This is a genomic window from Salipiger sp. ABN3_019 (assembly GCF_056158605.1).
In genome coordinates this window covers 1,230,762-1,453,932 of sequence record NZ_JBSWTP010000009.1, presented here as the reverse complement: position 1 = coordinate 1,453,932, position 223,171 = coordinate 1,230,762, and the positions used below count along the sequence as shown (strand labels likewise).

Here is a 223,171-nt window from a genome sequence, read left to right as displayed (position 1 = left end):
CCGGCTCGCTGCACATGGGCCACGCGTTCAACAACACGCTGCAGGACATCCTCGTGCGCTGGCACCGGATGCGCGGCTTCGACACGCTCTGGCAGCCGGGGCAGGACCACGCGGGCATCGCCACGCAGATGGTCGTCGAGCGCGAACTGGCCAAGGACAAGAACAACGCCACCCGCCGCGAGATGGGCCGCGAGGCCTTCCTCGAGAAGGTCTGGGAGTGGAAGCAGCAGTCTGGCGGCACGATCATCAACCAGCTCAAGCGTCTCGGCGCCTCCTGCGACTGGTCGCGCAACGCCTTCACCATGTCCGGCGCCGAGGGCGCCCCGGCGGGCGAGGACGGTAACTTCCACGACGCGGTGATCAAGGTCTTCGTCGATATGTACGAAAAGAGCCTGATCTACCGCGGCAAGCGGCTGGTGAACTGGGACCCGCATTTCGAGACCGCGATTTCCGACCTCGAGGTCGAGAACATCGAAGTGCCCGGCCACATGTGGCACTTCAAATACCCGCTGGCGGGCGGCGAGACCTACACCTACGTCGAGAAGGACGAGGATGGGAACGTGCTCTTCACCGAAGAGCGTGACTATATCTCCATCGCCACCACCCGCCCCGAGACCATGCTGGGTGACGGCGCGGTCGCGGTGCACCCTTCCGATGAGCGTTACGCACCGATCGTCGGCAAGCTCTGCGAGATCCCTGTTGGGCCCAAAGAGCACCGCCGCCTGATCCCGATCATCGTGGATGAATATCCCGACCCGACCTTCGGCTCGGGCGCGGTGAAGATCACCGGCGCGCATGACTTCAACGACTACGGCGTGGCCAAGCGCGGCGGCATCCCCTGCTATCGCCTGATGGACACCCGCGCGACCATGCGTGAGGACGGCCACCCCTACGCCGAAGCCGCCGAGATCGCCCAGCAGGTCGCCCGCGGCGAGCTGTCGCTCGACGAGCATGAGGTCGACAAGCTCAACCTCGTGCCCGACCACCTGCGCGGCCTCGACCGTTTCGCCGCCCGCGAGGCGGTGATCGCCGAGATCACCGAAGAAGGTCTCGCGGTGATGACCGAGGCCACCGACCCGCGCCTCGGCGCGGCGGCGGCCAAGGCACCGCCCGCCCCCGAGGAAGGCGGCGAGGCGCTGGATGAGCCCGAGCAATGGGTGCCGCTGGTCGAAGCCAAGCCGATCATGCAGCCCTTCGGCGACCGCTCGAAAGTGGTGATCGAGCCGATGCTCACCGATCAGTGGTTCGTCGACACCGCGCAGATCGTCGGCCCGGCGCTCGACGCCGTGCGCGAGGGCCGCGTGCGGATCATGCCCGAGAGCGGCGAGAAGACCTATTACCACTGGCTCGAAAACATCGAGCCCTGGTGCATCTCGCGCCAGCTGTGGTGGGGCCACCAGATCCCGGTCTGGCACACGCCGGGCATGGGCGACGAATGGCGCTCGTTCTGCGCCGCCTCGGAAGATGAGGCGATCGAGCAGATGAAGGCGGTCTTCGGCGATGATGCCGAGTTCCTGATCGTCGAGGATGCCGCCGCCGCCGAGGATCACCTCGCCGCGCTGCTGCAGCAGGGCACCGATTTCACCGGTGTCGACCAGCGCCGCCGCCCGCAGGCGATCCCGGTGTTCCGCGATCCCGACGTTCTGGACACATGGTTCTCGTCGGGCCTGTGGCCGATCGGCACGCTCGGCTGGCCCGAGCAGACGCCGGAGCTGCAGAAATACTTCCCGACCTCGGTGCTGGTCACCGGTCAGGACATCCTGTTCTTCTGGGTCGCCCGGATGATGATGATGCAGCTCGCCGTGGTCGATGAGATCCCCTTCCACGACGTCTACCTGCACGGGCTCGTGCGCGACGCCAAGGGCAAGAAAATGTCCAAGTCGCTCGGCAATGTGGTCGACCCGCTGGAGATCATCGACGAGTTCGGCGCCGACGCGCTGCGCTTCACCAATGCCGCCATGGCCTCGCTGGGCGGCGTGCTGAAGCTCGACAAGCAGCGCATCGCCGGCTACCGCAACTTCGGCACCAAACTGTGGAACGCCGCCTCCTACGCGCAGATGAACGGCGTGTTCGAGCTGGCGCACAGCGATGCCGTGCCCGAGACCACCCTGCCGCTCAACCGCTGGATCAAGGGCGAGATCGCCAAGACCCGCGAAACCGTGGACGCGGCGCTGGCGGAATATCGGTTCAACGACGCGGCACAGGCGCTCTATGGGTTTGTCTGGGGCACCTTCTGCGACTGGTATCTCGAGTTCACCAAGCCGGTGTTCCAGGGCGAGGACGAGGCCGCCAAGGCCGAAACCCGCGCCACCTACGCCTGGGCCTTCGACCAGTGCCTGATCCTGCTGCACCCGATCATGCCCTTCATCACCGAAGAGCTCTGGGCGCAGCGCGACCGGCCGAAGATGCTGATCCACGCCGACTGGCCCGCGTATAGCGCCGCCGAGATGGTCGACGCGCAGGCCGACGCCGAGCTCAACTGGGTGATCCGGATGATCGAGGCGATCCGCTCGGCGCGCGCGCAGATGCATGTGCCCGCCGGTCTCTATGTGCCCTGCGTGGTCAAGGGCATGACGCTTGAGGCCAAGGCCGCCTATGAGACCAACGAGGCTTTCGTGAAGCGCTACGCGCGCATCGAAGGGCTGACCGAAGTGGAGGAGATGCCCAAGGGCACGGCCGCGCTGGCGCTCAGCGGCGGCACCTTTGGTCTTCCTCTGGCGGGGATCATCGACGTGGCCGAAGAAAAGGCCCGCCTCGAGAAGGCGCTGCAGAAGCTCGGCAAGGAACTCGGAGGCCTGCGCGGCCGTCTGAAGAACCCCAAGTTCGCCGAAAGCGCGCCGGAAGAGGTGGTGCAGGAAACCCGCGACAACCTCGCCGCCCGCGAAGAGGAAGAGGCCAAGCTGAAAGAAGCCATGGCGCGCCTCGCCGAACTGGGCTGAGCCAAGCGACACGACAAAAAGAAGGCCCGTCCGGTATCCCCGGGCGGGCCTTTCCTTTGGCACGGCGCCCTGCCCCGGCGCATCGCGCGCGGCTAAGGTCGGCCGTGCGTATTTGGAAAGAGAAGAAGGACGACCTGCGCGCAAAGAGTTGGGCAAAGGCGCCGGGCCCCTGCTTCTTCTCTTTAAAAATACGCAAAATCCGGCAGCGCCGCGCGCGCCTCAGCCGATCAGCAGCGCCCGCGCTGCCGCCCGCGCCTCTGGGGTGACCGTGTCGCCCGAAAGCATGCGGGCGATCTCATCCTCGCGCTCATCCGCCGCCAGAGCGGTGACCGACGACAGGGTGATGTCATTCTCCACCCGTTTGGCCACGCGCCAGTGATGCGCGCCAAGCGCGGCGACTTGCGGCGAATGGGTGACGACGAGCACCTGCCCCTCGGCGGCGAGCGCCGCGAGACGTCGCCCCACCGCGTCGGCGGTGGCGCCGCCGACGCCGCGGTCGATCTCGTCAAAGATCATCGTCACATCGCCGCCCTGCTCTTGCGACAGGCAGACTTTCAGCGCCAGCAGGAACCGCGACAGCTCGCCGCCAGAGGCGATCTTGTTGAGCGGGCCGGAGGGCGCGCCGGGGTTGGTGGCGACGGTGAAGGCGACAGCGTCGCGGCCCTCGGGGCCTTCGGGGGCGCGGGAAACTTCCGTCCGGAACACCGCGCGTTCCATCTTCAGCGGTGCCAGTTCCGTGGCCACGGCCTTGTCGAGCCGCGCGGCGGCGGCGCTGCGCGCCTCGCTCAGCGCGGTGGCGGCGGCGTCATAGGCGTTTTCCGTCCGGCGAACTTCGGCGTTCAGCGCGTCCAGCTCCTCGGCGGAATGGTCGAGCGCCGAGAGCCGCGCCGAAAGCGTCTCGCGCAGACCGGCAAGCTCGTCCGGCAGCACCTGATGCTTGCGCGCGAGCCCGCGAATGGCGAAGAGCCGCTCTTCGGTATCCTCCAGCGTGCGCGGGTCGAATTCCAGCGCGTCGAGCGTGCTGGCCACCTCGCCCGAGGCCTCGTCAAGCTCGGCCATCGCGCGGGTCAGCGCGGCGATGGCGCCGTCGAGCCGCCCCTCGGCACCTTCCGAGGCACCCTCCAGCCAGCGCAGCGCGTCGGACATGGCGCCCTCGGCACCCTCATAGCCAAGCGCCTGACTGGCGCGGGAAATATCGGCCCGCACCCGCTCGGCGCCCTGCATCATGCGGCGGCGGCTGTCGAGCTCGGCCTCTTCGCCGACCTCCGGGGCCAGCTTGTCCAGCTCCTCGGTGGCGTGGCGCAGGAAATCCTCCTCGGCGCGCACCGCCTCGAGCGCGGTCTCGGCATCGCTCAGCGCCTTGCGCGCGGTCCGCTGCGCGATCCATGCGGCGCGGGCGGCCCCCAGTTCAGCGCCGATCCCGGCATAGCTGTCGAGAATATCGCGGTGGCCCGACGGGTTGAGTAGCCCGCGGTCATCATGCTGGCCGTGCAGTTCAACCAGCGTCTCGGACAGGCGCCGCAGCACCTCGCCGCTGGCACGGCGGTCGTTGACCCAGCCGGTCTTGCGTCCGTCGGCGGTGTTCACCCGGCGCAGGATCAGCTCGCCCGAGACCGGCAGACCGGCCTCTTCCAGAACCGCGCGCGCGGCATGGCCCTCGGCCAGTTCGAAAACCGCCGTCACCTCGCCCTGCTGGGCCCCGGCCCGCACCAATTCGGCCCGCCCGCGCCAACCCAGCACAAAGCCGAGGCTGTCGAGCAGAATTGACTTGCCCGCGCCGGTCTCGCCGGTCAGCACGTTGAGCCCCGGCTGGAAACTCAGGTCCAGCCGGTCGATGATGAGCAGATCGCGGATTTCAAGCGCTCGGAGCATCCATTCAGACGGGCGCGCCGTCCTCCCTAGGGGCTAGCAGCCCCAAAGCCACAGCCTCAGAGCCACTGCCCTTTGACCATCTGACGATAGACCTGTGCTAGCCAGCTGTCGCCCGCCGCTTCCAGTTCCAGCCCGCGCCCGGTGAGCAGCTTGTAGCTGTCCTCGTACCACGGCGTGCCGCGGTAGTTGTAGCCAAGGATCGCGCCTGCGCTCTGAGCTTCTTGCGTCAGCCCCAGCGACAGATAGGCCTCGACCAGCCGGTGCAGCGCCTCGGCGGTATGCGTGGTGGTCTGGAAATCCTCGACCACGACGCGGAAACGGCTGATCGCGGCGCCATAGTTCTCACGCTTGAGATAGTAGCGCCCGATCTCCATTTCCTTCGCCGCGAGGTGGTCGAAGGCAAGGTCGAACTTGAGGATCGAAGAGCGCGCGTATTCCGTATCGGGATAGCGCTCGATCACCGTGCGCAGCGACTGCAGCGCCTGGAACGTCAGCCCCTGATCGCGGCCCACTTCCTCGATCTGGTCGTAATAGGAGAGCGCCAGCAGATACTGAGCATAGGCGGCATCTTCGTCGCTGGGGTAGAAGTCGATGTAGCGCTGCGCCGAAGAGCGCGAGTTCTCATAGTCCTTCGCCCGGTGATAGGCGTAGGCCTGCATGATCAGGGCGCGCTTGGCCCAGTCCGAATAAGGATAGAGACGCTCGATTTCACCGAAATAATACGCGGCGCGCTCTGCGTCGCTGCGGTCCATTTCGTATTCGCCGCGCTCGAAGATCTGTTCGGCGGTGAAGTTCTCCATCGGGACGCCGCCCGGACCCATTCCGGGCTGTTCCTGGGCCGAACATCCGACCAGGAGAATCGCGGAAAAAGCCGCTCCGATCACCGCATTTCGCGATCTGCCGCCTGCCATGCCCGACTTACCTCACATTCATTGCAGAGCCCGCTTCGGGGCCATGGCACGGTCCTAGCACAGAAAAATCCGGGGCAAAACGCCTTAACGCCGATTTGAGCACGGCGCCGCCGTCAGGCAACCGCGGGGATTTCGTCGCGCTCGACACCGGCGCCGGGCAGCCGCGCGGCCATGCGCGAATCGCAGACCGTCATGCGGAATGCGTCGGGCGTGGCGAAGAGCGCGTGCAGCAGTTTGTTGGTGATCGCGTGACCCGCCTTGAAGCCGGTGTAATGGCCAAGGATCGGCACGCCCGCGGTATAAAGATCGCCAAGCGCGTCCAGCATCTTGTGGCGCACGGCCTCGTCGGCATGGCGCAGGCCACCCGGCGACAGGATCTTGTCGCCATCGACGACAACCGCGTTTTCATAGGTGCCGCCAAGCGCCTTGCCATTGGCCTGCATCGCCTCGACGTCGGACTGACGGCAGAAGGTGCGGCTGTCGCAGAGCTCGCGGACGAAAGAGCCATTGGCGAGGTTGATCACCTTGTCCTGCGTGCCGATCGCCGCATCGGCGAAGTCGATGTGGAACTCCATCGTGGTGCCCTGCGCCGGGGACAGGCGGGCCCAGCCGGCAGCGGTCTGCACTTCGACGGGGGTCAGGATCTCGATGGCACGCACAGGCGCGCGCAGCTCGCGCACACCGCGGGCGAGAATCTCGCGGACGAAGGGCGCGGCGGACCCGTCGAGGATCGGCACTTCGGGGCCGTCGATCTCGATCAGCGCGTTGTGGATGCCGCAGCCCGCCAGCGCCGCCATCACATGCTCGATGGTCGAGACGGAGACACCGGCGCGGTTTTTGATCAGGGTGCAGAGCGGCGAGATCTCGACCGCGTCATAGCGGGCCGGAACGAGCGCGTCGCCCAGAAGGATGTCGGTGCGTTTGAACCAGATGCCGTGCTCGGCAGAAGCCGGGCGAATGGTCATCCGGACAGGCGCGCCGGAATGAAGGCCCACGCCCTGGAAGCTCACTGCACTGCGGATCGTCGTTTGCACTTTGGTCACCTTTGCTTGGAGCGCCCCTCCCCACTGGCGCGCGCCTTTGTTGCAAACGGAGATACTCACCAGCGCTCACGTTCTCAAATCAAGTATTGCAACGAAGTGAAACATGCGGGTTTCCTAATGCGCGGATGCACGCCCAGTTGTGGATATGTTTCGACAACCTACTGATTTAAAATCAAAAAACCCTCTCTTGCGAGAGGGCTTTTCGACGTGCCTTGCCTTAAAATGTCAGCCCGCGCGAGGGGGCGCGGGCTGAATTTATCAGTTTGCCTGGCGCCGCAGGAAGGCCGGGATTTCAATCCGGTCCTGCTCGGGGGCCTCTTCGGGCGCCGGAGCGGGGGCCGGACGCTGCGCCTGCATCGGCGGCTGGCGGCGAGCCTGCGGTTGCGGTTGCGGCTGGGGCGCTGCCGGGGCGGCGGCTTTGGGTGCGCCCTGCTGCGGCTGCTGCTCGTGGCCGTGGCCGGTCATCCGGTTGATCAGCGAGTTGATCCCGAAGCGGGGACGCTCCGGCTCGGCGGCGCGCCGCGGAGCCTGCTGCGGCTGCTGCGGACGCGCCGGAGCGGCGGGCTGGCCCGGACGGTTGTTGCGGGCGGCGGCTGCGTGCAGGCGCTTCATCGTGTCTGCCGAAGGCTGGCCGGGCTGCGGTGCGCGCGGCGCGACGAAGCTCTCGGGTGCGGCTTCCAGCGTGCTGGGCTGCGGCTGCGGCTGCGCGGCCTGCGGACGGTAAGCGGGCGGCGGCAGACCGTCATCGGTCTCGACCACATCTTCTTCCTGATAGGTCTGCTGCGCGGCGGGCATCTCACCGAAGAGCGAGGGCTCGTCTTCTTCGTACTGCTGCGCCTGCGGAGCGGTCGGAGCGGCCTGCGCCACGGTTGCGGCGGGCAGCTGCGCTGCGGGCTGAACCGGAGCCGGTGCGGCCTCTGCTGCCGGGGCCTGCTCTTCGGCGTTGGCCAGCGGCTGCGCGAGGGTGCGGCGCGGCACCGGGATATCGTGCTGCACAGCCGAGGCATCGATGCCAGTGGCGACGACGGAGACGCGCATGCGGCCTTCCATCGTGTCATCCAGCGTCGAGCCGACGATGATGTTGGCGTCTGCATCCACTTCCTCGCGGATGCGGTTGGCCGCTTCGTCGAGTTCGAACAGGGTGAGGTCGTGGCCACCGGTGATGTTGATGAGCACGCCCTTGGCGCCCTTGAGGCTGATCTCGTCGAGCAGCGGGTTGGCGATTGCCTTCTCGGCGGCCTGGATCGAGCGATCTTCGCCGTCGGCCTCGCCGGTGCCCATCATCGCCTTGCCCATTTCATCCATCACGGCGCGAACGTCGGCGAAGTCGAGGTTGATCAGGCCCGGACGGACCATCAGGTCGGTCACACCCTTCACGCCCTGATAGAGCACGTCATCAGCAAGGCTGAAGGCCTCGGTGAAGGTGGTCTTCTCGTTGGCGAGACGGAACAGGTTCTGGTTGGGGATGATGATCAGCGTGTCGACCATCTTCTGCAGCGTCTCGACGCCCTCTTCCGCTTGGCGCATGCGTTTTGCGCCTTCGAACTGGAAGGGCTTGGTCACGACGCCGACGGTCAGAACACCCAGCTCACGCGCGGCCTGCGCGATGATCGGTGCTGCGCCGGTGCCGGTGCCGCCGCCCATACCGGCGGTGATGAAGCACATATGCGCGCCTGCGAGGTGATCGACGATCTGCTCGATGCTCTCTTCGGCTGCGGCCGATCCGACCGAGGGGCGTGCGCCTGCGCCGAGGCCTTCGGTCACTTTCACACCGAGTTGGACCTTGGCGGTCGCCATGCTCTGCTGCAGCGCCTGAGCGTCGGTGTTGGCAACCACGAAGTCCACGCCTTCGAGTTGCTTGGTGATCATGTTGTTGACTGCGTTGCCACCGGCTCCGCCGACGCCGAATACGGTGATCCGGGGCTTCAGCTCTTCCTGACCGGGCATCGAGAGATTGAGTGCCATGTGATGTTCCGCCTGTCGTTTTATGACTTGGTTCGCGCCTGTCCTGCGCCTTGGGGATAATTCTTACCGAGATCCTAGGGCTGGGTCACGTAAAAAACACAGATCTACCACGAAATATGGCTATAGGATTGACTATGCGCGCGAGATTTCGCCCAACGCACCAAATTTTGCAGAAAGCATCAGCAGCAACACAACACGTAGAAAAGCGCCACTGCCCCATGGGCCAGCAACGGCAAATCTTTTCTGGTGTCTTGGGAAGCCTGCTCGACGTCCCCTGCCCGCATCTTCCGTGCGGATCATGTTCCTAAATTAGCATCGGCCCGAATTGGCGTCACCGGGAATATTGCGTGAACACCGCAAGAAAACCGCAATCTCGCGAGGGTTTGAGCGGCCCGCGAGCCGCCCTGCCCCCACTCGCTTACCAGTTCTCGCGGAACCACTTCACCGCGCGCATCAGCGAACGGGCCGGGTAACGCTCGACCGGGATCTCGAAGTCCCACCATTCGTCCTGCGGATGGGCAGCAAAGAGGCACATCCCCACCGCCGAGGCAAAGCCCGGCCCGGTGGCGGCCTGCGGCAGCCCGTGCACGCGCATCGGGCGGCCCAGCCGGACCTGACTGCCAAGGATGCGGCTCGCCAGCCCATCAAGGCCGGGGATCTGGCTCGCAGCGCCGGTCAGCACGATCTGCTGGCTCGGCAGATGTTCGAAGCCCGCCGCATCGAGGCAGGCGCGCACCTCTTCGAGGATCTCCTCGACGCGCGGGCGCATGATACCGATCAGTTCAGCGCGGCTCACCTGCCGCCGGTCATGGTGCCAATCGCCGGTATCGCCCGAGATCTCGATCATCTCGCGATCATCCATCCCGGTGGCATGTACGCCGCCGTAAAAGGTCTTGATCCGCTCGGCCATGGCCATGGGGATCTGCAGGCCCATGGAGATGTCGCCGGTGACGTGATCGCCGCCCATGGGCACCGCATCGCCATAGATCATGTGCTTCTTCATGAAGATCGACACGCCGGTGGCGCCGCCCCCCATGTCGATACAGGCCGCGCCCAGTTCCTGCTCGTCTTCCACCAGCGCCGCCACGCCCGACACATAGGCCGAGCTGGCAATGCCCGCGAGTTCCAGATCGCAGCGTTTGACGCAATGGGCGAGGTTCTGGATCGCCTGCGCGTTGACCGTCAGCATGTGCATGTCGCAGGTCAGTTCGCGGCCAATCTGCCCGCGCGGATCGCTCAGCCCCGAGCGGTGGTCCAGCGCGAAGTTCACCGGCTGCGCGTGCATCACCTCGCGGCCATGCCCAACCTCGGGCACGTCGCAGGCCGAGAGCACCCGCGCCACGTCCTGCTCGGTCACCGTGCTGCCATCAACGCTCACATGGCCGTCGAGCCCGTAGCTGCGCGGCTCGGCGCCCGAGAAACAGGCGATCACGTGGTCGACCCGGATGCCCGCCATCTTCTGCGCCGCCTGCACCGCGGTGCGGATCGCCCGCTCGGTCTCGTTCATCGCCGCGATCTCGCCGAAGCGCACCCCGCGCGAGCGGGTGGTGGCTGCGCCGATCACCCGGAACCCGGCCTGCCCCGCCAGCGAGCCGACGCCGCTGTCTTCGCCCTGATCGCTGCCGTCGAACCGCAGCACAAGGCAGGCGATCTTCGAGCTGCCCACGTCCAGAACCGCCACCACGCCGCGCTGCATCGCTGCCTTGCGCATGTTGCGCATCGCGCGCTGGGACTCGTATAGCTCGAACATTATCGTTTTTCCCCAGTCTCGATGGACTTGATCCGCCAGTATTCTTCCGCCGCGCTATGGTTCAGCCGCAGCGTCGGACGCTGCGCAAGGCGCAGATCGACCGCCGCGATATCGCGCGACAGCATGTCCACGGCGCCGTCCATCGCCATGGCCCTTTCGAGCGCCTGAACGGCGCCTTCTTCGGGCAGCAGAACGCGCTGCCCCTTATCCAGAACAAGATCCCAGCGCCGCAGCCCGACCCGCTCGAGGCCGCGCAGCCGCCCGGCCAGCGGTGCGGCGGCGGCAAAGAGGTCCAGCGCCTCGGGCACATGCGCTTCGGCGCCCGTGCCAGCAATCACCGGAAGATCGGCGTGGCTCGCACGGCGCCCGGCAGGTCCCACCAGCGCGCCGCCCTCGTCGAGCAGTTCCAGCCCGCGCAGCCCGCGCCACAGCACCACCGGCACACGTTCGACCACATTCACCTCGAGCACCCCGCCCTGCGTGATCCGCAGGCTGGCGGATTTCACCGCATCAAGGCCGGTGATGATCTCGCGCATCTGGTCGAGGTCGAGATCGAACGAGCTGAGCGGGAAGTCGAGCGACAGAATTTCGCGCACATCCGCCGCAACGCCGTCGCTGGCCCCGTCGATCGCCATGAGGTTCACGCGGAACTCGGGCCGTGCCTCGATCTGGTCGCGCACCGACATGATGGCTCCGACGAAGGCTTCGCGGTTGCTGTCGACAGAGAAATACGCCGCCGCCCCGCCAACGCCGATCAGGAACGGCATGCCGATGTGCAGCGTGAAGCGAAAGAGCGGCGTCAGCATCAACCGCTCGAGCCGGTACTTCAGCCGCGACGGCGCCGGATCCGAGCGATGCACCTGCTGCGGGCGAGACTTCTGCGGGCGCGGCATCCGCGCGGGGGCGGCCCCTACCTGTCGCATGAGGCGTCCTCCACCATCCAGCGGCAGAGCGCGCCGAAGGACATGCCCGACGCCTGCGCCTGTTCGGGCGCCAGCGAGGTGGGCGTCATGCCCGGCTGGGTGTTGGTCTCGAGCAGCACCAGCCCATCAAGGCCCCGGCTCTCGTCCCAGCGGAAATCGGTGCGGCTGAGGCCACGGCAGCCAAGCGCCTTATGCGCGCGCACGGCATAATCGAGGCAGGCATCAAAGATCTCCTGCGGCACGTCGGCGGGCACCTCGTGGCGCGAGCCGCCTGCCTTATACTTGGCGTCGTAGTCGTACCAGCCGTCGGTGATGATGTCGGTGACGGTCAGCGCCTGATCTCCCAGCACCGTGGTGGTCAGCTCGCGGCCCGGCGCATAGGTCTCGACCATCACCGTCTGCGGCATCTCTTCGGACAGCTGCGGCGGCGTGTTGGCCCCATCCATCACCAGATAGACGCCAACCGAGCTGCCCTCATTGTAGGGCTTCACCACATAGGGCGGCGCCATCACGTGACGGGCGCAGACCTCGGCCTTATCCGCCAGCACGCTTTCGACCACCGGCAGACCGGCGGCGCGATAGACCTGCTTGGAGCGTTCCTTGTCCATCGCCAGCGCGGACGACAGCACACCAGAGTGCGTATAGGGGATGCGGAGCCACTCCAGCATGCCCTGCACGCATCCATCCTCGCCCCAGCGACCGTGAAGTGCGTTGAAGACGACGTCGGGAGACAGATCCTTGAGCCGCGCGGCCAGATCAGGCCCCGCGTCGATCTCGATCACATCAAATCCCTCGTCCCGCAAAGCGGCGGCGCATTCCTGACCGGAACTCAGCGACACCTCGCGTTCAGCCGAGGGTCCGCCCATCAATACCGCCACTTTGGGAGCTGCCCTGCTCGACATCCCCAAAACTGCCTCGTTGTGCGGGGCTTTTGCGCCCCGTCATGTGTGTCGCCGGGGTTCGCCCCGGTCGAGCATCTCGCGCACCGCTCAATTCGGCCCGCGAGTTGGATTTACCACGGCGTGCGACCCTGAATTTCCGGGGAAGACTGCCGCCTCGTTCGATGCATCCCGCCTGCCTTATATGGATGGGCTTTGCGCCGATCCGGGAACGGGTGCCGGGGCGTTAGCCGCCCTCGTTTTCCAGCGGATCGCCGACCCGCATGATTTCCCACTGTAGCTGCAAACCACTGTGTTGGAAAACCCTTTTTCGAACTTCCTCACCCAGACCCTCAAGATCCGCGGCGCTTGCCTCGCCGGTGTTCACAAGGAAGTTGGAATGCATAGGGCTCATCTGCGCCCCGCCCCGCGTCGCCCCGCGCATCCCGGCCTCGTCGATCACCTTCCACGCCTTGAGATCATGGGTGTCATCGGCCTTGCCGGTGGAGCTGAAGCCGGCCGGATTGCGGAAGGTCGAACCGGCGGTGCGATCCTTGGTGGGCTGGGTCTCGTCGCGCTTTTTGACCTGCGCCTCCATCCGCGCCATCAGCTCATCAGGCTCGCCTGCCACGCCCTCGAACACCGCTTCGACCACAACCGCGCCCTCGGGCAGCTGCGACTGGCGGTACTCCAGCCGCAGATCGGCGGCGGGAATCGTCACCAGCGCGCCGTCGCGCAGCACAGCTTTGATCTCCACCAGATGGTCGGCCACATAGGTGCCGTAACAGCCCGCGTTCATCCGCACCGCGCCGCCGATCGAGCCGGGGATGGTGCGCAGGAAGGTCAGATCGACGCCCGCCGCTGCCGCGCGCTTGGCCACCTGCGCATCCAGCGCGGCCGCGCCGGAGGTAACCCGCGTGCCCTCGATCTCGGTGCCGTTGAAGCCGCGTCCGAGCCGGATCACCACGCCGCGCAGACCACCGTCGCGCACGATGAGGTTCGAGCCGACGCCCATCGGGAACACCGGCACATCCGCAGGCAGCGCCGCAAGGAACTGCTGCAGGTCCTCCAGATCGGCGGGCTGGAACAGAACCTCGGCAGGCCCGCCGACGCGCAGCCAAGTGAGTTCGGACAGCGGGCGGCCTGTCGTCAGGCGACCGCGAACGGGGGGAAGCTGATCAATCATGCGCAGCGTTCTGACCTGTTCCGCCGCAAGGGTAAAGAGCCCGTGCGGCTCAGGCGATGCGCCCGCGCAGCCAGCGCCAGAGATAGAGCACCGGCCAGCGCAGCACGCTGGCCCCGGCAAGCAGCACCAGCAGCGCCACCCAGACCCCGTTCTGCCACCACACCCAGCCCAGCAGCGGCAGCCCAAGCGCGATCAAAGCATAGGCGCGGGTCCAGTGGTTGTCGCGCGAGGGGATCATCGCCAGCACATTGGCCAGCACCAGCCAAAGGCAGGCAAGATAGAGCGATGGGGTCATGCGGCATCTCCGGCAGCTCGGACCAGAGTGGCGCAGGTTCCGGTGGGTCGCAAGCCACCCGCGAGGTTAGCGGCCGCCCGGGGTCAAGGCGAAGCCGCCGGGCGAGCGCTGGCCCGTCCCGGCGGGCTGGCGCTTTGCCCATCTGGCGCGGCGCTCCAATATTCGTCGGACTTGGCTGGCATAAAGCGCGCACAACAAACGCAGCAGCGCCACCCCACGGGCCAGCGCTCGCCCGCCTCACCTCAGACCAGCATCCCCATCAGGAACCGCCGCACCGGCCATGCCACCAGCAACCCTCCGCCGGTGCTGGCGATAAGCGCCGCGCTGCCCGAGGGGTCGTGGTGGATCTGCAGCGCCAGCAGTCCGAAGAACGCCAGCGCAAAGAAAAAGACGAGGCGGCGCAGGATTCCCAGCACCGCCACCGCCGCCAGCAGGACGATCACGCCCGCGATGGCCCAGAGCAAAGTCACGGGCGCGCCCTGCTCATTTCTCCAGCCGTGCCGGCAGGTTGTTGGCCCACGTCGAGATCGTGCCCGCGCCGAGGCAGACCACCATGTCGCCCGGACGCGCCTGCTCGCGCACCAGCCGCTCGAGGTCATCCTCGCTGATGATCGCGCGCGCATGACGGTGGCCGTGGCGGATCAGCCCGGCGACAAGATCGTCGCGGGTCGCACCCACGATCGGGTCCTCGCCCGCGCCATAGACCTCGGCGATGGCCACCACATCGGCCTCGTTGAAGCAGGTGCAGAAATCGTCGAACAGCGAATGCAGGCGCGAGTAGCGGTGCGGCTGGTGCACGGCGATGACCCGGCCCTCCGAGGCCTGCCGCGCGGCCTTCAGCACCGCGGCGATCTCCACCGGGTGGTGGCCGTAATCGTCGATGATCGTCACGCCATTCACTTCGCCGACGCGGGTGAAGCGGCGGTTCACACCGCCGAAGCCCGCCAGCGCAGCCCGGATCTCATCGGCGGTCATGCCCAGATGGCGGGCAATGGCCACAGCCGACAGCGCGTTCGAGACGTTGTGATCGCCCGGCATCGGCAGGGTGCAGCCCTCGATCACCATGTCCTCGACCTGGAAAGCGACATCGAAATGCGCCACGCCCTTTTCATAGCGCAGGTTGATCGCCCGCACGTCGGCCTGCGCGTTGAAGCCATAGGTGGTCACGCGGCGGTCGCTCACCCGGCCCACCAGCGCCTGCACCTCGGGGTGGTCGGTGCAGCACACGGCGAGGCCATAGAAGGGAATGTTCGACACGAACTGGTAGAAGCCGTCGCGCAGCTTCTCGATCGAGCCCCAGTGCTCCATGTGCTCGGGGTCGATGTTGGTGACGATGGCGATGGTCGCGGGCAGACGGTTGAAAGTGCCGTCGCTCTCGTCGGCCTCCACCACCATCCATTCACCCAGCCCCACGCGCGCGTTCGAGCCATAGGCGTGGATGATGCCGCCGTTGATCACCGTCGGGTCGAGCCCGCCCGCGTCGAGCAGCGTGGCGACCATGGTCGTGGTCGTGGTCTTGCCGTGGGTTCCGGCGACCGCGATGTTGGACTTGAGGCGCATCAGCTCGGCCAGCATCTCGGCCCGGCGCACCACCGGCAGGCCGCGCCGCCGCGCCTCGTCAAGCTCGGGGTTGCCCGGCTTGATCGCCGAAGAGATCACCACCACCTCGGCGTTTTCAAGGTTCTCGGCGTGCTGGCCTTCGAAGATCACGGCACCCAGATTGACCAGCCGCTCGGTGATCTTGCTGCACTTGAGATCGGACCCCTGCACCGCGTAGCCGTGGTTGAGCAGCACCTCTGCGATGCCGGACATGCCGATGCCGCCAATGCCGACGAAATGGATCGGGCCAACGTCGCCCGGAAGTTTGGTTGCAGGGCTCATGGCCACGCCTCCTTCGGGAAGTCTTTCATCTTTCATCTTGGCCCGGCCTCCTGCTGTCCCGCCTGTTCTTGGTATTGTTCTTCTTCATAATGCTCGGACTCGTCGGTTGTTCCGAAACCGGCAAGTTCTTCAACCATCTGCGCAAGACCAAGCGCCGCATCCGGGTGCGAGACCGACAGCGCCGCGCGGGCCATCTGCGCCGCGCCTTCGCCATTGGCCAGCACCGCCGCCATGGCTTCGGTCATCGCCTCGACCGAGAGCTTGCTTTCCGGGATGCGGATCGCCGCACCGGCATCCACCAGCCCCTGCGCGTTGACCGTCTGATGATCGCCCGCCGCCACCGCGTAGGGGATCAGGATCGAGGGCCGCCCGATCACCGAGATATCCGCCACCGACGAGGCACCCGAGCGCGAGATCACCAGCTGCGCCTCGGACATGCGCGTCGGAACATCGGTGAAGAAGGGCTGCACATCCGCGTCGATGCCGTGCTCGTAGTAGAATTTGGCGACGCGCTCACCGTCCTCGTCGCGCGCCTGATGGCTGACGCGCAGGTGCCGCAAGATCTCCATCGGCAGCCGTTCGATTGCCGGGGGCACCACATCCGACAGGATGCGCGCGCCCTGCGAGCCGCCGATCACCAGCAGCGACATCGGGTAATCGCCCGGCGGGATATAGCCCGCCGCCGCCCGCTCGCGCACGGCGCTGCGCACCGGGTTGCCGACGGGAATGCCCTCGACGCCTTCGGGCAGCTTGGTCGGCCATGTGCCGCAAGCGACCGCGTTGACCTTCTTGGCGAAGATCTCGTTCACCCGGCCCAGCACGCCGTTTTGTTCATGGATCATCGAGGGCAGCTTCAGCAGCCGCGCCGCGCCGAGCGCCGGGATCGACGGGTAGCCGCCAAAGCCCACCACCACATTGGGGCGGTCACGGCGGAACCGGCGCGCCATCGACAGGATGCCCCGGCCGACCTTCAGCGGCACGGTGATCTTCGACATCATCCCGCCGCGCGCGAAGGTGGCCGAACTGACCTCTTCGATTTCCGTGGAGTGAGGGAAGCCGCCGGTATAGCGCGCGCCGCGCGCGTCGGTCGAGAGCTTCACCCGCCAGCCACGCCGCAGCATGATCTCGGCCAGCGCCTGCGCGGGGAACATATGCCCGCCCGTGCCGCCGGCCGCGATGACCAGAAGGGGGCGCCTGCTTTGTTCCGCCATATGCTCGACCTCTCTGCGGGGTCTGACGCCCCGCTGCCTCTGCTTCACCACCACGCTTTACCGATACTCTGACTCGGGCGCGGCACCACGATTTCGCGCCCGTTTATCGCAGCAGGCCGCGGCGGGAAAGCACCGCAGCCCGCGCTATGGCTCAGCGCATGCGCGCACGCAGGATCTCGCCGATCTCGCCCTGCGGACGCGAGCGGGTGAAGGCCAACAGCATGCCCACGGCGATGCCGCCCGCGATCAGCGACGAGCCGCCGTAGCTGACGAAGGGCAGCGTCATGCCCTTGGCGGGCAGCAGCCGCACCGCAACGCCCATGTTGATCATCGCCTGCACGCCGAAGATGGCGGCAAGCCCGGTCCCGGCAAGCCGGATGAACGGATCGCGCTCGCGCATCAGCCGGGTCATCGAGCGCACCACCACGGTGGCGTAAAGCGCGATGATCACCATCACCAGCACCAGCCCGTATTCCTCGGCCGCGACCGCGATGATGAAGTCGGTATGCGCATCGGGCAGCGACCATTTCACCTGCCCCTCGCCCACGCCGACGCCGAAAAACCCGCCCTCGCGGATGGCGTTGGTGGCATAGCCAAGCTGGGTGTTGGGATCGACATCCGGCGTCAGGAAACCGTCGATGCGGCGCGCGAAGTGCTCGGAGTTGTTATAGGCAAAGGTGCCGCCCAGAACCACCAGCCCGGCAAGACACAGCAACAGGAACATCGGCGCGCCGCCAACGAACCACATCACGCCCCAGGAAAAGAGGATAAGGCAGGCCTGACCGAAATCGGGCTGCAATGCCAAGGTGATGACGATGGCGCACATCAGGCCGAAGGACCACAGCTTGCCCGGAGGCCCGCCGATCTCTTGGCTTGCGGCCATCAGCCATGCGGCGACGATCACGAAGGCGGGTTTGAGGAATTCCGACGGCTGCACGCTGGCAAAGCCCAGCGAGTACCAGCGCACCGCGCCCTTGCCAAAGTCGGTGCCGAGGAACGGCAGCGCCAGCAACGAGGCGAAGGCGAAGAGAAAGCCGATCACCGCCGCGCGGCGCACCATCACCGGCGTCATCATCGAGGTGAGGAACATCGCCGTCAGCGCCAGCCCGCCGAACAGCGCCTGCCGCTGCACGTAATGAAAGGGCGCAAAGCCGTTGCGCTCGGCCAGCGGCGGCGAGGCCGCAAGGCCCAGCAGGATGCCGACCCCGAAAAGCATAAGAATGCAGGACAGCGACCATCTGTCCACCGTCCGCCACCATTTGGGCAGGACAGGTTCGCCATCGCGCACGGAGACCGCGCCGTAGACCATTTCCGTCATGGGAGTACCGCTCAATTTGCCTGATCGTCCGGGTTTTCCCGGATCTTGAGCGCGAGGCTAGCACCTGCCGTGCCGTTTGGGAAGTACGCGGCGGCCCTCCTGTGCTCTGCATCGGCCCCCTGCCCGCTCTTGCAGCGCGGCGCGATCCGGTGTTTCAGGGCGGCATGGAGATCAACACGCTCATTCTCGGCGCCGGCGCGGCTGGCATGATGTGTGCCGCCCATGCCGGGCCCGGCACGCTGGTCATTGATCACGCACGCGCGCCGGGCGAGAAGATCCGCATCTCGGGCGGCGGGCGCTGCAATTTCACCAACCTCGGCACCGAGCCCTCGCGTTTCCTGTCGCAGAACCCGCATTTCTGCAAATCCGCACTGGCACGCTACAGCCAGTGGGATTTCATCGAACTGGTCTCGCGCCACGGCATCGCATGGCATGAAAAGACCCTCGGACAGCTTTTCTGCGACGGCAAGGCGACACAGATCGTCGCCATGCTGCTGCGCGAGATGGAGGCCGCGGGTGCCGATATCTGGCTGCAGACCTCGCTGCGTGAGCTGACCTATGGCGATGGCCTCTACACCGCCCGGGTCGAGCGCGAGGGCCGTGAGACGGTGATCCGGGCAAGGAACCTCGTGGTGGCCACCGGCGGGCGGTCGATCCCCAAGATGGGCGCGACGGGGCTCGCCTATGACATCGCACGCCAGTTCGGCCACGCGCTGGTCGCGCCCCGCCCCGGCCTCGTGCCGCTGACCTTCCCCGAAGGACGTTTCGCCGATCTTGCCGGGGTTGCGCTGCCCGCGCGGGTCACGGCGGGCGGCACCAGCTTCGACGAGGCGCTGCTGTTTACCCATCGCGGCCTGTCGGGGCCGTCGATCCTGCAGGCGTCGAGCTATTGGCACGAGGGCGAGGAGATCACCGTCAATCTCTCCCCTGCCCTCGATCCCGCCGCGCATCTGCGCGCCGCGCGCAAGGGCGCGGGCAAACGCGCGCTGACCACCGAGATGCGGCAGATCCTGCCCGAGCGGCTGGTTGGCCATCTTGCGGATCAGCTCGACCTTTCGGGCAATCTCGCCGACCTTTCCGACAAGCGCGCCGCGGCGCTGGCCGAGGCGCTAAAGGCATGGGTGCTGCGCCCCTCCGGCTCAGAAGGCTGGCGCACCGCCGAGGTCACGCTGGGCGGGGTCGATACCGATGGGCTCGACAGCCGCAGCATGGGCTCGAAAACCCAAGCGGGCCTCTATTTCATCGGCGAGGCGGTGGACGTCACCGGCTGGCTCGGCGGGTACAACTTCCAATGGGCCTGGGCCTCGGGCGCCGCCGCCGGGCAATCCATCGCCGCTGGCTGACGCTGGGTCTTGAAAAACCCCTGCTTTGCTTCCATCTTGTCTTCCGCTTGTTACACAGGGCGTGCCCATGGCCTTCGCTGACCATCCAACTTTGCACCCGCTGAACTGGGTTCGGGACCTGCGCGCGCAGGTGCCGCGCAAGGCCGTGCGCGATCTGCTCAATCGGATGCGCTATGGGCGCGACGCCCCGCTCTCGGACGAGCTCATTCACGTCGATCCGCTGGAGGTGGAATATACCTATTGCGGCGCGCAGCATCTGCGCCGCCCGCACAGCGGAATGATCGTGCCCGGAGATTGGGACCTCGAGCGCCGCGAGATCGCGAAGAACACCAAGCTGCAAAGCTGCGTGCTGCACTATGAGCAGGGTGTTCCGTGGCGCGACACGCCGCTCTTCGCGCGACTGATGCGCGAGATCTCCGAAGGCAAGCGCCCCGACGACTGCGGATCCGCCGAAGAGCTTGACGCGCGCTATGCGGCGCTCGACCGCGTGTTCGAAGAGACCCGCCAGCGCGGGCGGCTGCTGTCGCGCGCCGAACTGCCGGATTACTTCCGCCGCGAGCATGGCGGCATTCTGCTGCATGTGGCCCGCGACGGCAGTTTGCTGCGCGCCAGCGGCGGCGCACACCGGTTTGCCATCGCCCGCATCCTCAAGCTGCCGAGCATGCCCGCTCAGCTAGGCGCGGTGCACATGGAGGCGCTGCTGGGCGGCCATCTGAGCCGCCTGCGCAGCGCCCCGCAAAAGACCTAAAGCGCGGCGCGCACCCGTGCGGCGAAATCCTCGCCGCGCTTTTCGAAACTGTCGTATTGGTCGAAGCTGGCTGCGGCAGGCGCCAGAAGCACCACCTCGCCGGGCTGCGCCTCGGCGCGGGCGCGCGCCACGGCGGTCGCCATATCGGTGCAGATCTCGGCCTCGATCCCCGGCAGACCCAGCGCGAAATTCGCCGCCTCGCGGCCGATCACATAGGCTTTGGTCACATGGGCCAGCCCCGGCGCCAGCCCCGAAAGACCGCCCTCCTTCATCAGCCCGCCGCAGATCCAGCGGATGTTCTGGAACGCCAGCAGCGCCTTCACCGCCGCGTCGACATTGGTCGCCTTGCTGTCGTTGACATAGGTGACCCCGCCCGCCTCGGCAACGATCTGGCTGCGATGCGGCAGCCCCTCAAAGCTGTGGAAGGCCGCCTCGACCTGCCGCGGCGCCACGCCGAGCGCACGTACGGCGGCATAGGCCGCGCAGGCGTTCTGGTGGTTGTGCGCCCCCGGCAACCCTTTCACCGTGCGCAGATCGATCGAGGCCACCTGACGGCCCTTGCGCCACTCGGTGAGGAACCCTTTGCGGGCATAGACCACCCAGCCCGGCCCCGAGAGCTTGGCCCCAGACGAGACCCGGATCACCCGGTCATCGGTCGGCCCCTCCGAGAGCTGGTTCGCCAGATACTGCCCCTCGGCCTCGTCGACACCGATCACGCAGCGATCCGGGCCGCCTTCGGCGAAGAGCCGGCGCTTGGCGGCGAAATAGCCGCCCATGCCGCCGTGGCGGTCAAGATGGTCGGGCGAGAGATTGGTGAACACCGCCACATCCGGCGTCAGCGCGCGCGCAAGGTCGGTCTGATAGCTCGACAGCTCCAGCACCACCACGCCGCCATCGCCCGGCGGGTCGATGTCCAGAACGCCGCGCCCGATGTTGCCCGCCAGTTGGCTCTCGCGCCCGGCGCTTTGCAGGATGTGGTGGATCAGCGCCGAGGTGGTGGACTTGCCGTTCGAGCCGGTGACCGCGATCACCCGCGGCGGGCTGTCGTGCATGTCCCAGTCCGAGCCCGCGGCCGAGAGCGAGCGGAAAAACAGCCCGATGTCATTGTCGACCGGCACGCCTGCAGCCCAGGCGGCGGCGATCACCGGGTTGGGCTCGGGGTAGAGATGCGGAATGCCGGGCGAGACCACCAGCCAGTCGACACCGTCGAAGCCGCCCTGTCGTGCCAGATCGCGGCTCTCGAAACCTTCCGCCTCGGCGGTTTCGCGCGCGGTGGCATTGTCGTCCCAGACCAGCACCGAAGCGCCGCCTTCGCGCAGCGCGCGTGCCGCCGACAGGCCCGAACGCCCCAGACCCAGCACCGCAACGCAGCGCTCCTCGAAGCCAGATACCGGAATCATGCCATTGTCCCCATGCCTGCAAACGCTCGTGCCTCACGGCTAGCGCATCGGCGCGGCGCGCACCAGAGCAGGCGGTGCGGGACAAATCTCTTGCAAGAGATTTGCAACGTCCTTGATAGGACGTTGCCCCTGCCCCGCCTCAGCGCAGCTTCAGCGTCGCCAGCCCGATCAGCGCGAGGATCAGCGAGATGATCCAGAACCGGATGACGATCTGCGGCTCGGCCCAGCCCTTCTTCTCGTAGTGGTGGTGGATCGGCGCCATCAGGAACACCCGCTTGCCGGTGCGCTTGAAGTAGAGCACCTGAATGATCACCGAGAGCGCCTCGACCACGAAAAGACCGCCGACGATGGCCAGCACGATCTCGTGCTTGGTGGCCACGGCGATGGCGCCGAGCCCGCCGCCCAGAGCCAGCGAGCCGGTGTCGCCCATGAAGACCGCTGCGGGCGGCGCGTTGTACCACAGGAAGCCGAGCCCGCCGCCGATCAGCGCGGCGGTGAAGATCAGGATCTCGCCGGTACCGGGCACATAGTGCACGTCGAGATATTCGGTGAAGTCGGTCCGGCCCACCGCATAGGCGATGATGCCCAGCGTGCCGCCCGCGATCATCACCGGCATGATGGCAAGCCCGTCGAGACCGTCGGTCAGGTTCACCGCATTGGCGGCACCGACGATGACGATCATCGCGAAGGGCACGAACAGCCAGCCAAGATCGAGCAGCGCGTTCTTGAACACCGGGAAGGCCAGTTGCCCGGTCAGATCCGCCGGATGCAGCCATGCCGCCCAGGCCGCCGCCACCGCCGCAATGCCAAAGCCGATGGCCAGCCGCACCTTGCCCGACACGCCATCGGTGTTCTGCTTTTTCACCTTGGCATAGTCGTCGGCAAAGCCGATCGCCGCGTAGCCCATGGTGACGAAAAGCACCATCCAGACAAAGCCATTGTCGAGCCGCGCCCAAAGCAGCGTCGAGGTCAGCAGCGCGCCGACGATCAGCAGCCCTCCCATGGTCGGCGTGCCCGCCTTGACGAAATGCCCCTCGGGCCCGTCGGTGCGGATTGGCTGGCCCTTGCCCTGCCGCTTGCGCAGCACATCGATCAGCGGCCGACCGAAGAGGAACCCGAAGATCAGCGCGGTAAGAAACGCCCCGCCCGCCCGGAAAGTGATGTAGCGGAAGAGGTTGAAGACATCGCCGCCGTCACTCAATCCAGTCAGCCAATAGAGCATGAGCCCCGGTCCTTCTTGTCAGCTAGTGGCGGGCGCATGACCCATTTTACGGATCGCGTCAACCACGCGCGCCAGCGCCATGGAGAGCGAGCCCTTCACCAGCACGACATCGCCGGCGTCGAGATCATGGCGCACCCGCGCGGCCATGGCGGTGCTGGTCTCGGCCCAATGGCCGCGCTTGTGCTCGGGCAGCGCCAGCCACAGATCGCGCATCAGCGGCCCGACGCAATGCACGAGGTCGATGCAGCCCATCGAGGGGTGTTCCGCCAAAGCGCGGTGCAGCTCATGCTCCTGCGTGCCCAGCTCTTTCATGTCGCCGAGATAGGCGATGCGCCGACCATGCGTAACCCGCCCCACGCCGTCCTTGGGCTTTGCGCCGGCCAGAACCTCCAGCGAGGCGCCCAGCGAGGCGGGGTTGGCGTTATAGGCGTCGTCGATCAGTTCCAGCGTCAGCTGCGTCTCCACCGGGTCGAGGGTGATCACCTCGCGCAGGCCCCGTCCCGCGCCAGCCTCCCACTGCCCCAACGCGGTGATCGCCAGCGCCCGGTCGAGCCCCATGGCATGCACCACCGCCAGAACGCCCATGCCGTTGACCGCGAAATGCCGCCCCGGCACGCCGACCTTGTAGAGCACATGGGTGCGCCACGCGCGGCCCTGCGCCACGGTGGTGGCATCGCCCACGGTGACCTCTTCGACGCGGTGGTGATTGCCCGCCGCCTCGCCGAAGGTGATCACATGCGCGGCTCTGGCCTCGGCCAGCTCCACCAGCAGCGGCGAGACCTCGAGATCGCCGTTGACCACGGCGCTGCCGCCGGGCTCCAGCCCCTCGAAGATCGCCGCCTTCTCGCGCGCGATGCCCTCGAGGTTCTCAAATGCCGCAAGATGGGCGGGCGCAACGATGGTGATCATCGCCACATGCGGCCGTGCCATGCGGCTCAGCGGCGCGATCTCTCCGGGGTGGTTCATGCCGATCTCGATGACGGCAAAATCCACGTCGGCGGGCATCCGCGCCAGCGTCAGCGGCACGCCCCAATGGTTGTTGTAGCTCTTCTCGGCGGCATGGACGGTGCCCTGTGCGCCCAGCACGGTGCGCAGCATCTCCTTGGTCGAGGTCTTGCCCACCGAGCCGGTCACCGCCACCACCTGCGCCCGGGTCCGGGCCCGCGCGGCGCGCCCCAGAGCCTCGAGCCCCGGCAGCACATCGTCGACGATCAGCAGCGGCGCGTCCGCGGGCACGCCCTCGGGGATGCGGCTGACGAGCGCGGCCCCCGCGCCTTTCTCCAGCGCCTGCGCCACGAAGTCATGCGCGTCGCGCGCCGCGGTCAGGGCGACAAAGAGATCGCCCTTTTCCAGCGTGCGGGTGTCGATCGAAACGCCGTTGACGCTCCAGTTGCCAATGGCCCGCCCGCCGGTTGCGGCGGCGGCCTCTTCAGCCGTCCAAAGCGTCACAGCCCTCTCCCGTCCAGCGCGTTCACCGCCACGCTTGCCTGTTCCACGTCGTCGAAAGGATAGATCGTGTCGCCGACGATCTGCCCGGTCTCATGGCCCTTGCCGAGGATCATCAGCGCGTCCCCCGGCCCCAGCGCATCGACGCCGCGCAGGATCGCCTCGGCGCGGTCGCCGACCTCCAGCGCGCCCGGCGCACCGTCCAGCACCTCGGCGCGGATCGCCGCCGGGTCCTCGCTGCGCGGGTTGTCGTCCGAAACGATCACCATGTCGGCGAACTCATGCGCCGCCGCGCCCATCAGCGGGCGTTTGCCCGGGTCGCGGTCACCGCCCGCGCCGACGATGGCGACGAGCCGCCCCATCACATGCGGACGCAGCGCCTGCAGCGCCGTCGAGACCGCGTCGGGCGTATGGGCGAAATCCACATAGACCGCCGCGCCATTGTCGCGCGTCGCGGCAAGCTGCATGCGCCCGCGCACGGTCTCCAGCCGTTCCAGCGCCGGAAACACCCGCTCTGCCTCGGCACCGCAGGCCAGCGCCAGACCGGCGGCCAGCGCCGCGTTCTGCCCCTGAAAGCCGCCGATGAGCCCCAGCCGCAGCTGCTGCACCGCGCCGCGCCAGTCGAGCCGCAGGTCCTGCCCGGTGGCATGGAACCGCTGGCCGAGGATGCGCAGATCGCAGCCTTCCGCCGCGCCAACCGAAATGACCTCCTGCCCGCGCGCGCGGGCGATGGCCATCATGTCGACGCCGCGCGGGTCGTCGATATTGATCACCGCGATGCCGTCATCCGGCAGAACCCGCGCGAAAAGCCCGGCCTTGGCGGCAAAATACTCTTCGAAATCCGCGTGGTAATCGAGGTGATCCTGGGTGAAATTGGTGAACCCCGCCGCCGCCAATTGCACGCCATCAAGGCGGCGCTGGTCCAGCCCGTGGCTCGAGGCCTCCATGGCGCAATGATCGACCCCCGCCGCCGCCGCTTCGGACAGGGCGCGGTGCAGGGTGATCGGCTCGGGCGTGGTGTGCTTGAGCGGCGCCTGCCAGTCGCCCTCGACGCCGGTGGTGCCGAGGTTGATGGCGCGATAGCCAAGGTCCTGCCAGATGTGGCGCAGGAAGGTCGCGACCGAGGTCTTGCCATTGGTGCCGGTGACAGCGGCCATCACCTGCGGCTGCGCGCCGAACCACAGCGCCGCAGCGTAGGAGAGCGCCTGCCGCGGATCGGCGGCGATCACCAGCGCGGCATCGCTTTCGGCCAGCGCCGCGGCGGCCAGCGCCGCGCCTTCGGCATCGGTGAGAATGGCGGCGGCGCCCTGCGCCAAGGCGGTGGGAATGAACGTCGCGCCGTGCACCTTGGTGCCCGGCAATGCGGCAAACAGATGCCCCGGCTGCACGTCCCGGCTGTCGACCGAGACCCCCGTCACCTCTGCATCGCGACCGCCGCGTGCGGTCAGCCCCAGCTCGCCGAGGCTCTTGCCTCCCTCAGAGACGGTGCTCATGACGGCCCTTTCATCGTTCTTAAAATACGCATGGCCAGAACCCGGCCAGAGGCGCGCGGTCCGGTCAGTTCCGAACCAGCGTCACCTCCTCCTCTTCTGGCACATCGTATTCCGGACGCAAGCCCAGAAGCGGCGCGATCCTGCCGATCATCTCGGCGGCCACCGGCACAGCGGTCCAGCCCGCCGAGCGGCGCGGACGGCTGCCCGAGGTCTCGACCGGCTCATCGAGCGTCACCACCAGCGCGTATTTGGGATCGTCGGCGGGGAAGATCGAGCTGAAGGTGGCGATCACCTTGTCCTTGTAATAACCGCCGCCGCGCTCCTTGGGCTTGTCGGCGGTGCCGGTCTTGCCCGCGACCTTATATCCCGGCACATCGGCAAAGCTGGCGGTGCCCTCGGTGACCACGAGGCGCAGCATATGCGCGGCCTCATTGGCCACCTTCTCGGACATCACCTGCGGGCCATAATGCGGCCCATCCTGCTTGAGCAGCGTCGGGCTGATCTTATGACCACCGTTGGCGATGGCGGCATAGCCCGCCGCGAGGTGCAGCGGCGACGCCGAGAGACCGTGACCATAAGAGATCGTCACCGTGCTCAGTTCGGTCCAGCGCGCCGGCAGCAGCGGTTTGCCGCCTGCCGCTTCGGTCAACTCGACGCCGGTCGCATCGAAAAAGCCCATACGCTTCAGGAAGTCCTGCTGCCGCTCCGGGCCAATCGCCAGCGCCATTTTGCCGGTGCCACGGTTCGAGCTGTGCTGAATGATGCCTTCGACGGTCTGCTTGCCGTAGTTGTGGCCCTCGAACTCGCCGATGCGGAAACCGCTGACCTTCATCGGCGGCGAAGTGTCGATCACCGTGTCGGGCTTCACCAGCCCCAGTTCCAGCGCCTGCGCGGCGGCAAAGATCTTGAAGGTCGAGCCAAGCTCGTAGACGCCCTGCACCGCGTGGTTGAACAGCGGGCTGTCGGCGGGGCTGCCCGACACCGGCGGGCGCGGACGGTCGTTGGGGTCGAAATCGGGCAGCGAGGCCATGGCGATGATCTCGCCGGTGTGCACGTCCAGCAGCACCGAGGCCGCGCCCTTGGCGTTCATCAGCTTCATGCCCGAGGACAGCACCCGCTCGGTCGCCGCCTGCACGGTCAGATCGATCGACAGCTCCAGCGGCGCGCCGCCGCGGGCCGGATCGCGCAGTTCGTCATCGAAAAAGCGCTCGATCCCGGCGGTGCCGATCACCTCGGCCGAAGCCACGCCCTCACGCCCAAAGCTGGCACCGCCAAGGATGTGCGAGGCCAGCTTGCCATTGGGATAAAGCCGCATCTCGCGCGGGCCGAACAGCAGGCCCGGCTCGCCGATGTCATGCACCGCCTGCATCTGCTCGGGGCTGATTTTCTTCTTCACCCACATGAACTTGCGCTTGCCGTTGGTGAAATCCTTCACCAGCCGCTCGTGGTTCAGATCGGGGAAGATCTTCATCAGCTCATCGGCGGCGCGCAGCGGCTCGATCATCTGATGCGGATGGGCGTAAAGCGAATGGGTTTCCATATTGGTCGCCAGCACCCGGCCCTGCCGGTCGACGATATCGGCACGCGAGGCAATGATCGAGGAGCCCGGAAGCTGCGCCCGCGGCTCCTCGGCCTCGGATTGCGCCAGCATGCCCATGCGCAGGCCGATCACCACGAAGGCGCAGAAGAACACCAGCCCGAGCACCAGAAGACGGCCTTCGGCGCGCACACGCGCCTTGTCGCGCATCTGCTCGTGGCGGATCCGCAGGTTCTCGCGCTCGATCGCATCCGGGTTCTCGCCGCGACGCCGCGCATCCAGAACGCGGGCCAGAGGCCGAAGCGGGATGCGCCCGTTCATCGCGAGGCCCCCGAGGCGGCACCTGCGCTGGTCACGTCCACAAGGTCGTTGAACACCAGCGCGCGGTTGTCGGGGTAGTTCACCTGATCAATGCGCCCGAACTGCTCGGGACGCATCGGCAACAGGCCCAGCCGCTCGAAGTTCAGATCGGCAAGGTCGCGCAGCCGATCGGGACGGTTGAGATAGGCCCATTCGGCGCGCAGGATCGACAGCCGCGCGCGGGCGTCGCCGATGTCGCGCTGCAGCTGGCGCACGTTGTCCAGCGAGGCCTGCGTCTTGTAGTTCTCGTGATAGGCCCAGAACGCCAGACCGATCACCGCCATGAAGGTGGTCACATAGAGAAGCGTGCGCATCAGCTCTTTCCTCTCAACTGGGGCATGGAAAGCACCCCAGACTCGATATCTCCGGCCGCGGCCTCGGTCCGCCGCCCCACCCGCAGCCGCGCCGACCGCGAGCGCGGGTTGACCGCAAGCTCTTCGTCGTCCGGCCCCACGGCCTTGCGGGTCACCAGTTCAAAGCGCGGCGCCTCGGTCTCGACCTGCGGCTCGTAGCGGCTGACCGAATTGAGACGGCCCGCGCGGGCCTGCAGGAAGCGTTTGACCATGCGGTCTTCGACGGAATGGAAGGTGACGACGGCCAGAAAGCCACCGGGCTTCAGCGCGCGCTCGGCGGCCATGAGCCCGCGCCACAGCGCGCCATACTCATCGTTGACCGCGATGCGCAGCGCCTGAAACGAGCGGGTCGCCGGATGCGACTGGCCGGGCTTGGGGCGCGGCAGGCAGGCCTCGACGATGGACGACAGGCGCGCGGTGGTCTCGATCGGCTCGACCGCGCGCTCACGCACGATGGCCTTGGCGATGCGGCGCGAGGCGCGCTCTTCGCCGAAAGTGTAAAGCACGTCCGCCAGCGTCGTCTCGTCGAGCCGCTTCACCAGATCGGCTGCGGTCTCGCCCGCCTGCTCCATACGCATGTCGAGCGGCCCGTCCTTCTGGAAGGAAAAGCCGCGCTCGGCACGGTCCAGCTGCATGGACGACACGCCCAGATCCATCACCACGCCATCGACGTTCTGCGCATGGGCATCCATATTGGCGAAATTGTCTTCGACCAGTTCCAGCCGGCCCTCGTACTGGCCGATCCATTCAGCGGCCATCTGATGCGCCAGCGGATCGCGGTCTATGCCGATCACCTTGTCGGCGCCCGCTTCGAGCAGGCCCCGCGCATAGCCCCCTGCCCCGAAGGTGCCGTCAACCCAAGTGCCCCGCACCGGCGCGACCGCCTCGATCAGGGGCCGCAGCAGGACGGGTACATGCGGAGCGGCGTTGGGGTCTTTGGGCGCCGCCATGGGTCAGGCCTCCTCGGTTTCGTCGTCTTCGTCGAGCAGCTGCAGCGGATCGAAGTCCGCGGGCATCTCGTCGAGGAATTCCTCGGTTCCGGCCAGTTCGTCCTCTTCGAAGGTCTCGGGCTTCCAAATCTGGAAGGTGTCGACGTTGGAGGCGAAATAGGCCCAGTCTTCGAGACCGATCTTAGCACGCAGTTTGGCCGGAAGCACGATGCGCCCGGTTTCATCAACGCTGGTGGTGACGGATTGGGTCGAGAAGAGACGCTCCAGAAGGCGGCGCTTCTGCGAGCCGCGCTTCATGTCCGAGATGCGGTCCTCGACGGCCTCCATCTCCTCGATCGTGTAGCATTCAAGGTATTTGCGGCGGTGATCGCCGTAGACGATCACGAAGTTCGGGTTGAGCCCTTCGGTCCAGTCCGGATCACCGGCTTCGAGCACACGGCGGAAAGAGGCCGGAATCGACACGCGACCCTTGCCATCCACCTTGTTGCGGCTCTCGCCTCTGAACCTAAGCCTGCGGCCCACTGTCCCTACTCTCAAATCCCCGAAACGAAATACGGCGGGCTGATCTGCTGCCACTGATCAACCCGCCGCCTTGACCCGTTTTCCGGGCTAGTCCAGCTGCGCGTGCCACCTGGGGGGATGTCTGCTCGCTCACGCGCTGGATTCTTCATGTGGACGAAGGGCGGGTGCCTGTATGAACCTGCTCGTTTTATTATTCTGGGATGTTCTGCTGGGGTCGTTTGGTGCCCCTTAATCCCGTCCCTTCGTCGTGGTTAAAGGTATGTCATGGGAAAGCATGGGAAGCAATAGGAATTTACGGCCTACACCCCCTTCATGTTGTCCACATAGCCTGTGGAAAACTACATCTTGGGCGACGTTAGGTCAGTTTTCACGAACATGTGGTAAGCGGGAACCAGCTCAACGCTAAATATAGTCACGCGGCTGTGAGTAAAAATTCCCCACAAAATCCCAAAAAAAATTTCCAACAATGGCCGGAATTGCGATCTCGTGAGCATTTCCCATGTCCACGTGATCGCATCAAGCCCTGAATCGGCGCCGGTTTCCCCATGAATTGGCAATTGAGCCCCCAGGACCACAGGTCACGTGACTCGCGATCCCGGCTGGGCCCACACCCCGTCCCATGGTTTCCCATGCCGCCCATTCCATCCCGTCCCATGCCATCCCGCGCGGCATCTGCCTCTGGCGCAGCACGTGACGCAAACGTGTGCCGCCAACCCCTGCCGCATTCTGGAATTTCGCCCCGGAACGTGGTCTTGGGATCTCATGGACCGCACATCTCTCGCCACTGCGGCGCTCTTCGCGCTGCTCGCCCTCACCGTCACCACTCTGACCGTCGGCCCGCAGCTGGTGCCCGGGGATGCGCTGCTTGGCGACAAGATGCAGCACGCGCTCGGCTTTGGCGCCATCGTCGCCCCGGTCGCGCTGCTACGCCCGCGCTGGCTGTGGTGGCTCGCCCCCGCCACAATCGCCTTTGGCGGCCTGATCGAGGTGGTGCAGGCCTATGTCGGGCGCGACGCAGAGCTTGGCGACTGGGCCGCCGACGCCCTTGGGGTGCTGACCGCCGCGGCGCTGGCGATGGCGCTGCGCAGCCTGCTGGCGCGCCGGGGCCTGCTGCGCAGCCGATAAGCGGCCCGTCAGTCCACCCCACGAACTGCCGCGTTCTGCAGCGCAATTGCCCGCGCCCTCACCGCGTGCCGCATGCGCGGGCGCAAGGCCACCGCCCCGCCTTGACCCGGCCCGGCGCATGGCTGATACCTGCGCGCAAAGGACGTGACGTATGACAACCCCCCGTATTACCGACAGCCACTGCCATCTCGACTTCCCCGACTTCGACGAGGAACGCCCCGAGATCATCGCCCGCGCGCTCGAGGCAGGCGTGCATCGCATGGTCACCATCTGCACCCGCCTGCGCAACGAGCCGCAGGTGCGCGCGATCGCAGAGGCCAATGATCCGGTGTTCTACGCTGCGGGCACCCACCCGATGAGCGCCGCCGAAGAGCCCATGGCCACCGTCGACGAGCTGGTGGCGCTGGCGCAGCATCCGAAGTTCGTGGGCATTGGCGAAACCGGGCTCGATTATCACTACACCGCCGACAGCGCCGAAGTGCAGAAGAGCTCGCTCAAGGTGCATATCGAGGCGGCGCAGGAAACCGGCCTGCCGCTGATCATCCACGCCCGCGCCGCCGATGACGACATGGCCCGCATCCTCACCGAAGCCTACCGCGCCAAGCCCTACGCCTGCGTCATGCATTGCTTCAGCTCCTCGGCGGATCTGGCGCGCGCGGCGCTGGACTGCGGCTTTTACCTGTCGATGTCCGGCATCGCCGCCTTCCCCAAGTCCAAGGAGCTGCGCGAGATTTTCGCCAGCGCCCCGCTTGAGCGTATCCTCGTCGAGACCGACAGCCCCTATCTCGCGCCGCCGCCCTATCGCGGTAAGCGCAACGAGCCGGGCTATAGCGTGCACACCGCCAAGGTCGGCGCCGAGACCTTCGGGCTCAGCTACGAGGAGTTTGCCGCCGCGACCGAGGCCAACTTCGAGCGCCTCTTCGCCAAGGCCGCAAGCTGGAGCGCTGCATGAGCGGCGAGCTGCGTTTCACCATTCTCGGCTGCGGCTCGTCGGGCGGCGTGCCGCGCCTTGGCGGCAATTGGGGCGACTGCGACCCGACAAACCCCAAGAACACCCGCCGCCGCTGCTCGCTGCTGGTCGAGCGCGACGGACCCGAGGGCACGACCCGCGTGCTGATCGACACCTCGCCCGACATGCGCGCGCAATTGCTCGACGCGGGCATCGGCCATCTCGATGCGGCGGTCTGGACGCATTCCCACGCCGATCACACCAATGGGCTCGACGATCTGCGGCAGATCGTCTTCAACCGCGGCGACCGGCTGCCGGTTTGGGCCGATGGCGCCACGCAGAACGAGCTGATCTCGCGCTTCGGCTATGCCTTCGTGCAGCCCGAAGGCAGTCCCTATCCACCGATCTTCGATCTGCACACGATCACCGGCCCCTTCGCCATCGACGGCGCGGGTGGGCCGATCGAGATGACCCCGATCGAAGTGGACCACGGCAGCATCGACGCGCTCGGCTTCCGCATCGCCGATCTGGCCTATGTGCCGGATGTGGTGCGCCTCCCCGAAGCGGCCTGGGCGCATCTTTCGGGCCTTGAATGCTTCATCATCGACGCGCTGCGCCGCAAGCCGCATCCGACCCACGCCCATCTCGATCTGGCGCTGGAATGGATCGCCCGCGCACAGCCGCGCGCCGCGGTGCTGACCAACATGCACATCGATCTCGACTATGCCACGCTGAAGGCCGAGACCCCGGACCACATCAACCCCGCCTATGACGGCATGGTGCTGCGCTATGCGCTCTGAGGAGAAGCGCTGCGCAGACCTGCCGGGCGGCACGCCCCCCAAGCCCCTTTCATTGTTTCCCAAATACGCCCGCCGGTGGCCATGCGCCGCCCGGCGCATCCCCTGAAAGCTCCTCCCCCATGCAGGCCCTTCTCGACGTCATCCTCCCCGTCTTCATCGTCATTGGCGCGGGCTATCTCGCCAGCTGGCGCAAGCTGCTGACCGACAACGCCATCGACGGGCTCATGGGCTTCACCCAGACCATCGCCGTGCCCTGCCTGCTGTTCCGCGCCATGTGGCAGCTCGACCTTGGCGAATATTTCCGCTTCGATCTGCTGTTTTCCTTCTACGCCGGGGCGATCACCTGCTTCTTCGTGGCGATGCTGGGCGCGCGCTTCATCTTCGGGCGCGATTGGGAGGACAGCGTGGTCATCGGCTTCTGCGGGCTCTTCTCGAACTCGCTGCTGATCGGCCTGCCGATCACCGAGCAGGCCTATGGCGAGGACGCGCTGAACGGCAACTATGCGATCATCGCCATGCACTCGCCGCTCTGCTACGCCATCGGCATCACCGCGATGGAGATCGCCCGCGCCCGCGGCACCGAGCTGCGGCGGCTGCCGATCACCATCACCCGCTCGCTGTTTCGCACGCCGATGGTCATCGGCATTACCATCGGCATCCTCTTCAACCTGCTGAACGTCGAGCTGCCGCATCCGGTGACCGAGGCGCTGGGGCTGCTCACCCGCACCGCCCTGCCCTGCGCGCTCTTCGCGCTTGGCGGCGTGCTCTTCCGCTACCGCCCCGAGGGCGATCTGCGCACCATTCTCTTTGTCTGCGCGCTCTCGCTCGGGCTGCACCCGCTGATCACCTACAGCCTCGGCACCGCCTTCGCGCTGCCCACCGACGCCTTCCGCTCGGCTGTGGTCACCGCGTCTGTGGCACCGGGGGTGAACGCCTATGTCTTCGCCAACCTCTACGGACGGGCCAAGCGCGTCGCCGCCTCCTCGGTGCTGCTGGCCACCGGCATGTGCATCATCACCACCTGGGCCTGGCTGCACCTGCTTCCCTGAGTGCTGCCATGCGCGGCACCGCACGCCTGTCGCAAATCGTTCCTGACATGACGCGGCAGGCGTGACGCGCCGCCCAAGGATGCGCAACACTCGGATCCCGGAGGCCTATGCGCCCCGGGTCCGGAGCAAAATACATGATCAACGTCTTGGCCAGCGTCTGGGCACTTCTGCTCGGGATCGTGCTCATCATGCTGGGCAATGGCATGCATTTCACCCTGATCGGCCTGCGCGGCGGGATCGAGGGGTTTTCGGCCACCGAGCTTGCGGTCGTCACATCCGGCTATTTCATCGGCTTCCTGTCCGGCGCGCGGGTGACGCCAGATCTCATTCGGCGGGTCGGCCATGTGCGGGTGTTCGCCGCGCTTGGCAGCTTCATGTCGGCGGGGCTGATCGCTCTGCCGCTGATCGCCGAGCCCTGGGCCTGGACGCTGCTGCGGATGCTCATCGGCTTTTGCATGTCCGGCGTCTATGTCACCGCCGAAAGCTGGCTCAACCACGCCGCAAGCAATGAGACCCGCGGCAAGGTGCTCTCGGCCTATATGATCGCGCAGACCCTCGGCATTATCGGCGCGCAGGGGCTGCTGTCGCTGGGCGATGCGGGCACCTCGGCGCTGTTCATCGGCGCGTCGATCCTCGTGTCGGTCTCTTTCGCGCCAATTCTTCTGTCGGTCACCCCGGTGCCCGCGGTCGAGGTCGCCCGGCCCATGCCGCTGCGCGCGCTTTTCAATGGCTCGCCGCTCGGCACGGTGGGGATATTCCTGCTCGGCAGCGTCTATGCGACGCAATCGGGCATGGGCGCGGTCTTCGGCACGCAGATCGGGCTCGGCGCCGGGCAGATCGCCCTCTTCGTGGCCATGCTCTTTGCCGGCGCGCTGGTGCTGCAATATCCGATCGGCTGGCTGTCGGACCTGACGGACCGGCGCAAGCTGATCTTCGGCACCTCCGTACTCGGGGCGGCGGCCTGCGCGCTGGGATGGGTCACCGGCGGCAACCTTCACGCCCTGCTGGCTGCGGCCTTCCTCGCGGGCGGCGTCACCACGCCGCTCTATGCGCTGCTGCTTGCCTTCACCAATGACGCGCTGTCGGCCGAAGACATGCCCGCCGCCTCGGGCGGGCTGGTCTTCACCTTCGGGCTCGGCGCGATCGCGGGCCCGCTGGTCACCGGCTGGGCGATGCAAGCCGCCGGCCCCGCCGCCTTTTGGCTGGTGCTCAGCGCGACCTTCGTGGCGCTGGCCCTTTACGCGCTCTATCGCATGACACAGCGCGCGCCTCTGCCAATAGAAGAGGCCGAAAGCTATCTCAACGTTCTGCCCAGCTGTTCGCCGGTGGCGGTGGAGGTCGCCGGCGCCTGGGCCGCCGAGAACGCCGAGGCAGACCGCGAACACCCATCCCCCTCCTAAGCCCCCAAGACCGCCCCACCCGCTTCTTCTCTTTCAAAATACGCCGGGGGTGAATTGGCCGCAGGCCAAGAGGGGGCAGCGCCCCCTCATGCCCCTCACAATCAAGGATCGCCGCGGATTCTTTCCGCCACCCGCCGCAACCGCCAATTTGATGGTTCCCCCCGCGGCCCCGTGGATTTATACGGAGCCCGTTTGAACCGCCGGCAAAAGGACAGGTGAGCAATGGCTAACGTGGTCGTCGTGGGCGCCCAGTGGGGCGACGAAGGCAAGGGCAAGATCGTGGACTGGCTCTCGGAGCGGGCCGACGTGGTCGCGCGCTTCCAAGGGGGCCACAATGCAGGCCATACGCTCGTCATCGACGGCAAGGTGTTCAAGCTGAACGCCCTGCCCTCCGGCGTGGTGCGCGGCGGCAAGCTGTCGGTGATCGGCAATGGCGTGGTGCTCGACCCGTGGCACCTGGTGAAAGAGATCGCGACGATCCGCGAGCAAGGCGTCGAGATCAGCCCCGAGACGCTGATGATCGCCGAGAACACGCCGCTGATCCTGCCGATCCACGGCGAGCTCGACCGCGCCCGCGAGGAAGCGGCCACCAAGGGCACCAAGATCGGCACCACCGGTCGCGGCATCGGCCCGGCCTATGAAGACAAGGTGGGCCGCCGCTCGGTGCGCGTCGCCGATCTCGCCGATCCCGCGACGCTGGAACACCGCGTCGACCGCGCGCTGCAGCACCATGATGCACTGCGCCGGGGCCTCGGCCTCGAGCCGGTGGACCGCGACGGTCTGATCGCTCAGCTGAAAGAGATCGCGCCGCAGATCCTCGAATATGCGGGCCCCGTGTGGAAAGTGCTCAACGAGCAGCGCCGCTCGGGCAAGCGCATCCTCTTCGAAGGCGCACAGGGCGCGCTGCTGGACATCGACTTCGGCACCTACCCCTTCGTGACCTCCTCGAATGTGATCGCCGGGCAGGCCGCCACCGGCACCGGCATCGGGCCGGGCTCGATCGACTTCGTGCTGGGCATCGTGAAGGCCTACACCACCCGCGTCGGCGAAGGCCCCTTCCCGACCGAACTTGATGACGAGGACGGCAACCGTCTCGGCACCCGGGGCCGCGAGTTCGGCACGGTGACCGGCCGCAAGCGTCGCTGCGGCTGGTTCGACGCGGTGCTGGTGCGCCAGACCTGCGTGACCTCGGGCGTCAACGGCATCTCGCTGACCAAACTCGACGTGCTCGATGGTTTCGAGACCATCAAGATCTGCACCGGCTACGAGCTTGATGGCGAAGTGCTCGACCACCTGCCCATCGCCACCGAAGAACAGCTGCGCTGCAAGCCGATCTACGAAGAGATGGAAGGCTGGTCCGAGTCGACCGAAGGCGCGCGCAGCTGGAACGATCTGCCCGGCGCGGCGGTGAAATACGTGCGCCGCATCGAAGAGCTGATCGGCTGCCCGGTGGCGCTGCTGTCGACCTCGCCCGAGCGCGACGACACCATCCTCGTCACCGACCCTTTCGCGGACTGAGCGCGGCATGGCCCTCAGCTACAAATCCCGCCGCCGCTGGTCGCTGGTGATCCTGCTGGTGGGCCTACCGCTCTACATCGTCGCGGCGGTGAGCGTGGTCAACGCGCTTGGCCGCCCGCCGATCTGGCTGGAGTTTCTGGTCTACGTCTTCCTCGGGTTCCTGTGGATGCTGCCCTTCAAGTTCGTCTTCAAGGGCGTCGGCAAGGCAGACCCGGACGCGGAGCCGCCGCGCGAGGACTGATCGGCCGGAAGTGAGTATTTGAAGAAAGATGAAAGGGCGTGGCCGAGCGGGTCGCGCCCTTTTCTTTTGCCTAAAAGATCACGCGACGCGAGACGGGCGCGCGCCTGCCCGAGGGATGGCGCACGGCCATTCGGCATAGGCGCTTTATCTCTGCCACCTCCGCACGAACTCCGAGCACAGTGCAAGCGTCGCTAAGCGCCAGCCCGCCGGGACGGGCAGGCGCTCGCCCGGCGGCTTCGCCTTGACTCCGGGCGGGTTGCCGCAACGAAAAAGGGCGCCGGAAAACCGGCGCCCTTTTCCAATCCGTAAGGCGATCTGCCTCAGACCTTGCCCTTGCCGCTGGCGAAGATGCACAGCAGGGTGATCGCGGCGGCGAAGAGCACGTAGTAGCCCACATAGGCGAGGCCATAGTTGCTCTGCAGCCAAGTCGCGATATAGGGCGCGAGCGAGGCGCCGAAGATACCCGCAAAGTTGAAGGTGATCGACGAGCCGGTGTAGCGCACGCGGGTCGGGAAAGGGGCCGCCAGCGCGGTGCCGATCAGGCCGTAGGTCATCCCCATCAGCGCCATGCCCAGCGTCACAAAGCCCATGATGCGCATCTCGTTCTCGACCATCAGCACCGGCACGAGGAAGCTGAACACGCCGATCAGCACGGTGGTCAGCGTCAGGATCTGACGGCGGCCAAAGCGCTCGGCCAGCTTGCCGGCCAGCGGGATGAAGGCACCGAAGACAACCGAGCCCCAGATCTGGATCGCCAGCGCGTCGGTGAAGGGGATCTTCACGACCTTGACGTTGTAGCTCAGCAGATACGCCGTGCAGATGTAGAACAGCACGAAGGTCGCCAGCGCCACGAAGGTGCCGAGCACGATCGAGACCTTGTGGTTCTTGAACAGCTCGACCGCGGGCACGGCGACGCGCTCTTCATTGTCGATGGCCTTCTGGAAGTCCGGCGTCTCGGTGATCGACAGGCGCACCCACAGGCCGACGGCGATCAGCAGCAGCGACGAGATGAAGGGAATCCGCCAGCCCCAGCTCAGCAGCGCCTCTTCGCTCATGAAGTGCAGCAGGATCCAGAACAGGCCCGACGACAGGAACAGGCCCAGCGGCGCGCCAAGCTGCGGGAACATGCCGTACCAGTTCTTCTTGCCCTCGGGCGCGTTCTCGGTGGCCATGAGCACCGCCCCGCCCCATTCGCCGCCAAGGCCGAAGCCCTGACCGAAGCGGCAGAGCGCCAGCAGCAGGGGCGCGATCACGCCGATGCTCTCGTAGCTCGGCAGGAAGCCGATCACCACGGTCGAGATGCCCATGGTCAGCAGCGCCGCGACCAGCGTCGCCTTGCGGCCGATGCGGTCGCCGAAGTGGCCGAAGACCAGCGCGCCGAAGGGACGTGCGAAGAAGGCGATGGAGAAGGTGGCGAAGCTCGCCAGCAGCGCGGTCATCGGATCGCTGTTGGGGAAGAACAGCGTCGGGAAGACCAGCACCGCGGCGGTCGCATAGACGTAGAAGTCAAAGAATTCGATGGTGGTGCCGACGAGGCTCGCCGTCAGGACCTTGGCCGGGGAGTTCAGCGCCGGCGTGGCCCCGGCGCGCGGCGCATCATAGGCTGCGTCTGAGAGGGACATTTTATTTCGTCTTTCATTGCGTTTGGAACAGCTTTGTTCCGGGATGGGATCGGTTAACGCAATCAGACCGCGGGTGTAACCCGAGTCCCCGAGTGATTTTGTCAGCCCCGCTATGCGTTTAGCGCATAGCGCGCGACACACCCGAGCGCAAAACCCCTGTTTTCAAGGCAACCCGCGCTAAATTATGCCCCAAGGTCAGCCATTTGCCGCAGGCCCTTTTGGCCGCGCAATAAAAATACCCGGAACCAGCGGCTCCGGGCACCCTATCCGTTGCGCAGCCTACAAAGCGCTCAGTCCTTGTCTGCCTCCAGCGCGTAGCGCTTGAACAGCCCGCCTTGGGTCATGAAGAAGGCAAAGACCGCCGCAGTCAGCCCGAATGTCTTGAAGTAGACCCAGTTCTCGGTGCTCATCGTGCGCCAGACGATCTCGTTGAGCAGCGCGAGGCCGAAGAAGAACGCGCAGATGCGTTTGGTGAGGATCATCCAGCCCTCTTCCTGCAGCGGCATCAGCCCCTCCATCACCTTGCGCAGATAGCTCTCGCCGCGCAGGATGCCGATCAGCAGCGCAAAGCCGAAGAGCAGGTAGATCAGCGTCGGCTTCATCTTGAAGAAGCGCTCATCGTTGAGCCAGACCGACAGGCCGCCAAAGACCACGATCAGCACCGCCGTGACCACCTGCATCGCCGACAGATGCCCGGTGAGCTTCCACAGCAGCCCGGTGCAGATCAGCATCAGCGGAATGAACCCTGCGGTGACCACCACAAAGCCCTGATACTCGCGCCCGCCGATGAGGTAGCTGTTGTCCTTCAGCAGCAGGTAGGCCACGAAAAAGGCCAGCACCGGCCCGAACTCGAGCACCGTCTTGAGGAAGGGATTGATCTGTTTGGTGGCCATGCGGGTCTCCTTGTGCGTCAGCAGAGATAGCGCCCCTGTGCCGCCTTCTCAATGGCGGAACCGCCCCGATGCACGGGACGTTGATCCCCCACCTGCGGAGGAGGCGTCATGATCGAAGAAATCCTCAATGAATTCCGGCACACCTTCTCGGCGGTCCCTGCCCCGGCGGCCTTTGCTCGGCTGATGGCGGCGGTGGTTCTGGCGGGCTGCATCGGGCTTGAACGCGAGCGGCGCGAGAAACCGGCGGGGCTGCGCACCCATATCCTCGTGTCTGTCGCCGCCTGCCTTTTCGTATTGCTGGGGCGCGAGCTGGCGGCGATGGATTTCGGCGGCTCCTCCGAGCAGCGCAACGATCCGCTGCGGATGATCGAGGCGGTGACCGCGGGCGTTGCCTTTCTCGCAGCCGGGCTGATCTTCACCTCGGGCGGCAAGGTGCGCAACATCACCACCGGCGCTTCGCTGTGGCTGGCGGGTGCGGTCGGGCTGGGCTGCGGCGCCGGACAGATGCCGCTCGCCGCGATGACCACGGTGATTGTGGTGACGGTGCTGACGCTGCTGCGGCTGGTCGAAAACCGCATGGGCTGGGGCGAGGAGTGATCCCCGCCCGCAAGCTTGACGCTTAGTCCCTTGCGAGCCCGGTGAGCGCTGCGGCGAACTCCTCGGGATCGAAGGGCTGCAGATCGTCGATCTGCTCGCCCACGCCGATGGCATGGATCGGCAGGCCGAATTTATCGGCCAGCGCCACCAGCACACCGCCGCGCGCGGTGCCGTCGAGCTTGGTCATCACCAGACCCGACACATCCGCCACCTGCTGGAAGATCTCCACCTGCCGCAGCGCGTTCTGCCCGGTGGTGGCGTCCAGCACCAGCAGCGTATTGTGCGGCGCATCGGGGTCCTTCTTGCGGATAACCCGGACGATCTTGGCCAGTTCCTCCATCAGGTCCGCGCGGTTCTGCAGGCGGCCCGCAGTGTCGATCATCAGCAGATCGGCGCCCTCGGCCTGCGCCTTGGTCATCGCGTCGAAGGCAAGGCTGGCCGGGTCCGAGCCCTCGGGCGCGGTCAGCACCGGCACCCCGGCGCGGTCGCCCCAGACCTGCAGCTGCTCGACGGCAGCAGCACGGAAAGTATCGCCCGCGGCGATCACCACGGATTTGCCGGCGGCGCGGAACTGGCTGGCGAGCTTGCCGATGGTCGTGGTCTTGCCCGAGCCGTTGACCCCCACCACCAGCACCACCTGCGGCGTCTTGGCGTAAAGCGGCAGCGGCTTGGCCACCGGCTCCATGATCCGCGCCACCTCGGCAGAGAGAAGCTCCTTGATCTCCTGCGTCGAGACGCGCTTGCCATAGCGCCCCTCGGCGATATTCGCGGTCACCCGTAGCGCGGTGTCGACACCCATGTCAGACGCGATGAGCAGTTCCTCGAGGCTTTCGAGCATCTCATCATCAAGCGCCCGGCGCACCACCGGCTGCGCCGGTGTGCCCTTGCCGAAGAGCCGCCCAATCAGGCCACCGCCGCGCGCCTGCGGCACCTCGGGGTCCTGCAGCGGCGCGGGCACCTCCAGCGGCACCGGCCCCGGAGCGGGATCGGCGGGCGGCACAACGGGGGCCTCTTGCGGCGCGGGCTGCGGGTCGGCAGGCGGCGGCGCCTTGGGGGTCTCGGGCACAGGTGTCGGCGCAGGTGTTGGTTCCGGCAGAGGCTCCGGCTGCGGATCGGCGGGCGGCGGCGCCTCGGGCTCGGGCTCGGGCGGCACTTCCTGCGGTGCGGGCGGGGTCTCCGGCGCGGGTGCGGGCGGCGTCTCGGGCACCGGCGGCGGCACATCCGGGCCGGGTGACGGCGGGGTCGGCGCGGGCGTCTCGGGGACAACCGGCGTTTGCGGAGTTTCGGGCGTTTCGGGGGCGTCTTCCGAGCCACCCTCTTGGACGATCGCGTCCAGCCCTTCCTCGAGTTTCGAGGAGGATTTGAAAAGCTTGTTCTTGAGCTTGCCGAAGAAGGACATGGCTGGACCTCTCGCTGCCTTTTCCTTCACCTAATACGCGCCGCGCCGGGATAAAAGTGTGAGTTGACCTTTGCCGCGCCCGCAGCGTTGATGGGGCCATGTGGCGCGCCCTGCTTCTTCTCCTGCTTTGCCTTGCCGCAGCGCCGCTGCGGGCCGAACGCGGGCAGCCCGAACCCGGCACGCTCTGCTCGGCTGGGGCCTTCGGGCCGGTGCAATGCATAAGGCCCTCGCAGACAGTCTATGACACCTGTCAGGCGATCGAGCATTTCGCCCGCCGCAACGGTCTGTCGCCGGGGTTCTTCGCGCGGCTGCTGTGGCAGGAAAGCCGGTTCGACCCGCATGCGCTCAGCCCGGCGAACGCGCAGGGCATCGCGCAGTTCATCCCCTCCACCGCCAAGCTGCGCGGCATCAAGGACCCCTACAACCCAGCAGAATCGCTGGAATATTCGGCGCAATACCTTGGCGAGTTGGCCCGGCACTACGGCAATCAGGGGCTCGCGGCGGTGGCCTATAATGGCGGCGAGGCGCGCGCCGACGGCCTGATCGCCCGCACCGGCGGACTGGCGCTGGAGACAATCAACTATGTCGCCATCATCACCGGGCTCGCCGCCGAGACATGGCGCGACACGCCGCCCGAGGATCACGACTTCCGCCTGCAGGGCGACATGCCCTTCCAGCAGGCCTGCTTCGAGCTGGCCCGCCACCGCAAGCTGACCAAATACCCCGAGGCGAAACCCCCGCTGCATCCTTGGGGCGTGCAGATGGCCTTCGGCACCACGCAGGACCGCGCGCTCTCGCAGTTCAATCGCCGCGCCAAATCCTGTGCCGCGGCGGTGGGCGGAGAGACCCCGGAAATGATCTGGCAGAAAAGCCGCGCCAGCCCCCGCGGCGGCTATTGGATGGCCCGCCTCGGGCGCGACGGACGCGGCGAGGCGCAGCAGCTTTGCGCAAAACTGAGGCAATCGGGATGTATCTGCGCGGTCTACAAGAACCGCTAGGCGCGCAGACGGCTTGCCCTAAAGCGATCACCGCGCCGAAATTTCGCCATCAACTCGGCCATTACCTGACACATTTCCGATTTTCACCGCCGCATCCCCGCAATCCGCCGCCCTCGCGGCCTTCGGCAGCGGCCAGCCGAACCGGCCGCCCGACCCTTTCCCCAGCCGCCGCGCTCTGGCAGGCTGCGGACATGATCCGTCTCGCATGCCTCCTCGCCCTGCTGGCCAGCCCGCTCGCCGCCGCCCAACCCATGACCGGCGCCGAGTTCGAAGCCTATGTCACCGGCAAAACGCTCTACTTCGGGCGCGGTGGCACCGCCTATGGGGTCGAGGAATATCTGCCGGACAGGCAGGTGCGCTGGTCCTTTCTCGACGGTCAGTGCAAGGACGGCAGCTGGTATCAGGAGGGGCAGATGATCTGCTTCGTCTATGAGGACGCGCCCATGCCGCAATGCTGGAGTTTCTACCGCGAGGGCAGCGGGCTGCGCGCGGTGTTCGAGAACGACCCCGGCAACACGGTGCTCTACGAGGCGCAGCAGAACGACGAGCCGATGCTCTGCCTCGGCCCCGAAGTCGGCGCCTGACCCCCGCCGCTGCTTCTCTTTGAAAATACGCCGGGCCAAAGACGCCGGGGGTGAGCCGCGCAGCGGCGAGGGGGCAGCGCCCCCTCTTGCTTGGGTTCAGAGCGCGCGCCAGCCGATATCGCGGCGACAGAAGCCCTCGGGCCATTTGACCGCATCCACCAGCGCATAGGCGCGGGCCTGCGCCTCAGCCAGCGTCGTACCGCGCGCGGTGGCGTTGAGCACACGCCCGCCGGTGGCGACAATCGCGCCGTCCTTCTCGGCGGTGCCCGCATGGAACATCTGGGTAAAGCTGTCCTCGGTGAGCCCCTCGAGCCCGCCGATCACCGTGCCCTTCTTGTAGCTGCCGGGATAGCCCTCGGCGGCCATCACCACGGTCATCGCGTGGTCTTCGGCCCAGGTCACCTGCGCTTCTGCCAGACGGCCCTCGGCGCAGGCATGGATCAGGTCGAGCGCCTGCGCGCCGAGCCGCATCATCAGCACCTGACATTCGGGATCGCCAAAGCGCACGTTGTATTCCACCAGCCGCGGCTGACCGTTCTCGATCATCAGCCCGACGTAGAGCACGCCTTGATAGGGCGTGCCGCGGCGGGCCATCTCGGCCATGGTCGGCTTGACGATCTCGTTGAGCGCCTTTTGCGCCACCGCGTCGGACAGCACCGGAGCCGGGGAATAGGCGCCCATGCCGCCGGTGTTGGGGCCGGTGTCGCCTTCGCCGACGCGCTTGTGATCCTGCGCGGTGCCGATGGGCAGCACGTCGGTGCCATCGACCAGCACGAAGTAAGACGCTTCCTCGCCGGTCATGAACTCTTCGATCACCACTTCGGCGCCCGCGCCGCCAAAGGCGCCGCCAAACATGTCGTCGATGGCCTCTTCGGCCTGCGCGACGGTCTCGGCGATGATCACGCCCTTGCCCGCGGCCAGCCCGTCAGCCTTGACCACGATCGGCGCGCCCTCGGCCCGCACATGCGCCTTGGCGCTTTCCGCGTCGGTGAAGTGACCATAGCCCGCGGTGGGCGCCTTGGCGGCGTCGCAGATCTCCTTGGTGAAGCTCTTCGACGCCTCGAGCCGTGCGGCGGCCTGACTGGGGCCGAAAACCAGCAGACCCGCGTCGCGCAGCCGGTCGGCGACGCCAGCGGCCAGCGGTGCCTCGGGGCCGATGATCACCAGATCGATGGCATTGTCGCCCGCAAACTCGGCCACCGCGCCGCCGTCCTCGATGTCGAGCGTGGCGCATTCGGCGATCTGCGCGATCCCGGCGTTGCCCGGCGCGACGATCAGCTTGTCGCACTTGGGGTTCTGCATGACCGCCCAGGCCAGGGCATGTTCGCGACCGCCGCCGCCGAGGATGAGGATATTCATGAGCACCGCTCTGCTGTTTGAGGATCGCGGCTGTCCTAGCGGCGGCAGGGAGTTCTGGCAAGACGTGAGGGCAGGCTCGCACCGCCCTCAGCGCCGCGAGACGGTCGAGCCTGGCACCTTCGACGGGCTTTCCCTCGCCTTCGCGGGCCGTTACCCTGCGCCCAAGACGAGCAGGACGAGCAGCATGGATCTTTTCGAGGACGACGGCCCCGCGGGCACCCCGGGGGGGGATGGCGAGGGCAATACGCCGGAATTCACCGTTTCCGAGCTTTCGGGGGCGGTCAAACGGGTGATCGAGGGCGAGTTCGGCTTCGTCCGCGTGCGCGGCGAGCTGGGGCAAATCTCGCGCCCGCGCTCGGGGCATCTCTATCTTGACCTCAAGGACGACAAATCGGTGATCTCGGGGATCGTCTGGCGCGGTGTCGCCAGCAAGCTCGACATGCAGCCCGAGGAAGGCATGGAGGTCATCGCCACCGGACGGCTGACCACTTACCCCGGCCAGTCGCGCTATCAGATCATCATCGAAGACATGCGGCCTGCCGGGCTCGGCGCGCTGATGGCCATGCTGGAAAAGCGCAAGGCGCAGCTGCAGGCCGAGGGGCTCTTTGCCCCCGAACGCAAGCGCCCGCTGCCCTTCCTGCCCGAGATCATCGGCGTGGTGACCTCGCCCTCGGGGGCGGTGATCCGCGACATCCAGCACCGCCTGCGCGAGCGTTTCCCGCGCAAGGTGCTGATCTGGCCGGTCGCCGTGCAGGGCAAAAACTGCGCGCCGGAAGTGGCCCGCGCCATTGAGGGCTTCAACGCGCTCACCCCCGGCGGCGCGCTGCCGCGGCCCGATCTGCTGATCGTGGCGCGCGGCGGCGGCTCGGTCGAGGATCTCTGGGGGTTCAACGAAGAGATCGTGGCCCGCGCCGCCGCCGCCTCGCAGATCCCGCTGATCTCCGCCGTGGGGCATGAGACCGACACCACGCTGATCGATTTCGTCTCGGACAAGCGCGCGCCCACCCCCACCGCCGCCGCCGAGATCGCCGTGCCGGTGCGGATGGACCTGCTGGCCCGTGCCGCCGAGGCGCAGCTGCGGCTGACCCGGGCTCAAACCCACCGGCTGGAAGTGCGCGGCCAGCGGCTGCGCGATCTGGCGCGCGGCCTGCCGCGCCCCGAGATGCTGCTCGACCAGCCGCGCCAACGGCTCGATCTGCTGGCCGACCGGCTGCCGCAGGCGCTGATCCGCGGCGTCGACCGGCGCCGTCTCGCGCTGTCGCATCCTGCCGGGGCGCTGCGCCCCGGGCTGCTCACGCGGATGATGGCGACGAGGGCCGAGGCGCTGGGGCGCCGCGCCGACCGGCTGTCGCTCCGGCCTATCCAGCGCGAGATTGCCCTCGGCGGCGACCGGCTCAAGGCTCTGGGCAAGCGGCTCGAAGATGCCGGTGCGCGTCGGGTCGAGGAGCCGCGGGCCAAGCTCGACGGGCTCGAGCGGCTGCTGCAGACGCTGAGCTACAAAGGCACGCTGGCGCGCGGCTACGCAGTGGTGCGCGGCGAGGGCGGGCAGGTGCTGACAACCTCCGCCGCCGCCAAAGAAGCCGCCGGGCTGGAGATCGAATTTGCCGACGGTCGGATGAAGATCGGCGGCGGCGCGGCGACGCCCGCCAAGGCCAAGAAAGCGGCGCAGAAAAAGCCTGAGCAGGGCAGCCTGTTCTGAGGGCGTGAGGGGGCGCTGCCCCCTCGTCCTTCGGGCTCACCCCCGGCGTATTTGAAAAGAGAAGAAGCCATAAGGGCGCAACCGTCCGGCCTTCTTCTCTTTAAAAGTACGCGCGCCGCAGGCGCTCACGGCGCAGCCGTGAACTCGAGGTCGCCACTCCGCACTCAGGCTGATCGCGGCGTAATCACCTCCACCGGCGTGACAATCATGTCGAGCGGCGCGTCGGTGGGCTCGAGCGGGATGTCCTCGGCCTCTTGTTCGGCATAGGCAAAGCCAAGCGCGAAGGCCGGGCGCGCGGCGCGCAGCAGCGCCAGCGTGCGGTCATAAAAGCCGCCGCCATAGCCCAGCCGGTGGCCCGCGCGGGTGAAGGCCAGCAGCGGCACGATGAGGATCTCGGGCGTGATGAACTCGGGATCTGCCGGGATCGCGGCGCCGAAACGGCCCTCGACCAGCGCCATCTCGGGCTCCCAACGGGCAAAGCGCAGCGGCTGGTGCAGATCGTCGATCACCGGGATCGCCACGGGCCCATGCGCCGCCGCCTCGGCCATCGCCGGGATCGGGTCGATCTCGGAGCGGATCGGCATATAGCCCGCCAGCGGCACGCCGCGGTAGCCCGCCAGAACCGAGCTCAGCTGCCCTGCCCCGGCGCCACTGTCGGCGGCATGGGCGGCCTTGCGCCGCGCGCTGGCGGCGGCCCGCGCCGCGCGCTTGGCCTCCACAAGAGAGCCCGCCGCGCTCACAGCAGCACCGCCTGCGCCAGTCCGAGGAAGGCAAAGAAGCCCACCACATCGGTCACCGTGGTGACGAATGTGCCCGAGGCCAGCGCCGGGTCGATCTTGAACTTGTCGAGCACCACCGGCACCGCGATGCCTGCGAGCCCTGCCACCACGAGGTTGATCACCATCGCCGCGGCGATCACCAGCGCCAGCATGTGACTGCCGAACCAGACGTATTCCAGCAGCCCCATGACCACGGCAAAGCTCGCGCCATTGATCAGCCCGACCATCAGTTCCCGGCGGATGACCCGCCAGACGTTGGAACTGGTCAGATCGCGCGTCGCCAGCGCCCGCACCGCAACGGTCAGCGACTGGGTGCCCGCGTTGCCGCCCATGGAGGCCACGATGGGCATCAGCACCGCCAGCGCCACCAGCGCGCCGATCGTCTCTTCGAACTGCGCGATCACCAGCGAGGCCAGCACCGCGGTCAGCAGGTTCACGCCAAGCCACGGCAGGCGTTGGCGCGTGGTTTCCAGCACGCTGTCGGAGATATGGCTGTCGTCACCGACACCGGCGAGGCGCAGGATGTCTTCTTCGTGCTCTTCGTCGAGCACGGTCATCGCGTCGTCGATGGTGATGACACCCACCAGCCGCTCGTTCTCGTCCACCACCGGCGCCGAGATCAGGTGGTACTGGTTGAACATATAGGCGACCTCGGCCTCGGGGCGGGTCACCGGGATCACATTGAACGTTTCTTCCACCAGCGACTTCAGCAGCACCTCGCGGCGCGAGGCCATCAGCTTGCCCAGGGTGACATTGCCCACCGGGCGCAGCTTCGGATCGACCAGGATGATGTGATAGAACTGCTCGGGCAGATCCTCGGTGCTGCGCAGGTAATCGATGGCCTCGCCGACGTTCCAATATTCGGGCGCCATGACCACTTCGCGCTGCATCAGACGGCCCGCGGAATACTCCGGGTAGGTCAGCGATTTCTCGACCGCGATCCGGTCGCTGTCCTCGAGCACGTCAAGGATCGCCGCCTGCTGGTCTTCCTCGAGGTCCTCGAGCAGGTCGACCACATCGTCGCTGTCCAGCTCGCGCACGGCCTCGGCCAGAACCTCAGGCTTCAGCGCGCGGATCACCTCTTCGCGGATCGACTCGTCGAGCTCCGACAGGATGTCGCCGTCGAACTCTTTATCGTAGAGCTTGATCAGCCGCAGCCGGTCGAAGGCGTTGATCTGTTCGAGAAGGTCGGCGATGTCAGCCGGGTGCAAGGGCTCCATCAGCTCGACGAGCTGCGCGCGGTCGCCCACGTCCACCGCGTAGAGGATCGAGGACACCACCTTGCGCTCGAGCGGGTTGGTGTCGTCGTCCTGGGTCTCTTCCGCCGCCGGGTTTCCGGTCTCTTCGGTCATGCCCTGCCCCATTGAATGCCGTTCGCGCAGACTCTAGGGGATTGCGGGAACGAGCAACAGAGGCGCATTGCGCTTGACCCCGGCCCTCCGCATCCTAGGGCGGCCCTATCCACGAGGATCCGCATGGCAAGCACGCTTCATCTTGGTCAAACCCTGAGCTTCACCGCCTCGCCTTTCAGCGAAGGCCCCGCTGCGGCCCACCATGACAGCGCCGGGGCGCTGCTGGTCGAGGGTGGCGTGATTCGCGAAATCGGCAGCGCCGAAGCGCTGCGCGCGGCGCATCCGGCGGCGCAGGTGGTGGATCATGGCAAGGCGCTGATCGTGCCGGGATTTGTCGATGCCCACGCCCATTACCCGCAGACCCCGATGATCGCCAGCTGGGGCAAGCGGCTGATCGACTGGCTGAACCACTACACCTTCCCCACCGAGGCGCGCTTTGAAGACCGCGCCTATGCCGATGAGATCGCCGGGCGCTACCTCGACCTTCTGCTGGCGCATGGCACCACCTCGGTCTGCTCTTATTGCACGATCCATCCCGCATCGGTCGAGGCGCTGTTCAGCGCTGCCGAGGCGCGCGGCATGCGGGTCTTTGCAGGCAAGACCTGCATGGACCGCGACACCGCCCCCGAGTTCCTGCGCGACAGCGCGCAATCGGCCTATGACGACAGCAAGGCGCTGCTCGAGCGTTGGCACGGCAAGGGCCGCGCCGAATATGTGATCACCCCGCGCTTCTCGCCCACCTCCACGCCCGAGCAGTTGCAGGCGCTCGGCGCGCTCTGGGCCGAGCATCCCGAGGTGCTGATGCAGACCCATCTGTCCGAGCAGACCGATGAGATCGCCTGGGTCAAATCGCTCTACCCGCAGGCGCGCGACTATCTCGACACCTACGAGGCCTACGGGCTGCTGGGGGAGCGCGGTCTTTACGGCCACGCCATCCATCTCGAGCCGCGGGAACATGCGCGACTGAAAGAGGTGAACGCGGCGCTGGTGCATTGCCCGACCTCGAACACTTTCATCGGCTCGGGGCTATTTGACATGGACGGGCTGACCAAGGCCGGGATGCGCGTCGGGCTCGCCACCGACACCGGCGGCGGCTCGTCCTTTTCCATGCTGCGCACCATGGCGGCGGCCTATGAGGTGGCGCAGCTGCGCCACCGCCCGCTGCATCCGGCGGAGCTGCTGTGGCTGGCGACGCAGGGCTCGGCGATCGCGCTCATGGCCGAGGACCGGATCGGCAACCTCGCGCCGGGGCTGGAGGCGGATTTCACCGTGCTCGATCTGGCCTCCACCCCCGCCATCGCCCAGCGCGCGGTGAGTGCCGAGGATATCTGGGAGGCGCTCTTTCCCACCATCATGATGGGCGACGACCGCGCGATCACCGCCACCTATGTGGCCGGAAAGCGCGCGCTCTGAGCGCGCACGCCGTAGCTGGCACTCGTGCCAGTTACTTGCGCAATTCCAGTTACTTGCGCAGACCGATTTACTTGCGCAGCCCCATGACCAGCGTCCAATAGCGGCCGTTCTGCGCGAGACCGAACTCGCGCAGGTCGCTGCGCGACATGGCGGCGCGGTGCGAGGGGGATTTCGCCCAAAGCTCCATGGCGCTGTCGATGCCGAGCGGGGTCATGGCGACGTTTTCGGCCACCTCGCGATAATCATAGCCCGCCGCGCGGGTCCGGGCGCCGACGCGGCTGCCGTCGCTGCCCACGTGGCTCATCTTGTTCATCCGCGCCATGTCGTCCGAATGGGCCTGCGCGGCGCGCTGCAATTGCCCCGAGCGCGACAGCGGTGCGAGCCCCTGCGCACGGCGCCAGCTGTTGAGCGCGGCTGCCGCCTCGGACCCCGAGCTTTGCACCACCTGCCCCGGTGCGCGGCGCAATTCGACGATGCTGGCCCCCTCGATCTGGCCGCCGCTGGTGCCGACCGTCTGCACAGTACTGCGCTGCACCGTGTTGCGCTCAACCGTGCTGCGGCTGACGGGCTGCGCGGTACTGGCGGTCGGCGCGCTGCGCACATCGACGCAGGCGCTCAGTGACAGCGCGGCGATGGTTACGCTCAGGGCGACAGGGGTGAGGCGCATGGGAAACTCCGTGAAACATCGTGTCCCCACGGTAAATGGCGCGATGGCACCATTTCGGCAAGGCAGATGATTTCGGCAAGGCAGATGCGCGGCCCAAGGCGGGTCACCGCCGCCGCCTCACTTGGTGCGCGCCACCACCATTGCCCAGTAATTGCCGCTTTGGGCCAGCCCGTATTCGGTGACGTCGCGCATCAGCATGTTGGACCGGTGCGGCGGCGAGTTGGTCCAGATCTCCATCGCCCCGTCGAGCCCGCGGCGGGTGACCGCGATATTTTCGGCCCCGCGCCGCAGATCATAGCCCGTGCGCTGGATGCGGTCGCCGATCTGGCTGCCGTCGCTGCCGGTGTGGGTCATCTTCTGCATCCGCGCCATGTCGCGCGCATGGCGCCGCGCCACCTTTTGCAGCACCGGCGAATAACTCAGCGGTGCCAGACCGTTGCGCTGGCGCAGGGCGTTCAGCTGCGCGCCCTTGGGATTTTCAACGAATTGCGCGGGCTGACCGCCGCTGTCCTGTTGCGGCAGTGGCACCACCACGCAGGCTGAAAGCGCGGTGCAAAGCGCAAGCGGCAGGAGGCGGGTCAAAAAGAGGCGTCTCATGTCGGGCTCCGGTCGTGTCGGATCTAGGCGGCGTCGGGTCTAGGCGGCGTCGGCTGAAGGATAGCCAGACCACAAAAGAGATCAGCCCAGCCCCGCCAGCCTACGCGCCATTTCTTGATGACGTGTCAACGCAGCAACAATGTCTATGGTTGCAATCTGCCCGTCACGCACAACCTGACGCCCCTCCACAAACAGATGGCGCACCTTCTGCGGCCCCGCCAGCAGCAGCGCCGCCGGATCCCAGCTGCCCGCACTCTCCAGCCCGGTCACATCCCACAGCGCCAGATCGGCGCGCAGGCCCACGGCCACCTGCCCGCAGTCGAAGCGGCCCAGCACCTCGGCGCCGCCGCGCGTCGCCACGCGCAGCGCCTCGCGGGCGCTCATCGCGTCGGCACCGTTCTGCACCCGCTGCAGCAGCATGGCCTGCCGCGCCTCGCCGATCAGGCTGGCCATGTCGTTGCTCGCCGAGCCGTCGACCCCCAGCCCCACGTTCACCCCCGCATCCAGCATGCCGCGCACTGGCGCGATGCCCGAACCGAGGCGGCAGTTGGAACAGGGACAATGCGCCACGCCGGTGCGTGTCGCGGCGAACAGGTCGATCTCCTGCCCGTCGAGCTTCACGCAATGGGCGTGCCAGACATCCGGGCCGGTCCAGCCCAGATCCTCGGCGTATTGCCCCGGACGACAGCCGAATTTCTCCAGCGAATAGGCCACGTCCTCGTCGTTCTCGGCAAGGTGGGTGTGCATCATCACCCCCTTGTCGCGGGCAAGAATGGCGCTGTCGCGCATCAGCTCGCGGCTCACCGAGAAGGGCGAGCAGGGCGCGACACCGACACGCACCATGGCGCCCTCCGAGGGGTCGTGAAATGCGTCGATCACCCGGATGCAATCTTCGAGGATGGCGCCCTCGTCCTCGACCAGCGAGTCCGGCGGCAGCCCGCCGTTCGACACGCCAATGCTCATGCTGCCGCGGGTGGCGTGGAAGCGCAGACCGATGTCCTGCGCCGCGGCGATCGTGTCATCGAGCCGCGCGCCATTGGGATAGAGATAGAGGTGATCCGAGCTCATCGTGCAGCCCGAGAGCGCCAGTTCCGCCAGCCCGACCTGCGCCGAGATATAGAACTCCTCGGGGCCGAAGCGCTCCCAGACCGGGTAAAGCGTCTGCAGCCAGCCAAAGAGCAGCGCATTCTGCCCGCCCGGCACCGCCTTGGTCAGACCTTGGTAGAGATGGTGGTGGGTGTTCACCAGACCGGGCGTCACCACGCAGCCGCGCGCATCGACCACCTCGCCGGTGGTCTCCAGCCGCGGCCCGATGCCCGCGATCACCCCGTCACGCAGCAGGATATCGGCATCCGAAAGCTCGGTGCCCGCGTCATCCATGGTCAGGACGGTGCGCGCGTTGCGGATCAGGATTTCGCTCATATGGGGGCTCCTCGGGTGGTGCCCCTACCCTGCCCTTACGGGCAGACGAAGGAAAGACCGCCCGGATTTAGGGTGTTTCGGGTTTTACCGAAGAATGCGCCAGAATGTGCCGGGGGCTCCGCCGCTCCCTGCCCGGCTCAGCCCTGCAGCAGCGCCAGCGCCGCGGCGTGGATCTCGGGATTGGCGGCGGCCAGAACCTGCCCGCCCTCATGCGCCTTGCCGCCCTGCCAGTCGGTGACCACGCCGCCTGCGGCCTCGATCACCGCGATCGGGGCCTGAACGTCATAGGCCTGCAGCCCCGCCTCGATCACCAGATCGATCTGACCGGCGGCCAGCAGCGCATAGGCGTAGCAATCCATGCCATAGCGGGTCAGCCGCGCCTCGGCGGCAACCCGGCGGAAGGCCGCGCCTTCGGCCTCGGTGCCAACCTCGGGGAATGTGGTGAAGAGGATCGCCTCGGACAGCGGCCGCGCCGGGCGCACGGCAAGCGGGCGCTGGCCCAGCGGCCCCGACCATTCAGCGCGGCCGAGCCCGCCTTCGAAACGCTCGCCGGTATAGGGCTGATCAATGACGCCCAGAACTGGGCCGGTGGCGTCGGAGAGCGCGATCAGCACCCCCCATGTGGGCGTGCCGGACAGAAAGCCGCGGGTGCCGTCGATCGGATCGAGCACCCATGTCAGCCCGCTGTCGCCCGCCTCATGACCGTATTCCTCGCCAAGGATCGCATCCATGGGACGGCGCGCGGCCAGCACTTCGCGCATCGCCTGCTCGGCGGCGCGGTCGGCCACGGTGACCGGATCAAAGCCTTCGGAGAGTTTGTTGTCCGCGCCAAGACCCTCGGCGCGGAAATGCGGCAGGATCGCTGCGCGCGCCGCTTCGGCCATTTCGCCAGCGGTGCGCCAGAGCTCGTCTGCCAATGCTGCGGAAATCCCCGTCTTGGAAGTCTCGGCCCTTGAAGGACCGGTCCCGGAAGTTCCCGTCTCGAACGTCTCGCTCATGGCTGCCCCCTGCTGCGCGCTCCTCGAAGGATCAGCTAGCGCAGGGAGCGCCGAGGCTCAAGCGACGTCCGAAAGAACGCGCGCCAGTTCGAACAGGCGGCGGCGCTGGTTCTCGGGGATCGCGTAGTAGGAGCGGACCAGATCGAGCGCTTCTTTGTCGCCAAGAATGTCGGCGGGCATCGCCGGGGCCGCCGCAGCGGTTTCCTCGGTCTCGTGCTCGCTTTCGATGCCTTCGAAGAAGAAGCTCACCGGCACTTCGAGCGCATCGGCAATGTCCCACAGGCGGGAGGCGCTGACGCGGTTCGCACCGGTCTCGTATTTTTGGATCTGCTGAAACTTGATACCCACATGTTCTGCGAGCTGCTGCTGGGTCATGCCAACAAGCCAGCGGCGGTGACGAATGCGTTTCCCGACATGAACGTCCACGGGATGAGTCATCGTGTTTTCCTTTTCACTCGCCCTGCTCAAACCCAGAGCACTAACAAAATCCAACCGCTCACAGCTGCGGCCGGAGCTACACCTTTAAGACGAACCGAAGCTACCGCGGTTCCGCTCTTCAAATCAAGGGAGTTGCGGCCCTATCGCTGAGCGCGGTTAACGGGTTGCACTTGTCGGTTGTAAATCCAAACAATGACTTAAGGTCGCTTCACGGAATTTCATAATTCTGACAAGGTTTCTGCGGGCCGAGGAATTACGGGTAGTTACCTATACGAAGGGATATTTCATGCGTGCTTACCTCCAACAGAGCCCCGGAGCGGAGCCGAATCTGCAAGAGATTCCCCGGCCAGATCCGGGCCCCGGTCAGCTGCGCCTGAAGATCGCGGCCTGCGGTCTCAACTTCGCCGATCTGCTGATGATCGAGGGCCGGTATCAGGACACGCCACCGACGCCCTTCGTGCTTGGGATGGAGGTCGCCGGAACCATTGATGCTGTAGGCCCTGATGTGACCGATTTCCAGCCCGGAGAGCGCGTCGCGGTTTTCGGCGGTCAGGGCGGTCTGGCGGAATTTGGCGTGTTCGATGCCCACCGGGCGGTGCATCTGCCGGACACGATGAGCTTCGCCGAAGCCGCCGGATTTCAGATTGCTTATGGTACCAGCCACCTCGCCTTGGATCACCGCGCCCGGCTGCAGCCCGGCGAAACGCTACTTGTGCTCGGCGCAGCGGGCGGTGTCGGGCTGACCGCCGTCGAGATCGGCAAGCTCATGGGCGCAACGGTCATCGCCTGCGCCCGCGGCCCCGAAAAGCTCGAGGTGGCGCGCCGCGCCGGGGCCGACCATCTGATCGACGCGCGCGAGGCTGACCTCCGCGCCGAGGTGAAGGCGCTTGGCGGGGCCGATGTGGTTTATGACGCGGTGGGCGGCGAGCAGTTCACCGCCGCTTTCCGCGCCTGCAACCCCGAGGCGCGGCTGCTCACCATCGGGTTTGCCAGCGGTGAGGTGCCGCAGATCAAGGCCAATCACCTTCTGGTCAAGAACCTGACGGTGATGGGCCTCTACTGGGGTGGCTACCTGACCTTCCGCCCCGAGGCGCTGACCGGCTCGCTGGCGCAGCTTTTTGCATGGCACGGCGAAGGCAAGCTGCATCCGCATGTGAGCCACGTCCTGCCGCTGGCGCAGGTGGCAGAGGGCCTCGAGCTGCTGCGCAGCCGCAAATCGACCGGCAAGGTGGTCATCGAAATCCCCGGCTGACCGAGCGGCCCTTACTCCGCCGCCATCTCCGGACGGCGGCGCAGGGTGCAGAACTCAGACCGAAGCATCTCCTGCAACGGCTCGATGATCTGCGGCTTGGCGCCCGAGCCGTAGAGACAGAATCTTCTGCAGCCCAAGGTCGGGCAGCACCCCCTGCGGGATCATCTCGAAATGCTGCGGCGCGTGGCCTTCGAGGATCGGCGTCACCGCAAGGTCGGCCGACACCGAAACCTCGATAGTCCGGTCCATCTCGGAATCCACCGCCAATTCCCAATCCAGCCCCTCGCGCTCCATCTGTGCGATGGCGACGGGCCGGAACCCGCAGCGGCGCGAGAAGGCGATGCGCAGCGGCTTGCTGCGCCACGCGGTGCCATCGGGCGCGCCGAACCAGCGCAGCGGCACTTCCAGCAGCGCCTCGCCGCCCTCGCCCGGCTCGCTTTCGGTGGTGAGGATCACGTCGATCGCCCCCCGCGCGAACTGGTCCTTGAGATCGGCGGTGTAAGAGCTGATCAGCTGCACCCGCACCCGCGGGTAATCGCGCTGCATGCGCTTCATGATGCGCGGGATCACCGGGTAGACGATGTCATGCGGCACCCCCAGCACGATCTCGCCCTCCCAGTCCTGCCGGGTCAGCCGCGCATAGATCTCGTCGTTCATCTCGACCATGCGGCGGGCGTATTTCAGCAATTGCTCGCCCGCGGGGGTCAGCGCCACGCCGCGCCCCGAGCGATCCAGCAGCGCCAGCCCCAGCATCTCCTCCAGCCGCTTGAGCTGCATCGAGACCGCGGATTGCGTCAGGTTGAGAAAGCCCGCCGCGCGGGTCACGCCGCCAGCATCGGCCACCGCCACGAACGAGCGCAGGGTCGTCAGGTCGAGATTTCGCATACATCAGCCCTCGTGATAAATCCCTTCAGGAACATTCGTTTTACGAATTGACGTCCCGAGAGCATAACCGATCACACAGCAACATGGAAACAACGCAACGCATCAAGATATGTGAAGGATAGCCTCATGCCCCGTGATATCGCCCCCTCCGCATCCCTGCCCCGCGGCCTCGCCCGTGCCCGCGTCACGCGCCGCCGCGCCACGCTGCCCGCCCGCCTTCTGAGCCTCATCGGCCTTGCGCGCCAGCGCCGCCATCTCGCCCAGCTTGACGCGCACCTGCTGCAGGACGTCGGCCTCACACGCAGCGAGGCCGAGCGAGAAGCGGGCCGCGCCTTCTGGGACGCCCCAAGCCACTGGCGCGGCTGACCCCGGCACAGCAACCTTAACGATTTGACTTAAAACCTTGTCGCCCAGTGATGTCGTCCAGTGATTTCAGCCCGGATTTCGGCCCGGCACCCCGGCGGGCCGCCCTGCCCTCTCCGCCGCGCGCCGCGCGGACCTCACGGAGAGGGCATTTTTAGTTCATAAACAGCGCTTTTTGCGCATCGCTCTTCTTGAAAACAACATACAGACTGCCAATATCGGAGCAGAACAGTTATCTTTTGACTGCAGATATTCAACTCGGAGGACAGGACCCGATGGCAGACTTCAACACAATCCGGACCCACGGCGCGGCCGGCGCACGCGCGGCCCAGATTGACGCGGGGCTCCGCGCGCACATGAACAAGGTCTATGCGACCATGTCCGTGGGCATGCTGCTGACCTTCGCAGTCGCCTGGGCCGTGGGCACCAGCCCCAACCTGCTCGCCGTGTTCCGCGACCCGGCAACCCTGAGCCCGAACATCCTCGGCTGGATCGTCATGTTCGCCCCGCTGATCATGGTCTTTGCCTTCGGCGCGGCGCTCAACCGCCTCTCCGCTGCTGGCGCGCAGCTGTTCTTCTACGCCTTCGCGGCGGTGATGGGCCTGTCGCTGAGCTGGATCTTCGTGGCCTTCACCGGCTTCTCGATCGCCCAGGTCTTCCTGGTCACCGCGATCGCCTTCGCCGGTCTGTCGCTCTGGGGCTACACCACCAAGAAGGACATCTCCGGCTGGGGTTCGTTCCTGATCATGGGCGTGATCGGCATTCTGGTCGCTTCGATCATCAACATCTTCCTCGGCTCGCCGGCGATCTACTTCGCCATCTCGATCCTTGGTGTGCTGATCTTCGCGGGCCTCACCGCCTATGACACCCAGAACATCAAGAACACCTACCTCCAGCACGCCGCCCACGGCGACAGCGAGTGGCTCGCGAAATCGGCCATCGTCGGCGCGCTGAACCTCTACATGGACTTCATCAACATGTTCATGTTCCTGCTGCAGCTGCTTGGCAACCGCGAGTAATCGCACCGCCAGCACCGGCTTACCGGCCCCGCCAGACCCCAGGGTTTGGCGGGGCTTTTCTTTGGGCAGCGGACGGGCGTCTCAGCGCGGGTCCGGCAGTTCTCCGGGCAGCAGTTCGGCAGCCATCAGCCCGCGCAGCGAATTGCCGATCCACAGCCGCTTGGCCTTTTGCAGATCCGCAAAGGGCACCGTGGCCTCGGCGAATGCCCCCTCCTCCAGAAGCTGCTCGCGCAGGATCCCCGGCAAAAGGCCGGATGACAGCGCCGGGGTCACCCGCACGCCGTCTTCACGCTCCAGAAAGACGTTTGTGTAAGCCCCCTCACAAAGCGCGCCCTCGGTGTTGAGGAACAGGATCTCCGCCACGCCCTCGGGCCGCGCCTTCAGCGCCGCATCATAAAGCGTGCGCGCCGTCGTTTTATGGCGCAGCAGCGCGTCCTCAGGATCGAGCCGCGCGGCGCACAGCTGCACCTTTGTCCCCGCGGGGACGGTGGCAAACTCAAACGGGGCCGACGTGATCTCAACATCCCCCGCGCGCCCCACCGTCAGACGCAGCCGCTGCCGCGTCTCGGCGTGGAAGCTCTCCAGTGCCTCCGTCAAAGCCTCGGGGGCCACATCGAACCCCAGCGCAGCGCAGCTGCGCAGGCAGCGCGCCAGATGCCGATCGCCCCGCAGGGCGCCGCTGCCGGGCTCCCAGCGCAGCGTCTCGATCAGCCTCAGGCCATCATCAGTCCGGTCACGAAACGGGCTTTCCACAGCGCCTCCTCATATTCCGCGTCGCAGGTGCTGTCGTGCACGATGCCGCCGCCGACCCCCATCAGCGCCCGCCCCGGCGCGGTGACATTCAGCGTGCGGATCGCCACGTTGAACTCTGCCCTGCCATCGGGCGCCGCCCAGCCCAGCGAGCCGCAGTAAACACCACGCCGCCAGCGCTCGAGCGCGTGAATCGCCCGCATCGCGGCGATCTTCGGCGCGCCGGTGATCGAGCCGCACGGAAAGAGCGCCTGCATCAGCCCCGGCAGCGTCGGCGCGGCGTCGAGTTCCGCCACCACGCGCGAGATCATCTGGTGCACCGTGGCGTAGCGCTCGACCTTCAAGAGCTCGGGCACTCTGACCGAGCCGGGCCGCGCCAGCCGCGACAGATCGTTGCGCATCAGATCGACGATCATCACATTCTCGGCGCGGTTCTTTTCATCCTGCCCCAGCGCGTCGCGCAGCGCATCATCCTCGGCGGGTGTGGCGCCCCGCGGGGCGGTGCCCTTCATCGGCGCCACCTCGATCCGGCGGTCGGCCGCAAGCCGGAAGAACAGCTCGGGCGAGCGCGACAGGATCACCTCCTCGCCCAGCTGGGCAAAGCCGCCGTGGCCCACCGGCTGATAAGCGCGCAGCGCCGACCAGAGCGCCTCTGGCGTGCCCTCAAAGCTCACCTCGACCGGCATGGTCAGATTGACCTGATAGAGATCGCCGGCCGCGATCATTTCCTTCACCGCGTGAAAGCTCTCGGCATAGCGCGCGCGGCTCCAGAGCGGCGTCACCTCGGTGACGCGGGCCGGTCCCTCCGCCGCCGCCGCACCTACTGGCCGGGGCGCATCGAAGACGCCGAAATGCAGCAAGGGCGCGCCGGGCTGCCAGAGGTCCGCCAGCGCGGGCTCCAGCGCGAATCCCAGCTCATAGGCGACATATCCGGCGATCCAGAACCCCGCGGCGCGGGCCTGTTCGAGCCGCGCCAGCGCCAGTTGTGCGCCCGCCGGGGTGCTGGCGGTGACAAGCTCGCGCGGGCGCTCGAACAGCACCGGCAGCCCGTCCGGGCCCGCCTCCAGCACTACGCGCTCGTCCTGCATCGCCGCTCTCCATCGCGTTCCGGCGATGCCCCTAGCAGAGCTCTCGCCCGCTGGCGAGATGCCGCAGCGGAAAAACCCGCGGGGACGCAGCCCGCCACAGACGCAAAAGGCCGTCCCCGCGGGGACGGCCTTGGCAGTCAGGCGCGGGACAGGGTCAGTTCAGCGCAAGCTCGGTCTTGGTCGGCGCGCTGGTGACGGTCACCACGCCTGCTGTGCGCTCGAAGCGGTAGGACACGCCCGAGATGCCCGGCAGGCCGAAGGTGGTGCTGTCGCCATCCTCAAGCTGCATGGCAAGGCGCAGCGGCTCTGCGCCCGCGCGTTCAGTGTAGAAGGCCACGACCTCGCTGGCGGTCTCGCCTTTGGGCAGCGTGTAGACCGACATGTCGACGGTGCCTTCGCGCAGCGTGCCACCGGCCATCGGCTCGGAGAGCGTCAGAACCTCGGCCTGTGCGAGCACGGGAAGCGCGGCGGCCAGCGTGGCCAGAAGAGCGGATTTGATCATTGCGATATCTTTCGGGTCTGGGCGCAGCGCGCCGGTCTGTCTGATCGCAGGTCGCCTCGGCATCCCGCGGGAAGATTTCTGCAGTGCAGAATTTCACGAAGACGCGAGCCGGAAAACCCGCAAGACGGAAGACCCGTTATGCAGTCAAATCAATGCGTTAGATGTATACCAAAGGCCACCAAAGCACACCATTTGGCGCAAGCCATTCCAGCAAAACAAGAAATGGCGCTCAAAGCGCCACAACGCCCCCACCCGCGGGAGGCCAGAAATATCAGAGGCTGAAACGACAAGAGCCGCGCGGGTTGCCCCGTGCGGCTCTCGTTGATCCGAAACCGGAAGGCTTACTTGATTTTGCCTTCCTTGTATTCCACGTGCTTGCGCGCAACCGGATCGTACTTACGCACGGTCATTTTTTCGGTCATCGTGCGCGCGTTCTTCTTGGTCACGTAGAAATGGCCCGTCCCGGCGGTCGAGTTCAGGCGGATCTTGATGGTGGTCGGCTTCGCCATTCTTCTTCTCCTGCAACGGGGGCGAGCGCCGCCCGTGAAATCTCTTGAAGCCCGCCTTTTACTCAGCCGCGGCCCGGAGTCAACAGCTCTTGGCCCGAGAATCTCGGACTAGGCGCATTTTCCCCAAGGTCACAGCCAAGCGGGCGCGGAAATCTTTGCGTGGAGGGCCTATAAGCCGGATTTTGTCCAGAGCGGGTTGCCCCGCCCCTGTGCGACCATTCCTCTAGGCCGCGCGTTGCCACGCGGCTCAAGCTGCCAACCCGGACCCCTCGGGCTGAAGCGGCCCTGCGGCGATATCCCCGAAGGGATCATGCCCCGCGCGGGGTCCCTATTTGGCATTGCTCCCGGTGGGGCTTGCCATGCGGGGACTGTTGCCAGCCCCCCGGTGGTCTCTTACTCCACCGTTTCACCCTTACCGCCCCGAAAGGCGGCGGTCTGTTCTCTGTGGCGCTTTCCGTCAGGTTGCCCTGCCCGGGCATTACCCGGCACCGATGCTTCAGCGAGTCCGGACTTTCCTCTCCGGCGGTTGCCCACCGCAGCGGCCGCCCGGCCCTCCACGCCCGGCGCTCATAGGCGGCGCAGCGCGCACGGTCAAGCGCGGGTGGTGGGCGACGGCGGGCTCAGCGCGGCTGCGGCAGGGCCAGCCATTCGCGGATCGCGGCGCTGACGCTGTCGGGGTCTTCGAGCATCGGCAGATGCCCGGTGCCGGGAATCATCCGCAGCACCGCGCCGGGGATCAGTTCCGCCAGAAAGCTCTGGCGCTTTTCGGGATAGAGCGAATTCTTGCGTCCCTGCGAGCACCATGGTGGGGATGCGCAGCTTGCGCACCGCCGCCTGCTGGTCGCGCCGCCGCTGCAACGCGCGGGCCTGCCGCACAAAGACATCGGGGCCAAAGCCCTCGGCCATCTCCTGCAGCATCTCCATGATCTCGGCGCGATAGGGGCCGTCGGCAAGGCTGTCCTCGGGGATGAGGCTGCGCATTGCTTCGGCGAGCTTGCCGGACCGGGCCTTGATCACCAGCGCCTCGCGGTCGGTGGCCTGTTGCGGCGTGTCGGCGAGGGGCGAGCTGCCGATCAGCATCAGGCGCGACACCCGGTCGGGCGCGCGGCGCTGCAGTTCCATCGCCACCATGCCGCCAAAGCCGCTGCCCGCCAGCGCCACTCGGCGCGGCAGCACGTCAAGCAGGCTCGAGGCGATCTCTTCGATGCGGTCGCCAAGATGCACCGGCGCGACCATCACCGCCATCTCGCGCGAAAGGTCGGCGATCTGCGGCCCATAGAGGCGGGCGTCACACATGGATTCGGGCAGCAGCACCAGCGTGTCAGCCATGGTGCACCTGCCGTTTGTCCGTCATTTCAAATCGTCCTGTTCTTCCTGCGGCCTGCGTAATGCGACCTGCGTAATGCGACCGGTAGCCACCAGCCCCTTGGGGCGCGACTCGCCGCCCGGTGTGGCACTCTCTGCACCGCCAGATAGCGTAGCGAGAGGCCATTCCCAGTGAAAGCGGGAAACTCCTGCGCAGGCGGGCACTTGCCGGTCGCATGTAGGGCCCTTTTGCGCATGCGGGGGCTGATGCGCATGTCAGGCCTGATGCGAATGCCGTGTCTGATGCAGGGGCCGGGCCTGTTGCGCGGGCGCCTGTGATTGGCGGCTGTGATCGACAGCGGATCCCGGGCGCCTAACCGGCCAGCGCCAGCCCCGGTTGCCGTGCCTCGGCATGGCCTGTGGCGAGGTGGATCTGCATCCAGACCGCCGCCTCGTCGTAGAGCGACCATTCACGGCGCAGCCCGCCCGGTCCGAACTCCGCCTGACTGAGCCCCATGACATGCACCCGCGCCCCTGTGGGCCGCCCGAAGGCGCCCCAGCCCTCGTGCCGCCCGGTGAGCGACCAGCGCAGCGCGGCGCGCGGCGGCATCAGCGCCACCTCTTCGCCGATGCAATGGTGCAGCTCGAACCGGGCCGAGGGAAAGCACGCGCGCAGGCCAAGCCAGAAGCGTTCGGCCCCCTGCGGTCCGCGCAACGCCTGCCCGCCCGGACAGTCGAGCCGTGCCGCCGGATCATATTGCGCCGCTGCGCCGGAAAAGCCGCCATCCATCATCTGCGCCAGCAGCGCGGCGAACCCCTGCCCCCAATGGTTGTCGTTGCCCCGCGCGCTATAGGGACCCTGCACGTCGACCTCGGGGCGGAAGGGCTGCGTCTCGGGGTCATGGCCCGCGATGCGAAAGCGCGCCCAGTCCCGCGCCGACAGACCAAGCTGGCGCAGCAGCGCGCCGGTGTCGCGCACCGCCCAGAGATCGGCGACGCGGTTGTCCTTGGCGTGCAGTTCGGCCAGCGCGCGGAACCGCAGCCGCCGCCCGCTGGGGGTGCCAAACACCCCCTCGCCCGCGTGGGTGGCGCTGAAGAGCAGCCGCTGCGCGCCCAGAAGCCCGCTTTTCGGCGCGCCGGAGCAGAGCACATCCTCGGTCTGGACCGAGAGGTCCGGCAGCGCAGAGGCGAGCTCCAGCACCTCGGCGCGCAGCGCCTCGGGGCCAAAGCCAATGCCCTGCGGACGGCGCAGGATCACCTGTGGGTGCCAATGCGCCGCGAGCCCTCGCGCGCTGTCCCCATCCCTGCCGTTTGAGCCACTGTCTGAGCCGCCGTCCGCGCCGAGATAAAGGCTGCGCCGGGTCCAAACTCGGGCGGCAAGCTTGCGCAGGTAATCCGGGAAATCCCGAAATTGCTGATCGAACCCCTGCATGCGGCCTCCTTCGTGCTGGCCGCATCCTGCGGAAAAGCGGTGAAGAAAGCGTTGCCGCCGGAGAGTGGCCGTCAGAGAGTTGCCGCCAGAGAAACGCGCCTCAGTAGCCGCGCCAGCGGAAGGCGCCATCCTCGGCGCGCAGCGGCGAGAAGGGATTGTGGGCGATTTCCCAGACGTGGCCTTCGGGATCGGCGAAATAGCCAATGTGACCGCCCCAATGCACCTTGCCCGCGGCGCGCAGCACCTTGGCACCCGCCGCCTCGGCCCGCGCCATCAGCGCCTCGACCTCCTCGGCGCTGCCGACGTTATGCGCGAGCGTCATGGCACCATGGCCAAGCGCCTCTTCGGGCACGCCCATGTCCTCGGCCAGCGAGGCGCGGGCGTAAATGCCCACCGCCTGCCCCAGCAGGTCATAGACCACCATGCCGGGCATGGCGTCGATACGCTGCCATCCCAGCGCGTCATAGAACTCCGCCAGCGCCTCGGGATCGGCGGCGGCAAGGGTGATCAGGCTGATGCGCTGTTGCATGGGCGTTTGGGTCATGGGTTTCAGGGTCATGGGCTCACGGGCCTCCTCAGCCGCCGACGTCGATGATGCTGGCCTCGATCTGCGCAAGGTTGTCCGGCTCGGAAAAGCGGTGGTCGGCGCCCTTCACCAAGCTCAGGCGCAGATCGGGGCTGTCGATATGGTCCAGCAGGCGCAGCGCGGTCTCGCGGGTCACCGCCTCGTCCTGCGTGCCCTGCACCAGCCGCACCGGCCAGGGCATCGGCAGCGGGCTGCACAGCACGAGGTTCTCGCGTCCGTCTTCGATCAGCTTGCGGGTCACCGCATAGGGCTCGCCATAGTCCGACGGCAGGTAGAGCACGCCTTGTTCCATCACCTCGGCGCGCTGCGCCTCGGAGAACCCGGCCCAGAAACTGTCTTCCGAGAAATCCGGCGCGGCGGCGATGCCGACAAAGCCGCGCACATCCGCCAGCCGCTGGCTCAGGAGACAGGCGATCCAGCCGCCCATGGACGAGCCCACAAGGATCAGCGGCCCGGAGGTGGCATGTGCGATCACCGCCTGCGCATCCGCCGCCCAATCGCCGATACAGCCCTCCTCGAAGGCGCCCCCAGACTGGCCGTGGCCGGAATAGTCGAGCCGCAGGAAGGCGCGGCCACGGGCCTTGGCCCAAGCCTCGAGATGCACCGCCTTGGTGCCTTCCATGTCCGACTTGTAGCCCGAGAGGAACACCACCGTGGGCCCGTCTCCGGGGGTGTGCACATAGGCAAGGCGCGCGCGGGGCGTGTCGAGATATTGGGTCTGGGTCATGGTGTGTATGGATCGTCCGACGTCTGAGGTATTGCTGGTCTTGCGGGTCTTTGCTTGGCGCCAAACTGACGCGCGGGCGGCAGGGACGCAAGCCCGGCCACAGAGCGTTTGGGTGGGCGTTTGAGAGGGCACTTTCAGGGCCGTTTGCCTGCCTTATTTTTGCACTTGCGAAATCTTGCCGATCCTTGCGCCGCACGACAGCTTACATCGCGCCCGGCAGGACCCTGAGAACGCTGGGAAAATTCGAAAGAATGTAAATTCGCAAGCACAGTTTCCCAAGGTCTTCTTGTCGCCAGGGCAGCTTGCACAAACCACGCATGGACAGGCCCCGAAAATCCTTCAAACTTTGCGGGCGTATTTGACCACTTTTTCTTTTTTCACCGGAGCATTCCCATGACTGGAGCTGTTGCTACAGCCACCCCCAATTCCGCACCGCATCTTCCTTCCGTCGAGATCGCGGGCCACCACATCCTCGACGCCTATAGCGCGCTGCGCCACGATCTGGACGATCTGCTGGCCGGACATCCCGCGCAACGGGTCGAATTTGTGCTCGCCAATGACACCGACCTCGACTGGCACCGGCTGGGCAGCGCGCTCTTTGCTGGCGACTGGGCCGAGGGCGCGAGCCTGTCGGAGCGTATGCGGGCGCATCGCGCCATCGGCGGCGCCATCGAGAACACCGGCGGCACCGGCGCCGCGCTTGGCTTCAGCTGCAGCCTGCACGACGATATGGCGGGCGAGCTGATCGCCTTCTTCGTGCTGCTGGGCTGCACCTCTGCCAGCGGCGAGCCGCAGGTCGAGCTTTACGCCGACGTGATGCCGCGCGCGGCCTTCGAGGGGATTGCCCGCGACGAGGAAGAGATCGTGCACCGCATCGCCGACAAGCTGGAATCCCGCGATATCCGCCGCGACGCGGCGCATCTGCATCTGGGCTTCGGCAAGCTTGATCTGGCGCTGACCGCCACCCATTCCGGGGGCGACAAGGGCGTCGTCGAACTGGCGATCAGCTACGCCTGAGCCACTGCTCCATGACCGGGGCGCGCAACGAGAAAGGGCGGGAGTGATCTCCCGCCCTTCGCATGTCTGGTTTCCGGTCGCGCTCAGAGCTGCGACATGACCTCTTCGGAGGCTTCGAAGTTGGTGGTGACGCGCTGCACGTCATCATCGTCTTCCAGCGCATCAACCAGCTTCATCAGCGTCTGCATGGAGTCGAGATCAAGCTCGGTGGTGGTGGTCGGCTTCCAGATCAGCTTGGTGGATTCCGATTCGCCAAGCTCGGCCTCAAGCGCGGTCGCCACCTCGTTGAGATCGGTGTCGGCGCAGTAGATTACATGCTCTTCCGCGTCGCTTTCGACATCCTCGGCACCCGCCTCGATGGCGGCCATCATGATGGTGTCGGCGTCACCGGCCTCGGCCTTGTAGATGACCTCGCCCTTACGCTCGAACATGAAGGCAACCGAGCCGGTCTCGCCGAGGTTGCCGCCGTTCTTGGTGAAGGTCGAGCGCACGTTCGAGGCGGTGCGGTTGCGGTTGTCGGTCATCGCCTCGACGATCACCGCCACGCCGTTCGGGCCGTAGCCTTCGTAACGGATTTCTTCGTAATCCTCGCCGTCGCCACCGATGGCCTTCTTGATGGCACGCTCGATGTTGTCCTTGGGCATGGACTGGCTCTTGGCTTCCTTGACGGCAAGCCGCAGGCGCGGGTTCTTTTCAGGATCGGGATCGCCCATCTTGGCGGCGATGGTGATCTCTTTGGAGAATTTCGAGAAGAGCTTGGCGCGCACCGCGTCCTGACGGCCCTTGCGGTGCTGGATGTTTGCCCATTTGGAGTGGCCGGCCATGGGGACCTCTTGCCTCGTCTATGTAGTGAATGTGGAATATCGCGGTCTCATACCGCACAGCCCCCTGCCCCCGCAAGCCCGCTGGCCCTGTTTTGCTGGGTTGTGCGCCGCGACGGGCGCCGCGATGGGCGCCCCCGGCTCAGAGCGGGAAGAAGAGCGGGATCAGCGCCGCGGTCAGAATGCCGATTGTGAGGTTCAGCGGCACCCCGACCTTCAGGAAGTCCGAAAAGCGGTAGCCGCCCGGGCCGTAGACCAGCGTGTTGGTCTGATAGCCGATGGGCGTGGCAAAGCTGCAGGACGCCGCCACCATCACCGCCACGACCAGCGGACGCGGGTCGATCCCGAGATGATGCGCAAGGCCGATGGCGATCGGCGTTACCACCACGGCCACGGCGTTGTTGCTCACCGCCTCGGTCAGCACCGAGGTCATCAGGAACACCGCCCAGATCAGCAGCGGCCCCGGCAAGGTCTCGAGCAGCGGCGCGATGGCCCCGACGATCAGTTGCACCGCCCCCGAGGCCTCCAGCGCCGCGCCAATGGCCAGCATGGCAAAGACCAGCGCCAGGAGCTGGCCTTCGACAAAGGAAAACGCCTCGTCGCTGTCGATACAGCGGGTGAACAGCACCACCGCCACGGCGATCACCGCCAGCGCGAGGATCGGCGCGACGCCAAGCGCCGCCAAGACCACGATGCCGCCCATGGCGCCGATCGCCACCGGCGCATGGCCGCGGCGGAAGGCCCGGGCCGAGGGGCGCGCGACATCGACCAGCGCCATTTCTTCGGCGAGGCGTTTGATGTCCTCGGGCGCGCCTTCAAGCAGCAGCGTGTCGCCGACCCGCACCACAAGCTCGTCGATCTTGCGGCCGATGTTCTGGTTCCGACGGTGCACCGCCAGCGGGTAGACGCCGAAGCGGCGGCGCAGGCGCAGTGCGCCAAGGCTGCGGCCCACCATCTTGCAGCCCGGCGAGATCAGCACCTCGACCGTGGTGGTCTCTTTCGCCGACAGCTGGTCGACCCGGCGCAGCGACTTGTTGCGCTGCAGCGACAGAAGCTCGGTCATCTGCGTGCGCAGCACCACCCGGTCGCCGACCTGCAGCTCGACGCCCTCGAGGTTGCGGCGCAGCAACTCGTCGCCGCGCACCACGTCCACAAGGCGCACACCCTCGCGCTTGAAAAGATTGACCCCCAGCACCTCACGGCCCACGAGATCGCTGTCGGGCGGGATCACCGCCTCGGTGAAGAACTTCATGCGCGAGCGGTCCGACAGCATCCCCGCCATCGAATGCCGGTCGGGCAGCAGGAAGCGCCCCACGACGGTCAGGTAAAGCATCCCCCACGCCACGAGGATGATCGCCAGCGGCGTCACTTCGAAGATGCTGAACGGCTCCAGCCCCTGCGCCCGCGCCACACCGTCGACCAGCAGGTTGGTCGAGGTGCCGATGAGCGTGGTGGTGCCGCCGAGGATCGCCGCATAGCTGAGCGGGATCAGCAGTTTCGAGGGTTGCAGCCCCAGCGATTTGGAGATCTGCACGAAGACCGGCAGCATGAGCACCACCACCGGCGTGTTGTTCATGAAGGCCGAGGCGAGGATCACCACCGCCATGATCACCGCCATAGCCTTCTTCGGGCGCTGCTGCACCTGCGCCTGAGCATAGGTGGCGAATGTATCAAGCGCCCCGGTGCGCACCAGCGCCCCCATCACCACGAACATCGCCGCGATGGTCCATGGCGCCGGGTTCGACAGCACCGACAGCGCGTCCTGATAGGGCAGCACGCCGGTGGCCAGCAGGAAGGCGGTGCCACCGATGGCCACAACCTCGGTGGGATAGGTCTCGCGGATGAACAGGACGAACATGGCCAGCACCGTGGCGATCGTCACCCAGGCCTGGGCGGTCTGGCTCAGCTCAAAAATAGTCATGCGGATATGTTGCCTGTACCTGCGCGCTCGGCGCCATTCTTAACGTCTGTTCCGGCGCTTACAAGAAAGCCCCGAGGCCGCGGCTGAACCAGCGCCATCCCTGCCAACATCATGAGCAGCGCTCCCCAGATCGCCCCGGTGTAGCTCTCGCCAAGAAAGAGCATGGCCCAGCAAAGCCCGAAAAGGGTTACCAGATAGGCCACCTGCACCGCAAACACCGCGCCTGCCGCGGCGACCACCGCCACATAGCCCGCATAGGCCAGCGCATGCAGCGCCGAGCCTGCGAGGATCGCCAGATCGGGTGCGCCCCACGGCGGGCGCGGGTCGATGAACTGGCCAGTGATCAGCGCCAGCGGCAGGGCGATTATCGCCCCCAGCGCCGAGGCCCCGGCCAGCAGCTTCACCGGATCGAGCCCGCGCATGCCCCAGCGGCCCACCACATTGCCTTCGAGCGCGTAGAACAGCGACGAGATCAGCGCCACCGGCACCCAGCGCGCCATGCCCGGCTCGGGCAGGCTGGCCTGCGGCAGCACCAGCAGCAACACCGCGCCCAGCCCCAGCGTCAGACCGGCAAGGCGCCGCCACGAAAAGCGGTCGTTGCCGAACAGCAGCGCCATGGGAAAGGCGAACATCGGCACGGCGGAGAGCAGGATCGAGATCAGCCCCGAGGGCAGATGCACCGCCGCGGTGTAAGACGAGATGCCGGGCAGCACCGTGCCCGCCAGCGCCACGAAGAGCAGCAGCGGCAGATCGCCGCGCGCAAAGCGCAGGCTCTGCCCGCGCGCCAGTGTCACCCCGCCCAGCAGCAGCGCGCCAAGCGCCAGCTGCCAGAACAGGATGCCCACATGGCGATAGCCTTCGGACACGGCGGTCTTGGCGAACGGCTGCCCCGCGCCCCAGAGCGCCCCCACCGCGATCAGCGCGAAAAAGGGCCAGGCCCGGCGCATCAGGGTCCGGCCTGCTCCAGCCGCCCGCCCTGGCGCACCATATGCACCGCGGTGGCTTTGCCGGTGCGGTCATCGGTCTCGACCACCACGCCCGACAGCGTCGCCTCGCCAAGCGCGGGCTGGAAGCGGGTCTTGCCCATGCCGGTGACGAAGCGGCGCATGGGCTCGGCCTTGTCCATGCCGATGACCGAATTGTAGTCGCCGCACATGCCCGCGTCGGTCAGATAGCCGGTGCCGCCGGGCAGGATCTGCGCATCGCCGGTGGGCACATGGGTGTGGGTGCCGACGACGAGGCTGGCGCGCCCGTCGCAGAAATGCCCCATACCCATCTTCTCCGAGGTCGCCTCGCAATGCACGTCCACGAGGATCATCTGCGCCTGCCCGCCCAGCGGGTGGCGCCGCAGCACCTCATCCACCGCCGAGAAAGGATCGGCGAAGGCGCGCTTCATGAAGACCTGCCCGAGCACCTGCAGCACCAGCACCTTGCGCCCGCGGCGGTCGGTGAACAGCGCGGCACCGCGCCCCGGCGCCTGCTTGGCAAAGTTCAGCGGGCGGATGATGCGCGGCTCGCTCTCGATGTAGGTCAGCATTTCCTTCTGGTCGAAGGCGTGATCGCCCAGCGTCACCACATCGGCCCCGGCTTCAAGCAGGAGCTTGGCATGGGCGCCGGTGATGCCGGTCCCGCTGGAGGCGTTCTCGCCATTGACCACGACGAAATCGAGCTTCCAGTCGTCGCGCAGTTTCGGGAGGGTCTCGGCGATGGCGGCGCGCCCGGCGCGGCCCATCACGTCCCCAAGAAAGAGTGTTCTCATGCCGCCATGGGTACGCCGCGCGGGCGTGAAAGCAAAGCCCCTTTTGGCGCGGCGCGCTGCCCCGGCGGCGCCCCGGGGGCACGGGTCGGCACGCCTCCGGCGGGCGTATTTGGAAAGAGAAGAAGCGGCGGCGCCGGGCGCGGGACGCTTTCATTGTTCCGCAAATACGCGGCTGCCCCCTCAGCGACAGCGCAGCGCCAATTCAGACGCGTCCAGCGACCACGGGCCAAGATCGCGCAGCGCGATCGCCCCGCCCTGCAGCCGCGCCGCGACGAGCCGGTCGAAGCCGCCATCCGCGAGCACCATCTCGGGGCCCGCACCGCAGTCGCGCAAGCCGCCGGCGATGAAGCTCCAGCCGATGCGGTGATTGCTGAGGCCGGGCTGCGCCGCCACTTCGCGCAGCTGCGGATCGCCCGGCAGGTAGCGCACGACGCGCAGGGTTTTGACCAGATGCGGCCGGTCCACATAGGCCAGCTCGAGCGCGCCATCGCCGTCGAGATCACCGCCGCCAAGCGGCGCGAGCCAGCGGTGGCTCTGGCCAATGAAAGGCGTGGCGGCGCGCAGGCCCTTTGGCGTGTAGAGCGCCAGCCGCGCGCCCTTGGCGAGATCGCTTTCGACCACCAGCGCGGCCCAGCCGCCCTCGGGCAGGGCGATCACCCGCGGCGCGATGTCTTCGAAGACGCGGTGCTGCGGCAGGCGGATCAGCGCAGGTCCCTGCGGCCCATCGAGGCGCAGCGCGCCCCATTCCACCGCATCGCCCAGAACGCCATGATCGTAGCGCGTCGTGGGTTCGGCATAGGCGGCGGTCAGGCGCTCTGCCGCATGGGCCGCGCCAAGGGGGAGGCTCAGCGCCAGCCCCCATAGCAGGGCCAGCGCCGCACCAAAGGCGCGGCTTCCGCCGCGCCGGGATCCGAAGCTGCGGCTCAGATCTGCTTTTCCGGCATCTGCACGACCAGCCCGTCGAGCGCATCGGTGACCTTGAGCTGGCAGGTCAGGCGCGAGCGCGAGGGATCGGGCTCGAAGGCGAAATCGAGCATGTCTTCTTCCATGTCATCCTTCGCGGGCAGCTTCTCGACCCAGTCGGGATGCACATACACATGGCAGGTCGAGCAGGCGCAGGCGCCGCCGCAATCGGCCTCGATGCCCGGGATGCCATTGTCGCGGGCGCCTTCCATCACGGTCATGCCGGTCGCAACCTCGACGACATGCTCGGTGCCGCCAAACTCGATATAGGTGATCTTCGCCATCGGCCTTGTCTCCATCATTCGTTCGGCGCGTTGTAGCGTCCTGCCGGGGCTTGGGTCCAGAGCCCTCGGCACGACATTCCGCGCAGACACATGCAGAGCCACCCGCTGCCCGTGGCGCGGGCACCTCGGGTTGGGCGCAAAGCGACGTGCCCGGCTTTCGCGCGCTTGGGCGGCTTGCTAGGGTTTGCGGCAAAAGACCTCCAGTGAGACCCGAGCCTATGCCCCCGATCCCTCCGCGCCGCGCGGCCCCCGCCCTTCTGGCGCTGCTTGCCGCCTGCGCCGCGCCCGCACCGGAGGCAGGCTCCGCCCTTGAGGCGCCGCTGCCCACCGAGACCGCGCCGGACGGCACCTGCTGGGCGCGCGAGCATGTGCCGGCGATCTACGAGCAGGTCACCGGCGAGGTGCAGGTGGTGCAGGCCGAAATCGCTGAGGATGGCACGGTGATCCGCCCGCCGGTCTATCGCCGCACCAAAGTGCCCAAGCTGGTGCGCCCGCGCGGCGAGATGCGGTTCGAAGCGCCCTGCCCGGCGCAGATGACGCCGGAGTTCATCTCTTCGGTGCAGCGGGCGCTGGACGCGCGGGGTTATTTCCACGGCGCGATCACCGGCGAGATGGATGGGGCCACCCGCGAGGCGGTGGCGCGCTACCAAAAGGAGCGCGGGCTGGAGAGCGCGCAGCTGTCGCTAGAGACCGCAAAGGCGCTGGGGCTGATCGCGGTGGACCTCAGCGAATTGGAGGATTTGGGCGGCTGACTCGGGCTTTGTGTCGCCGCGTCTCTCGCCCCGTCTCTCACCTGGACACGCGCCCGTGACGCGCCTCCAACCGCAATCTGCCCAGTTTTTAGTCAGGACTTGATCAGATCAGGGCAAGGCGAGCGCTGCAAAGCGGAACATAAAAAGAACGGGTGAGCGGATTTTCGCCGGTTCCAAAGTGATCACATTTTCTTCGATTTGTTACAAACAATCGGTTTACCATTCTGCACGAGGCCGCCGCGGCAACAGTGGCGCTGAGCAGACAACAAAAAGACCGAGGGACATATGCGCGTGACAGACGCCACCCCGAAGGCGCGGGCCTTACCGCTCGCCTGCGCACTTCTTCTGATGCTGACCGCTGCCTGCGCGCAGAAACCCGAGGTTCAGCGTCTCTCCGACATCCAGCTTGATCCGTCCCGCCAAGACCTCGCTCTGCGCGAAGTGGCGGACCTGCAGTCGAAGGGCCAGCGCGTCTGGTGCGTGCCCTACGCGCGCAATCTCAGCGGCATCAACATCCGCGGCAATGCCGAGACGTGGTGGGGGCAGGCCAAGGACCTCTACAACCGCGGCAAGCAGCCGGCGGTCGGCGCGGTGATGGCCTTCAGTTCCTCGCGCAAGATCCCCATGGGCCATGTGGCGGTGGTGTCGGATGTGGTCTCGCCGCGCGAAGTGCTGGTCGATCACGCCAATTGGCACCGCAACGAAGTCTCGCTGAAGATGGCGGTGCAGGACGTGTCACCGAACAACGACTGGTCGCAGGTGCGGCTGGAGAGCAATCCGGGCACCTTCGGCAGCCCCTATGCGGTCAGCGGCTTCATCTACCCCCATAAGCTGAACTGAGCCAATTTCGGCATTTCCCGAAAAGACAAAAAGCGCGAGGCCCTGCCCCGCGCTTTTGTTTTTTAGCGAGCGTCTTGCTGGCGGCAGCCCCGAGGGGCCGCCCGCCTATGCTCAGTCGTCAGCGACGCAGATCTGCTTTTGGGTGCCGAGCTTTTCGATGCCCAGTTCCACCGTATCGCCGGCCTTCAGATAGCGCGGCGGCTTGAAGCCGAGGCCGACGCCCGGAGGCGTGCCGGTGGAGATGATGTCGCCCGGCTCGAGCGTGAAGAACTGCGACAGGTAAGACACGAGGAAGGGCACGCGGTAGACCATCGTCGCGGTCGAGCCGTCCTGCACGCGCTCGCCGTTCACTTCGAGCCACATGCCGAGGTTGTCGAAATCGCCCACTTCGTCCGGGGTCACCAGCCACGGGCCGGTCGGGCCGAAGTTGTCAGACGACTTGCCCTTCACCCATTGGCCCGCGCGCTCGGCCTGAAACTCGCGCTCGGACACGTCGTTGATCAGGCAAAAGCCCGCGACGTGATCCATCGCGTCCTCTTCCTTGACGTATTTGGCGGTCTTGCCGATGACGAAGCCCAGTTCGACCTCCCAGTCGGTCTTGACCGAATTGCGCGGGATAATGATCGGATCGTTCGGGCCGCAGATCGCCGAGGTGAATTTGGCGAAGATCACCGGCTCGGGCGGCACATCCATGCCGCTTTCGGCGGCGTGGTCGGCGTAGTTGAGGCCGATGCAGATGAACTTGCGCGTGCCGCCGACGCAGGCGCCATAGCGCTGCTCGCCTTCGACCAGCGGCAGCGAGGCCGGGTCGATCGACTTGAACTTGTCCAAGTCGGTCAGCACATCGCCGGAGAGGTCGGAGACATGCGCCGAAAGGTCACGCAGGTTGCCGTCGGCGTCGATCAGGGCGGGTTTCTCGGCGCCGCGGGCGCCGTAACGTGCGAATTTCATGAGGAGGTCCTTCTAAGGTCTTAAGTGGTCCAGCCGCCGTCGATGACGTGCGCCTGACCGGTGGTGAAACCGGATTCGTCGGATGCAAGATAGGCGACCAGCGCGGCCACCTCATTGGGATCGCCCACCCGGCCCATCGGCTGGCGGCCGATGAAGGCCTTGAGCGCGCCCTCGTAATCGCCGGTGTCGCGCAGACGCTGGTGCAGCGAGGGGCTGTCGACCGTGCCCGGGCAGATGGCGTTGCAGCGGATGCCCTTGGTCACATAATCGGCGGCCACGCCTTTGGTCAGGCCGACGACGGCGGCCTTGGAGGCCGAATAGACCAGACGGTTGACCGGCCCGGTGATCGGCCCCGCTACCGACGACATGTTGATGATCGAGCCGCCGCCGTTCTCCAGCATCCCCGGCAGGAAGGCGCGGAGCATGCGGAACTGCGCCTTGGCGTTGAGGTCGAAGGCAAAATCCCACTCGTCCTCACTTGCCTCGAGCAAGGTGCCCGCGTGCACGATACCGGCGCAGTTGAACAGCACGTTGATGGTGCCGATCTCGGCGGCGAAGGCCTTGATCGCCTCGCCATCCAGCACGTTGAGCTTCTTGGCGGTGATGCCGTCGATCTTGCCAAGCTCTTCGAGCGCCGCGTCATTGATGTCGGTGGCGATCACCTCGGCGCCTTCGGCGGCGAAACGCTCGGCCGTCGCGCGACCGATGCCCTGACCGGCGGCGGTGATCACCGCACGCTTTCCGGCCAGTCTTTGCTGCAGATTCATGACTCCTCCTTTTGCGTCATGCGGCCGGCAGGCAGGCCGGCCCGATAGGTTCGAAACTCTTGTAGGTCAGGATGAACTCCCGATGCCCCAGCGCCTCGGACTTGGTCTGCGCGCCGCCTGCCACGCGGCCCACAAGTTCGAAAATCTCGCGCCCCACCTGCTCGATGCTGCGCTTCCCTTCTATGATGTCTCCGGCGTTGACGTCCATGTCATCAGACAGGTTTCTGAAAGTCTCGGGGTTGGCGCAGATCTTGATGACCGGAGAAATGGCGGATCCGACCACCGAACCGCGCCCGGTGACGAAGAGCGACAGATGCGCGCCGCTGGCGATCATCTCGACGATTTCGGCATTGTCCGAAATGTTGGGAAAGCCGAAACGCACCTCTCCGTCGGGCACCACATCCATCAGATAGAGCCCGCCGCGCGGCGGCACATCGCCGGGCTTGATCAGCCCTGCGATCGGGCTGTCGCCGGATTTGACATAGGCACCAAGGCTCTTTTCTTCGATGGTCGAAAGCCCGCCCGCCGCATTGCCTGCAGCAAAGCTGCCGTAGCCCAGCGTCGCATAATAGCGCTCGGCCTTCTGCACGCTCTCGCGCAGCAGCTGGCCCAGTTCCGGCGTGGCGGCACGCTCGGCCATGATCTCTTCGCAGCCGATAAGCTCGCCGGTCTCTTCGAAGATGCAGGCCGCGCCCGCGTCGACCAGCAGGTCAAAAGCCTTGCCCGCCGCCGGATTGCCCGAAATCCCCGAGGTGCCATCGGAGCCGCCGCAGACCGTGCCGATGATCAGCTCGTCCATGCCCATGGGCACCTGCGGCACCTCGGCCACCTGCGCCAGCGCGCCGCGCACCCAGTCGCGGCCCATGGAAACGGTCGAGGCGGTGCCCCCCGCCTTCTGGATCACCAGCGTCTTGACCGGGCGGCCCGAGTCCGCCACCGCCTTCGAGGCGCGCACCTTGTCGAAGCTCTCGCAGCCCAAGCTGACAAAAAGCACCGCGCCCACATTGGGATGGGTGCACAGGCGCTCCATCATCGTGGCGGCGTATTCATTGGGGTAGCAGCCGGGAAAACCGATCAGCTGCACGTCGTCATCGGGAAACCCCGCGACGATCTTGGAGGCGACGAAATGCGCGCATTCCACCAGATAGGCGACGACGACCGTGTTGCGGATGCCCTTGCGCCCGTCCTGTCTGAGCCAGCCGTTCATTGCGCCACCCCCGCCGAGAGACCGTCGGCGTCCTGCAGCATATGGGTCGGCGTATAGGCCGAGCGGATGTTGTGCACATGCACATGCGCCCCGGCGGGGATCGCCTCGGTCGCGATGCCGATGGGCATGCCGTATTTCAGGATCCGCGCGCCCTCGGCGATGTCGTGGCGGGCGATCTTATGCGCCAGCGGGATCGGGCGAGAGAGCGTGATCTCACCGCCTTCGAGCGGCACGGCACTGCCCTCTTCCACCGCCGCGCGGGCGACCAGAACATTGTCCGCCGGGCTGAGCAGCAGAAACGGGCCAAACATGGTGCTGCCGGGCTTAGTCATGATGAAAGACCTCCTCGGCCTCGGCCCACCATTCGCCCTCTGTACGGGTCTCGAGCGGGCGCTGCAGCGGCATGCATTTCGACCACCAGTCCTGCGTGACCGGATCGGCGGCCATCTTCGCCATGTCCGCGTCGAAGTCATTTCCGACGTACTCGAAATAGGCAAAGAGCAGGTTTTCCGGCTCCTTCAGAAAGATCGAGTAATTGCGGATGTTGCAGGCGGAAATCATCTCCAGAACCTGCGGCCATGCGGCGGCATGCAGGCGCTTGTACTCGGCGATCCCCTCTGGATCGACGGCGATGATCTGGCCGTGACGTTGAACGCTCATCTGGGTCCTCGGCGGCTGGGGCTGACGGAAGGTCCGGGTCTGATCACTCGTGATATTCATATCCGGACATTCTCTTCATATCTAAACTTCAGCCGGTGAGCCTGTCAACGTAAGGCGAAAGGAGGAAAGGCGCGCCGCCCCGCAGGGCGACGCGCAGCTTTGTCAGCGGTAGAGCAGCGTCGGCAGCCACATGGTGATGCCCGGCACGAAGGTGACGAGCAGCAGCACGATCACCAGCGGGATCAGGAACGGCGCGGTGCCCGACAGCGCCCGCTCGAACGGGATGTTGGCCACCCGGCTCAGCACGTAGAGCACCATGCCCACCGGCGGCGTCAGCAGCCCCAGCATCAGGTTGAGCACCACCACCACGCCGAAATGCACCGGATCGATGCCCAGCGTCACCGCCACCGGCAGCAGCACCGGCACGAGGATTGTGATCGCTGCCACCGTCTCCATGAAGCAGCCGACGATCAGCAGGATCAGGTTGATCAGCAGCAGGATCACCCACGGATTGTCCGACGCGCCAAGCAGCAGGTTCGCCGCCATCTCGGGCACCCGGTTCGAGGTGAGGATCCACGCGAAGATCGACGCCGCCCCAACCACCAGCAGCACCACCGAGGTGGTCTCGATCGTGTCGTAGCTGACGCGGATCAGCCGGCGCAGGGTGAGCGTGCGATAGACCACCGCGCCAAGGAACATGGCATAGGCACAGGCGGCCACGGCGGCCTCGGTCGGGGTGAAGGCGCCCGACAGGATGCCTCCGACGATGATCACCGGGGTCATCAGCGACAGGAAGGCGCGCTTGAAGCTGTGGCCGAGGATCTTCATCGCGAAGGGCTGGTCCCGCGGGAAGCCGCGACGCCGGGCGAAGAAGGCCACCATCAGCATCAGCGCCACCGCCATAACGAGGCCGGGAATGAAGCCCGCGGCGAAAAGCTGGCCGATCGAGGCCCCGGCCACCACGCCATAGATCACCATCGGCAGCGACGGCGGAATGATCGGCCCGATGGTCGAGGAGGCCGCGGTGATGCCGACCGCGAAGTCGGTCTTATAGCCCGCGTCGCGCATCGCCTTGATCTCGATGGCGCCAAGCCCGCCCGCGTCGGCCACCGCCGCGCCGGACATGCCCGCGAAGATCACCGAGGCGCCGACGTTCACATGACCGAGCCCGCCGCGCATCCAGCCGACCAGCGCCAGCGCAAAGTTGAAAATCCGCTCGGTGATCCCGGCGGTGTTCATCAGGTTGCCCGCAAGGATGAAGAACGGCACGGCAAGCAGCGGAAAGCTGTCGACCCCGTTCACCATTCGGTGCGCCACCACCATGGGCGGCACGGTGCCCGACAGGATGAAGGCGAGCGACGCGCCCGCCAGCGCGATGGCCACCGGCACGCCCAGCACGATGAGCACCAGCAGCAGCACGAAAAGAAGTGTGATGGTCATGGTGGATCCTAGTCGATGGCGCGGACGTCGTCCGCATGGGCTTCGGGATCGATGAGCCGGCTGGTGCCGCTCGACAGGTGCCGCAGACCGTTGATCGCGGAAAAGAGCGCCATCCCGGCGAAACAGACCGCGACGAACCAGTAGACATAGGCCTTGGGCACATCGATCGAGACCATCATACCGCCGGTGCGCGTGGCCAGCTGCCCCGACAGATAGGCGAGCGTGGCGAAAAAGCCTGTGGTGATCAGGTCAATCACCCCCTGCATCACCCGCCGCAGCGGACGCGGCGCCCAGCGGTAGATGAATTCCACCGCGATATGGCTGTTCTTGCGCGCCGCCATGACCGATCCGGCGAAGGTCACGCCGATCAGCAGGTAACGGGCGATCTCTTCGGTCCAGCCCAGCGAGTCGTTCAGCACATAGCGGGTGAAGAACTGCAGGAAGACCACCAGCGCCAGCACCCAGAACAGGCCCAGCACCAGCGCATCCTGCCAGCGGATGTCCGACAGGTCGATCTCGGCCGCATCCTCATCGGCGAGATGGAGGCTGTGATCCTCGGGGCCGGGCTCTGCCGGTTTTGTGTCGTCATACATCAAAAGCGCCTCGAAATATGAGGGGCGCCCGACCGGCGGCTGCCGGCCGGGCCTTTGCATCGGATCGGATCAGCCGCCGATGGCCTGCAGGCGGTCGTAGGTCTCCTGATCCCAGGTCGCCATGTCGCCGTTGTGCATGACCTTCACCGCTTCGATGAACGGGCCGCGATCCACGTCGTTGACCGTGACGCCCTGCTCGGTGAACCAGTCTTGCAGGCTGTTCTCGGCGTCGATCACCTGCTCGGTGGCGCAATCCGCCGCATCATCGAGCACGGTCTCGAGCGCGCCCTGATCCTCTTCGGAAATGCTGGTCCAGGTCGGCCCGCCGACGATGGTCAGCAGCGCGTCGGTGATGTGGCCGGTGAGGTTGATGTTGGACTGCACCTCATAGAACTTCTTGGCCTGAATCGTCGGCAGCGGGTTCTCCTGCGCGTCCACCGTGCCCTGCTGCAGCGCCAGATAGACCTCGGCAAAGGCGATCGGCGTCGGGTTCGCGCCGGTGGCTTTCGGGAACATCATATAGAGCGGCGCATTGGGCACGCGGATCTTCAGACCGTCCATGTCGCCGGGGGCGGTGATCGGCGTGTTCGAGGTGACATGGCGCAGCCCGTAATAGGTGAGCGAGGTCACATGGTTGCCGGTGGCGTCGGTATAGCCTTGGGTCAGCTCCGAGAAGAGGTCGGAATTGCGGAAAGCGTCCCAATGGTCGTAGTCGCGGAACATGAAGGGCGCGCCGCCGATCGCCAGCGGGCCGTAATAGCGCCCGGCGAACAGCTGGCCGGTGTAGATGATGTCGACCGTACCAAGGCTGAGGCCCTCGTTGATGTCCGACTCCTTGCCCAGCGTCGACGCCGGGAAGACCTCGATGCCGAGGCGGTTGTCGGTGGCCGCCATCAGCGCGTCATTCGCCGCCACGGCGCAGGTGTGATAGGGCTCGGACGCCTCGTAGACATGCGCGAATTTGAGCACGCGCTCGGCCTGCTGCGCGGTTGCGGGCAGCGCCGCGGTGAGGGCCGCCGCAGCGGTCGTCAGAAGTGCCACCGTCTTGGTGATCCGGGTCATTTGGTTCTCCTCCCTAAATTCCCAAAATGTCGGTCCGCTTGCGACACGGACCCTTTCAGCCGCCCACCACCTCCAATGGCGGGATGCCTTTCTCGGCGGCGAAGCGCCCCAGCGCCTCGACCGCGGTCTGATCGAGCGTCATGCCATGCAGCTTGCGCCGCGCGGCCTCGGCCCACTCCCGGTCGCCCGCCGCCATGACCTCGGCGCCCTGCGCGGCTTTCGAGCCGCGAATAGCGTCGCGGTAGCGACGGATGGTGCCGGTGAAGATGTCGAGCCCGGCAAACGCCGCCGGGTCAAATGCCATGACGAAGGCTCCAAGCCCCCGCGGCGTTTCCATGTCGTCGGAAATCATGCCGGGCAGTTCGAAGCTCAGCGGCGCGCCCGACAGGGCGGTGCTGAGGATCTCGGAAATGCCCGCAAGCCCCGCGCCCTTGTAGCCGAACTCGCCACCGAGCGGTGCCAGCATGGCGGCCTGCTCGGGGTCGGTGACATTCTCGCCCCGCCCGTTCGAGGCGGTGTCCGCAGGCAGTTCGATCCCCAGAGCGCGGCTCAGCTGCACCTTGTTGAAGGGGATCGCACTGGTCGCCATGTCAAAGAGCCACGGCTCCTGCCCCTCCCCCGCCGGTCCGGCCATAGAGATCGGGTTGGTGCCGTGAAAGGTCTCGGCGCCGCCGTGGAGCCGGACAAAACTGTCGGAGTTGCAAAAGCAGAACCCCAGCAGCCCGGCGTCGGCGATGGCCTTGGCATAGGCCCCCGCCGCCCCGAAATGCGAGCTGCCGCGGATTGCCACCGCCCCCGAACCCGAGCCGCGGGCCAGCGCAATCGCCTTGTCGACAGCAGCATAGGTGGCCCGCGCGCCATGGGCATCATTCCCATCGAGCAGCGCCGCCCCGGCGCTTTCGGACACGAAGCGCAGCTGCGGCGCGGGATTGAGGCGGCCCTTGCTGAAGCCTTCGAGGTAATGCGGCAGCAACCGATAGCCGTGCGTGTCCACCCCCAGCGCCGAAGCGTGGCTCAGCGCGCGGATCACCGCAGCGCGGGTCTCGGCATCGCAGCCCGCAGCCTCCATGGCGGCCTCCGCAAAACCCTCCATCTGCGCCTGCATCACCCGCGCTGGCGGGCGTGGCGCGGCGCTGGCCCCCTCCTGCGCAAGATAGTTCTGCGTGGTGTCGCGGATATGGCTGCGCAGCAGGGCCGCGGCCTCGTCGGTCTGGCCTGCGGCAATCAGGTCGATCAGCTGCTCATGCTCGGCAAAGGAGCGTTCGTTGAGTTCCGGCTCGCGGCTCAGCTTGTTGCGCAGCGCCTGAATGCGGAACGACAGCATGTGATGCGTCTTTTCCAGATAGACGTTGCCGCAGTCGGCAAAGATCGCGTGGTGAAACTCATTGTCGAGCGCCTTGTAGCTGCGTGCGTCCTGCCCCGAGAGCGCGTCGCGCATCCGCGCGGCGATCTCGCGCAGACGCCCCGAAAGCGGCAGCGCCCGCCGCGCGATCGCCAGCCGCAGCGCCTCAAGCTCCAGCATTTCGCGCAGCTCACCAAGGCTGCGGATATCGTCCAGAGACATCTCAAACACCCGCGGGCTGCGGTTCGGGCTGAGGGTGATCATCCCCTCGCATTCAAGCTGCACCAGTGCCTCGCGCACCGGGATTTTCGACATGCCGAGCGTCGCCGCCATTTCGCTCTCGCGCAGCACCGCCCCCATGGGCAGGTCTCCGGCGATGATCTGGTCACGAATGGCGTCGCGGGCACGGTCGGACAGCTTCTGCGCGGGATCGCGCTGAACGGTTGCATCCACGGTCAAGTCTCCTCCACTTGGCCAAACGGTATATGGTATACCAAAGCTGCGTCAACTGTGATCTTACGCCGCGGCAACACATTGCCCGCCCCTGCCCCCTGAGGCGGCCCTGGTCGGGCTGCGCAAAAGAAAACGCCCCGCCGAAACGGCAGGGCGCTGCAAAGGGCGCAGGGCGAAGCCCGTCCCCGCGGGGACAGGCAGCGTCAGATCTCGCCTTCGGCGGCCTTGCGCATTTCCTCTTCGAACTGGCGGCGCAGTTTCTTGCGCATCCCGGCGGCGTGGTGGCGCTTTTTCTCCAGCTCGTTTTCGACCTTCAGATCCGGCACCTCGGCCGGCTTGCCGTCGTCATCCACCGCCACCATGGTGAAGTAGCAAGAGTTCGTGTGGCGGCGGGTGCCCTTGCGGATATCCTCGGCCTCGACGCGGATGCCGATCTCCATCGAAGTGCGCCCGGCATGGTTCACGCTGGCGCGGAAGGTGACCAACTCGCCCACGTTGATCGGCTGCTTGAAGGTCACCTGATCGACCGAGAGCGTCACCGCGTAGCGCCCGGAAAACCGCGAGGCGCAGGAAAAGGCGACGCGGTCGAGCAGGTTGAGCAAAGCCCCGCCGTGCACCTTGCCGCTGAAATTCGCCATGTCGGGCGTCATCAACACGGTCATCTCTAGTTTGCGCGGGTCCATCGCTTGCTCCGTCACTGGCCTGAACTTCCTGAATTTCCTGAACTTGGCGGAGATAGTCCCAAAAGGGCTCCGAAGCACAGGGCTATCATGGACGTTAGGGCAGCTGCCGCAATATTCCGAAACGGGCGATGGATTTGTGCCGCGCTGTGGCATGGGAATACACAGGGCCAACAGGCGTACACCCGCTGACGCCAAGCGCCGCGAAGTTGACCAAGGGTACCCATTACGTAAACTTGTTGACGCATTCGTAAGGCAGCGCTACCAAGAACCACGGACTTCAGAAATCCGATCGTTTTTAGGGAGGAGCGATCAATGTCTGAATGCGTGAAGCATTCCGCTATTGTGGCGGCGGGAGCGCTATGTGCGTTACTGCCATTAACGGATCGGGCACATGCAGCCGGGTTCCAATTACGTGAAATGAGCGCCGAAGGTGTGGGCTCTGCCTTTTCCGGATCGACCGCCAAGGCGACCGATCTTTCGACCATCTATACCAACCCCGCCGGGATGATGCGTATTCCGGGGGCGCAGGCGCAGTTCGATCTGAACTATGTCGCGCCGACCATCGAGTTTTCGGGCAATGCTGGCGTGGCCGGCTTCCAATACTCGGGCGGCAACGGTGGCAATGCCGGCGAAGGCACGTTCGTGCCGGCGTTTTACGGGCTGTTCGACATCAGCCCGACGGTCAAGGCGGGTATTTCGCTGACCGTGCCTTTCGGTCTGTCGACGAAATATGACGACGACTGGAAAGGCCGCTATTTCGCCATCGACAGCGAGATTCAGAACCTCGTTCTGACCCCGAGCATCGCATGGCAGGCGACCGAGCAACTGTCGCTGGGCGCCGGTATCCAGATCGGCCATGCCGAGGCGACGCTGTCGAACGCGCTCAACCTGAGCACGCTTGGCCTTGGCGACGGCAAATCCGAACTGACCGGCGACGGTTGGGGCTATGGCTTCACGCTAGGCATGCTCTACGAGGTCTCGCCGACAACCCGCGTCGGCCTGAGCTACCGCTCGCAGGCGAAATACACGCTTGAAGGCACGGCCAAAATCTCCGGCGTGCCGGATGCGGTCGCGGGGATGGTGCCGGCGCTGAACAGCTCGGATGCCGAGGCCGATGTCACCATGCCCGACATCGTCTCGATCGGCGGCTATCACGAGATCAACCCGCAATGGGCGGTGATGGGCGATGTGTCGTGGACCAATTGGTCGACCTTCGAAGAACTGCGCGTGAAGTTCGACGATGGACGCCCGGACAGCGTGACCGAAGAGAAATGGCACGATTCCTGGTTCGTCTCGCTGGGGGCCGACTACAAACCGCGCGAGAACCACACGATCCACTTCGGCATCGCCTACGATCAGAGCCCGGTGCCGGACTCGCACAGAACGGCGCGCATCCCCGATGCCGACCGCTACTGGGCGTCGCTGGGCTACAGCTATGAGTTCGCTCCTGATCGGGTGATCAACGTCGGCTACACGCGTATCTTCTTCGACGAAGCGGATATCGAGGAAACGACGGCCTTCGGGACGCTCGACGGCACCTATGAAGGCCATGCCGATATCCTGAGCGCCAGCCTGACCTACCGGTTCTGAGCCGCCGCCGGGCCCCGCGCAGGCGCACTTGAGGCGCAGCGCGGGACCCGGAAGGCGCCAGCCGATCCACAGAATAGAGACGTGTCTTGCACCTCAAGACATGCCCCCAAAGTCCGCGCCCTGCGAGCGCCGGACCTGCTGCCCTGTACCCGGAGCCCATGCTCATGTGTCCAAATGCCATCGCGCCTGACGAACTGATGCCGACCGGAGAGGCTGGCGCTGCGCCTGCGCCCTCTCGGCATCCCACGGCGCTTGCGGGCGCCTATGCCCGCCCCATACCCGCGCTGCTCGACGAGGCCGTGCGTCTGCATGGCGACCGCCCGGCCATGCATTTCCTTGGGCGCCGCTACAGCTATCGCGAGCTTGGCGCGCTGGTCGACCGCGCCGCAGCGGGCTTTGCCGAACAGGGCGTCACCAAGGGCGTCCGCGTCGGACTGTGCCTGCCCAATGTGCCCGCCTTCGTCATCTGCTATTTCGCCGTGTTGAAAGCCGGCGGAACGGTGGTGAACTTCAACCCGCTCTACGCTCCGCGCGAATTGCAGCATCAGGTCGAGGACTCGGGCGTCACGCTCATGGTGACCACCGATCTGGCCGGGATTTATCCCAAAGTGGCGGCGCAACTGGGGCGCGGGTCGCTGAAGCGGCTGGTGATCTGCCCGATGGCCGAAATGCTGCCGCCCCTCAAAGGCCTGCTGTTCCCGCTGCTCAAACGCCGCGATCTTGCGCGGGTGCCCAAGGATGCGCGGCATCTGCGGTTCCGGGAGCTGATCCGCAGCGAAGGCCCGCTGCGCGCGGCCCCGATCACCCCCGAGACCGATCTTGCGACGCTGCAATACACCGGCGGCACGACGGGCCTGTCCAAAGGCGCGATGCTGACCCACGCCAATATCGTCGCCAACGCCGAGCAAATCTTTCAGCGGCTGCCGGACCCCAAAATGGGCGAAGAGCGCGTGCTCGCGGTGCTGCCGCTGTTCCATGTCTTCGGCATGACGGTGGCGATGAACCTCGCCGTCCGCATCGCCGCCGAGATCATTCTGGTGCCGCGTTTTGACATCAATGGCACCATCAAGGTGATCGAGCGCCAGAAGCCGACGCTGTTTCCCGGCGTGCCGACCATCTACACCGCGATCAACCATGCGCTGGAAAAGCGCGCGGCCAATCTTTCCTCGCTGCGCTGCTGCATCTCGGGCGGCGCCCCCCTGCCCGGCGAAGTGCGCCGGGCGTTCGAGACGCTGAGCGGCTGCCGCCTCGGCGAAGGCTATGGGCTTTCGGAAAGCTCGCCGGTGGTCTGCTGCAACCCGCTCGACGGCAGCGCGCGCGACGGCTCCATCGGCAGGCCGCTGGCGGACACCCAGGTGGAGATCCGCGACCTCGACGATCCGACCCGGATTTGCGGCCCGCATGAAAAGGGCGAGCTTTGCGTTCGCGGCCCGCAGGTCATGCAGGGCTATTGGAACAAGCCCGAGGCCACCCGCGACACCTTCATCGAAGGTGCGCTGCGCACCGGCGATGTGGGATATGTTGATGAGGACGGCTTTTACTTCATCGTCGACCGGATCAAGGACATGATCCTTTGCAGCGGCTACAACGTCTATCCTCGGGCCATCGAGGAAGCGCTCTACCAGCATCCGGCGGTCGCCGAGGCGGTGGTGATCGGCGTGCCGGACGACTATCGCGGCAGCGCGCCCAAGGCCTTCGTCGTGCTGAAGACGCCGCTCGACGCGCCCGAAGACGCGCTGCACGGCTTCCTGAAGGATTACCTCTCGCCCATCGAGATGCCCAAGCAGATCGAGATTTGCGAGAGCCTGCCCAAGACCCTCGTCGGCAAGCTGTCCAAGAAAGAGCTTGTCGAAGCCGAACGTCTGCGCGCCGAAACCGCCCAATCCGGCGGCACGGTGGCGTCATGAGCTACGTAAACGAGATGACGCGCGCGGAAAGGCCTATCCACGGCCCGCTCCACGGTGGTAGAATTTTTGGTGAGGTGCGGGCAGCGCTTTCGCCTAACCCTTTGCTGCGCCAGGTTTCAGATGGACAAGCTCTACTCGATCTCGGAACTTTCGAAAGAGCTTGGCGTGACGCCGCGCACCATCCGCTTCTACGAGGAGCAGGGGCTCGTACTGCCGCAGCGTGTGGGCACCAATCGGATCTACACCTCGCGGGATCGCGGGCGGCTGATCCTGATCCTGCGCGGGAAACGGCTTGGCTTCACGCTGAAGGACATCCGGGAATATCTCGATCTCTACGACGCCGACCCGACCCAGCGCGAGCAGATCGACGCGCTTTTGGCCAAGGTCCGTCAGCGCATCCACGAACTCGACGAACAGTTCGAGACATTGCGCGTGACGCTCAAGGAACTGCGCGAGATCGAGCAGATGTCGCTGGACGCCCTCGAGCGCCACGAGACAGAAACCGCGCCGAAGACCGCGCGGACGTCCTGAACACCCACGGAACCCGTAGGGTTTCGCGCTTCCAAATTCCTCATGCAACTCCGGAGAGTTACCGATGACACGTGTCGTTGTCGCGGGCTACATGCGCTCGCCTTTCACCCTGGCCCGCAAGGGCGCTCTGGCCAAGGTCCGGCCCGACGATATGGCCGCGCAGGTGGTCCGGGCGCTGGTCGCCCGCACCGGGGTCGACCCCGAGGGGATCGAGGATCTGCTGCTGGGCTGTGCCTTCCCCGAAGGCGAGCAGGGCCTCAACCTCGCCCGGCTCGTGGGCCTGATGAGCGGGCTGCCGCAATCGGTGGGCGCGGCGACGATCAACCGGTTCTGCGGCTCGTCGATGACCTCGGTGCATGTGGCCGCCGGGTCAATCGCCATGGGTGCCGGAGACGCCTTCGTCTGCGCCGGTGTCGAGAATATGAGCCGGGTGCCGATGATGGGCTTCAACCCGATGCCCCACCCCGAGTTCGCCCGCAGCCACCCCGAGGCCTATATGGGCATGGGCGAGACCGCCGAGAACGTCGCCCGGCGCTGGCAGATCTCGCGGGCCGAGCAGGAAGAGTTCGCCCTCCGCTCGCAGGAGAAGGCCGCCGCCGCGCTGCAGAAGGGTCTGTTTGCCGATGAGATCGTGCCGATCACCGGGCGCGATGGTGTGGTCGAGACCGACGGCTGCCTGCGTCCGGAGACGACGCTTCAGGGTCTTGCCGATCTCAAGCCCGCCTTCGACGCCGAAGGTGTGGTGACGGCGGGCACCTCGTCGCCGCTGACCGATGGCTGCGCGGCGCTGCTGGTGTGCTCGGACAGCTTTGCCGAAGCGCAGGGGCTGCCGATCATCGCCTATGTGAAATCCGTGGCGGTGAAGGGCTGCGCGCCCGACGTCATGGGGATCGGCCCGGTCGCCGCGACCCGCGCGGCGCTGCAGCGCGCCGAGCTTTCCGCCAGCGATCTCGACGTGATCGAGCTCAACGAGGCCTTCGCCAGCCAGTCCATCGCCTGCATCCGCGATCTCGACCTCGATCCGGCGCGGGTCAATCTCGACGGCGGCGCCATCGCGCTTGGCCACCCGCTGGGGGCCACTGGCGCGCGGATCGTCGGCAAGGCGGCGAGCCTGCTGAAGCGCGAAGGCGGTCGCTACGCGCTGGCCACGCAGTGCATCGGCGGCGGTCAGGGCATCGCCACCATTCTGGAGGCCGCATGATGGCCGGTATCGAAAAAGTCGCCGTTATCGGCGCCGGGGTCATGGGGGCCGCGATTGCGGCGCATGTGGCCAATGCCGGGGTGAAGGTGCTGCTGCTCGACATCGTGCCCGAGGGTGCGGCCAGCCGTAACGCGCTGGCCGAAGGGGCCGTGGCGCGGATGCAAAAGGCCGATCCGGCGCCCTTCATGGGGCGCAAGGCGGCACGGCTGGTGGAGACCGGCAACCTTGAGGACGATCTGGAGCGTCTTGCCGAGGCCGATTGGATCATCGAGGCGGTGATCGAGCGGCTCGACATCAAGCAAGACCTCTATAGCAAGATCGAGGGCGCGCGGAAGCGTGGCAGCATCGTGTCGTCCAACACCTCGACCATCCCGCTGACGACGCTGGTGGGCGGGCTTCCCGAGAGCTTTGCGCAGGACTTCCTGATCACGCATTTCTTCAACCCGCCCCGCTATATGCGGCTTATGGAACTGGTCACCGGCGGCGCGACCCGCGCCGATGCGGCAGAGCTGATCGCCGATTTCGCCGACCGGCGGCTTGGCAAGACGGTGGTCCGGGCCAAGGACACGCCAAGCTTCATCGGCAACCGCCTCGGCGTCTACTGGCTGCAGAAAGCGGTGATCGAGGCCGCCGAGCGCGGCATCCCGGTGGAGCAGGCTGATGCGCTGATCGGCAAGCCCTTCGGCATTCCCAAGACCGGCGTTTTCGGGCTGCTCGATCTGGTCGGGCTCGACCTCATGCCGCATGTGAACGCGAGCCTCGCCGCCGCCCTGCCGCAGAGCGATGCCTTCCACACCGCCAACCGCCCGCTGCCGGTCGTGCAGAAGATGATCGCCGAGGGCTACACCGGCCGGAAGGGCAAGGGCGGCTTCTATCGCCTGAACCGCGACGGCGGCAACAAGGTGAAAGAGGCGGTCGACCTGTCGAGCGGGCATTACGCGACCGCGCGCAAGCCGCGATCCGAGGCCATGGAAGAGGCCGGGCGCAGCCCGCGTGCGCTCATGGCGCATGACAGCGCCGAGGGGCGCTATGCCGCCGAGGTGATGGGCGCGACGCTGCGCTATGCCGCCGGGCTGGCCGGCGAAGTGGCCGATACGATCGCCGACATCGACGAGGCCATGTGCCTTGGCTATGGCTGGAAGGACGGCCCCTTTGCGCTGATGGACAAGATCGGCCCGGACTGGCTGGCCGAACGGCTCGAGGCCGAGGGCGAGACGGTGCCGCCGATCCTGCAGCTGGCGCGCGGGCGCAGCTTCTACCGCGTCGAGGCGGGCAAGCTCGAACAGCTGGGCCTCGACGGTGCCTACCATCCGGTGACGCGCCCCGAGGGTGTGCTGCTGCTTTCGGACATCAAGCGCGGCGCAAAGCCGGTGCTCAAGAACGGCTCCGCCGCGGTCTGGGACATCGGGGACGGCGTTCTGTGCTTCGAGTTCACCTCCAAGATGAATTCGATGGACGACCAGATCATGGCGCTTCTGGGCAAGACGCTGAAGCTGGTGGAGGCCGAGTATAAGGCGCTGGTGATCCACAACGAGGGCACCAATTTCTCGGTCGGCGCCAACCTCGGCCTCGCCTTCTTTGCCGCCAATATCGCCGCGTGGGACCAGATCGAGGGGCTGGTGGCCTTGGGTCAAAAGACCTTTCAGGACATGCGCGCGGCCCCCTTCCCGGTCGTCGGCGCGCCCTCGGGCATGGCGCTTGGCGGTGGCTGCGAGGTGCTGCTGCATTGCGATGCGGTGCAGGCCCATGCGGAAAGCTACATCGGCCTTGTCGAGGTCGGCGTGGGGCTGATCCCCGGCTGGGGCGGCTGCACCGAGATGCTGCACCGCTGGCAGCGCTTCGGACGTCTGCCCAAGGGGCCGATGCCGGTTCCGTCCAAGGTCTTCGAGATCCTCAGCACCGCGACGGTGGCGAAATCCGCCGCCGAGGCAAAGGAGCTTCTGTTCCTGCGCCCCGAGGACGGGATCACCATGAACCGCGCCCGGCTTCTGGCCGATGCCAAGGCACGCGCGCTGGCCATGGTCGAGGGCTACGCCGCCCCCGAAACGCGGGAGTACACGCTGCCCGGCCCGTCGGGCCTCGTTGCCATGGAGATGGCGGTGCAGCAATTCCGCAAGATGGGCAAGGCCACCCCCTATGACGAGATCGTCTCGGTCGCGCTGGCCGAGGTGCTGTCGGGCGGGGGCACCGATCCGATCGAGACCCTCACCGATGCGGACCTGCTGGCCCTCGAACGCGAGCGGTTTTTCACGCTGGTCAAACGGCCCGGCACGCTCGACCGCATCGAAACCATGCTGATGACCGGCAAGCCGCTCCGGAACTGAACCCCGGCCTTGGGCCGCACAGAACAGGGACATCGCGACGATGGCCAATTACACCCCCCCCCTGCGCGACATGCGCTTTGTCTATCACGAGCTGCTGGGCTGCGACGAGCTGGCAGAGCTTCCGGGTTTCGAAGAGTTCACCCCGGATCTGATCGACCCGATCCTCGAAGAAGCCGGCAAGATCTGCGCCGAAGTGCTGCACCCGATCAACCGTTCCGGCGACGAGGAAGGCTGCACTCTGGAAAACGGCGTGGTCCGCACCCCCGCCGGTTTCCCCGAGGCCTATCGCCAGTTTCGCGAAGGCGGCTGGACGGCGATGACCTGCGATCCCGCCTATGGCGGACAGGGGCTGCCCGCCGCCGCCGACGTGCTGGTGACCGAGATGATCTGCTCGGCGAACCTGTCGTTCGGCATGTACCCCGGCCTCTCGCACGGCGCATACTTGGCGCTGCACAGCCATGGTTCGGAGGAGCTGAAGCAGACGTATCTGCCCAAGCTGGTTGATGGCACATGGTCGGGCACCATGTGCCTGACCGAGCCGCATTGCGGCACCGATCTGGGGCTTTTGCGCACCAAGGCGCTGCCGCAGGAAGATGGCAGCTTTTGCATCACCGGGACCAAGATTTTCATCTCGGCGGGCGAGCATGACCTGACCGAGAACATCATCCATCTGGTTCTGGCCCGGCTGCCGGATGCCCCCAAGGGGTCGCGCGGGATCAGCCTGTTTCTGGTGCCGAAATTCCTGCCGACCACGGAGGGCGCGCCGGGCGCGCGCAACGGCGTGCAATGCTCGAGCATCGAACACAAGATGGGGATCAAGGCCTCGTCGACCTGCGTGATGAATTTCGACGGTGCACAGGGCTGGCTCGTCGGCGCGCCGCACAAGGGCCTGCAGGCGATGTTCACCATGATGAACAACGAACGCCTTGCGGTTGGCGGTCAGGGGCTGGGGCTGGCCGAGGCCGCCTATCAGGGCTCGGTCGCCTATGCGCGCGAGCGGCTGCAGGGGCGGTCGCTGACCGGCACCAAAGCGCCCGACAAGCCCGCCGATCCGATCATCGTGCATCCCGACGTGCGCCGGATGCTGCTGCTGCAGCGGGCCGCGACCGAAGGCTGCCGTGCGATGGCGGTCTGGGTGGCCAAGGAGCTTGATAAGCAGACCCATCACCCCGACCCGGAGGTGCGCAAGACCTCGGAGGATTTCGTGGCGCTGATGACGCCGATCGTGAAGGCGCTCTTCACCGATCTTGGCTTTGAGAACGCCAACCTCGGGATGCAGGTGCTGGGCGGCCATGGCTACATCCGCGAGCACGGTATGGAGCAATACGTCCGCGACGCGCGCATCACGCAGATCTACGAGGGCACGAATGGCATTCAGGCGCTCGATCTGGTGGGCCGAAAGCTGGGGGCCAATGGCGGGCGCTTGCTGCGCCGGTTCTTCCATCCGGTGTCGGAGTATATCGAGCAGCACGCGCAGAACCCCGAGATGGCCCGCTATATCGCGCCGCTCGCCAAGGCCTTTGGCCGCCTGCAGACCGCCTCGGCCACCGTCGCCCGGCGCGGGCTTGCCAACCCGGACGAAGCCGGGGCGGCGGCCACGGATTACCTGCGGCTCTTTGGCCTGACCGCCATGGGCTATCTCTGGGCGCGCATGGCAGAGACCGCGATGACGCAGAGCCGCGAGACCGGCGATCCGGATGGGTTCTACGCCACCAAACAAGTGACCGCGCGCTTCTACATGGAGCGGATGCTGCCGCAGACCGGCACGTTGCTGTCGCAGATCATGGCCGGTGGCGAGACGCTCATGGCGCTCGACGAGGCGGCATTCTGAACGCAACACCGCTCCGGGGCTCGCGCCCCGGAGCTTTATCCCGGAGTGGACCAGATCAAGAAGGAACGGGCCAGATGACCGATCTCGGCGGCAAGACACTCTTCATCAGCGGCGGCAGCCGCGGCATCGGCCGGGCCATCGCGCTGCGCGCCGCGCGCGATGGGGCCAATGTGGTGCTGGCGGCAAAGACCGTCACCCCGCACCCCCGCCTGCCAGGCACCATCGAGGACGCCGCGGCAGAGGTCGAGGCGCAGGGCGGGCGCGCCCTGCCCCTCCAGCTCGACATCCGTGACGACGCGGCTGTGGCCGAGGCCGCGCGCAAGGCCGAGGACCACTTCGGCGGCATCGACATCGTGGTCAACAACGCCAGCGCAATCTCTCTGACGCCCACTGCCGAGACCGAGATGAAGCGCTTTGATCTGATGATGTCGGTCAATATGCGTGGCACTTTCGCGGTCACCCGCGCCTGCCTGCCCGCGCTGAAGCAAGCGCAGAACCCGCATATCCTGACGCTCTCGCCCCCGCCCTCGCTCGACCCGGCGTGGTACGGGCCGCATGTGGCCTATACGATCTCGAAGATGGGGATGAGCCTGTGCGTGCTCGGCTGGGCCGAAGAGTTCCGCCCGCTTGGCATCGCCGCCAACGCGCTCTGGCCCCGCACGGTCATCGACACGGCGGCGCTGGCCATGCTCGGCGGCGCTGTCCAGCCCAAGAACTGCCGCACGCCGCTTATCGTCGCCGATGCCGCCCATGCCATCCTCACCCGCCCCGCGAAAAGCTGCAGCGGCAATTTCTTCATCGACGAGGAGGTGCTGCGCGAAGAGGGCACCGCGGATTTCTCGGGCTATGCCGTCGATCCCGGCGAGCCGCTGTTGCCCGACCTTTTCGTCACCGCCGAAAGCTGAGCCCGCGCTCTTGTCCTGTCCCATGTCCCGGAAGACGCCCATGATCCCCAGATTGGCACAGATCGCCTGCATCCTGACCCTCGCCGCCACCCCTGCCCTCGCCGCCGATCCGGTGCTGGGAACATGGCAGACCCAGCCCGGCGACGACGGGCACTTCGGCTTCGTCACCATGGCGCCCTGCGGCAGCAAGATCTGCGGCACGCTCAGCCGCGCCTTCGACGCGACCGGCAAGCCGATCCCCTCTGACACGGTGGGGCGGCAGATCGTCTGGGACATGCAGCCCGAGGGCGCGGGCAAATACGCCTCCGGGCGTATCTGGGCGCCGGATCGCGACAAGACATATACCTCCAAGATGGAGATCGCGGGCGATCGGCTCAAAGTCTATGGCTGCGTCTTCGGCATCTGTCGCGGCCAGACGTGGAGCAGAGTCAGATAAAAGGCTGGCGGTTGGCTTTGCCGGGAGCTTGGCTTGCGGCCCGCTGAGCTGACCCCTGTCCCTATATGGAGACTGAGACCCCCTGCCCGACACAGCAAAGGGCGCCGCGATCTCTCGCGGCGCCCTTTTTCATGCTTGGCTTGCAGAGCTCAGTGCCCGCCGAGGATGCCCGTGCGCACGTGATAATCGGCGGCGAGCGCGTAATCGGGATCGTCATCACTGTCGACCACCAGATGCCCGGCCTTGGTCAGCAGGCGGTGGCAGTCGCGCGACAGATGACGCAGCTGCAGCTTCTTGCCCGCGGCCTCGTATTTCGCCGCCAGCGCCTCGATCGCCTGCAGCGCCGACTGGTCGACCACGCGGCTGTCGGCAAAATCCACGATCACCGACTTGGGGTCGCCGTCGACATCGAAAATCTCGGCGAAGCCATCGGTCGAGCCAAAGAACAGCGGGCCCTGGATCTGATAGACCCGCGCGCCCTCGGGCGTGGTGTAGCTCTTGGCATGGATGCGCCGCGCGTTGTTCCACGCATAGGCCAGCGCCGAGACGATGACACCGACGACCACCGCCACCGCGAGGTCTTCGAAGACCGTGACCACGGTCACCAGCACGATGACGAACGCGTCGGTCAGCGGCACGCGGAACAGAATGCGCAGCGAATTCCACGCGAAAGTGCCGATCACCACCATGAACATCACGCCAACAAGCGCCGCCAGCGGAATGATCTCGATCAGCGGTGAGGCGAAGAGGATGAAGGACAGCAGGAACAGCGCCGCGACGATGCCGGCGATGCGGGTGCGTCCGCCGGAGTTCACGTTGATCATCGACTGGCCGATCATCGCGCAGCCGCCCATGCCGCCGAAGAAGCCGGTGACCACATTGGCGGTGCCCTGCGCGATGCACTCTTGGCTGGCGCCGCCGCGCTGGCCGGTCATCTCGCCCACGAGGTTGAGCGTCAGCAGGCTTTCGATCAGGCCGATCGCCGCAAGGATCACCGCGTAGGGCAGGATGATGTGCAGCGTCTCCAGATTAAGCGGCACCGCCGGGATGTGGAACGGCGGGAAGCTGCCCTCGATCGAGGCCATATCCCCCACCCGCGGCACGTCGAGGCCGAAGGCGATGACGATGGCAGCGGTCACCGCGATGCCCGCCAGCGGCGCGGGAATGATCTTGGTCACCTTGGGCAGCAGCCAGATGACCGCCATGGTCAGCGCCACAAGCGCCAGCATGGTCCAAAGCTGCAGACCCGAAAGCCATTCGCCGGGCGACACACCGGGCTGCGCGGTGCCCGGCACCTTGAACTGGGTCAGCTGCGCCATGAAGATCACGATGGCCAGCCCGTTGACGAAGCCGAGCATCACCGGATGCGGCACCAGACGGATGAATTTGCCCCAATGCAGCGCCCCGGCGATGATCTGCAGGATCCCCATCAGCACCACGGTCGCGAAGAGATATTCGATGCCGTGATCGGCGACCAGTGCCACCATGACCACAGCGAGCGCCCCGGTGGCCCCCGAGATCATCCCCGGACGGCCCCCGAGCACTGCGGTGATCAAACCGACAAGGAAGGCGGCATAAAGGCCGACCAGCGGGTGCACCCCGGCGACGAAGGCAAAAGCCACCGCCTCGGGCACCAGCGCCAGCGCCACCGTCAGCCCCGAGAGCACATCGGTGCGGATCTGGGCGGGGGTGAGCCGCGTGGTCGGCGAGAGGCTCAGGTCGGGTTTCGAAATGCGGCTGGCGTATCGCGCCAGGAGGGCTTTGGCCATGGAGAGCTATCCGTTCAAACTGTTGCGCGCGGCCTTGCCCATAAGGCACCTCGGCGCATTTCGCCACCCGCGCGCGCGATTTTTCACCAGATGAACGAGGGATGATGCGGATGCGCCAGCGGATCTCGCGCCTCGCGCGAGTGTGAGCCCGTCAAACGGGCAATCCTCGGCCCGCGCCACATGTTGCCCCCGCAGGGAGGTCACGTCGCGTCAAGGAGTATCCCGTGAACGAAACCCTCCTGCTGGTCATCGCCGCGCTGATCGTCGGCCTGTCGAAAGGCGGGCTGGCCTCTGCCGCCGCCATCGCGGTGCCGATGCTGGCGCTCTTCATGAGCCCGGTAAAGGCGGCGGCGACGCTGCTGCCGGTCTATATCGTCACCGACTGGATCGGCGTCTGGCTCTATCGGCACAATTACTCCAAGCGCAACCTCGCCATACTGACCCCGTCGATCGTGCTCGGCGTCGGCATCGCGACGCTCATCACCCCCTACACGCCCGAAAGCGTGCTGCTGCTCTTCACCGGCGCGATCGGCCTTTGGTACTGCCTGCGCACATGGTTCGCGCGCGGCAGCGGCGAAAAGGCCGAGCCCCGCGTCGCCCCCGGCGTGTTCTGGGGCGCCACCACCGGCATCGCCAGCTTCATCACCCACAGCGGCGCACCGCCCGCGCAGGCCTTCCTGTTGCCGCAGCAGCTTCCCAAGCTGCAGTTCGCCGGGACCATCGCCATCTCCTTCGCCGTGGGCAATCTGGTGAAACTGCCCGCCTATTACGCCATCGGCCAGCTTGACGGGCTGAACTGGGGGCTGATCGCCGGGCTGGCGGTGGCGGGGATCATTGGCACCATAGCGGGCCGCAAGCTCACCGCATGGCTGCCCGAGGCGCTCTATATGCGGATCATTCAGGGCTTTCTGTTTCTGCTCTCGGTGATCCTGCTGTTCCGCGGCGCCCGCGAACTCATCGCCTGAGCCGAGCCCCCTTTTCTTCCGCGCGCCGCCAAGGCAGGCTGCGCCCGAAAGGAGAGCAGGCATGACGCAGACGATGATCGGAGTGATCGGCGGCTCGGGGGTCTATGACCTCGACGCATTGGAAGACCGCGCCTGGGTCACCGTCGAGACGCCTTGGGGCGCGCCGTCGGATCAGGTGCTGACCGGCACACTGGCGGGCGTGAAGATGGCGTTCCTGCCGCGGCACGGGCGCGGCCACCGCCTGTCGCCCACCAGCGTGCCCTATCGCGCCAATATCGACGCGCTGAAGCGCCTGGGGGTAACCGACGTGATCTCTGTCTCCGCCTGCGGCTCGTTCCGCGAGGAGATGGCGCCGGGCGATTTCGTCATCGTCGATCAGTTCATCGACCGGACCTTCGCGCGGGACAAAAGCTTTTTCGGCAGCGGCTGCGTGGCGCATGTCTCGCTGGCCCATCCCACCTGCGCGCGGCTCGGCGCCCATGCGCTGGCCGCCGCCATCGACGCCGGGATCACCGTGCATGACGGCGGCACCTATCTGGCGATGGAAGGCCCGCAGTTCTCCACGCTGGCGGAGTCGCGGATGTACCGCACGCAATGGGGCGCGGATGTCATCGGCATGACCAATATGCCCGAGGCCAAACTCGCCCGTGAGGCCGAGCTTTGCTACGCCTCGGTCGCCATGGTCACCGACTATGACTGCTGGCACGAAGAGCATGGCGCGGTGCAGGTCTCTGACATCGTCAAAGTGCTGCATGGTAACGCCGAAAAGGCCCGCGCGCTGGTCTCGCGCCTGCCCGCGCTGCTGGGCACCGAGCGCGCGCCCTGCCCGCATGGCTGCGACCGGGCGCTCGAGCATGCGCTGATCACCGCGCCGGATGCGTGCGATCCGGCGGCGCTGGCAAAGCTCGATGCAGTCGCGGGGAGGCTGCTGTGAGCTTTGATCTCTGGCTGACCTTCGTCGCGGCCTCGACCGCGCTGCTGCTCATCCCCGGCCCGACGGTGCTGCTGGTGCTCAGCTACGCGCTGTCCAAAGGCCGGTCGGTCGCGCTGGCCTCGGCGGCGGGCGTGGCGCTGGGGGATTTCACCGCCATGTCGCTGTCGCTGGCCGGGCTTGGCGCGCTGGTGCTGACCTCGGCGATGCTCTTCACCGCGCTGAAATGGCTCGGCGCCGCCTATCTGGTCTGGCTCGGGATCAAGCTGCTGCGCTCCGCCCCCGGTGCCGGGCTGCGCCTGCCGCACACCGAGATCACCGCCCGCGGTGTGTTCCGCCATGCCGCCGCGGTGACCGCGCTCAACCCCAAGAGCATCGCCTTCTTCATCGCCTTCGTGCCGCAGTTCGTCGACCCGGGCGCGGCGCTTTTGCCGCAGTTTGCTTTGCTGATCAGCACCTTCGTGACACTTGCCGCGCTGAATGTGCTGGCCTATGCCCTCGCCGCGGACCGGCTGCGCCGGATGATCGACCGCCCCGCCGTGCTTGCATGGATCACCCGCGCCGGGGGCGCGGCGCTGATCGCCATGGGAGTGCTCACCGCAACGCTGCGCCGCGCCGCCTAAGGCCCGACAGGAACCGACGACCGATGAAACCGCCCAAGAGCATTCCCGACTACATCCGCACCATCCCCGATTACCCGCATGCGGGCATCCTGTTCCGCGACGTGACGCCGCTCTGCGCCGATCCGCAGGGGTTCCGCCTCGCGGTGGATCAGCTCGCGCTGCCCTTCACCGGGCAGAAATACGACAAGGTTCTGGGCCCGGAAGCGCGCGGCTTCCTGCTCGGCGGCGCGGTGGCGCATCAGCTTTCGGTGGGCTTTGCCGCGCTGCGCAAGGCGGGCAAACTGCCGCCGCCGGTGATCTCGCAAAGCTACGCGCTGGAGTATGGCGAGGCGACGGTGGAACTTTCCGAGCATGCAATCACCCCGGGCGATCAGGTGCTGCTGGTCGATGATCTCATCGCCACCGGCGGCACCGCCGAGGCGGCGGTCTCGCTGGTCGAGCGGCTTGGCGGCAATGTCACCGCCGCCGCCTTCATCGTCGATCTGCCCGACCTCGGTGGCCGCAAGCGGCTCGAAGCGATGGGCGTGACGGTGCACACGCTCTGCGCCTACGAGGGCCTCTGAGCATCTGCCCCGCGCGCCCTGCCCGCGCGCTTGGTCCGCACGCTGGGGCCTTCTTCTCTTTGAAAATACGCCCGGGGTGAGCCGCGCAGCGGCGAGGGGGCAGCGCCCCCTCTCTACACCCCTGCCGCCACCGACCGCTCCAGCGCCGGGTAGCGCAGCGCCAGCGTCAGCCCGCGCGCAAGGAAGGAGACCTGAAACGCCAGCCACAGGCCGTGGTTGCCCATGGGTCCGAGGCTCAGCACTAGCACCGCCGCGTAGATCAGAGTCGAGACCGCCATCATATTGCGCATGTCCCCGGCCCGCGTCGCGCCGATGAAGATGCCGTCGAACATGAAGGCCATGATCTGCAGCACCGGCGTCGCCACCATCCACGGCAGGAAGGCCAGCGCCATGCTGCGCACCTGCGGGTCCACGGTCATCAGGCTGACGAGCGCGGGCCCGCCGACCCAGAACACCGCCGAGAGCAGCAGCGCAACGAGGCTGCACCAGATCGCCGCCAGTTGCGCGCCGCGGCGCAGCCGCGCCAGATCGCGCGCGCCGACCGCCTGCCCGACCAGCGCCTCGGCGGCAAAGGCAAAGCCGTCGAGCGCATAGGTGGTGATCAGCAGGAACTGCATCAGCACCTGATTGGCCGCCAGCGTCACATCGCCAAAGCGCGCGCCGACGAACATGAACGAGACCATAATGCCCTGCAGCATCAGCGAGCGCAGCAGAATGTCGCCGTTGAGCGCCGCCATGTGACGCAGGCGCGCCGGATCGAAGACCCGCGCCCGATTGCGCCAGCCCGCGCCGAGAAACCCGTCGCGGCACAGCCAGATGCCAAGCGCCAGCCCGGTCCATTCGGCGGCGAAGGTGGCGATGGCCACGCCCTCCACCCCCATATGCGCCCAAAGCACCAGCGCGACGTCGAGCACCACATTGACGAGGTTCATGCCCAGTTGCAGCGCCAGCACCGCCCGCGTCCGCTCCTGCGCGATCAGCCAGCCGGTCAGCCCGTAGATCGCCACCGCGGCGGGGGCCGACCAGATGCGGATCTGCATATAGCTGCGCGCCATGGCTTCGACCTCTGCCGAGGCTGGCGACAGCGCGAAGGCGCCGCGGAAGATCAGCGCTTGCAGCGCGATCAGCAGGACCCCGCCCGCAAGGCCGATCAGCAGCGAGCGGGCCAGCAGCGCCGAGACCTCGCAGGCGTCATTCTCGCCCCGCGCCTGCGCGGTCAGCCCGACGGTGCCCATGCGCAGAAAGCCGAACACCCAATAGACCGACGACAGCACCACCGCGCCCACGGCGACGGCGGCGATCGGCTCGGGCTGCGGGATCTGCCCGACCACCGCTGTGTCCACCGCCCCGAGGATCGGCACGGTGATATTCGACAGCAGGATCGGCACGGCGATCTGCAGCACTCGGGAATGGCTCAGCGGGGGCGCCTTGGGCGTGGCTTCAGCGGTCATGATGGCGGATCGCTAGCACCTGCGCGCGGCGGGCGGAAGGGGCCATGACCGCGCAGAGCGAGCGCAACCCAAGGCCCGGGCGCGATGCGCCCTCAGCCGTCGCTCAGCCCTCGTCCCACGGCATCAGGAAATGCCCGACCGCCTGCACGATGGGCCGGTCGCGGTTGTCCTGCCACGCTTCGGCGTGGACCGAGGCGTAGCGCCGCCCCGAGCGGGTGACCCGGGCGCGCGCATAGGCATCGCGCGGCAGGCCGGGACGCAGGTAATCGGTGGTGAAATCGATGGTCTTGGGCAGGCGCGGCAGCCGCCCCTCTTCGAGATCGCCCAGATCGAGCCGCCCCGAACTCGACATCGTCCCACAGGCTCATCCAGCTCAGCGTGATGATCGAGGTCACCTCGAGAAAGGCCGAGGTCACCCCGCCGTGCAGCGCCGGAAGGTCGGGGTTGCCGATGAGCTTGTCGTCGTAGTTGAGCACGCCGGTCAGCTCGTCGCCGCGACGGTCGAAGGTGATGCCGAGAAAATTCACATAGGGCACGCCGCCCGCCAGCGCCCGCAGCGCGGTGTCGCGCCGCTGCTTGACCACCTGCACGGGTTCGGGACGGGACCGGCTCATGAGCGCGCCTCGCGCAGCTGCGGCACGGTGAAGGTGCCGGTGGCCATGGCGACCGGGTTGTCTTCGTCCTCGTCCAGCGCCAGCGCGCGCACAAAGGCGACCGAGCGGGTCACATGGTGGCATTCGGCGCGCGCGGTGATCCCCTGCCCCGGCGTCGCGGCACGCAGATAGTCGATGCGCAGGCTGATGGTCGCCGTGGCGCCCGCGACCAGCGGATGCGCCATGACCGCGGCACCGCCGCAGGTGTCCATCAAGGTCGAGACCGCGCCGCCATGGATCACCCCGGTTTCGGGATCGCCCACAAGCTGCGCGTGAAACGGCATGTGGATCTCGGCGCGGCCCTCACCCAGAGCGGTGATGCGAAGCCCCAGCGCCCGCGCCTGCGGCAGACGCTGGATCAGCGCCTCGGACTGGGTCAGATCCTGGGCCGGTTCCCGGACCGGTTCCGCGCCCGGCTCTTGCTTGGTGGACATGCCGAATTCCTTTCCGTCTTGCGTCTTTATGCGGCGGCGCGCCGCCCATCGCAAGGCGCCCCCTGCGTGGATCATGTGCCGGGTGCCGCTGGCTGCCACCGGGTGCCATTGCCCTCGCCGCAGTGCCGCATTACCTTTCCGGTACGTCAGGAGGACCCATGAGCGAGACACCTCTCAGCTTCAAGGACATGTGCGCGCGCTTCGACGTGACGCCGCGAACCTTGCGCTATTACGAATACATCGAATTGCTCAGCCCCGAGCGCGAGGGCCGCTCGCGCTGGTATGGCGCCCGCGAGATCGCCCGAATGACGCTGATCCTGCGCGGCCGCAAGTTCGGCTTCCAGCTCGAAGAGATCCGGCAATGGCTGCAAATGTACGAACGCGAGGGTACCGAGGCGCAAATGCGCACTTGGGTGGAGATGGCCGACCGGCAGTTAACCCAGCTTACAGAACAGCGCGCGCAGCTCGAAGAGGCCATAGACGAGCTCAAAGCGCTTCGGGATCTGACGGCCCGGCAACTCGGCGAATAACCCAAATCAGGTAAACAGCGCGATCTGAACCGCTTTGGCTGTTTCGCCCGATGACACATTCCGGGCTTCGCATGGCTGAATCCCCTCTCAACCAGAGAAAGAAAATTCCCGCTTCGGTCGCGTGACCTGTAAGGAAGTTACGTAAATCCAAAAATGACGCCGCGTCCCGGTCTCAAAAGGATAGGGGGCAGTTGTAGGATTGTCATGAAAGGCGCAGGTCACCCGTCATCTTGACGCGAAGTGAGGTAGAAGACCTGACATGAGTGACGACCAACTTTTGACCATCCGCGAAATGTGCGACCTCTTCGAGGTGACCCCGCGGACCCTGCGTTTCTACGAGCAGAAAGAATTGCTCTTTCCCATCCGTGAGGGACAGAAACGCCTGTTCACCCGGCGCGACCGCGCCCGGCTCAAGCTGATCCTGCGCGGCAAGCGCTTTGGTTTCAGCCTTGAGGAAATCCGCCAGCTTCTGGAGCTCTATGACAAGGGCGACCAGCAGCGCACGCAGATCGCGCGCAGCCACGAGATCGGCCAGCAACGTCTCGCCGACATGATCCGTCAGCGCGATGACCTGTCGATGGCGATCGAAGAGCTGAAAGAGCAGCTCGCCTGGGGAGAGCGGATGCTCGGGGAAATGGAACAGCGCAAGGCCGGCTGATCCCGCAAGGATCACGGCAGGCCTTGGCGGACGGGAGGAGGAGACCCGATGCCAGGGACATATCAGGGCGCAATGCCCGCCATGACCGCCCCGGCTGCGGATCTGCTGTGCGTCGCTTGCGACGGGCTGCGGATCCACCGGGGCGGTTTTGTATTTGGCTTAGGTTTGCCTCTGGCATAGCGGGCCGCCCGCGCCACCCGCGCCTCGACCGCCTGCAAGCACCAAGAGGCAGTAACCACCCATCGCGCGGTCCCAGCGCACGCGCGTCCCTCAGGCGCACGCGCCTGCAGGCTATGCCCCTCGATCCGGCGCGAGACCCTCCGGGTGCCAATGCCCATTGCCGCTGGACGCCGCGGCTGCGAGGTGAAACGCTACGGCCAAATGCCCATTCCGGAAAGGACAGCTGACCATGCCGAAACGCTTCCGCCTCACCCGCCGAGTGCCGCTGGCGATGACCGAGGACGGCTACCGTGGATTGCGCAGCTTCGCCGCTGCCGCCGGGCTCGACGAGGGCGAGGCGCTGTCGTTCCTCTTTGAAAACTTCGACAGTGTCACCGACAGCGAGGTGCTGGCGCATCGGCTGCGGCTGTTCAATTCCGAGCTCGAGGCGCGCAAGCGATGAAGCCCATGGTGTCGAGGGTCTTGGTGTCATTCCCGCGAAAGCTCCGTCCCGCCGCTTACTCCCCGCAAGTTACTCCCCGCAAGGAACCGGGGGTTTCACACCCCCGGACCCCCGTGGGAAATTTGTCTCTAGACGAAGCAACAGAGCCGCACATCGGGTCCGCAACAGCCGGGACTGCAGTCGGTCCACCTCGCCGCAACAAGCTTCCGCGTCAACACACGGCAGCGGCGCGGCGAGGCTTCGCCTAGAGCGGTCATCGGCTTCCCAGCCTGTACCGCACAACAAGCTTGACGCACTGAGGGTTAAGAACATCTTAGCCCGCGCAGACAAGTTCTCTTCGTCTAGATGAAAATATCCCGCGGGGGTGCGGGGGCGCGAAGCCCCCGCTCCGACACGCCCCACCAGACCAACGGAAAGAGACGACGCATGACCATCAAGCTCTACTGTTTCGGAGAATCCGGAAATGCCTATAAGGCGGCGCTGCCACTGGAACTCTCCGGGCTGGACTGGCAGCCGGTGAAGGTGGATTTCTTTTCCGGCGAGACCCGCGGCGGCACGTACCGAAGCGAGCTCAACGAGATGGGCGAAGCACCGGTGATGATCGACGGCGATGTGAAGCTCAGCCAGTCGGGGGTGATCCAGAGCTATATCACCGAGAAGACCGGGCGCTTCGGCGGCACCACCCCCGAAGAAGCCCGCGAGGTGCTGCGCTGGCAGTTCTGGGACAATCATAAGCTCAGCAGTCAGGCCGGGATGACGCGCTTTTTGATGAACTTCCTGCCGCCGGAAAAGCGCCCCTCGGAAGTGATCTCTTTCATGCAGGGGCGTCTGAAGGCCGTCTACGACGTGCTGAACACCCATCTTGCGGGTCGCGACTGGATCGTTGGTGCCGGGCCGACCCATGCCGATTTCTGCTGTTGCGGCTACCTGTTCTACCCCGAGCCCTTCGGCTTCATCCGCGCCGATTGGCCCGAGATCGACCGCTGGCTCAGCGGCATCGAGGCTCTGCCGGGCTGGAAACATCCCTATGATCTAATGCCCGGCTCGCCTGCCGACAGGGGATAAGGTCTTCAGAGCCTCTTCCGGGTAAGGTGCAACGGCGCAAAGCTCGCGCCTATGTGGGGCGACTTCAGGGGCATGGACTGACGTCCCCGCCCTCAGAGCACCCCCGCGAGCACCGCGCCGCCCCAAAGGATCAGCAGCGCTCCGGCCGCCTTGCTGACCAGATCGCCGCGCGGCAGGTATTTCTCTGCCGCGACCCAAAGCGCCAGCCCGACGATCCAATAGAGGTTCATGATCCCGCCAACAAAGAGCAGCGCCATCAGGAACCAGCAGCAGCCGAGGCAATAGGTGCCATGCGATATCCCCATCCGCAGCGCCCCCACAGCGCCGGGGCGGCGGTGGGTGGTGAGAAACTCAGCCGGGGCGCGGCAATGGCTCAGACAGCTTTGCTTGAGCGGCGTGAACTGGAACACCCCAGCGGCGATCAGCAGCAGCGCGCCGGCGGTGCTGCCCGTCAGCGTCATCATCGACACCAAGCCCTGCCGCTCCAGAGCCCATTGCGCAAAGGCGGCGATGGCGCTGAACACCCCCCAGATCAGCAGATACCCCGCGACGAAAGCGGCGGCCCTGTGCGGCACCGCCTGCGCGGCGGCGACCCGGCGCCCCAGCGCCGCGTAGAGCAGCACCACCGGTGCCACGCTGGGCAGCATCATGGCGATCATCATCACCCACCACATGAGGAAGACCAGCAGCGCATAACTTACGGACCAGCGCCCCGCTGCGCCGCCCATCTCCATACCCTTGTCCATGCCCCCGACCATTCCTTGGCCCATTCCCTGGCCCGGCATCGGCGGCGGCTCTGACGCGCCTGCGCCTTCGAGGGCGCCGGACATGTCGTTCATGCCGGGCATGTCGCGTGTCGAGGGCATGTCGCGCGTCGAAGGCATGTCGCCGGGCATCGCGGGCATCCGCTCAGCGCCGCCCATACCGGTCATTTCGATGGCGCTCATCTCCATGCCGACGCCGAAAAGCGTGTAGAGCCCCGCCAGGACGAAAAGCACCAGCAGCAGCATGGCAACGATCATGCGGTCGCGCCGCAGCAGGCGCTCCGCGAGGCCGGTATCGGTCATCGCTCGGGACCTTTCGGATGGCTGGTCTTCAGGGTACAGGTCGCCGCGCCAACTCTCAGGCGGCGTCGAGCACCCCCTGCCCGGTCATATGGATCTCGACCATATGCACGTGACTGTCGGCGGTGTTGCTCAGCCTGATCTCGCCGCTGGTCTTTGTGGTGCCCTTGCCGATCTCGGCAACGCGGAATTCGAACCCATGCGGCAGGTCGATGCGGGCGCGGTGCTCGGCCCCGGTCACCGGATTGGTGATTGGCCCGGCCTCGGTCTCAAAGACCCCCGGCACCGAAATGCTGCCCTTGCGCGCCGCCATATCCATCGACAGGGAAATCGGCTTCACCAGCGTCTCGAGCTTATGCGGCGCCATCGCCGAAAACACCCACCACATGGTGGCCATCTCTTCGGTGTCCTCGCCCGTCATGATTTTGAAGAGCGCATCGCGCTGCTCGGGGCTGGCGGCCTCGTCGACGATGATCTGCATCTTGCCCTCGCCTTCGTGGATCGGGCCGGGCCATTGCACCACCATCGCAGCCTTGGTGCCGGAAAGATCGACACTGCCGAAATGGCCGGAGTCGATCGCGAAGGCCGCCACGGCCTCGCAATTGCCATGGGTCGGCAGCGACATGAACTGGCACGGGCAGCCGGTCGCGCAATTGCAATTGGCCAGCTCGACGCCATGAATTTCCCAAGGGGTCATGCTTTCCTCCTCCAAATTCTCTGAAACGAATGTCTTGGAAAACGGAAAAGTCGGAAAAATACATGCTCACCCTAGCATATCTCAGGGCCTGCGCCGACCGCCCTCCCCCAGCTGACACAAAAAGGGACAGCGCCGCGCGCCGTCCCTTCTTCTCTTTCCAAATACGCCGGGGGTGAGGCGCATCGCGCCGAGGGGGCAGCGCCCCCTCTCCCCGCACGGGCTCAGCCGCCCGCGAGCGCCTCTTCGAAGGTGCGCAGCCCGGTGCGCGGGGCTTGAACCAGCACCGCCATATTGCCCGGCTTATGCTCGTTGCGCAGCATCTTCATATGCGCCGCCGGGATCTCGTCCCAGCCGAAGACCTCGGACATGCAGGGGTCGAGCCGCCGCTCGATCATCAGCTTGTTGGCCGCCGAGGCCTGCTTGAGATGGGCGAAATGCGAGCCCTGCAGGCGCTTCTGGTGCATCCACATATACCGCACGTCGAAGGTGCAGTTGAAGCCCGAGGTGCCCGCGCAGATCACCACCATGCCGCCCTTTTTGCACACCAGCGCCGAGACCGGGAAGGTCGCCTCGCCCGGATGTTCGAACACCATGTCGACGCTGACGCCCTTGCCGGTGATCTCCCAGATCGCCTTACCGAACTTGCGCGCCTCGGCGAGCCATTCGTTGTATTCGGGCGTGTTGACCCTGGGCAGCTGGCCCCAGCACTTGAAGTCGCGCCGGTTGATCACCCCCTTGGCGCCCATGGACATGACGAACTCGCGCTTGTCCTCGTCCGAGATCACCCCGATGGCATTGGCGCCCGCGGTATTGATCAGCTGGATGGCATAGGATCCAAGACCACCGGATGCGCCCCAGACCAGCACGTTCTGGCCGGGCTTGAGCTCATGCGGGTGGTGGCCAAAGAGCATCCGGTAGGCGGTGGCCAGCGTCAGCGTGTAGCAGGCGCTCTCTTCCCAGGTCAGGTGCTTGGGGCGCGGCATCAGCTGCTGCGCCTGCACGCGGGTGAACTGGGCGAAGCTGCCATCGTGGGTCTCATAGCCCCAGATGCGCTGGCTGGGCGAGAACATCGGGTCGCCGCCGTTGCACTCCTCGTCGTCGCCATCGTCCTGATTGCAGTGGATGACCACCTCGTCGCCAACCTTCCAGCGGGTGACCTTGTCGCCCACCTTCCAGACGATGCCCGACGCGTCCGAGCCCGCGATATGATAGGGCTGCTTGTGGCCGTCAAACGGGCTGATCGGCACGCCGAGACCGGCCCAGACGCCATTATAGTTGACGCCCGCCGCCATCACGAGAACCAGCACCTCGCCGCTGTCGATCTCCCACGTGTCGACCACCTCCTTCTGGAACGACTGATCGGGCTCGCCATGACGCTCGCGGCGGATCGCCCAAGCGTACATCTGCTTCGGCACATGGCCGAGGGGTGGCATCTCGCCGATCTCATAAAGGTCCTTCTCCGGCGCGTCATAGGGCGCGATCTCGGTCTTGCTGTCCAGCGCCATCATGGCCTCCTTCCTCACTCCAGCCTGCCCCGCGCTGCAGTGCAGAATCGCGGGTCTCTGCTCACCGGGATACAGATCGACGCGCAACTTTGCAACTTCTGTTATCTCTCTTCGGTAATTTTATGTCGCGGTGGATTTTGATGTTTTCTCACCGCCTTCGCGCAAAGCCCATGTATGCTTGTACGGATGGGGCGCTCCGCCGGTCGCCAGCCCCCGGTTGTTGCGACGCGGCGTCACCGCCGCGACGCAGCGAATTGACGAGACATTTTATTTCTCATATCCACATCACTGCGCAAGAAGATTGCCATCTGGATTCGCGCCGCCATGGGAGGACGACATGACCGACACTGCAAGCCGCCGCCAGCCCGACCGGCCCTGGCTGATCCGGACATACGCCGGGCATTCCACCGCCGAGGCCTCGAACGCCCTTTACCGGTCGAACCTCGCGCGCGGGCAGACCGGCCTTTCGGTGGCCTTCGACCTGCCCACCCAGACCGGCTATGACAGCGATCACGTGCTGGCGCGCGGTGAGGTCGGCAAGGTCGGCGTTCCGGTCTGCCACCTTGGCGACATGCGCACGCTGTTCGACCAGATCCCGCTCGAACAGATGAACACCTCGATGACGATCAACGCCACGGCACCTTGGCTGCTGTCGCTGTATATCGCGGTGGCCGAGGAACAGGGCGCGGATGTCGCGAAGCTGCAGGGCACGGTGCAGAACGATCTGATCAAGGAATACCTCAGCCGCGGCACCTATATCTGCCCGCCAAAACCCTCGCTGAAGATGATCGGGGATGTGGCCGAATACTGCTATACCCATGTGCCCAAGTGGAACCCGATGAACGTGTGTTCCTACCACCTGCAGGAAGCGGGTGCGACGCCCGAACAGGAGCTGGCCTTTGCGCTGGCGACCGCCTGCGCGGTGCTTGATGAACTGCAGCCGCGCGTGCCGCCCGAGGATTTCCCGGCGCTCTGCGGCCGTATCAGCTTCTTCGTGAACGCGGGCATCCGTTTCGTCACCGAGATGTGCAAGATGCGCGCCTTCGTCGATCTCTGGGACGAGATCCTGCAAGAGCGCTACGGCGTCGCGGATCCCAAATTCCGCCGCTTCCGCTATGGCGTGCAGGTGAACTCGCTTGGCCTGACCGAGCAGCAGCCCGAGAACAACGTCTACCGTATCCTGATCGAGATGCTGGCGGTGACGCTTTCGAAGAAGGCCCGCGCCCGCGCCGTGCAGCTTCCGGCGTGGAACGAAGCGCTTGGCCTACCCCGGCCTTGGGACCAGCAGTGGTCGATGCGGATGCAGCAGATCCTCGCCTATGAGACCGATCTTCTGGAATTCGACGATCTCTTCGACGGCAATCCGGCGGTCGACCGCAAGGTCGAGGCGCTGAAAAACGGCGCGCGGGCCGAACTGGCCAATATCGACTCCATGGGCGGCGCCATTGGCGCGATCGACTATATGAAGTCGCGGCTGGTGGATGCCAATGCCGACCGTCTGGGCCGGATCGAGCGGAACGAGACCGTAGTCGTCGGCGTCAATCGCTGGACCGAAGGAGAGCCCTCGCCGCTGGTGGGTGAGGATGGCGGCATCATGGTGGTCGATCCGGCGGTGGAAGCGCAGCAGATCGCCCGGCTGAACGATTGGCGGGCGGCGCGCGATGCCGCCGCTGTCGACAGCGCGCTGAGCGAGCTGCGCCGTGCCGCCGCCGCTGGCGAGAATATCATGCCCGCCTCGATCGCCTGCGCCAAAGCGGGCGTCACCACCGGCGAATGGGCTCAGCAGATGCGCGCCGTCCACGGCGAATTCCGCGGCCCGACCGGTGTGGCCAAGGCGGTGTCGAACCGCACAGAGGGGCTTGAGGACATTCGCGCCGCCGTGGATGCGGTCAGCGACCGCCTCGGTCGCCGTCTGCGCTTCCTTGTCGGCAAGCCCGGTCTCGACGGCCATTCCAACGGTGCCGAGCAGATCGCCTTCCGGGCGCGGGACTGCGGAATGGAAATCGATTACGAGGGTATTCGGCTAACGCCGCAACAGATTGTCGAGCATGCGCGCAATGGCGCCCATGTCGTGGGCTTGTCAATTCTCTCGGGAAGTCACATTCCGTTGATTGAGGATATGATGCAGCGGATGCAAGACGAGGGTCTGGGCCATATTCCAATTGTGGTAGGTGGGATCATTCCAGACGAGGATGCGCGCCGCTTGACGGACCTTGGCGTCGCCCGCGTTTACACGCCTAAAGACTTTGAACTCAACGAGATCATGAAAGATATCGTCGCGTTAGCCGACCCAAAGCGTGTTGCAGCGGAATAACATTTAACGTATCCGAAACCTTGCAAGAAATAGCCGCTGTTCATCTAAAGGATGAGCAGCGCATTGCCTGTTTCTAAAAAATATCCAATTGACACAAAGCTAAGACTTGCAGAAATGCTCCGGTTGCCAAATTTTATAGGCACAGAAAACGGAGACGAACGTGAATATTGACCTTGATACCCTGTCGAAAGATGAGTTGAAGCAACTCAAGGCGGACGTGGAAAAGGCTCTGGTAACGATTGACGCACGCCGCAAGGCCGAAGCCAAACGTGCAGCAGAGCAGATCGCCAAAGAATTCGGATACTCGCTGGATGAAATCATCGCCGCGGGCGGCACCAAGGGCTCCAAAGGCGCCCCGAAATACGCCAACCCGGCAGACCCGGCCCAGACATGGACCGGCCGTGGACGCAAACCCAACTGGGTGATCGAAGCGCTTGACGAGGGCAAATCGCTCGAAGATCTCGCTCTCTGATGACGGTCCATATCGGAGCAAAGCCCGGCGAAATTGCCGAGACCGTCCTGATGCCCGGAGATCCGCTGCGCGCCGAATGGGTCGCGCAGACGTTTCTTGAGAACGCAGAATGCGTGAACCGGGTGCGGGGCATGTACGGATACACCGGAACCTGGAAAGGCAACCGGGTGAGCGTACATGGCTCCGGCATGGGTATGCCCAGCCTGTCTATCTACGCCAACGAGTTGATCCGGGATTACGGGGCAAAGACCCTGATCCGGATCGGCTCCTGCGGCGCGATGCAGGAAAAGGTCGCGCTGAGGGACGTCATCCTTGCGATGAGCGCCAGCAGCCTGTCCACCCCCTCGCGTGGTATCTTCCGCGAGTTGAACTTTGCGCCCTGCGCCGATTACGGCCTGTTGCGCGCCGCCGCCGATGCGGCAGAGCGCATGGGCGCCAACACCCATGTCGGCAACATCTACTCTGCCGACGTGTTCTATGACGAACGCCCCGATCTCAACGAGATCATGACCCGTCACGGGATCTTGGGCGTGGAGATGGAGGCGGCCGAGCTTTACAACCTCGCCGCCCGGCATGGGGTCCGCGCGCTTGCGGTGCTGACCGTGTCGGACCACCTGATGACGCATGAGGCGCTGCCGGCAGAAGACCGGCAAAGCTCTTTTGCGGAGATGGTCGAAATCGCACTCCACGCGGCGTTCGACTGAGACACCGGGCGGGGCAGAAGCCCCGCTCGTCTTCTCGCCCCCCTGCCCTGTTACAGACCGTGGCTGCCGTCGTAGCCGTTGCGCGCGGGCGGCTGCCAGCCGCGCAGCGCGTCCTCGGGCGCCTTGAGGATGTCGACCTCCAGCGGCGAGCAAAGCGCCGTGTCAGAGCTGTGCTCGGCGCTGCAATCGCCGCCCGGGCAGGCGCTGATCGCGCCCAGCAGGTTGATCTCGGCAAAGAAGGTCAGCGTATCGCCGGGGCGCACCGGGCTGGCCTTCATGAAATACTGACCGGTGTCGCGGGTGAAGCCGGTGCACATGAAGACGTTCAGCACGTCATGCACATGGCGCGCGGCCTCTTCGGCGGACATGCCGGTCTCCGCCGCAAGCACCCGCGTCAGGTTCGAATGGCAGCAATGGTGATACTGGCCACCGCCGCTCAGCAGGTGATGCGTGTGGGGATCGCAGCGCGTGCCGATCACATCATGCACCGAGCCGCCGAACTCATCGATGCCATACCATCCAAGGCTGTCCTGCACGATCGTCGCCATCGGGCGCAGATAGGGGAAGCAGGACCACATGCGCTCGCCCACCGTCAGATGTGTGCCGTGCAAGGCGCGCGTCTTGCCGGAATAGAAGCGCTCGGAGAGGTCTTCGGCGTTCCAGATGTTGAGGTCCCCGACCTGCGGCGCGCCGACACAGCGCACGCGGAAAAAGCCCCCTGCTGGGACGCGGAAGCTGCAGGCCTCACGCGGCGCGGCGACGATGGTCTCGACCAGTTCCGCCCGTTCGAGCGCTTGGCCGTAGAGCGCCATGTCAGGCACCGGCAGCGTCTCATTGGGGTAGCAGACCACCGGCGGGATCGCACGGCGCGCTGCCGCGTCCTCAGGCGCGCTGACGGGGCTTGTGGCGGCTTGGGTGGAAGATTGTGTCATGGGCTCTCTCCTTTGCGCCAGATGGCCCTCTGGCCGCGCTCAGCGCAAGCCCTCCTGCCGCGTCAGATCAGCCTTCTGCCATGCGCTCGGCCCCAGCGCTGCGCGGAGGCTGCAAGCGCCGAAGGGCGCGCAGCATCGGGCGTTCCACCAGCAGATGCGCCAGAACGCCCGCCAGTACGCCGCCACACACCAGCACCAGCAGCGCCGGCCCGGGCGTCAGCCCCTGACCAAGCCCCAAAGCCCCCATCGCCCGCGCCGTCATGGCCAGCGCGATGCCGTGCACGAGATAGATGGCGTAGGACGCGTCGCCGAGAAAGACCATCCACCGCCCCGCGCGCAGCTTGCCCCCGTATTCACATGCCGCCAGCCCGGCGATTGCAAGCGCCGCGAAGGCACCGAACAGACCCGTGCGCAAAGCCGAAGGGATCGCCGTAACGCCATAGGCCTCCAGAAGCCCGACACCGAAAAAGCCGACGATGCCGACCAGCAGAACGCCGAGCGCCGGTATCAGGGCAAGCCGGCGAAAGCCCCATGCGGCGCAGATGCCAAAGGCAAAGAGCAGATTGTGCGGCGCAAGCAGCAGGTCGACCGGATAGGCGCTGATTTCAAACGGCAGCGCGATTACAATCGCGGCCTGCCAGACTGCAAACATCAGCCCCCCGGGACGCGGCGCGAAAATCACCAAGGCAAAGAATGCGTAGAACAGCATCTCGTGGCTCAATGTCCACGCCTGCTCGAGCATAAAGGGGCTGCCATCAGGCAGAGGGACCAGCGATAGCGCGTAGAGAAATTGCTCTGGCGAGACCCTCTCCGCGCCAATGCCCGCGAGCATCAGCAGCGCGAGGCCGGACAGGATGCACCAGTAAAACGGCAAAATGCGCAGCGCCCGCTTTTGCATGAACCGCCCGGCGGCAGACCGGTCGCCGATATCGCGCCGGTGCAATAGCCACATGAGAAAGCCGCTCAGCACAAAGAAGAAGTCGACCCCGGCATATCCCATGTCAAACGCAGGGCTGACGATCTCGCCCGGCTTGACCCATCCCGGCAGAAAGAACGCATGGGCATGAAAGGCGACAACCGCAATGGCAGCAATCGCCCGGCCAGCCTGCAGCGTCGTGAGCCTTTGGGCGCCAAGATCATGCCCAAAGCCATTCCTCCCGCGTGCGCTATCTTGCGAAGGGTCGATGATGGCCTCCCGGGGTCGGATTGAACCGGGTGAAATCATCTTCCGGCGCCAGGGCTGTGCCTTGGGCGCCCCTACGCACATCAATTGCGTAGATTTGTTCAGATTTGGTTAACCGCGAAACAGCCGCCGAAAGCCCCATCGGCAAGCGCTGATGCGCCTTGCGTATCGCAAGCGCTGTCCAAGCAAATTGGCGATCTCAGGATGCGGACTATCGCTGCGAACCGGGGCCCGGCTGCCTTTCGGTCCGAAAGCAGCGCTCTGGCGTTTGTCCCTGCGGTCCGCGCGTGGTTGCGCCGCATTGGACGCAAATCCATTGGCTGTCTGCCGCGCTGCGCCGTTCGCGCCAGCGGCATTTGCGCGTCTCCCCGTGCCGGTAATTGAACACCAGCAGCAGGATGATCGCGACGAGAAAGAGCCCCGCGAAGATCATCGGGGGCTCTTTTCGCAAATTCGTGTCGGGTGCAAAGCGCGCATAAACCTTGAGCTAGCGCGCAAAGCCGCCGGAGGCCAGTCTGGTGACGGGTCAGGCGGCCTGATAATAATCCAGCGTGCCCAGATCGGCGGTCGCGTCCTTCTGAGAGGCGTGCACCAGTGCGGGCTCGGGCTGGTAGTAGGCGAAGGCCTGCTCGAGCGCGTCGAGGGCTTCACGGGCGGCGGTCTCGGTCTTTGCAGCAGTCGCGGTCATTGCGTTCATCCTTGATCTCACGATCTCCTCCCGTCTGCCCTCCTAAATAGGTCTTTCTGCGCCGCAGCACACCCGCCTATCGTGCATGTGCGCCTTGCGCTCACTGCAAGCGTACGGGGCAAACGTAGGGCGCAAACCTACAGCCCGCCACCCAAAGCAAAGCGCCGCCCCCAAAGGGAGCGGCGCCAAATCTTGTGCGATCGCTGCGGATCAGACGTGCCGTTCCAGCATCATCTTCTTGATCTCGCCGATCGCCTTCGCCGGGTTCAGACCCTTCGGGCAGGTCTTGGCGCAGTTCATGATGGTGTGGCAGCGATAGAGCTTGAACGGATCCTCAAGCTCGTCGAGACGCTCGCCGGTGGCTTCATCGCGGCTGTCGATGATCCAGCGGTAAGCGTGCAGCAGCGCGGCCGGGCCGAGGTAGCGGTCAGAGTTCCACCAGTAGCTCGGGCAGGAGGTCGAGCAGGAGGCGCACATCACGCACTCATAAAGACCGTCGAGCTTTTTGCGGTCCTCGATGGACTGCTTCCACTCTTTCTGCGGACGGTTAGTCTTGGTCTCCAGCCACGGCATGATCGATGCGTGCTGCGCGTAGAAATGCGTGAGGTCGGGGATCAGGTCTTTCACCACCGGCATGTGCGGCAGCGGGTAGATCTTCACGTCGCCCTTCACCTCGTCGAGGCCGTAGATGCAGGCCAGCGTGTTGATCCCGTCGATGTTCATCGCGCAGGACCCGCAGATGCCTTCCCGGCACGAGCGGCGGAAGGTCAGCGTGGGGTCGATCTCGTTCTTGATCTTGATCAGAGCGTCCAGGACCATCGGACCGCATTTGTCCATGTCGAGGAAATAGGTGTCGACCCGCGGGTTCTCACCGTCATCCGGGCTCCAGCGGTAGATCTTGAACGCCCGCACATTGGTCGCGCCCTCGGGCTTCGGCCAGGTCTTGCCGGTGCGGATTTTAGAGTTCTTGGGAAGTGTAAATTGAACCATGTCTCTCTCCTATCGGACGAGGGCCGGCAGCCCCTCGGCTGCCAAGCAGGTCAGGGTCTCGGGTTTCGAGACGATGTCGGAAACGACTTCGACGGTGCTGGCCGTGGGCCCTGTGACGCTGTCGGCGGCCAGCGCATAGATCTGCGTGGAGGACGCATTGTCGATCACGCAGTCCAGCGCCGGTTCCACCGGCACACCGGGGTACCTGTCGGCCACGACGCGGGCGACCGTGGATTTCGCGGCTTGCCGCGCAATCTGGTCCTGCGTCTGGGCCGAACAGGCCGCCAGCACAACAACAAGGCCAAGGGCTGCCCGCATCAGAACGTCCGTGCCTTCGGCGCGATCTTCTTCAGCGAGATGCCGCCCTGCTCTTCTTTGGTGAGCGGGTCCAGAACCACCGGGCGGTAGCTCAGGTCGACCTTGTTGCCTTCGACGCGGCTGATCGTGTGCACACGCCAGTTCTCGTCGTCACGCTCGGCGAAGTCCTCATGCGCGTGGGCGCCGCGGCTTTCGTGGCGCGCTTCGGCACCGACGATGGTCGCGATGGCGTTCGGCATCAGGTTGGTCAGCTCGAGGCTTTCCATCAGGTCCGAGTTCCAGATCAGCGAGCGGTCGGTGACTTTGATGTCGCCCAGCTTGCCGGCGATCTCGGTCATCTTGACCTTGCCGTCCTTCAGCGTGTCGGACGCACGGAACACCGCCGCATCCGCCTGCATGGTGCGCTGCATCTCGAGGCGCAGCTCGGCGGTCGGGATCGCGCCCGAGGCGTTGCGCACGCTGTCGAAGCGGTCGAACGCCTTGTCGATCTGCGACTTGGGCGCGGTCGGCACGGCGGACGCGCGGTCGATCACCTCACCGGCGCGGATCGCGGCGGCGCGGCCAAAGACCACGAGGTCAATGAGCGAGTTCGAGCCCAGACGGTTGGCCCCATGCACCGAGGCACAGCCGGCCTCGCCCACGGCCATCAGGCCCGGCACGACGGCGTTGGGATCCTCGGCGGTCGGGTTCAGCACCTCGCCCCAGTAGTTGGTCGGGATGCCACCCATGTTGTAGTGCACGGTCGGCAGAACCGGGATCGGCTCTTTGGTCACGTCCACGCCGGCGAAGATCTTCGCGCTCTCGGAGATGCCCGGCAGACGCTCGGCGAGCGCTTCTTTGGGCAGGTGCGAGAGGTTGAGGTGGATGTGATCGCCATGCTCGCCCACGCCGCGGCCTTCGCGGATTTCCATGGTCATGCAGCGCGAGACATAGTCGCGGGGCGCGAGGTCTTTGTACTGGGGCGCATAACGCTCCATGAACCGCTCGCCGTCCTTGTTGGTCAGGTAACCGCCTTCACCGCGGGCCCCCTCGGTGATCAGGCAGCCCGAGCCGTAGATGCCGGTGGGGTGGAACTGCACGAATTCCATGTCCTGCAGCGGCAGACCCGCACGGGCCACCATGCCGCCGCCGTCGCCGGTGCAGGTGTGCGCCGAGGTCGCCGAGAAGTAGGCGCGACCGTAGCCGCCGGTGGCGAGCACCACGGTCTTGGCGTTGAACACGTGGAAGGTGCCGTCGTCGAGCTTCCAGCACAGCACGCCCTTGCAGACGCCGTCTTCCATCAGCAGGTCGATGGCGAAATACTCGATGTAGAACTCTGCGTTGTTCTTCAGCGACTGGCCGTAGAGCGTGTGCAGGATCGCGTGGCCGGTCCGGTCGGCGGCGGCGCAGGTGCGCTGCACGGCGGGGCCTTCACCAAACTCGGTGGTGTGGCCGCCGAACGGGCGCTGGTAGATCTTGCCCTCTTCGGTCCGCGAGAACGGCACGCCGTAGTGCTCGAGCTCATAGACCGCGGCGGGTGCCGAACGGGCGAGGTATTCCATGGCGTCGGTGTCACCGAGCCAGTCGGAGCCTTTCACCGTGTCGTACATGTGCCACTGCCAGTTGTCGGGGCCCATGTTGGCCAGCGAGGCGGCAATGCCGCCCTGCGCCGCAACGGTGTGCGAGCGGGTCGGGAACACCTTGGAGATACATGCGGTGCGAAGGCCCTGCTCCGCCATGCCGAGGGTCGCGCGCAGACCGGCACCGCCGGCACCGACGACCACGACGTCATAGTCATGCGTCTCGTATTCGTAAGCTGCTGTCATTTTCTTTTTTCCTCGAGCCGCGAAGTCAGAGTGCCAGTTTCACCAGCGCGAAGAGCGCGCCCGCAATCATCGCCCAGGACAGGGCCTGCACCGCGACAAGCAGCAGCTTGCCGGTCGTGCCGTGGACATAGTCGATGAGGGCTTCGTCGATCTCGCCCTTGCAGTGCAGGATCACGACCACGGCGGTCAGCGCGGTGACGATCGCCGGGAAGGGGCGCGCGAAATAGGCCAGAACGTCCTCGTGGCTGCTGCCAAGCGCGAGGCCGAAGGTGATGACGAAGAGCGGAACAAGCACCACCAGCGCGGCCGAGGTGATGATAGCGTTCCAATGGTGGTGGGTGCCGGTGTGACCCGCGCCCAGTCCCTGCGCAAGTTTGCGGTCGGTCAGAAATCGCATGGGTCTCTCCTTACACCACGATGATGGTCAGCAGGGTCAGCACGGTGGCGCCGATGAACATGCCCCATCCAAGCTTTGTCGCGATCTCGACTTCCATGAGGTAGCCCAGATCCCAGATCACGTGACGCAGACGGCCCAGCATGTGATACCAGATTGCCCAAGTCGCCAGCAGCATCAGCAGATCACCGATGAAGCTGGTCAGAATGCCATCGACGACGGCAAAAGCTTCGGGGGAGGAGGCTGCGGCGATCAGCCAGCACACCACAAGAAACGCAAAGCCGAATGTCGCGATTCCGGTGATCCTGACCATGATGGAAGAGATCGACGTCATCTGGGGGCGGTAGTACTGCCCGATCATGAAGGGTGAAAGCGGGCGACTGCCCCGGTTCACATCGGCCATGGCTTGTCCTTTTCGGTTCCCTTGTGGGCGCGTTCTAGCGCCTCTTGCCCTGCTCTGTCACGCGGCACCAAAGCCCTTGGGGGTGTTTTTTCCGCCGAAAACCAAAAAATGATCGGAATATGTGATCACACGAGAAAAAGCGTGATCACATTTACGGCGCTAACAGCCGCAGAAGCGAGACTCGCCTTATTCCTAAGTATTTATGTCGGATTTCTGCGCCGCAGCGGCCCGACTCAGAGCCTTGCGCGCAATTCGCCATGCGTCAGATCAGCGCGGGATCAGCGCCCAGTAATCGAGGTCCAGCAGCACCTCGGGACGGTATTTTCCATCCTCGCCCCTCAGCGCGAAAGGTGCCCCGCCCTTGGTCGCGACCAGCCGCAGCCGCAGCGCGCCGACCCCCGGCGCGGCGGTCTCGGCGCGGTCCAGCACCTCGGACCAGACCTTGATGGTATCTCCCGCAAAACAAGGGTTTGCATGCGCGCCCCCGTTGAGCCCGACGATCATTTGCGCATTCGCCAGCCCGTTGAAGCTCAGCGCCCGCGCCATGGACATCACATGCCCGCCATAGATCAGCCGCTTGCCGTCCTCGCGGAAAGTGGCGTCGAAATGCACCTTGGCGGTGTTCTGCCACAGGCGCGTCGCCAGCATGTGCTCGGCCTCCTCGATGGTCACCCCATCGACGTGGTCGATCTGCTCGCCGATCTCGTAATCGCCCCAGCGGTGCGGCTCGCCCGCGAGGGTGAAATCGTAATTCGTGAAGTCGAGCCCCTCTGGGATCACCAGAATCTTCGGGGGCCAACACCGTCTTGAGGTCCGGCAGCACCGTCTCCGGCGCGGGGGCGCCCATGTTCTTTTTGCGCACCATCACCCAGCGGCAATAGTCCAGCACGGTCTCGCCGCGCTGGTTGGTGCCGCGGGTGCGCACATAGACCACCCCCGACTTGCCGTTCGAGTTCTGCTTGAGCCCGATCACCTCGGACGACGACCGCAGCGTGTCTCCGGCATAGACCGGCTTCAGCCAGCGCCCCTCGGCATAGCCAAGATTGGCCACGGCGTTGAGCGAGACATCCGGCACGGTCTTGCCAAAGACGATATGGAAGGCCGCCAGATCATCCAGCGGCGATGCGGGCAGACCAACGCTCCGGGCAAACTCATCCGAGGAGTAAAGCGCATGCCGGGCCGGGTAGAGCGCGTGATAAAGCGCCCTCTCCCCGCCCGAGACGGTGCGCGGCACGGCGTGGTCGATGACCTGCCCGATGCTGTAATCCTCGAAGAACCGTCCGGGGTTGGTCTTGGCCATCACTGCGCTCCCAGTTTCATGTCCGGCGTATAGGGCGTGTCGATCTCCTTGGTGACGGCCTGACCGCAGCGCATGACGCCATTGGCGCTGTCGAAGGCATAGGTTGGGCTGCCGTGCAGTTCCCAGCCTTTGCTCAGCGCCTCGGAGACCTTGTGGCAGAAGGCCGAGGTGTCGTCCTCGGAGAGAAAGCGATAGATTTTCATGCGTGTATTCCGGAAGTTTTAACCAAAGGTGGGGTAGCCGAGCCAGGTGTGGATCGCCCCGATGACAAAGAGCAGCACCACGCTCGCAGCAAGGAAGATCAGGTCTTTCTTGATCGGCCCTTTCGCGGGCGGCACCCATTCAGGCTCGGCACGGTTGATCGTGCTCATCTCGACCAGCGCCCAGATGCCAAGGCCACCGAACAGCACGAAGGACGGCGTGTCGCCGTTCACCATCAGATGCGCGATGGTCCACAGCAGGAACCCGGTGAGCATCGGGTGGCGCATCTTGTAGAAGAGCGCGCCCTTTTTCGGTCCCGGCGAGGTGAAGTAGAGCGCCGCCAGCATCAGCAGATTGTTGATGCCCACGGTGGCCGGGGTGCGTCCGTAGAAGAAGGCACCGTCGGCCATGCGGTAGCCGAAGATCATCAGGACGATGCTGACCAGCAGCGCAAGCGCCACCGCGCCCTTGCCCTTGTCGCCCATCTTTGCACGCGCCTCGGGGGCGAGGCGTTTGAACAGATGCGCCGCCCACCAGAGCGCAACGCCGAGAATCAAAAGCAGCATGGGTATCTCCTATTGCCGAGCCTGCTTTGACCCTGCCTTCATACCCCCATGGCGGCAATGGCATCTGCTTTGGCCAGCACGGATTTCGCCGTGACCACATGCAGGTTCTCGACGATCTTGCCGTCGACGACGGCAACCCCCTGCCCCTCGGCCTCGGCGGCCTCGAAGGCGGCGATCTGCCGCTGCGCCAGTTCGATCTCACCCTCGCTGGGCGCAAAGGCGGCATTGGCGATCTCGACCTGCGCCGGGTGGATCAGCGTCTTGCCGTCAAAGCCCATATCGCGGCCCTGCGCGCATTCGCCCTTCAGCCCCGCGTCGTCCTTGAAGGCATTGTAGACGCCATCGACGATGATGCAGCCGCTCGCCTTGGCGGCCAGCAGGCACAGCTGCAGCGAGGTGAGCATCGGCAGCCGGTCCGCGCGGAAACGCGCATTCAGTTCCTTGGCCAGATCATTTGTGCCCATGACCATGCCCGCCAGCCGCGGATACGCGCCGATGGCCGCCGCGTTGAGCATGCCCTTCGGCGTCTCCATCATCGCCCAGAGCGGCTTGTCGGTGAGTTTTGCCAGTGCATCGAGCTGCGCCGGCTCCTCGACCTTCGGCAGCAGCACCGCGTCGCAGTCCATGGCATCGGCGGCCTTGGCATCGGCCTCACCCCATTCGGTGTCGAGCCCGTTGATCCGCACGATCCGCGTCCGGAGGCCATAGCCCCCCGCGCCCAGCGCCGCGCCCAGCGTCTCACGTGCGGCGGGTTTTTCCGCCGGGGACACCGCGTCTTCCAGATCGAAGATGATCGCATCCACCGGCAGCCCGCGCGCCTTATCCAGCGCACGCTCTTTCGAGCCGGGGATATAGAGAACCGAGCGGTAGGGCCGAAGCGCGAGATCCATGCCTTCCTCCATCAAGCAATAATCTTGCGCCAGTGATGCAATTCTTTTTCAAAAACTGCAAGCCCAATCATGCCGCAGCGCAGAAGACGTTTAAATCTCCAGAATTTTAACCGGACGCGGTCGCTTAACCAATCCTTTGGACATGCCGCGCAGGCTTTGAAGACAAGGCATTGAACCCGCGCCGAGGCGACGCGCCCACCGAACACACCCGCCGTCCGCACGATACGTTCGAACGATATGAGGGGAAACAAGATGACCCTAGACAGACGCCTTCCGCTTTCTGGCCTCCCGCTTTCCGGCCTCCTGCTCTTGCTGGGCCTGCCCGCCGCTGCGGACCAGTCCGCCTGCGGCCCGCGCGATCAGATCGTCGCCCGGCTCGCGGCCACCTATGGCGAGACGCGGCAGTCCATCGGCCTTGGCAACAACAATGCGGTGATGGAGCTTTTCGCCTCGGATGAAACCGGCAGCTGGACGATCACGGTCACCGGCACCGATGGCGTCACCTGTCTCGTTGCCAGCGGCCTCGCCTTCGAGGCGCTGCACGAGCCGCTGCCTCCGACGGACAGCGACGCCTGAACACGCGACCCTAAAAAACGAGCCTGCCCCCGCCCAACGACCCAAATTTCTCCGCCAATCCCTACCCCGCGCGGCAATTTCGCCGCGCACCTTGGCCCGCCGCCTCCGCCGCCTAGTTTCTGTGCAGAACTCTGTCATACTCGACGGGACGCAACGGAAAGGGAGCCGGAAGCGCCATGCTGACCCACAAATTTTTCACCGCCACCAGCCTTGCCGCCGCACTCGCCGCTCTGGCAGGTGCCGCACAGGCCGACATCACAGTCTCTTCGAAGATCGACACCGAGGGCGGGCTGCTCGGCAATGTCATCGCCCTCGCGCTCGAGGACGCGGGCCTGCCGGTCGAGCGGCGCCTGCAATTGGGCGGCACCCAAGTGGTGCGCGAGGCGATCCTCGCCGATCAGATCGACATTTACCCCGAGTACACCGGCAACGCCGCCTTCTTCTTCAACGAGGCCGACAGTGACGTCTGGAAGGATGCAGACAAAGCCCATGCCCGCGCCAAGGAACTCGATGCCGAGAACGGCATCACCTGGCTCAGCTCTGCCCCTGCCAACAACACTTGGGCCATCGCGGTCACCGGCCCGGTCGCCGAAGAGAACAGCCTCTCGACCATGTCTGACTTCGGCGCTTGGATCGCGGATGGCGGCGAGGTGAAGCTGGCCGCCTCCACCGAGTTTGTCTCCTCCCCTGCCGTTCTGCCCGCCATGCAGACGACCTATGGCTTCGAGCTGTCCGAGGATCAGACAGTGATCCTGTCGGGCGGCGACACCGCTGCCACCATCCAAGCCGCCGCGCGCGGCACCTCGGGCGTGAATGCCGCGATGGTCTATGGCACCGACGGCGGCGTCGGCGCCACCGGCCTAAAGGTGATGGAAGACGACAAGGGCGTGCAGCCGGTCTATGAGCCCACGCCCATCGTGCGGGACGCCGTGCTCGAGGAATACCCCTCCATCCCCGAGGTGCTGAACCCGATCTTCGAAGGGCTCGACATGGAAACCCTGCAAGAGCTCAACGGCCGCATTCAGGTCGGCGGCGAGCCTGCCGAGGCCGTTGCGCGTGACTATCTCACGCAAACCGGGGTGCTGGACTGATCCTCGGCCGCAGCGTGCAGATGTCTGATGCCGGGCGGGGCCTGTCTCCGCCCGGCGTGCTCTTTGCGGGGCTGGGGCTGGCCGCGCTGGCCCTGCCCTTCCTGACCCTGCGCGCCAACCGCATCGTCGCGGGCGACGGGGTGATGCTCTGGGACAGCGCGCCGCTCTCGCATGTGCTCCCCGGCCTGCTGGCGATGGCCGCCGGTCTGGCGCTCGGCCTTCCCGCCTCCGCCCCGCTGCGCCGCTTTGGCGGAAGCCTGCTTGGCCTTGCCGGGCTGCTTTGGCTGCTCGCGACCGGCGCTGGCGCGCTGCTGGTCGATGCCGGAGATCTGGCCCGCGTCTCGCCGGCCGCCGGGTTCTGGTGCCTGCTGCTCACGCTTATGCTGCTGATGGCCGACGCGCTGGCGCAGATGAAGCCCGGCCCCAAGGCCCGCGCCGGGCTGCTGGTGCTGCTGCTGGCGGCGCTCGCCGCCGTGCTCTGGTCCGGCATGCTGTCGGATCTGTCGATCGCGCAGGAATACGCCAGCCGCCGAGATGCCTTCCGCTCCGCCACCCTCCGCCACACCGGCCTTGCCTTCGGCTCGCTGGCCGCCGCAGCCGCCATCGGCTTTCCGCTCGGCATCCTGTGCCACCGCCGTCCCGGCCTGCGCGGCGCGACGCTGCCCGTGCTGAGCTTCCTGCAAACCATCCCCTCGCTTGCCATGTTCGGCATCATGATCCCGATCCTCGGATGGGTCGGCAGCAGCTTTCCCGCCGCGCAGGCGCTCGGCATCGCGGGCATCGGCTTTGCCCCGGCGTTCCTTGCGCTGGTGCTGTATTCGCTGCTGCCAGTGGTCTCGAACACCGTAGCCGGGCTCGACGCCGCGCCACCCGCCGCCACCGAGGCCGCGCGCGGCATGGGCATGACCCCGGCCCAGCGTCTGTGGAAGGTCGAACTGCCGCTCGGCATGCCGGTGATCCTTGCCGGGTTGCGCATCGTGCTGGTGCAGAACATCGGGCTGGCGGTGATCGCCGGGCTGATCGGCGGCGGCGGCTACGGCACATTCGTCTTTCAGGGCCTCAACCAGACCGCCACGGACCTCATCTTGCTGGGCGCCCTGCCCACGGTTCTGATGGCGCTCGTCTCTGCCGTCGTCATGGACATCCTCGTGGACCTCACCCGCCGCACCCCGGAGCGCCCCACATGATCGAGATCGACAAGCTCACCAAGACCTATGGCGAAACCCGCGCCGTCGATGCCGTCTCGATGACCGTCGAGACCGGCACGATCACCGCCATTGTCGGCACCTCCGGCTCGGGCAAGACGACGCTGCTGCGGATGATCAACCGGCTGGTCGAGCCCACCTCCGGCGAGGTCCGGATCAATGGCGAGCCCACCCACGCGCTCAAACCCCATATCCTGCGCCGCCGCATCGGCTATGCCATTCAGGGCCACGGGCTCTTTCCCCACCACTCGGTCGCGCGCAACATCGCCGCCGTCCCCGATCTGCTGGGCTGGCCCAAGGACAAGACCGCAGCGCGGGTCGACGAGCTGCTCACCCTCTTTGGCATGGAGCCCGCCGACTTCCGCGAGCGTTTCCCCGCCGAGCTTTCGGGCGGCCAGCAGCAGCGCGTCGGCGTCGCCCGCGCGCTGGCCTCGCGCCCCGATCTTCTGCTGATGGACGAGCCCTTTGGCGCGCTCGACCCGATCATCCGCACCCGCGCGCAGGCCGACCTCAAGGACATCCAACGCAAGCTCGGCTCGACGATCATGCTGGTGACCCACGACATGGACGAGGCGATCAGCCTCGGCGACCGGGTCGCGGTGATGGATGGCGGCAAGCTGGTGCAATACGGCCCACCCGACGAGATCGTTGCCAGCCCCGCCACGCGCTTTGTCGCCGATATGGTGGGCGATGCCGAGCGGCCCATGCGGCTGCTGTCGCTGATCCCCGCCGCCGACCTGGCCGAGGACGGCGCCGCCGAGGGCAGCCCCCTGCCCGCCGGAGCCAGCCTGCGCGAGGCGCTGTCGGCCTGCCTCTGGAGCGGGCGCGAGGCGGTGCCGGTCGAACGTGAGGGCCAGCCCGCGGGCCGGGTCACGCTGGCGGCGATCCGGGCCCGTGCGGAGCGGCACGCGTGAAACCGGGGCTGATCCTGCGCGCAGCGCTCGTTCTGCTGCTGCTGGCATTGGTGCTGAAGCCCGGCCTCTTCGAGCCGGTCTTTGCGCCTTTCGCGCCGGAAAACGGCCCGGTGATCTACACCCGCAGCTCGCTGCTGTCGCTCTCGCTGAGCCACCTTGGCCTTGTCGCGGCCGCCTCGCTGGCGGCCACGCTGGTGGCGGTGACGCTGGCGATCCTCGTCACCCGCCCCGCGGGCGCGGCCTTCCGCCCGCTGTCGCGCACCATCACCAACGTCGGCCAGACCTTCCCGCCGGTCGCGGTGCTGGCGCTGGCGGTCCCGGCGCTCGGCTTCGGCGCCGGGCCGACGCTGGTGGCGCTGTTTCTCTATGGGCTGCTGCCGATCTTCGAGAACGCCATGACCGGGCTCTCGACCCTGCCGCCCACCACCATGGAGGCGGCGCGCGGCATCGGGCTCGACCGGCGGCAACGGCTGCTGCAGGTCGAACTGCCGCTGGCCGCGCCGGTGATCCTTGCGGGCATCCGCCTGTCGGTGGTCATCGCCCTCGGCACCGCCACCATCGGCTCGACCGTGGCAGCGCGGACCCTCGGCGAGGTGATCATCGCCGGGCTGCTTACCAGCAACACCGCCTTCGTGCTGCAGGGCGGGCTGATCGTCGGGCTGTTCGCGGTGCTGATCTATGACGCGCTGGTGCAGCTCGAGAAGCATCTGGCGCGCCGCATGGGCCGCGGATGACCCCGGTCACCAGACAAGCCACCAGACCAGCCACCCCACCGGCGATCTGACAAAAAGAATCGCCCATCTGCCTGTGAATGCGGCAAGTTGCACCCCCGGCCAGCCCCGATCACGGCGATGGGAAAGCCGCTTTGTGGCAAAAAGCATACGCTGGCATACATCCACCAATTCACTGACATTTAACGACTTTATCGCAACCATGCCGCGTGGTCAGGCGGGACGGCATGAAATTGCTGCCGCGCAGCGCCCTTGCGCGCCGGCGGCAGAGACCTTACGCAAACGTCGGACTTCACAAATGGAGCGGAGAACAGATCCATGGCCAGACCCAAGATCGCCCTCATCGGCGCGGGACAGATTGGCGGCACGCTTGCACACCTCGCGGCCCTGAAGGAACTCGGCGACGTCGTGCTCTTCGACATCTCGGAAGGCACTCCCGAAGGCAAAGCCCTCGACATCGCAGAGTCGGGCCCCTCGGAAGGCTTCGACGCCAAGCTCAAGGGCACCCAGGACTACGCTGACATCGCCGGCGCCGACGTCTGCATCGTGACCGCGGGCGTTCCGCGCAAGCCGGGCATGAGCCGCGACGACCTGCTGGGCATCAACCTCAAGGTGATGAAATCGGTCGGCGAAGGCATCCGCGACAACGCCCCCGACGCTTTCGTCATCTGCATCACCAACCCGCTCGACGCGATGGTCTGGGCGCTGCAGAAGTTCTCGGGCCTGCCCGCGCACAAGGTCTGCGGCATGGCTGGTGTGCTCGACTCGGCCCGCTTCCGCCACTTCCTGTCGGTGGAATTCGACGTGTCGATGAAAGACGTCACCGCCTTCGTTCTGGGCGGCCACGGCGACACGATGGTTCCCTCGGTGCGTTACTCGACCGTTGCCGGCATCCCGCTGCCGGATCTGGTCGACATGGGCTGGACCACGCAGGAGAAGCTGGACGCCATCGTGCAGCGCACCCGTGACGGCGGCGCAGAGATCGTTGGCCTGCTGAAGACCGGCTCGGCCTTCTACGCACCGGCAACCTCGGCGATCGAGATGGCCGAAGCTTACCTCAAAGACCAGAAGCGCGTCCTGCCCTGCGCGGCGATGTGCGAAGGCGAGTTCGGCCTCGACGGCATGTATGTGGGCGTGCCCACCGTGATCGGCGCTGGCGGCATCGAGAAGATCGTCAACATCAAGCTCACCAAAGAAGAGCAAGAGATGTTCGACAAGTCGGTCGCAGCCGTGAAGGGCCTCGTCGAGGCCTGCAAAGGCATCGACGGCTCTCTGGCATAAGCCATCCGGCCCGCCCAAGGGCCAGAGCAGACAGTCCAAGCCCCGGCGCGCTCGCGTGCCGGGGCTTTTTCGTTGCGCCTCTCCTCAAACGACGTGCGTCAGCGCCGCTCAGTTCGGCCCCCTCACAGCGCGATCCGCGGTCAAAGCGCGACGATCCGCCGCTTCGCTGGCGCTTGACCTCCCAGCGCGCGCCGGGTGGCCAGCCATGCTATCCTGCCCATCAAACGGGCACCGCGCTGATTCCCGCGACGCACGGCGCTAACAGGATCCCACATTCCCGAGATTTGTGATCACGCTTTTTCCGGGCGTGATCACAACGGCGAAAAAATCTCGCAAATCTTCGCCGAAAGGCAAAAATCCCTTCGCGTGCTGCGATATGCGGGCGTATACCCACCCCGAAATCGCAGCAAGACGGGAAGAGTCTTCCATGAACATCCATGAATATCAGGCGAAAGCGCTCCTGCGCGAATACGGCTGCCCGGTTTCGGACGGCCGTGTCGTGCTCAGCGCCAACGAAGCCAAGACCGCTGCAGGCGAGCTCGACGGTCCGCTCTGGGTCGTCAAGGCGCAGATCCACGCCGGCGGCCGCGGCAAGGGCTCGTTCAAGGAAGCCGAAGCTGGTGAGAAGGGCGGCGTCCGTCTTGCCAAGTCGGTGGAAGAGGCGGCCGAAGAGGCCAAGAAGATGCTCGGCAAGACGCTGGTGACCCACCAGACCGGCCCCGCCGGCAAGCAGGTCAACCGCATCTACATCGAAGACGGTTCGGACATCGAGCGCGAGCTCTATCTCGCCCTGCTCGTCGACCGCGTGACCAGCCGCGTCTCCTTCGTCTGCTCGACCGAGGGCGGCATGGACATCGAGGAGGTCGCAGCCTCGACCCCCGAGAAAATCCTCTCCTTCTCCGTCGACCCGGCCACCGGCTACCAGCCGTTCCACGGCCGCCGCGTCGCCTTTGCTCTCGGCCTTGAAGGCGCTGCCATGAAGCAGTGCGTCAAGCTGATGGGCCAGCTCTACAAGGCCTTCATCGAGAAGGACATGGAGATGCTGGAGATCAACCCGCTGATCCTCATGCCCGGTGGCAGCCTCAAGGTGCTCGACGCGAAGCTCGGCTTCGACGGCAACGCCATGTACCGCCAGCCCGACATCGCCAACCTGCGCGACGAGACCGAGGAAGACGCCAAGGAACTCGAAGCCTCCAAGTACGACCTCAACTACATCGCTCTGGATGGTGAGATCGGCTGCATGGTGAACGGCGCGGGCCTCGCGATGGCCACGATGGACATCATCAAGCTCTACGGCGCAGAACCGGCCAACTTCCTCGACGTGGGTGGCGGCGCCACCAAAGAGAAGGTGACCGAGGCGTTCAAGATCATCACCTCTGACGACAACGTCAAAGGCATCCTGGTGAACATCTTCGGCGGCATCATGCGCTGCGACGTGATCGCCGAGGGCGTCATCGCCGCGGTGAAGGAAGTGGGCCTGCAGGTTCCGCTCGTCGTCCGCCTCGAAGGCACCAACGTGGAGCTCGGCAAGAAGATCATCAACGAGTCCGGTCTCGACGTGATCGCCGCCGACAACCTCTCCGACGGCGCCGAGAAGATCGTGAAAGCGGTCAAGGGCTGATCATGCGCAAGCTTTCGTTCGTCCTCCTCCTCCTGGCAGCCGGGTGCTCCGAAGCATCCCGCCCTGCCTCCGAGGCAGCAATTGTCGGTGGAGATAACGCTTATCTCTACCAGACCGGCGCGGTCGAGACGAACGGAGGCGGCATGGTTCTGGGCTGCCACGAGCCGGGTGCTCAGTTGGTGACCACGGCCGAAGGGCACAGAAGTTGCGTCAATGTCTCGGGGGCACACCTCGAGGTTGGCAGCACCGACCCCTTCGATCCTCTGGTCATTGACCGCCTGACGCAGCAGGCGAACCAGACGGGCCAGGACCAAGCCTACACGAACGGCATCTACACCGTGACCGTCGGTCCCAAATCTTGAAGAACCTCTGGCACGGGGTCACCCCCGGCCGCCAAACATTCAATTCAGGAGAACGCCACAATGGCAGTCCTCGTTGACGAAAATACCAAAGTCATCTGTCAGGGCCTGACCGGCTCGCAGGGCACCTTCCACACCGAGCAGGCCATCGCCTACGGCACCAAGATGGTCGGCGGCGTGACCCCCGGCAAAGGCGGCCAAGAGCACCTCGGCCTGCCCGTGTTCAACTCGGTCCACGAAGCCAAGCACGTGACCGAAGCCAACGCGTCGGTGATCTACGTGCCCCCGCCCTTCGCCGCGGACTTCGATCCTCGAGGCGATCGACGCCGGCATCGAGCTGATCATCTGCATCACCGAGGGCATCCCGGTGCTCGACATGATGAAGGTGAAGCGCGCGCTGGTGGACAGCAAGTCGCGTCTCATCGGCCCGAACTGCCCGGGTGTCATCACCCCGGACGCCTGCAAGATCGGCATCATGCCCGGCCACATCCACAAGCGTGGCTCGGTCGGCGTTGTGTCGCGCTCGGGCACGCTCACCTATGAAGCCGTGAAGCAGACCACCGACATGGGCCTCGGCCAGTCGTCGGCTGTCGGCATCGGCGGCGACCCCATCAAGGGCACCGAACACATCGACGTGCTCGACATGTTCCTCGACGATCCGGAAACCGAATCCATCATCATGATCGGTGAGATCGGTGGCTCGGCCGAAGAAGAAGCCGCCGAGTTCCTCAAGGAGCAGAAGAAAAAAGGCCGCTGGAAGCCGACCGCTGGCTTCATCGCGGGCCGCACGGCCCCTCCGGGCCGCCGCATGGGCCACGCTGGCGCGATCGTCGCCGGTGGCAAAGGCGGCGCCGAGGACAAGATCGAAGCGATGAAATCGGCAGGTATCGTCGTGGCAGACAGCCCGGCGACGCTTGGTGAGGCTGTCATGAAAGCCATCAAGGGCTAAATAGCACTCAGCAGGGCGGGTCCGCCCGCCCTGCGCCCCCGAAAGTTCCGCTCAAGGGTTCCGGCCCGCAGAGCATCCGGAGCATCATGACGGGGGCCTTTACCCAAAGGCCCCTCTCCTGCTGCTTCAACGATCGGTCAGAAAGGAATGCGCGCGATGACGGATCAAGGCTCGAATGACCAGTTCCACGCCCTCAGCTTTATGCAGGGCGCGAACGCGGAATATCTCGAACAGATGTATGCTCGCTATGCCGATGACCCCAATGCGGTCGACGAGGCATGGAGCGAGTTCTTCAAACAACTTGGCGACGACGAAACCAGCGTGAAGGCCGAGGCGAAAGGCGCGTCCTGGGAGCGTGCCGATTGGCCGCCGACCCCGAACGACGACCTGACCGCCGCGATCACCGGCGAATGGCCGATGGTGCCCGCCGCCGAGGCAAAGGGCGCGGGCAAGAAGATCGCCGCCAAGGCCGCCGAAAAGGGCGTCGAGGTCACCGACGATCAGGTCAAGCGCGCCGTGCTCGACTCGATCCGTGCGCTGATGATCATCCGCGCGCACCGTATCCGCGGCCACCTCGCCGCCGATCTCGATCCGCTGGGCCTGCACGGCCGCGAGCCGCACCCCGAGCTCGACCCCAAGGCATACGGCTTCACCGACGCCGACATGGATCGCCCGATCTTCATCGACAATGTGCTCGGCCTGCAGGTCGCCTCGATGCGCGAGATCATGGGCGTGCTCAAGCGCACCTATTGCGGCACCTTCGCGCTGCAGTACATGCACATCTCGGACCCCGAGCAGTCGGCATGGCTGAAAGAGCGGATCGAGGGCTACGGCAAGGAAGTGAAGTTCACCCGTGAAGGGCGCCGCGCCATCCTCAACAAGATGGTCGAGGCAGAGGGCTTCGAGAAGTTCCTGCACGTCAAATACATGGGCACCAAGCGCTTCGGCCTCGACGGCGGCGAGAGCTTGATCCCGGCGCTCGAGCAGATCATCAAGCGCGGCGGCGCGCTCGGCATCAAAGAGATCGTCTTCGGCATGCCGCACCGCGGCCGCCTGTCGGTGCTCGCCAACGTGCTGCAAAAGCCCTACCGCGCGATCTTCAACGAATTCCAGGGCGGCTCGTTCAAGCCCGAGGACGTTGATGGCTCGGGCGACGTGAAATACCACCTCGGCGCCTCCTCGGACCGCACCTTCGACGAGAACGAGGTGCACCTGTCGCTGACCGCCAACCCCTCGCACCTCGAGGCGGTGAACCCGGTCGTTCTGGGCAAGGTCCGCGCCAAGCAGGACCAGCTCGGCGACACCGAGCGCGCGCAGGTTCTGCCGGTGCTGCTGCACGGCGACGCGGCCTTCGCGGGTCAGGGCGTCGTGGCCGAATGCTTCGCGCTTTCGGGTCTGCGCGGCCACCGCACCGGCGGCACCATCCACGTCGTGGTGAACAACCAGATCGGCTTCACCACCGCGCCGCACTTCTCGCGCTCCTCGCCCTACCCCACCGACAACGCGCTGGTGGTCGAGGCGCCGATCTTCCACGTCAACGGCGACGATCCCGAAGCCGTGGTGCACGCTGCCAAGGTCGCGACCGAGTTCCGCCAGAAGTTCGGCAAGGACGTGGTCATCGACATCTTCTGCTACCGCCGGTTTGGTCACAACGAGGGCGACGAGCCCATGTTCACCAACCCGATCATGTACAAGAAGATCAAGCAGCAGAAGACCACGCTGACGCTCTACACCGATCGCCTCGTCAAGGACGGGCTGATCCCCGAGGGCGAGATCGAAGACATGAAGGCGGCCTTCCAGTCGCACCTCAACGAAGAGTTCGAGGCGGGCAAGACCTACAAGCCGAACAAGGCCGACTGGCTCGATGGCCGTTGGTCGCATCTCGACGCGCAGAAGGAAGGCAACTACCAGCGCGGCGAAACCGCCCTGAAGGAAGAGACGCTCGCCGAGATCGGCACCGGTCTGACCACCGTCCCCGAGGGCTTCCCGCTGCACAAGACCGTGGGCCGTTTCCTCGATGCCCGCTCGAAGATGTTCGAAAGCGGCAAGGGCTTTGACTGGGCGACCGGCGAAGCGCTGGCCTTCGGCTCGCTGCTCACCGAGGGCTACCCGGTGCGCCTTGCCGGTCAAGACAGCACGCGCGGCACCTTCTCGCAGCGCCACTCGGGCCTGATCAACCAAGACAACGAAGACCGTTACTACCCGCTCAACAACATCCGCGAAGGTCAGGCCCGTTACGAGGTCATCGACTCCGCGCTGTCGGAATATGCGGTCTCGGGCTTCGAATATGGCTACTCGCTGGCCGAGCCCAACGCGCTCGTGCTGTGGGAAGCGCAGTTCGGCGACTTCGCCAACGGCGCGCAGATCATGTTCGACCAGTTCATCTCGTCGGGCGAAAGCAAGTGGCTGCGCATGTCGGGCCTCGTGTGCCTGCTGCCGCATGGCTACGAGGGTCAGGGCCCCGAGCACTCCTCGGCCCGTCTCGAGCGCTTCCTGCAGATGTGCGGTCAGGACAACTGGATCGTGGCCAACGTCTCGACCCCGGCCAACTACTTCCACATCCTGCGCCGCCAGCTGCACCGCAGCTACCGCAAGCCGCTGATCATGATGACGCCGAAATCGCTTCTGCGTCACAAGCTGGCGGTCTCCGAGGCCAAGGACTTCACCACCGGCTCCTCGTTCCACCGCGTCCTCTGGGACAGCGCGGAGTTGGGCGAGAGCAGCACCAAGCTGGTGGCCGACGACAAGATCAAGCGCGTCGTGATGTGCTCGGGCAAGGTCTACTACGACCTGCTCGAAGAGCGCGACGCCCGCGGCATCGACGATGTCTACCTGCTGCGGATCGAGCAGTTCTACCCCTTCCCGGCGATCTCGCTGGTCAAGGAGCTGGAACGCTTCAAGGGCGCCGAGATGATCTGGTGTCAGGAAGAGCCCAAGAACCAGGGCGCCTGGACCTTCATCGAGCCCAACATCGAATGGGTGCTGGGGCGTATCGACGCCACGCACAAGCGGCCGGTCTATGTCGGTCGCGCCACCTCGGCCTCGCCCGCAACGGGTCTGGCCAGCCAGCACAAGGCACAGCAAGAGGCGCTTGTGAACGAAGCGCTGACCATCGAAGGGAAATGAAGCGATGACGACCGAAGTGCGCGTCCCCACGCTGGGCGAATCCGTGACCGAAGCCACGGTGGCCACCTGGTTCAAGAAACCCGGCGATTCCGTCGCCGTTGACGAGATGCTCTGCGAGCTCGAGACCGACAAGGTGACCGTCGAGGTCCCCTCGCCCGTCGCTGGCGTGCTCGAAGACATCGTCGCCAAGGAAGGTGACACCGTGGGCGTGGACGCCCTGCTGGCCAATGTCGCCCCCGCTGGCGAAGCTGGCTCGACCACCGTCGAAGAGCGTCCCTCGGCCAAGGCCGAAGCGGCGCCCGCCGCCTCGGGCGGCGGCGAAGAGGTCAAGGTGATGGTCCCCACGCTGGGCGAGTTGGTCTCCGAGGCCACCGTCGCCACCTGGTTCAAGAAGGTCGGTGACAGCGTCGCCGCCGACGAGATGCTCTGCGAGCTGGAAACCGACAAAGTGTCGGTCGAGGTTCCCGCGCCCGCCGCTGGCACGTTGACCGCGATCCTCGCCGAGGAAGGCGCCACCGTTCAGGCCGGCGGCCAGCTCGCCGTGCTCGGCGGCGCCTCGGGCGCTGTCGATCCCACCGCCGGGCAGACCACCCAGTACGACACGCCGCCCGCAGGCGACGCCAACGGCTCCAAGGACATCGAGGACGCCCCGGCGGCCAAGAAAGCCATGGCCGAGGCTGGCATCGGCCGCGATCAGGTTCAGGGCTCGGGCAAAGACGGCCGCGTCATGAAGCATGACGTCTCCGCCGCGCTTTCGGCTGCCAAATCGGCACCGGCTCCGGCCGCCCCGGCTCAGGCCAAGCGCGCCCCGAGCCCGGCAGAGGACGCCGCCCGCGAAGAGCGCGTCAAGATGACCCGCCTGCGCCAGACCATCGCCAAGCGCCTCAAGGACGCGCAGAACACCGCGGCCATGCTGACCACCTACAACGAGGTGGACATGACCGAGGTGATGGCGCTGCGTTCGCAGTACAAGGACCTCTTCGAGAAGAAGCATGGCGCCCGTCTCGGCTTCATGTCCTTCTTCACCAAGGCCTGCGTGCACGCGCTGAAAGAAGTCCCCGAGGTGAACGCCGAGATCGACGGCACCGATGTGGTCTACAAGAACTTCGTGCACATGGGCATCGCCGCCGGCACGCCGCAGGGCCTCGTGGTTCCGGTGCTGCGCGACGTCGACCAGAAGTCCTTTGCCGAGATCGAGCTGGAGATCGCCGAGAAGGGCAAGCGCGCCCGTGACGGCAAGCTGTCGATGGCCGAGATGCAGGGCGGCACCTTCACCATCTCCAACGGTGGTGTCTACGGCTCGCTGATGTCCTCGCCGATCCTCAACCCCCCGCAGTCGGGCATCCTCGGCATGCACAAGATCCAGGACCGTCCGATGGTCGTCAACGGCGAGATCAAGATCCGCCCGATGATGTACCTCGCGCTCAGCTACGATCACCGCATCGTCGACGGCAAGGGCGCCGTGACCTTCCTGGTCCGCATCAAGGAAGCGCTCGAGGATCCGCGCCGCCTGCTGATGGATCTCTGATCCAGCTTGGGGCGCCCGCCGGACGCGGCGCGCCCCGAAAGACATTCGTTCCGCCCGGATCTCCGGATCCTCGCATCCCCGGGCGGGACCCACAGCGCCGATATATCTGCGATGGAGGTCCCGATGAGCCAGCAGCTCCTGCTCCGCTACGACAGTTTCGACCGCACCCGCTTTGATGACGAGGCGGAAAACCGCGCCAACGCCGGGCTCACCCTGCTGCAGCTCTGGCTTGAGGACAGCGCGGCGCATTGGGCGCTTTTCTCCGTCAACGACATCGACAAGGCCAAGAGCTGGCTCAAGCAGGACGCGGCGCTCGGCCACGCTCCCGCCGCAGCGCATTTCCTGAGCACCGCCTGAGCCGCCGATGACGCCCGAACTTTTCGCACTCACCCTCGCCGCATTGCTGCAGGTCGCGCAGATGGCGCTCTATTCCGTGCTCGCGCAACGTCAGGTCGGCCGCGCCTACGCGGTCTCGCCGCGCGACGAGGGACGCGAGCTTACCGGCCTTGCGGCCCGCGCGCAGCGCGCCATGAACAACCATTTCGAAGGGCTGATCCTCTTCACCATCGCGGTGATGGTGGTGACCTATTCCGATCAGGGCGGCAGCGGCTCCGCGCTCTGCGCGCTGACCTATCTTGTCGCCCGCGTGCTCTATGTCCCCGCCTATCTCTTCGGCTGGGCGCCGTGGCGCTCGCTGATCTGGGCGGTGGGCCTGCTGGCCACCGTGCTGATGCTGCTCGGAGCGCTGCTATGACCGCGCCCCGCCCCGCTCTTCGTCTAGAGAAAAATATCCCGGGGGACGTCCACCGCAGGTGGACGGGGGGCAGCGCCCCCGCCGTCCCCTCCGCTTTCGAATATGCATGGATTGTGCATGCGATGTGCATGCCCCGTGCCCCCAGAATTACCCGATAGGAGACCCCAATGGCACAATACGACGTCATCGTGATCGGCGCCGGCCCGGGCGGCTATGTGGCCGCCATCCGCTGCGCCCAGCTCGGCCTGAAAACCGCCTGCGTGGAGGGCCGCGAGACCCTCGGCGGCACCTGCCTCAACGTGGGCTGCATCCCCTCCAAGGCGCTGCTGCACGCCTCGCACCAGCTGCATGAGGCAGAGCATAACTTCGCCAAGATGGGCCTCAAGGGCGCCGCGCCCAAGGTCGATTGGAAGCAGATGCTCGCCTATAAGGACGACGTGATCGGCCAGAACACCAAGGGCATCGAGTTCCTGTTCAAGAAGAACAAGGTCGACTGGCTCAAGGGCTGGGGCTCGATCCCCGAGGCCGGCAAGGTCAAGGTCGGTGACGAAGTGCACGAGGCCAAGAACATCATCATCGCCACCGGCTCGGTGCCCGCTTCCGTGCCGGGCGCAGAGGTCGAGGTCGACGAAAAGACCGTCGTCACCTCCACCGGCGCGCTGGAACTTGGCAAGATTCCCAAGAAGATGGTCGTCATCGGCGCTGGCGTGATCGGCCTCGAGATGGGCTCGGTCTACGCCCGCCTCGGCACCGAGGTCGAGGTGATCGAATTCCTCGACGCCATCACCCCCGGCATGGACGCCGAGGTGCAGAAGACCTTCCAGCGCATGCTGTCGAAGCAGGGCCTGAAGTTCACCATGGGCGCGGCTGTCTCCAAGGTCGAGACCAAGGGCGGCAAGGCCACGGTCAGCTACAAGCTGCGCAAGGACGACAGTGAGCATTCCACCGAAGCCGACGTGGTGCTCTGCGCCACCGGCCGCGCGCCCTACACCGACGGGCTCGGCCTCGAGGCGCTCGGCGTGAAGCTGACCAAGCGCGGCCAGATCGAGACCGACGGCCACTGGCAGACCGCCGTGAAGGGCGTCTACGCCATCGGCGACGCCATCGAAGGCCCGATGCTGGCCCATAAGGCCGAAGACGAAGGCATGGCCTGCGCCGAGGTCATCGCCGGCAAGGCGGGTCATGTGAACTACGAGGTCATCCCGGGCGTGATCTACACCCACCCCGAGGTCGCCACGGTCGGCAAGACCGAGCAGCAGCTCAAGGAAGAAGGCCGCGCCTATAAGGTCGGCAAGTTCTCCTTCATGGGCAATGGCCGCGCCAAGGCCGTGTTTGCCGGCGAGGGCTTCGTGAAGCTGATCGTCGACAAGGAAACCGACCGCGTGCTCGGCTGCCACATCATCGGCCCGTCGGCAGGTGACCTGATTCACGAGATCTGCGTGGCGATGGAATTCGGCGCCTCCGCCGAGGACGTCGCGCTGACCTGCCACGCTCACCCGACCTTCTCGGAAGCGGTGCGCGAAGCGGCGCTGGCCTGCGGCGACGGCGCGATCCACGCCTGATCGCCTCGCCTGAGGAATGCAAAGGCCCCCGAGCGCTGCTCGGGGGCCTTTTGTTTTGGGCTGCCCGAAGGCGAAACCGAAAGCGAACCGGAAAGCCACGGTTTCAACCTGTGTTTGCCGCGACGTCACAGCGTCCTTGCCGGATCGTGAAAACGGGGAGTAAACTCAACCTAGGAACGATTATTTCTCGCCATTTCGCGCCACCCGGACCCGATCTTTTCCGGTCATTCAGCAGGGAACCGATTTCATGTCCAAACTCGCCCTCACCTCCGCACTGGCCCTGATCTTGGCCGCGCCCGCTGCCTTTGCGCAAAGCGGCGATCAGGATCTCTCGACAGCAGCCAGCGACCCGACAGCCTCGCTCACTGCATATGTGTTCCAGAATTTCTACACGTCGCAGTATCACGGGCTTGACGACGAAGACGGCAATAAGCTGCAGTTCCGCATGGCGGTGCCCTATGAGCTCGGCGGCACCAGCAACATCTTCCGCCTGACCCTGCCCTATCTGACCAGCAGTCCCAGCGACAACACCGGCTTTTCCGACGCGACGGTCTTCAACCTGACCACGTTCAACCAAAGCTGGGGGCGTTTTGGCGTCGGTGCCGTTGCGCTCATTCCCAGCGGCGACGACGACCTCAGCGCCGAACGCTGGGGGCTTGGTCCGGCGGCGGGTTTCATGGCGCAGGCGAACTGGGGCATCTGGGGCGTGTTCAACCAGAACATCATCGACATGGGCGGAGACGCCGACCGCGATCCGGTCGACCTGTCGATCATCCAGCCCATCGTCAACGTCTCGATGGCTGACGGCTGGTCGGTCGGCACGTCGGATATGTCGATCACCTACGACTGGGACGCCGAGGAATGGGTCAGCCTGCCGCTCGGTGTGCAGCTCAACAAGCTGGTCACCATGGGCACCACGCCGGTGCAGTTCGGCCTGAGCTACGAGTATAACTTCTACGACGACGGCAATGGCCCCGAGGACACCTTCGGCTTCACCATGAAGATCCTCGTCCCTTAAGCCCAGTGCGCTGAACCCTGTGCCCTGAGCCCTGTCTGCCGCCCCGCGCCTACCAGAGCGTGGCGGCAGCCCGAGCAGGCCATTCGCGATCATAGGCTTCGCCGTCGGTGGCGCCCTGCGTCGCTTCGGCGAGGAACTGGCCGATGGTCGGCAGATCGGCGCTTTCGTCCTTGCCCGACCATGTGCCTGCCCGCATCAGCGCACGGGCGCATTGGGTGTAAATCTCGGAAATCTCGATGATTGCCACGGTTGCGGGCAGCCGGCCCTTCTTTTCGAAGCGCCCGCGCATCCCCTCGTCATCGGTCAGCCACGCGGTGCCGTTCACCCGCACCACATTGGTGCTGCCGGGGACGAAGAACATCAGCGACACGCGCCCGTCCTCGACGATGTTGCGCAGCGAGTTGAGCCGGTTGTTGCCGCGCCAGTCGGGCATCGCCAGCGTGCCGGGATCAAGCTCCAGCACCACCGGGCCATCGTCGCCGCGCGGCGAGCCATCGGTGCCGCTCGCGCCGACGGTTGTCAGCACGCAAAGCTTTGACGCCTCGATCCAGCGCCGGTAAAGCGGCGTCATCCGCCGCACCACCTTGTCGAGCGCCGCCCCCGCTGGCGCGCCGTAAAGCGCCTCGAGCTCGTCTATCGTGTCAATCCTGCGCAAATCCCGCCTCCTTCAGCAAACGGTCAGAGGCCGCCTCGACCTCGGCTTCGAGCTTGGCGAGAAACGCCTTGTTCGGCATCCCCGGCTCGATCACCGGCAGAAATTCCACCACCGCTGTGCCGGGCTTGCGGTAAATGCCGCGCTTGGGCCAGAACACGCCGACATTGGTCGCCACCGGCACGCAGGCCTCGCCGCTCTGACCATAAAGGATCGCGGCGCCCACCTTGTAAGGCAGTTTCACCCCCGGCGGCACGCGGGTGCCCTGCGGGTAGATGATCAGCTGTCCGGGGTGCTCTTCGGCGCTTTTCTTCACATCCGCGACCATCTTCGAGATCGCCGCCCCGCGCTTGCCACGGTTGACCGGCACGCAGCCGATGCGGGTGGCGTATTGGCCAAGGACCGGGGTGAACAGAAGCTCGCGCTTCATCACGAATTTGCCCGCGGGCACCGCGCCGAACAGCAAGATGATGTCGAAAAAGCTCTGGTGCTTGGCGGCGATGATCAGCTCGCCCTGCGGGATCGGGCCGCGAACCTCGCTCTTGAGGCCGACCATCCACGCCGCCGTCCAGCGCACCCAGCGGCACCAGCTGACGCAGGCGACGCGCGCACCGCGGCTTGAAAACAGCGCCCATGGAAAGAGCAGCAGACCGATCACCGCCATGGCGAAATAGGCTTGCCCGATGAATATCAGCGAGCGGATCCATTGCAGCGCGTAGGCCATCAGCTCAAATCTCCAAGCACCCGGCGCGCGGCGATCGCCGTCGCGGCAAAGGCCACTGCCGCCGTCAGCACGGGCACCAAGAGCGGGAACACCCAGTGCCAGCCGACGAAGGACAGGCCGGTCAGAAAGCCCGCGGTCTCATCGCTCGCGGGCATCAGCAGCAGCGCGCCAATGCCGAGCGCCGCGCCCACCGCCGCGCCGCCAAGCGCCCGCAGGGTGAAGCGGCGCACGAAGGCGCGCGCGATATAGGCATCGGTAGCGCCGACCAGACGCAACACGGTGATCACCTGCGCATTGGCGGCCAGCGCGGCATTGGCCGCCAGCGTCACCATTGCCGCCACCGCGCCCGCGATCAGCAGGATCGACACCGCGCCCAGCAGCCGCAGCCGCCCCGCAGCCGCCACCAGCGGGCGGCGCCAGCGGGTGTGGTCATCCAGGACCGCGCCGGGCACTTCGGCCTGCAGGCGCAGGCGCAGACCGGCGGGCTCATAGCCCTCGGCGTCCTCGATCACCTCGATCAACTGCGGCACCGGCAAATCGGCCAGCGGCAGATCAGGCCCGAACCACGGCTCGAGCAGCGCCTGCTGCTCTTCCTCGCTCAGCGCCCGCGCCGAGGCCACGCCCGGCGTCTGCGCCAGCAGCCGCAGCGCCGCCTCGGTCTGCTGCGCCTGCTGCCCCGCCGGGGCCGAGATGCGTACGGTGGAGGCGCGCGCCAGTTCCTCGCCCCAGCTGTCGGCCAGCCGCCCCGCCGCCAGCGAGAGCGCCAGCGCAAAGACCGCCAGAAACGCCATGGCGGCGGCGGCAAACAGCGTCAGCCGCGCGGTGAAGCCGGTTGGCGGTACGACCCGGTCCGCGCCTTTGTCGCCATGGGTCAGCGCCCCGAGGGAATCCCGCACCAGCCTCACAGATCGGCCCCCGCAGCCTGCAGCCGCCGGTTCGAGATGCGCAGCACCCGCGCCTGCACCTGGCTCTTGGCCGAGCGGATCAGGCCAAGGTCGTGCGTGGCGATGAGAATGGTCTTGCCCATCCGGTTCAGCTCCACCAGCAGCCGCAGCAGACGCTGCGACATCTCCCAATCGACGTTGCCGGTGGGTTCGTCGGCAAGGATCACCTCGGGCGACATGATCACCGCGCGCGCCAGCGCAGCACGCTGCCGCTCACCGCCCGACAGCTCTGGCGGCAGCGCCTCGGCGCGGCTCTTCAGCCCGACCCAGGTCATCAGCTCGACGAGGTTCTGCGTCAGATCCGGACCACCCTCGCCCGCCACGGTCAGCGGCAGCGCGACATTCTCCGCCACCGACAGATGGTCGAGAAACTGGCAGTCCTGATGCACCACACCGATGCGGCGGCGGCTCATCGCGATGGCGTCGCGGTCCATGCGCCGCACGTCCTCACCAAACAGCCGCGCATGGCCGGAGGTGGGCACAAGCGCGCCATAGCAGAGCTTCAGCAGCGTGGTCTTGCCGGCGCCCGACGGCCCTGTCAGAAAGTGGAACGACCCGGGTGCCAGCTGCAGCGTGAGCCCGCTCAGCAGCTCGCCCCCGCCGTAGCTGTAGGCCACATTGTCCAGTTCGATCACGCCCGCGCGCCCCCGGTAAAAACGATGCCCTGTTGTGCCCGAGCCGCGACGCAGTTGCAATCCGCCGCTCCCCGGGAAATTTGGCTTTCGCGCTCGCCCACGGCAACCTATTGTCAGCAAAGGGATGTGGCCAGAACAGATGGAAAGCTCAAGATAATATGCGGCTGATTTGCCCCAATTGCGGCGCGCAATACGAGGTGCCGGTCGACGTGATCCCAACCGGTGGTCGCGACGTGCAATGCTCCGACTGCGGCCACACTTGGTTTCAGCTCCACCCCGACGATGCGCCCGGTGATCTGGGTGATGATCTGGGCGGTGAACTTTCCGGTGATCCGGTCGCCGAGGAGGCGTCGGCGGACGAGACGCAGAGCGCCCCCGCGAGTTACGACGATGCTCTGGACGACAGCGCCGAGCCCGCGGACTTGGGCGAGGAGCGCGATGAAGAGCCCGAGGACGCGGCAGAGGGCGACACAGCGGAAGTCGACAATTCCGAGATCGACCACGCCGGGATCAACGAATTTGCCGCCGAACTGCGCGCCGCGCTCGCCGCGCGAGATGGCTATGACGTTGAAGATCGCTCCGCGCCGCAGCCCGAGGGACGCGCCGCAGAGCCGGTGCTCGACCCGCCGCTGCCCTCCGAGGAGGTTCCCGTGCCGCGCCGGCCGTCGCGCGCTGCCCGCGGCCTCGATCCGTCGGTGGCCGAGGTGCTGCGTCAGGAAGCCGCCCGCGAAGCGCGCCGCCGCACTGACGCCGATCCGCTGGAAAGCCAGCCCGAGCTTGGCCTCGGCGCGCCCGAGGAGGATGAGGCCGCCCGCCGCGCCCGCGACGCACGCACGCATGTGGCCCGCATCCGCGGCGACGCGCCGCTGAGCGGCGCAGAGGACATCGACCCCGCCCCGGGCACCGAGGAGGAGGCTGCTGCCGAGACGGCCCACGACCCCTTCGCCCCCGAGCCCGAACATCCCGCGCTCGCCAACTCACGGCGTGAGCTGCTGCCGGACATCGAAGAGGTCAACCAGACCCTGCGCGTCTCCACCGAGCCGCGCCGGATGGAAACGGCACAGGGCCGCGCGCTCGACGCCGAAGAGGAAGAGCAACAGGGCAGCAACTTTGCCCGCGGCTTCGGTCTGATGCTGATCCTCGCGGTGCTGGCGGTGCTGATCTATGCGCTGGCGCCAGTGATCACCGGCGCCGTCCCGGCGCTCGCGCCGCTGATCGACCCATATGTCGCGGCGTTGGACGGCCTGCGGCTCTGGCTCGACGGGCAGCTTGCCGCGCTGATCGGCTGAGGCGCCGCGCGCGCCCCTTCGTCTAGATGAAAATATCCTCGGGGGAGTTCGAGGGGGCAGACAGCCCCCTCGTTAGTTACCCTCGTTCAGCGGCGCGGAAGCCGCGTCAGCCGCGGCCCTTCCACGGCACCAGCTTGCGCTCGGCCAGCCGCATCAGCATGTCGATGCCAAAGCCGATCACCCCGATCAGGATGATCCCCATGATCACGATGTCGGTCAGCTGGAACTTCGAGGCGACCATGATCATCATCCCCGCGCCTTTTTCGGCAGCCACCAGTTCGGCGGCCACCACGGTGCCCCAGCAGACGCCCATGGCGACCCGCGCGCCGGTGAAGATGTCAGGCAGCGAGTTGGGGATGATCACATGGCGCAGGATCTGCACCTTGCTGGCGCCCAGCGAATAGGCCGCGTGGACCTTCGAGATCTTCACCCCCGACACCCCAGAGCGCGCCGCGATCGCCATGATCCAGAGCGCTGCGAGGAACAGCAGGATGATCTTGCCCGCCTCGCCGATACCGGCCCAGATGATCACCAGCGGGATCAGCGCCAGCGGCGGCACCGGGCGCATGAACTCGACGATCGGGTCGAACCAGCCGCGGAACCAGTCCGACAGCCCCATGGCGTAGCCCAGCGGAATGCCGATCAGCGCACCAAAGAAGAAGCCCGCGATCACCCGGAACAGCGACCAGCCGAGGTGCTCCCAAAGCGTGCTGTCGCGGTAGCCGTCGCGGGCGATCTCCACAAGCCTAGACAGCACCGCCTCGGGCGCGGGTAGCCAGATCGGCTCCATCTGCCAGCCCTTGGCGGGCTCGAAATTCAGCGTGCCCTTGGGCGACATGCCGACGCGGCCGAACTCGGTCATGACCTCTCCGCCCGGCGCGATGGGCGTGCCGTTGACCGCCACGATGGTATGGCCCTCGTCGCGTCCGTACTCGTCGTTCTTATCCACCCGCACCAGCCCCGAGCGCCACGCGCCGACGCTGGCCGCATCATCCTTGGCCCAGCCGGTGCCGGGGTCGACCTCGGGGTCTTCGCTCTCCTCGCCCACCGGGAAGACGCGCACGGTAACGGTGGCGTCATCGGGCGCCACGCCCTCGGCTTCGGCGGTGTAGGTGAAGGTGGCATCGCCCACGAACGGCCCCGGCGCATGCAGGAACTTCGGCACCCAAGTCGAGCCGGTGAACGCCCCCCAGAGCAGGAAGATGGTCAGGATCGAGATCACGCTGGCGATGCGGCTCGGGCGCACGGCGCTCTCGTCGCCGAAGGTCACGGTCTTGCGGGCGGTGAAATCGTTGAGCGCGCGGTGCACCAGCAGTTTCACCAGCAGCCAGCTGACCACGAAGATGGCGATATAGAGGGCAAAGACGATCATGACGCGGCCCCCGCTTCGCTGCGGCCCATGATCTCTTCTTCCATGTTCCAGATCATTCCCAGGATCTCTTCGCGCGTGGTGGCGAACTCGGGGTGTTTCTTGACACCGCGCAGGTCCTGCCCGGCGCCAAGCTCGGCAAAGGGCAGACGGTATTCGCGGTGGATGCGACCCGGACGCGGCGCCATGACCAGCAGGCGCTCGCCCAGCAGCAGCGCCTCTTCGACCGAGTGGGTGATCAGGATGATCGTCTTGCCGGTCTCTTTCCAGAGCTTCAGCACGAGGCTCTGCATCTTCTCGCGGGTGAGCGCGTCGAGCGCCCCCAGCGGCTCGTCCATTAAGATCACGTCGGGATCATTGGCAAGGCAACGGGCCAGCGCCACGCGCTGCTGCATGCCGCCCGAAAGCTCGTAGACCGCCTTTTCCTTGAAGTCGCGCAGGCCCACCACGTCGAGCAGGTGATCGACGTTGGCGCCATAATCCCGCTCGCGCTGCCCGGCCATACGCGGGCCAAAGCTGACGTTGTCGCGCACGTTCATCCATTCGAAAAGCGCGCCCTGCTGGAACACCATGCCGCGCTCGGCGGCGGGGCCGCGCACCTCGTGACCATTGAGCACGATCTTCCCCTCGGTCGGCGCAAGGAAGCCCGCGACGATGTTGAGCAGCGTGGTCTTGCCGCAGCCCGAGGGCCCCAGCACCGACAACAGCTCGCCCTGCGCGAGCTCCAGCGACACGTCCTTCAGCGCCTGCACCGAACTGCCGTTGGGCAGGTCGAAGCGCATCGACAGGTTCTGGATGGATAATCCGCTCATGGTCCGCCTTTCGCAGCCTGTCGCTGCGGTTTGGGGCAGATGCCCCGTCTTGTATTTCTGTAAAGAGCGTCCCGGCGGCAGCCCCCCACCGCCGGGACAAAAGGCCCGAGGGCCTTACATCGAGCCCGCCGAGGACAGCGGGCCGGTGTTCACATGCTCGGCGTAGCTGTCGAGCGAGGCATCGATCGAGCCCGCCTCGACAAAGACATCCGCCACACCCTTCATGAACTCGGCAGCGGCGCCGCCAAGCCACTTGTCGGAAAGCTGGGTCTCGGCGTCGGGGAAGACGAAGGTGGCCAGCGTCTCGGCGGTGGCGTCCTCGTCCATGCCCGCGTCCTTGGCGATCACCGGCAGCATTTCGGCGTGGTTGGCCTCATCTGCCCACATGGCGTTCGCCTCGGCGGTCACCTTCAGGAAAGACGCCACCAGATCAGAGTTCTCGGCCACCCAGGACGCCGGGCCCGAGGTCACGTCGAACACGAGGATGCCGAGGTCTTCCTTCTCGGCGCCGGTCAGCAGCACGTTGCCATGCTCGAGCATGCGGCGCAGCGAGCCGCCCCAGCCGCAGGCCATATCGACCGAGCCCTGCGCGATGGCCGCCGCGCCATCCGGCGGCGCCATGTCGACGATCTCGAGGCTGTCGAGCGGCACACCGAAGTGGTCCATCTGCTTCAGGAAGCCGTAATGCGCGGCGGTGCCCAGCGGCACAGCGACCTTCTTGCCTTCAAGCTCGTCGGCGCTGTCCTTGTCGATCTCCAGATCGGAACGCACCACGCAGTTGTCGTTGTCGGCGTAGCTCACCGCGACGTCGAGCGCCTGCAGGTCCTGCCCTGCCGAGACGGCGACCACGAAGGGCGGCACGCCTTGGCTGACCGACAGTTGCACGTCGCCCGAGGCCATGGCGGCGGACATCGCGGTGCCGGTGTCGAAGCTCACCCAGTTGATGTCGACACCCATTTCCTCTTCATAGGTGCCCATCGCCTTGGCGTATTCGAACGGCATCGGCCATTCGAGGAAATAGCCCACGGTGATGGTCTCGGCACTGGCAGCGCCAGCCAGCAGCGCCGCGGCCCCAGCCGCCCCAAGCAGACTTTTCTTGATCGTCATCTGGTTTCTCCCGTTGTCCCGCCCCGTCTGTTTGCGCGAGGCATTTATTCGGCCCGCCCCAAGGGGCGACCGGCTCGGCCCGATCCGAACGGAAATCCTCCGCTCAATCAATGGGCAATGCCCGCATATGCAGCACTGACCCTTGGTTCGCTCAAGGCCGCTGCTCAAAACGCAGGCACCAGAGGCGAGAATTTCCCCAATAAATTCGGCCCTTCGCGGCAACTGGCCTTAACTCGCGCGAACTGGCCTTACACATGGGTGAAATCTGGCACTAAGACTTCGCTGGACTTCGGGCGCATGTGCTAGCATCCCGCATCGCGGTTCATCGCCTCTTCGCGCCGCTCCGGCGCCCGATTTGTCAGGAGACACCCCATGGATGGCACCCTCACCCAGAACGACCTGAGCCACGTGGTCGAGGCCGACAAGGCCCACGTCTGGCACCACCTGATGCAGCACAAGCAGTTCGAGACCAGCGACCCCAAGATCATCGTCGAGGGCAAGGGCATGCGCGTCTGGGACCAGACCGGGCGCGAGCAACTGGATGCGGTTTCGGGCGCTGTCTGGACGGTGAACGTGGGCTATGGCCGCAAGAGCATCGTCGATGCGATCTCCGAGCAGCTGATGAAGCTGAACTATTACGCCGGGGCCGCGGGCTCGATCCCCGGCGCGCTGTTTGCCGAGCGCCTGATCGAGAAGATGCCGGGCATGAGCCGCGTCTACTACACCAACTCGGGGTCCGAGGCGAACGAGAAGGCCTTCAAGATGGTCCGCCAGATCGCGCATAAGCGCTACGGCGGCAAGAAACACAAGATCCTCTACCGCGAGCGCGACTACCACGGCACCACCATCGGCGCGCTCTCGGCAGGCGGCCAGTTCGAGCGCAACGCCCAGTATGGCCCCTTTGCCCCCGGCTTCGTGTCGGTGCCGCATTGCCTTGAGTACCGCGCTGGCGATCAGGGCTGGGGCGATCTGTCGGGCGAGGCCTATGGCCAGCGCGCCGCCGACGCCATCGAAGAGGTGATCCTGCGCGAAGGCCCCGACACCGTGGGCGCGCTCTGCCTCGAGCCGGTGACCGCGGGCGGCGGCGTGATCGTGCCCCCGGCGGGCTACTGGCAGCGCGTGCAGGAGATCTGCCGCAAGTACGACGTGCTGCTGCACATCGACGAGGTGGTCTGCGGCGTGGGCCGCACCGGCACGTGGTTCGGCTACCAGCATTACGGCGTCGAGCCCGATTTCGTGACCATGGCCAAAGGCGTCGCCTCGGGCTATGCCGCCATCGCCTGCTGCGTCACCTCCGAGCGCGTCTTCGACCTCTTTAAGGATGATGCTTCGGACCCGATGAACTACTTCCGCGACATCTCGACCTTCGGTGGTTGCACCGCTGGCCCGGCTGCGGCGCTCGAGAACATGCGCATCATCGAAGACGAGAATCTGCTCGAGAACACCACCAACATGGGTGAGTATATGCTCGGCCAGCTCGAGGCGCTGAAGGACAAGCACGCCGTCGTTGGCGAGGCGCGCGGCAAGGGCCTCTTCCTTGGTGCAGAGCTGGTGACCGACCGCGGCACCCGCGAGCCGATGGACGAGAAGCGCACCGCCGCCGTCGTGGCAGAGGTGGGCAAGCGCGGCGTCATCATCGGCATGACCAACCGCTCGATCCCCGGCTACAACAACACGCTGTGCTTCGCCCCGGCGCTGATCGCCACCAAGGACGACATCGACCAGATCGTCGAGGCCGTGGACGGCGCGCTCGGAACGGTCTTCGGCTGAAATGACCGACCATCGCATGAATGAACACGGGCAGCCCATCGGGCTGCCTGCCGAAGGTTCTTTTCCCCGCCCCTTCCCTCCGCACAAGCCCCTGCAGGGCCGCACGGTCCGTCTCGAGCCCACCCGTCCCGAGCATGCCGCCGCGCTCTATGAGGCGCTCATCAAGGACGAGAGCGGTCGCAACTGGACCTACCTGCCCGGCAGCCCGCTAACCTCTCTGGAGGATGCACAAAAATGGGTCGAAACCTGCGCCGCCAGTCGCGATCCGCAGTTCTACACGCTGTGCGATGCCGATGGCGCGCCCGTGGGAATCGCCTCCTACCTGCGGATTGACCCAGCCAATGGCGTCATCGAAGTGGGTCATATCCACTTCAGCCCGGCCCTGCAGCGCAGCGAAGCGGCCACCGAAGCCATGTATCTGATGATGCGTAACGCCTTCGATGAGCTTGGATATCGCCGTTACGAATGGAAATGCGACGCGCTCAACGCCCCGTCGCGCAGGGCCGCCGAGCGGCTTGGGTTCACCTATGAGGGTACCTTCCGGCAAGCCGTGGTGACCAAAGGGCGGAACCGCGACACCGCGTGGTTCTCGATCCTCGACAGCGAATGGCCCAAGCTGAAGGCCCGGTTCGAGGCTTGGCTCTCGCCCGCGAATTTCGGGGCGGACGGGCAGCAGATCACCCGCCTCAACGACTTCTAAATACCTGAAAAACAATAAAAAAGGGCCGCGAAATTCGCGGCCCTGATGCTCAGTCGAGCAGGAAGGATCAGCCGTTGACGCTGTCCTTCAGCGCCTTCGCGATGGTCATCTTGACCACTTTGTCGGCTTCTTTCTTGAACTGCTCGCCGGTGGCGGGGTTGCGCACCATGCGCTCGGGACGCTCACGGCAGTAGATTTTGCCAACGCCCGGAAGGGTCACGGCACCGCCGTCTGCAACTTCCTTGGTGATGATGCCGGTGATCGCTTCCAGAGCGGTCGACGCGGTCTTCTTGTCTGCGCCCATCTCTTCTGCCAGCGCGGCCACGAGTTGGGTTTTGGTCATCGGCTTCGCCATTTCATGGTCTCCTTGAACTGCCCGAGTACTTGGGCCCCATTGAGGTCACTTAACTCTATGTAGAGTCGAAACACAACGAATAGTGGCTTTTTGCAAGCGAAAACTACGCTATTTGCGCTGGAAAACGCCGGTTCAGAGGAAGGCTGTTTCGTCGAAGCTACGCAATTTGCGGCTATGGATCCTCTCAAGGGGCATTGAGCGGAGATGTTCCATGGCTCTTATCCCGATCATCAGGTGGCGCGCCACCTGAGTCTTATAGAAATCCGACGCCATTCCCGGCAGTTTCAACTCGCCATGCAGGGGCTTGTCGCTGACGCACAGCAAGGTGCCGTAGGGCACGCGGAAGCGGAACCCATTGGCCGCGATGGTGGCGCTCTCCATGTCGAGTGCGACAGCCCGGCTCTGGCTGAGCCGCTGCACCGGGCCGCGCTGGTCGCGCAGTTCCCAGTTGCGGTTGTCCACCGAGGCGACGGTGCCGGTGCGCATCACCCGCTTTAGGTCATAGCCGGAAAGCTGCGTCTCTTCCTCGACCGCATCCTCCAGCGCCACCTGAATCTCGGCCAGCGCCGGGATCGGCACCCAAACCGGCAGATCGTCGTCGAGCACCTTGTCCTCGCGCAGATAGGCGTGGGCCAGCACGAAATCCCCAAGGCTCTGCGAGTTGCGCAGCCCCGCGCAATGCCCGACCATGAGCCACGCATGCGGGCGCAGCACCGCGATATGGTCGGTCGCGGTCTTGGCGTTCGACGGCCCCACCCCGATGTTGACCAGCGTGATCCCCGAGCCGTCCTTGCGCTTGAGATGGTAGGTCGGCATCTGCGGCATCTTCGCCGTCAGCGGGATCTCGGTCTCGGCATCAGTGATCTCGACATTTCCGGTCGACACGAAAGAGGTGTAGCCACTCTCAGGGTCCGCCAGTTGCGCCCGCGCGTAGGCTTCAAACTCGCTGACGTAGAACTGGTAGTTGGTGAACAACACGTGGTTCTGGAAATGCGCCGGATCGGTGGCGGTGTAATGCGCCAGCCGCGCCAGCGAGTAATCCACCCGCTGCGCGGTGAACGGCGCCAGCGGCTCCGCCCCATCAGCAGCCGGGCGCGCCACGCCGTTGACGATGTCGTCATTGGTGGTGGTCAAATCCGGCACGTCGAAGACATCGCGCAGGATGAAGCTGCCCGCGCCTTCCTGCGGCACCGTCAGTTCGGGATAATTGGCGACCGCGAAATGCACCGGCATCGGCGTCTCCGAGAGGCCGATCTGCACCGGCACGCCGTGGTTTTCGAGCAGCAGGCCGATCTGCTGTTTCAGGTAATGCCGAAACAGGTCGGGCCGGGTGATCGACGTGGCATGGGTGCCGGGCTGCGAGACGTGACCAAAGCTCAGGCGGCTGTCGATCTTGGCAAAGCTCGTCGTGGTAATCCGCACCTCGGGATAGAACGCCCGATAGCGCACGCCGGGATGGCCCTCGGACATCGACGACAGGAACCGCTCCTTGAGGAACTCCGCGGCCTGCGCATAGAGCGCACAAAGCCGCTCGACCGCCGCCTCGGCATTGTCGAAAAGCTCGGGGCCCGGGGCCTCGGGGGAAACGATCTGCAATTTCGCCTGCATGTCCTGCATCTGCGGCTCCTTCCGCTATTTTGCCGGGCAGCGTGGCAGGAAGATGTGACGGGTTCAAGACCGGCTGAACCGCCCACACCGGAACCGCGCCGCAGCGCCCGGCGTTCGCAGGCATGAGCCCGACGCCAGACCTCACCTATTACCCCGACAGCCGCCCCGGCATCCGCCGCAGGCGCTGTGGCCGCGGCTTTTCCTACACCGCCCCCGATGGCACCCGGATCGACGACAGCGCCGAGCGCGCGCGCATCGGCGCCCTCGCCGTGCCCCCGGCCTACGAGGACGTCTGGATCTGCCCGCAGGCCAACGGCCACCTTCAGGCCACGGGACGCGACGCACGCGCGCGCAAGCAATACCGCTACCACCCCGAGTGGACGGCATTTCGGGCCGAGCGGAAATACGGTTACCTCGCCACATTCGGGGCCGCGCTGCCGGGGGTGCGCCGGGCGATCCTCACGCAACTGCGCGAGCGCGACCCCGGAGACAAGGCCTTCGCCCTCGCCGCCACGCTGGCGTTGCTCGACCGCGCCGGGCTGCGCGTGGGCAATGCCGATTACGCCAAAGAGAACGGCAGCTATGGGGCCACCACCCTGCGCGGCACGCATTTGCGGCTCGACGGGGGCACTCTGCGGCTGAATTTCCCCGGCAAAGGCGGCAAGCGCGTGCGCAAGGTGCTGAAGGACCGGACGCTCGAGCGCGCGCTGACCCGCCTCGACGACCTGCCGGGGCGCGCGTTGATTGCATGGCTGGATGAGGAGGGCACGCCGCACACGCTGCGCTCTGAAGAGATCAACCTCTGGCTGGCCGAGCGCACCGGCGACGCGCAGATCACCGCCAAGACCTTCCGCACGTGGAACGGCAGCGTCGCGGCGCTGGAGGCCGCGCAGCGCGCCGAGAAGACCAGCAGGGCGATCAGCATCAAGACCATGGCCGAAGCCGCCGCCGAGCGGCTTGCCAACACGCCCACAGTGGCGCGCAATTCCTACATCCATCCCGAGGTGATTGCGCTGGCCGAGAGCGGCCTGCCGCCGCGGCTCGACAAGGCGCCAGAGCGCGCCGGGCTGCGCCGCGCCGAGGCGCAGCTTCTGGCGCTGCTCGGCGGCTGAGGCTCAGCCGGGCCGCAACCCGGTCTCGACCAGCATGCCGCGCCGCTTGGCCTCGTAATAATAGCCCCGCGCGTACCAGCCGATCGCCCGGTCCTGACTACCATCAGACAGCAGCCAAGCACCGCGCAGGTATTTCACCCCATAGCGAAGGTTGGTGTCGGCATTGTAAAGATCGCTGGGCGTACCGCGGAACCCCATGCTGCGCGCTGTCGCGGGCAGGATCTGCAGCAGGCCGTAATAGGGCCCGTTGCGCGCCTCGGGATTATGTGTGCTCTCGCGGATGGCAAGCCGGTGCACCAGCTTGCGAGGCACCTCGTAGTAATCCGCCCAGCGGTTGATCGAGGCCCGCAACTCTGGCGTCTCATTGGGATAGAGCGGCGGGTTGAAGCGCTGAACCGGCTGAGCCTCTTCCTGCTGCGCAGAGCAGGCGGCCAAGGGCGACAAAAGCAGCGCGAGCACCGTCGCGCGGCGGGTCATTTCGGTCTTTCGGGACATGCGGGAATACCGGCTGTTTCACGACGGTGACTAATTAACGCGATCTTAAAGCGCTGCCTATCGCCAAGAGCGCCTGCCGTCGCGGCGCGGCCGCTCTTCGGCGAAAGCTTGCCGGCCGGCGGGCCGCCCGACAGGCCTTGCCAAGCCGCGCGCCGCGCCCCAGTTTGCGCCACATGACAGGAACACTTCTCACCCTCGGCCATGGCTATTGCGCATGCGCCCTTTCACGCCGCCTGCAGGCGCAGGGCTGGCGCATCCTCGGCACCCACCGCGACCCCTCGAAGGCGGGTGACTTGCGGGCGCAGGGCGTCGAGCCGGTGCTGTGGGAAGCCGCCGCGCTCGAGGTCGCGCTGGCCGAGGCCAGCCACGTGCTCGTCTCTGCTGGCCCGCGCGACGGCGGCGATCCGGCTCTGGCCGAAATAGGCGCCGCGATCAAGGCGCGCGCTGCCGATCTCACTTGGGTCGGCTACCTGTCGACCACCGGCGTCTATGGCGATCACGGTGGCGGCTGGGTCGATGAGGCAACGCCCCTGACCCCCAGCACCGCCCGCGGCAAGGCCCGCAAGCAGGCCGAGGAGGCATGGCAAGCCATCGACGGGCTGCCGCTGCACATCTTCCGCCTTGCGGGCATCTACGGTCCCGGGCGCGGTCCCTTCGAGAAGGTGAGGCAAGGCACCGCGCGGCGCATCATCAAGCCGGGCCAAGTGTTCAGCCGCATCCACGTGGAGGACATTGCGCAGGTGCTCGAGGCGTCGATCCGCCAGCCCCGCCCCGGCGCGATCTACAATCTCTGCGACGATGATCCGGCCCCGCCGGAAGACGTCCTGCTGCACGCCGCCGAACTGCTGGGCATGCCGCCGCCGCCCGCGGTCCCTTTCGACGAGGCCGACATGAGCCCCATGGCACGCAGTTTCTACGCGGAAAACAAACGCGTCCGGAACGACCGCATCAAGCAGGAACTGGGCATCGAGCTTCTCTACCCGGACTATCGAAAAGGCCTCGCCGCCCTGCTCGCAGAGGAAAGCTGAGGCCTTCGTCTAGACCCAAATATCCCGGGGGAGTCCGCCAAAGGCGGGCGGGGGCAGCGCCCCCACCCTCCGGCACTCTCGCCCTTAGCCGCGTCCGCGGTAGGGCGGCACGCCCTGATCGGGGATCCACACGCCCTCGGGCATCGGCCCGGTCTGGTAGAAGACGTCAATCGGGATGCCGCCGCGCGGATACCAATAGCCGCCGATACGCAGCCATTGCGGATCGAGAAACTCCGCCAGTCGCCGCGCGATAGAGATGGTGCAATCCTCGTGGAAGGCGCCGTGGTTGCGGAACGCGCCGAGATAGAGCTTAAGCGCCTTGCTCTCCACCAGCCATTGCCCCGGCACATAGTCGATCACCAGATGCGCAAAATCGGGCTGTCCGGTCATCGGGCAAAGCGAGGTGAACTCCGGCGCGGTGAAGCGCACATTGTAGGCCACATCGGCCTGCGGGTTGGGCACCCGCTCGAGCTCCGCCTGTTCGGGCGAGGCGGGCAGCACCGTGGCGCCGCCGAGTTGCTTGAGGTTGCTGTAGATGCTGTCGGTCATTTCGGGATCTCCGGAAATGGAAATTCAGACGCCGCGCTTGTTGCCCCAAAGGAGCACATGCAGCTGCGGCAGGATGCGGGGGGCGAACCAGCCGTCGGCGGTGGCACATTCGGTGAGCCACAGGAGGCGGTCGGCGAGGCTTTGCGGATCGACCGGCACATCGGGGTCGACTTCGGGGTTGCCGGGCTGCAGATAGAGCGACAGGTCGGGGTGGCGGGCATGGGCGTCCTTCGCCCAAGCATAGTCAGCCTCGTCGAAGATGACGATCTTCATGACGGTTTGCCGCGCGCCCTGCCCCGCCTGCACGCAGTCCGCGAAGGCACTCCAGTCCACCGTCTCACCGCTCGAGGGCGGCTTGGGGCTGAGCACCAGCGTGTCGAGCCGCCCGAACCAGCCCCGCGCCACCGAGCCCTGCGTTTCGCAGGCGAAGCGGTAGCCCGCGGCCCGGCCCATCTCGATCACCGGACCGAAGTCCTGAATCGCCGGGTTGCCGCCGCTCAGCGAGACGGTGATCGGACGCCCGCCCGAAAGGCGGGTGACCTCGGCCCAGACCTCGGCGTCGCTCATCGGCGCCCACGTGTGGCGAAAGGCGCTGTCCACCGCGTGCAGGCTGTCGCACCAGCTACAGCGGTAATCGCAGCCACCGGCGCGGACAAAAACCGTGGGCTCGCCGATCAGCGCGCCCTCGCCCTGGATCGTCGGGCCGAAAATCTCGGCAATGCGCAGACCCATGTCAGGCCGCCAGCGGCGCAGGCCGGTATTCGGCCCATGTCTTCGGCGTTTCGCTGACCTTGACCGAGGCGGTCTCGGGCCAGCGCGCGGCGCACCACTCGTAGAAATGCCGGGCGAGGTTCTCGGCGGTGGAGGCCACGTTCAGCACATCGTTGAGATGCCGGTGATCGAAGCTTTCGTCGATATAGGCCTTGAGCGGCGCCAGCTCGTGATAGTCGCGCACAAAACCGTCGGCGTTCAGCTCGCGCGCTACCAGTTCGACCACGACGATGTAATTGTGCCCATGCATCCGGGCGCATTGGTGTTCTGCGGGCAGATGCACCAGCTGGTGCGAGGCGGAGAAGTGAAACTCCTTGCTGATGCGGTACATCACGCCTCCTCCCGCGCTGCGATGGCCTGCTGCCAGAAATCCGGATCGGCGTAGATTGTGGGGTCGGTGACGCCGGCCAGATGGAAGGCCTCACGCCGCTCGACGCAGGTGCCGCAGCGCCCGCAATGCGTCTCGCCGCCCTTGTAGCAGGACCACGTCTGCGCGAAGGGCGTGCCGTGCTTGGCGCCTTCGGTGACGATGTCAGCCTTGGTCCGCTCGACGAAGGGCGTGTAGAGCGACACATCCGCGTAGCCGTCGAGCGCGTGGCGCTGCATGGTCTCAAAGGCGCGGGTGAAGCCGGGGCGGCAGTCGGGGTAGATGAAATGATCCCCGCCATGCACGGCGGTGGCGACCGCCTCGTCGCCATTGGCCGCGGCGACGCCGAAGGCGATGGCCAGCATGATGGCGTTGCGGTTCGGGACCACGGTGATGCGCATGGTCTCTTCGGCATAATGCCCGTCGGGCACGTCGATGTCGGAGGTCAGCGCAGAGCCGGTGAGCGCGGCGCCGATGGTGCGCATGTCGATGCGGTGGAACGGCACGCCGAGGCGTTCGGCGGCGGCCTTGGCGAAGTCCAGTTCCTTGGCATGGCGCTGGCCATAGTCGAAGGACACAAGGCGGGTGAGCTCGTGCCGTGCTGCGACCATATGGGCGAGCGAGACGGAATCCAGCCCGCCGGAGCAGATAACGATAGTCTTCATGGTTTAACCCTTGTTTTGATGACCGGGTAGGCTGCGACCGGTGTGGGCGGGTCCATAAAGGCTCAGATGCCATGGGGCAAGGGCTTTGGCGGCGCTCACACGGGAGCGTGCGCGCCGCACATGCGAGGCATGGCCGGGCCCTTGCAGGGTTTGGGGGGCGCTGCCCCCGTCCGCTGGCGCGGACTCCCCCGGCGTATTCTTAAAGAGAAGAAGGACCTTTGCGGGGTCAGGCGCGCTTGTTCAACACATCGACGCCGAGGGTGGTGAGGATTTTTTCTTCGATCTGCTCGGCGTTGAGACCCGCCGTGGCGTACATATCCGCCGGGCTCGAATGGTCGATGAACGTGTCGGGCAGCACCATGGAGCGGAATTTCAGCCCGTGATCGAACACTCCCTCCTCCGACAGAAGCTGCGCCACATGGCTGCCGAAACCGCCCACGGCGCCCTCTTCGATGGTGATCAGCGCCTCGTGGTCCTGCGCCAGTTGCAGGATCAGATCGCGGTCGAGCGGCTTGGCGAAACGGGCGTCGGCGACGGTGGGCGAGATGCCGCGCGCTTCGAGCTTTTCGCAAGCCTTCAGCACCTCGGCGAGGCGGGTGCCGAAGCTGAGGATGGCCACGGTCTTGCCCTCGCGGATCATCCGGCCCTTGCCGATGGCAAGGATCTCGGGCGTCTCGGGCATCTCGACGCCAACCCCTTCGCCGCGCGGGTAGCGGAAGGCGATGGGGCCCTCGTCATGCGCGGCCGCCGTGGCGGTCATATGCACCAGTTCCGCCTCATCGGCGGCGGCCATCACCACCATGCCCGGCAGGTTGGCCATGAAGGCGATGTCATAGGCGCCCGCATGGGTGGCGCCATCGGCGCCCACGAGGCCCGCACGGTCGATGGCGAAGCGCACCGGCAGGCGCTGGATCGCCACGTCGTGCACCACCTGATCGTAGCCGCGCTGCAGGAAGGTGGAATACATGGCGCAGAAGGGCTTCATCCCGCCCGCGGCGAGGCCGGCGGCGAAGGTGACGCCATGCTGCTCGGCGATGCCCACGTCGAACACCCGCTCGGGGAAGCGCTCGGCCATCAGGTCGAGGCCGGTGCCATCGGGCATGGCGGCGGTCACCGCGCAGACCCGGGGGTCCTGCGCCGCGAGCCTCGTCAGCTCCTTGGCAAAGACCTTGGTGTAGGCGGGCGCGTTGGACGGCGCTTTTTTCTGCTCGCCGGTGACCACATCGAACTTGGCGCGGGCATGGCCGCGGTCGGCGGAATGCTCGGCGGGGCCATAGCCCTTGCCCTTCTTGGTCAGCACGTGGATCAGGATCGGCCCGTCAGCGCGCGCCTTGACCGCGCGCAGCACCGGCAGCAGCTGGTCCATGTCGTGGCCGTCGATCGGGCCGAGATAGGAAAAGCCCAGTTCTTCGAACAGCGTGCCGCCGACGGTCATGCTCTTGAGCATTTCCTTGGCGCGTTTCGCCCCTTCCCGAAACGGCGGCGGCAGCAGGCTCACCGCGCCCTTGGCGGCGGCCTTGAGATCGTGGAACGGCGCCTCGGCATAGAGGCGGCTGAGATAGGAGGACATGGCGCCGGTGGGCGGCGCGATGGACATCTCGTTGTCGTTGAGGATGACGATCAGCCGCTTGCCCAGATGCCCGGCGTTGTTCATCGCCTCATAGGCCATGCCCGCCGACATCGAGCCATCGCCAATCACCGCGATGGCATCGCCAAGGCCGGTCTCGCAGGCGCCGCCCAGCTCGCGCGCCATCGCAAAGCCGAGCGCGGCGCTGATCGAGGTCGAGCTGTGGCCCGCGCCGAAGGGATCATAGGGGCTCTCGGAGCGTTTGGCGAAGCCCGAAAGACCCTCTTTCATGCGCAGCGTGCGGATGCGGTCGCGGCGCCCAGTGAGGATCTTATGCGGATAGCACTGGTGCGAGACGTCCCAGATCAGCTTGTCGCGCGGCGTGTCAAAGACTGCGTGCAGCGCCACGGTCAGCTCCACCACACCCAGCCCCGCGCCAAGGTGACCGCCCGTTTCGGACACAGCCGAAATGGTTTCGGCGCGCAATTCATGCGCCAGCCGGTGCAGCTCGTCGTCGGAAAGCCGCTTGAGATCGGCAGGAGTTGCCACGCGGTCGAGAACGGGCGTTTCGGGGCGGGAGGACATAGGGTGCACCTCTGGCGTCAATTGCTGCGGGAGATAACGAAGCGGGCTGCAGCCCGCAAGTTTTCCGCCCGGTCTGCATAGGGAGATAGTGCGTCACAGGCCTCGTCCACCAGATCCTGCGCGCGGCGCTTGGCGGCCTCCAGCCCAAGCAGCGACACGAAAGTGGCCTTGCCACGGCCCGCGTCCTTGCCGACGGCCTTGCCCATCATCGCGGCATCGCCTTCGACATCCAGAATGTCATCGGCGATCTGGAAGGCCAGCCCCAGCCGGTCGGCATAGGCCGAGAGCGGCGCCGGGTCGACCTCTGCCAGTCGCGCGCCAGCCTCGGCGGACCAGCGGATCAGCGCCCCGGTCTTGCCGGCCTGCAGCGCGGTGATCTGCGCCAGATCGAGCGGCACATCGGTGCGTTCGGCGGCCATGTCGAGCGCCTGCCCCTTCACCATGCCACGCGCGCCCGCCGCGCGGGCCAGCGACAGCACCAGATCGGCACGCACCTCGCCCGAGGGATGGCAGCGCGGATCGCTGACCAGCTCGAAGCCGAGCGATTGCAGCGCGTCGCCCGCCAGAACCGCGGTGGCCTCATCCCATTTGCGATGCACCGTGGGCAGGCCGCGGCGCAGATCATCGTCGTCCATGCAGGGCAGATCGTCATGCACCAGCGAATAGGCATGCACTGCCTCGATGGCGCAGGCGGGCCAAATGGCATGGCCCTCGGGCACGCCATGCAGCCGCGCGCTCTCGAGCACCAGATAGCCGCGCAGCGCCTTGCCGCCGCGGGTGGCATAACCCATGGCCTCGACCACCGGCAGCGCGTCATGCTCGTCCAGAACGGCCTCGAGATGCGCGGCGACCGACGCCGCGGCGCTGACTAGGGATTCGGCAAACATCGAGGCTCAGAGCCCTTCGACAGGCTTGGTACCCGCGGGCTCGCCATTCGCGTCGAGGGTGATCGCGGCAACCTTTTCCTCGGCCGCCTTGAGCTTTTCCTCGCAATGTTTCCGCAGCTCGCTGCCGCGCTGGTAGAGCGTGATCAACTCCTCCAGCGGCACCTCGCCGCGCTCGAGCTGGGTCACCACCTGCTCGAGCTCGCCCATTGCCTGTTCAAAGCTCATCTCCGCGACGGGGGTCTCACTCATCTGCCTGCCTCGATCAATTCTTGTACATGCGCCCGGGCCGAGTCCGCGAGCGCGCGCAGATCATAGCCACCTTCGAGAACCGAGACCACCCGCCCCCGCGCGCTGCCCTGCGCGGCGCGGCACAGCTGCTGTGTGATCCAGCGAAAGTCTTCTTCCGTCCAGTTCAGCTCGGCCAGCGGATCGTCGGCATGGGCGTCAAACCCCGCGGAAATGATGATCAGCTCCGGCTCGAAGGCCGCGAGCCGGGGGAAGGTCTGTTCGGCGTAAGCGGCGCGCATCTCGGCCCCGCCGCTGCCCGGCGGCAGCGGGATATTGAGCACATTGTCGTGACCACCGCGCTCGGCCGCGGCCCCGGTGCCGGGCCAGAGCGGATATTGCTGCGAGCTGATCAGCAGCGCGCGCGGCTCGTCCCAGAGCAGCGCCTGCGTGCCATTGCCATGGTGCACGTCGAAATCCACCACGGCCACGCGATCGAGACCATGCCGGTCGAGCGCGTGTTTGGCGGCGATGGCGGCGTTGCCGACGAGACAAAAGCCCATGGGCGTCTCGGCCTCGGCATGGTGCCCCGGCGGGCGGGTGGCACAGAAGGCATTGCGCGCCTCGCCCGCCATCACCGCATCCACCGCGCGCACGGCAGCGCCGACCGCGCGGCGCGCCGCCTCCATCGAACGTGGCGAAAGCCATGTATCCTCATCGAGCCGGTGCATCCCAGTGCCAGGCACCTCGGCGACCAAACGGTCGAGGTAGCGCTGCGGATGGGCGCGCAGGATGTCGCGGTCCTCGCAGCGCGGCGCGGCAAGGCGCAGCAGGTCCAGCCCTTGCAGCCCGTGCAGGACGTGATCTAGCCGGGCCACCTGTTCGGGGTGGCCCTCTGGCGTCAGGTGGTCAAGACAGTCGGCATGGGTGATCAGTGCGGTGCCCATCGCAGCCCTCCTCCGGTTGCAAATTCACCGCAGGAGACCGCGATTCCCCAGTTAGAACAAGGGGGCCAGCAAAAGAGAGGGGCGTCAGTCCGGCGCCAGCATGTAGCCCGCGCCGCGCACCGTCTGCAGGTAGCGCGGCTGTTTCGGATCGCTCTCGATCTTGCGGCGCAGACGGGTGATCTGCACATCCACTGCGCGTTCCTGCGCCTGCCCTTTGTCGCGGCCCAGTTCTTCGACCAGCTTGGTGCGGCTCAGCGCCTCCCCCGGCTTGGCCGAGAAGATGCGCATGAGCTGGCTTTCCGTCGCGGTCAGCCGCACCAGATCGTCACCGCGCCACATCTCGCCCCGCTCGATATCGTAGCGGATGGGGCCGAGCGTCAGCAGCTTGGGCTGGGCGGCATCGGTCACGATGGTTTCCGGCATCCGCCGCAGGATGGCGTTGATCCGCAGCAAAAGTTCCTTCGGCTCGAAGGGCTTGGCAAGGTAATCGTCTGCCCCGGCCTCGAGCCCGGCAATGCGGTCTTCGGTCTCGCCGCGCGCGGTCAGCAGCAGCACCGGCGTCTGCCGTTCGGCGCGGATCGCGCGGGTGAAGCTGATGCCATCCTCGCCCGGCATCATCACATCCAGCACGATGAGATCGAAATCGAGCCCGGCCATGATGCGCCGCGCATGCGCCGCATCGCGCGCGGCACTCACGAGAAAGCCGTTGCGGATCAGGAACTTCTGCAAAAGGCTGCGGATCCGCTCATCGTCATCGACGATCAGCAGATGTGCGTCGGGATCACTCATCCGCGGTTCTCCCGCAGCTTCTGGTACTGACGCTGCATCTCGGGGTCCATCATCGCCTCGAGCACCTGCTTGAAGCCCGCCACCGCCTCGGGGCCGACCTGCCGGTAAGCGGCGCGCATCCGCGCGCGCTGCGCATCGGAAAGCTGCTTTTCCAGCGCGTCGCCGGCCTCGGTCAGATAGAGGTGCCGCTCGCGTTTGTCGGCGCGGCCAACGCGGCTTTCCACTAAACCATCCTCGACCAAGGTCCGCAGCACCCGGTTCAGCGACTGTTTGGTCACCCCCAGAATGGCCAGAAGATTGTTGACCGTGGTGCCCGGCGCGCAATGAATGAAATGGATGGCGCGATGATGCGCGCGGCCGTAGCTCAGCGTTTGCAGAATGCGGTCCGGATCGGCGGTGAACCCGCGATAGGCGAAGAACATCGCCTCGATCCCCTGCCTGAGCTGCTCATCCGTCAGATAGAGCAGGGATTCTCCGCCCTGAACCTGACTTGCCGTCGCGTCTGCCATCGCTCCCCCAAAAGTTCGTTTTCTGCACTTTAAGTCAGCGTTGTTGACATTCCAATAGCGAACTGTTAGCGAGTCGCAGTTTTTGCGCAACTTTATGCCCGGATCGGACGTAATAAACGCAATTTATGCAAAGCGCCCAATTGAAGGAGATGACCCATGGACGGAGCTTTCGACGATCGCGACGGCAAGATCTGGATGGATGGCCAGATGCTGGACTGGCGGGATGCTCAGGTACATGTCCTGACCCACGCGCTGCATTATGCAAGCTCGGTGTTCGAAGGGGAGCGCGCCTACAATGGCAAGATCTTCCTCGGCCACGAGCACTCGAAGCGCCTGCATTTCTCCGCCGGTGAGCTGGATATGCAAATCCCCTACACCGCCGAAGAGATCGATGCCGCCAAGGATGCCGTGCTGAAGGCCAATGGTTTCACCGACGCCTATGTGCGCGCCGTCGCATGGCGCGGCGCGGGCCAGGACATGGGTGTCGCCTCGGCACGCAACCCGGTGCGGCTGGCCATCGCGGCCTGGGCCTGGGGCAACTACTATGGCGACGCGAAGATGAAGGGCGCCAAGCTCGACATCGCGAAATGGAAACGCCCGAGCCCCGAGACCATCCCGGTCCACGCCAAAGCCGCGGGCCTCTACATGATCTGCACCACCTCCAAGCATGCGGCTGAAGCCAAGGGCTGCTCGGACGCGCTGTTCATGGACTACCGCGGGTATGTGGCCGAAGCGACCGGCGCCAACATCTTCTTCGTCAAGGACGGCGAAGTGCACACGCCGCTGCCCGACTGCTTCCTCAACGGCCTGACCCGCCAGACGGTGATCAAGCTGCTGAAGGAAAAGGGCATCACCGTGCACGAACGCCACATCATGCCCGAAGAAATGGAAGGCTTCGAGCAGTGCTGGCTGACCGGCACCGCCGCAGAGGTCACCCCGGTTGGGCAGATCGGCGATTACACCTTTGAGGTTGGCGCGCTGACCCGCGACATCGCCGAGACCTACGAAAAGCTGGTCCGCTCCTGAGCGATCCAGCCGGGGCCCTGCGCCCCACCCCGGGTTTCGCATCCCGACCACGGCCCGCGCATCGCGCGGGCCGTTTGTGTCTCAACCCTTCCAGTATCACCCCTTAGTGTCTCAACTCATCCAGTGTCTCAACTCATCGCGCGCAGCATGGCGGTGTTGGACTGGATCACCGTGTTCAGCTCGACAATCCGCGCCAGCCGCGCCTCGATCTCGTCCTGCCCAGCATCCAGCTGATCGACGATCCCCGCCAGCGAGTCGCCCGTGCCGGAGAGCGCCGCGCTTTCGATCTTGCACATCATGCGGGTAGAGCTGAGGCCCGTGACATAGCGCTTCATGTCGAGCACCGAACGGCCTAGGCGGGTCGCTTCGATCTCAACCACCTTCAGCGCGTCGATGGCCGCCTTCTGGAAGGCGATCTCTTCGGCGATGAGCGTCTCTTTATCGCGGATCACATCCTCCTTGGCGGCGGCATGGCGCACATCCTCTTGGAAGATGGCCGACATTTCCGCCTGCAAGCTGCCAGCGTAGACGAGGAACTGCCCCTGCTGGATCGTGGTCAGCATCCGCATGTAGGTGCTGTCCTCCCCTTCGACGAAGGCGCGCACCCAAGCCGCCATCTCATCGAGCATCGAGCCGTAGTTCACCGAGATCGCGCTGATCGGCCCGCCGGCGTTTTCGAGCCGCGAGGCGAGGATACGCATGTTCATCGGCACCGTGCGGATCGCCTTGATGATCTCGGTCATCCGGTCGGTTTCCTCGCGGATTTGCAGGATCGTTTTCGCCATCGTCATGAAGCGCTGCTGGCGCTGGCCCAGCTTCACGCCCATGCGCCGCGAACGCTCTTCCAGCTCCTGCGCCAGCGCGGCGGTCATGAAACCTTCGTAGGAGGTATAGCCTTCCTCAGCCAGCAGGGTGATCAGCTGCTCCATGCTGCGCACCGGGCTGACGCCCTGTTCGGTCTCGCCCTCGCGCAGCTTTGCGTAAATCTCTTTCACCTTCTCGAGCAGGCCGCAGCAGGGCTTCACCCGCACCGAGATATAGCCGCCCTCGATCGGCCAGGCGACGGCGAGCACCCAGTAATAGCGCCCGTCCTTGGCCTTATTCTTGACGTAGGCGGCGACGTAATCCCCGGCCTTCAGCTTATCCCAATAGAGCTGGAACACGCCTTTGGGCATGTCGGGATGGCGCACCACCTTATGCGGGGCGCCCTTCAACTCCTCCCACATGTAGCCCGAGATTTTGCGGAAGACGCTGTTGCCGTGGATGATCACCCCGCGCCCGTCGGTGCGCGAGAAGAACAGGTCCTTCAGCTCAAACGGCACCTCGCCGACATTGCTGTTGCGCGTCTGCGCGATGAGCTGGGAATCGTGCTGGGACATAGGAACCACGCGAGTTGGACTGCAACCGTTCTGCGCAGCATGACCGATGCGGGGTTTCCGAATGATGAAGAGCCGCGGAATTCCGCGGCTCTTCGAAGCTCTGTCTCTGTGAGGTTCCTCAGCCCGGCGACATGCCGCGCAGGCGCTCGGACCGGCGGCGCAGCATCTCGACAGTCGCCAGAAGCAGGATCGAGATCGACACCAAGACCGTCGCAGCCGCGAGGATGGTTGGCGACAGCTGCTCACGCAGGCCGGTGAACATCTGCCATGGCAGGGTCTGCAATTCGGCCGAGCCGATGAACAGCACCACCACAACCTCGTCGAAAGAGGTGATGAAGGCAAACAGCCCGCCCGAGATCACGCCGGGCAGGATCAGCGGCATCTGCACCTTGAAGAAGGTGGTCACCGGGTTCGCCCCCATGTTCGCCGCCGCCCGCACGAGGCTGCGGTCAAAGCCCACAAGCGTCGCGGTGACGGTGATGATCACGAAGGGAATGCCCAGCACCGCATGCGCCAGCACCACACCGGTCAGCGTGCCGACGATGTTGATCTTCGAGTAGAAGAAATACATGCCGGTGGCCGAGATGATCAGCGGCACGATCATCGGCGAGATCAGGATCGCCATGATCGCGCGCTTGCCGGGCACATGGCTCTGGGACAGACCGATGGCCGCCAGCGTGCCGAGGCTGACCGAGATGATCGTCGCCAGCGGCGCGATGATCAGCGAGTTCTTCACCGCGCTGGTCCACTCGGGGTTGGTGAAGAAGTCACGGTAGTGCTTCAGCGAGTAGCCCGCCGGATCGAAGCGCAGCATCTCGGGGGTGAAGGTGAAGAAGTCCTGCGAGTTGAACGACAGCGGCATGATCACGAGGATGGGCGTGATCAGGAACACGAAGATCGCACCGCAGAGCACCCGGAAGCTGTAGTGCCAAAGCACTTGGTTCGCAGTCAGATAGGGCACCAGCGGCACGCGGTAGCGGCCATAGCCGATCCAGTAGATGAACCATCCGAAGAACCAGCCAAAGAGCGCGCCGACCAGCGCGCCCGAGACGCCCCCCGTGACAAAGCCGAGCACGGCCAGCACGATGATCAGCCCCCAGCGCACCAGCTTCTCTTGCTCCTTGGGCAGCACCTGCAGCGCCAGATAGGCGACGCCGGCCATCACCAGCGCGACGATGATGATGCCCAGCAGCACCGAGCCGTTAGCCGCGCCGATGAAAACCCCGGCGAAGGCCCCGGCGGCGGCAACCACCGGGAGGGTGAAGTTGAGGGGTTTCTTGACGGCGGGTGTGAGAATGACAGCACTCATGTCGTTACCCCAGCTTCACGTTGTCGATGCCGACGATACGGTCGTAGGCCCAGTAGAGGATCAGAACCACCGCCAGCAGGATCGAGCCGAGCGCGGCCGCGAGGCCCCAGTTCAGCGAGGTCGAGATATGGTAGGCGATCCGGTTCGAGATGAAGGTACCGGTGGTACCACCGACGATCTCGGGGGTGATGTAGTAGCCGATCGACAGGATGAACACGAGGATCGAGCCCGCGCCGATGCCCGGCACCGATTGCGGGAAGTAGACCCGCCAGAACGTCGTCCAGTCGGTCGCACCCAGCGACTTCGAGGCGCGCACATAGGAATGCGGGATCGTCGACATCACCGAATACATCGGCAGGATCATGAACGGCAGCAGGATATGGGTCATCGCCACGATCGTGCCGAACTGGTTGTTGATCATCGTCAGGCGCCCGTCGTCCGAGACCAGCCCGATCCACACCAGCACGTCGTTGATGACGCCCTGTTGCTGCAGCATGATCTTCCACGCCGAGGTCCGCACCAGCAGCGAGGTCCAGAACGGCAGCAGCACGAGGATCATCAGCAGGTTCGCCTTGCGCGCCGGCAGGTTCGACAGGATGTAGGCCACCGGGTAGCCCAGCAGGATACAGCTGCAGGTGATCACGAGGCTCATGAACAGCGTGCGCTTGAACAGCATGATGTAGATGCGTTCGTTCTCGGGGCGGGCTTCGGCGCCCTCGGGCGTCAGCTTCATATCCACCGAGTTGAGGAAATACCCCGACGTGTATTTCGGCGCGTAGAGCTTCAGCGTGCGCCAGATCTCCGGCTCCAACCAGTCCTTGTCGATCTCGCCGAAGCCGTCCTTGAAGCCGACAGTCTCGAAATCGGGGCTGGCGACCAGTTGGTCGGCCGCCTTCAGCATATCCGCATGAGGACCGCTATAGCTGGCGTAATCATTGGCTGCGAGGTCTTGGTAGAGCGCGGTATGCACCGCCGACCAAGGCTCTTCCTCGAGCAGCGAGTCGCCCTCTTCGCGGTGGGTGTAATTGGCGAAAATCTCGTATTGCTCGGCGGTGCGCGGCAGCAGGTCTTCCACGCCGTCACGCAGCGCGAACTTCGGCAGGCGGTCGCCCTTTTCCCAGGCGGCTTCCTTTTCCAGCCAGTCGTCCGAGCCCATCATTTCGGCCCAAGGCTGCGCCTCGTCCCAGTTCTCGTCGAGGTCTTCGAACTGGTCCTGATATACCTCGCCGATATCGTCGAGCCCGCGGCCCGACTTGCGGAACAGCGAGGACGCGCCGGTCTGCTCATAGTTCAAACGGCTGCCGAGACGGGTGTGCAGCTTGCGTTCCGCCGCGACGAAAAGATCGTAATAGGCGTCTTCGAACACCTGATCGGACGGCAGTCCGGTGCCATCCCAGTCGGCCAGTGCCTGCGTCGTTTTGGGCATCGTGTCCGAGACGATCTGGTTCTCGACCGAGCGGAACAGCATGTCCCCGATCGGTGCGATGAAGGTGACCAGAACGAAGATCAGCAGCGGCGCGATCAGCGCCAGCGCCCGCATCTTCTGCACGCGCAAGGCCCGCGACAGGCTCTTTTTCAGCGGCGTGCCGTCGGCGGCCAGCATGGGCCCGTTGGCTTCTTTCTCCGGGACGTCGGTCGAAGCTGTCATCCTACCCCCTGCGGGTCTGTTATTCTTTGATTTTATATCTTTATTGGCAGAGAGGGGCCGCGCGGCCCCTCTCCATCATGCAACTGCGCTTATTGCGCGAGCCAGGACTGGAACTTCGCGTCGATGTCGTCGCGATAATCGGCCCAGAACTCGTAGTTGTAGAGCAGCGTGTTCGCGGCGTTCTCCGGATCGGTCGGCATGTGCGGCGCCATGTCGATGCCCAGTTCGGCGTGCTGGCCAACCAGCGGAGCCGAGGATTCACGCGCCGGACCATAGGAGATGTAGGCTGCCTGATCCGCCAGACGCTGGGTGTCGGTGGCGAACTTCACGAAGTCCTTCACGCGCGCCAGAGCGGCATCGTCGAGACCTTCGGGAATGATCCAGCCGTCGAGGTCGAACACCTGCATGTCCCACATCATGGCGACCGGCTGGTCCTGCTCCTCGATCACCGAGAAGAGACGGCCGTTGTAGGTCGAGCCCATGAAGACTTCGCCGTCAGCCAGCAGCTGCGGGGTGTCGGCACCGGCGGACCACCAGATCACGTCGTCCTTGATGGTGTCGAGCTTGGCGAGGGCCTGATCCTGACCTTCCGGGGTTGCCAGAACGTCGTAGATCTCATCCTTGGCCACGCCGTCGCAGTAGAGCGCCCATTCCATGTTGTTGATCGGACGCTTCTCGAGCGAGCGCTTGCCCGGGTAGGCTTCGAGATCGAAGATCGAGCAGATGTCGGACGGCGGCTCGGTGCCTTCGGGCACCATGTCGGTGCGGTAGCCGAAGGTGGTCGAATAGACGATCTGCGGGATGAAGCAATCCGACACGATCATGTCGCCAAAGTCATCCTCGGCCGAGGAGCCGTCGTCGCCTTCGGCGAGCAGGTCTTCGGGGTCGTATTCCATCGCCAGGCCTTCGTCGCAGAGACGGATGGCGTCTGCGGCCACGACGTCGACGAGGTCCCAGGTGATGTTGCCGGCTTCGTTCATGGCGCGCAGCTTTGCGACCGCCTCAGCCGAGCTCTCATCCCAAGAGATGTTCACCTCGGGGTGCATCTCTTTGTAGGGGTCGGCATATGCCTTGATCTGGCTCGTCTGATAGGCACCGCCCCACGACACGAGGGTCATGTCATCGGCCATGTCCTGCGCGGAGACGGCGCCAGCGGCAACCGTAAGCGCGGTCGTGGCCAGGAGGGTCTTGGTCAGTTTCATCTGGTACTCCCTAAAATGCCCGTTCTGTCTTGCGGCTCTGCGGCACGGGCACCCCGCCAGAGCCTTTCCGGTCCGCACCGCCCGCCCCTGCCGGAGGGGCGGCGCGGGCAGAGTCTCGTCAGTTGGCGTCGAGCGCGCGGCAGTCTTCGGGCAGCCAGCCGATCTCGATCTCGGTGCCCGGCGTCAGCCGCACCTGGTCCGGCGCGTTGCGCGTCTTGATGACGAACTCGCGGTTGCCGGCCACTTCCAGACGGGTGCGGAAGATGTCGCCCATATAGATGAACTCAAGCACCTTGGCCTTGAGCGTATGGGCGCCTTCCTGCAGACGGTCTTTGTTGTATTCGACGCGCTCGGGGCGGATCGACACGCGGGTGCGCTCGCCCACTTTGGTCACATTGACCGGCTTGGCGTCGATCACCTCGCCGCCATCGAGCTTGACCACGCAATTGTCGCCCTTGATCTCGGCGATGGTGCCTTCGAGCGTGTTGTTCTCGCCAATGAACTGCGCCACGAAGCTGTTCTCGGGCTGCTCATAAAGCTGGTCCGGCGGCGCAAGCTGCTGGATGCGCCCGTCGTTGAACACGGCGACGCGGTCCGACATGGTCAGCGCCTCGGTCTGGTCGTGGGTCACATAGACCACGGTGATCCCGAGGCGGTGCGCCAGATCGGTGATCTCGAACTGCATCTTCTCGCGCAGCTGCTTGTCGAGCGCGCCGAGCGGCTCGTCCATCAGCACCAGCTCGGGCTCGAACACCAGCGCGCGCGCCAGCGCGATCCGCTGCTGCTGACCGCCCGAAAGCTGCGCCGGGCGGCGGCCGCCGAAGGCCCCCATCTCGACCATGTCGAGTGCGTGCTTGACCTTGGCCTCGCGGTCCGACTTGCCGATCTTGCGCACCTCGAGCGGAAAGCTGAGGTTCTCGGCGACGGTCATATGCGGGAACAGCGCGTAGTTCTGGAAGACCATCCCAATGCCGCGCTTGTGCGGCGGGATGTTGTTGATCGACACGCCATCCAGCTTGATCTCGCCGTGGGTGGCTGTCTCGAAACCCGCCAGCATCATCAGGCAGGTTGTCTTGCCCGAGCCCGACGGCCCCAGCATGGTCAGGAACTCGCCCTTAGGCAGGCTCAGGTTCAGGTCTTTGACGACAAGTGTCTCGCCATCATAGCTTTTCTGCACGCGCTCGAAGGCGACGAATGCGTCGCTTGCTCCGGTATCTGGCAAATCCGGCTCCCCGTTGTGTGTTCCGCGGATTTTTCTCCGCTGTCTTGCGAAAGATAAAACCGCGTCGCGTCCCGCGTTGCAACCGTGTAGCGGAAATCGCGAAGAGATTCGCCACGCTGCAGGACGTCCGGGCAGAAATGCGGCGCTTCACGGTACAAATTCGCCATCGAAAAAGCTCTCGCAGGTCGATCGTCCGAGCGTTTCCCTGCGTCAGCCAACCGTCCAAACCGACGAAATTGCCAATTTTGCGCGCAGAATTGCCCGAGATGCGGCTCAAGACTCTCGCGAACGCCCATTTCTGAGGCAGCGGCGCCGAATTCCCCGTCGAAACCTGCGAGGCACGAAGATCCGGCGCCGCTCCGCCATGAACCGCGGCGCCAGAGGCGTGTTTCAGCCCGCCGCCCCCCTTTCATCCGCGCCGATTGCGCGGCATCAATGGCGGACGCGCGCCGCGCCCAGCAAGCCAAAGCCCATTAAGAAGGACCCCGCCGCATGTTCCTGCGCCCGTCCGAGCCTCAGATCAGCGACACCGCCAGCCTGCTGGCCGCCACCGAAGAGCATCTGTCGCATCTGATCGCCTGCCCGACCGTCTCGAGCGAGAGCAATCTGGCGATGATCACCATGTTGGCCGATTTCCTCGAGCACCTCGGCGCGAAGGTCGAGATCTTCCGTGATCCCGGCGGCGGCAAGGCCAATCTCTTTGCCACCATCGGCCCCGATGTGCCGGGCGGCGTGGTTCTGTCGGGTCATTCCGACGTGGTGCCGGTGACCGATCAGGACTGGGCCAGCGATCCTTTCACCCTCGTCGAGCGGCAGGACCACCTCTATGGCCGCGGCACCTGCGACATGAAGGGCTTCATCGCCGCCGCGCTGGCGCTGGCCGAACCGGTCTCGAAGATGCAGCTCAAGCGCCCGCTGCACCTGTGCTTCACCCATGACGAAGAGGTCGGCTGCCTCGGTGCCCGCGCGCTGGTGCCCGAGTTGCAGCGCCTCGGCTATGCGCCGCGCATGGCGATCATCGGCGAGCCAACGGGGATGCGGCTGATCGAGGGTCACAAAGGCTGCTGCGAATATACCACCCGGTTTCACGGGCTCGAGGGCCATGGCTCGGCGCCGGATCGGGGCGTCAATGCGGTGCTCTACGCGCTGCGCTACACCAACCGGCTGATGGAACTGGCCGAGGCGCTGAAGGTGCGCGCGCCGCAGGGCAGCCGCTTCGATCCGCCGTGGACCACCGTGAACGTCGGGCGTCTCGCGGGCGGCGCCGCGCATAACGTCATCCCCGGAAAGGCCGAGATCGACTGGGAGATGCGCCCGGTGCAGCCCGGCGACGCCGAATTCGTGAAAGAGGCGCTCGCCCATTGCGTCGAGAACGAGCTGCTGCCCGCGATGCGCGCCGTGCACCCGAACGCCGAGATCACCACCGAGGTGATCGGCGAGGTGGTGGGCCTGATGCCCCTGCCCGACAATGAGGCGCGCGACCTCATCTCCCGGCTCACCGGCAGCAATTCCGCCGACGTCGTGCCCTTCGGCACCGAGGCGGGGCTCTTCCAGCAGATGGGCATGTCGGTGGTGGTCTGCGGCCCCGGCGAGATCGCACAGGCGCATAAGCCCGACGAGTTCGTCACCCGCGGCCAGTTGGCGCAATGCCTCGGCCTGCTCGAGGGCGTGGCCCAAAGCCTGCGCGCCTGAGCGCTTCGTCTAGACGGAAACATCCCACGGGGGCGCGGGGGTGTGAAACCCCCGCTGCTGACCTCTCAGCCGACGCGCCACCCGTCCAGCGCCTCGGGCACAACCAGCCGCGCCCCCGGCCTGAGCCGCGCCGCAATACGCCGCAGATCGCTGGGATCAAAGCCGATGCACCCGGCCGTCGGATATCCCGGCCGCCGCCACTGATGCAGGAAGATCGCCGAGCCGCGCCCGGGCTCCGCCTCGGGCCAGTTCCAATCGGTGATCAGCACAAGATCATAAAGCGGATCGGCGCGGCGCAGGGTTTCATGGCTGGGCGCGAAGGGCGCTTCGACCAACTGATTGTAAGCCGGAGAGGCGACATCGTCGCACCACAGATCACGCAGACTTATGGGGCTCGCCCAAGGCGCGGGCTGCGCCATGCGGTCGGGCCGATAGAGCATCGCGACGATCCGATGTAACCCCACCGGGGTCGCGCCATCGCCCTCACGTTTGCCCGCACGCACGCCGCCGCGCCCGATGACGCAGGGCCAGAGCCTCCCGTCGAACCGCAGCCCGGCGCGGGTCAGCAGCAGGTCAGAGACGCTCACAGCAGGTGGCCCGATTTCGCGGCCTTGGTGGCAAGGTAGCGCTCGTTGAAGGCGTTCTCGCCCACCTTCAGCGGCACGCGCTCGGCGACGGTGATGCCGCAGCGCTCCATCATCGCCATCTTGGCGGGGTTGTTGGTCAGCAGCCGCACCGCGCCAAAGCCCATCTTGCGCAGGATCTCGGCTCCGAGCCGGAAGTCGCGCTCGTCATCCTCGAAGCCGAGGCGGTGGTTCGCCTCGACCGTGTCGAACCCCTGATCCTGCAGCGCGTAGGCGCGCATCTTGTTGGCCAGCCCGATGCCCCGGCCCTCTTGGTTGAGGTAAAGCAGCACACCCGAGCCCTCAGCCCCCATCTGCGCCAGCGCGGCATTAAGTTGCGGGCCGCAGTCGCATTTCAGCGAGCCCAGAAGATCACCGGTGAAACAGGCCGAATGCAGCCGCGACAGCACCGGCAGCGAACGGTCCGGGCGGCCGATCTCGATGGCGTAATGCTCGTCCGAGCCATCCTCGGGGCGGAAGATGTGCAGCCGGGCGTTCTGTGCCGCGCGCAGCGGCACTTTGGCGGCGACCACGTGGTCTAGCCGCGCCAGCGTCAGCATGTAGGGTCCGGCGGGGTCGGCCTCGACCACGGTCAGGCATTCGCCCTGCGCAAATCCCTCGGGGTCGTCCAGCGGCAGGATCAGCGCGGCGGGCAGCAGGCGCGAGGATTTCACTAGGGTGATCGCCAGCCGGTGCAGCCCGGTGTCGCCGCCGCGGCGGGTGGCGAGCGGGCCCTTCATCGGCTTGGCGAGGTCATCGGCGGGATCGGCAATCGCCTGCACCCAGTCGAGACCTGCGTCCTGCGGCAGGATCACCCGCGCCAGATCACCATCATAGGCCCGCGCTTTCAGTGTCTCGGCGCGGCGCGCGGTGACGGTCAGGTCAAGGTCCCCTGGCAGCGCGCGCAACACCGCCAGCCGCGCCGCCGAGACTGTCTCGGCCGCGACCACCAGCGCACCGGCACCGCTGGCCGTGCGCAGGACGACCGGCACGCCCATGCGCAGATCCGCGCGGGCGCGGGCGAGGAGTTCTCCGAGATCGGGCGCGAGGGTCATCTGCATCTTCCTGTCTTGGCCCGGCGGGCCGGGCAGAGGGTACACCCGGGCAGGCCCGCCCGGGAAGGCGCTGAAACAAAGCAGCTTCAATCCTGTAACAAAAGCCCGCGCGCAACACGAGAGCGTGACATCGCTGCAGCAAAACTTGTCTGTACGCCGCTGCGGTTACATGTGATCCACCAACACGAAGACGGAGAGGCAGATGGCCCAGATCAAGAATATCCTGCTGGTGGACGATGACGACGACCTGCGCGAGGCGCTGGCCGAGCAATTGGTCATGACCGAGGATTTCGAGGTGTTCGAGGCCGAGACCGGCGCCGCCGCAATGGCCCGCGCCAAGGAACAGGTCTACGATCTTCTCATTCTCGACGTCGGCCTGCCCGACACCGATGGCCGCGAGCTGTGCAAGCTGATGCGCAAGCAGGGGGTCAAATCGCCGATCCTCATGCTGACCGGCCATGACACCGATGCGGACACGATCCTTGGCCTCGACGCGGGCGCCAACGACTATGTGACCAAACCCTTCAAATTCCCGGTGCTGCTGGCCCGCATCCGCGCGCAGCTGCGCCAGCACGAACAGTCCGAGGACGCGGTGTTCACCGTTGGGCCTTACACGTTCAAACCCTCGATGAAGCTGCTGGTCACCGAAGACGACCGGAAAATTCGCCTGACCGAGAAAGAGACGAACATCCTCAAGTTCCTCTACCGCTCGACCGAAGGCGTGGTGCCGCGCGAGATCCTGCTGCATGAGGTTTGGGGCTATAACGCCGGTGTGACGACCCACACGCTGGAGACGCACATTTACCGCCTGCGCCAGAAAATCGAGCCCGATCCTTCGAACGCTCGAATTTTGGTCACTGAATCCGGGGGATACAGACTGGTTGCCTGACAAATCGGCGGAAATGTCACGTCCACGCGGTTTTCCGCCAACCCCGTCTCACTCGCCCATTGGTTGACACTGGACTTGGTGATAGGGTGACCTAGCCTTTCGGATAGGAGGCTGACTGGCCTCCTCGAAAGACACAGAGTTCCCGTTGCATGTGCGGGTTATCACATGCACCTCCCTGTTGGACCTGGCCGGGCTTTGTGCCCGGCCTTTTTTCATCACAAGCAGCGCCGCCGCTGCGCGTTCCCATCTGTAACCCTCGTTTGTAACCCTCGTGACGTCTCGCTGACGGCATGCCGCCTTTCTTGCCGGGCCGCTCTGGCTTTGTGATACATGCGGCGTGTAATCCCTGCCGGAATTGGCGCTCCGGCTGCGGCATCCCCTCCGCGAAGCCGAAGCGCCCACAAACCCCGTCCGTCCCTTCCGTGAGCGGTGGCCGATCGGCTTGCCCTTCCGATCTGCGCGGATAATCGTTAACAAATCGGAAACATGACAGAAGATTCCCGGCTTTTCGCGCCGGCCTGTCTGCGGTGCTTGCCGTTGCCGCAACAGATGGTAGAAGCCCGGCGCCCCTGCCGGAAAGGACTGAGCTTGACCGACACGCCCCGACGCCTCGAACACCCGAGCATGAACGCACCGCTGCTGGATTGGTGGATGCGCGACTACGACCATGTCTTCGTCGTGCTCAACCCGTTCTTCAGCGTCCCCGGCTTTGCGCCGGATACTGCCGCTTGGGGGCCTTTGCGCAGCGAGGCCACCACGCAGCAAGAGCTTGAGGCGCTGATCGAAAGCCTTGGCGACGGCCAACCCAACCAGCCGCCCGACGCCTTCGACGAGATCATCAAGACCACCGGCCAGCCGATCCGCTGGGACATGGTGGCGCAGGCGCTCGGCGTCGCGGACTTCGAGCATTTTGCGCATATGGTCTGGCTCTGGGTCATTGGCGCGGAGCCGCCCGAAGCGGATGTGACGCTGATCTCGCGCATCGCCCGGCACTGCCGCAACGAAGGCCTCTACAAGCCCGAGGAAGACTGGCTGCCGCTGGTGGTCGAGCCAATGCTGCTGCCCTATTTCGAGGCCCTGCGCCTCGATGAGGTGACGCTCTGGGACGAGACGCGAACCTCCTCGCTGGAGTGCCCGATCGACGCGTTCCACCGCGACGAGCCGCCCGTGGCGCTGATGGATGCGCCGATCTCGGCGATCTCCGCTCCGGGGATGCTGCTCAGCTGGTCGCAGGATCAGGTGACCGGCCTGCTGGCGATGACCGAAGAGATGCGGCAAAAGGCCGACCCCTCACGCTTCCTCGAAGGCTTCTGGGCCGGCACCCGCACCTCGTCGCTGGTGCTCGACCCGACCCACGCGCGGACCCCTGCCCTGCTGCACTGAGCCGCACGACACCGCCAAATGCAAAACGCCCCGACCGAAAGGCCGGGGCGTTCGCGTTTTCAGAAATGGCCGAGGCCGCGGATCACTCCGCGGTCTCTTCCTTCTTCTCAGCGGAGATCTCTTCGCCGGTCTCTTGGTCGACCATCTTCATGGCGAGGCGCACCTTGCCGCGATCGTCGAAGCCCAGAAGCTTCACGTAGACTTCCTGACCTTCCTTCAGCACATCCGACGGATGGTTCAGGCGGCGGTTCTCGATCTGGCTGACGTGCACGAGGCCGTCGCGCTTGCCGAAGAAGTTCACGAAGGCGCCGAAATCGACGATCTTCACGACCTTGCCTTTGTAGATCGAGCCCTCTTCCGGCTCTGCCACGATCGAGTAGATCATGTCATAGGCCTTCTGGATGGCTTCACCGTTGGCCGAGGCGATCTTGATCACGCCATCGTCGTTGATGTCGACCTTGGCGCCCGACACTTCGACGATCTCGCGGATCACCTTGCCGCCCGAACCGATCACTTCACGGATCTTGTCGGTCGGGATCTGCATGGTCTCGATGCGCGGCGCGTGAACCGAGAACTCTGCCGCTTCGGTCAGAGCCTTGGCCATCTCGCCGAGGATGTGCATCCGGCCTTCTTTCGCCTGCGACAGAGCCTGCTTCATGATCTCGGGGGTGATGCCCGCGACCTTGATGTCCATCTGCAGCGAGGTGATGCCGTTCTCGGTGCCTGCGACTTTGAAGTCCATGTCGCCGAGGTGGTCTTCGTCGCCGAGGATGTCGGTCAGAACCGCATACTCACCGTCGTCTTCCAGCACGAGGCCCATGGCCACACCGGCCACCGGCGCCTTCAGCGGAACGCCCGCATCCATCATCGACAGCGAGCCGCCGCAAACGGAGGCCATCGAGGACGAGCCGTTGGATTCGGTGATCTCCGACACCACGCGAATGGTGTAGGGGAAGTCGGTCGGTGCGGGCAGCACGGCCTGCAGCGCGCGCCATGCCAGCTTGCCGTGGCCGATCTCACGGCGACCCGGCGAGCCAACGCGGCCCACTTCACCAACCGAATACGGCGGGAAGTTGTAGTGCAGCAGGAAGTTGCTGCGGAAGTTGCCGTGCAGCGCGTCGATGATCTGCTCATCGTCGCCGGTGCCCAGCGTGGTCACGACCAGCGCCTGCGTTTCACCGCGGGTGAACAGCGACGAGCCGTGGGTCCGCGGCAGAACGCCGGTTTCCGACACGATCGAGCGAACCTGATCGAGGGCGCGACCGTCGATGCGGCGCTTGTTCTTCACCACGTCCGAGCGCAGCACAACCGACTCGAGCTTCTTGATCGCCGAACCGAGGTTCGCGTCTTCAAGCTGCTCTTCGCTCAGCTCTGCCTTGATCGCTTCCTTGGCGGCCGACACCGCGGCGACGCGCGCCTGCTTGTCGGTGATCGCGTAGGCTTCTTTCATCTTGGCTTCGCCCAGACCCTTCACCACTTCGAACAGCTCGGAGTAATCCGGGGCCTGGAAGTCGAAGGGCTCTTTCGCGGCGGATTCGGCCAGATCGATGATCAGGTCGACAACCGGCTGGATCTGCTCGTGCGCGAAGGTCACGGCGCCCAGCATCTCTTCCTCGGTCAGCTCGTAAGCTTCCGATTCCACCATCATCACGGCGTCTTTGGTGCCGGCGACGACGAGGTCGAGACGCTGCTCGGGGTTGTTGCGCAGCCCCTGCATGTCATCGACGGTCGGGTTCAGCACGTATTCGCCATCGGTGTAACCGACGCGGCAGCCTGCGATCGGGCCCATGAAGGGCACGCCCGAGATGGTCAGCGCGGCCGAGGCAGCGATCATCGCAACGACGTCGGGGTCGTTGACCAGATCGTGCGACAGCACGGTGCACATCACCAGCACTTCATGCTTGAAGCCGGGGACGAAGAGCGGACGGATCGGACGGTCGATCAGGCGTGCGGTCAGCGTCTCTTTCTCGGTCGGACGCGCCTCGCGCTTGAAGAAGCCACCGGGCACCTTGCCCGCGGCATAGTATTTTTCTTGGTAGTGAACGGTCAGCGGGAAGAAATCCTGACCCGGCTTCGGTTCCTTCGCGAAGGTCACGTTGGCCATGACCGAGGTCTCGCCGAGCGTCGCGATGACGGTGCCATCTGCCTGGCGGGCGACTTTCCCGGTCTCGAGGGTGAGGGTTTCCTCGCCCCACTGCATGGATTTCGTCGTTACGTTGAACATGTAGCGTATCCTGTAAGGGAGCACTCCCGGCCCTCCGGGTCTCCCGTTTGCATGGTGGCCCCATTGCCACCGCTCCCTATCCTCTTGCATGTGCCCGGGAGCCAAAGGCGTCACGTCTCAGATGGGGGGCGCATACATGAGAATCCGGCTTTTGGGAAGCAATAAGCGCGAGGCCGCCCGGACGGGCCATTGCAGGCCGACGATGACCCAGTGGCGCGCATCGGGTTTTCCTTCGCGGGCGTCAGGGGTTCCGTGAAATAGCCCCTAAAAGTACGTTCGGTGTGGATGCGTGGCACGGATGGTCCCCGCTGGAAACGCAAAACGCCCGCTCCAATGGAGCGGGCGCTGCGAATTCCGTATCCGGAGCGGATCAGCGGCGGATGCCGAGGCGCTGGATCAGGGCGGTGTAACGCGCCTCTTCCTTGCCCTTCAGGTAGTCCAGCAGCTTGCGGCGCTGAGCCACGAGCTTCAGAAGGCCACGACGCGAGTGGTTGTCCTTCTTGTGGGTCTTGAAGTGCTCGGTCAGGGTCGAGATGCGGCTGGTGAGGATAGCAACCTGAACTTCGGGCGAGCCGGTGTCGCCTTCTTTGGTTGCGAATTCCTTCATCAGGCGGTTCTTTTCTTCAACGGTGATCGACATCGGGGTCTCCTTCAGGGTTAGAGGGATGGCACAAGCCGGGATGTCGTCCAGCAGGGCCCGTGGAGAAATCCGGCCCGCATGGCCGGATGCGGGCGTATAGGGCAATTCAGCGTAAAAGGAAAGCCCGAAGTTGCCGGAGCCGCTGTTGCTCAGGCCCTCTATGATCAGGCCCCTTGTCAGGCCCCCGCAAGATCGGGCGCGCCACCGTTCAGCAGGGCGATACTGTCAAGTGACGGGACAGCATCGCTGGGCAGATGCGCAAGCACTTCGCCATCTACCACAAGCTCGGTCATCCCCGCCACCTCTGCGCTTTCACGAAGCTCCAGTTCCGGCGCATCCGCATCCCCGCCCGCACCATCGTAGACCACGATCAGTTGGTCCTCGGACGGATCGAAATCCACCAGTTCGGCCGCCGCCTCCCCGGCACTCCAATCGCCAAGGATGAAACTGTCCGCCCCGGCACCGCCACTCGCTACATCGCCCGCGCCGATCCAGAGCGTATCACTGCCCGAGCCGCCGTTGAGGAAATCCGCATCGTCCTGATCGTGCCCGCCGGCATCCACCTCGACACCCGACAGCAGGTCATCGCCCCAGCCGCCAAACAGCGTATCGGCGCCGCTCCCACCGATCAGCGTGTCATCGCCCTCGCGCCCCAAAAGCGCGTCCTGCCCGGCGCCCCCTAGGAGCAGATCGGCGCCAAGCCCGCCCTGCGCCTCGTCATCGCCCGCGCCCCCGTCGAGCGCGCCGCCACCGTCATGGGCAAAGAGCAGATCATCCCCCTCCGCCCCGCGCAGCACATCACTGCCTGCATCGCCGTGCAGCGTGTCATTGCCCTCGCCCCCCAGCACCGTATCGTTGCCATCCCCGCCGAGCAGTTCATCGTCGCTGCCGCGCCCGTCGAGCACATCCTCGCCCGCACCGCCCCCAAGAAGATCGGTCAGCGGCGTGCCAATCAGAATGTCCGCCCCGTCACTTCCCGCGTCGATACGGCCCGTATCACTCTGGCCGGGATCACTCTGGCTCGTATCACTTTGGCTCGTATCACTCTGCGCCGCGTTCCAATCCGTGTCGAAACTGGCGCTGACTTGGTCGAGCAGGCTGGTGTCCAGCGGCACATCCTCCTCGTCCCCGTCTCCGGGCCCTGAGGCCGCGTCATCGCCGCCGCTCTCTGCCGCGTCCTCGCCGCCCGGCGACGCGAAGATCGCCAGCGAGCCCAGCAGCGCCATGCCCATCAGTCCGGTCAGAAACAGCATCCCTTAGCTCCCAAGGCGAGAAGCCGGAAGTCTGAGTGACACCCCGCGCGGTAACCAAGCGCATTCGCCTGCGAAGGTTAACGCGGCCGCTGCCAGATCTGCGGCTGCTGGCTGTAGGACACGTAAAGCGGGTGACGCGGATGGCCGTCCTTGGTCAGCCCAAGCACATGCAGATCCCCCGAAAGCACACCCGCGATCTCCGCCCCGCGTCCCAGATGGACGCCATGCACGCCCCAACCCGCCAGCGTCAGCCCCGCCTCGGCGTGCCAGCGCAGCAAAAGCGCGTCATTCTCCGCGCCCACCGGGGCGGACGCGCGGCGCAGATCGGCGGGTTTGGTGGCGCGATAGCCAAAGAGATTGGCGATCCGCATGCCGCCGAAGCCAAGCGCCTGCGCCCGGCGCTGGCAGCGCTCGATGGTGGGATCGTTCTGCCGCTCGTCGGCGGTCGAGGGGTTGAGCATGATCCACAGCAGCAGCCCGCCCGGACGCGCCGGGTCCCAGACCCGCTCGAGCCCATAGCGATAGGCCTCGCAGGGCGAGTAGAGCGCCCGCGAGCGCATGCCGTTCTCTTCGTGCCGCCGCTCGATCACGGCGCCCTTCTGGCGCGCTTGGCGGCGCGGGACAAGTCCCCGCCCGGCTCACCGGCGGCGTTGACTTGCTCCGCATCGCGGCTCAGGGTCCGCCAAAGACCGAGACAGCAAGGACATTCCCCAGATGGACATCACCCGGATCGAAGCCGCCGCCGCGCGGCTCAAGGGCCACGCGCGCCGCACGCCGCTGCTTTCCTCCCCGTTTCTCGACGAGATCGCCGGTCGCCGCGTGCTGGTGAAGGCCGAGTGCCTGCAGCACACCGGCAGCTTCAAGTTCCGCGGCGCGTGGTCGGCGCTTTCGGCGCTCGATCCGCAGGTGCGTGCCAAAGGGGTGATCGCCTTCTCCTCGGGCAACCACGCGCAAGGCATCGCCGCCGCCGCCAAGGGGTTTGGCGTTCCCGCGGTGATCATCATGCCCGCCGATGCCCCCGCCGCGAAGGTCGCGGGCACCAAGGGGCTGGGCGCCGAGGTGGTGCCCTATGACCGCGAGACCGAAGACCGCGACGTGCTTGGCGCGCAGCTCGCCGCCGAGCGCGGGCTGACGCTGGTCAAACCCTTCGACGAGCCCGAGGTGATCGCCGGGCAAGGCACCTGCGGGCTGGAGATCGCCGAACAGGCTGCCGAGGCGGGCGTGACTAAAGCCGACGTCATCGTCTGCTGCGGTGGCGGCGGTCTGACCTCGGGCATCGCGCTGGCGCTGGAGGCGAAGGCCCCCGGCCTGCGCGTGCGCCCCGCCGAGCCCGAGGGCTTCGACGACGTGAAGCGCTCGCTGGCGGCGGGCGCAATCCAGCGCAACGCCGCCATGGGGGGCAACATCTGCGATGCGATCGTCACGCCGCAGCCCGGCGATCTCACCTTCCCGATCCTCAACCGGCTCTGCGGCCCCGGGCTGGCGGTGAGCGAGGAAGAGGCGCTGAAGGCGATGCAACTTGCCGTGCGCCACCTCAAGATCGTCGCCGAACCGGGCGGCGCGGTGGCACTGGCCTCGGCGCTCTTCCGGCCCCAGCAGATCGAAGGCGACGCAGTGATCTGCACCGTCTCGGGCGGCAATGTCGATCCGGCGATCCTCGCCCGCGCCCTTGCGCTCGACATCTGACGCAAAAGAGGCGCGGCCCTCTCCGGACCGCGCCCCTTCTTCTCTTTCCAAATACGCCGGGGAGCGCGAGGGGCTGGCCCCTCGCTATCTTGGCGAGCCGCGCATCAATCTGATGCGTTCAGCCGTCGAGCCGCCGCGCCTCGTCGAGCAGCATCACCGGAATGCCCTCGCGGATCGGGAAGGCCAGCGCGGCGTTCTTGCTGATCAGTTCCTGCCGCTCGGCATCATATTCCAGCACCCCATGGGTCACCGGGCAGACCAGCGCCTCAAGCATGCGGCGGTCGAAGACAAAGGTCTCTTCGGCGGAAGTTTCACTCATTGAATCAGGTCCTCTTCACCGCCACGCAGGGCGAATTCGATCAGGGTCACAAGCGTTTCGCGTCGCGACGCCAGCCGCGGCGCCTCAAGCAGCGCCTGCTTTTCCTCGGGCACGAAATCCAGCAGCATCGACAGCGAGTTGATTAACAGCTCGTCTTCCGCTTCCTTGAGCGTATCCCAATCCGCCGACAGGCCGCGCGCTTCGAAATAGCGGTCGAGCAGACGCAGGAAGGCACCGCGATCAAAGCTGTCGTCGCTGTCGGCATGGGCGTCGAGATCATGCTCGAACCCGTTCCAGTCCACCTCGCAGCGGCGGTAGGGCGTGAACCCTTCCACCTCTTTCTGGATACGGAAGCGCGACAGGCCCGACAGGGTGATCATATAGCGCCCGTCCTCGGTCTCCGAGAACTGCGTGATCCGCCCGGCGCAGCCGATGCGCTGCAGCGCGGGCGTTTCACTTTCGTCGTGGCCCAGCGGCTGCACCATGCCAATCAGCCGTGTGTCGGTCTTCAGCGCGTCATCCAGCATCGCCAGATAACGCGGCTCGAAGATGTGCAGCGGCAGGCGCGAGCGCGGCAGCAGCATGGCACCGGGAAGCGGGAAAACCGGGATCATCCCCGGGAGATCAGTTCGTCTCACCATGACCTGCGAGCTAGAGCGCCGCGGCGCTCAGGCAAATATCATCGAGCTAAGTTTACGACGCCCGTTGAGAACAACCGGATCGTTCGGCTTCAGCGCCTCGAAGATGGTGAAAAGCTGCGCCTTGGCGGCACCGTCGTTCCACTCGCGGTCGCGGCGGAAAAGCTCCAGCAGCTGGGTCACCGCGTCTTCGGTCTCGCCATGGGCATAGAGCGCCTGCGCCAGATCGAAACGGGCCTGCAGGTCCGCCGGGTCGGCCTCGACCTTCGCGGTCAGTTCGGCGACCGGGCCGGCGTTGCTGGCCTGTTTGGCAAGCTCGATCTTGGCATGGGCCGCTTCCAGCTCAGGCGCTTTGGAGATCTCGACCGGCGCGCCATTGAGCACGGCTTCGGCCTGATCGAGGTCGTCGAGCGCGAGATAGCAGGACACCAGACCGGCATAGGCCTTGGCGTTTTGCGGGTCTTCTTCGAGGATCGCGGCAAAGACCTGCGCGGCGTCGGCAGCGGCGCCCTGCTCCAGCATCTCTTCTGCGGTGGCGATCGCCTCATCGAGCCCGCCCGACGCATCACCGCCCGAGGCCTGCACCACGCGGTCGATGAAGCTCTTCAGTTCCGACGGCGGCAGCGCGCCCTGAAAGCCGTCGATCGGCTGGCCCTTGTAGAAGGCATAGACCGTGGGGATCGACTGGATGCGCAGCTGACCGGCGATCATCTGTGCCTCGTCGACGTTGACCTTGGCCATTTTCACCGCGCCCTTGGCCTCGGTGACGGCGGCTTCCAGCGCCGGTCCAAGCTGCTTGCACGGGCCGCACCAAGGCGCCCAGAAATCCACGATGACAGGCACTTCCTGCGAGGCGTCAATCACCTCTGCCATGAAGTCGGCTTCGCTGACGTCCTTGATGAGATCGGCCTTGGGGGCCTCGGTCTTGCCCAGTTCCAGCATGCTGTGTCCTCCGCTGCGGCGGTTTGCTTGGCGTGTTACATGGCGCAGGCGGGGGCGCGATGCAAGGGCGCGGCCCCCTGCCCGCCGCCGCTCAGGCGTGGCGGGTCAGCTCTGCCCAGATCGGAAGATGGTCCGAGGCGCGCCGCGCAGCGCCCGACTGTTCGACCCCGGCCGCATGCAGCGTCAGGCTGCTGCCATAGGCCACGCCATCGAGCGCGACGAAGGGTCGCGAGGCGTGATAACTGCGGCCCGGCAGGGTCAGCGTGAAGTCGCGCTCCCACGGCTCATAGCCGCGCACGTCGGACCATTCGTTGAAATCGCCGAAGATGGCCGCCTCGGCGCGCAGATCGCCCAGGTGATCCCGAATTTCCGACATCTGCTTGAGCCGGTAGCGGCGCAGCAACCCAAGGTGAGCGCCCACGACGTTCACCCCCTCGACCCGCGCCATGACAGCGCCGCGCGGCTCTAGCCCCGGCAGTTCGATGCGCGCGGTCTGGGTGACCTCTAGCCCCCTGCGCACAAAGATCGCATTGCCGTGCCAGCCGAGGCTGACCTCATTGCGCGCCAGCGGCACCACTTCATAGTCGGTCTCTTGCGCGATCAGAAAACGCGGGATGGCCGCGGGGCGCGGACCAAGCCGCAGGTCGGCCTCCTGCAGCACCACAACGTCGGCGTCGATCTGCCCCAGAACCTGCAGGATGCGCGCCGGATCGCGGCGGCGGTCGATCCCCATGGCCTTGCGGATGTTGTAGCTTGCGATCTTCAGCGGGGCACTCATACGGGTCTTCCTCAGAGGATTGGCGCCAGCAGCCGGGCGAAAGGCGCGGCCAGACGGATCCAGCGCGGGTGTTCGCTCAGTGGCTTCTCCATGATGTAGGCGCTGGTGAAATCAGCCTCCAGCATCTTTGCCACCCGCTGCGCGAAACCCCGGTCAAAAATCAGTGCCATTGTCTCGAAATTGAGCCGGAACGAGCGGTTATCCAGATTGGCCGACCCGACGGCCGCGAAATCATCATCAACCAGCACCACCTTTTGATGCACGAAGCCGCCCTTGTAGCGCAGCACCTCGACGCCCGCGGCGCGCACCTCGTCGAAAAACGCATGCGCGGCCAGCCACGGCAGGTAGTGGTCGATGCTGTCGGGCACCAGCACCTTCACGTCGCAGCCGCGCAGCGCGGCGCAGACCAGCGCCGAGAGCACATCCTGGTCCGGCACGAAATAGGGCGAGGCGATCCACACCCGTTCGCGCGCTTCGGCCATGGCGGAGATGAAGAACATCGCGCCGGTGTCCATGTCGTCGGCGGGTCCGGTGGGCAGCACCAGCCCGGTCAGGTCCTCGGGCGCGCGGTCGGGGCGCCAGTTGAGCTCTTCGCCGATGCTTTCCAGCGTGGCCCAGTGCCAGTCTTCGGCAAAGACCAGTTGCAACTGCGCCACCATCGGGCCGCGCAGGTGCAGATGCGTGTCGCGCCACGGCCCGAAAGAGGGGTTCTTGCCAAGGTAGTCGTCCTTGACGTTGTGACCGCCGATAAACCCCTCATGGCCGTCGATGATCACCGTCTTGCGGTGGTTGCGGAAGTTGATCTGAAAGCGCGACGTGGGCCCCGGCGCATTCTTTGGGTCGACCACCTGCACCCCCGCCTCGCGCAGCCGCGTCAGATAGCCGCCGGGCAGACCGTAGCTGCCGACACCGTCGAAGATCAGCCGCACCGAGACGCCGCGCTGCGCGGCGGCGATCATGTGGTCGGCCAGCTCGTCGCCCAGATCATCGTCGGCGATCGTGTAGAACTGCACCAGAAGGTAGTTATGCGCCCGGTCGATGGCGGCAAAGACAGCGTCGAAGGTCTCGGAGCCATCGACCAGAAGATCGGCCGAGTTGCCCCCGACCACCGGCATCGCCGCCAGCTTCTCGAAAGCGTGGTAACGGGCCGGATCGCTGTTGTCGGGCGGGTAATGCGCGCAGAAGGCATCAAGCTCGCGGCGCACCCTGCGGCTGCTCCGGCGGGTGATGCGGTAGCCGCGGAGCTTGTGCTGACCGAAAAAGAGATAGGACGGCAGCGCGAACCACGGCGCCGCCAGCAGGAAGACGGTCCAAGCCGCTGCGCCCTGCGGCGTGCGCGCCGTCGAGACCGCGCGCCAGACGGCGTAGGCCACCGCCAGCGGCAGGAGCACCGCCAGAACGACGGCAAAAATCGTGGTGTTGGAGCCCATGCGCGCTCTCCGCTGTTGCGCGCCGGAGAGTGTCTACCGGCCCGCCTCAACCAGAGCGCATCGAGAATTGTTCCGCAAGTGCCCGGCCTTGCAGCAGCCGGGCACGGAAATTTATCGCTTGGGTCTCAGAGATCGCCTCAGAGATCGAAGGTGGCGAAGACCGGCGCGTGATCCGACGGTTTCTCCCAGCCGCGCGCGATGCGCAGCACCCGCGAGCCGTGTCCGGCACTCGCGATATCCGGCGTCGCCCAGACGTGATCGAGCCGCCGCCCCTTGTCCGCCGCATCCCAGTCGCGCGCGCGGTAGGACCACCACGAATAGAGCAGCCCCTCGGGGATGTCCTGCCGGGTGATGTCGACCCATTTGCCCGCGTCCTGCACCTGCGCCAGTTGCTCGACCTCGATGGGCGTGTGCGAGACCACTTTGAGCAGCTTCTTGTGGCTCCAGACGTCGTCCTCACGCGGGGCGATGTTGAGATCGCCCACGAGGATGGATTTCTGCGGTGCCTCGGCGTGGAACCAGTCGCGCATCTCGGTGAGGTAGTCGAGCTTTTGCCCGAACTTCACGTTCACCTCGCGGTCGGGCTCGTCGCCGCCTGCGGGCACATAGAAGTTCTGGATGGTCACGCCGTTCTCCAGCGTCGCCGAGACGTGGCGGGCATGGCCAAGCGCGGCGAAATCGCGGTCGCCGGCATCGACGATGGGCAGCTTCGACAGGATCGCCACGCCGTTGTAGCCCTTTTGCCCGCGCGCCACGATGTGGTGATAGCCAAGCGCCGCGAATTGCTCGAGCGGGATTTTCTCCACCGGGCTCTTGGTCTCCTGCAAACACAGCACGTCCGGCCCTTCCTCGGCCAGCAGCTTGAGGACGATGGGCTCGCGCAGGCGGACCGAGTTGATGTTCCAGGTGGCAAGGGTGAAGGACATGAGGCGGGCTCCTTTTCTGGCGCGGAAAATGTCAGCCTGCCGGGACGGGCGCAACCCGGATCCCGGCGTTATGGCCCACCCGGAGCATCGCTTTAGAGCACAAGCGCGAGGATCAGCACCGACAGGCACAAAAACCCGATGCCGGTGAGTTCGCGCCGCGTGATGCGCTCCTTGAAGAACAGCGCCGAGGCCATGAGCGAGAACACCAGTTCGACCTGCCCCAATGCCTGAACATAGGCGGCGGTCTGCAGGGTGAAGGCGGTGAACCACGACAGGCTTCCGGCCATGGAGGTGAGGCCGAGCCAGAGCGCCGTGCGCCGTGCCGCCCAGACGGCGGTGATCTGCCCCGGCTCGAAGACCCGCAGCCAGAGCGCCATGCCGATGGCCTGAGACACCACGACGCAGACCAGCGTGACACCGGCGCGCAGGAACGGCGCGTCCGAGGCGATCTCCAGCGAAGCGCCGCGGTAGCCCACGCCCGACACCGCAAAGAACATCCCCGAGGCCAGCCCCAAGGCCACCGCCCGGCTGCCCATACGGCGCAGCAGCCCGCCCGGTCCCGGCGTGTCCGACAGCAGCAGCACCCCGACGAGGCCGATCAGGATCGCACCCCAACCGGCAGCCGAGATATGCTCTCCCAGCACCAAAAGGCCGAGCAGCGCGGTCTGGATCACCTCGGTCTTCTTGAAGGTGATGCCCACGGCGAAGTTGCGCTGCCGGAACAGCGCCACGACACAGACCGTGGCGAGGACCTGTCCAAGCGCGCCGAAAAGCGCATAGGCCCAGAACAGCGGGCTCAGATCCGGCCAGCCCTGCCCGGTTCCGACGAGGTACCCGCCGACCACCAGCACCGCCGCTGGCGCGGCATAGGCGAAGCGCGCGAAGGTCGAACTGGTGGCGGTGAGCGCGCCGCCGCTCAGCACCTTGTGCAGCATGAAGCGCAGGGTCTGAAAGAAGGCCGCGCTGAGGGTGACGATGATCCATAAATCCATGGCGCTGCCATGGCATGCGGCGAGAGGATTGACCATAGGTCAGCGCCGGACCGCGAAACGGGCCGGAGGTTTCCCACCGGCCCGTCGCGTGACAGCCAAATTCGACGTATCGAATTTGCAAATCTCTTCGAAGAGATTTGCCCGGCCTCAGACCTCGCTCTTCAGCGCCTCTGCCAGATCGGTGCGCTCCCACGAGAAGCCGCCGTCGGCATCGGGCGCGCGGCCAAAGTGGCCATAAGCTGCGGTGCGCTCGTAGATCGGCTTGTTGAGGTCGAGATGGGTCCGGATGCCGCGCGGCGTCAGGTCCATGACCTTGGGGATCGCCCGCTCGATCGCCTCGGCGGCCAGATCGCCCGTGCCATGGGTGTCGACGTAGATCGACAGCGGCTTGGCCACACCGATGGCGTAGGACAGCTGCACCGTGCAGCGGTCGGCGAGCCCGGCGGCCACGACGTTCTTGGCCAGATAGCGCGCCGCATAAGCCGCAGACCGGTCGACCTTGCTGGGGTCCTTGCCCGAGAAGGCACCGCCGCCATGCGGGGCGGCCCCGCCATAGGTGTCGACGATGATCTTGCGGCCCGTCAGACCCGCATCCCCGTCAGGTCCGCCGATGACGAACTTGCCGGTGGGGTTCACCCACCATTCGGTCTCGGGCGAGATCCAGCCCTCGGGCAGGGTCTTGCGGATGTAGGGCTCGACGATGGCGCGGATGTCGTCCGAGCTTTGCCCCTCGTCGCTGTGCTGGGTCGAGAGCACGATCTGCGTCACGCCCACCGGCTTGCCATCCTTGTAGCGGACGGTGACCTGGCTCTTGGCGTCCGGTCCGAGCATCGGCTCGGCGCCGGTTTTGCGCGCCTCGGCCAGCCGCTTGAGGATGGCGTGCGAGTAGAGGATCGGCGCCGGCATCAGTTCCGGCGTTTCGTTCGTGGCGTAGCCGAACATGATGCCCTGATCGCCCGCGCCCTCGTCACGGTTGCCACCGCCGGTCACACCCTGCGCGATATGCGCCGACTGCTCGTGCAGCAGGTTGGTGATCTCGACGGTCTCGTGGTGGAACTTGTCCTGCTCGTAGCCGATATCTTTGATGCAGGCCCGCACGATGTCAGGGATGTGCGCCATGTAATCGTGCAGCTTGTCCTGATCGGTCAGACCGATCTCGCCGCCGATCACCACGCGGTTGGTGGTGGCGAAGGTTTCGCAGGCGACGCGCGCCAGCGGGTCCTCTGCCAGCAGCGCGTCAAGCACCGCATCGGAAATCCGGTCGCACACCTTGTCGGGGTGCCCTTCGGAGACCGATTCCGAAGTGAAGATATAGTTCTGTCGGGACATAAGCGCTCCATTAGGTACCAGCTGTCACGCCAGGAAGCCGTTGTGACAGGGATATGAAGCCTCTCGCTACGCCCCTGAGAAAGCGGCGTCAATCCAAATTGCGCCGACGCGGCCAGAAGGCCCAGAGCATCAGCAGCGCCAGAACCCCCAGAAGCGGCAGGTCTCCGGTGCGGCTGTAGAGCGTGACGCGCAGCGGCGGCGGCAGGCGGGCGTCAAGGAAGCCTGCCTCGTTCAGCGGCAGTTCCTCCAGCACCCGCCCTGCCCCGTCGATCACCGCCGAGACGCCGGTATTGGCCGCGCGCACCATCGGCAGCCCCTGCTCGATCGTGCGGATGCGGGCCTGCGCGAGATGCTGGTACGGCCCCGAGAAGCTGCCGAACCACGCGTCATTGGTGATCTGCAGCAGCAGATCGGGTCGCGCGGCGGCACGCAGGTCCTGCGGGAACACCGCCTCATAGCAGATCAGCGGCAGCGCGTGGCCCATGGCCCCGCCAAGATCGAGCAGTTCCGGCCCCGGCCCGGCGGCATATCCGCCCTCGGCACGGGCGGCGAGACCGCTGATATTGATGCGGCGGAACAGCCACTTGAAGGGCATATATTCGCCGAAGGGCACGAGGTGGTGCTTGTCGTAGACAGCCTCGACCTTTGGCCCCTGAGAGATCAGCGCCAGCGAGTTATAGTAGTCGAGCCCTTCGCTGCGCTGGATGCCCAGAACCACCCGCGCGGGCAGCGCCGCATCGGTGATGACCCGCAGCGCGTCCTCGGCGTTTTCCAGCAGCGTCGGCACGGCGGTCTCGGGCCAGACGATCAGATCGGGACGCGGCAGGCCCTGTTTGGCCGGAGCGGCGGTGTAATCCACCTGCCGCTCGAAAAAGAGCGGGATATAATCGCGGTTCCATTTCTGGGTCTGCGCGGCGTTGGGCTGGACGAGCCGGACCACCGGCCGCTGCGCCAAATCCTGCAGCGGCGGCAGCAGTTGCGCGCCCCCAACCAGCAAAGCCGCCAGCACGGCCGCAGCGGCGCCTGCAGATGCCAGCGCGCCACGCAGCCCGCGCGCGGCCAAGGCCGCCAGGGCGAGCGTCACGAGGGTGAGCCCGTAAGAGCCGATCACAGAGACCCATTGAATGGCCGAGGTCGGCTCCCAGAGGTAGCCCACCATCGCCCACGGAAAGCCGGTGAAGACAAAGCCGCGCAGCAGTTCTGCCAGCGTCCATGTCACCACCAGCGCAAAGAGCGGGCGGCGCGGTGCCTGCGCAGCGCCCCAGAAGGCCACGCCCCAGAACAGCGCCAGCCCGGCGGCCATCAGCACCAGTGCGAAAGGCGCCATCCACGCGGTCGTCGCCGCGTCTACTTGAAAGGGTTCGGTCAGCCAGTTCAGCGCCAGGCCGAAATAGCCGGTCCCCGTGGCCCAGCCCACCGCAAGCGCGGCGCGGGGCGTGCGCTGCAGGGCAAAGAGCGCCATCGAGAGCACCAGACCGGCAAGCGCCAGATACCAAAGGTCCCAAGGCGCCTGCCCCAGAGCCATCAGCCCGCCGCAGAGCAGCGCCGGGATCAGCCGCGTCCGACCGGTCAGCACGCGCAAACCAAGGGGCGCCGGATCACGCCGCCGCCCCAGTTTACTCTCATCGGCTCCGGAAGCCCGCGTGTCAGCCACGCCCGGCCCCTGCTTCGCTGCCATTCACCTGTTGCGGCGCCTCGGGCTTGGCCGGAGGCAGCAGCGCCGGTGCGGGGGTCGCAATCGTGCCCTCGGGCAGCGGCGGACGCACCCGCAGCCGCTTGATGCGGCGCGGATCGGCGTCGACCACCTCGAAATCGATGCCGTCGGGATGGGGGATCACCTCGCCGCGCGCGGGCACATGCCCGGCCAGCATGAAGACCAGCCCGCCCAGCGTGTCGATCTCTTCCTCGTCGATCTCTTCGGGATCGGTGAGCGCCAGCCCGGTCTCGGCCTCGAACTCTTCGAGTGGCGTTTTGGCCAGCGCCAGCCAGCTGCCCGCCTTCTCGCGGAAGAAGTTGCGGCCCTCGGCGGTGTCGTGCTCGTCCTCGATCTCACCGATCACCTGTTCGATCAGGTCCTCGATGGTCACGAGCCCGTCGACCCCGCCGTATTCGTCGATCACCAGAGCCATATGGCGACGCTCGGTCTGCATCTTGGTGAGCAGAACCCCCAGCGGCATCGACGGCGGCACAAAAAGCAGCGGGCGCAGCATCTTCTTCATGTCGAAGTCTTCGCCGTGGCCGTTGAACCCGTGCAGCAGGGCAAAATCCTTGAGGTGCACCATGCCCACAGGCGTATCGAGCGTGCCGGAATAGACCGGCAGGCGGGTCATCCCGCTGTCGCGGAACACCGCCACAAGCTCGTCCTGGGTGAGGGTGTCTGGCACGGCGACGATTTCCGCCTTGGGAATCACCACATCCTCCACGCGCATACGGCGGAGGTTCATCATGCCATGCGTCGGCCGCTCATGGGCTGCCAAGATATCCTGCTCCGGATCGCCATCTTCGTCCATGCCATTGGCACGGTTGGAGAAAATGCGCTTAAAAAAGCCCGGAGGCCGTTCAATCTGCTCGTTTTCCTGCGCGCTGTGCGCTGCGTTAGACGAGTTGTCGTTATCTCCCATCGGTCCTTGTGATCCTGTTTCTCTCAGATGTCAGAGGAATATGGGTCCGCGATACCCATTTTGCCAAGTATTTCCGTCTCAATATTTTCCATCAGCGTCGCATCGCCGTCGCGCACGTGATCATAGCCCAGAAGATGCAAGGTTCCATGAACGACAAGATGGGTCACATGCTCGGCGAAGGGCTTGCCCGCCGCCTGTGCCTCGCGCGCGCAGGTCTCATAGGCGATGGCAAGATCACCAAGCTCGGTGGCGAAGGGCCCCGCTTCGGCCTCGGGCAGATCGGGGGTCGCGCCCTCGGCCTCGGCGCCGCGCTCTTCGGAGGGCCATGAAAGCACATTGGTCGGCGTGGGCTTTTCGCGGAATTCGGCGTTCAACTCGGCGATGCGGGCATCGTCGCAGGCCAGAACCGCGATCTCAAAGCCGTCCGGATCAAGCCCGAGGTGATCGAGCGCCGCGCGGGCCGCGGTTTCGGCGAGATCCTCGAGGCCCGCCGCCTCCCAGCGGTCGTCTTCAAGGATGGTGTCGGTGAGCTGTGCCATGGGTGACGCCTCTTGAGGGCCGGGGGCGCTGCCCCCGGACCCCCGGGATATTCTTCTCTAGACGAAGAGAGGGGACGGTTCAGGCCCCGCTTTCCGCGTCCTTGTCGTAGGCGTCGATGATCTTGGCCACAAGGGGGTGGCGCACCACATCCGCTGCGGTGAAATAATTGAAGCTGATGTCGGGGATGTGGTTCAGCAGACGCTCGGCGTCACGCAGACCCGACTGCACGCCGCGCGGCAGGTCAACCTGACTGCGGTCACCGGTGATCACCATGCGGCTGCCCTCGCCGAGACGGGTGAGGAACATCTTCATCTGCATGGTTGTGGCGTTCTGCGCCTCGTCGAGCACGACGAAGGCATTGGCCAGCGTGCGGCCGCGCATGAAGGCCAGCGGCGCGATCTCGATGGTCTTTTCCTCCATCATCTTCGCCAGCTGCTTGCCGGGCAGGAAGTCGTTCAGCGCGTCATAGAGCGGCTGCATGTAGGGATCGACCTTATCCTTCATGTCGCCGGGCAGATAGCCGAGCTTCTCGCCCGCCTCGACCGCCGGGCGGCTGAGGATGATCTTGTCGACCTGTCCGGTGATGAAGAGATTCACGCCCACGGCAACCGCGAGATAGGTCTTGCCGGTGCCCGCCGGGCCGATGCCAAAGCCAAGCTCATGCTCGAAGAGCGCGCGCACATAGGCCTTCTGCGCATCGGTGCGCGGCTCGATGAGCTTCTTGCGGGTCTTGATCTCGACCTTGCCGCCCGAGAACATCTCAAGCTGGCTTTCCGGCTCGCTCTCCTCGGGGGCGAGACGGAACTCGCGGTCGATGTCACCGCGGCCGACGCTGCGGCCCTGTTCGAGCCGCTGGTAGAGGGCGTTAAGCACCTCGCGCGCGGCGTCCTGCGCTTCGGCCGGACCGTGTAGCGCCAGTTGGTTGCCACGGCGAAGAATCTGCACGCCGGTGCGGGTCTCGATGTCGGTGAGGTTTCGGTCGTATTCGCCGCACAGATCGATGAGGAGGCGATTGTCCGGGAATTCCAGGATGGCTTCGGTCAGGATGCCTGTGTTCACGCATGTCTCCTGCGCTTGAGTGCATCTTCATGGTGCCAAGGCGTGGGGGCTCAGGTCAAGCAGCTTTGGCCCGGCACCGGGAGGAAAGAAGCAAAACGGCCGCGCGGTGAGCACCGCGCGGCCGTTGGCATTGGTATGTGGGAGCGCCGCTCAGAGCGGGTCTCCGATCACCGAAGTGGCGCCCTGCTTGAAGTCGCCGGTGGCCACGGTCGGTGGGGCGACGCCGGAACAGACCGGCTTGCCGTATTTGTCGAGACGGCGGGCCAGATAGCCCTCGACGCCGTCGTCGGCGATCCAGTTGTCGCAGCCGTCGGGATCGACCCAGACGCCCCAGCGAATCTGCGAAAGATCGTTGCGGTCGATCAGGTTGCGGTCGGCGCTCTTGTCCGGACCGATCGGCACGTCACAGGCGGCGAGCGCAGAAGCGGCGAGGAGCCCGAAGGCGAGTTTTGCGAAGTTCATTCTGCCAGCCCCCTCAGCGCACGCACAGGATTTCGACGCGGCGGTTCTTCGCCATGCCTTCGGCGGTGCGGTTGCTCGCCACCGGATAATTCTCGCCATAGCCGCGCACGTCGATCACCCGCGCGCCGCTGGCATTGGCCACGGCCGCGACCGAATTGGCACGGTTCAGGCTGAGGCGATCATTATAGGCATTGCTGGCCCGCGCGTCGGTGTGGCCGACGATGATGTAGCCAAAGGCTTTCGAGTCGCGGAAGAACTCCTCGAGCCGGTAGCGGCTCTGCGGATAGATCTTGTAGCTGTCGGTGGCGAAATACTGATCCGCCTTGAGCGTGCCGCAGATGTTGATCTCGTGGCAGACCGGACGCCCGTCACGGGTCACGCGCGAGACCGCATAGCCTTCGGCCCCGTCGTCCATGACCCAGATCTCGCAGCCGTCGGGCGACAGCGAGATGCCCGGAATATACTGCTGCCCACGGATCGTGCGGGTGTTCTGCGTCGAGATCACCGGAGTGTTGTAACCTTCCGCGGCCGAGGCCGCCGGGGCGGCGATCCCGGTGAGGGCGAGCGCCGATACAGCTGCCACCCCCAGAACGCCGCGAAGGGCCTTGGAAAAGCGTTTCACCACAGCCTCTGTCCCCTTCAATCTGATACCCAATGAGACGAGGGGCGGCACATCCGGCCCTCCCCCCGCAAACCTATTACGGTTCGCGAGAGTATCAGCAATTTCTCGCCTGTGAAGGGAAAACCACCAGATATTGTGTCCGCAGTGACACCACCGAGGGCCCTGAGGCCGAACTGTCGCGGATCTGAGGTCAGTCAGCCAAGTTACCCCGGCCCTGTGACAAAAATACGCCGCATTTTCCGCGCCGGAGGGGGCGGGCGATGCTTACAGCAATTCGCCCTTCAGCGAGTTAGGGCCAGACTCGACGATGCGCACCCGGCGCAAATCGCCCGGCTGCAGCCCCTCGCCCATCACATGCACCGCATGCAGGTAGTCGGACTTGCCGCCCATCTGCCCCGGCAGGCGGCCCGGCTTCTCAAAAAGCACCCCGACCACGCGTCCGACCATCGCATCCTGCAGCGCGCGCTGCTGTTTGGTGAGCAGCGCCTGCAGGCGCTGCAAACGGTCGTCCTTTTCATCCTCGGGCACCTGCGGGCGCTCGGCTGCCGGCGTGCCGGGACGCTCGGAATATTTGAACGAGAAGGCCGAACCGTATTGCACCGCCTCGACAAGATCGAGCGTGGCCTGAAAATCCGCCTCGGTTTCTTCCGGGAAGCCGACGATGAAATCGCCCGACATATGCAGATCGGGGCGCGCGGCGCGCAGCCGCTCGATGAGCTTGAGATAGCTCTCGGCGGTGTGCTGGCGGTTCATCCGCTTGAGGATCTTGTCCGACCCCGCCTGCACCGGCAGGTGCAGATAGGGCATCAGCTTTTCAACCTCGCCATGGGCGGCGATCAGGTCATCGTCCATGTCGTTGGGATGCGAGGTGGTGAAGCGGATGCGCTCCAACCCGTCGATCTTCGCCAGATCGCGGATGATCCCGGCCAGCCCCTTGTCGTGACCGTGGTAGGCGTTGACGTTCTGCCCCAGCAGGGTGATCTCGCGCACGCCGCGCTCGACCAGATCGCGCGCCTCGGCCATCACCCGCTCGGCGGGACGCGACACCTCGGCACCGCGGGTATAGGGCACGACGCAGAAGGCGCAGAACTTGTCGCAGCCTTCCTGCACCGTCAGAAACGCGGTCGGGCCACGCTTTGCCTTGGGGCGCGACTTCAGCTTCTCGAATTTGTCTTCCTCGGGGAAATCGGTGTCGAGCGCCTTCACCCCTGCCCCGGCCTTCGCCTCCATCTCCGGCAGGCGGTGATAGCTCTGCGGGCCGACCACCAGATCAACCATGGGCTGGCGGCGGATGATTTCTTCGCCCTCGGCCTGCGCCACGCAGCCCGCAACGCCGATCTTGAGGTCAGGCTTCTCGGCCTTCAGCCCCTTGTAGCGGCCCAGTTCCGAATAGACCTTCTCGGCGGCCTTTTCGCGAATGTGGCAGGTGTTGAGCAGGATCATATCCGCGTCATCGGGGCTCTGCGTCTCCACATAGCCCTGACCGCCGAGCGCTTCGACCATGCGCTCGCTGTCGTAGACGTTCATCTGACAGCCATAGGTCTTGATGTAGAGCTTCTTGGGCTGGGACATGAGGGCGACTCCGGTTCCGCGGTTCAAGGCGTGCGCATACCGCAAACAGGCCCCGACTTGCAATGCATCCGCTTTTCCCCGACTGTCGCGAAAAACGCCGGGCAAAGAGCGGATGCAGTATAGCGGGTTGAATGAGGCGCTGAAACAGGGCGTGACCGGGTCGGGCAAGCGCCCGCTGGGGATGATCTTCTGCGAGGATCAGAGCGAGGTGAACACCACCGCGCGCCACCTGATGCAGCTTGGCTTTTCTCCGGTGCTGCTGTTCATGCCGCCGCATCTGACGCTGTCGCCGGATGTCGCCGAACGCACCGCACGTATCGATTTCGAGCCGCATCACCCCGGGGCCGTGCAGCGCGCCGTGAGCCGCGTCGCTGCCGCCGCGCCGGGGCGCTGGATGCACTACTGCTACAACGCCGAGTTCCTGTTCTATCCGTTCTGCGAGACGCGCAGCGTCGGCGAGATGCTTGCCTTCCACACCGAAGAGCGGCGCGATGCCATGCTCACCTATGTGGTCGATCTTTATGCCGGAGACCTGAAGCACGCGCCGGACGCGGTGTCGCTCGACGACGCGTGGCTGGATCGCTCGGGCTATTATGCGCTGGCGCGCAGCGATGTGCCGCGCGGCGGGGCGCCCAAGGAACGGCAACTGGATTTCTTCGGCGGGCTGCGCTGGCGCTACGAGGAGCATGTGCCGCCCGAGCGGCGCAAGATCGACCGGATCGCCCTCTTCCGTGCCAAGCGCGGGCTGGTGCTGCGCGAGGATCACACCTTCTCGGATGAGGAATACAACACCTACGCCTGTCCGTGGCACAACAACCTGACCGCTGCGCTGGCCTCATTCCGCACCGCCAAGGCGCTGAAACGAAATCCCGGCTCCAGCCACGACATCGCAAGCTTCCGCTGGCACAATTCGGCGCGTTTCGAATGGCACTCGCGGCAGCTGCTGGATCTGGGGCTGATGGAGCCGGGGCAGTGGTTCTGAGCGTCAGTCGAACTCTTCCATGACGATCCGGTCTTCGGATACGCCAATCGACTTCAGCGCCGCGGCCATGTCATCCAGCATCGGGTCCGGCCCACAGACATAGCAGACATCGCGATCGGCAGAGACCACGCCCGCAAGCAAATCCGCGTCGATCTTTTCGCGGTGCAGCGGGCTCTGCTCTTCGTCGGTGACGATGAAACGGGTGTCGAGCCCGGCCATCTGCTCGAAGCTTTCGCGCAGGATGATGTCGGCCTCGGTCTTGTTGGAAAACACCAGCGCGTTGCCCTCGAGCGTGCCATTCTCGGCCAGCTTCTTGCGCAGGATGGCGATGAAGGGCGTGACCCCGGCACCGCCGGCGATGAAAACGCCATCCCCCTTGTCTTCGATCGCGCCCCAAGGCTCCTCGACCAGCACCGTATCGCCGGGCTGCATCTTGCCGATGCGCTCGGTCACCCCATCATGGCCATCGGCGCTTTCGGGATAGGATTTGATGACGAACTCAAGGGTGCCTTCGCCGGGCAGCGAGGTGAAGGTGAAGGGGCGCTTCTCTTCGCGCCAGCCGTCACGGTCGAGCGCCATGTCGATGGCCTGTCCGGGGGTGAACTCCAGCCCCTCCGGCTTGTCGAACACCAGGTGGTGCACGTCGTGGGTCAGCGGCTCGATGGATTGCAGCGTCAGCTTGCGGCTCATGATGGGCCTCCTTTCTCGGTTGCCCGAAAAACGCCCGTGCCGGGCGCCAGGTTCCCGCCCAAAGCTTCGCCCTTCCCACCTTCTTCTCTTCAAAAGTACGCCGGGGTGAATTGGCCGCAGGCCAAGAGGGGCAGCGCCCCTACGTCCTCATTGATGCCGCGCTCACTTCTTGCGCAGGCGGATCACCACATCGACCGAGGCGATCTCGGCGCCTTCGGGGGCTTGCGGCAGCTTCGAGATCACCAGTTCCTCCGACGGCGCGTCGGTCAGATGCCCCTCGCCTTCCCAGAAGAAATGCGGGTGGTCATGGGTGTTGGTGTCGAAATAGCTGCGGTTGCCGTCGACCGTCACTTCCTGAATCAGCCCCGCTTCGCAGAAGGCGCGCAGCGTGTTGTAGACCGTGGCGAGCGACACGCTCTCGCCCTGCGACTGCGCCGCGGCAAAGAGGCTCTCTGCGGTGACATGCCGATCCTTGCCGTCGCCGACGAGAAGCGCCGCCAGCGCAACGCGCTGCCGCGTGGGCCGGAGCCCTGCCTGGTTCAACCAGTCACTGCCTCTCTGGATGGCTTCGGATGTCATTCGTCGGTCCGCTTGGCTGTCTGTGCCTGCCATATATAGAGGACCAGCCCCCCCTATTTCAAACGGAAAACCTACGTGCCAAGTGCGCGACCCCCAACGCGCCGCGTCGACGCGCAGGCTTGCATGGCGCGGTTTCGCGGTGATAGAGGGGGCGCAACTTGACACAAAGGACAAAGGGGCGCGCCTGCATGGCCGACTATCCGACCAGCTTCGGCAAGGAAGATCTTCTGAAATGCGCGCGCGGCGAGCTCTTCGGAGAGGGCAATGCCCAGCTTCCGGCGCCGCCCATGCTGATGATGGACCGCATCACCGAGATCTCCGGCGACGGCGGCCTGCATGGCAAGGGCCACGTGGTGGCGGAATTCGACATCACCCCGGACCTGTGGTTCTTCGACTGCCATTTCCCCGGCAACCCGATCATGCCCGGCTGCCTCGGCCTCGACGGCCTGTGGCAGCTGACCGGCTTCAACCTTGGCTGGCGCGGCTGGCTGGGCCGCGGCTACGCGCTCGGCGTGGGTGAGGTGAAGCTGACCGGCATGGTGCGCCCGGATCGCAAGATGCTGACCTACAAGGTCGATTTCACCAAGGCCGTGCAGACCCGCCGCCTGACCATGGGCGTTGCTGACGGCATCGTCGAGGCAGATGGCGAAGTCATCTACCAAGTCAAAGACATGAAAGTCGCTCTCTCCGAGAGCTGAGAGGGAGGGTTCCCATGCGTCGAGTTGTCGTCACCGGACTGGGCATCGTATCGTCCATCGGCAACAACGCCGAAGAAGTACTCGCCTCGCTGAAGGCGGGCCGCTCGGGCATCAGCGCCAACGCGCAGATGCAAGAGCACGGGTTCCGCAGCCAGATCGCCGGTGCCGTCGATCTGGATGTGGCAGAGCACGTGGACAAGCGCACCCTGCGCTTCATGGGTCCGGGTGCGGCCTATGCCCATATCGCCATGACGCAGGCCATCGCCGATGCCGGGCTTGAGGAGTCGGATGTGGTCAACCCGCGCACCGGCCTCGTCGCCGGGTCGGGCGGCCCGTCGACCTCGGCGCTGCTGACCGCGCATCAGACCGTTCTGAAGACCGGCGGCACCAAGCGCGTCGGCCCCTTCGCGGTGCCCAAAGCGATGTGCTCGACGATCTCGGCGAACCTGTCGACCGCGTTCAAGATCAAGGGCATCAACTACTCGATCACCTCGGCCTGCTCGACCTCGCTGCACTGTATCGGCAACGCCGCCGAGCAGATCATGATGGGCAAGCAGGACGTGATGTTCGCAGGCGGCGGGGAAGAGCTCGACTGGACCCTGTCGTGCCTCTTCGACGCCATGGGCGCGATGAGCTCGAAGTACAACGACACCCCCGAGAAGGCCTCGCGCGCCTTCGACGCGGGCCGCGACGGTTTCGTCATCTCGGCCGGCGGCGGCATCGTCGTGCTCGAAGAGCTGGAGCACGCCAAGGCACGCGGCGCCAAGATTTACGCGGAAGTGACCGGCTATGCCGCCACCTCCGACGGCCATGACATGGTCGCCCCCTCGGGCGAGGGCGGCGAGCGCGCCATGCGGCTTGCACTGCAGACCCTGCCCGAGCACCGCAAGGTCGGCTACATCAACGCGCATGGCACCTCGACCCCGGTCGGCGACGTGGGCGAGATCGAAGCGGTGCGCCGCGTCTTCGGCGATGGCAGCACGCCGCTGGTCTCCTCGACCAAGTCGATGACCGGTCACAGCCAGGGTGCCACCGGCGCGCAAGAGGCGATCTATTGTCTGCTGATGTTGCAGAACGACTTCATCGCCCCTTCGATCAACGTCGAGACGCTGGACCCGGCGCTGAAACCCGCAGAGATTGCCACCAGCCTCGTCGAGAACGCAGGTCTCGATACGGTGATGACCAACTCCTTCGGCTTCGGCGGCACCAACGGGTCGATGCTGCTCAGCAAATATCAAGAATAACAGGCGAGAGACGGACATGGGCGAGCTTCTCAAGGGCAAGCGCGGGCTGATCATGGGGGTGGCGAACGACCGCTCCATCGCGTGGGGCATCGCCAAGGCGCTGCACGAGGCGGGGGCGGAGCTTGCCTTCACCTATCAGGGCGAGGCTTTCGGCAAGCGGCTGGAGCCGCTGGCGCAGAGCGTCGGGTCGGATTTCATGGTCGATGTGGACGTCACCGACGACGCCTCGCTCGACGCCGCCTTCGAACAGCTTGGCGCGCGCTGGCCGACCATCGACTTCGTGGTTCACGCCATCGCGTTCTCGGACAAATCCGAGCTGACCGGCCGGTTCCTCAACACCAGCCGCTCGAACTTCAAGAACTCGATGGACATCTCCTGCTACTCGTTCATCGAAGTGGCCCGCCGCGCGCATCCGCTGATGACCCCGAACGGCGGCACGCTGCTGACGCTCACCTACGATGGCTCGATCAAGGTCGTGCCGAATTACAACGTCATGGGCGTGGCCAAGGCAGCGCTGGAATCGGCGACCCGTTATCTGGCGAACGACCTCGGCCCCGAGGGCATCCGCGTGAACGCGATCTCCCCCGGCCCGATGAAGACCCTCGCAGGCGCGGCCATCGGCGGCGCGCGCAAGACCTATAAGTTCACCGAGCAGAACACCCCGCTGCGCTCCAACGCGACGCTCGAGGCCGTGGGCGGTACCGCCGTCTATCTGGTCTCCGACGCGGGCGCCTGCACCACGGGCGAGATCCTGCACGTGGACGGCGGCTTCCATATCCTCGGCATGCCGCAGGCCGAGAACATCTGAGGCCCTGCCCTCTTTCGAGATGAAAAAGCCCGGCCATTGGCCGGGCTTTTTTCATTTCATCGAGCGCCAGTGGCCCGGAACAAGGCGAAGCCGCCGGGCCAGCGCCTGCCCTACTTCATCGACCCCGTCTCGACGAACCGCTGATGCCAGCTCAGCGACTCGTTCAGCAGCGTCGGTGCGTGCTTGCCAAAGGAGCCCTGCAGCGCCCGCGCATAGTAGTCGCGCAGCATCGGCTTGTAGTCGGGATGGGCGCAGCGGTCGATGATCACCCCGGCGCGCTGGCGCGGCGCCAGCCCGCGCAAATCGGCCAGACCATGCTCTGTGACGATCACCTGCACATCCTGCGAGATGTGGTCCACATGCGCCACCTGCGGCACGATGGCAGAGATCTTGCCGCCCTTCGCCGTCGAAGGCGTCATGAAGATTGACAGATAGGCGTTGCGGGCAAAATCCCCCGAGCCACCGATGCCGTTCTGGATGCGCGAGCCCATGACATGCGTCGAGTTGACGTTGCCGTAGATGTCCGCCTCGATCAGCCCGTTCATCGCGATACAGCCCAGGCGGCGCACCAGTTCGGGATGGTTCGAGATCTCCTGCGGGCGCAGGATCAGTTTGTCCCGGTAGCGCATCGCATCATTGTTGAAGCGTTCCGCCGCATCTGGGCTAAGCGAGAAGGCCGTGGCCGAAGCCATGCGCAGCTTGCCCGCGTCCAGCAGGTCGAGCATTCCGTCCTGCACCACCTCGGTGTAGGCGGTCAGATCGTGGTAGGGCGAGTCCATCAGCCCCGAAAGCACCGCGTTGGTGACATTGCCCACGCCCGACTGCAGCGGCAGAAGGTTCGCAGGCAGACGGCCATGCGCCACCTCATGGGCAAGGAAATCCAGCAGATGCCCGGCAATGGCTGTGGCCACCGCGTCGGGCTCGGCGAAGGGCAGATTGCGGTCCGGCGCCTCGGTCTCGACCACGGCGACCACCTTCTCGGGGTCGATGCGGAAATGGCGCTGGCCGATGCGGTCGTCGGGCCGCACCAGCGGGATCGGCACGCGGTTCGGCGGCAGCGCGGTGCCATAGTAGATGTCGTGCATTCCGTTCAGCGCGTCGCTCTGCCAGCGGTTCACCTCTAGGATCACCTTCTCGGCCTGATCGAGCCACGTCTTGTTGTTGCCGATCGAGCTGGAGGGGATCAGATCACCATCGGCGGTGATGCCCGAGATCTCGACCACCGCAACGTCGAGCTTGCCGAGGAACCCTTCCCAGACCACCGGCGCCACCTGACTGAGGTGCATGTCCACATAGTTCATTTCGCCCGAGTTGATCTGCTCTCGGGCGATCGGGTCCGAGTTGTAGGGCATGCGGAACTCGATGCCATAGGCCCGGGCCAATGCACCGTCGAGTTCGGGGCCGGTCGACGCGCCGGTCCAGACCTTCACGCGAAATGGGTTCCCGGCGGCATGGGCGGCATCGATCCGCGCGGCCAGTGCCGTGGGTACGGACTTTGGATAGCCCGAGCCGGTGAAGCCGCTCATGCCAATGGTCATACCGTCGTGGATCAGCGCCGCGGCATCCTCGGCGCTCATGGTCTTGGCGCGAAGATCGGGAAAGGCGATACGGGCGTGGGTGTTCATCTGTGCTCCTCCGCTGCGCGCCCCACCCGCCGCGCCGCAAGGGGCGCACGCCCGTGCCGCAGCGCCGGGGCGCCTTACCCACCATCTATGCAAGTCTGGCTCCGCCCTTCCAGACCGAGATCCGCCGCGCAGCCCGGATATGCAGCAAACGCATACCTTACGGCAAAAGCCATCACCTGAGCGACTAGCTCTTTGGGCGCGCGACAGCCCGCCTGCCCGCGCGTTAGACAAGGCAGCCTCGCCGCGACGCCACGCAGCGACCACCTCGAGCGCATCCGTTGACACTGTCCCGTCGCGCCGCTCAATTTGTACGGACTTTTGCAGGAGACCCACGCCATGGACACGCACAGCCGCTACGCCTCTCTGGGCTTCGACAGCACGAAGATCGGCTTTGGTCGGCGCTGCGGCATCGTTGTGGTGGACTTTCAGCGCAGCCTCACCGACCCCAGCTTTCCGATGGGCGGCGGCGCCCGCATCGACGCGGCGGTGGAGGCCACGGCGCGACTGCTGGCCCCGGCTCGCGCGGCCGGGCTGCCGGTGGCAAGCTGCGTGACCGGCTACAGCTCTGCCCGCGACGCGCTGCGCTGGAAGATCGCCGATGTCGAGAACTGGATCCTCGGCACACCGGGGTGCGATCTCGACCCGCGCATCCACGATCCGGCCTATGACACGCTGGTGATCAAGCGCGCGCCCTCGATCTTTTTCCAGACCGGCGTGTCGAGTTTTTCACGCAAGAGGGCGTCGACACGGTGATCGTCACCGGCTGCGCGACCTCGGGCTGCATCCGCGCCTCGGTGATCGACGCCTTCTCGTATGGGTTCCGGGTGATCCTGCCCGAAGAGTGCAGCGGCGACCACGATGCGCAGACCCATGCCGCCAACCTTGGCGACATGGGCAGGCGCTATGCCGATGTGATGCCGCTCGCCGAGGTGCTGGCGCATCTCGAGAGCCTGCCGCAGGCAAAGACCGAGGCCCCCGCCCTGACCTGACCTGTCCTGTCTTGACCTGCCCTGACCGCGCGCCGGGTCCTGTGGCCTCAGTGGCCGCCCGAGAACACCAGCGTCTGCACCGGCAGGAACAGCATCCGCAGCCGCAGCCCCGCCGCATGCACGACGCCAATCGTGTCCACCACATGCAGGAAGATGCGCTTGCCGGTGCTCATCTCCTCATGTTCGAGCCGGTGGTGGTTGTCGGTATAGAGCATCACGGTGCAACTGCTGCCCGGTGGCACATTGGTGGGCTGATCGGAATAAAGCGGCTCGAGATAGACCAGCACGCTGCCCGGTCGCACGTCGTCCTGCGGATCGACAAGCCGATCCGTTGGACGCAACTGTCCGGAGGGGATCACGTCCTGCACCTCGGTCACCACCAGCGGAATGATGTCGAGGGGTTTGCTCATGCAGCCCATCTCTCCGATCATGCCGGGGTGGATCACCTGTGCAGCGATCTGGTTGAACGCGCCCTGAAAGCGTTCCTTCCCGGCCTCAGTCGGCACGAAGATCCCCGCGGGCCGCGCCAGCGGACTGATGAAATCTCCCACCTGCAGGGCCAGTTGCTCGATCCGCCCATCGACCCCGGCAGAGATCAGCGTCTTGTCGAGCTCGGCCTTGGCCAGCGCCAATTGCGCCCGCGCGCTTTCGAGCTTGGCTGGCAGCACCTCATCGATCTGCTGCTGCGCGCTTTCCTTCTGCAGTTCGGCCGCCCGCAGCTGCGCCTCGCGCTGATCGACGATATTCTCGTAGCGCTCGATCTCCACAAGCCGCACCGCGCTCGAGCCCTGATCGCGCAGCTGCTCGTTTCGTGCCAACTCTTCCTGCGCCTGAACCAAGGCCGCGCGCGCCTGCGCGATGCCCGCGTCGGCCTGCGCCAGATCGGTCTGCGCCAGCTTCGCCGAAGCCTCGGTCTCGGCCAGCAGCGCCTGCGCCGCATCCACCTGCGCCTGCTGCGACAGCCCGTCGAGCCGCACCAGCGGATCGCCCGCCGACACCCTCTCATTGTTCTCGACGTAAATCTCCGACACCCGCCCGCTCACCTGCGGCAGGATCGTCACCGTGCGGAAGTAGGACGACACCGAGATGCTGGCGGGGTGATAGTAGAACAGCACGGTGATCAGCGAGACGGTGAGGAAAATCCACAGCGTCAGCCCCCAGCGCAGCTCGTACCAGACCGAAAACAGCGTCAGTTCGTGCCCAAAGCGTTTGCCCTGCGCGTAACGGCGATAGAGGTAGTCCGGCACGAGCGAGACCAGCGAACAAAGGATGGCTTCAAGCATGCTCAGCCCTCCCCGTCATGATGGCGGAAGGCCGGCTGGGGGGCGTCACCCTCTGGAACGTTCTCGTCGATGGGGCGCCCGGCCAGCTTTGCCAAGGAGCGGGCGATGGACTGCAGCGGCGAGAGCATGTCCGGAAACTGAAAGCCCGCCACCAGAACCGCCGCGACCCAGAACAGGTTGTTGTGGGTGAACAGCGCCAGCAGGGCGAGAATCCCGACGATCTGCAACTGCGGATGGCTCGCCTTATGCGCCATGCGCTCGGGGATCGAATGGAGCGTCAGATAAAGAACACCAAGGCCGATGATCAGCACGATCCCGAAGATCGCCATCGCCGTGAACAATACATCACTGCCATCCGCGCCGGCCACATATCCTGGAATGTGCTCCGGAGCCAATGGGTGGATCGCTTGTGACTCCACCGCCAACTCCATGAAAATTAATCAATTGCCTCACGATAGGCAAATTCGCGCGCCTGTCGTTAGCTTTTTCGGACCCGCGTGGAGATTGCCGAGGGAGGAGGCTCTGGCAGTGCAACCGGCGCGCTGGCGCAACCTCAGAGAAGGGGAGCTCTCGGGCGGATCGTGGCGCAGAGGACCAGATGGACATTGGCGAGCAAACTAGGCGCTGCCGCCCTCGTATGAGGCCAAAGGTCCGGGCGCGCGCCTAAATGCGCTACGCCTCGGCTGTCCATCAACAAAAGCCGATGCAAAACAATGCTTTGGGAGTGATCAGTGGTACCCGCGGCCGGACTCGAACCGGCACGCCATAAAGGCTAGGGATTTTAAGTCCCCTGTGTCTACCATTCCACCACGCGGGCCCGCGCCCTCTGTGCCGGATTTCGGCACGCTTGGCCAGAGGGCGCGACGCAGCAGATCAGCGCGTCGCGGTCGCTCTCGTGACGTCATCGGCAATCAACTGAAGCTCTCCTTCCGGGCCGAAGCGCAGGTCGGACAGCGCGCCCATGAACGCCAGAAACGCATCTTCCTGCGCCATCACGCCCGGCTCGCAGGCCTTCCGCGTGGTGGCAAGCGGGCCGATCTCCAGCATGCCCTCTTCCGTCGCCCAAGTGCCGGTGAACGTGTTGCACCCGGCGCTGCCGCTCAGGGCGCCATCCTCGCCAAAGCTGATCTCGGGCGCCGGATCGGTGACCGGCGCGCCATCAAGCGTGGCCAAGGCCCAGGGGGTGCCGGTCACCTCGGATGTCGCGGCGACCGTGCAATTGCTCATGTCCTGCCCGGCGATGCGCATCATCGCGTCCTCGCCCTTGGTCCAGACGTAGGTTTCCGGATCGTCGATCGACTCCAGCTTCACGCCAGAGGCCGCCTGCACCCGCGCCATGGGCATTTCCGCGCCACTATAGTGCAGCGTGCCGCTTTCGCCCTGCAGAGTCAGCGACGCCACCCCTTCGTCGCAGGAAAGCTCCACCTGCACCGGAAGCTCCTGCGCCGCCAGCGGCCCCGCCACAAGGCACAGCGCCATGATCGTCAAACCTCGCATCGGACGTCCTCCTTTGCCGCTATGGGCCGCCGCTCAGCCAGAGATTTCGGCCAGCCCGTCTTCTTTGACTGCCTGCATCGCAACATAGGTCGATGTGGTCGAGACATGCGGCAGGGTGGAAAGCTTTTCGGCCAGAACCCGCCGGTAGCTGCGCATATCCGAGGTGCGGACCTTGAGAAGATAGTCGAAATTTCCTGCAATCAGATGGACCTGCTCGATCTCGGGAATCGCCGCCACCGCCGCGTTGAAGGCGTCGAGGGAGCTTTCGCGCGTGTCGGACATGCGCACCTCGACAAAGGCCACATGATCGAGCCCAAGCTGGATCGGGTCGAGAATGGCGCGATAGCCACGGATTACGCCAAGGTCCTCAAGCCGCCGGAGACGCGCCTGAGTCGGGCTTTTCGACAGCCCGATACGCCGCGCCAGTTCGGTGATCGACAGCCGCCCCTCCTCGGCCAGCGTGGTGAGAATCGCCCGGTCGAACCTATCGAATTCGTCCGTGACGTTTTGCATCGTGACTTCCATCATTTTCGGATCACTCGCCCCCTAGAAGTACCCTTTTAAGGAAATTCGCCTGCCAGACCTGCTGTATCTTAGAGCAAACGCCCGGAGAGAACCATGCCCTACGACACTCTGCACGACCTGCGCGCCGAAATGGATGCCGCCACCTATGCCGATGAGGCTCTGACCATTGCCCGTCTGCGCGAGCTTGCCGCGCTGAGCGAGGCCGACCGCGCCAAGATCGGTGCTCGCGGCGCAGACCTCGTGCGCGCCATCCGTGGCAGCGCCAAGCCGGGGCTGATGGAGGTCTTCCTCGCCGAATACGGGCTTTCGACCGACGAGGGCATCGCGCTGATGTGCCTTGCCGAGGCGCTGCTGCGTGTGCCCGATGCCGAGACCATCGACGCGCTGATCGAGGACAAGATCGCGCCCTCGGACTGGGGTAAGCACATGGGCCGGTCGACCTCTCCGCTGGTCAATGCCTCGACCTGGGCGCTGCTGCTCACCGGCAAGGTGCTCGATCCGAACCAGCGCCCCGGCCCCGTCGGCCACCTGCGCTCGGCTATGCGCCGTCTGGGCGAGCCGGTGATCCGCAAGGCCGTGGGCCGCGCGATGAAGGAAATGGGCGCGCAATTCGTGCTGGGCGAAACCATCCAGAGCGCCATGAAGCGTGGGTCGCAGCAGGAGGCCAAGGGCTATACCTACAGCTACGACATGCTGGGCGAAGCCGCACGCACCGAGCCCGACGCACTGCGCTATTTCACCGCCTACGCCGACGCGATCCGCGCCATCGGCAAAGCCGCCAAGAAGGACGATCTGCGCGACAACCCCGGCATCTCGGTCAAGCTCTCGGCGCTCTATCCGCGCTATGAAGAGGCCAAGCACGCGGATGTCATGCGCGTGCTTGTGCCGCGTCTGGTGGAGCTGTGCGAAATGGCCGCCCAGTCGAAGATCGGCCTCAACATCGACGCCGAAGAGGCGGACCGCCTCGCCATCTCGCTCGACGTGATCGAAGCGGCGCTGGCCTCCCGCAGCCTCGACGGCTGGGACGGTTTCGGCGTGGTGGTGCAGGCCTACGGCAAGCGCGCCAGCCAGACGCTCGACTGGCTCTATGCCACCGCCCAGCGGCTCGACCGCAAGATCATGGTCCGCCTCGTGAAAGGCGCCTATTGGGACATGGAAATTAAGCGCGCGCAGGTCATGGGCCTGACCGATTTCCCGGTGTTCACCGCCAAGCACAACACCGACATTTCCTACATCGCCAACGCCCGCAAGCTGCTGGGCATGACCGACCGCATCTATCCGCAGTTCGCCGGACACAACGCGCACACGGTGGCGGCGATCCTGCACATGGCCGGCGATGACCGCGACAGCTTTGAGTTCCAGCGCCTACACGGCATGGGCGAGCGGCTGCACGAGATTGTCCACGACAAGGAAAAGACCCGCTGCCGCATCTACGCGCCCGTCGGCGCGCACCGCGACCTGCTGGCCTACCTCGTCCGCCGCCTGCTGGAGAATGGCGCCAACAGTTCCTTCGTGAACCAGATCGTCGACGAGAGCGTCGCGCCCGAAACCGTGGCCGCCGATCCTCTTGCGGCCAAAGACGATCGCACGCTCGCCCGCGGCCCAGAGCTGTTCCAGCCCGAGCGCGCCAACTCCGAGGGCTTCGATCTCACCGACCGCCCGACCATCGCTCGTATCGAGGCGGCGCGCGCGCCTTTCGCAAGCCATGTCTGGCAGGCCGGCCCGCTGCTCGCCTGTGACGCGCCCGTGGGCGCCACCGAAGACGTGGTGAACCCCGCCACCCTGCAAAAGACCGGCGAGATCACATGGTCCACCCCCGAGACAGTCGCCACCGCTGCGACCGCCGCGCAGCCGTGGAACGCCTCACCCGCCGAGCGCGCCGCGGTGCTGAACAAGGCCGCCGATCTCTACGAGGCCAACTTCGGCGAGTTCTTCGCCGTGCTCGCCCGCGAGGCAGGCAAGACCCAGCTTGATGCGATCGCCGAACTGCGCGAGGCGGTGGACTTCCTGCGCTACTACGCGGCCCGCACCGAAGGTGCCGCGCCGCAGGGCGTCTTTGCCTGCATCAGCCCGTGGAACTTCCCGCTGGCGATCTTCACCGGCCAGCTCAGCGCCGCGCTTGCGGCAGGCAACGCCGTGCTTGCCAAACCCGCCGAGCAGACGCCGCTCATCGCCTATCGCGCCATCCAGCTTCTGCACGAGGCCGGGGTGCCGAAAACCGCGCTGCAACTGCTGCCCGGCGCCGGAGACGTGGGCGCGGCGCTCACCTCGAACCCGGCGGTGAACGGCGTCGCCTTCACCGGCTCCACCGAGACCGCGCAGATCATCCATAAGTCCATCGCCAAGCATCTTGCTCCCGGCACGCCCTTCATCGCCGAGACCGGCGGGCTCAACGCGATGATCGTCGACAGCACCGCCCTGCCCGAACAGGCCGTGCAGGCGATCGTCGAGTCGGCCTTCCAGTCGGCGGGCCAGCGCTGCTCGGCGCTGCGTTGCCTCTACGTGCAGGAAGACATCGCGCCGCATTTCATCGAGATGCTGAAGGGTGCCATGGACGCGCTCAACCCGGCGGACCCGTGGCACCTCTCGACCGACCTCGGCCCGGTGATCGACGCCGAGGCGCAGGACGGCATCGACGCTCATGTGCAGGCCGCCCGGGCAGATGGTCGCCTGATCAAACAGATCAGCGTGCCCGGAACCGGGTATTTCGTGCCGCCGACGCTCATCAAGGTAAAGGGCATTGACGATCTGGAGCGTGAGATCTTCGGCCCGGTGCTGCATGTCGCCACCTTCCGCTCGGAAGAGCTCGACAAGGTGATCGACGCGATCAACGCGCGTGGCTACGGCCTCACCTTCGGTCTGCAGACGCGGATCGACGACCGGGTGCAGCACGTCACCGAGCGCGTGCACGCCGGCAATATCTACGTGAACCGCAACCAGATCGGCGCCATCGTCGGCAGCCAGCCCTTCGGCGGCGAGGGGCTCTCGGGCACCGGGCCGAAGGCGGGCGGGCCGCTCTACGTCGACCGCTTCCGCGCGCATCCCGCGCCCATGGCGGGCGGCACCTGGAGCACTGATGAGGTCGCCGCCCGGCTGGAGGAGGCGCTGAAGACCGCCGGATGCGCGCCCCAGCCCGAGCGCCGCGACCTGCCCGGCCCGACCGGTGAGGCGAACCAGTACATGACGCTGGCGCGCGAGCCGGTGCTCTGCATGGGCCCCGGTCAGGAGGCCGCCGAGGCGCAGGCCGACGCGATCCGCGCGCTTGGCGGCGTGGCGATCACCGCGCACGGCAAGGTCGCCCCCGAGACGCTGGCCACGCTGAGCGGCATCTCTGCGGCGCTCTGGTGGGGCGATGCCGGTGCAGCCAGTGCTTACCGGCAGGCGCTTGCCGGACGCGAAGGGCCGATCCTCACGCTGATCACCGGCGCGCCCGACAAGGGCCACGCCCGCGCCGAGCGTCACGTCTGCATCGACACCACCGCCTCGGGCGGCAATGCCGCGCTGCTCGGCGGCAATATGTAAAAGCGGCGGGCCGCCCTTCGGGGCGGCCCTTTTCCTGCGCACTCCGGTGTCCGCGACGACCCGCCCTTGAGATCCGCCCTTGACGCCGCCCGCCGCCGCGTCACTCTTTGCGCGATGTTTCCGATCCGCGATCACAACCCCTCGGGCCGCACGCCCTATGTCACCTACGGGCTGATCCTCGCCAATGTGGCGATCTTTCTCAGCTATTGGGGGCTCTTCGGCGATCCGCGCGCGCTCAACGCCTTCTTCGATCGCTGGGCACTGTTCCCGGCGCATATTGCCGAAGGCTATGGCTACAGCGGCATCCTCACCTCGATGTTCCTGCATGGCGGGCTGATGCACCTGCTGGGCAACATGCTGTTCCTGTTCATCTTCGGCGACAATATCGAGGATGCGCTGGGGCATATGCGCTATCTGCTCTTCTATCTCGCCGCGGGCGTGGCGGCGGCGCTGCTGCAATTCGTCGCCGATCCGACCTCGACCGTGCCCACCGTCGGCGCCTCGGGCGCCATCGCCGGGGTGATGGGCGCCTATCTGCTGATGTTCCCCAAAGCGCGGGTCGATATCCTCATCATCCTGATCATCATCTTCAAGGTGCTGCCCGTGCCCGCATGGCTGTTGCTGGCGGTGTGGTTCGGCATGCAGATCTTCAGCGGCATCGGCAGCGCCGGGGCCGAGGGCGGCGTCGCCTATTGGGCGCATGTGGGCGGTTTCGTCGCTGGCATCGCGATGATCGCGCCGGTCTGGCTGGCGCGCGGCGGCCCTGCCTTCTGGAGCCGCACCCACGGCACCCCTCCCCACCCCGAGGCACGCTATGTTATGAGCCGGACGCATGTCCCGCGCGCCGGGCGCCGGAGCAATGGAAGCGGAAGGAAGGGCCCATGGTCACGTCACTGAACGATCCCGCATTCAAAGGCGGCCCGGTGAAGGTCACCTGCCACTGCGGTGCCTGCGAGCTGTCGGTGACGCTGGTCGATGGGCTGAACACCGCCCGCCGCTGCGACTGCTCCTTCTGCCGCCGCCGCGGCGCGCCCGCAGTCTCGGCCCCGCTGGATGGCGTGACGGTGGTGAAAGGTGCGGATCGGCTGACGCTCTACCAATTCGGCACCAACACCGCGCAACATTATTTCTGCTCGGTCTGCGGCATCTACATGTATCACCGCCGCCGCTCGAACCCCAATGAGTATGGGGTCAATATGGGCGCAATCGACGGCGTGAACCCGTCGCAATACGAGATCCCCTGGACCGATGGGGTCAACCATCCGTCCGACCGCTGAGCGGGCGGCAGGTGCCGGACCGCCTCCGGCGGGCGTATTTGGAAAGAGAAGAAGCGCAAAGAAAAAGGGAAGCCGCGCGGCTCCCCTTTCATTGTTCCGATAAATACGCGGCGCGGCGTCAGATTTCGCGGATCACCTTGGCAAAGGGATCGAAGATGTTGTTGCTGGCGCAGAGGATCGAACCGGTTTCCATCGGGTCCTGATCTTCGCGCACGCCCTCGACCATCGCCCCGGCTTCGAGCGCGATGAGCGAGCCCGCGGCGATGTCCCAGATGTTCAGCTCGCGCTCCCAGTAGCCGTCGTAGCGGCCCGCGGCCACATAGGCCAGATCGAGCGCCGCCGAGCCCCAGCGCCGTACACCGGCGCATTCGGGCATCAGGCGGGCAAAGTCCTTCAGCGTGGCGGGCAGGGTCTTCTTGGCGGCGAAGGGCACGCCGGTGGCGAAGATCGCCTCGATCATCCGGTGACGGCCCGAGACCCGCAGGCGGCGCGAGTCGTTGAGCCAGGCGCCAGCGCCCTTCTCGGCGTAGAACATCTCGTCCTTGGCCGGGTCAAAGACCACACCGGCGACGATCTTGCCCTTGTGCTCGAGCGCGATGGAGATCGCCCAATGCGGCAGCCCGTGCAGGAAGTTGGTGGTGCCATCCAGCGGATCGACGATCCAGCGGCGGGTCGGATCCTCGCCGTCCTGACCGCCGCCCTCTTCGCCCAGCCAGCCGTAGGTCGGGCGCGCGCCCAGAAGCTCTTCCTTGAGAATCTTCTCGGCGGCGATGTCGGCGCGGGACACGAAATCGCCCGCCCCTTTCATCGAGACCTGAAGGTTTTCGACCTCGCGAAAGTCCTTGACCAGCGAGCGGCCCGCCTTGCGCGCGGCCTTGATCATGATGTTGAGGTTGGCACTGCCCTGCATGGCGATGGTTCCCGGAATTGGTTCAAGCCGCGCGTATACGCGGCTCGCCGGAAAAAGCCAAGTCACTAAGGGCCCCTTCAGAGTCCCTATCTGCGGCCCTCCCCGGTGCCGCCCGTTATTGGTAGGCGACGCCCTTCTCGCCGACCGGCGCATAGGCGCGCGGCAGGGGCACCGCAACGGCGCGCGGCGCCACATAATTGGCCGGGTTGTAATAGCTGCCACCGGTGGGCACGTCGCACCAGATCTGCCCGCCCGCGATCACCGGCTGCTTGCCTTGGGTGCACATATTGGGGCCGGGATAGGCTTGGATGAGCGGCTGATCGCTGCCGCCGACGGCAAAGCCCGCCTGACCGGGAAGGTACATATCGCCCGGATAGCCTTGGCTGCCGGCCAAAGCCGCGCCCGCCGAAATCGTCACCGCCGCCAGCGCGGCACAAAGCTTGAGAACTCGCATCTTCTTCCTCACACACGGAAAATTCGGACTGCCTTAGGGTCAGGCTAGCATCGGCGGAGGGCAAGTCAAACTTTCGCCGCATTTTACCGAACAGCCCGCGCACGGGGAAACAATCCGATCAAAGTACGCTCGTTAGCCCCGTTTTGCGGACAATCGGACAAAGCCAACGCACGCAAAAGGAAACCGGCCGGCGCATCGCTGCACCGGCCGGCTCCCCATCGTGCCGCTCTGGATCACTCCGCGGGCGGCAGCTCAACAGTGACCGAAGGCACCCCGTGGCGGGCGCGCAGCCCGTCGCGGTAGATCGCCTTGAACAGGCCAAAGCACATCAGCAGCATCACCACCGAGAAGGGCAGCGCGCCGATGACCATGGCGGTCTGGATCGCGGTCAGCCCGCCGACCAGCAGCAGCGCCCCGACGACGACCCCCAGCGTGACGCCCCAGAAGATGATGTGGGGCCGCGCCTTCGGGCCTTCGTCGCCCGCTGCGTTGATCGTGTTGACGATCAGCACCGCCGAGTCCGCCGAGGTGACGAGATAGGTCATCAGCAGGATCACGATGATCACCGCCATGCCCCAGCCCAGCACATCGCCCAGCATGATGCCGGTCATGGTGAAGATCTTGCCGCCATCGGTGGAGGCGAAGATCGCGCCATCGGCAAGGCCCGAAAGCTCCATGTCGATCGCCGTGCCGCCCGCGAAGGAGAACCAGACGAAGCACATGATCGACGGCACGATCATCGCGCCCAGCACGAACTCACGGATCGTGCGGCCGCGCGAGATGCGGGCGAGGAACAGACCGACGAAGGGCGCGAAGGCCACCCACCATGCCCAGTAGAACACCGTCCAGGCGCCCTGCCAGCCCGAGAGCGCGTCACCGGTCTCGGTGCCATCGGGGCGGTAGACGGTGAACAGCATCTTCGGCAGCGCGATGATGTAATCGACCATGCCCATGAACAGCGCCTGCAGGCCGAACCAGGTGGAGCCGAAGATCATCAGGAAGGCGAGCAGGAAGATCGACAGCGCCATGTTGAGGTTCGACAGCCATTTGATGCCCTTGCCAACGCCCGACAGCGCCGAGAGCGTCGAGGCCCCCATGATCACCACCAGTGCGACGACGATGCCCGCCGGGGAGGCGTTGCCCTCTTCGGTCACCAGCCAGTCGCCGATGCCGATCTTGCTCATGCCCGCGACGAACTGCTCGACGCCAAAGCCCAGCGTCTGCGCCACGCCGAGGATGGTGGCGATCACCGCCACGATGTCGACGAGGTGGCCGAGCGGGCCAGAGAGCGCCTTGCCGAAGAGCGGTGTCAGCGACGAGCGGATGGTCAGCGGCAGCCCGCGGCGATAGGTGAAATACCCCAGCGCCAGCCCGGCGATGGCATAGGAGGACCACGCCGAGAAGCCCCAGTGCAGGTAGCTGTACTTATAGGCGTTCATGAAGTTGTTCATGCTCTCGCCATCGGCCAGCCCCTGGATCACTTCGGGGTTGTTGCGGAAGTGGTAGATCGGCTCTGCCACCGCCCATGTCAGCATGCCGACGCCGATCCCTGCGCCGAACATCATCGAGAACCACGAGAAGTTGTCGAACTCCGGTGTCTCGTCGTCATGGCCCAGCTTCAGCTTGCCCGCCGCCGGCCAGGCCGCCAGCGCGAGGCAGACGATCACGAAGAAGGCCATCACGTAGATGTACCACGTGGCGAAGTTGGCGAGGATGAAGGTGTTGAGCCCGCCAAGCACGCCGCCAGCCTGCTCGGGAAAGGCGACGGCCCAGAGCACCAGCCCGCCCACGGCGAGCTTGGAGGTCACGGTCACATCGAGCGAGAAGCCGTTGTAAAAGCCTTTGTCGGCGGTCTTGATCGGCAGATCTGAGAGGGGAGGTTCAATCTTTGCCATCGGCATGTGTCCCTGTTGTGCGGGCTTTGATGTCTCCCGGTCGTGGCGCCCTTTGAACGTCCGGGTTGGGCGCGCGGGAGGGCCGCGCGCCGGTTGTTCGCCGCGGCTTATTCGCCGCGCGGGAAACGTGCGTTTTCCTCGACCACGTTGAGGTCCATGTGGTTGCGCATGTAGCGTTCCGACGCCTTCTGCAGCGGCTGGAAATCCCACGGGAAATACGAGCCGTTACGCAGCGCCTCGTAGACGATCCAGCGCTGCGCCTGGCTTTTGCGCACCTCTGCGTCGAAGCGGTCGAGGTCCCAGCGCGCATCGGCCATGGCGCTGAAATGCGCCAGCGTCTCGGCGTGCGCGGGATCGCCCGCGAGATTGGTCAGCTCATGCGGGTCGGCCTCGAGGTCGAACAGCTGATCGGGGTCGAGCGCGCAGCGGGTGTATTTCCAGCGCCCTTCGCGCAGGCAGACCAGCGGCGCGTAAGAGGCTTCGGCGGCATATTCCATCGCCACCGGCGTCTCCCGCGCTCGTCCCTGCCCCAGCGGCACAAGGCTCTCGCCATCGGTCCACGGGGCGATCTCGTCCATCGGCACGCCCGCCAGATCGCAGAGCGTCGGGCAAACGTCGATGTTGCTCACCGGCGTGTCGACCCGCCCCGGCATCATCTGCGGCGCGGCGATCATCATCGGCACCCGCGCCGAGCCCTCGAAGAAGGACATCTTGAACCACAGTCCACGGTTGCCCAGCATGTCGCCGTGGTCCGAGACCAGCAGAATGATCGTGTTGTCTTCCTGCCGGGTGCCGCGCAGCGCCTCCATGACCTCGCCGATCTTGTCGTCGAGATAGGAGATATTGGCGAAATAAGCCCGGCGCGAGCGACGCACATCCTCTTCGGTGATGTTAAAGCTGCGCCAGTCGTTGGCGTCGAAGATGCGCTTGGAATGCGGGTCGTGATCCTCATAGGGGATCGGCCCGACCTCGGGCATGAGGTGCTCGCAGTCCTCGTAGAGATCCCAATACTTACGCCGCGCCACATAGGGATCATGCGGGTGGGTGAAGCTCACCGTCAGGCACCACGGGCGGTCATCCTTGCCGCGGCCAAGGTCGTAAACCTTGCGCGTGGCGTTATAGGCAACCTCGTCGTCATACTCCATCTGGTTGGAGATCTCAGCGACGCCCGAGCCGGTGACCGAGCCCATGTTGTGGTACCACCAGTCGATGCGCTCGCCCGGCTTGCGGTAGTCCGGCGTCCAGCCGAAATCGGGCGGGTAAATGTCGGTGGTCAGCCGCTCTTCAAAGCCGTGCAACTGGTCAGGGCCCACAAAGTGCATCTTGCCCGACAGGCAGGTCTGATAGCCCGCGCGGCGCAGATGGTGCGCGTAGGTGGGGATCGACGAGGCAAACTCGGCGGCGTTGTCATAGACCCCGGTGCGCGAGGGCAACTGGCCGGACATATAGCTCGCCCGTCCCGGCGCGCAGAGCGGCGAGGCGGTATAGGCATTGCGAAACCGGGTCGAGCGCGCGGCCAGCGCCTTGAGGTTCGGGGCGTGCAGCCAGTCGGCGGGACCGTCGGGAAAGAACGTGCCGTTCAGCTGGTCGACCATGAAGATCAGGATATTGGGGCGGCCTTGAGTGCTCATTCGGGGCGCAGTCCTTTCCGTGTCACGTGGCGACACCCGGCAAGCGATCGGACCGGCGGGTCCGTGATCGCCACAGATCGCCCCCGGTCCCGCATGGGCCAGGGTCGTGACGCGATCGCCTTTGGTGTCGTGATATAAGTTTCCCAGACAGTAGTTGACTTTTGCCCCGATGAACCGCGAAATCTGCTTATGTCTGATATTGGCAATCCTTATAGCACATTCAGCCGCTACAGCGCCGACCTCTGCCTCTTCCTTCTGGTTGCGCAGACTGGGCAGCTGTCGCGCGCGGCGGAGCTTGCCGGCCTGTCGCAGCCGCGGCTCAGCCAGCGCATGAAGGCGCTTGAGGAGTCCTTGGGCCAACCGCTGCTGCACCGCGAGCGGCGCGGCGTCAGCCTGACCCGCGCCGGGCAGGACCTGCATGATGCCATCGCGCCGCATCTTGGCGAGGCCGCCTCTGCCTTTGCCCGGCTGCAACGCCCGGCGCGCCGCCGTACCGTGGTGATCGAGACCGATCTGGCCTTCGCCGGGCTGCGCTTTCTGCCGGTGTTCCCCTCGCTCTGCGCCGCCTTTCCCGATCTCGGGATCTCGCTGCTGACCCGGCAGCTGCCCGACAGCGCCCCCGGCCCAGAGGTCGATCTCATGGTGCGGATGGAGACCCGGCAGCAAGACACCGAGGCCCTGCGCTGCCTCTTTCCCGAGCGGGTGCAGGCGGTCTGCAGCCCCGCCTTTCTGGAGCAGCACCCCGATCTCGCGCGCCCCGACCAGCTACGGGCGCTGCCGCTGATCGAGCTGACCGCCGCGGTCAACGCGCCGTGGTTCACCTGGAGCAGTTGGCTGTCGCAGCTTGATCCCGGCGGCGCGCAGACACGCGGCGAACGCATCAGTTTCAACAGCTACGATCACGTCATCCAATCCGCCGAACGCGGCCTCGGCATCGCGCTGGGATGGCGCGGCCTGACCGACAGCCGGATCGAGGCCGGCACGCTGGTGCCTGCCCTGCCTGTCGAGTTGCAGAGCCCGCGCGGCTATATGGTGAGGATGCTGTCGCGCGCGCCCTCCGCCGAGGTGCGCGAGGTGTTCGACTGGATTTGCGCGCAGTTCGGCGAGTAGCCAAGCCGCGGCACCGGCTCAGTCCTTCTGGGCCGCGCCTTTGAGGATCCGGTCCGCCCGCCGCCGCACCAGCACGCTGCGCAGGTCGTGCATCGCCAGCAGCAGCGCATCGGTCACCTCGTCGAGGTCATCATCGCTGGCCTTCGACTGTGCCCATTGCGCGGTGACGTTGAGCCCATCCACCGTGCGGTGAATGTCGTCGAGCGCCCGCCGCGCCAGAAGCGCCTGCCGCGCCTCCATCCACGCGGTGATCTCGGCGGTCTCCTCATCCGAGAGCACATGCTCGCCATGCGGCTTGATCTCGCCCTTGTTGAGATTGACCACGGCGATCTGGTCCATCTCGATGCGGCGCTGCCGGTTCTCGCCGTCCACGCGGAACACCATGGCCCCGTTGTCGCGAACCCGGTAGTAGAAGTCCGGCAGCGCCCCGTTCATCAGCTCAGCCCTTCGCAGAAGGCCGCGATGCGCTTGCACGCCTCGGTCAGCGCCTCATCCGAGGTGGCGTAAGAGATGCGGAACGCCGGCGACAGGCCGAAGGCCGCGCCGAACACCACCGCGACGCCCTGCTCTTCGAGCAGCGCCTTGGCAAACGCCTCGTCGTTCTCGATTTTGGTGCCGCCCGCCGAGGTCTTGCCGAGCAGACCGTCGATCGTCGGGTAGACGTAGAACGCGCCTTCGGGGGTCGGGCATTCGATACCGTCCACCGCGTTGAGCGCGTTCACCACCAGATCACGGCGGCGCTTGAAGACCTCGACCCATTCGCCAAGGAACTCCTGCGGCCCGTTCAGCGCCTCGACCGCCGCCCATTGGCTGATCGAGCAGGGGTTGGTGGTGCTCTGCGACTGGATCTTGCGCATCGCGGCAATCAGATGCTCCGGGCCGCCAGCATAGCCGATGCGCCAGCCGGTCATCGCATAGGCCTTCGACACACCGTTGACGGTCAGGGTGCGCTCGTAAAGCGCCGGCTCCACCTCTGCGGGGGTGCAGAATTCGAAGTCGTCATAGGCGAGGTGCTCATACATGTCGTCGGACAGCACCCAGACGTGCGGGTGCTTCATCAGCACGTCGGTCAGCGCCTTCAGCTCGGCGCGCGAATAGCCCGCGCCCGAGGGGTTAGACGGCGAGTTGAACAGGAACCACTTGGTCTTCGGCGTGATCGCTGCGTCAAGCTGCTCGGGGGTGATCTTGTAGCCACGCTCGGGCGCGCCGTCGATGAACACCGGCTCGCCCTGCCCCAGCTTGACCATATCCGGGTAGCTCACCCAATAGGGCGCCGGGATGATCACCTCGTCGCCCGGGTTCAGCGTCGCCAGCAGAGCGTTGAACAGAACCTGCTTGCCGCCGGTGCTGACCGAGATCTGCGACGGCGTGTAGGTCAGCCCGTTGTCGCGCTTGAATTTGGCACAGATCGCCTGCTTCAGCTCGATGATGCCGTCGGGCGCGGTGTATTTCGTCTTGCCCGCGTCGAGCGCGGCGATGGCGGCGGCCTTGATGTGATTGGGCGTGTCGAAATCCGGCTCGCCCGAGCCAAGACCGATAACGTCCTTGCCCGCGGCCTTCAGCTCGTTGGCAAGCTGGGTTACCGCCACGGTCGGCGAAGGTTTCACGCGAGAGAGAGTGTCGGAAAGAAAGGACATTATGCCACCGTTTGTATTGCTGCGCCTCATGTCATAGGCTGCGGCCCGACACCGTTCAAGCGACTTCCCCTAGGTCGCGACAGGAGATGTCATGGAAGACGAGAACGACTGGTACGGCCCCGAGGCCGCAACCTTCGGCGACCGCCTCGCCGCCGCCCGCGAAGCCGCCGGCATGGAGCAGGAGACGCTGGCCAAACGCCTCGGCGTGCGGCTCAAGACGCTGCAAGGATGGGAAAATGATCTCTCCGAGCCGCGCGCCAACCGGCTGCAGATGCTGGCCGGGCTGCTCAACGTGCCGATGGTCTGGCTGATTACCGGCGAAGGCGACGGGGTTTCGGCCCCGGGCGAGGAAGAGCCGCAGATTTCACCCGACCTTGATGAAACGCTGCTTGAACTCCGCACGCTGCGCGGCGAAATGCGCGCTGCGGGCGAACGTCTCGGCCGCCTCGAGAAGAAACTGCGCAAGCTCTTGAAGGAAGGGGCGTGAGATGACGGCTCAGACAACCGGGGAAACCCATGAGCATCGGCTCAAGCGGCTGCGGATGCGCTCGATGCGCCGCGGCACCAAGGAAATGGATATCCTGCTGGTGCGCTACTGCGACGCCAAGCTCGACCAGATGAACGCAGCAGAGCTCGACGCTTTCGAGGCGCTGCTCGAAGAATACGACCCCGATCTCTATCAGTGGATCTCCGGCCAGCGCCCCGCGCCCGAAGAGTTGCGCCCGCTGATCGCCGACATCGCGCGCGCCGCCTCCGCTGGCTGATCTGCAAGCGGATCGTGCCGGGCCGGAAAGCGCGACATTCGCGCTTTTCGGCACATCTGACTAGATTTAACGCATTCTTGGTCTTTTCCCGCCAGAACCATTGCTCATTCGGTACTGGCGGAGACGGTCATGAGCATTCACGCTTCCTTGGGCAACCGGCCGGTCACGGGCTTTGTGGCGGGCTATCTGGAAACCCTATCGCTGCTCGAGCGGCTGCACCGATTGCTGCTCGACGTGATCAAAGACGAGTTCGAGCGCGTCGGCATCCTAGAGATCAACGCGGTGCAGGCGCTGCTGCTCTTCAACATCGGCGACAATGAGGTCACCGCGGGCGAGCTGAAATCGCGCGGCTACTATCAGGGCTCGAACGTCAGCTACAATCTCAAGAAACTCGTCGAGATGGGCTATATGCACCACCAGAGGTGCGAGATCGACCGCCGCTCGGTGCGCGTGCGGCTCACAGATCAGGGCCGTCACATCCGCGATCTGGTGGACGAATTGTTCCGCCGCCACTCCGAAGGGCTGGAGGCGCGGCAGATCGTCGATCTCGAAGGGCTGGAGGATGTGAACACGGGCCTGCGCCGGCTGGAGCGGTTCTGGACCGACCAGATCAGGTACATCTACTAGGCGCGGTTCCTAGCCTCGATGCACGGGGCCCGGCGTTCGGTCAGCTCTCGCGATCAACTCTCGATCAACTCCAGATCAACTCCAGGGCCCCTCGTCGCGGTCGCGCCGTTTGCGCGGCACCGGGCGCGGACGCCCCGCAACGCTCGGGCGGCTCGGCTCCTCCCCGTCGAACTCGGCACCCGCGCCGGACCAATCGGCCGATCCTGCCCCACGCGCGGCGCTGCTCTGCGGATGTGCGCTCTGACGAGATCCGCCCTGACCAAAACCACCCTGCGCCGCAAGATCCTTCAGCGCAGCGATCCGGTTTTCGGTCGCCGGGTGTGTGGCAAAGAGGTTGTCGCGCTTGTGCATATGCAGCGGGTTGATGATGAACATATGCGCCGTGGCCGGGTTCGCCTCGGCCCGCAGATTGTCGATCCGCGCCGCCCCACGCTGGATTTGCCCCAGCGCCGAGGCCAGCCACAGCGGATTGCCGCAGATCTCGGCCCCCGCCTTGTCGGCGGCATATTCCCGCGTCCGGCTGATCGCCATCTGCACAAGCCCCGCCGCCATCGGCGCAAGGAACATCATCGCCAGCGTGCCCACCAGCCCCATGCGGTTCTCGTCGCGCGAGCCGCCAAAGAAAAAGGCGAAGTTGGCCAGCATCGAGATCGCCCCGGCAAACGTCGCCGTCACCGTCATGATCGCCGTATCACGGTTGCGGATATGCGCCAGCTCATGCGCCACTACCCCGGCCAGCTCCTCACGCGAGAGGCTGCGCATCAGCCCGGTGGTCACCGCCACCGCCGCATTCTGCGGGTTACGCCCGGTGGCAAAGGCGTTGGGCTGCGGGTTGTCCATCAGATAGACCTTGGGCACCGGCAGCCCCGCATTGCGCGACAGCTGCGCCACCATCTCATGCAGGCCAAAGCGGTCGCCCGGTGCCAGCGGCTGCGCGCCATGCATGCGCAGCACCATCTTGTCCGAGTTCCACCACGAAAAGGCGTTCATGCCGCCGGCAAAGATCAGCGCGATCACCATGCCGGTGCTGCCGCCGATCAGATAGCCCAGCCCCATGAACAGGGCGGTCATCGCGGCCATCAGCAGGGCCGTCTTTGCATATCCCATGGATCACACTCCGCGCAGATGCTCTTGCGCCCGATATAGGGTCGCGGCCCCTGCGCGCCAAGCGCGGCCTAGCGCAGTTCCGTCTCGACGGGACCCGGCAGCGCTGGCATGGGCACCAATTCGCCCACCATCATATCATTGAGCTCGCGAAACAGCTTGCGCGTCATCGCGCGAAGAAAATCCTCATAGCCCGCCGCGATCTCGACAAAGGCGCCCGGCCCATGCCGCACCTCGCCTTCGAAATATTCCACCACGCGCGGGTCCGAGCCCATCACCGCCAGCCCGTTCACCGTCACCCCCTCAAAGGGGAAATGCGTGTAGGCCTGCTGCGGGCGAAAGCCATCGTTGGTGATGCCATCGCCCGAAACGTCGATCACCCGCCGCTCGCAGACCGGCGCAGTTTCCAGAATGCCCGCGCCGAAACCCAGCGCATAGCCCATCGCCGTGGGGTAGCGGTTGTAACTGCGCGGCGCGCTCAGCAGCCGGACGACCGCGGCGTCGATCGACGCCTCATCGCTCAGCATCACCCAGTCCATCACAAGCTGCGACTGGTTGCGCCCGCTCCATTCATAGGCCGAAAGGGCGACGGTTCCGCCGCCCTCGAGGATCGCGCGCCGCACGTCGGGATCGCGCAGCGCGCCGGCCAATCCCTCTTTCTGCAGCCGGTACTCGCTGTCATCCACCGAAGAGGAGACGTCGAGCGCCAGCAGCAACGCCAGTCGGCAATGCGTCTGCTGCGCCAGAGCGCCGGTGCCCAAAAAGCCCAGCCCAAGACTCAGCCCGAGGCTCAGCCCGACACTCAGAACGGCAGAGAGACGCACCCCCACCGGCTCGGCTCACCAGTGGCCGGTGTTGGGCATGCTCGCCCAAGGTTCGGCGGGGTCCTTCGCATCGCCCTGCTGCAGCAGCTCGATCGACACATTGTCGGGCGAGCGCACAAAGGCCATATGGCCGTCGCGCGGCGGGCGGTTGATCGTCACGCCCGCGTCCATCAGCGTCTGGCAGGCGGCGTAGATATCGGGCACCGAATAGGCCAGATGGCCAAAGTGGCGCGAATCCGACGGCAGCCCGTCGTCGCCATCCCAGTTGTAGGTCAGTTCGACATCGGCGGTGCCATCGTCCTGCTCGGGCGGGCAGAGGAAGACCAGCGTGAAGCGGCCCTTCTCGTTCTCGATCCGGCGGCGCTCTTTCAGGCCGAGCAGTTCGTAGAAGGCGATGGATTTATCGAGATCCTTCACGCGAACCATGGTGTGCAGATAGCGGATCGGCATTTCTTGCCCTTTCGTCTTAATCGTATGCTCTTCGAGTTGGGCCAAGGATCGTGGCCGCAGCCCGCGCTCTGTGGCGGGTCCGTCGCGGGACCAGCAAGGCGCATCCAGCACCCCGCCCCCCGGCCCCCCGGCACAGCGCGCCGCGCCGCGCCGCGGACCACTGGCCCGGACCAATAGGCTAGCAGGCCCGGCCCGCTTGTCGAGACTTCACATTCAGAAGCGCGACTTGAAGCCGAGGCTGAAAGCCAGGGTTTCCGTTTCGAACCGGCTCACATTGCTGTCCGAGCGCGCGCCGCTGATATTGAGCACCGGCATGAAGCCAGCATAATCGAGCTTGGTAAACGCGACGTCGACATCGGCGCGGAATGTCTTGTCTTCGCGCCCGCCCGGCACCGGCAGCAGAACGCTGTAATCGGGATAGTGGCTTTTGTAGGCGGACAGCGACAGATCCAGCTCGACCGGCCCCAAAGCTTCGGCAGGCGCATAGGCCAGCTGCGCGCCGCGCGTGGTGCGGGCGATCTGACCATTGTCCGACTCGGCCTCGCCGCCCATCAGCATCAGCGTCACCTTGCCCGGCGCGCCGAAATCATGGCTCAGGCCCAGCTGTGCGCCGCGGGTCTGAACGTCGTTGAACTCGGTGTCCGCATCGCTCTGCCCCTGCCACGACACCCCGGCGATCAGCGCGCTGTGCGTGCCCACGGGCTGGATCAGGCTGAAGGCCGCACGGCGATAATCATAGGCGCGCTCGCCGCCCTGCCATGCGCGGCCAAGCGTGGCGCTTGCGCCCAGCACCGGACCCTTCTCGCCGAGCCTTCGCCGGTGCTGCACGCCGAACTCCAGCGCCGACGACCCGAAATCGCCATTGTCCACATCCGGCGCCTTGTCCTGCGCCCCGGGGGTGAGCCAGACCCGCCGGGCCGAGCTGAAGCCACGCAGCCGGGTTTCGGACCGCGCATCGCGCTGGATTGCGTAGCTCAGCGCCAGTTCGCCCTGCGCCTCGGTGCCCGCAAGCGCCTGCGCCGAGGGCGAGAGGATGCCGACCACCGGCAGCCCGTCCACCGTGCTGATCTCTTCCGAGGCGCCGCCATTGACGTTCGACGAAGGCGCGATGCCCAGATTGGCCGACAGCCGCAGCCGGGACGCGCCGCGCAGCGCCTGAAACTCGCGCCCTGCCCGCGCCTCCAGCGCCTCGCTCGGCGCCACCATCAGCGCCCGGCGCATCCAGATCTGCGACAGGAAATACCGCTCGTCGCGCGCATAGGCTGCCGCGATGACCCGCGCCGCCTCGTGTTTCTGCACATCGGTCTCGGCATAGCGCAGCGCCTGCCGCGCGGCGCGGCGGGCCTGCTCGGTATCCCCGCCCCGCAGCTCCGCCTGCGCGATGACGAAATGGCCATAGGCGTCCTCGGGATCGACCCGCAGCATCAGCGCGCCAAGCTCCGCCGCCAGCGCAAAACGGCCCTGCTGCACGGCACGCAGCGCGGCGATCCGCAATTGCGCCGCCGACAATGTCATGACAGTGCCCTCGGACGGGGCGGCCGCCGAAGCGGCCTCGGGTGCGGCGGTCAAAGGAACGGCCGGCGCGAGCAACGCACCGGCCAGACAGACGGCCGCAAGGACGTGGCGCGGCAGAGGCATCGGCTGACCTTACGGATTGACCAGCGCGCAGATATCCGCCCGCGCACCGCTCTTGCCGCATTGCGTCAGAACGAACATGCCGACTTCTTCCATATCGTAGGTTTCGTCGCCGTCACCGAAGGGCGCGGTCAGTGACCATGTCAGATCGGTGGTGCCAGCCACATAGGCCGCGTCCTCGCCGCCAAAGATGCCAGCAAAACTGCCCATGCTACTCTCGTCCGGATCCTCTGCCGTGCCGCTGAACACGCCGTCGGCGTCAATCGTGCCCTCGGTCAGGATGACGTCGGTGATCCCGGTCTTGCCAGCCTCGGTCGCGCCGCCATAGCCGCGGATGTCGATCAGCGCGCGGTTCATGATCTGACCGTTCACCGCCGCATCGGCAAAGTTCACGTTGAGGAAGATCACCCCGGTCATCGGCAAGGGCTGGCCCGGAACGTCAAGGTCATCGTAGTCGTCAGGCAATGTTCCAACCGGCTGCAGGTCCACCCCCGCCTTGGTGATGAGGTTGGTGACCGCAGCGTAATCGCCCGCGTAGCTCACCTGCCCCTGCTCGGGGTTGGTTGCATTGTCGAAATCCGGCGGATCGAAATCGCCATCGCGGCTGTAGTAGCCGTCTTGGAACACCTTGTTGAACTGGCCGCCATCGCCGACCGCCGCCGCCGAGACGCTGCCATCCGCGCTCATCCCGCCAAGCGCGAGAAAGAAACGGTCCAGCGGGTCTTCTTGGATCGAGAAGGCCACATAGTCGTCCATGTCGAGCACATCGGTGATGCGGTCATTGCGCTCATAGACGGCCTCCAGCGGCGTTGTGTCGAGCCCGTTGATCTGCACCGTGACGCTGCTCATGTCGTCGGCGAAGCTGAAGCTGGCCACCGTCGCATCGACATCATCCGGCGTATCGGTGCTGTCGTCGTCGGTGGTCTCACACTCCTGCAGAGGGTTGTCGCGGATACAATCGTCATCGCCGCCGCCGCTGCTTCCTCCACACCCAGCCAAGAGCGCGGCAATCGCCGCAAGTGCCCAAATTCGCTCCATGAAACCCTCCCGCACGCCAATTACCTGCTCGATTGCAATCACACTGAGGTGAACTGCGCCGCGTTTTCAACGGCGCGATTTCCGCCCGGCGCGGGTTCTGAGCAAAGTGAGGCTATTCTGCCGCCACAGCATCTCGGCTCGCAGACGCCCCTCACCCCCACATCTGGGGCTTTTTCGCCGCAACCGCCCTAAACCTGCTTTGCCTCCGCGCCGTGATCCGCTATCTCCGAAGGGCACCACGACCAGCCCGGAGGCCCCATGCGCCAGTATCTCGACGCCCTGCGCACCGTGCGCGATCTCGGCACCCGTTCGACCGACCGTACCGGCACCGGCACGATCTCGTATTTCGGGATGCAGTGCCGCTATCCGCTGTCCGAGGGCTTCCCGCTGGTCACCACCAAGAAGCTGCACCTGCGCTCGATCATCCACGAGCTGCTGTGGTTCCTCGCCGGCGACACCAACATCAAGTATCTCAAGGACAATGGCGTCTCGATCTGGGACGAATGGGCCGATGAGAACGGCGATCTCGGCCCGGTCTACGGCCACCAGTGGCGCCACTTCCCCACCCTCCGCGAAGAGATGGGCGACGATGGCGCAAGCCGCGTGCTGCTCGGCGAGGTCGACCAGATCGCGCAGCTGGTCGAGATGATCAAGACCACCCCCGACAGCCGCCGCCTCATCGTCTCGGCGTGGAACCCCGGCGAGATCGGCGAGATGGCCCTGCCCCCCTGCCACACGCTCTGGCAAGTGCGGGTGATCGGCGGCAAGCTGCACCTGCAGCTCTATCAGCGCTCGGCGGATATGTTCCTTGGGGTGCCGTTCAACATCGCCTCTTATGCGCTGCTCACGGTGATGCTGGCGCATGTCACCGGCTATGAGCCCGGCGATTTCATCCATTCGATCGGCGACGCGCATATCTACCTCAACCATCTCGATCAGGTAGAGACGCAGCTCGCCCGCGACCCGCGCCCGCTGCCGACGCTGAAGCTCGCGCGTGACGTGCCCTCGCTCTTCGACTTCAAATTCGAGGATTTCATCTTCGAGAACTACGATCCCGCCCCGGCCATCAAGGCCCCGGTGGCCGTCTGAGGCCCGCCCATGCTGACCCTGATCGTCGCCCGCGCCCGCAATGGCGCTATTGGCCGTGACAATGACATCCCGTGGTTCAAGCCCGAGGATCTGCGGATGTTCCAGCGCGAGACCTCCGGCGGCGCGCTCATCATGGGCCGCCGCACATGGCAGAGCCTGCCGGTCAAGCCGCTGAAGAACCGCCTGAATATCGTCGTCTCACGCGACAGCTCGCTGACCGAGCACGTCGTCGCCTCGCTCGATGAGGCGCTGGATCTGGCAAAATCCGAGGGCTATTTCCGCGTCTACGGCATGGGCGGCACCTCGGTTTACGTGGGGCTGCTGCCCAAGGCCGACCGCCTGCTGGTCACCGAGGTCGATCTGGAGGTCGAGGGGGCCGATGCCTTCTTCCCGGCATTCGACGAGGCCGCGTGGCGCGAGTTGGGGCGGAAGGAATTGGGCGGAGACGGGCCGCAGTGTGTGGTGCGGGAATTGGTGAGGACTACCTAGCCACAAATACTACAGTCGGCCCGTCGTACTAAAAATTCCTCACCTCATGTCCGATGCACTAGGGCAACGGAGCACACCAAACTAGTGTTCACACCGCTTTTCCGTAGCGCATGACAGCCCGATAATTTAATTCGGCCACTAGGATAAATGGTGCGTCGAGAATAGTATGGACAGATCTTCTGGAAACCCTGAGCCGACCAATCTTGATATCGAAAAGCTCATAGAGGACTTACTCTTCGGAGAAGGTTCGGAACTCTTCCGGGAGCTCGAGAGATCAATCTCTCACTTTTGTCCATTTGAAGCCATTGGGATGGTCCATCAAGAAATCCGCCACGCCCATTTTTTGAGTTACATTATTGACCCAA

General features: G+C 65.9%; 216 protein-coding genes, 1 tRNA gene, 1 other RNA gene, 5 pseudogenes and 1 riboswitch (2 of these 224 only partly in view). Of the genes and pseudogenes, 80 read left to right on the top strand and 143 right to left on the bottom strand.

Annotation, left to right across the window (positions count from 1 at the left end; translation table 11 throughout):
- Positions 1-2,939, top strand: the 3' portion of a protein-coding gene (locus tag ACXAD2_RS15190; protein WP_475171627.1) for a valine--tRNA ligase. 142 nt of this gene lie to the left of the window's left edge; 2,939 of the gene's 3,081 nt are visible here — the last part of the coding sequence; its start codon lies off the left edge, out of view; its stop codon occupies positions 2,937-2,939.
- A gap of 219 nt (positions 2,940-3,158) precedes the next feature.
- Here ACXAD2_RS15190 and recN read toward each other — a convergent pair whose 3' ends face one another.
- The 13 genes from recN to ftsW all read right to left on the bottom strand — a co-directional run bounded on the left by recN (position 3,159) and on the right by ftsW (position 18,172).
- Entirely contained in the window at positions 3,159-4,811 is a 1,653-nt protein-coding gene (gene recN / locus ACXAD2_RS15185; protein WP_475171626.1) for a DNA repair protein RecN, read from the bottom strand.
- Positions 4,812-4,867: 56 nt separating this feature from the next.
- Positions 4,868-5,722 (bottom strand): outer membrane protein assembly factor BamD, encoded by an 855-nt coding sequence (locus tag ACXAD2_RS15180; protein ID WP_066105267.1) that lies wholly within the window; start codon positions 5,720-5,722, stop codon positions 4,868-4,870.
- Positions 5,723-5,835: 113 nt separating this feature from the next.
- Positions 5,836-6,756 carry a UDP-3-O-acyl-N-acetylglucosamine deacetylase gene (lpxC, locus tag ACXAD2_RS15175; protein WP_066107024.1) on the bottom strand — a complete coding sequence of 307 codons (921 nt, stop codon included), beginning with the start codon at positions 6,754-6,756 and terminating at the stop codon, positions 5,836-5,838.
- A 267-nt stretch (positions 6,757-7,023) separates the two neighbouring features.
- Positions 7,024-8,730 (bottom strand): cell division protein FtsZ, encoded by a 1,707-nt coding sequence (gene ftsZ, locus ACXAD2_RS15170; RefSeq protein WP_475171621.1) that lies wholly within the window; start codon positions 8,728-8,730, stop codon positions 7,024-7,026.
- Between the two features lie 418 nt (positions 8,731-9,148).
- Positions 9,149-10,480 (bottom strand): cell division protein FtsA, encoded by a 1,332-nt coding sequence (gene ftsA, locus ACXAD2_RS15165; protein WP_164184718.1) that lies wholly within the window; start codon positions 10,478-10,480, stop codon positions 9,149-9,151.
- Positions 10,480-11,403, bottom strand: coding sequence for a cell division protein FtsQ/DivIB (locus ACXAD2_RS15160; RefSeq protein WP_224899188.1), 924 nt, complete (start codon positions 11,401-11,403; stop codon positions 10,480-10,482). Before ACXAD2_RS15160 ends, ftsA begins: the two co-directional genes overlap by 1 nt.
- Positions 11,391-12,269 carry a D-alanine--D-alanine ligase gene (locus tag ACXAD2_RS15155; RefSeq protein ID WP_475171620.1) on the bottom strand — a complete coding sequence of 293 codons (879 nt, stop codon included), beginning with the start codon at positions 12,267-12,269 and terminating at the stop codon, positions 11,391-11,393. The genes ACXAD2_RS15160 and ACXAD2_RS15155 overlap by 13 nt, the downstream gene beginning before the upstream one ends.
- 259 nt (positions 12,270-12,528) lie before the next feature.
- Positions 12,529-13,467 carry a UDP-N-acetylmuramate dehydrogenase gene (gene murB, locus ACXAD2_RS15150; protein WP_475171617.1) on the bottom strand — a complete coding sequence of 313 codons (939 nt, stop codon included), beginning with the start codon at positions 13,465-13,467 and terminating at the stop codon, positions 12,529-12,531.
- Between the two features lie 49 nt (positions 13,468-13,516).
- Positions 13,517-13,762 carry a DUF2484 family protein gene (locus tag ACXAD2_RS15145; RefSeq protein WP_475171614.1) on the bottom strand — a complete coding sequence of 82 codons (246 nt, stop codon included), beginning with the start codon at positions 13,760-13,762 and terminating at the stop codon, positions 13,517-13,519.
- Positions 13,763-14,004: 242 nt separating this feature from the next.
- Entirely contained in the window at positions 14,005-14,232 is a 228-nt protein-coding gene (locus ACXAD2_RS15140) for a hypothetical protein (protein ID WP_157374065.1), read from the bottom strand.
- Between the two features lie 13 nt (positions 14,233-14,245).
- Positions 14,246-15,643, bottom strand: coding sequence for a UDP-N-acetylmuramate--L-alanine ligase (gene murC, locus ACXAD2_RS15135; protein ID WP_475171610.1), 1,398 nt, complete (start codon positions 15,641-15,643; stop codon positions 14,246-14,248).
- Positions 15,644-15,675: 32 nt separating this feature from the next.
- A complete protein-coding gene (locus ACXAD2_RS15130; protein ID WP_083191226.1) occupies positions 15,676-16,854 on the bottom strand; it encodes a UDP-N-acetylglucosamine--N-acetylmuramyl-(pentapeptide) pyrophosphoryl-undecaprenol N-acetylglucosamine transferase in 1,179 nt (392 codons plus the stop codon).
- A gap of 151 nt (positions 16,855-17,005) precedes the next feature.
- Positions 17,006-18,172 carry a putative lipid II flippase FtsW gene (ftsW, locus tag ACXAD2_RS15125; protein WP_475171607.1) on the bottom strand — a complete coding sequence of 389 codons (1,167 nt, stop codon included), beginning with the start codon at positions 18,170-18,172 and terminating at the stop codon, positions 17,006-17,008.
- Between the two features lie 164 nt (positions 18,173-18,336).
- Here ftsW and ACXAD2_RS15120 point away from each other — a divergent pair, with 164 nt between their 5' ends.
- Positions 18,337-19,515, top strand: coding sequence for a BaiN/RdsA family NAD(P)/FAD-dependent oxidoreductase (locus ACXAD2_RS15120; RefSeq protein ID WP_475174893.1), 1,179 nt, complete (start codon positions 18,337-18,339; stop codon positions 19,513-19,515).
- A 67-nt stretch (positions 19,516-19,582) separates the two neighbouring features.
- Positions 19,583-20,263 carry a hypothetical protein gene (locus ACXAD2_RS15115; RefSeq protein WP_475171605.1) on the top strand — a complete coding sequence of 227 codons (681 nt, stop codon included), beginning with the start codon at positions 19,583-19,585 and terminating at the stop codon, positions 20,261-20,263.
- On the opposite strand, the gene murD is transcribed toward ACXAD2_RS15115, so the two are convergent.
- The 8 genes from murD to mraZ all read right to left on the bottom strand — a co-directional run bounded on the left by murD (position 20,260) and on the right by mraZ (position 29,546).
- Positions 20,260-21,663, bottom strand: coding sequence for a UDP-N-acetylmuramoyl-L-alanine--D-glutamate ligase (murD, locus tag ACXAD2_RS15110; protein WP_475171602.1), 1,404 nt, complete (start codon positions 21,661-21,663; stop codon positions 20,260-20,262). The two genes, ACXAD2_RS15115 and murD, sit on opposite strands and share 4 nt — an antisense overlap.
- Positions 21,664-21,802: 139 nt before the next feature.
- Positions 21,803-22,885, bottom strand: coding sequence for a phospho-N-acetylmuramoyl-pentapeptide-transferase (gene mraY, locus ACXAD2_RS15105; RefSeq protein WP_066105234.1), 1,083 nt, complete (start codon positions 22,883-22,885; stop codon positions 21,803-21,805).
- Between the two features lie 18 nt (positions 22,886-22,903).
- Positions 22,904-24,334, bottom strand: a complete 1,431-nt coding sequence (locus tag ACXAD2_RS15100; protein ID WP_475171600.1) for a UDP-N-acetylmuramoyl-tripeptide--D-alanyl-D-alanine ligase — start codon at positions 24,332-24,334, stop codon at positions 22,904-22,906.
- Complete coding sequence (locus ACXAD2_RS15095; RefSeq protein ID WP_066105229.1) at positions 24,331-25,824, bottom strand: UDP-N-acetylmuramoyl-L-alanyl-D-glutamate--2,6-diaminopimelate ligase; 1,494 nt, start codon at positions 25,822-25,824, stop codon at positions 24,331-24,333. The genes ACXAD2_RS15100 and ACXAD2_RS15095 overlap by 4 nt, the downstream gene beginning before the upstream one ends.
- Positions 25,825-25,888: 64 nt before the next feature.
- A complete protein-coding gene (locus ACXAD2_RS15090; protein WP_475171598.1) occupies positions 25,889-27,682 on the bottom strand; it encodes a peptidoglycan D,D-transpeptidase FtsI family protein in 1,794 nt (597 codons plus the stop codon).
- Positions 27,679-28,035, bottom strand: a complete 357-nt coding sequence (gene ftsL, locus ACXAD2_RS15085; RefSeq protein ID WP_066105223.1) for a cell division protein FtsL — start codon at positions 28,033-28,035, stop codon at positions 27,679-27,681. The genes ACXAD2_RS15090 and ftsL overlap by 4 nt, the downstream gene beginning before the upstream one ends.
- Complete coding sequence (gene rsmH / locus ACXAD2_RS15080; RefSeq protein ID WP_475171596.1) at positions 28,035-29,024, bottom strand: 16S rRNA (cytosine(1402)-N(4))-methyltransferase RsmH; 990 nt, start codon at positions 29,022-29,024, stop codon at positions 28,035-28,037. The genes ftsL and rsmH overlap by 1 nt, the downstream gene beginning before the upstream one ends.
- A gap of 3 nt (positions 29,025-29,027) precedes the next feature.
- Complete coding sequence (gene mraZ, locus ACXAD2_RS15075) at positions 29,028-29,546, bottom strand: division/cell wall cluster transcriptional repressor MraZ (RefSeq protein ID WP_164184706.1); 519 nt, start codon at positions 29,544-29,546, stop codon at positions 29,028-29,030.
- 762 nt (positions 29,547-30,308) lie between these two features.
- Between mraZ and ACXAD2_RS15070 the strand changes: the two genes are divergently transcribed.
- From ACXAD2_RS15070 to ACXAD2_RS15040, 7 genes are all read left to right on the top strand, one after another.
- Positions 30,309-30,671: a VanZ family protein gene (locus ACXAD2_RS15070; RefSeq protein ID WP_475171594.1), complete on the top strand. Its 363-nt coding sequence runs from the start codon at positions 30,309-30,311 to the stop codon at positions 30,669-30,671.
- Between the two features lie 151 nt (positions 30,672-30,822).
- The gene (locus ACXAD2_RS15065; protein ID WP_475171592.1) at positions 30,823-31,623 is read left to right on the top strand and encodes a TatD family hydrolase; all 801 of its coding nucleotides are present in this window, start codon (positions 30,823-30,825) and stop codon (positions 31,621-31,623) included.
- On the top strand, positions 31,620-32,420 hold the full coding sequence (locus ACXAD2_RS15060) for an MBL fold metallo-hydrolase (protein ID WP_475171590.1): 801 nt from the start codon (positions 31,620-31,622) through the stop codon (positions 32,418-32,420). The genes ACXAD2_RS15065 and ACXAD2_RS15060 overlap by 4 nt, the downstream gene beginning before the upstream one ends.
- Positions 32,421-32,539: 119 nt before the next feature.
- Positions 32,540-33,469: an AEC family transporter gene (locus tag ACXAD2_RS15055; protein ID WP_475171588.1), complete on the top strand. Its 930-nt coding sequence runs from the start codon at positions 32,540-32,542 to the stop codon at positions 33,467-33,469.
- Positions 33,470-33,603: 134 nt separating this feature from the next.
- Positions 33,604-34,869 (top strand): MFS transporter, encoded by a 1,266-nt coding sequence (locus tag ACXAD2_RS15050; protein WP_475171586.1) that lies wholly within the window; start codon positions 33,604-33,606, stop codon positions 34,867-34,869.
- A gap of 222 nt (positions 34,870-35,091) precedes the next feature.
- Positions 35,092-36,387 (top strand): adenylosuccinate synthase, encoded by a 1,296-nt coding sequence (locus ACXAD2_RS15045; protein ID WP_224899142.1) that lies wholly within the window; start codon positions 35,092-35,094, stop codon positions 36,385-36,387.
- 7 nt (positions 36,388-36,394) lie between these two features.
- Positions 36,395-36,628 (top strand): DUF2842 domain-containing protein, encoded by a 234-nt coding sequence (locus ACXAD2_RS15040; RefSeq protein ID WP_475171584.1) that lies wholly within the window; start codon positions 36,395-36,397, stop codon positions 36,626-36,628.
- A gap of 320 nt (positions 36,629-36,948) precedes the next feature.
- Here ACXAD2_RS15040 and ACXAD2_RS15035 read toward each other — a convergent pair whose 3' ends face one another.
- Positions 36,949-38,250: an MFS transporter gene (locus ACXAD2_RS15035; protein WP_475171582.1), complete on the bottom strand. Its 1,302-nt coding sequence runs from the start codon at positions 38,248-38,250 to the stop codon at positions 36,949-36,951.
- A 290-nt stretch (positions 38,251-38,540) separates the two neighbouring features.
- Positions 38,541-39,143 (bottom strand): inner membrane-spanning protein YciB, encoded by a 603-nt coding sequence (locus tag ACXAD2_RS15030; RefSeq protein ID WP_224899133.1) that lies wholly within the window; start codon positions 39,141-39,143, stop codon positions 38,541-38,543.
- A 108-nt stretch (positions 39,144-39,251) separates the two neighbouring features.
- Here ACXAD2_RS15030 and ACXAD2_RS15025 point away from each other — a divergent pair, with 108 nt between their 5' ends.
- Positions 39,252-39,740 (top strand): MgtC/SapB family protein, encoded by a 489-nt coding sequence (locus ACXAD2_RS15025; RefSeq protein WP_066105179.1) that lies wholly within the window; start codon positions 39,252-39,254, stop codon positions 39,738-39,740.
- Between the two features lie 22 nt (positions 39,741-39,762).
- On the opposite strand, the gene ftsY is transcribed toward ACXAD2_RS15025, so the two are convergent.
- On the bottom strand, positions 39,763-41,139 hold the full coding sequence (ftsY, locus tag ACXAD2_RS15020; RefSeq protein WP_475171580.1) for a signal recognition particle-docking protein FtsY: 1,377 nt from the start codon (positions 41,137-41,139) through the stop codon (positions 39,763-39,765).
- 98 nt (positions 41,140-41,237) lie between these two features.
- On the opposite strand from ftsY, the gene ACXAD2_RS15015 reads away from it, so the two are divergent.
- Positions 41,238-42,137 (top strand): lytic transglycosylase domain-containing protein, encoded by a 900-nt coding sequence (locus tag ACXAD2_RS15015; RefSeq protein ID WP_475171578.1) that lies wholly within the window; start codon positions 41,238-41,240, stop codon positions 42,135-42,137.
- A 191-nt stretch (positions 42,138-42,328) separates the two neighbouring features.
- Complete coding sequence (locus tag ACXAD2_RS15010) at positions 42,329-42,721, top strand: hypothetical protein (protein ID WP_224899124.1); 393 nt, start codon at positions 42,329-42,331, stop codon at positions 42,719-42,721.
- A 96-nt stretch (positions 42,722-42,817) separates the two neighbouring features.
- Here the strand turns inward: ACXAD2_RS15010 and purD are convergent, their stop codons facing one another.
- Positions 42,818-44,080 carry a phosphoribosylamine--glycine ligase gene (purD, locus tag ACXAD2_RS15005; protein ID WP_475171573.1) on the bottom strand — a complete coding sequence of 421 codons (1,263 nt, stop codon included), beginning with the start codon at positions 44,078-44,080 and terminating at the stop codon, positions 42,818-42,820.
- A gap of 184 nt (positions 44,081-44,264) precedes the next feature.
- On the opposite strand from purD, the gene xseA reads away from it, so the two are divergent.
- Entirely contained in the window at positions 44,265-45,779 is a 1,515-nt protein-coding gene (gene xseA, locus ACXAD2_RS15000) for an exodeoxyribonuclease VII large subunit (protein WP_475171570.1), read from the top strand.
- Between the two features lie 164 nt (positions 45,780-45,943).
- On the opposite strand, the gene ACXAD2_RS14995 is transcribed toward xseA, so the two are convergent.
- Together ACXAD2_RS14995 and mgtE are read right to left on the bottom strand one after the other, a co-directional pair.
- Entirely contained in the window at positions 45,944-46,519 is a 576-nt protein-coding gene (locus tag ACXAD2_RS14995; RefSeq protein WP_475171568.1) for a 5-formyltetrahydrofolate cyclo-ligase, read from the bottom strand.
- The gene (gene mgtE, locus ACXAD2_RS14990; protein WP_066107016.1) at positions 46,516-47,910 is read right to left on the bottom strand and encodes a magnesium transporter; all 1,395 of its coding nucleotides are present in this window, start codon (positions 47,908-47,910) and stop codon (positions 46,516-46,518) included. The genes ACXAD2_RS14995 and mgtE overlap by 4 nt, the downstream gene beginning before the upstream one ends.
- Before the next feature lie 123 nt (positions 47,911-48,033).
- Here mgtE and guaD point away from each other — a divergent pair, with 123 nt between their 5' ends.
- Positions 48,034-49,323, top strand: a complete 1,290-nt coding sequence (gene guaD, locus ACXAD2_RS14985) for a guanine deaminase (protein WP_475171567.1) — start codon at positions 48,034-48,036, stop codon at positions 49,321-49,323.
- A gap of 67 nt (positions 49,324-49,390) precedes the next feature.
- On the opposite strand, the gene ACXAD2_RS14980 is transcribed toward guaD, so the two are convergent.
- From ACXAD2_RS14980 to ACXAD2_RS14960, 5 genes are all read right to left on the bottom strand, one after another.
- A complete protein-coding gene (locus ACXAD2_RS14980) occupies positions 49,391-49,990 on the bottom strand; it encodes a CAP domain-containing protein (protein ID WP_475171565.1) in 600 nt (199 codons plus the stop codon).
- Between the two features lie 117 nt (positions 49,991-50,107).
- Positions 50,108-50,587, bottom strand: a complete 480-nt coding sequence (locus ACXAD2_RS14975; protein WP_164184367.1) for a CAP domain-containing protein — start codon at positions 50,585-50,587, stop codon at positions 50,108-50,110.
- 81 nt (positions 50,588-50,668) lie between these two features.
- Positions 50,669-52,009: an 8-oxoguanine deaminase gene (locus ACXAD2_RS14970; RefSeq protein ID WP_475171564.1), complete on the bottom strand. Its 1,341-nt coding sequence runs from the start codon at positions 52,007-52,009 to the stop codon at positions 50,669-50,671.
- A gap of 137 nt (positions 52,010-52,146) precedes the next feature.
- The gene (gene hisN / locus ACXAD2_RS14965) at positions 52,147-53,007 is read right to left on the bottom strand and encodes a histidinol-phosphatase (RefSeq protein ID WP_475171563.1); all 861 of its coding nucleotides are present in this window, start codon (positions 53,005-53,007) and stop codon (positions 52,147-52,149) included.
- Between the two features lie 57 nt (positions 53,008-53,064).
- Positions 53,065-53,445 carry a helix-turn-helix domain-containing protein gene (locus ACXAD2_RS14960; protein WP_066105151.1) on the bottom strand — a complete coding sequence of 127 codons (381 nt, stop codon included), beginning with the start codon at positions 53,443-53,445 and terminating at the stop codon, positions 53,065-53,067.
- A 286-nt stretch (positions 53,446-53,731) separates the two neighbouring features.
- Between ACXAD2_RS14960 and ACXAD2_RS14955 the strand changes: the two genes are divergently transcribed.
- Entirely contained in the window at positions 53,732-54,697 is a 966-nt protein-coding gene (locus ACXAD2_RS14955) for an NADPH:quinone oxidoreductase family protein (RefSeq protein ID WP_475171559.1), read from the top strand.
- 11 nt (positions 54,698-54,708) lie between these two features.
- Here the strand turns inward: ACXAD2_RS14955 and ACXAD2_RS14950 are convergent.
- Positions 54,709-55,582 (bottom strand): annotated as a pseudogene (locus tag ACXAD2_RS14950) (LysR family transcriptional regulator).
- A 126-nt stretch (positions 55,583-55,708) separates the two neighbouring features.
- On the opposite strand from ACXAD2_RS14950, the gene ACXAD2_RS14945 reads away from it, so the two are divergent.
- Together ACXAD2_RS14945 and ACXAD2_RS14940 are read left to right on the top strand one after the other, a co-directional pair.
- Complete coding sequence (locus ACXAD2_RS14945; protein WP_475171557.1) at positions 55,709-55,948, top strand: DUF1127 domain-containing protein; 240 nt, start codon at positions 55,709-55,711, stop codon at positions 55,946-55,948.
- A gap of 272 nt (positions 55,949-56,220) precedes the next feature.
- Positions 56,221-56,964 (top strand): Bax inhibitor-1/YccA family protein, encoded by a 744-nt coding sequence (locus tag ACXAD2_RS14940; protein ID WP_475171555.1) that lies wholly within the window; start codon positions 56,221-56,223, stop codon positions 56,962-56,964.
- A gap of 81 nt (positions 56,965-57,045) precedes the next feature.
- Here ACXAD2_RS14940 and ACXAD2_RS14935 read toward each other — a convergent pair whose 3' ends face one another.
- From ACXAD2_RS14935 to ACXAD2_RS14895, 9 genes are all read right to left on the bottom strand, one after another.
- Complete coding sequence (locus tag ACXAD2_RS14935) at positions 57,046-57,717, bottom strand: aminotransferase class IV (RefSeq protein WP_475171554.1); 672 nt, start codon at positions 57,715-57,717, stop codon at positions 57,046-57,048.
- Positions 57,678-58,802, bottom strand: a complete 1,125-nt coding sequence (locus ACXAD2_RS14930) for an aminodeoxychorismate synthase component I (protein ID WP_475171552.1) — start codon at positions 58,800-58,802, stop codon at positions 57,678-57,680. Before ACXAD2_RS14930 ends, ACXAD2_RS14935 begins: the two co-directional genes overlap by 40 nt.
- Before the next feature lie 154 nt (positions 58,803-58,956).
- Positions 58,957-59,304, bottom strand: coding sequence for a hypothetical protein (locus ACXAD2_RS14925; RefSeq protein ID WP_203595465.1), 348 nt, complete (start codon positions 59,302-59,304; stop codon positions 58,957-58,959).
- 341 nt (positions 59,305-59,645) lie between these two features.
- Positions 59,646-59,813: a 50S ribosomal protein L33 gene (rpmG, locus tag ACXAD2_RS14920; protein WP_005630270.1), complete on the bottom strand. Its 168-nt coding sequence runs from the start codon at positions 59,811-59,813 to the stop codon at positions 59,646-59,648.
- Positions 59,814-59,968: 155 nt separating this feature from the next.
- An RNA gene (gene rnpB / locus ACXAD2_RS14915) (RNase P RNA component class A) lies at positions 59,969-60,371 on the bottom strand.
- Between the two features lie 33 nt (positions 60,372-60,404).
- Positions 60,405-61,142, bottom strand: coding sequence for an alpha/beta hydrolase (locus ACXAD2_RS14910; protein ID WP_475171550.1), 738 nt, complete (start codon positions 61,140-61,142; stop codon positions 60,405-60,407).
- A 349-nt stretch (positions 61,143-61,491) separates the two neighbouring features.
- On the bottom strand, positions 61,492-62,550 hold the full coding sequence (locus ACXAD2_RS14905) for an ester cyclase (protein WP_475171549.1): 1,059 nt from the start codon (positions 62,548-62,550) through the stop codon (positions 61,492-61,494).
- Between the two features lie 100 nt (positions 62,551-62,650).
- Positions 62,651-63,079, bottom strand: a complete 429-nt coding sequence (locus ACXAD2_RS14900; protein WP_066107003.1) for a VOC family protein — start codon at positions 63,077-63,079, stop codon at positions 62,651-62,653.
- Positions 63,080-63,125: 46 nt separating this feature from the next.
- On the bottom strand, positions 63,126-63,863 hold the full coding sequence (locus ACXAD2_RS14895; protein WP_475171547.1) for an alpha/beta fold hydrolase: 738 nt from the start codon (positions 63,861-63,863) through the stop codon (positions 63,126-63,128).
- A gap of 393 nt (positions 63,864-64,256) precedes the next feature.
- Between ACXAD2_RS14895 and ACXAD2_RS14890 the strand changes: the two genes are divergently transcribed.
- A complete protein-coding gene (locus ACXAD2_RS14890; RefSeq protein ID WP_224899080.1) occupies positions 64,257-64,880 on the top strand; it encodes a hypothetical protein in 624 nt (207 codons plus the stop codon).
- Between the two features lie 83 nt (positions 64,881-64,963).
- Here ACXAD2_RS14890 and ACXAD2_RS14885 read toward each other — a convergent pair whose 3' ends face one another.
- The 6 genes from ACXAD2_RS14885 to ACXAD2_RS14860 form a co-directional block, all read right to left on the bottom strand.
- The gene (locus tag ACXAD2_RS14885; protein WP_164184379.1) at positions 64,964-65,704 is read right to left on the bottom strand and encodes a YebC/PmpR family DNA-binding transcriptional regulator; all 741 of its coding nucleotides are present in this window, start codon (positions 65,702-65,704) and stop codon (positions 64,964-64,966) included.
- A 139-nt stretch (positions 65,705-65,843) separates the two neighbouring features.
- Entirely contained in the window at positions 65,844-67,622 is a 1,779-nt protein-coding gene (locus ACXAD2_RS14880) for an SLC13 family permease (RefSeq protein ID WP_475171542.1), read from the bottom strand.
- Positions 67,619-68,569 carry a DMT family transporter gene (locus ACXAD2_RS14875; protein WP_475171540.1) on the bottom strand — a complete coding sequence of 317 codons (951 nt, stop codon included), beginning with the start codon at positions 68,567-68,569 and terminating at the stop codon, positions 67,619-67,621. Before ACXAD2_RS14875 ends, ACXAD2_RS14880 begins: the two co-directional genes overlap by 4 nt.
- The gene (locus tag ACXAD2_RS14870) at positions 68,569-69,381 is read right to left on the bottom strand and encodes a TIGR00282 family metallophosphoesterase (protein WP_475171539.1); all 813 of its coding nucleotides are present in this window, start codon (positions 69,379-69,381) and stop codon (positions 68,569-68,571) included. Before ACXAD2_RS14870 ends, ACXAD2_RS14875 begins: the two co-directional genes overlap by 1 nt.
- A 180-nt stretch (positions 69,382-69,561) precedes the next feature.
- The gene (locus ACXAD2_RS14865) at positions 69,562-70,131 is read right to left on the bottom strand and encodes a VCBS repeat-containing protein (protein WP_475171538.1); all 570 of its coding nucleotides are present in this window, start codon (positions 70,129-70,131) and stop codon (positions 69,562-69,564) included.
- A gap of 173 nt (positions 70,132-70,304) precedes the next feature.
- On the bottom strand, positions 70,305-70,628 hold the full coding sequence (locus ACXAD2_RS14860; protein WP_066105104.1) for a 2Fe-2S iron-sulfur cluster-binding protein: 324 nt from the start codon (positions 70,626-70,628) through the stop codon (positions 70,305-70,307).
- 218 nt (positions 70,629-70,846) lie between these two features.
- Between ACXAD2_RS14860 and ACXAD2_RS14855 the strand changes: the two genes are divergently transcribed.
- Positions 70,847-71,380 (top strand): peptidoglycan-binding domain-containing protein, encoded by a 534-nt coding sequence (locus ACXAD2_RS14855; protein ID WP_475171536.1) that lies wholly within the window; start codon positions 70,847-70,849, stop codon positions 71,378-71,380.
- 285 nt (positions 71,381-71,665) lie between these two features.
- Complete coding sequence (locus ACXAD2_RS14850) at positions 71,666-72,220, top strand: CHAP domain-containing protein (RefSeq protein WP_475171535.1); 555 nt, start codon at positions 71,666-71,668, stop codon at positions 72,218-72,220.
- Between the two features lie 111 nt (positions 72,221-72,331).
- Here ACXAD2_RS14850 and ACXAD2_RS14845 read toward each other — a convergent pair whose 3' ends face one another.
- The 10 genes from ACXAD2_RS14845 to ACXAD2_RS14800 form a co-directional block, all read right to left on the bottom strand.
- Complete coding sequence (locus tag ACXAD2_RS14845; RefSeq protein ID WP_224899063.1) at positions 72,332-73,171, bottom strand: fumarylacetoacetate hydrolase family protein; 840 nt, start codon at positions 73,169-73,171, stop codon at positions 72,332-72,334.
- A gap of 20 nt (positions 73,172-73,191) precedes the next feature.
- Positions 73,192-73,938: an SDR family oxidoreductase gene (locus ACXAD2_RS14840; RefSeq protein WP_475171533.1), complete on the bottom strand. Its 747-nt coding sequence runs from the start codon at positions 73,936-73,938 to the stop codon at positions 73,192-73,194.
- Between the two features lie 16 nt (positions 73,939-73,954).
- A complete protein-coding gene (locus ACXAD2_RS14835; RefSeq protein WP_475171532.1) occupies positions 73,955-75,145 on the bottom strand; it encodes a UxaA family hydrolase in 1,191 nt (396 codons plus the stop codon).
- Positions 75,142-75,477 (bottom strand): UxaA family hydrolase, encoded by a 336-nt coding sequence (locus ACXAD2_RS14830; protein WP_066105089.1) that lies wholly within the window; start codon positions 75,475-75,477, stop codon positions 75,142-75,144. The genes ACXAD2_RS14835 and ACXAD2_RS14830 overlap by 4 nt, the downstream gene beginning before the upstream one ends.
- Complete coding sequence (locus ACXAD2_RS14825) at positions 75,470-75,805, bottom strand: L-rhamnose mutarotase (protein ID WP_475171530.1); 336 nt, start codon at positions 75,803-75,805, stop codon at positions 75,470-75,472. The genes ACXAD2_RS14830 and ACXAD2_RS14825 overlap by 8 nt, the downstream gene beginning before the upstream one ends.
- Positions 75,806-75,967: 162 nt before the next feature.
- Entirely contained in the window at positions 75,968-77,245 is a 1,278-nt protein-coding gene (locus ACXAD2_RS14820) for a TRAP transporter large permease (RefSeq protein ID WP_475171528.1), read from the bottom strand.
- 8 nt (positions 77,246-77,253) lie between these two features.
- Positions 77,254-77,838 (bottom strand): TRAP transporter small permease, encoded by a 585-nt coding sequence (locus ACXAD2_RS14815; RefSeq protein WP_066105079.1) that lies wholly within the window; start codon positions 77,836-77,838, stop codon positions 77,254-77,256.
- A 69-nt stretch (positions 77,839-77,907) separates the two neighbouring features.
- On the bottom strand, positions 77,908-78,900 hold the full coding sequence (locus tag ACXAD2_RS14810; RefSeq protein ID WP_475171526.1) for a sialic acid TRAP transporter substrate-binding protein SiaP: 993 nt from the start codon (positions 78,898-78,900) through the stop codon (positions 77,908-77,910).
- A gap of 55 nt (positions 78,901-78,955) precedes the next feature.
- Complete coding sequence (locus ACXAD2_RS14805) at positions 78,956-80,695, bottom strand: Ldh family oxidoreductase (protein ID WP_475171524.1); 1,740 nt, start codon at positions 80,693-80,695, stop codon at positions 78,956-78,958.
- Between the two features lie 203 nt (positions 80,696-80,898).
- A complete protein-coding gene (locus ACXAD2_RS14800) occupies positions 80,899-81,378 on the bottom strand; it encodes an acyl-CoA thioesterase (protein ID WP_475171521.1) in 480 nt (159 codons plus the stop codon).
- 312 nt (positions 81,379-81,690) lie between these two features.
- Between ACXAD2_RS14800 and ACXAD2_RS14795 the strand changes: the two genes are divergently transcribed.
- The 8 genes from ACXAD2_RS14795 to ACXAD2_RS14760 all read left to right on the top strand — a co-directional run bounded on the left by ACXAD2_RS14795 (position 81,691) and on the right by ACXAD2_RS14760 (position 92,103).
- The gene (locus tag ACXAD2_RS14795; RefSeq protein ID WP_475171516.1) at positions 81,691-82,968 is read left to right on the top strand and encodes an OmpP1/FadL family transporter; all 1,278 of its coding nucleotides are present in this window, start codon (positions 81,691-81,693) and stop codon (positions 82,966-82,968) included.
- A 164-nt stretch (positions 82,969-83,132) separates the two neighbouring features.
- Positions 83,133-84,875 carry a long-chain-fatty-acid--CoA ligase gene (locus tag ACXAD2_RS14790; RefSeq protein ID WP_475171512.1) on the top strand — a complete coding sequence of 581 codons (1,743 nt, stop codon included), beginning with the start codon at positions 83,133-83,135 and terminating at the stop codon, positions 84,873-84,875.
- 120 nt (positions 84,876-84,995) lie between these two features.
- Positions 84,996-85,406, top strand: a complete 411-nt coding sequence (locus ACXAD2_RS14785; RefSeq protein WP_164184391.1) for a MerR family transcriptional regulator — start codon at positions 84,996-84,998, stop codon at positions 85,404-85,406.
- 64 nt (positions 85,407-85,470) lie between these two features.
- On the top strand, positions 85,471-86,607 hold the full coding sequence (locus tag ACXAD2_RS14780) for a thiolase family protein (RefSeq protein WP_066105061.1): 1,137 nt from the start codon (positions 85,471-85,473) through the stop codon (positions 86,605-86,607).
- Positions 86,604-88,931: an FAD-dependent oxidoreductase gene (locus ACXAD2_RS14775; protein ID WP_475171507.1), complete on the top strand. Its 2,328-nt coding sequence runs from the start codon at positions 86,604-86,606 to the stop codon at positions 88,929-88,931. The genes ACXAD2_RS14780 and ACXAD2_RS14775 overlap by 4 nt, the downstream gene beginning before the upstream one ends.
- Positions 88,932-88,971: 40 nt before the next feature.
- Positions 88,972-90,762, top strand: coding sequence for an acyl-CoA dehydrogenase C-terminal domain-containing protein (locus tag ACXAD2_RS14770; RefSeq protein WP_475171505.1), 1,791 nt, complete (start codon positions 88,972-88,974; stop codon positions 90,760-90,762).
- Between the two features lie 74 nt (positions 90,763-90,836).
- The gene (locus tag ACXAD2_RS14765) at positions 90,837-91,667 is read left to right on the top strand and encodes an SDR family oxidoreductase (RefSeq protein WP_475171503.1); all 831 of its coding nucleotides are present in this window, start codon (positions 90,837-90,839) and stop codon (positions 91,665-91,667) included.
- Between the two features lie 40 nt (positions 91,668-91,707).
- Positions 91,708-92,103: a DUF2147 domain-containing protein gene (locus ACXAD2_RS14760; protein WP_475171501.1), complete on the top strand. Its 396-nt coding sequence runs from the start codon at positions 91,708-91,710 to the stop codon at positions 92,101-92,103.
- A gap of 149 nt (positions 92,104-92,252) precedes the next feature.
- On the opposite strand, the gene ACXAD2_RS14755 is transcribed toward ACXAD2_RS14760, so the two are convergent.
- A complete protein-coding gene (locus tag ACXAD2_RS14755) occupies positions 92,253-93,872 on the bottom strand; it encodes a SulP family inorganic anion transporter (protein WP_066101754.1) in 1,620 nt (539 codons plus the stop codon).
- Positions 93,873-94,096: 224 nt separating this feature from the next.
- On the opposite strand from ACXAD2_RS14755, the gene ACXAD2_RS14750 reads away from it, so the two are divergent.
- From ACXAD2_RS14750 to ACXAD2_RS14735, 4 genes are all read left to right on the top strand, one after another.
- Positions 94,097-94,837, top strand: coding sequence for a sulfite exporter TauE/SafE family protein (locus tag ACXAD2_RS14750; protein WP_475171499.1), 741 nt, complete (start codon positions 94,097-94,099; stop codon positions 94,835-94,837).
- 61 nt (positions 94,838-94,898) lie between these two features.
- A complete protein-coding gene (locus tag ACXAD2_RS14745; RefSeq protein ID WP_475171497.1) occupies positions 94,899-95,771 on the top strand; it encodes an S-methyl-5'-thioadenosine phosphorylase in 873 nt (290 codons plus the stop codon).
- Positions 95,768-96,391 (top strand): LysE family translocator, encoded by a 624-nt coding sequence (locus tag ACXAD2_RS14740; protein ID WP_164180894.1) that lies wholly within the window; start codon positions 95,768-95,770, stop codon positions 96,389-96,391. Before ACXAD2_RS14745 ends, ACXAD2_RS14740 begins: the two co-directional genes overlap by 4 nt.
- A gap of 23 nt (positions 96,392-96,414) precedes the next feature.
- Positions 96,415-96,954 carry an adenine phosphoribosyltransferase gene (locus tag ACXAD2_RS14735; protein WP_066101767.1) on the top strand — a complete coding sequence of 180 codons (540 nt, stop codon included), beginning with the start codon at positions 96,415-96,417 and terminating at the stop codon, positions 96,952-96,954.
- A 113-nt stretch (positions 96,955-97,067) separates the two neighbouring features.
- Here the strand turns inward: ACXAD2_RS14735 and ACXAD2_RS14730 are convergent, their stop codons facing one another.
- The 3 genes and pseudogenes from ACXAD2_RS14730 to ACXAD2_RS14720 all read right to left on the bottom strand — a co-directional run bounded on the left by ACXAD2_RS14730 (position 97,068) and on the right by ACXAD2_RS14720 (position 99,492).
- Positions 97,068-98,405 (bottom strand): MATE family efflux transporter, encoded by a 1,338-nt coding sequence (locus ACXAD2_RS14730; protein WP_066101769.1) that lies wholly within the window; start codon positions 98,403-98,405, stop codon positions 97,068-97,070.
- A 103-nt stretch (positions 98,406-98,508) separates the two neighbouring features.
- Positions 98,509-99,019 (bottom strand): annotated as a pseudogene (locus ACXAD2_RS14725) (PaaI family thioesterase).
- Positions 99,016-99,492: a PaaI family thioesterase gene (locus tag ACXAD2_RS14720; protein ID WP_475171493.1), complete on the bottom strand. Its 477-nt coding sequence runs from the start codon at positions 99,490-99,492 to the stop codon at positions 99,016-99,018. The pseudogene ACXAD2_RS14725 and the gene ACXAD2_RS14720 overlap by 4 nt, the downstream one beginning before the upstream one ends.
- A gap of 158 nt (positions 99,493-99,650) precedes the next feature.
- Here ACXAD2_RS14720 and ACXAD2_RS14715 point away from each other — a divergent pair, with 158 nt between their 5' ends.
- The 4 genes from ACXAD2_RS14715 to ACXAD2_RS14700 all read left to right on the top strand — a co-directional run bounded on the left by ACXAD2_RS14715 (position 99,651) and on the right by ACXAD2_RS14700 (position 102,367).
- Positions 99,651-100,022 carry a MerR family transcriptional regulator gene (locus ACXAD2_RS14715; protein ID WP_066101775.1) on the top strand — a complete coding sequence of 124 codons (372 nt, stop codon included), beginning with the start codon at positions 99,651-99,653 and terminating at the stop codon, positions 100,020-100,022.
- Between the two features lie 259 nt (positions 100,023-100,281).
- Positions 100,282-100,680: a MerR family transcriptional regulator gene (locus ACXAD2_RS14710; RefSeq protein ID WP_066101777.1), complete on the top strand. Its 399-nt coding sequence runs from the start codon at positions 100,282-100,284 to the stop codon at positions 100,678-100,680.
- A gap of 409 nt (positions 100,681-101,089) precedes the next feature.
- Positions 101,090-101,302, top strand: a complete 213-nt coding sequence (locus ACXAD2_RS14705) for a hypothetical protein (protein WP_066101780.1) — start codon at positions 101,090-101,092, stop codon at positions 101,300-101,302.
- A 426-nt stretch (positions 101,303-101,728) separates the two neighbouring features.
- Positions 101,729-102,367 carry a glutathione S-transferase family protein gene (locus ACXAD2_RS14700; RefSeq protein WP_475171489.1) on the top strand — a complete coding sequence of 213 codons (639 nt, stop codon included), beginning with the start codon at positions 101,729-101,731 and terminating at the stop codon, positions 102,365-102,367.
- 92 nt (positions 102,368-102,459) lie between these two features.
- Here ACXAD2_RS14700 and ACXAD2_RS14695 read toward each other — a convergent pair whose 3' ends face one another.
- The 3 genes from ACXAD2_RS14695 to ccrA form a co-directional block, all read right to left on the bottom strand.
- On the bottom strand, positions 102,460-103,434 hold the full coding sequence (locus tag ACXAD2_RS14695) for a DUF2182 domain-containing protein (protein WP_475171487.1): 975 nt from the start codon (positions 103,432-103,434) through the stop codon (positions 102,460-102,462).
- A gap of 55 nt (positions 103,435-103,489) precedes the next feature.
- A complete protein-coding gene (locus ACXAD2_RS14690) occupies positions 103,490-104,128 on the bottom strand; it encodes a DUF1326 domain-containing protein (RefSeq protein ID WP_475171486.1) in 639 nt (212 codons plus the stop codon).
- A 221-nt stretch (positions 104,129-104,349) separates the two neighbouring features.
- Positions 104,350-105,633: a crotonyl-CoA carboxylase/reductase gene (gene ccrA / locus ACXAD2_RS14685; protein ID WP_475171483.1), complete on the bottom strand. Its 1,284-nt coding sequence runs from the start codon at positions 105,631-105,633 to the stop codon at positions 104,350-104,352.
- A gap of 337 nt (positions 105,634-105,970) precedes the next feature.
- Between ccrA and ACXAD2_RS14680 the strand changes: the two genes are divergently transcribed.
- The 3 genes from ACXAD2_RS14680 to deoD all read left to right on the top strand — a co-directional run bounded on the left by ACXAD2_RS14680 (position 105,971) and on the right by deoD (position 109,123).
- The gene (locus ACXAD2_RS14680; RefSeq protein ID WP_475171481.1) at positions 105,971-107,947 is read left to right on the top strand and encodes a methylmalonyl-CoA mutase family protein; all 1,977 of its coding nucleotides are present in this window, start codon (positions 105,971-105,973) and stop codon (positions 107,945-107,947) included.
- A 160-nt stretch (positions 107,948-108,107) separates the two neighbouring features.
- A complete protein-coding gene (locus ACXAD2_RS14675; protein ID WP_066101798.1) occupies positions 108,108-108,419 on the top strand; it encodes an H-NS histone family protein in 312 nt (103 codons plus the stop codon).
- Complete coding sequence (gene deoD / locus ACXAD2_RS14670; RefSeq protein WP_066101800.1) at positions 108,419-109,123, top strand: purine-nucleoside phosphorylase; 705 nt, start codon at positions 108,419-108,421, stop codon at positions 109,121-109,123. Before ACXAD2_RS14675 ends, deoD begins: the two co-directional genes overlap by 1 nt.
- Positions 109,124-109,173: 50 nt before the next feature.
- On the opposite strand, the gene ACXAD2_RS14665 is transcribed toward deoD, so the two are convergent.
- From ACXAD2_RS14665 to ACXAD2_RS14605, 13 genes and pseudogenes are all read right to left on the bottom strand, one after another.
- Entirely contained in the window at positions 109,174-110,055 is an 882-nt protein-coding gene (locus tag ACXAD2_RS14665) for an urea carboxylase-associated family protein (protein WP_475171479.1), read from the bottom strand.
- 67 nt (positions 110,056-110,122) lie between these two features.
- A complete protein-coding gene (locus tag ACXAD2_RS14660) occupies positions 110,123-111,280 on the bottom strand; it encodes an acyltransferase family protein (RefSeq protein WP_475171477.1) in 1,158 nt (385 codons plus the stop codon).
- A 169-nt stretch (positions 111,281-111,449) separates the two neighbouring features.
- Positions 111,450-111,671, bottom strand: a complete 222-nt coding sequence (locus tag ACXAD2_RS14655; RefSeq protein WP_475171476.1) for a hypothetical protein — start codon at positions 111,669-111,671, stop codon at positions 111,450-111,452.
- 93 nt (positions 111,672-111,764) lie between these two features.
- Complete coding sequence (locus ACXAD2_RS14650; RefSeq protein WP_475171475.1) at positions 111,765-111,926, bottom strand: hypothetical protein; 162 nt, start codon at positions 111,924-111,926, stop codon at positions 111,765-111,767.
- A gap of 210 nt (positions 111,927-112,136) precedes the next feature.
- Positions 112,137-112,916 (bottom strand): succinate dehydrogenase iron-sulfur subunit, encoded by a 780-nt coding sequence (locus ACXAD2_RS14645; RefSeq protein ID WP_066101809.1) that lies wholly within the window; start codon positions 112,914-112,916, stop codon positions 112,137-112,139.
- A 9-nt stretch (positions 112,917-112,925) separates the two neighbouring features.
- A complete protein-coding gene (locus tag ACXAD2_RS14640; RefSeq protein ID WP_475171473.1) occupies positions 112,926-113,234 on the bottom strand; it encodes a hypothetical protein in 309 nt (102 codons plus the stop codon).
- On the bottom strand, positions 113,234-115,039 hold the full coding sequence (gene sdhA / locus ACXAD2_RS14635) for a succinate dehydrogenase flavoprotein subunit (protein ID WP_475171472.1): 1,806 nt from the start codon (positions 115,037-115,039) through the stop codon (positions 113,234-113,236). The genes ACXAD2_RS14640 and sdhA overlap by 1 nt, the downstream gene beginning before the upstream one ends.
- A 25-nt stretch (positions 115,040-115,064) precedes the next feature.
- The gene (locus tag ACXAD2_RS14630; RefSeq protein ID WP_066101821.1) at positions 115,065-115,436 is read right to left on the bottom strand and encodes a succinate dehydrogenase, hydrophobic membrane anchor protein; all 372 of its coding nucleotides are present in this window, start codon (positions 115,434-115,436) and stop codon (positions 115,065-115,067) included.
- Between the two features lie 10 nt (positions 115,437-115,446).
- Positions 115,447-115,836 carry a succinate dehydrogenase, cytochrome b556 subunit gene (gene sdhC, locus ACXAD2_RS14625; RefSeq protein WP_066101824.1) on the bottom strand — a complete coding sequence of 130 codons (390 nt, stop codon included), beginning with the start codon at positions 115,834-115,836 and terminating at the stop codon, positions 115,447-115,449.
- A 267-nt stretch (positions 115,837-116,103) separates the two neighbouring features.
- Positions 116,104-117,136, bottom strand: a pseudogene (locus ACXAD2_RS14620) (MaoC family dehydratase).
- Positions 117,136-117,339: a DUF1737 domain-containing protein gene (locus tag ACXAD2_RS14615; RefSeq protein WP_066101829.1), complete on the bottom strand. Its 204-nt coding sequence runs from the start codon at positions 117,337-117,339 to the stop codon at positions 117,136-117,138. Before ACXAD2_RS14615 ends, ACXAD2_RS14620 begins: the two are co-directional and overlap by 1 nt.
- A gap of 18 nt (positions 117,340-117,357) precedes the next feature.
- Positions 117,358-117,903, bottom strand: coding sequence for an NnrU family protein (locus ACXAD2_RS14610; RefSeq protein ID WP_475171470.1), 546 nt, complete (start codon positions 117,901-117,903; stop codon positions 117,358-117,360).
- A gap of 38 nt (positions 117,904-117,941) precedes the next feature.
- Positions 117,942-118,793 carry an HpcH/HpaI aldolase/citrate lyase family protein gene (locus ACXAD2_RS14605; RefSeq protein ID WP_475171469.1) on the bottom strand — a complete coding sequence of 284 codons (852 nt, stop codon included), beginning with the start codon at positions 118,791-118,793 and terminating at the stop codon, positions 117,942-117,944.
- A 252-nt stretch (positions 118,794-119,045) separates the two neighbouring features.
- On the opposite strand from ACXAD2_RS14605, the gene ACXAD2_RS14600 reads away from it, so the two are divergent.
- The 15 genes and pseudogenes from ACXAD2_RS14600 (at position 119,046) to ACXAD2_RS14530 (ending at position 135,508) form a co-directional block, all read left to right on the top strand.
- Positions 119,046-119,369, top strand: a complete 324-nt coding sequence (locus ACXAD2_RS14600) for a hypothetical protein (protein WP_224898959.1) — start codon at positions 119,046-119,048, stop codon at positions 119,367-119,369.
- 176 nt (positions 119,370-119,545) lie between these two features.
- Complete coding sequence (osmF, locus tag ACXAD2_RS14595) at positions 119,546-120,460, top strand: glycine betaine ABC transporter substrate-binding protein OsmF (RefSeq protein WP_475171466.1); 915 nt, start codon at positions 119,546-119,548, stop codon at positions 120,458-120,460.
- A gap of 20 nt (positions 120,461-120,480) precedes the next feature.
- Positions 120,481-121,647, top strand: a complete 1,167-nt coding sequence (locus tag ACXAD2_RS14590) for an ABC transporter permease (protein ID WP_475171464.1) — start codon at positions 120,481-120,483, stop codon at positions 121,645-121,647.
- Positions 121,644-122,579, top strand: a complete 936-nt coding sequence (locus tag ACXAD2_RS14585) for an ABC transporter ATP-binding protein (RefSeq protein ID WP_475171463.1) — start codon at positions 121,644-121,646, stop codon at positions 122,577-122,579. The genes ACXAD2_RS14590 and ACXAD2_RS14585 overlap by 4 nt, the downstream gene beginning before the upstream one ends.
- Complete coding sequence (locus ACXAD2_RS14580) at positions 122,576-123,313, top strand: ABC transporter permease (protein WP_475171462.1); 738 nt, start codon at positions 122,576-122,578, stop codon at positions 123,311-123,313. The genes ACXAD2_RS14585 and ACXAD2_RS14580 overlap by 4 nt, the downstream gene beginning before the upstream one ends.
- Before the next feature lie 315 nt (positions 123,314-123,628).
- The gene (gene mdh, locus ACXAD2_RS14575; protein ID WP_224898943.1) at positions 123,629-124,591 is read left to right on the top strand and encodes a malate dehydrogenase; all 963 of its coding nucleotides are present in this window, start codon (positions 123,629-123,631) and stop codon (positions 124,589-124,591) included.
- A gap of 427 nt (positions 124,592-125,018) precedes the next feature.
- On the top strand, positions 125,019-126,212 hold the full coding sequence (gene sucC, locus ACXAD2_RS14570; RefSeq protein WP_066101849.1) for an ADP-forming succinate--CoA ligase subunit beta: 1,194 nt from the start codon (positions 125,019-125,021) through the stop codon (positions 126,210-126,212).
- 2 nt (positions 126,213-126,214) lie between these two features.
- Entirely contained in the window at positions 126,215-126,574 is a 360-nt protein-coding gene (locus ACXAD2_RS14565; protein WP_475171459.1) for a hypothetical protein, read from the top strand.
- Positions 126,575-126,634: 60 nt separating this feature from the next.
- Positions 126,635-127,520: pseudogene (gene sucD / locus ACXAD2_RS14560) on the top strand (succinate--CoA ligase subunit alpha).
- A 156-nt stretch (positions 127,521-127,676) separates the two neighbouring features.
- Positions 127,677-130,646 (top strand): 2-oxoglutarate dehydrogenase E1 component, encoded by a 2,970-nt coding sequence (locus tag ACXAD2_RS14555; RefSeq protein WP_475171457.1) that lies wholly within the window; start codon positions 127,677-127,679, stop codon positions 130,644-130,646.
- A gap of 4 nt (positions 130,647-130,650) precedes the next feature.
- Positions 130,651-132,174, top strand: coding sequence for a 2-oxoglutarate dehydrogenase complex dihydrolipoyllysine-residue succinyltransferase (gene odhB, locus ACXAD2_RS14550; protein ID WP_475171456.1), 1,524 nt, complete (start codon positions 130,651-130,653; stop codon positions 132,172-132,174).
- 123 nt (positions 132,175-132,297) lie between these two features.
- The gene (locus tag ACXAD2_RS14545) at positions 132,298-132,531 is read left to right on the top strand and encodes a hypothetical protein (RefSeq protein ID WP_475171455.1); all 234 of its coding nucleotides are present in this window, start codon (positions 132,298-132,300) and stop codon (positions 132,529-132,531) included.
- A 7-nt stretch (positions 132,532-132,538) separates the two neighbouring features.
- Complete coding sequence (locus ACXAD2_RS14540; protein WP_475171453.1) at positions 132,539-132,928, top strand: MAPEG family protein; 390 nt, start codon at positions 132,539-132,541, stop codon at positions 132,926-132,928.
- A 167-nt stretch (positions 132,929-133,095) separates the two neighbouring features.
- A complete protein-coding gene (gene lpdA / locus ACXAD2_RS14535; protein ID WP_475171451.1) occupies positions 133,096-134,490 on the top strand; it encodes a dihydrolipoyl dehydrogenase in 1,395 nt (464 codons plus the stop codon).
- 247 nt (positions 134,491-134,737) lie between these two features.
- The gene (locus ACXAD2_RS14530; RefSeq protein WP_475171449.1) at positions 134,738-135,508 is read left to right on the top strand and encodes a hypothetical protein; all 771 of its coding nucleotides are present in this window, start codon (positions 134,738-134,740) and stop codon (positions 135,506-135,508) included.
- 49 nt (positions 135,509-135,557) lie between these two features.
- On the opposite strand, the gene ACXAD2_RS14525 is transcribed toward ACXAD2_RS14530, so the two are convergent.
- Genes ACXAD2_RS14525 through ACXAD2_RS14510 form a run of 4 tightly spaced genes read right to left on the bottom strand, consistent with a single transcriptional unit; the run spans position 135,558 to position 138,463 of the window.
- Positions 135,558-136,163, bottom strand: coding sequence for a pyridoxamine 5'-phosphate oxidase family protein (locus ACXAD2_RS14525; protein WP_475171446.1), 606 nt, complete (start codon positions 136,161-136,163; stop codon positions 135,558-135,560).
- A complete protein-coding gene (locus ACXAD2_RS14520) occupies positions 136,150-136,884 on the bottom strand; it encodes a lysophospholipid acyltransferase family protein (protein ID WP_475171444.1) in 735 nt (244 codons plus the stop codon). The genes ACXAD2_RS14525 and ACXAD2_RS14520 overlap by 14 nt, the downstream gene beginning before the upstream one ends.
- Entirely contained in the window at positions 136,884-137,780 is an 897-nt protein-coding gene (locus ACXAD2_RS14515) for a cell division protein FtsX (RefSeq protein WP_475171442.1), read from the bottom strand. The genes ACXAD2_RS14520 and ACXAD2_RS14515 overlap by 1 nt, the downstream gene beginning before the upstream one ends.
- Before the next feature lie 5 nt (positions 137,781-137,785).
- Entirely contained in the window at positions 137,786-138,463 is a 678-nt protein-coding gene (locus ACXAD2_RS14510) for a cell division ATP-binding protein FtsE (protein ID WP_066101881.1), read from the bottom strand.
- Positions 138,464-138,621: 158 nt separating this feature from the next.
- Between ACXAD2_RS14510 and ACXAD2_RS14505 the strand changes: the two genes are divergently transcribed.
- On the top strand, positions 138,622-139,752 hold the full coding sequence (locus tag ACXAD2_RS14505; RefSeq protein ID WP_475171438.1) for a zinc-ribbon domain-containing protein: 1,131 nt from the start codon (positions 138,622-138,624) through the stop codon (positions 139,750-139,752).
- A 106-nt stretch (positions 139,753-139,858) separates the two neighbouring features.
- Here ACXAD2_RS14505 and ACXAD2_RS14500 read toward each other — a convergent pair whose 3' ends face one another.
- The 3 genes from ACXAD2_RS14500 to ACXAD2_RS14490 form a co-directional block, all read right to left on the bottom strand.
- The gene (locus tag ACXAD2_RS14500; protein WP_475171436.1) at positions 139,859-141,124 is read right to left on the bottom strand and encodes an ABC transporter permease; all 1,266 of its coding nucleotides are present in this window, start codon (positions 141,122-141,124) and stop codon (positions 139,859-139,861) included.
- Positions 141,121-141,933 carry an ATP-binding cassette domain-containing protein gene (locus ACXAD2_RS14495; RefSeq protein ID WP_475171434.1) on the bottom strand — a complete coding sequence of 271 codons (813 nt, stop codon included), beginning with the start codon at positions 141,931-141,933 and terminating at the stop codon, positions 141,121-141,123. The genes ACXAD2_RS14500 and ACXAD2_RS14495 overlap by 4 nt, the downstream gene beginning before the upstream one ends.
- Before the next feature lie 114 nt (positions 141,934-142,047).
- Positions 142,048-143,040, bottom strand: coding sequence for a taurine ABC transporter substrate-binding protein (locus ACXAD2_RS14490; protein ID WP_475171432.1), 993 nt, complete (start codon positions 143,038-143,040; stop codon positions 142,048-142,050).
- Between the two features lie 372 nt (positions 143,041-143,412).
- On the opposite strand from ACXAD2_RS14490, the gene ACXAD2_RS14485 reads away from it, so the two are divergent.
- Together ACXAD2_RS14485 and ACXAD2_RS14480 are read left to right on the top strand one after the other, a co-directional pair.
- A complete protein-coding gene (locus ACXAD2_RS14485) occupies positions 143,413-144,810 on the top strand; it encodes an aminotransferase family protein (RefSeq protein WP_475171428.1) in 1,398 nt (465 codons plus the stop codon).
- A 16-nt stretch (positions 144,811-144,826) separates the two neighbouring features.
- A complete protein-coding gene (locus ACXAD2_RS14480; protein ID WP_475171426.1) occupies positions 144,827-145,510 on the top strand; it encodes a GNAT family N-acetyltransferase in 684 nt (227 codons plus the stop codon).
- A 67-nt stretch (positions 145,511-145,577) separates the two neighbouring features.
- Here the strand turns inward: ACXAD2_RS14480 and ACXAD2_RS14475 are convergent, their stop codons facing one another.
- Together ACXAD2_RS14475 and ACXAD2_RS14470 are read right to left on the bottom strand one after the other, a co-directional pair.
- The gene (locus tag ACXAD2_RS14475) at positions 145,578-145,865 is read right to left on the bottom strand and encodes an HU family DNA-binding protein (RefSeq protein WP_066101901.1); all 288 of its coding nucleotides are present in this window, start codon (positions 145,863-145,865) and stop codon (positions 145,578-145,580) included.
- A gap of 132 nt (positions 145,866-145,997) precedes the next feature.
- The gene (locus tag ACXAD2_RS14470) at positions 145,998-147,482 is read right to left on the bottom strand and encodes an AMP nucleosidase (RefSeq protein ID WP_224898903.1); all 1,485 of its coding nucleotides are present in this window, start codon (positions 147,480-147,482) and stop codon (positions 145,998-146,000) included.
- 113 nt (positions 147,483-147,595) lie between these two features.
- Here ACXAD2_RS14470 and ACXAD2_RS14465 point away from each other — a divergent pair, with 113 nt between their 5' ends.
- Complete coding sequence (locus ACXAD2_RS14465; protein WP_475171423.1) at positions 147,596-148,585, top strand: DNA topoisomerase IB; 990 nt, start codon at positions 147,596-147,598, stop codon at positions 148,583-148,585.
- A gap of 3 nt (positions 148,586-148,588) precedes the next feature.
- On the opposite strand, the gene ACXAD2_RS14460 is transcribed toward ACXAD2_RS14465, so the two are convergent.
- A complete protein-coding gene (locus tag ACXAD2_RS14460) occupies positions 148,589-149,080 on the bottom strand; it encodes a transglycosylase SLT domain-containing protein (RefSeq protein WP_475171420.1) in 492 nt (163 codons plus the stop codon).
- Positions 149,081-149,253: 173 nt separating this feature from the next.
- Between ACXAD2_RS14460 and ACXAD2_RS14455 the strand changes: the two genes are divergently transcribed.
- The gene (locus ACXAD2_RS14455) at positions 149,254-150,108 is read left to right on the top strand and encodes an SDR family oxidoreductase (protein ID WP_475171416.1); all 855 of its coding nucleotides are present in this window, start codon (positions 149,254-149,256) and stop codon (positions 150,106-150,108) included.
- Between the two features lie 84 nt (positions 150,109-150,192).
- Here the strand turns inward: ACXAD2_RS14455 and queF are convergent, their stop codons facing one another.
- From queF to ACXAD2_RS14405, 10 genes are all read right to left on the bottom strand, one after another.
- On the bottom strand, positions 150,193-150,657 hold the full coding sequence (queF, locus tag ACXAD2_RS14450) for a preQ(1) synthase (RefSeq protein WP_475171414.1): 465 nt from the start codon (positions 150,655-150,657) through the stop codon (positions 150,193-150,195).
- A gap of 24 nt (positions 150,658-150,681) precedes the next feature.
- Positions 150,682-151,389, bottom strand: coding sequence for a 7-carboxy-7-deazaguanine synthase QueE (queE, locus tag ACXAD2_RS14445; protein ID WP_475171412.1), 708 nt, complete (start codon positions 151,387-151,389; stop codon positions 150,682-150,684).
- 1 nt (position 151,390) lies between these two features.
- Positions 151,391-151,759, bottom strand: coding sequence for a 6-carboxytetrahydropterin synthase QueD (gene queD, locus ACXAD2_RS14440; RefSeq protein ID WP_475171410.1), 369 nt, complete (start codon positions 151,757-151,759; stop codon positions 151,391-151,393).
- The gene (gene queC, locus ACXAD2_RS14435; RefSeq protein WP_475171409.1) at positions 151,759-152,460 is read right to left on the bottom strand and encodes a 7-cyano-7-deazaguanine synthase QueC; all 702 of its coding nucleotides are present in this window, start codon (positions 152,458-152,460) and stop codon (positions 151,759-151,761) included. Before queC ends, queD begins: the two co-directional genes overlap by 1 nt.
- 226 nt (positions 152,461-152,686) lie before the next feature.
- A complete protein-coding gene (dxs, locus tag ACXAD2_RS14430) occupies positions 152,687-154,612 on the bottom strand; it encodes a 1-deoxy-D-xylulose-5-phosphate synthase (protein ID WP_475171407.1) in 1,926 nt (641 codons plus the stop codon).
- A gap of 17 nt (positions 154,613-154,629) precedes the next feature.
- On the bottom strand, positions 154,630-155,499 hold the full coding sequence (locus ACXAD2_RS14425) for a polyprenyl synthetase family protein (RefSeq protein ID WP_475171406.1): 870 nt from the start codon (positions 155,497-155,499) through the stop codon (positions 154,630-154,632).
- Between the two features lie 6 nt (positions 155,500-155,505).
- Positions 155,506-155,748, bottom strand: coding sequence for an exodeoxyribonuclease VII small subunit (locus ACXAD2_RS14420; protein WP_475171404.1), 243 nt, complete (start codon positions 155,746-155,748; stop codon positions 155,506-155,508).
- Positions 155,745-156,671: a histone deacetylase family protein gene (locus tag ACXAD2_RS14415; protein WP_475171403.1), complete on the bottom strand. Its 927-nt coding sequence runs from the start codon at positions 156,669-156,671 to the stop codon at positions 155,745-155,747. Before ACXAD2_RS14415 ends, ACXAD2_RS14420 begins: the two co-directional genes overlap by 4 nt.
- Before the next feature lie 84 nt (positions 156,672-156,755).
- Positions 156,756-157,460 carry a response regulator gene (locus ACXAD2_RS14410; protein WP_066101937.1) on the bottom strand — a complete coding sequence of 235 codons (705 nt, stop codon included), beginning with the start codon at positions 157,458-157,460 and terminating at the stop codon, positions 156,756-156,758.
- Complete coding sequence (locus tag ACXAD2_RS14405; RefSeq protein WP_066101940.1) at positions 157,457-157,969, bottom strand: MarR family winged helix-turn-helix transcriptional regulator; 513 nt, start codon at positions 157,967-157,969, stop codon at positions 157,457-157,459. The genes ACXAD2_RS14410 and ACXAD2_RS14405 overlap by 4 nt, the downstream gene beginning before the upstream one ends.
- Before the next feature lie 156 nt (positions 157,970-158,125).
- On the opposite strand from ACXAD2_RS14405, the gene ACXAD2_RS14400 reads away from it, so the two are divergent.
- A complete protein-coding gene (locus tag ACXAD2_RS14400; protein ID WP_224898876.1) occupies positions 158,126-158,995 on the top strand; it encodes a branched-chain amino acid aminotransferase in 870 nt (289 codons plus the stop codon).
- Positions 158,996-159,123: 128 nt separating this feature from the next.
- Here the strand turns inward: ACXAD2_RS14400 and ACXAD2_RS14395 are convergent, their stop codons facing one another.
- From ACXAD2_RS14395 to ACXAD2_RS14375, 5 genes are all read right to left on the bottom strand, one after another.
- On the bottom strand, positions 159,124-160,374 hold the full coding sequence (locus ACXAD2_RS14395) for a PAS domain-containing protein (RefSeq protein ID WP_475171394.1): 1,251 nt from the start codon (positions 160,372-160,374) through the stop codon (positions 159,124-159,126).
- Between the two features lie 118 nt (positions 160,375-160,492).
- Positions 160,493-161,683 carry an ABC transporter permease gene (locus tag ACXAD2_RS14390; RefSeq protein WP_066101950.1) on the bottom strand — a complete coding sequence of 397 codons (1,191 nt, stop codon included), beginning with the start codon at positions 161,681-161,683 and terminating at the stop codon, positions 160,493-160,495.
- A 4-nt stretch (positions 161,684-161,687) separates the two neighbouring features.
- Positions 161,688-163,331, bottom strand: coding sequence for an ABC transporter permease (locus ACXAD2_RS14385; RefSeq protein ID WP_475171391.1), 1,644 nt, complete (start codon positions 163,329-163,331; stop codon positions 161,688-161,690).
- A gap of 89 nt (positions 163,332-163,420) precedes the next feature.
- Entirely contained in the window at positions 163,421-164,533 is a 1,113-nt protein-coding gene (locus tag ACXAD2_RS14380; RefSeq protein WP_475171390.1) for an extracellular solute-binding protein, read from the bottom strand.
- Between the two features lie 118 nt (positions 164,534-164,651).
- Complete coding sequence (locus tag ACXAD2_RS14375) at positions 164,652-165,755, bottom strand: ABC transporter ATP-binding protein (protein ID WP_066101958.1); 1,104 nt, start codon at positions 165,753-165,755, stop codon at positions 164,652-164,654.
- Positions 165,756-166,247: 492 nt separating this feature from the next.
- Here ACXAD2_RS14375 and argE point away from each other — a divergent pair, with 492 nt between their 5' ends.
- On the top strand, positions 166,248-167,447 hold the full coding sequence (gene argE, locus ACXAD2_RS14370) for an acetylornithine deacetylase (protein ID WP_475171385.1): 1,200 nt from the start codon (positions 166,248-166,250) through the stop codon (positions 167,445-167,447).
- 65 nt (positions 167,448-167,512) lie between these two features.
- Here argE and ACXAD2_RS14365 read toward each other — a convergent pair whose 3' ends face one another.
- Both ACXAD2_RS14365 and ribA read right to left on the bottom strand, forming a co-directional pair.
- Complete coding sequence (locus tag ACXAD2_RS14365; RefSeq protein WP_475171381.1) at positions 167,513-168,034, bottom strand: L,D-transpeptidase family protein; 522 nt, start codon at positions 168,032-168,034, stop codon at positions 167,513-167,515.
- Positions 168,031-169,125: a GTP cyclohydrolase II gene (ribA, locus tag ACXAD2_RS14360; protein WP_475171377.1), complete on the bottom strand. Its 1,095-nt coding sequence runs from the start codon at positions 169,123-169,125 to the stop codon at positions 168,031-168,033. Before ribA ends, ACXAD2_RS14365 begins: the two co-directional genes overlap by 4 nt.
- 202 nt (positions 169,126-169,327) lie before the next feature.
- Between ribA and ACXAD2_RS14355 the strand changes: the two genes are divergently transcribed.
- A complete protein-coding gene (locus ACXAD2_RS14355; protein ID WP_066101966.1) occupies positions 169,328-170,014 on the top strand; it encodes a response regulator transcription factor in 687 nt (228 codons plus the stop codon).
- Positions 170,015-170,602: 588 nt separating this feature from the next.
- Complete coding sequence (locus tag ACXAD2_RS14350; protein ID WP_475171375.1) at positions 170,603-171,397, top strand: hypothetical protein; 795 nt, start codon at positions 170,603-170,605, stop codon at positions 171,395-171,397.
- 82 nt (positions 171,398-171,479) lie between these two features.
- Here the strand turns inward: ACXAD2_RS14350 and pnp are convergent, their stop codons facing one another.
- The 4 genes from pnp to ACXAD2_RS14330 form a co-directional block, all read right to left on the bottom strand.
- Positions 171,480-173,621, bottom strand: a complete 2,142-nt coding sequence (gene pnp / locus ACXAD2_RS14345; protein ID WP_164181002.1) for a polyribonucleotide nucleotidyltransferase — start codon at positions 173,619-173,621, stop codon at positions 171,480-171,482.
- A 370-nt stretch (positions 173,622-173,991) separates the two neighbouring features.
- Positions 173,992-174,261 (bottom strand): 30S ribosomal protein S15, encoded by a 270-nt coding sequence (gene rpsO / locus ACXAD2_RS14340; RefSeq protein ID WP_066101975.1) that lies wholly within the window; start codon positions 174,259-174,261, stop codon positions 173,992-173,994.
- Positions 174,262-174,437: 176 nt separating this feature from the next.
- The gene (locus ACXAD2_RS14335; protein ID WP_475171372.1) at positions 174,438-175,514 is read right to left on the bottom strand and encodes a calcium-binding protein; all 1,077 of its coding nucleotides are present in this window, start codon (positions 175,512-175,514) and stop codon (positions 174,438-174,440) included.
- A gap of 77 nt (positions 175,515-175,591) precedes the next feature.
- On the bottom strand, positions 175,592-176,104 hold the full coding sequence (locus tag ACXAD2_RS14330) for a DUF1643 domain-containing protein (RefSeq protein ID WP_475171368.1): 513 nt from the start codon (positions 176,102-176,104) through the stop codon (positions 175,592-175,594).
- Positions 176,105-176,228: 124 nt separating this feature from the next.
- Here ACXAD2_RS14330 and ACXAD2_RS14325 point away from each other — a divergent pair, with 124 nt between their 5' ends.
- Positions 176,229-177,200 carry a threonine ammonia-lyase gene (locus tag ACXAD2_RS14325; RefSeq protein WP_475171365.1) on the top strand — a complete coding sequence of 324 codons (972 nt, stop codon included), beginning with the start codon at positions 176,229-176,231 and terminating at the stop codon, positions 177,198-177,200.
- Positions 177,201-177,318: 118 nt separating this feature from the next.
- Here the strand turns inward: ACXAD2_RS14325 and ACXAD2_RS14320 are convergent, their stop codons facing one another.
- From ACXAD2_RS14320 to miaB, 15 genes are all read right to left on the bottom strand, one after another.
- Positions 177,319-177,519 carry a Trm112 family protein gene (locus ACXAD2_RS14320; protein ID WP_224898853.1) on the bottom strand — a complete coding sequence of 67 codons (201 nt, stop codon included), beginning with the start codon at positions 177,517-177,519 and terminating at the stop codon, positions 177,319-177,321.
- Entirely contained in the window at positions 177,516-178,160 is a 645-nt protein-coding gene (locus tag ACXAD2_RS14315) for an LON peptidase substrate-binding domain-containing protein (RefSeq protein ID WP_475171362.1), read from the bottom strand. Before ACXAD2_RS14315 ends, ACXAD2_RS14320 begins: the two co-directional genes overlap by 4 nt.
- A gap of 27 nt (positions 178,161-178,187) precedes the next feature.
- Positions 178,188-179,099, bottom strand: a complete 912-nt coding sequence (locus ACXAD2_RS14310; protein ID WP_066101992.1) for a thioredoxin family protein — start codon at positions 179,097-179,099, stop codon at positions 178,188-178,190.
- A gap of 91 nt (positions 179,100-179,190) precedes the next feature.
- Complete coding sequence (locus ACXAD2_RS14305; protein WP_066101995.1) at positions 179,191-179,877, bottom strand: endonuclease/exonuclease/phosphatase family protein; 687 nt, start codon at positions 179,875-179,877, stop codon at positions 179,191-179,193.
- A gap of 11 nt (positions 179,878-179,888) precedes the next feature.
- The gene (cls, locus tag ACXAD2_RS14300; protein ID WP_475171360.1) at positions 179,889-181,307 is read right to left on the bottom strand and encodes a cardiolipin synthase; all 1,419 of its coding nucleotides are present in this window, start codon (positions 181,305-181,307) and stop codon (positions 179,889-179,891) included.
- Between the two features lie 137 nt (positions 181,308-181,444).
- Positions 181,445-182,233: an exodeoxyribonuclease III gene (locus ACXAD2_RS14295; RefSeq protein WP_475171357.1), complete on the bottom strand. Its 789-nt coding sequence runs from the start codon at positions 182,231-182,233 to the stop codon at positions 181,445-181,447.
- Between the two features lie 92 nt (positions 182,234-182,325).
- Positions 182,326-183,225, bottom strand: a complete 900-nt coding sequence (locus ACXAD2_RS14290) for an EamA family transporter (RefSeq protein ID WP_475171356.1) — start codon at positions 183,223-183,225, stop codon at positions 182,326-182,328.
- A gap of 147 nt (positions 183,226-183,372) precedes the next feature.
- Positions 183,373-184,554: a methionine adenosyltransferase gene (gene metK / locus ACXAD2_RS14285; RefSeq protein ID WP_475171355.1), complete on the bottom strand. Its 1,182-nt coding sequence runs from the start codon at positions 184,552-184,554 to the stop codon at positions 183,373-183,375.
- A gap of 3 nt (positions 184,555-184,557) precedes the next feature.
- Positions 184,558-184,606, bottom strand: a riboswitch (SAM-SAH riboswitch).
- A gap of 36 nt (positions 184,607-184,642) precedes the next feature.
- Positions 184,643-186,208: an apolipoprotein N-acyltransferase gene (gene lnt / locus ACXAD2_RS14280; RefSeq protein WP_475171351.1), complete on the bottom strand. Its 1,566-nt coding sequence runs from the start codon at positions 186,206-186,208 to the stop codon at positions 184,643-184,645.
- Entirely contained in the window at positions 186,201-187,175 is a 975-nt protein-coding gene (locus tag ACXAD2_RS14275) for a hemolysin family protein (protein WP_475171348.1), read from the bottom strand. The genes lnt and ACXAD2_RS14275 overlap by 8 nt, the downstream gene beginning before the upstream one ends.
- 23 nt (positions 187,176-187,198) lie before the next feature.
- Positions 187,199-187,714 carry an rRNA maturation RNase YbeY gene (gene ybeY, locus ACXAD2_RS14270; protein ID WP_475171345.1) on the bottom strand — a complete coding sequence of 172 codons (516 nt, stop codon included), beginning with the start codon at positions 187,712-187,714 and terminating at the stop codon, positions 187,199-187,201.
- Positions 187,715-187,793: 79 nt separating this feature from the next.
- On the bottom strand, positions 187,794-188,774 hold the full coding sequence (locus ACXAD2_RS14265; RefSeq protein WP_164181023.1) for a PhoH family protein: 981 nt from the start codon (positions 188,772-188,774) through the stop codon (positions 187,794-187,796).
- A 150-nt stretch (positions 188,775-188,924) separates the two neighbouring features.
- Positions 188,925-189,236: a hypothetical protein gene (locus ACXAD2_RS14260; RefSeq protein WP_066102016.1), complete on the bottom strand. Its 312-nt coding sequence runs from the start codon at positions 189,234-189,236 to the stop codon at positions 188,925-188,927.
- A gap of 13 nt (positions 189,237-189,249) precedes the next feature.
- A complete protein-coding gene (locus tag ACXAD2_RS14255; RefSeq protein WP_224899794.1) occupies positions 189,250-189,861 on the bottom strand; it encodes an OmpA family protein in 612 nt (203 codons plus the stop codon).
- 261 nt (positions 189,862-190,122) lie between these two features.
- Complete coding sequence (gene miaB / locus ACXAD2_RS14250; RefSeq protein ID WP_475171338.1) at positions 190,123-191,430, bottom strand: tRNA (N6-isopentenyl adenosine(37)-C2)-methylthiotransferase MiaB; 1,308 nt, start codon at positions 191,428-191,430, stop codon at positions 190,123-190,125.
- Between the two features lie 112 nt (positions 191,431-191,542).
- Here miaB and ACXAD2_RS14245 point away from each other — a divergent pair, with 112 nt between their 5' ends.
- Complete coding sequence (locus tag ACXAD2_RS14245; RefSeq protein ID WP_475171335.1) at positions 191,543-192,412, top strand: hypothetical protein; 870 nt, start codon at positions 191,543-191,545, stop codon at positions 192,410-192,412.
- Between the two features lie 3 nt (positions 192,413-192,415).
- Here the strand turns inward: ACXAD2_RS14245 and ACXAD2_RS14240 are convergent, their stop codons facing one another.
- Positions 192,416-193,102, bottom strand: coding sequence for an FAD-binding oxidoreductase (locus tag ACXAD2_RS14240; protein ID WP_475171333.1), 687 nt, complete (start codon positions 193,100-193,102; stop codon positions 192,416-192,418).
- 162 nt (positions 193,103-193,264) lie between these two features.
- Complete coding sequence (irrA, locus tag ACXAD2_RS14235) at positions 193,265-193,681, bottom strand: iron response transcriptional regulator IrrA (protein ID WP_066102034.1); 417 nt, start codon at positions 193,679-193,681, stop codon at positions 193,265-193,267.
- 188 nt (positions 193,682-193,869) lie between these two features.
- Here irrA and fabA point away from each other — a divergent pair, with 188 nt between their 5' ends.
- From fabA to ACXAD2_RS14220, 3 genes are read left to right on the top strand one after another with little or no spacing between them, the layout of a single operon-like run.
- Entirely contained in the window at positions 193,870-194,379 is a 510-nt protein-coding gene (fabA, locus tag ACXAD2_RS14230) for a bifunctional 3-hydroxydecanoyl-ACP dehydratase/trans-2-decenoyl-ACP isomerase (RefSeq protein ID WP_066102038.1), read from the top strand.
- A 14-nt stretch (positions 194,380-194,393) separates the two neighbouring features.
- Positions 194,394-195,623 (top strand): beta-ketoacyl-ACP synthase I, encoded by a 1,230-nt coding sequence (fabB, locus tag ACXAD2_RS14225; RefSeq protein WP_066102041.1) that lies wholly within the window; start codon positions 194,394-194,396, stop codon positions 195,621-195,623.
- Between the two features lie 16 nt (positions 195,624-195,639).
- Complete coding sequence (locus ACXAD2_RS14220; RefSeq protein WP_475171329.1) at positions 195,640-196,431, top strand: enoyl-ACP reductase FabI; 792 nt, start codon at positions 195,640-195,642, stop codon at positions 196,429-196,431.
- A gap of 110 nt (positions 196,432-196,541) precedes the next feature.
- On the opposite strand, the gene ACXAD2_RS14215 is transcribed toward ACXAD2_RS14220, so the two are convergent.
- Positions 196,542-198,056, bottom strand: a complete 1,515-nt coding sequence (locus ACXAD2_RS14215) for an acetyl-CoA hydrolase/transferase family protein (protein ID WP_475171327.1) — start codon at positions 198,054-198,056, stop codon at positions 196,542-196,544.
- A gap of 336 nt (positions 198,057-198,392) precedes the next feature.
- Here ACXAD2_RS14215 and ACXAD2_RS14210 point away from each other — a divergent pair.
- A pseudogene (locus ACXAD2_RS14210) lies at positions 198,393-199,045 on the top strand (isochorismatase family protein).
- 47 nt (positions 199,046-199,092) lie between these two features.
- Here the strand turns inward: ACXAD2_RS14210 and ACXAD2_RS14205 are convergent.
- The 5 genes from ACXAD2_RS14205 to ACXAD2_RS14185 all read right to left on the bottom strand — a co-directional run bounded on the left by ACXAD2_RS14205 (position 199,093) and on the right by ACXAD2_RS14185 (position 202,338).
- Complete coding sequence (locus tag ACXAD2_RS14205) at positions 199,093-200,328, bottom strand: HlyD family secretion protein (RefSeq protein ID WP_475171325.1); 1,236 nt, start codon at positions 200,326-200,328, stop codon at positions 199,093-199,095.
- 2 nt (positions 200,329-200,330) lie between these two features.
- Positions 200,331-200,759: a hypothetical protein gene (locus ACXAD2_RS14200; RefSeq protein ID WP_475171323.1), complete on the bottom strand. Its 429-nt coding sequence runs from the start codon at positions 200,757-200,759 to the stop codon at positions 200,331-200,333.
- Between the two features lie 301 nt (positions 200,760-201,060).
- Positions 201,061-201,145, bottom strand: a tRNA-Leu gene (locus tag ACXAD2_RS14195).
- A 56-nt stretch (positions 201,146-201,201) separates the two neighbouring features.
- The gene (locus tag ACXAD2_RS14190; RefSeq protein ID WP_475171321.1) at positions 201,202-201,825 is read right to left on the bottom strand and encodes an META domain-containing protein; all 624 of its coding nucleotides are present in this window, start codon (positions 201,823-201,825) and stop codon (positions 201,202-201,204) included.
- Positions 201,826-201,858: 33 nt separating this feature from the next.
- Positions 201,859-202,338, bottom strand: a complete 480-nt coding sequence (locus ACXAD2_RS14185; RefSeq protein ID WP_066106673.1) for an Lrp/AsnC family transcriptional regulator — start codon at positions 202,336-202,338, stop codon at positions 201,859-201,861.
- Positions 202,339-202,443: 105 nt separating this feature from the next.
- On the opposite strand from ACXAD2_RS14185, the gene putA reads away from it, so the two are divergent.
- The 3 genes from putA (at position 202,444) to ACXAD2_RS14170 (ending at position 207,149) form a co-directional block, all read left to right on the top strand.
- Positions 202,444-205,872 (top strand): bifunctional proline dehydrogenase/L-glutamate gamma-semialdehyde dehydrogenase PutA, encoded by a 3,429-nt coding sequence (putA, locus tag ACXAD2_RS14180; protein ID WP_475171317.1) that lies wholly within the window; start codon positions 202,444-202,446, stop codon positions 205,870-205,872.
- Between the two features lie 114 nt (positions 205,873-205,986).
- Positions 205,987-206,769: a rhomboid family intramembrane serine protease gene (locus ACXAD2_RS14175; protein ID WP_475174886.1), complete on the top strand. Its 783-nt coding sequence runs from the start codon at positions 205,987-205,989 to the stop codon at positions 206,767-206,769.
- On the top strand, positions 206,754-207,149 hold the full coding sequence (locus tag ACXAD2_RS14170; protein ID WP_224898804.1) for a GFA family protein: 396 nt from the start codon (positions 206,754-206,756) through the stop codon (positions 207,147-207,149). The genes ACXAD2_RS14175 and ACXAD2_RS14170 overlap by 16 nt, the downstream gene beginning before the upstream one ends.
- 118 nt (positions 207,150-207,267) lie before the next feature.
- On the opposite strand, the gene ACXAD2_RS14165 is transcribed toward ACXAD2_RS14170, so the two are convergent.
- From ACXAD2_RS14165 to betC, 4 genes are all read right to left on the bottom strand, one after another.
- Positions 207,268-208,059 (bottom strand): inositol monophosphatase family protein, encoded by a 792-nt coding sequence (locus ACXAD2_RS14165; protein ID WP_066102068.1) that lies wholly within the window; start codon positions 208,057-208,059, stop codon positions 207,268-207,270.
- A 115-nt stretch (positions 208,060-208,174) separates the two neighbouring features.
- Complete coding sequence (locus tag ACXAD2_RS14160; protein WP_475171304.1) at positions 208,175-208,513, bottom strand: hypothetical protein; 339 nt, start codon at positions 208,511-208,513, stop codon at positions 208,175-208,177.
- A gap of 233 nt (positions 208,514-208,746) precedes the next feature.
- Entirely contained in the window at positions 208,747-210,408 is a 1,662-nt protein-coding gene (locus tag ACXAD2_RS14155; protein WP_475171301.1) for a BCCT family transporter, read from the bottom strand.
- A gap of 107 nt (positions 210,409-210,515) precedes the next feature.
- Positions 210,516-212,039, bottom strand: coding sequence for a choline-sulfatase (gene betC / locus ACXAD2_RS14150; RefSeq protein ID WP_475171295.1), 1,524 nt, complete (start codon positions 212,037-212,039; stop codon positions 210,516-210,518).
- 189 nt (positions 212,040-212,228) lie between these two features.
- On the opposite strand from betC, the gene ACXAD2_RS14145 reads away from it, so the two are divergent.
- Positions 212,229-213,149 (top strand): LysR family transcriptional regulator, encoded by a 921-nt coding sequence (locus ACXAD2_RS14145; RefSeq protein ID WP_475171292.1) that lies wholly within the window; start codon positions 212,229-212,231, stop codon positions 213,147-213,149.
- Positions 213,150-213,167: 18 nt separating this feature from the next.
- Here ACXAD2_RS14145 and ACXAD2_RS14140 read toward each other — a convergent pair whose 3' ends face one another.
- Together ACXAD2_RS14140 and ACXAD2_RS14135 are read right to left on the bottom strand one after the other, a co-directional pair.
- Positions 213,168-213,584: a hypothetical protein gene (locus ACXAD2_RS14140; RefSeq protein ID WP_066102082.1), complete on the bottom strand. Its 417-nt coding sequence runs from the start codon at positions 213,582-213,584 to the stop codon at positions 213,168-213,170.
- Positions 213,584-214,786, bottom strand: coding sequence for a pyridoxal phosphate-dependent aminotransferase (locus ACXAD2_RS14135; RefSeq protein ID WP_475171288.1), 1,203 nt, complete (start codon positions 214,784-214,786; stop codon positions 213,584-213,586). The genes ACXAD2_RS14140 and ACXAD2_RS14135 overlap by 1 nt, the downstream gene beginning before the upstream one ends.
- A gap of 91 nt (positions 214,787-214,877) precedes the next feature.
- Here ACXAD2_RS14135 and ACXAD2_RS14130 point away from each other — a divergent pair, with 91 nt between their 5' ends.
- From ACXAD2_RS14130 to ACXAD2_RS14120, 3 genes are all read left to right on the top strand, one after another.
- Positions 214,878-215,273, top strand: a complete 396-nt coding sequence (locus tag ACXAD2_RS14130) for a helix-turn-helix domain-containing protein (protein WP_066102088.1) — start codon at positions 214,878-214,880, stop codon at positions 215,271-215,273.
- Between the two features lies 1 nt (position 215,274).
- Positions 215,275-215,550, top strand: a complete 276-nt coding sequence (locus tag ACXAD2_RS14125; protein WP_475171280.1) for an FAD assembly factor SdhE — start codon at positions 215,275-215,277, stop codon at positions 215,548-215,550.
- 129 nt (positions 215,551-215,679) lie between these two features.
- A complete protein-coding gene (locus ACXAD2_RS14120) occupies positions 215,680-216,177 on the top strand; it encodes a MarR family winged helix-turn-helix transcriptional regulator (RefSeq protein WP_066102094.1) in 498 nt (165 codons plus the stop codon).
- A gap of 75 nt (positions 216,178-216,252) precedes the next feature.
- Here ACXAD2_RS14120 and htpX read toward each other — a convergent pair whose 3' ends face one another.
- The 5 genes from htpX to ACXAD2_RS14095 all read right to left on the bottom strand — a co-directional run bounded on the left by htpX (position 216,253) and on the right by ACXAD2_RS14095 (position 221,228).
- Complete coding sequence (htpX, locus tag ACXAD2_RS14115) at positions 216,253-217,284, bottom strand: zinc metalloprotease HtpX (RefSeq protein WP_224898775.1); 1,032 nt, start codon at positions 217,282-217,284, stop codon at positions 216,253-216,255.
- 68 nt (positions 217,285-217,352) lie between these two features.
- Entirely contained in the window at positions 217,353-218,075 is a 723-nt protein-coding gene (locus tag ACXAD2_RS14110; RefSeq protein WP_412094005.1) for a DUF1194 domain-containing protein, read from the bottom strand.
- 45 nt (positions 218,076-218,120) lie between these two features.
- Entirely contained in the window at positions 218,121-218,555 is a 435-nt protein-coding gene (locus ACXAD2_RS14105) for a VOC family protein (protein ID WP_224898772.1), read from the bottom strand.
- Positions 218,556-218,768: 213 nt separating this feature from the next.
- Positions 218,769-220,070 (bottom strand): hypothetical protein, encoded by a 1,302-nt coding sequence (locus ACXAD2_RS14100; RefSeq protein WP_475171269.1) that lies wholly within the window; start codon positions 220,068-220,070, stop codon positions 218,769-218,771.
- Positions 220,071-220,202: 132 nt separating this feature from the next.
- A complete protein-coding gene (locus ACXAD2_RS14095) occupies positions 220,203-221,228 on the bottom strand; it encodes a hypothetical protein (RefSeq protein WP_475171267.1) in 1,026 nt (341 codons plus the stop codon).
- 258 nt (positions 221,229-221,486) lie between these two features.
- Between ACXAD2_RS14095 and ACXAD2_RS14090 the strand changes: the two genes are divergently transcribed.
- The 3 genes from ACXAD2_RS14090 to ACXAD2_RS14080 all read left to right on the top strand — a co-directional run.
- Complete coding sequence (locus ACXAD2_RS14090; RefSeq protein WP_224898764.1) at positions 221,487-222,317, top strand: thymidylate synthase; 831 nt, start codon at positions 221,487-221,489, stop codon at positions 222,315-222,317.
- A 9-nt stretch (positions 222,318-222,326) separates the two neighbouring features.
- Positions 222,327-222,806: a dihydrofolate reductase gene (locus ACXAD2_RS14085; RefSeq protein WP_475171265.1), complete on the top strand. Its 480-nt coding sequence runs from the start codon at positions 222,327-222,329 to the stop codon at positions 222,804-222,806.
- A gap of 166 nt (positions 222,807-222,972) precedes the next feature.
- Positions 222,973-223,171, top strand: the 5' portion of a protein-coding gene (locus ACXAD2_RS14080; protein WP_475171262.1) for a PD-(D/E)XK nuclease family protein. It continues 755 nt past the right edge of the window; 199 of the gene's 954 nt are visible here — the first part of the coding sequence; it begins with the start codon at positions 222,973-222,975; its stop codon lies off the right edge, out of view.

Excerpts from the sequence above, each read along its gene's own strand:
- ACXAD2_RS14660 (WP_475171477.1), bottom strand. The coding sequence starts at position 111,280 with ATGATTTCACCCGGTTCAATCCGACCCCGGGAGGCCATCATCGACCCT.
- ACXAD2_RS14640 (WP_475171473.1), bottom strand. The coding sequence starts at position 113,234 with ATGCGGGCAGCCCTTGGCCTTGTTGTTGTGCTGGCGGCCTGTTCGGCC.
- ccrA (WP_475171483.1), bottom strand. The coding sequence starts at position 105,633 with ATGGCGCTGGACAGCAAGACCGAGATCGCGCCCTATGACGCGCCGGAG.
- ACXAD2_RS15145 (WP_475171614.1), bottom strand. The coding sequence starts at position 13,762 with ATGACCCCATCGCTCTATCTTGCCTGCCTTTGGCTGGTGCTGGCCAAT.
- mgtE (WP_066107016.1), bottom strand. The coding sequence starts at position 47,910 with ATGACCGAAGAGACCGGAAACCCGGCGGCGGAAGAGACCCAGGACGAC.
- ACXAD2_RS15115 (WP_475171605.1), top strand. The coding sequence starts at position 19,583 with ATGGCCTTCGCTGACCATCCAACTTTGCACCCGCTGAACTGGGTTCGG.
- sucC (WP_066101849.1), top strand. The coding sequence starts at position 125,019 with ATGAACATCCATGAATATCAGGCGAAAGCGCTCCTGCGCGAATACGGC.
- ACXAD2_RS14565 (WP_475171459.1), top strand. The coding sequence starts at position 126,215 with ATGCGCAAGCTTTCGTTCGTCCTCCTCCTCCTGGCAGCCGGGTGCTCC.
- ACXAD2_RS14925 (WP_203595465.1), bottom strand. The coding sequence starts at position 59,304 with ATGATCAAATCCGCTCTTCTGGCCACGCTGGCCGCCGCGCTTCCCGTG.
- ACXAD2_RS14485 (WP_475171428.1), top strand. The coding sequence starts at position 143,413 with ATGGATGGCACCCTCACCCAGAACGACCTGAGCCACGTGGTCGAGGCC.
- ACXAD2_RS14840 (WP_475171533.1), bottom strand. The coding sequence starts at position 73,938 with ATGAATCTGCAGCAAAGACTGGCCGGAAAGCGTGCGGTGATCACCGCC.
- ftsL (WP_066105223.1), bottom strand. The coding sequence starts at position 28,035 with ATGCGCACGCTTCTCTATGTGACCACCTTCATGGCGGTGATCGGTCTG.
- ACXAD2_RS15030 (WP_224899133.1), bottom strand. The coding sequence starts at position 39,143 with ATGGCCACCAAACAGATCAATCCCTTCCTCAAGACGGTGCTCGAGTTC.
- irrA (WP_066102034.1), bottom strand. The coding sequence starts at position 193,681 with ATGACATCCGAAGCCATCCAGAGAGGCAGTGACTGGTTGAACCAGGCA.
- ACXAD2_RS14205 (WP_475171325.1), bottom strand. The coding sequence starts at position 200,328 with ATGCTTGAAGCCATCCTTTGTTCGCTGGTCTCGCTCGTGCCGGACTAC.
- ACXAD2_RS14460 (WP_475171420.1), bottom strand. The coding sequence starts at position 149,080 with ATGTCCCGAAAGACCGAAATGACCCGCCGCGCGACGGTGCTCGCGCTG.
- ACXAD2_RS14215 (WP_475171327.1), bottom strand. The coding sequence starts at position 198,056 with ATGAACACCCACGCCCGTATCGCCTTTCCCGATCTTCGCGCCAAGACC.
- pnp (WP_164181002.1), bottom strand. The coding sequence starts at position 173,621 with ATGTTCAACGTAACGACGAAATCCATGCAGTGGGGCGAGGAAACCCTC.
- ACXAD2_RS15055 (WP_475171588.1), top strand. The coding sequence starts at position 32,540 with ATGCAGGCCCTTCTCGACGTCATCCTCCCCGTCTTCATCGTCATTGGC.
- ACXAD2_RS15050 (WP_475171586.1), top strand. The coding sequence starts at position 33,604 with ATGATCAACGTCTTGGCCAGCGTCTGGGCACTTCTGCTCGGGATCGTG.
- ACXAD2_RS14335 (WP_475171372.1), bottom strand. The coding sequence starts at position 175,514 with ATGCTGTTTCTGACCGGACTGATGGGCATGGCGCTGCTGGGCTCGCTG.
- ACXAD2_RS14700 (WP_475171489.1), top strand. The coding sequence starts at position 101,729 with ATGACCATCAAGCTCTACTGTTTCGGAGAATCCGGAAATGCCTATAAG.
- ACXAD2_RS14655 (WP_475171476.1), bottom strand. The coding sequence starts at position 111,671 with ATGATCTTCGCGGGGCTCTTTCTCGTCGCGATCATCCTGCTGCTGGTG.
- ACXAD2_RS14770 (WP_475171505.1), top strand. The coding sequence starts at position 88,972 with ATGGCCAATTACACCCCCCCCCTGCGCGACATGCGCTTTGTCTATCAC.
- ACXAD2_RS14590 (WP_475171464.1), top strand. The coding sequence starts at position 120,481 with ATGTCTGATGCCGGGCGGGGCCTGTCTCCGCCCGGCGTGCTCTTTGCG.
- ACXAD2_RS14930 (WP_475171552.1), bottom strand. The coding sequence starts at position 58,802 with ATGCAGGACGAGCGCGTAGTGCTGGAGGCGGGCCCGGACGGGCTGCCG.
- ACXAD2_RS15045 (WP_224899142.1), top strand. The coding sequence starts at position 35,092 with ATGGCTAACGTGGTCGTCGTGGGCGCCCAGTGGGGCGACGAAGGCAAG.
- mraY (WP_066105234.1), bottom strand. The coding sequence starts at position 22,885 with ATGCTCTATTGGCTGACTGGATTGAGTGACGGCGGCGATGTCTTCAAC.
- ACXAD2_RS15065 (WP_475171592.1), top strand. The coding sequence starts at position 30,823 with ATGACAACCCCCCGTATTACCGACAGCCACTGCCATCTCGACTTCCCC.
- guaD (WP_475171567.1), top strand. The coding sequence starts at position 48,034 with ATGGCAAGCACGCTTCATCTTGGTCAAACCCTGAGCTTCACCGCCTCG.
- sdhA (WP_475171472.1), bottom strand. The coding sequence starts at position 115,039 with ATGACAGCAGCTTACGAATACGAGACGCATGACTATGACGTCGTGGTC.
- ACXAD2_RS14125 (WP_475171280.1), top strand. The coding sequence starts at position 215,275 with ATGACGGCTCAGACAACCGGGGAAACCCATGAGCATCGGCTCAAGCGG.
- ACXAD2_RS14680 (WP_475171481.1), top strand. The coding sequence starts at position 105,971 with ATGACCGACACTGCAAGCCGCCGCCAGCCCGACCGGCCCTGGCTGATC.
- ACXAD2_RS15120 (WP_475174893.1), top strand. The coding sequence starts at position 18,337 with ATGGAGATCAACACGCTCATTCTCGGCGCCGGCGCGGCTGGCATGATG.
- ACXAD2_RS14940 (WP_475171555.1), top strand. The coding sequence starts at position 56,221 with ATGGCAGACTTCAACACAATCCGGACCCACGGCGCGGCCGGCGCACGC.
- ybeY (WP_475171345.1), bottom strand. The coding sequence starts at position 187,714 with ATGGCACAGCTCACCGACACCATCCTTGAAGACGACCGCTGGGAGGCG.
- ACXAD2_RS14755 (WP_066101754.1), bottom strand. The coding sequence starts at position 93,872 with ATGGCCAAAGCCCTCCTGGCGCGATACGCCAGCCGCATTTCGAAACCC.
- ACXAD2_RS14945 (WP_475171557.1), top strand. The coding sequence starts at position 55,709 with ATGCCCCGTGATATCGCCCCCTCCGCATCCCTGCCCCGCGGCCTCGCC.
- ACXAD2_RS14960 (WP_066105151.1), bottom strand. The coding sequence starts at position 53,445 with ATGACTCATCCCGTGGACGTTCATGTCGGGAAACGCATTCGTCACCGC.
- ACXAD2_RS14465 (WP_475171423.1), top strand. The coding sequence starts at position 147,596 with ATGAGCCCGACGCCAGACCTCACCTATTACCCCGACAGCCGCCCCGGC.
- ACXAD2_RS15035 (WP_475171582.1), bottom strand. The coding sequence starts at position 38,250 with ATGTCCCTCTCAGACGCAGCCTATGATGCGCCGCGCGCCGGGGCCACG.
- mdh (WP_224898943.1), top strand. The coding sequence starts at position 123,629 with ATGGCCAGACCCAAGATCGCCCTCATCGGCGCGGGACAGATTGGCGGC.
- ACXAD2_RS14615 (WP_066101829.1), bottom strand. The coding sequence starts at position 117,339 with ATGAAAATCTATCGCTTTCTCTCCGAGGACGACACCTCGGCCTTCTGC.
- ACXAD2_RS14320 (WP_224898853.1), bottom strand. The coding sequence starts at position 177,519 with ATGAGTGAAACTTCCGCCGAAGAGACCTTTGTCTTCGACCGCCGCATG.
- ftsA (WP_164184718.1), bottom strand. The coding sequence starts at position 10,480 with ATGTTCGAGCTATACGAGTCCCAGCGCGCGATGCGCAACATGCGCAAG.
- ACXAD2_RS14630 (WP_066101821.1), bottom strand. The coding sequence starts at position 115,436 with ATGCGATTTCTGACCGACCGCAAACTTGCGCAGGGACTGGGCGCGGGT.
- ACXAD2_RS14135 (WP_475171288.1), bottom strand. The coding sequence starts at position 214,786 with ATGTCCTTTCTTTCCGACACTCTCTCTCGCGTGAAACCTTCGCCGACC.
- dxs (WP_475171407.1), bottom strand. The coding sequence starts at position 154,612 with ATGTCCTCCCGCCCCGAAACGCCCGTTCTCGACCGCGTGGCAACTCCT.
- ACXAD2_RS14760 (WP_475171501.1), top strand. The coding sequence starts at position 91,708 with ATGATCCCCAGATTGGCACAGATCGCCTGCATCCTGACCCTCGCCGCC.
- ACXAD2_RS14130 (WP_066102088.1), top strand. The coding sequence starts at position 214,878 with ATGGAAGACGAGAACGACTGGTACGGCCCCGAGGCCGCAACCTTCGGC.
- ACXAD2_RS14880 (WP_475171542.1), bottom strand. The coding sequence starts at position 67,622 with ATGACTATTTTTGAGCTGAGCCAGACCGCCCAGGCCTGGGTGACGATC.
- ftsY (WP_475171580.1), bottom strand. The coding sequence starts at position 41,139 with ATGTCCTTCTTCGGCAAGCTCAAGAACAAGCTTTTCAAATCCTCCTCG.
- ACXAD2_RS14855 (WP_475171536.1), top strand. The coding sequence starts at position 70,847 with ATGCCCCCGATCCCTCCGCGCCGCGCGGCCCCCGCCCTTCTGGCGCTG.
- ACXAD2_RS14305 (WP_066101995.1), bottom strand. The coding sequence starts at position 179,877 with ATGAGTGCCCCGCTGAAGATCGCAAGCTACAACATCCGCAAGGCCATG.
- ACXAD2_RS14240 (WP_475171333.1), bottom strand. The coding sequence starts at position 193,102 with ATGAGCCGCAAGCTGACGCTGCAATCCATCGAGCCGCTGACCCACGAC.
- ribA (WP_475171377.1), bottom strand. The coding sequence starts at position 169,125 with ATGACCCTCGCGCCCGATCTCGGAGAACTCCTCGCCCGCGCCCGCGCG.
- ACXAD2_RS14585 (WP_475171463.1), top strand. The coding sequence starts at position 121,644 with ATGATCGAGATCGACAAGCTCACCAAGACCTATGGCGAAACCCGCGCC.
- ACXAD2_RS14410 (WP_066101937.1), bottom strand. The coding sequence starts at position 157,460 with ATGAGTGATCCCGACGCACATCTGCTGATCGTCGATGACGATGAGCGG.
- ACXAD2_RS14820 (WP_475171528.1), bottom strand. The coding sequence starts at position 77,245 with ATGACCATCACACTTCTTTTCGTGCTGCTGCTGGTGCTCATCGTGCTG.
- ACXAD2_RS14380 (WP_475171390.1), bottom strand. The coding sequence starts at position 164,533 with ATGAAACTGACCAAGACCCTCCTGGCCACGACCGCGCTTACGGTTGCC.
- fabB (WP_066102041.1), top strand. The coding sequence starts at position 194,394 with ATGCGTCGAGTTGTCGTCACCGGACTGGGCATCGTATCGTCCATCGGC.
- ACXAD2_RS14315 (WP_475171362.1), bottom strand. The coding sequence starts at position 178,160 with ATGGTGAGACGAACTGATCTCCCGGGGATGATCCCGGTTTTCCCGCTT.
- ACXAD2_RS14900 (WP_066107003.1), bottom strand. The coding sequence starts at position 63,079 with ATGCAACAGCGCATCAGCCTGATCACCCTTGCCGCCGCCGATCCCGAG.
- ACXAD2_RS14170 (WP_224898804.1), top strand. The coding sequence starts at position 206,754 with ATGGTCACGTCACTGAACGATCCCGCATTCAAAGGCGGCCCGGTGAAG.
- ACXAD2_RS14495 (WP_475171434.1), bottom strand. The coding sequence starts at position 141,933 with ATGAGCGGATTATCCATCCAGAACCTGTCGATGCGCTTCGACCTGCCC.
- ACXAD2_RS14425 (WP_475171406.1), bottom strand. The coding sequence starts at position 155,499 with ATGTTTGCCGAATCCCTAGTCAGCGCCGCGGCGTCGGTCGCCGCGCAT.
- rsmH (WP_475171596.1), bottom strand. The coding sequence starts at position 29,024 with ATGGCGGCGCCCAAAGACCCCAACGCCGCTCCGCATGTACCCGTCCTG.
- ACXAD2_RS14775 (WP_475171507.1), top strand. The coding sequence starts at position 86,604 with ATGATGGCCGGTATCGAAAAAGTCGCCGTTATCGGCGCCGGGGTCATG.
- ACXAD2_RS14800 (WP_475171521.1), bottom strand. The coding sequence starts at position 81,378 with ATGGACCCGCGCAAACTAGAGATGACCGTGTTGATGACGCCCGACATG.
- ACXAD2_RS14355 (WP_066101966.1), top strand. The coding sequence starts at position 169,328 with ATGGCCCAGATCAAGAATATCCTGCTGGTGGACGATGACGACGACCTG.
- ACXAD2_RS14490 (WP_475171432.1), bottom strand. The coding sequence starts at position 143,040 with ATGACGATCAAGAAAAGTCTGCTTGGGGCGGCTGGGGCCGCGGCGCTG.
- betC (WP_475171295.1), bottom strand. The coding sequence starts at position 212,039 with ATGAGCACTCAAGGCCGCCCCAATATCCTGATCTTCATGGTCGACCAG.
- ACXAD2_RS14470 (WP_224898903.1), bottom strand. The coding sequence starts at position 147,482 with ATGCAGGACATGCAGGCGAAATTGCAGATCGTTTCCCCCGAGGCCCCG.
- ACXAD2_RS14420 (WP_475171404.1), bottom strand. The coding sequence starts at position 155,748 with ATGAGTGAGACCCCCGTCGCGGAGATGAGCTTTGAACAGGCAATGGGC.
- ACXAD2_RS15015 (WP_475171578.1), top strand. The coding sequence starts at position 41,238 with ATGTGGCGCGCCCTGCTTCTTCTCCTGCTTTGCCTTGCCGCAGCGCCG.
- htpX (WP_224898775.1), bottom strand. The coding sequence starts at position 217,284 with ATGGGATATGCAAAGACGGCCCTGCTGATGGCCGCGATGACCGCCCTG.
- ACXAD2_RS14600 (WP_224898959.1), top strand. The coding sequence starts at position 119,046 with ATGACCCTAGACAGACGCCTTCCGCTTTCTGGCCTCCCGCTTTCCGGC.
- metK (WP_475171355.1), bottom strand. The coding sequence starts at position 184,554 with ATGTCCCGACAGAACTATATCTTCACTTCGGAATCGGTCTCCGAAGGG.
- ACXAD2_RS14085 (WP_475171265.1), top strand. The coding sequence starts at position 222,327 with ATGCTGACCCTGATCGTCGCCCGCGCCCGCAATGGCGCTATTGGCCGT.
- ACXAD2_RS14875 (WP_475171540.1), bottom strand. The coding sequence starts at position 68,569 with ATGCGCCGGGCCTGGCCCTTTTTCGCGCTGATCGCGGTGGGGGCGCTC.
- ACXAD2_RS14500 (WP_475171436.1), bottom strand. The coding sequence starts at position 141,124 with ATGATCGTCTTTGCCCTCTATATCGCCATCTTCGTGGTCAGCTGGCTG.
- ACXAD2_RS14400 (WP_224898876.1), top strand. The coding sequence starts at position 158,126 with ATGGACGGAGCTTTCGACGATCGCGACGGCAAGATCTGGATGGATGGC.
- ACXAD2_RS14650 (WP_475171475.1), bottom strand. The coding sequence starts at position 111,926 with ATGACCGCGACTGCTGCAAAGACCGAGACCGCCGCCCGTGAAGCCCTC.
- ACXAD2_RS14090 (WP_224898764.1), top strand. The coding sequence starts at position 221,487 with ATGCGCCAGTATCTCGACGCCCTGCGCACCGTGCGCGATCTCGGCACC.
- osmF (WP_475171466.1), top strand. The coding sequence starts at position 119,546 with ATGCTGACCCACAAATTTTTCACCGCCACCAGCCTTGCCGCCGCACTC.
- ACXAD2_RS14885 (WP_164184379.1), bottom strand. The coding sequence starts at position 65,704 with ATGGCCGGCCACTCCAAATGGGCAAACATCCAGCACCGCAAGGGCCGT.
- ACXAD2_RS14505 (WP_475171438.1), top strand. The coding sequence starts at position 138,622 with ATGCGGCTGATTTGCCCCAATTGCGGCGCGCAATACGAGGTGCCGGTC.
- lpdA (WP_475171451.1), top strand. The coding sequence starts at position 133,096 with ATGGCACAATACGACGTCATCGTGATCGGCGCCGGCCCGGGCGGCTAT.
- deoD (WP_066101800.1), top strand. The coding sequence starts at position 108,419 with ATGACGGTCCATATCGGAGCAAAGCCCGGCGAAATTGCCGAGACCGTC.
- ACXAD2_RS14715 (WP_066101775.1), top strand. The coding sequence starts at position 99,651 with ATGAGCGAGACACCTCTCAGCTTCAAGGACATGTGCGCGCGCTTCGAC.
- ACXAD2_RS14175 (WP_475174886.1), top strand. The coding sequence starts at position 205,987 with ATGTTTCCGATCCGCGATCACAACCCCTCGGGCCGCACGCCCTATGTC.
- ACXAD2_RS14665 (WP_475171479.1), bottom strand. The coding sequence starts at position 110,055 with ATGACACAATCTTCCACCCAAGCCGCCACAAGCCCCGTCAGCGCGCCT.
- ACXAD2_RS14405 (WP_066101940.1), bottom strand. The coding sequence starts at position 157,969 with ATGGCAGACGCGACGGCAAGTCAGGTTCAGGGCGGAGAATCCCTGCTC.
- cls (WP_475171360.1), bottom strand. The coding sequence starts at position 181,307 with ATGGGCTCCAACACCACGATTTTTGCCGTCGTTCTGGCGGTGCTCCTG.
- ACXAD2_RS14105 (WP_224898772.1), bottom strand. The coding sequence starts at position 218,555 with ATGCCGATCCGCTATCTGCACACCATGGTTCGCGTGAAGGATCTCGAT.
- ACXAD2_RS14705 (WP_066101780.1), top strand. The coding sequence starts at position 101,090 with ATGCCGAAACGCTTCCGCCTCACCCGCCGAGTGCCGCTGGCGATGACC.
- ACXAD2_RS14220 (WP_475171329.1), top strand. The coding sequence starts at position 195,640 with ATGGGCGAGCTTCTCAAGGGCAAGCGCGGGCTGATCATGGGGGTGGCG.
- ACXAD2_RS14475 (WP_066101901.1), bottom strand. The coding sequence starts at position 145,865 with ATGGCGAAGCCGATGACCAAAACCCAACTCGTGGCCGCGCTGGCAGAA.
- ACXAD2_RS14145 (WP_475171292.1), top strand. The coding sequence starts at position 212,229 with ATGTCTGATATTGGCAATCCTTATAGCACATTCAGCCGCTACAGCGCC.
- ACXAD2_RS14815 (WP_066105079.1), bottom strand. The coding sequence starts at position 77,838 with ATGTATGACGACACAAAACCGGCAGAGCCCGGCCCCGAGGATCACAGC.
- ACXAD2_RS14455 (WP_475171416.1), top strand. The coding sequence starts at position 149,254 with ATGACAGGAACACTTCTCACCCTCGGCCATGGCTATTGCGCATGCGCC.
- ACXAD2_RS14480 (WP_475171426.1), top strand. The coding sequence starts at position 144,827 with ATGAATGAACACGGGCAGCCCATCGGGCTGCCTGCCGAAGGTTCTTTT.
- ACXAD2_RS14610 (WP_475171470.1), bottom strand. The coding sequence starts at position 117,903 with ATGCTGCTTTTGATTCTCGGCGTTGCGCTCTGGTGGGCGGCGCATCTG.
- ACXAD2_RS14765 (WP_475171503.1), top strand. The coding sequence starts at position 90,837 with ATGACCGATCTCGGCGGCAAGACACTCTTCATCAGCGGCGGCAGCCGC.
- ACXAD2_RS14160 (WP_475171304.1), bottom strand. The coding sequence starts at position 208,513 with ATGCGAGTTCTCAAGCTTTGTGCCGCGCTGGCGGCGGTGACGATTTCG.
- rpsO (WP_066101975.1), bottom strand. The coding sequence starts at position 174,261 with ATGTCGATCACCGTTGAAGAAAAGAACCGCCTGATGAAGGAATTCGCA.
- sdhC (WP_066101824.1), bottom strand. The coding sequence starts at position 115,836 with ATGGCCGATGTGAACCGGGGCAGTCGCCCGCTTTCACCCTTCATGATC.
- ACXAD2_RS14980 (WP_475171565.1), bottom strand. The coding sequence starts at position 49,990 with ATGCGCCTCACCCCTGTCGCCCTGAGCGTAACCATCGCCGCGCTGTCA.
- ACXAD2_RS14830 (WP_066105089.1), bottom strand. The coding sequence starts at position 75,477 with ATGACTAAGCCCGGCAGCACCATGTTTGGCCCGTTTCTGCTGCTCAGC.
- ACXAD2_RS14290 (WP_475171356.1), bottom strand. The coding sequence starts at position 183,225 with ATGGATTTATGGATCATCGTCACCCTCAGCGCGGCCTTCTTTCAGACC.
- ACXAD2_RS14835 (WP_475171532.1), bottom strand. The coding sequence starts at position 75,145 with ATGAACGGCTGGCTCAGACAGGACGGGCGCAAGGGCATCCGCAACACG.
- xseA (WP_475171570.1), top strand. The coding sequence starts at position 44,265 with ATGGATCTTTTCGAGGACGACGGCCCCGCGGGCACCCCGGGGGGGGAT.
- queE (WP_475171412.1), bottom strand. The coding sequence starts at position 151,389 with ATGGGTCTGCGCATTGCCGAGATTTTCGGCCCGACGATCCAGGGCGAG.
- ACXAD2_RS14605 (WP_475171469.1), bottom strand. The coding sequence starts at position 118,793 with ATGGATCTCGCGCTTCGGCCCTACCGCTCGGTTCTCTATATCCCCGGC.
- ACXAD2_RS14745 (WP_475171497.1), top strand. The coding sequence starts at position 94,899 with ATGACGCAGACGATGATCGGAGTGATCGGCGGCTCGGGGGTCTATGAC.
- ACXAD2_RS14785 (WP_164184391.1), top strand. The coding sequence starts at position 84,996 with ATGGACAAGCTCTACTCGATCTCGGAACTTTCGAAAGAGCTTGGCGTG.
- queD (WP_475171410.1), bottom strand. The coding sequence starts at position 151,759 with ATGTACCGCATCAGCAAGGAGTTTCACTTCTCCGCCTCGCACCAGCTG.
- ACXAD2_RS14955 (WP_475171559.1), top strand. The coding sequence starts at position 53,732 with ATGCGTGCTTACCTCCAACAGAGCCCCGGAGCGGAGCCGAATCTGCAA.
- ACXAD2_RS14735 (WP_066101767.1), top strand. The coding sequence starts at position 96,415 with ATGAAACCGCCCAAGAGCATTCCCGACTACATCCGCACCATCCCCGAT.
- ACXAD2_RS14095 (WP_475171267.1), bottom strand. The coding sequence starts at position 221,228 with ATGGAGCGAATTTGGGCACTTGCGGCGATTGCCGCGCTCTTGGCTGGG.
- ACXAD2_RS14795 (WP_475171516.1), top strand. The coding sequence starts at position 81,691 with ATGTCTGAATGCGTGAAGCATTCCGCTATTGTGGCGGCGGGAGCGCTA.
- argE (WP_475171385.1), top strand. The coding sequence starts at position 166,248 with ATGTTCCTGCGCCCGTCCGAGCCTCAGATCAGCGACACCGCCAGCCTG.
- ACXAD2_RS14555 (WP_475171457.1), top strand. The coding sequence starts at position 127,677 with ATGACGGATCAAGGCTCGAATGACCAGTTCCACGCCCTCAGCTTTATG.
- ACXAD2_RS14190 (WP_475171321.1), bottom strand. The coding sequence starts at position 201,825 with ATGCGAGGTTTGACGATCATGGCGCTGTGCCTTGTGGCGGGGCCGCTG.
- murD (WP_475171602.1), bottom strand. The coding sequence starts at position 21,663 with ATGATTCCGGTATCTGGCTTCGAGGAGCGCTGCGTTGCGGTGCTGGGT.
- ACXAD2_RS14140 (WP_066102082.1), bottom strand. The coding sequence starts at position 213,584 with ATGAACGGGGCGCTGCCGGACTTCTACTACCGGGTTCGCGACAACGGG.
- ACXAD2_RS14325 (WP_475171365.1), top strand. The coding sequence starts at position 176,229 with ATGGACATCACCCGGATCGAAGCCGCCGCCGCGCGGCTCAAGGGCCAC.
- ACXAD2_RS14155 (WP_475171301.1), bottom strand. The coding sequence starts at position 210,408 with ATGGCAAAGATTGAACCTCCCCTCTCAGATCTGCCGATCAAGACCGCC.
- ACXAD2_RS14165 (WP_066102068.1), bottom strand. The coding sequence starts at position 208,059 with ATGCAGGGCAGTGCCAACCTCAACATCATGATCAAGGCCGCGCGCAAG.
- ACXAD2_RS14870 (WP_475171539.1), bottom strand. The coding sequence starts at position 69,381 with ATGAGAACACTCTTTCTTGGGGACGTGATGGGCCGCGCCGGGCGCGCC.
- queF (WP_475171414.1), bottom strand. The coding sequence starts at position 150,657 with ATGACCGACAGCATCTACAGCAACCTCAAGCAACTCGGCGGCGCCACG.
- ftsW (WP_475171607.1), bottom strand. The coding sequence starts at position 18,172 with ATGACGGAAATGGTCTACGGCGCGGTCTCCGTGCGCGATGGCGAACCT.
- ACXAD2_RS15090 (WP_475171598.1), bottom strand. The coding sequence starts at position 27,682 with ATGAACGGGCGCATCCCGCTTCGGCCTCTGGCCCGCGTTCTGGATGCG.
- ACXAD2_RS15060 (WP_475171590.1), top strand. The coding sequence starts at position 31,620 with ATGAGCGGCGAGCTGCGTTTCACCATTCTCGGCTGCGGCTCGTCGGGC.
- ACXAD2_RS14710 (WP_066101777.1), top strand. The coding sequence starts at position 100,282 with ATGAGTGACGACCAACTTTTGACCATCCGCGAAATGTGCGACCTCTTC.
- ACXAD2_RS15010 (WP_224899124.1), top strand. The coding sequence starts at position 42,329 with ATGATCCGTCTCGCATGCCTCCTCGCCCTGCTGGCCAGCCCGCTCGCC.
- ACXAD2_RS14690 (WP_475171486.1), bottom strand. The coding sequence starts at position 104,128 with ATGACCCCTTGGGAAATTCATGGCGTCGAGCTGGCCAATTGCAATTGC.
- ACXAD2_RS14810 (WP_475171526.1), bottom strand. The coding sequence starts at position 78,900 with ATGACCCGGATCACCAAGACGGTGGCACTTCTGACGACCGCTGCGGCG.
- ftsZ (WP_475171621.1), bottom strand. The coding sequence starts at position 8,730 with ATGGCACTCAATCTCTCGATGCCCGGTCAGGAAGAGCTGAAGCCCCGG.
- ACXAD2_RS14295 (WP_475171357.1), bottom strand. The coding sequence starts at position 182,233 with ATGTCCTTCACCCTTGCCACCTGGAACATCAACTCGGTCCGCCTGCGC.
- ACXAD2_RS14905 (WP_475171549.1), bottom strand. The coding sequence starts at position 62,550 with ATGCAGGGGTTCGATCAGCAATTTCGGGATTTCCCGGATTACCTGCGC.
- ACXAD2_RS15130 (WP_083191226.1), bottom strand. The coding sequence starts at position 16,854 with ATGGCGGAACAAAGCAGGCGCCCCCTTCTGGTCATCGCGGCCGGCGGC.
- ACXAD2_RS14645 (WP_066101809.1), bottom strand. The coding sequence starts at position 112,916 with ATGGTTCAATTTACACTTCCCAAGAACTCTAAAATCCGCACCGGCAAG.
- ACXAD2_RS14530 (WP_475171449.1), top strand. The coding sequence starts at position 134,738 with ATGTCCAAACTCGCCCTCACCTCCGCACTGGCCCTGATCTTGGCCGCG.
- ACXAD2_RS14970 (WP_475171564.1), bottom strand. The coding sequence starts at position 52,009 with ATGAGCGAAATCCTGATCCGCAACGCGCGCACCGTCCTGACCATGGAT.
- ACXAD2_RS14100 (WP_475171269.1), bottom strand. The coding sequence starts at position 220,070 with ATGACATTGTCGGCGGCGCAATTGCGGATCGCCGCGCTGCGTGCCGTG.
- ACXAD2_RS14895 (WP_475171547.1), bottom strand. The coding sequence starts at position 63,863 with ATGACCCAGACCCAATATCTCGACACGCCCCGCGCGCGCCTTGCCTAT.
- ACXAD2_RS14695 (WP_475171487.1), bottom strand. The coding sequence starts at position 103,434 with ATGACCGATACCGGCCTCGCGGAGCGCCTGCTGCGGCGCGACCGCATG.
- ACXAD2_RS14540 (WP_475171453.1), top strand. The coding sequence starts at position 132,539 with ATGACGCCCGAACTTTTCGCACTCACCCTCGCCGCATTGCTGCAGGTC.
- ACXAD2_RS14260 (WP_066102016.1), bottom strand. The coding sequence starts at position 189,236 with ATGAACTTCGCAAAACTCGCCTTCGGGCTCCTCGCCGCTTCTGCGCTC.
- ACXAD2_RS14910 (WP_475171550.1), bottom strand. The coding sequence starts at position 61,142 with ATGGCTGACACGCTGGTGCTGCTGCCCGAATCCATGTGTGACGCCCGC.
- miaB (WP_475171338.1), bottom strand. The coding sequence starts at position 191,430 with ATGTCCCAGCCCAAGAAGCTCTACATCAAGACCTATGGCTGTCAGATG.
- purD (WP_475171573.1), bottom strand. The coding sequence starts at position 44,080 with ATGAATATCCTCATCCTCGGCGGCGGCGGTCGCGAACATGCCCTGGCC.
- ACXAD2_RS14275 (WP_475171348.1), bottom strand. The coding sequence starts at position 187,175 with ATGGGAGATAACGACAACTCGTCTAACGCAGCGCACAGCGCGCAGGAA.
- ACXAD2_RS14975 (WP_164184367.1), bottom strand. The coding sequence starts at position 50,587 with ATGAGACGCCTCTTTTTGACCCGCCTCCTGCCGCTTGCGCTTTGCACC.
- queC (WP_475171409.1), bottom strand. The coding sequence starts at position 152,460 with ATGAAGACTATCGTTATCTGCTCCGGCGGGCTGGATTCCGTCTCGCTC.
- ACXAD2_RS14845 (WP_224899063.1), bottom strand. The coding sequence starts at position 73,171 with ATGAAATTCGCACGTTACGGCGCCCGCGGCGCCGAGAAACCCGCCCTG.
- recN (WP_475171626.1), bottom strand. The coding sequence starts at position 4,811 with ATGCTCCGAGCGCTTGAAATCCGCGATCTGCTCATCATCGACCGGCTG.
- murC (WP_475171610.1), bottom strand. The coding sequence starts at position 15,643 with ATGAGCCCTGCAACCAAACTTCCGGGCGACGTTGGCCCGATCCATTTC.
- ACXAD2_RS14890 (WP_224899080.1), top strand. The coding sequence starts at position 64,257 with ATGACTGGAGCTGTTGCTACAGCCACCCCCAATTCCGCACCGCATCTT.
- rpmG (WP_005630270.1), bottom strand. The coding sequence starts at position 59,813 with ATGGCGAAGCCGACCACCATCAAGATCCGCCTGAACTCGACCGCCGGG.
- ACXAD2_RS14120 (WP_066102094.1), top strand. The coding sequence starts at position 215,680 with ATGAGCATTCACGCTTCCTTGGGCAACCGGCCGGTCACGGGCTTTGTG.
- ACXAD2_RS14520 (WP_475171444.1), bottom strand. The coding sequence starts at position 136,884 with ATGGCCTACGCGCTGCAATGGATCCGCTCGCTGATATTCATCGGGCAA.
- ACXAD2_RS14395 (WP_475171394.1), bottom strand. The coding sequence starts at position 160,374 with ATGTCCCAGCACGATTCCCAGCTCATCGCGCAGACGCGCAACAGCAAT.
- ACXAD2_RS14720 (WP_475171493.1), bottom strand. The coding sequence starts at position 99,492 with ATGTCCACCAAGCAAGAGCCGGGCGCGGAACCGGTCCGGGAACCGGCC.
- ACXAD2_RS14850 (WP_475171535.1), top strand. The coding sequence starts at position 71,666 with ATGCGCGTGACAGACGCCACCCCGAAGGCGCGGGCCTTACCGCTCGCC.
- ACXAD2_RS14310 (WP_066101992.1), bottom strand. The coding sequence starts at position 179,099 with ATGCTGGAACTGGGCAAGACCGAGGCCCCCAAGGCCGATCTCATCAAG.
- odhB (WP_475171456.1), top strand. The coding sequence starts at position 130,651 with ATGACGACCGAAGTGCGCGTCCCCACGCTGGGCGAATCCGTGACCGAA.
- murB (WP_475171617.1), bottom strand. The coding sequence starts at position 13,467 with ATGATTGATCAGCTTCCCCCCGTTCGCGGTCGCCTGACGACAGGCCGC.
- ACXAD2_RS15070 (WP_475171594.1), top strand. The coding sequence starts at position 30,309 with ATGGACCGCACATCTCTCGCCACTGCGGCGCTCTTCGCGCTGCTCGCC.
- ACXAD2_RS14390 (WP_066101950.1), bottom strand. The coding sequence starts at position 161,683 with ATGAGTGCTGTCATTCTCACACCCGCCGTCAAGAAACCCCTCAACTTC.
- ACXAD2_RS14780 (WP_066105061.1), top strand. The coding sequence starts at position 85,471 with ATGACACGTGTCGTTGTCGCGGGCTACATGCGCTCGCCTTTCACCCTG.
- ACXAD2_RS15155 (WP_475171620.1), bottom strand. The coding sequence starts at position 12,269 with ATGGGCGGACCCTCGGCTGAACGCGAGGTGTCGCTGAGTTCCGGTCAG.
- ACXAD2_RS14545 (WP_475171455.1), top strand. The coding sequence starts at position 132,298 with ATGAGCCAGCAGCTCCTGCTCCGCTACGACAGTTTCGACCGCACCCGC.
- ACXAD2_RS14200 (WP_475171323.1), bottom strand. The coding sequence starts at position 200,759 with ATGGAGTTGGCGGTGGAGTCACAAGCGATCCACCCATTGGCTCCGGAG.
- ACXAD2_RS15160 (WP_224899188.1), bottom strand. The coding sequence starts at position 11,403 with ATGCGACAGGTAGGGGCCGCCCCCGCGCGGATGCCGCGCCCGCAGAAG.
- ACXAD2_RS14825 (WP_475171530.1), bottom strand. The coding sequence starts at position 75,805 with ATGAGCGTTCAACGTCACGGCCAGATCATCGCCGTCGATCCAGAGGGG.
- ACXAD2_RS14730 (WP_066101769.1), bottom strand. The coding sequence starts at position 98,405 with ATGACCGCTGAAGCCACGCCCAAGGCGCCCCCGCTGAGCCATTCCCGA.
- ACXAD2_RS14385 (WP_475171391.1), bottom strand. The coding sequence starts at position 163,331 with ATGACAGCTTCGACCGACGTCCCGGAGAAAGAAGCCAACGGGCCCATG.
- ACXAD2_RS15040 (WP_475171584.1), top strand. The coding sequence starts at position 36,395 with ATGGCCCTCAGCTACAAATCCCGCCGCCGCTGGTCGCTGGTGATCCTG.
- fabA (WP_066102038.1), top strand. The coding sequence starts at position 193,870 with ATGGCCGACTATCCGACCAGCTTCGGCAAGGAAGATCTTCTGAAATGC.
- ACXAD2_RS14860 (WP_066105104.1), bottom strand. The coding sequence starts at position 70,628 with ATGGCGAAGATCACCTATATCGAGTTTGGCGGCACCGAGCATGTCGTC.
- ACXAD2_RS15025 (WP_066105179.1), top strand. The coding sequence starts at position 39,252 with ATGATCGAAGAAATCCTCAATGAATTCCGGCACACCTTCTCGGCGGTC.
- ACXAD2_RS14790 (WP_475171512.1), top strand. The coding sequence starts at position 83,133 with ATGTGTCCAAATGCCATCGCGCCTGACGAACTGATGCCGACCGGAGAG.
- ACXAD2_RS15095 (WP_066105229.1), bottom strand. The coding sequence starts at position 25,824 with ATGAGCACCGTCTCTGAGGGAGGCAAGAGCCTCGGCGAGCTGGGGCTG.
- ACXAD2_RS14185 (WP_066106673.1), bottom strand. The coding sequence starts at position 202,338 with ATGCAAAACGTCACGGACGAATTCGATAGGTTCGACCGGGCGATTCTC.
- ACXAD2_RS15180 (WP_066105267.1), bottom strand. The coding sequence starts at position 5,722 with ATGGCAGGCGGCAGATCGCGAAATGCGGTGATCGGAGCGGCTTTTTCC.
- ACXAD2_RS14415 (WP_475171403.1), bottom strand. The coding sequence starts at position 156,671 with ATGGGCACCGCACTGATCACCCATGCCGACTGTCTTGACCACCTGACG.
- putA (WP_475171317.1), top strand. The coding sequence starts at position 202,444 with ATGCCCTACGACACTCTGCACGACCTGCGCGCCGAAATGGATGCCGCC.
- ACXAD2_RS14245 (WP_475171335.1), top strand. The coding sequence starts at position 191,543 with ATGCAGTATAGCGGGTTGAATGAGGCGCTGAAACAGGGCGTGACCGGG.
- hisN (WP_475171563.1), bottom strand. The coding sequence starts at position 53,007 with ATGAGCGAGACGTTCGAGACGGGAACTTCCGGGACCGGTCCTTCAAGG.